This is a genomic window from Streptomyces hawaiiensis (assembly GCF_004803895.1).
Classification (GTDB): Bacteria; Actinomycetota; Actinomycetes; order Streptomycetales; family Streptomycetaceae; genus Streptomyces; species Streptomyces hawaiiensis.
This window is the reverse complement of record NZ_CP021978.1, coordinates 3536565-3767250: the sequence shown is the minus strand read 5'-3', so window position 1 is coordinate 3767250 and position 230686 is coordinate 3536565. Positions and strand designations below refer to the sequence as shown.

The 230686-nt window shown below is 71.0% G+C and carries 198 protein-coding genes, 3 tRNA genes, 3 rRNA genes, 3 pseudogenes and 1 riboswitch (2 of these 208 only partly in view); of the genes and pseudogenes, 117 read left to right on the top strand and 90 right to left on the bottom strand.

The genetic code is table 11. The annotated features are described in order from the left end of the window. Together CEB94_RS17165 and CEB94_RS17160 are read right to left on the bottom strand one after the other, a co-directional pair. Window positions 1-997, bottom strand: partial view of a P1 family peptidase gene (locus tag CEB94_RS17165; protein ID WP_175433073.1) — the 5' portion only. It extends 44 nt beyond the left edge of the window; the window shows 997 of its 1041 coding nt (coding positions 1-997); the start codon lies at window positions 995-997; its stop codon lies off the left edge, out of view. A gap of 126 nt (window positions 998-1123) precedes the next feature. Further along, window positions 1124-2359, bottom strand: coding sequence for a low temperature requirement protein A (locus CEB94_RS17160; protein WP_175433072.1), 1236 nt, complete (start codon window positions 2357-2359; stop codon window positions 1124-1126). Between the two features lie 56 nt (window positions 2360-2415). Here CEB94_RS17160 and CEB94_RS17155 point away from each other — a divergent pair, with 56 nt between their 5' ends. Then, complete coding sequence (locus CEB94_RS17155; protein WP_175433071.1) at window positions 2416-2595, top strand: hypothetical protein; 180 nt, start codon at window positions 2416-2418, stop codon at window positions 2593-2595. 43 nt (window positions 2596-2638) lie between these two features. On the opposite strand, the gene mscL is transcribed toward CEB94_RS17155, so the two are convergent. The 6 genes from mscL to CEB94_RS17125 all read right to left on the bottom strand — a co-directional run bounded on the left by mscL (window position 2639) and on the right by CEB94_RS17125 (window position 8593). Continuing rightward, window positions 2639-3097 (bottom strand): large conductance mechanosensitive channel protein MscL, encoded by a 459-nt coding sequence (mscL, locus tag CEB94_RS17150; RefSeq protein ID WP_175433070.1) that lies wholly within the window; start codon window positions 3095-3097, stop codon window positions 2639-2641. Between the two features lie 102 nt (window positions 3098-3199). Further along, a complete protein-coding gene (locus CEB94_RS17145) occupies window positions 3200-3790 on the bottom strand; it encodes a hypothetical protein (protein ID WP_246111819.1) in 591 nt (196 codons plus the stop codon). Between the two features lie 387 nt (window positions 3791-4177). Then, window positions 4178-5038, bottom strand: coding sequence for an S-methyl-5'-thioadenosine phosphorylase (locus tag CEB94_RS17140; protein WP_175433069.1), 861 nt, complete (start codon window positions 5036-5038; stop codon window positions 4178-4180). Window positions 5039-5115: 77 nt separating this feature from the next. Beyond that, a complete protein-coding gene (locus CEB94_RS17135) occupies window positions 5116-5439 on the bottom strand; it encodes an FmdB family zinc ribbon protein (RefSeq protein WP_175433068.1) in 324 nt (107 codons plus the stop codon). 67 nt (window positions 5440-5506) lie between these two features. Continuing rightward, window positions 5507-6799, bottom strand: a complete 1293-nt coding sequence (locus tag CEB94_RS17130) for an MFS transporter (protein ID WP_175433067.1) — start codon at window positions 6797-6799, stop codon at window positions 5507-5509. Between the two features lie 264 nt (window positions 6800-7063). After that, window positions 7064-8593, bottom strand: a complete 1530-nt coding sequence (locus tag CEB94_RS17125; protein WP_175433066.1) for a potassium/proton antiporter — start codon at window positions 8591-8593, stop codon at window positions 7064-7066. Window positions 8594-8831: 238 nt separating this feature from the next. Here CEB94_RS17125 and CEB94_RS17120 point away from each other — a divergent pair, with 238 nt between their 5' ends. After that, window positions 8832-11702 carry a penicillin acylase family protein gene (locus tag CEB94_RS17120; RefSeq protein ID WP_175433065.1) on the top strand — a complete coding sequence of 957 codons (2871 nt, stop codon included), beginning with the start codon at window positions 8832-8834 and terminating at the stop codon, window positions 11700-11702. Between the two features lie 58 nt (window positions 11703-11760). On the opposite strand, the gene CEB94_RS17115 is transcribed toward CEB94_RS17120, so the two are convergent. Next, on the bottom strand, window positions 11761-12309 hold the full coding sequence (locus tag CEB94_RS17115) for a 5-formyltetrahydrofolate cyclo-ligase (protein WP_381108458.1): 549 nt from the start codon (window positions 12307-12309) through the stop codon (window positions 11761-11763). 168 nt (window positions 12310-12477) lie between these two features. Here CEB94_RS17115 and galU point away from each other — a divergent pair, with 168 nt between their 5' ends. From galU to CEB94_RS17075, 8 genes are all read left to right on the top strand, one after another. Next, window positions 12478-13377: a UTP--glucose-1-phosphate uridylyltransferase GalU gene (galU, locus tag CEB94_RS17110; protein WP_175433063.1), complete on the top strand. Its 900-nt coding sequence runs from the start codon at window positions 12478-12480 to the stop codon at window positions 13375-13377. A gap of 4 nt (window positions 13378-13381) precedes the next feature. Continuing rightward, window positions 13382-14719, top strand: a complete 1338-nt coding sequence (gene glp / locus CEB94_RS17105; protein ID WP_175433062.1) for a molybdotransferase-like divisome protein Glp — start codon at window positions 13382-13384, stop codon at window positions 14717-14719. Between the two features lie 85 nt (window positions 14720-14804). Then, window positions 14805-15314 (top strand): cyclic pyranopterin monophosphate synthase MoaC, encoded by a 510-nt coding sequence (gene moaC, locus CEB94_RS17100; RefSeq protein ID WP_175433061.1) that lies wholly within the window; start codon window positions 14805-14807, stop codon window positions 15312-15314. Next, entirely contained in the window at window positions 15311-15811 is a 501-nt protein-coding gene (locus tag CEB94_RS17095; RefSeq protein ID WP_175433060.1) for a MogA/MoaB family molybdenum cofactor biosynthesis protein, read from the top strand. Before moaC ends, CEB94_RS17095 begins: the two co-directional genes overlap by 4 nt. 23 nt (window positions 15812-15834) lie before the next feature. Continuing rightward, entirely contained in the window at window positions 15835-16455 is a 621-nt protein-coding gene (locus tag CEB94_RS17090) for a GNAT family N-acetyltransferase (protein WP_246112162.1), read from the top strand. Window positions 16456-16627: 172 nt separating this feature from the next. Beyond that, window positions 16628-17842, top strand: a complete 1215-nt coding sequence (gene sepX, locus CEB94_RS17085; RefSeq protein WP_175433059.1) for a divisome protein SepX/GlpR — start codon at window positions 16628-16630, stop codon at window positions 17840-17842. A gap of 82 nt (window positions 17843-17924) precedes the next feature. Continuing rightward, window positions 17925-17998 (top strand) — tRNA-Ala (locus CEB94_RS17080). 151 nt (window positions 17999-18149) lie between these two features. Then, on the top strand, window positions 18150-18596 hold the full coding sequence (locus CEB94_RS17075) for a hypothetical protein (RefSeq protein WP_175433058.1): 447 nt from the start codon (window positions 18150-18152) through the stop codon (window positions 18594-18596). Between the two features lie 7 nt (window positions 18597-18603). Here the strand turns inward: CEB94_RS17075 and CEB94_RS17070 are convergent, their stop codons facing one another. After that, window positions 18604-19092, bottom strand: a complete 489-nt coding sequence (locus CEB94_RS17070) for a GNAT family N-acetyltransferase (RefSeq protein ID WP_175433057.1) — start codon at window positions 19090-19092, stop codon at window positions 18604-18606. Window positions 19093-19131: 39 nt separating this feature from the next. Between CEB94_RS17070 and CEB94_RS17065 the strand changes: the two genes are divergently transcribed. After that, window positions 19132-19956, top strand: a complete 825-nt coding sequence (locus CEB94_RS17065; protein WP_175433056.1) for an exodeoxyribonuclease III — start codon at window positions 19132-19134, stop codon at window positions 19954-19956. Between the two features lie 170 nt (window positions 19957-20126). Here CEB94_RS17065 and CEB94_RS17060 read toward each other — a convergent pair whose 3' ends face one another. Beyond that, window positions 20127-20771 carry a MerR family transcriptional regulator gene (locus tag CEB94_RS17060; RefSeq protein ID WP_246111818.1) on the bottom strand — a complete coding sequence of 215 codons (645 nt, stop codon included), beginning with the start codon at window positions 20769-20771 and terminating at the stop codon, window positions 20127-20129. 131 nt (window positions 20772-20902) lie between these two features. Between CEB94_RS17060 and CEB94_RS17055 the strand changes: the two genes are divergently transcribed. The 4 genes from CEB94_RS17055 (at window position 20903) to CEB94_RS17040 (ending at window position 24528) form a co-directional block, all read left to right on the top strand. Next, window positions 20903-22432 carry a flavin-containing monooxygenase gene (locus CEB94_RS17055; RefSeq protein WP_175433055.1) on the top strand — a complete coding sequence of 510 codons (1530 nt, stop codon included), beginning with the start codon at window positions 20903-20905 and terminating at the stop codon, window positions 22430-22432. Further along, window positions 22429-23352: an alpha/beta fold hydrolase gene (locus CEB94_RS17050; RefSeq protein ID WP_175433054.1), complete on the top strand. Its 924-nt coding sequence runs from the start codon at window positions 22429-22431 to the stop codon at window positions 23350-23352. Before CEB94_RS17055 ends, CEB94_RS17050 begins: the two co-directional genes overlap by 4 nt. Then, window positions 23349-24233, top strand: a complete 885-nt coding sequence (locus CEB94_RS17045; protein WP_175433053.1) for an SDR family oxidoreductase — start codon at window positions 23349-23351, stop codon at window positions 24231-24233. The genes CEB94_RS17050 and CEB94_RS17045 overlap by 4 nt, the downstream gene beginning before the upstream one ends. A gap of 76 nt (window positions 24234-24309) precedes the next feature. Further along, window positions 24310-24528, top strand: a complete 219-nt coding sequence (locus CEB94_RS17040) for a hypothetical protein (RefSeq protein ID WP_175433052.1) — start codon at window positions 24310-24312, stop codon at window positions 24526-24528. Between the two features lie 79 nt (window positions 24529-24607). Here CEB94_RS17040 and CEB94_RS17035 read toward each other — a convergent pair whose 3' ends face one another. Continuing rightward, window positions 24608-27865, bottom strand: coding sequence for a S41 family peptidase (locus tag CEB94_RS17035; protein WP_175433051.1), 3258 nt, complete (start codon window positions 27863-27865; stop codon window positions 24608-24610). Window positions 27866-28020: 155 nt separating this feature from the next. Between CEB94_RS17035 and CEB94_RS17030 the strand changes: the two genes are divergently transcribed. Then, entirely contained in the window at window positions 28021-28620 is a 600-nt protein-coding gene (locus tag CEB94_RS17030; RefSeq protein ID WP_175433050.1) for a TetR/AcrR family transcriptional regulator, read from the top strand. A gap of 97 nt (window positions 28621-28717) precedes the next feature. After that, window positions 28718-30934: an MMPL family transporter gene (locus CEB94_RS17025; protein WP_175433049.1), complete on the top strand. Its 2217-nt coding sequence runs from the start codon at window positions 28718-28720 to the stop codon at window positions 30932-30934. Window positions 30935-31093: 159 nt separating this feature from the next. Here the strand turns inward: CEB94_RS17025 and CEB94_RS17020 are convergent, their stop codons facing one another. Continuing rightward, the gene (locus CEB94_RS17020; RefSeq protein ID WP_175433048.1) at window positions 31094-32236 is read right to left on the bottom strand and encodes a glutathione-independent formaldehyde dehydrogenase; all 1143 of its coding nucleotides are present in this window, start codon (window positions 32234-32236) and stop codon (window positions 31094-31096) included. Window positions 32237-32326: 90 nt separating this feature from the next. Here CEB94_RS17020 and CEB94_RS17015 point away from each other — a divergent pair, with 90 nt between their 5' ends. From CEB94_RS17015 to CEB94_RS17000, 4 genes are all read left to right on the top strand, one after another. Further along, window positions 32327-32512 carry a hypothetical protein gene (locus tag CEB94_RS17015; RefSeq protein WP_102910814.1) on the top strand — a complete coding sequence of 62 codons (186 nt, stop codon included), beginning with the start codon at window positions 32327-32329 and terminating at the stop codon, window positions 32510-32512. Window positions 32513-32556: 44 nt separating this feature from the next. Then, window positions 32557-33072 carry a YbaK/EbsC family protein gene (locus CEB94_RS17010; RefSeq protein WP_175433047.1) on the top strand — a complete coding sequence of 172 codons (516 nt, stop codon included), beginning with the start codon at window positions 32557-32559 and terminating at the stop codon, window positions 33070-33072. Beyond that, window positions 33069-33914: a DMT family transporter gene (locus CEB94_RS17005; protein ID WP_175433046.1), complete on the top strand. Its 846-nt coding sequence runs from the start codon at window positions 33069-33071 to the stop codon at window positions 33912-33914. Before CEB94_RS17010 ends, CEB94_RS17005 begins: the two co-directional genes overlap by 4 nt. 72 nt (window positions 33915-33986) lie before the next feature. Beyond that, a complete protein-coding gene (locus CEB94_RS17000) occupies window positions 33987-34262 on the top strand; it encodes a DUF1876 domain-containing protein (RefSeq protein WP_175433045.1) in 276 nt (91 codons plus the stop codon). A 12-nt stretch (window positions 34263-34274) separates the two neighbouring features. Here CEB94_RS17000 and CEB94_RS16995 read toward each other — a convergent pair whose 3' ends face one another. From CEB94_RS16995 to CEB94_RS16970, 6 genes are all read right to left on the bottom strand, one after another. Beyond that, on the bottom strand, window positions 34275-35438 hold the full coding sequence (locus CEB94_RS16995; RefSeq protein WP_175433044.1) for a serine hydrolase domain-containing protein: 1164 nt from the start codon (window positions 35436-35438) through the stop codon (window positions 34275-34277). Window positions 35439-35480: 42 nt separating this feature from the next. Then, window positions 35481-35927: an organic hydroperoxide resistance protein gene (locus CEB94_RS16990; protein ID WP_175433043.1), complete on the bottom strand. Its 447-nt coding sequence runs from the start codon at window positions 35925-35927 to the stop codon at window positions 35481-35483. Window positions 35928-36029: 102 nt separating this feature from the next. Beyond that, window positions 36030-36491, bottom strand: coding sequence for a MarR family winged helix-turn-helix transcriptional regulator (locus tag CEB94_RS16985; RefSeq protein ID WP_175433042.1), 462 nt, complete (start codon window positions 36489-36491; stop codon window positions 36030-36032). A 10-nt stretch (window positions 36492-36501) separates the two neighbouring features. After that, the gene (locus CEB94_RS16980) at window positions 36502-37269 is read right to left on the bottom strand and encodes an energy-coupling factor ABC transporter ATP-binding protein (protein WP_175433041.1); all 768 of its coding nucleotides are present in this window, start codon (window positions 37267-37269) and stop codon (window positions 36502-36504) included. Next, window positions 37257-38018: a cobalt ECF transporter T component CbiQ gene (gene cbiQ, locus CEB94_RS16975; protein WP_175433040.1), complete on the bottom strand. Its 762-nt coding sequence runs from the start codon at window positions 38016-38018 to the stop codon at window positions 37257-37259. Before cbiQ ends, CEB94_RS16980 begins: the two co-directional genes overlap by 13 nt. A 1-nt stretch (window position 38019) precedes the next feature. Then, a complete protein-coding gene (locus CEB94_RS16970; RefSeq protein ID WP_175433039.1) occupies window positions 38020-39084 on the bottom strand; it encodes an energy-coupling factor ABC transporter permease in 1065 nt (354 codons plus the stop codon). Window positions 39085-39252: 168 nt separating this feature from the next. Between CEB94_RS16970 and CEB94_RS16965 the strand changes: the two genes are divergently transcribed. Next, a complete protein-coding gene (locus CEB94_RS16965; RefSeq protein WP_175433038.1) occupies window positions 39253-39618 on the top strand; it encodes an SsgA family sporulation/cell division regulator in 366 nt (121 codons plus the stop codon). 9 nt (window positions 39619-39627) lie between these two features. Here CEB94_RS16965 and CEB94_RS16960 read toward each other — a convergent pair whose 3' ends face one another. From CEB94_RS16960 to CEB94_RS16950, 3 genes are all read right to left on the bottom strand, one after another. Continuing rightward, window positions 39628-41295, bottom strand: coding sequence for a penicillin-binding transpeptidase domain-containing protein (locus CEB94_RS16960; protein ID WP_175433037.1), 1668 nt, complete (start codon window positions 41293-41295; stop codon window positions 39628-39630). Beyond that, window positions 41244-43025, bottom strand: coding sequence for a penicillin-binding transpeptidase domain-containing protein (locus CEB94_RS16955; RefSeq protein ID WP_175437030.1), 1782 nt, complete (start codon window positions 43023-43025; stop codon window positions 41244-41246). Before CEB94_RS16955 ends, CEB94_RS16960 begins: the two co-directional genes overlap by 52 nt. Window positions 43026-43152: 127 nt before the next feature. Next, the gene (locus tag CEB94_RS16950; protein WP_175433036.1) at window positions 43153-44901 is read right to left on the bottom strand and encodes a dolichyl-phosphate-mannose--protein mannosyltransferase; all 1749 of its coding nucleotides are present in this window, start codon (window positions 44899-44901) and stop codon (window positions 43153-43155) included. Between the two features lie 85 nt (window positions 44902-44986). Between CEB94_RS16950 and rsmI the strand changes: the two genes are divergently transcribed. The 11 genes from rsmI to CEB94_RS16895 all read left to right on the top strand — a co-directional run bounded on the left by rsmI (window position 44987) and on the right by CEB94_RS16895 (window position 58960). Further along, window positions 44987-45835, top strand: a complete 849-nt coding sequence (rsmI, locus tag CEB94_RS16945) for a 16S rRNA (cytidine(1402)-2'-O)-methyltransferase (protein ID WP_175433035.1) — start codon at window positions 44987-44989, stop codon at window positions 45833-45835. 284 nt (window positions 45836-46119) lie between these two features. Then, window positions 46120-46548: a hypothetical protein gene (locus CEB94_RS16940; protein WP_175433034.1), complete on the top strand. Its 429-nt coding sequence runs from the start codon at window positions 46120-46122 to the stop codon at window positions 46546-46548. Between the two features lie 79 nt (window positions 46549-46627). Further along, window positions 46628-47548 (top strand): TatD family hydrolase, encoded by a 921-nt coding sequence (locus CEB94_RS16935; RefSeq protein ID WP_175433033.1) that lies wholly within the window; start codon window positions 46628-46630, stop codon window positions 47546-47548. Between the two features lie 131 nt (window positions 47549-47679). Next, window positions 47680-49104 carry a resuscitation-promoting factor gene (locus CEB94_RS16930; protein ID WP_175433032.1) on the top strand — a complete coding sequence of 475 codons (1425 nt, stop codon included), beginning with the start codon at window positions 47680-47682 and terminating at the stop codon, window positions 49102-49104. Window positions 49105-49134: 30 nt separating this feature from the next. Continuing rightward, window positions 49135-50025: a 16S rRNA (adenine(1518)-N(6)/adenine(1519)-N(6))-dimethyltransferase RsmA gene (gene rsmA / locus CEB94_RS16925; protein ID WP_175433031.1), complete on the top strand. Its 891-nt coding sequence runs from the start codon at window positions 49135-49137 to the stop codon at window positions 50023-50025. Continuing rightward, the gene (locus CEB94_RS16920; protein ID WP_175433030.1) at window positions 50022-50921 is read left to right on the top strand and encodes a 4-(cytidine 5'-diphospho)-2-C-methyl-D-erythritol kinase; all 900 of its coding nucleotides are present in this window, start codon (window positions 50022-50024) and stop codon (window positions 50919-50921) included. Before rsmA ends, CEB94_RS16920 begins: the two co-directional genes overlap by 4 nt. Window positions 50922-50988: 67 nt before the next feature. Next, window positions 50989-52230 (top strand): hypothetical protein, encoded by a 1242-nt coding sequence (locus tag CEB94_RS16915; protein ID WP_175433029.1) that lies wholly within the window; start codon window positions 50989-50991, stop codon window positions 52228-52230. 70 nt (window positions 52231-52300) lie between these two features. Continuing rightward, entirely contained in the window at window positions 52301-54109 is a 1809-nt protein-coding gene (locus CEB94_RS16910) for an ABC-F family ATP-binding cassette domain-containing protein (protein WP_175433028.1), read from the top strand. Window positions 54110-54301: 192 nt separating this feature from the next. Continuing rightward, window positions 54302-56065, top strand: coding sequence for an outer membrane protein assembly factor BamB family protein (locus CEB94_RS16905; protein WP_175433027.1), 1764 nt, complete (start codon window positions 54302-54304; stop codon window positions 56063-56065). Between the two features lie 70 nt (window positions 56066-56135). Then, window positions 56136-58031 carry an outer membrane protein assembly factor BamB family protein gene (locus CEB94_RS16900; protein ID WP_175433026.1) on the top strand — a complete coding sequence of 632 codons (1896 nt, stop codon included), beginning with the start codon at window positions 56136-56138 and terminating at the stop codon, window positions 58029-58031. Between the two features lie 248 nt (window positions 58032-58279). Further along, on the top strand, window positions 58280-58960 hold the full coding sequence (locus CEB94_RS16895; protein ID WP_175433025.1) for a helix-turn-helix transcriptional regulator: 681 nt from the start codon (window positions 58280-58282) through the stop codon (window positions 58958-58960). Window positions 58961-59252: 292 nt separating this feature from the next. Here CEB94_RS16895 and CEB94_RS16890 read toward each other — a convergent pair whose 3' ends face one another. Together CEB94_RS16890 and CEB94_RS16885 are read right to left on the bottom strand one after the other, a co-directional pair. Further along, window positions 59253-59570, bottom strand: coding sequence for a hypothetical protein (locus CEB94_RS16890; protein WP_175433024.1), 318 nt, complete (start codon window positions 59568-59570; stop codon window positions 59253-59255). A 29-nt stretch (window positions 59571-59599) separates the two neighbouring features. After that, window positions 59600-61279, bottom strand: coding sequence for a sodium:solute symporter family protein (locus tag CEB94_RS16885; protein ID WP_175433023.1), 1680 nt, complete (start codon window positions 61277-61279; stop codon window positions 59600-59602). A 163-nt stretch (window positions 61280-61442) separates the two neighbouring features. Between CEB94_RS16885 and galT the strand changes: the two genes are divergently transcribed. Genes galT through galK form a run of 3 tightly spaced genes read left to right on the top strand, consistent with a single transcriptional unit; the run spans window position 61443 to window position 64653 of the window. Further along, window positions 61443-62504 (top strand): galactose-1-phosphate uridylyltransferase, encoded by a 1062-nt coding sequence (gene galT, locus CEB94_RS16880; protein WP_175433022.1) that lies wholly within the window; start codon window positions 61443-61445, stop codon window positions 62502-62504. Then, the gene (gene galE, locus CEB94_RS16875) at window positions 62501-63463 is read left to right on the top strand and encodes a UDP-glucose 4-epimerase GalE (RefSeq protein WP_175433021.1); all 963 of its coding nucleotides are present in this window, start codon (window positions 62501-62503) and stop codon (window positions 63461-63463) included. Before galT ends, galE begins: the two co-directional genes overlap by 4 nt. 26 nt (window positions 63464-63489) lie before the next feature. Then, complete coding sequence (galK, locus tag CEB94_RS16870) at window positions 63490-64653, top strand: galactokinase (protein ID WP_175433020.1); 1164 nt, start codon at window positions 63490-63492, stop codon at window positions 64651-64653. A gap of 385 nt (window positions 64654-65038) precedes the next feature. Here the strand turns inward: galK and CEB94_RS16865 are convergent, their stop codons facing one another. Then, on the bottom strand, window positions 65039-65497 hold the full coding sequence (locus CEB94_RS16865; protein ID WP_175433019.1) for a GNAT family N-acetyltransferase: 459 nt from the start codon (window positions 65495-65497) through the stop codon (window positions 65039-65041). 266 nt (window positions 65498-65763) lie between these two features. Here CEB94_RS16865 and CEB94_RS16860 point away from each other — a divergent pair, with 266 nt between their 5' ends. Beyond that, window positions 65764-66531 (top strand): LuxR C-terminal-related transcriptional regulator, encoded by a 768-nt coding sequence (locus CEB94_RS16860; RefSeq protein ID WP_175433018.1) that lies wholly within the window; start codon window positions 65764-65766, stop codon window positions 66529-66531. Here CEB94_RS16860 and tamR read toward each other — a convergent pair. Next, on the bottom strand, window positions 66490-66987 hold the full coding sequence (tamR, locus tag CEB94_RS16855) for a MarR family transcriptional regulator TamR (RefSeq protein WP_175433017.1): 498 nt from the start codon (window positions 66985-66987) through the stop codon (window positions 66490-66492). The two genes, CEB94_RS16860 and tamR, sit on opposite strands and share 42 nt — an antisense overlap. Window positions 66988-67114: 127 nt before the next feature. Here tamR and CEB94_RS16850 point away from each other — a divergent pair, with 127 nt between their 5' ends. After that, window positions 67115-67933 carry a trans-aconitate 2-methyltransferase gene (locus CEB94_RS16850; protein ID WP_175433016.1) on the top strand — a complete coding sequence of 273 codons (819 nt, stop codon included), beginning with the start codon at window positions 67115-67117 and terminating at the stop codon, window positions 67931-67933. Window positions 67934-68089: 156 nt separating this feature from the next. Here the strand turns inward: CEB94_RS16850 and CEB94_RS16845 are convergent, their stop codons facing one another. Both CEB94_RS16845 and CEB94_RS16840 read right to left on the bottom strand, forming a co-directional pair. After that, complete coding sequence (locus tag CEB94_RS16845) at window positions 68090-68767, bottom strand: TetR/AcrR family transcriptional regulator (RefSeq protein ID WP_175433015.1); 678 nt, start codon at window positions 68765-68767, stop codon at window positions 68090-68092. Further along, the gene (locus tag CEB94_RS16840; protein ID WP_031138648.1) at window positions 68764-69777 is read right to left on the bottom strand and encodes an acyl-CoA desaturase; all 1014 of its coding nucleotides are present in this window, start codon (window positions 69775-69777) and stop codon (window positions 68764-68766) included. Before CEB94_RS16840 ends, CEB94_RS16845 begins: the two co-directional genes overlap by 4 nt. A gap of 295 nt (window positions 69778-70072) precedes the next feature. On the opposite strand from CEB94_RS16840, the gene ppc reads away from it, so the two are divergent. After that, window positions 70073-72805, top strand: coding sequence for a phosphoenolpyruvate carboxylase (ppc, locus tag CEB94_RS16835; protein WP_175433014.1), 2733 nt, complete (start codon window positions 70073-70075; stop codon window positions 72803-72805). A gap of 65 nt (window positions 72806-72870) precedes the next feature. On the opposite strand, the gene CEB94_RS16830 is transcribed toward ppc, so the two are convergent. The 8 genes from CEB94_RS16830 to CEB94_RS16795 form a co-directional block, all read right to left on the bottom strand. Then, the gene (locus CEB94_RS16830) at window positions 72871-73563 is read right to left on the bottom strand and encodes an LPXTG cell wall anchor domain-containing protein (protein WP_175433013.1); all 693 of its coding nucleotides are present in this window, start codon (window positions 73561-73563) and stop codon (window positions 72871-72873) included. A gap of 137 nt (window positions 73564-73700) precedes the next feature. Next, window positions 73701-74192, bottom strand: a complete 492-nt coding sequence (locus CEB94_RS16825) for a hypothetical protein (protein ID WP_246111817.1) — start codon at window positions 74190-74192, stop codon at window positions 73701-73703. 54 nt (window positions 74193-74246) lie between these two features. Beyond that, window positions 74247-74849 carry an aminoacyl-tRNA hydrolase gene (pth, locus tag CEB94_RS16820; protein WP_175433011.1) on the bottom strand — a complete coding sequence of 201 codons (603 nt, stop codon included), beginning with the start codon at window positions 74847-74849 and terminating at the stop codon, window positions 74247-74249. A 69-nt stretch (window positions 74850-74918) separates the two neighbouring features. After that, a complete protein-coding gene (locus tag CEB94_RS16815; RefSeq protein WP_175433010.1) occupies window positions 74919-75512 on the bottom strand; it encodes a 50S ribosomal protein L25/general stress protein Ctc in 594 nt (197 codons plus the stop codon). Window positions 75513-75699: 187 nt separating this feature from the next. Continuing rightward, window positions 75700-76680: a ribose-phosphate diphosphokinase gene (locus CEB94_RS16810; protein ID WP_031138636.1), complete on the bottom strand. Its 981-nt coding sequence runs from the start codon at window positions 76678-76680 to the stop codon at window positions 75700-75702. A 135-nt stretch (window positions 76681-76815) separates the two neighbouring features. After that, the gene (gene glmU, locus CEB94_RS16805) at window positions 76816-78264 is read right to left on the bottom strand and encodes a bifunctional UDP-N-acetylglucosamine diphosphorylase/glucosamine-1-phosphate N-acetyltransferase GlmU (protein ID WP_175433009.1); all 1449 of its coding nucleotides are present in this window, start codon (window positions 78262-78264) and stop codon (window positions 76816-76818) included. Window positions 78265-78388: 124 nt separating this feature from the next. Next, window positions 78389-78460: transfer RNA gene (locus CEB94_RS16800), tRNA-Gln, on the bottom strand. Window positions 78461-78492: 32 nt separating this feature from the next. Next, the gene (locus tag CEB94_RS16795; RefSeq protein WP_175433008.1) at window positions 78493-79344 is read right to left on the bottom strand and encodes a hypothetical protein; all 852 of its coding nucleotides are present in this window, start codon (window positions 79342-79344) and stop codon (window positions 78493-78495) included. A 168-nt stretch (window positions 79345-79512) separates the two neighbouring features. Between CEB94_RS16795 and CEB94_RS16790 the strand changes: the two genes are divergently transcribed. Next, entirely contained in the window at window positions 79513-80817 is a 1305-nt protein-coding gene (locus CEB94_RS16790; protein WP_175433007.1) for a sensor histidine kinase, read from the top strand. A 32-nt stretch (window positions 80818-80849) separates the two neighbouring features. On the opposite strand, the gene CEB94_RS16785 is transcribed toward CEB94_RS16790, so the two are convergent. Together CEB94_RS16785 and CEB94_RS16780 are read right to left on the bottom strand one after the other, a co-directional pair. After that, entirely contained in the window at window positions 80850-81344 is a 495-nt protein-coding gene (locus CEB94_RS16785; protein WP_175433006.1) for an SUKH-3 domain-containing protein, read from the bottom strand. Between the two features lie 98 nt (window positions 81345-81442). Next, complete coding sequence (locus CEB94_RS16780; protein ID WP_175433005.1) at window positions 81443-82045, bottom strand: YwqJ-related putative deaminase; 603 nt, start codon at window positions 82043-82045, stop codon at window positions 81443-81445. A gap of 346 nt (window positions 82046-82391) precedes the next feature. On the opposite strand from CEB94_RS16780, the gene CEB94_RS16775 reads away from it, so the two are divergent. The 4 genes from CEB94_RS16775 (at window position 82392) to CEB94_RS16760 (ending at window position 88160) form a co-directional block, all read left to right on the top strand. Beyond that, the gene (locus CEB94_RS16775; protein WP_175433004.1) at window positions 82392-83426 is read left to right on the top strand and encodes an SMI1/KNR4 family protein; all 1035 of its coding nucleotides are present in this window, start codon (window positions 82392-82394) and stop codon (window positions 83424-83426) included. An 8-nt stretch (window positions 83427-83434) separates the two neighbouring features. Next, a complete protein-coding gene (locus CEB94_RS16770) occupies window positions 83435-86500 on the top strand; it encodes an SUKH-4 family immunity protein (RefSeq protein WP_175433003.1) in 3066 nt (1021 codons plus the stop codon). 169 nt (window positions 86501-86669) lie between these two features. Continuing rightward, window positions 86670-87131 carry a carboxymuconolactone decarboxylase family protein gene (locus tag CEB94_RS16765; RefSeq protein WP_175433002.1) on the top strand — a complete coding sequence of 154 codons (462 nt, stop codon included), beginning with the start codon at window positions 86670-86672 and terminating at the stop codon, window positions 87129-87131. 141 nt (window positions 87132-87272) lie between these two features. Beyond that, window positions 87273-88160, top strand: coding sequence for a cellulose-binding protein (locus tag CEB94_RS16760; protein WP_175433001.1), 888 nt, complete (start codon window positions 87273-87275; stop codon window positions 88158-88160). A gap of 574 nt (window positions 88161-88734) precedes the next feature. Here CEB94_RS16760 and CEB94_RS16755 read toward each other — a convergent pair. From CEB94_RS16755 to CEB94_RS16735, 5 genes are all read right to left on the bottom strand, one after another. Beyond that, entirely contained in the window at window positions 88735-90348 is a 1614-nt protein-coding gene (locus CEB94_RS16755) for a sodium/solute symporter (protein ID WP_175433000.1), read from the bottom strand. After that, entirely contained in the window at window positions 90345-90794 is a 450-nt protein-coding gene (locus CEB94_RS16750; protein WP_175432999.1) for a DUF485 domain-containing protein, read from the bottom strand. Before CEB94_RS16750 ends, CEB94_RS16755 begins: the two co-directional genes overlap by 4 nt. Window positions 90795-91118: 324 nt before the next feature. Then, window positions 91119-91322: a hypothetical protein gene (locus CEB94_RS16745; protein ID WP_175432998.1), complete on the bottom strand. Its 204-nt coding sequence runs from the start codon at window positions 91320-91322 to the stop codon at window positions 91119-91121. Window positions 91323-91403: 81 nt separating this feature from the next. Next, entirely contained in the window at window positions 91404-91913 is a 510-nt protein-coding gene (locus tag CEB94_RS16740) for a GNAT family N-acetyltransferase (RefSeq protein ID WP_175432997.1), read from the bottom strand. Between the two features lie 20 nt (window positions 91914-91933). After that, window positions 91934-93427: an MFS transporter gene (locus CEB94_RS16735; RefSeq protein WP_175432996.1), complete on the bottom strand. Its 1494-nt coding sequence runs from the start codon at window positions 93425-93427 to the stop codon at window positions 91934-91936. Between the two features lie 470 nt (window positions 93428-93897). Between CEB94_RS16735 and CEB94_RS16730 the strand changes: the two genes are divergently transcribed. After that, window positions 93898-94686 (top strand): ABC transporter ATP-binding protein, encoded by a 789-nt coding sequence (locus tag CEB94_RS16730; RefSeq protein WP_175432995.1) that lies wholly within the window; start codon window positions 93898-93900, stop codon window positions 94684-94686. Then, complete coding sequence (locus CEB94_RS16725; RefSeq protein ID WP_175432994.1) at window positions 94683-97262, top strand: ABC transporter permease; 2580 nt, start codon at window positions 94683-94685, stop codon at window positions 97260-97262. The genes CEB94_RS16730 and CEB94_RS16725 overlap by 4 nt, the downstream gene beginning before the upstream one ends. Before the next feature lie 540 nt (window positions 97263-97802). On the opposite strand, the gene CEB94_RS16720 is transcribed toward CEB94_RS16725, so the two are convergent. Next, window positions 97803-99242, bottom strand: a complete 1440-nt coding sequence (locus CEB94_RS16720; protein ID WP_175432993.1) for a DUF2079 domain-containing protein — start codon at window positions 99240-99242, stop codon at window positions 97803-97805. Window positions 99243-99563: 321 nt separating this feature from the next. On the opposite strand from CEB94_RS16720, the gene mfd reads away from it, so the two are divergent. Beyond that, on the top strand, window positions 99564-103097 hold the full coding sequence (gene mfd / locus CEB94_RS16715) for a transcription-repair coupling factor (protein ID WP_175432992.1): 3534 nt from the start codon (window positions 99564-99566) through the stop codon (window positions 103095-103097). Window positions 103098-103347: 250 nt separating this feature from the next. Here mfd and CEB94_RS16710 read toward each other — a convergent pair. The 3 genes and pseudogenes from CEB94_RS16710 to CEB94_RS16700 all read right to left on the bottom strand — a co-directional run. After that, window positions 103348-103716: pseudogene (locus CEB94_RS16710) on the bottom strand (MerR family transcriptional regulator); the annotation flags it as partial. A 26-nt stretch (window positions 103717-103742) separates the two neighbouring features. Continuing rightward, window positions 103743-104528, bottom strand: a complete 786-nt coding sequence (locus tag CEB94_RS16705) for an SDR family NAD(P)-dependent oxidoreductase (RefSeq protein WP_175432991.1) — start codon at window positions 104526-104528, stop codon at window positions 103743-103745. Between the two features lie 61 nt (window positions 104529-104589). Next, the gene (locus CEB94_RS16700; RefSeq protein WP_175432990.1) at window positions 104590-105192 is read right to left on the bottom strand and encodes a TetR/AcrR family transcriptional regulator; all 603 of its coding nucleotides are present in this window, start codon (window positions 105190-105192) and stop codon (window positions 104590-104592) included. Between the two features lie 141 nt (window positions 105193-105333). Between CEB94_RS16700 and CEB94_RS16695 the strand changes: the two genes are divergently transcribed. Continuing rightward, a complete protein-coding gene (locus CEB94_RS16695; protein WP_175432989.1) occupies window positions 105334-106248 on the top strand; it encodes an SCO6745 family protein in 915 nt (304 codons plus the stop codon). Between the two features lie 101 nt (window positions 106249-106349). Here the strand turns inward: CEB94_RS16695 and CEB94_RS16690 are convergent, their stop codons facing one another. Beyond that, the gene (locus CEB94_RS16690; protein ID WP_175432988.1) at window positions 106350-106535 is read right to left on the bottom strand and encodes an antitoxin; all 186 of its coding nucleotides are present in this window, start codon (window positions 106533-106535) and stop codon (window positions 106350-106352) included. Window positions 106536-106697: 162 nt separating this feature from the next. Here CEB94_RS16690 and CEB94_RS16685 point away from each other — a divergent pair, with 162 nt between their 5' ends. From CEB94_RS16685 to CEB94_RS16655, 7 genes are all read left to right on the top strand, one after another. Further along, window positions 106698-107474 (top strand): HNH endonuclease family protein, encoded by a 777-nt coding sequence (locus CEB94_RS16685; protein ID WP_246111816.1) that lies wholly within the window; start codon window positions 106698-106700, stop codon window positions 107472-107474. A gap of 44 nt (window positions 107475-107518) precedes the next feature. After that, complete coding sequence (locus tag CEB94_RS16680; protein WP_175432986.1) at window positions 107519-108742, top strand: MFS transporter; 1224 nt, start codon at window positions 107519-107521, stop codon at window positions 108740-108742. Between the two features lie 40 nt (window positions 108743-108782). Further along, the gene (locus CEB94_RS16675) at window positions 108783-109526 is read left to right on the top strand and encodes a GNAT family N-acetyltransferase (RefSeq protein ID WP_175432985.1); all 744 of its coding nucleotides are present in this window, start codon (window positions 108783-108785) and stop codon (window positions 109524-109526) included. 186 nt (window positions 109527-109712) lie between these two features. Next, on the top strand, window positions 109713-110345 hold the full coding sequence (locus CEB94_RS16670; RefSeq protein ID WP_175432984.1) for a hypothetical protein: 633 nt from the start codon (window positions 109713-109715) through the stop codon (window positions 110343-110345). A gap of 38 nt (window positions 110346-110383) precedes the next feature. Beyond that, window positions 110384-111880 carry a protein kinase domain-containing protein gene (locus CEB94_RS16665; RefSeq protein WP_381108536.1) on the top strand — a complete coding sequence of 499 codons (1497 nt, stop codon included), beginning with the start codon at window positions 110384-110386 and terminating at the stop codon, window positions 111878-111880. Window positions 111881-112021: 141 nt separating this feature from the next. Further along, the gene (locus CEB94_RS16660; RefSeq protein ID WP_175432982.1) at window positions 112022-112669 is read left to right on the top strand and encodes a SurA N-terminal domain-containing protein; all 648 of its coding nucleotides are present in this window, start codon (window positions 112022-112024) and stop codon (window positions 112667-112669) included. A 70-nt stretch (window positions 112670-112739) separates the two neighbouring features. Continuing rightward, complete coding sequence (locus tag CEB94_RS16655; protein WP_175432981.1) at window positions 112740-113798, top strand: nucleoside triphosphate pyrophosphohydrolase; 1059 nt, start codon at window positions 112740-112742, stop codon at window positions 113796-113798. Between the two features lie 10 nt (window positions 113799-113808). On the opposite strand, the gene CEB94_RS16650 is transcribed toward CEB94_RS16655, so the two are convergent. Then, window positions 113809-114165, bottom strand: a complete 357-nt coding sequence (locus CEB94_RS16650; protein ID WP_175432980.1) for a hypothetical protein — start codon at window positions 114163-114165, stop codon at window positions 113809-113811. 89 nt (window positions 114166-114254) lie between these two features. Between CEB94_RS16650 and CEB94_RS16645 the strand changes: the two genes are divergently transcribed. From CEB94_RS16645 to CEB94_RS16615, 7 genes are all read left to right on the top strand, one after another. Next, window positions 114255-115538: a cytochrome P450 family protein gene (locus tag CEB94_RS16645; RefSeq protein ID WP_175432979.1), complete on the top strand. Its 1284-nt coding sequence runs from the start codon at window positions 114255-114257 to the stop codon at window positions 115536-115538. 122 nt (window positions 115539-115660) lie between these two features. After that, on the top strand, window positions 115661-116614 hold the full coding sequence (locus CEB94_RS16640; RefSeq protein WP_175432978.1) for a LysM peptidoglycan-binding domain-containing protein: 954 nt from the start codon (window positions 115661-115663) through the stop codon (window positions 116612-116614). 228 nt (window positions 116615-116842) lie between these two features. After that, window positions 116843-117009: riboswitch (cyclic di-AMP (ydaO/yuaA leader) on the top strand. Window positions 117010-117012: 3 nt separating this feature from the next. Continuing rightward, on the top strand, window positions 117013-117708 hold the full coding sequence (locus tag CEB94_RS16635) for a LysM peptidoglycan-binding domain-containing protein (RefSeq protein WP_175432977.1): 696 nt from the start codon (window positions 117013-117015) through the stop codon (window positions 117706-117708). Window positions 117709-117971: 263 nt separating this feature from the next. Further along, window positions 117972-119252 (top strand): phosphopyruvate hydratase, encoded by a 1281-nt coding sequence (gene eno / locus CEB94_RS16630; protein ID WP_175432976.1) that lies wholly within the window; start codon window positions 117972-117974, stop codon window positions 119250-119252. A gap of 102 nt (window positions 119253-119354) precedes the next feature. After that, a complete protein-coding gene (locus CEB94_RS16625) occupies window positions 119355-119831 on the top strand; it encodes an FtsB family cell division protein (RefSeq protein WP_175432975.1) in 477 nt (158 codons plus the stop codon). A 48-nt stretch (window positions 119832-119879) separates the two neighbouring features. Then, complete coding sequence (locus tag CEB94_RS16620; RefSeq protein ID WP_175432974.1) at window positions 119880-120410, top strand: DUF501 domain-containing protein; 531 nt, start codon at window positions 119880-119882, stop codon at window positions 120408-120410. Next, window positions 120407-121348 carry a Ppx/GppA phosphatase family protein gene (locus CEB94_RS16615; protein WP_175432973.1) on the top strand — a complete coding sequence of 314 codons (942 nt, stop codon included), beginning with the start codon at window positions 120407-120409 and terminating at the stop codon, window positions 121346-121348. Before CEB94_RS16620 ends, CEB94_RS16615 begins: the two co-directional genes overlap by 4 nt. Before the next feature lie 4 nt (window positions 121349-121352). Here the strand turns inward: CEB94_RS16615 and CEB94_RS16610 are convergent, their stop codons facing one another. Beyond that, window positions 121353-121622, bottom strand: coding sequence for a type II toxin-antitoxin system RelE family toxin (locus CEB94_RS16610; RefSeq protein WP_175432972.1), 270 nt, complete (start codon window positions 121620-121622; stop codon window positions 121353-121355). Then, a pseudogene (locus CEB94_RS16605) lies at window positions 121619-121801 on the bottom strand (prevent-host-death protein); the annotation flags it as partial. The gene CEB94_RS16610 and the pseudogene CEB94_RS16605, both read right to left, overlap by 4 nt. A 490-nt stretch (window positions 121802-122291) precedes the next feature. Here CEB94_RS16605 and CEB94_RS16600 point away from each other — a divergent pair. Beyond that, window positions 122292-123680: an NAD(P)/FAD-dependent oxidoreductase gene (locus tag CEB94_RS16600; RefSeq protein ID WP_175432971.1), complete on the top strand. Its 1389-nt coding sequence runs from the start codon at window positions 122292-122294 to the stop codon at window positions 123678-123680. A gap of 203 nt (window positions 123681-123883) precedes the next feature. Continuing rightward, complete coding sequence (locus CEB94_RS16595) at window positions 123884-125176, top strand: SAM-dependent methyltransferase (protein WP_175432970.1); 1293 nt, start codon at window positions 123884-123886, stop codon at window positions 125174-125176. 52 nt (window positions 125177-125228) lie between these two features. Here the strand turns inward: CEB94_RS16595 and CEB94_RS16590 are convergent, their stop codons facing one another. Continuing rightward, the gene (locus tag CEB94_RS16590) at window positions 125229-127757 is read right to left on the bottom strand and encodes an ABC transporter permease (protein WP_175432969.1); all 2529 of its coding nucleotides are present in this window, start codon (window positions 127755-127757) and stop codon (window positions 125229-125231) included. A gap of 38 nt (window positions 127758-127795) precedes the next feature. Beyond that, window positions 127796-128566: an ABC transporter ATP-binding protein gene (locus tag CEB94_RS16585; protein WP_175432968.1), complete on the bottom strand. Its 771-nt coding sequence runs from the start codon at window positions 128564-128566 to the stop codon at window positions 127796-127798. Between the two features lie 416 nt (window positions 128567-128982). Here CEB94_RS16585 and CEB94_RS16580 point away from each other — a divergent pair. The 3 genes from CEB94_RS16580 to CEB94_RS16570 all read left to right on the top strand — a co-directional run bounded on the left by CEB94_RS16580 (window position 128983) and on the right by CEB94_RS16570 (window position 131454). Continuing rightward, a tRNA-Leu gene (locus CEB94_RS16580) sits at window positions 128983-129066 on the top strand. A gap of 134 nt (window positions 129067-129200) precedes the next feature. Further along, the gene (locus CEB94_RS16575) at window positions 129201-130376 is read left to right on the top strand and encodes a 4-hydroxybenzoate 3-monooxygenase (protein WP_175432967.1); all 1176 of its coding nucleotides are present in this window, start codon (window positions 129201-129203) and stop codon (window positions 130374-130376) included. A gap of 169 nt (window positions 130377-130545) precedes the next feature. Then, window positions 130546-131454 carry a Bax inhibitor-1/YccA family protein gene (locus tag CEB94_RS16570; RefSeq protein ID WP_175432966.1) on the top strand — a complete coding sequence of 303 codons (909 nt, stop codon included), beginning with the start codon at window positions 130546-130548 and terminating at the stop codon, window positions 131452-131454. A gap of 74 nt (window positions 131455-131528) precedes the next feature. On the opposite strand, the gene CEB94_RS16565 is transcribed toward CEB94_RS16570, so the two are convergent. Next, window positions 131529-131759: a DUF4287 domain-containing protein gene (locus CEB94_RS16565; RefSeq protein ID WP_031102797.1), complete on the bottom strand. Its 231-nt coding sequence runs from the start codon at window positions 131757-131759 to the stop codon at window positions 131529-131531. A 101-nt stretch (window positions 131760-131860) separates the two neighbouring features. Between CEB94_RS16565 and CEB94_RS16560 the strand changes: the two genes are divergently transcribed. Continuing rightward, window positions 131861-132172 (top strand): hypothetical protein, encoded by a 312-nt coding sequence (locus tag CEB94_RS16560; RefSeq protein ID WP_175432965.1) that lies wholly within the window; start codon window positions 131861-131863, stop codon window positions 132170-132172. 54 nt (window positions 132173-132226) lie between these two features. On the opposite strand, the gene CEB94_RS16555 is transcribed toward CEB94_RS16560, so the two are convergent. The 3 genes from CEB94_RS16555 to CEB94_RS16545 all read right to left on the bottom strand — a co-directional run bounded on the left by CEB94_RS16555 (window position 132227) and on the right by CEB94_RS16545 (window position 135656). After that, entirely contained in the window at window positions 132227-133009 is a 783-nt protein-coding gene (locus tag CEB94_RS16555) for a hypothetical protein (RefSeq protein ID WP_175432964.1), read from the bottom strand. A gap of 273 nt (window positions 133010-133282) precedes the next feature. Continuing rightward, complete coding sequence (locus CEB94_RS16550; RefSeq protein WP_175432963.1) at window positions 133283-134500, bottom strand: acetyl-CoA C-acetyltransferase; 1218 nt, start codon at window positions 134498-134500, stop codon at window positions 133283-133285. Between the two features lie 130 nt (window positions 134501-134630). After that, entirely contained in the window at window positions 134631-135656 is a 1026-nt protein-coding gene (locus tag CEB94_RS16545; protein WP_175432962.1) for an SGNH/GDSL hydrolase family protein, read from the bottom strand. A gap of 156 nt (window positions 135657-135812) precedes the next feature. Between CEB94_RS16545 and CEB94_RS16540 the strand changes: the two genes are divergently transcribed. Next, a complete protein-coding gene (locus tag CEB94_RS16540) occupies window positions 135813-137201 on the top strand; it encodes a cystathionine beta-synthase (RefSeq protein ID WP_175432961.1) in 1389 nt (462 codons plus the stop codon). A gap of 472 nt (window positions 137202-137673) precedes the next feature. Here the strand turns inward: CEB94_RS16540 and CEB94_RS16535 are convergent, their stop codons facing one another. Further along, window positions 137674-138099: a hypothetical protein gene (locus tag CEB94_RS16535; RefSeq protein WP_175437028.1), complete on the bottom strand. Its 426-nt coding sequence runs from the start codon at window positions 138097-138099 to the stop codon at window positions 137674-137676. A gap of 173 nt (window positions 138100-138272) precedes the next feature. On the opposite strand from CEB94_RS16535, the gene CEB94_RS16530 reads away from it, so the two are divergent. Further along, window positions 138273-139115: a MurR/RpiR family transcriptional regulator gene (locus CEB94_RS16530; protein ID WP_175432960.1), complete on the top strand. Its 843-nt coding sequence runs from the start codon at window positions 138273-138275 to the stop codon at window positions 139113-139115. Window positions 139116-139205: 90 nt separating this feature from the next. After that, the gene (locus tag CEB94_RS16525; RefSeq protein ID WP_175432959.1) at window positions 139206-139790 is read left to right on the top strand and encodes a hypothetical protein; all 585 of its coding nucleotides are present in this window, start codon (window positions 139206-139208) and stop codon (window positions 139788-139790) included. Window positions 139791-139912: 122 nt separating this feature from the next. Here CEB94_RS16525 and CEB94_RS16520 read toward each other — a convergent pair whose 3' ends face one another. Further along, window positions 139913-141286: a type III PLP-dependent enzyme domain-containing protein gene (locus tag CEB94_RS16520; protein WP_246111815.1), complete on the bottom strand. Its 1374-nt coding sequence runs from the start codon at window positions 141284-141286 to the stop codon at window positions 139913-139915. A gap of 126 nt (window positions 141287-141412) precedes the next feature. Between CEB94_RS16520 and hutU the strand changes: the two genes are divergently transcribed. From hutU to CEB94_RS16495, 5 genes are all read left to right on the top strand, one after another. Continuing rightward, window positions 141413-143092, top strand: a complete 1680-nt coding sequence (hutU, locus tag CEB94_RS16515) for a urocanate hydratase (protein WP_175432957.1) — start codon at window positions 141413-141415, stop codon at window positions 143090-143092. A 152-nt stretch (window positions 143093-143244) separates the two neighbouring features. After that, on the top strand, window positions 143245-144447 hold the full coding sequence (locus CEB94_RS16510; RefSeq protein ID WP_175437027.1) for an allantoate amidohydrolase: 1203 nt from the start codon (window positions 143245-143247) through the stop codon (window positions 144445-144447). Then, complete coding sequence (locus tag CEB94_RS16505) at window positions 144438-145790, top strand: formimidoylglutamate deiminase (RefSeq protein ID WP_175432956.1); 1353 nt, start codon at window positions 144438-144440, stop codon at window positions 145788-145790. The genes CEB94_RS16510 and CEB94_RS16505 overlap by 10 nt, the downstream gene beginning before the upstream one ends. Continuing rightward, window positions 145787-147112, top strand: a complete 1326-nt coding sequence (gene hutI / locus CEB94_RS16500; protein WP_175432955.1) for an imidazolonepropionase — start codon at window positions 145787-145789, stop codon at window positions 147110-147112. The genes CEB94_RS16505 and hutI overlap by 4 nt, the downstream gene beginning before the upstream one ends. A gap of 66 nt (window positions 147113-147178) precedes the next feature. After that, window positions 147179-147499 carry a hypothetical protein gene (locus CEB94_RS16495; RefSeq protein ID WP_175432954.1) on the top strand — a complete coding sequence of 107 codons (321 nt, stop codon included), beginning with the start codon at window positions 147179-147181 and terminating at the stop codon, window positions 147497-147499. Between the two features lie 102 nt (window positions 147500-147601). On the opposite strand, the gene CEB94_RS16490 is transcribed toward CEB94_RS16495, so the two are convergent. Beyond that, window positions 147602-148516: an RNA polymerase sigma factor SigF gene (locus CEB94_RS16490; RefSeq protein WP_381041476.1), complete on the bottom strand. Its 915-nt coding sequence runs from the start codon at window positions 148514-148516 to the stop codon at window positions 147602-147604. A gap of 250 nt (window positions 148517-148766) precedes the next feature. On the opposite strand from CEB94_RS16490, the gene CEB94_RS16485 reads away from it, so the two are divergent. The 4 genes from CEB94_RS16485 (at window position 148767) to CEB94_RS16470 (ending at window position 152116) form a co-directional block, all read left to right on the top strand. Further along, window positions 148767-149144 carry an STAS domain-containing protein gene (locus tag CEB94_RS16485; protein WP_175432952.1) on the top strand — a complete coding sequence of 126 codons (378 nt, stop codon included), beginning with the start codon at window positions 148767-148769 and terminating at the stop codon, window positions 149142-149144. A 243-nt stretch (window positions 149145-149387) separates the two neighbouring features. Then, window positions 149388-149948 (top strand): ATP-binding protein, encoded by a 561-nt coding sequence (locus CEB94_RS16480; RefSeq protein WP_175432951.1) that lies wholly within the window; start codon window positions 149388-149390, stop codon window positions 149946-149948. 416 nt (window positions 149949-150364) lie between these two features. Beyond that, window positions 150365-151066 (top strand): LPXTG cell wall anchor domain-containing protein, encoded by a 702-nt coding sequence (locus tag CEB94_RS16475; protein ID WP_175432950.1) that lies wholly within the window; start codon window positions 150365-150367, stop codon window positions 151064-151066. A gap of 57 nt (window positions 151067-151123) precedes the next feature. Next, the gene (locus tag CEB94_RS16470) at window positions 151124-152116 is read left to right on the top strand and encodes a hypothetical protein (protein ID WP_175432949.1); all 993 of its coding nucleotides are present in this window, start codon (window positions 151124-151126) and stop codon (window positions 152114-152116) included. A 94-nt stretch (window positions 152117-152210) separates the two neighbouring features. On the opposite strand, the gene CEB94_RS16465 is transcribed toward CEB94_RS16470, so the two are convergent. Continuing rightward, entirely contained in the window at window positions 152211-153716 is a 1506-nt protein-coding gene (locus tag CEB94_RS16465) for an oligopeptide:H+ symporter (RefSeq protein ID WP_175432948.1), read from the bottom strand. A 515-nt stretch (window positions 153717-154231) separates the two neighbouring features. Between CEB94_RS16465 and CEB94_RS16460 the strand changes: the two genes are divergently transcribed. Both CEB94_RS16460 and CEB94_RS16455 read left to right on the top strand, forming a co-directional pair. Beyond that, the gene (locus CEB94_RS16460) at window positions 154232-154909 is read left to right on the top strand and encodes a response regulator transcription factor (protein WP_031138513.1); all 678 of its coding nucleotides are present in this window, start codon (window positions 154232-154234) and stop codon (window positions 154907-154909) included. Window positions 154910-154945: 36 nt separating this feature from the next. Beyond that, window positions 154946-156217 (top strand): HAMP domain-containing histidine kinase, encoded by a 1272-nt coding sequence (locus CEB94_RS16455; protein WP_175432947.1) that lies wholly within the window; start codon window positions 154946-154948, stop codon window positions 156215-156217. Between the two features lie 19 nt (window positions 156218-156236). On the opposite strand, the gene CEB94_RS16450 is transcribed toward CEB94_RS16455, so the two are convergent. Next, the gene (locus CEB94_RS16450; RefSeq protein WP_175432946.1) at window positions 156237-156743 is read right to left on the bottom strand and encodes a GtrA family protein; all 507 of its coding nucleotides are present in this window, start codon (window positions 156741-156743) and stop codon (window positions 156237-156239) included. A 163-nt stretch (window positions 156744-156906) separates the two neighbouring features. Between CEB94_RS16450 and CEB94_RS16445 the strand changes: the two genes are divergently transcribed. The 3 genes from CEB94_RS16445 to CEB94_RS16435 are packed head-to-tail and all read left to right on the top strand — an operon-like array spanning window position 156907 to window position 159763. Then, window positions 156907-158046 (top strand): 5-(carboxyamino)imidazole ribonucleotide synthase, encoded by a 1140-nt coding sequence (locus tag CEB94_RS16445; RefSeq protein ID WP_175432945.1) that lies wholly within the window; start codon window positions 156907-156909, stop codon window positions 158044-158046. Then, entirely contained in the window at window positions 158043-158570 is a 528-nt protein-coding gene (purE, locus tag CEB94_RS16440) for a 5-(carboxyamino)imidazole ribonucleotide mutase (RefSeq protein ID WP_175432944.1), read from the top strand. The genes CEB94_RS16445 and purE overlap by 4 nt, the downstream gene beginning before the upstream one ends. Window positions 158571-158575: 5 nt before the next feature. Continuing rightward, window positions 158576-159763: a dipeptidase gene (locus tag CEB94_RS16435; RefSeq protein ID WP_175432943.1), complete on the top strand. Its 1188-nt coding sequence runs from the start codon at window positions 158576-158578 to the stop codon at window positions 159761-159763. Here CEB94_RS16435 and CEB94_RS16430 read toward each other — a convergent pair. After that, a complete protein-coding gene (locus CEB94_RS16430; RefSeq protein WP_175432942.1) occupies window positions 159703-160842 on the bottom strand; it encodes an alkene reductase in 1140 nt (379 codons plus the stop codon). The genes CEB94_RS16435 and CEB94_RS16430 overlap by 61 nt on opposite strands. Before the next feature lie 54 nt (window positions 160843-160896). Between CEB94_RS16430 and CEB94_RS16425 the strand changes: the two genes are divergently transcribed. After that, window positions 160897-161256 (top strand): MerR family transcriptional regulator, encoded by a 360-nt coding sequence (locus tag CEB94_RS16425; protein WP_175432941.1) that lies wholly within the window; start codon window positions 160897-160899, stop codon window positions 161254-161256. 105 nt (window positions 161257-161361) lie between these two features. Continuing rightward, complete coding sequence (locus CEB94_RS16420) at window positions 161362-162498, top strand: dipeptidase (protein ID WP_175432940.1); 1137 nt, start codon at window positions 161362-161364, stop codon at window positions 162496-162498. An 18-nt stretch (window positions 162499-162516) separates the two neighbouring features. On the opposite strand, the gene CEB94_RS16415 is transcribed toward CEB94_RS16420, so the two are convergent. Together CEB94_RS16415 and CEB94_RS16410 are read right to left on the bottom strand one after the other, a co-directional pair. Continuing rightward, the gene (locus CEB94_RS16415; protein WP_175432939.1) at window positions 162517-162909 is read right to left on the bottom strand and encodes a VOC family protein; all 393 of its coding nucleotides are present in this window, start codon (window positions 162907-162909) and stop codon (window positions 162517-162519) included. Window positions 162910-162923: 14 nt separating this feature from the next. After that, window positions 162924-163295, bottom strand: a complete 372-nt coding sequence (locus CEB94_RS16410; protein WP_175432938.1) for a VOC family protein — start codon at window positions 163293-163295, stop codon at window positions 162924-162926. Window positions 163296-163410: 115 nt separating this feature from the next. Here CEB94_RS16410 and CEB94_RS16405 point away from each other — a divergent pair, with 115 nt between their 5' ends. Further along, the gene (locus CEB94_RS16405) at window positions 163411-163917 is read left to right on the top strand and encodes a CGNR zinc finger domain-containing protein (protein ID WP_175432937.1); all 507 of its coding nucleotides are present in this window, start codon (window positions 163411-163413) and stop codon (window positions 163915-163917) included. A 102-nt stretch (window positions 163918-164019) separates the two neighbouring features. Here the strand turns inward: CEB94_RS16405 and CEB94_RS16400 are convergent, their stop codons facing one another. Then, complete coding sequence (locus tag CEB94_RS16400) at window positions 164020-165363, bottom strand: UDP-glucose dehydrogenase family protein (protein ID WP_175432936.1); 1344 nt, start codon at window positions 165361-165363, stop codon at window positions 164020-164022. A gap of 188 nt (window positions 165364-165551) precedes the next feature. Between CEB94_RS16400 and CEB94_RS16395 the strand changes: the two genes are divergently transcribed. Then, a complete protein-coding gene (locus CEB94_RS16395) occupies window positions 165552-166709 on the top strand; it encodes an acyl-CoA dehydrogenase family protein (RefSeq protein WP_281292504.1) in 1158 nt (385 codons plus the stop codon). A gap of 209 nt (window positions 166710-166918) precedes the next feature. On the opposite strand, the gene CEB94_RS16390 is transcribed toward CEB94_RS16395, so the two are convergent. The 5 genes from CEB94_RS16390 to CEB94_RS16370 all read right to left on the bottom strand — a co-directional run bounded on the left by CEB94_RS16390 (window position 166919) and on the right by CEB94_RS16370 (window position 170740). Then, complete coding sequence (locus CEB94_RS16390) at window positions 166919-167467, bottom strand: site-specific integrase (RefSeq protein WP_246111814.1); 549 nt, start codon at window positions 167465-167467, stop codon at window positions 166919-166921. Between the two features lie 307 nt (window positions 167468-167774). Next, a complete protein-coding gene (locus tag CEB94_RS16385; RefSeq protein WP_246111813.1) occupies window positions 167775-168605 on the bottom strand; it encodes a helix-turn-helix domain-containing protein in 831 nt (276 codons plus the stop codon). Beyond that, complete coding sequence (locus CEB94_RS16380) at window positions 168602-169126, bottom strand: DUF6879 family protein (RefSeq protein ID WP_175432934.1); 525 nt, start codon at window positions 169124-169126, stop codon at window positions 168602-168604. The genes CEB94_RS16385 and CEB94_RS16380 overlap by 4 nt, the downstream gene beginning before the upstream one ends. Then, the gene (locus tag CEB94_RS16375) at window positions 169110-169301 is read right to left on the bottom strand and encodes a hypothetical protein (protein WP_175432933.1); all 192 of its coding nucleotides are present in this window, start codon (window positions 169299-169301) and stop codon (window positions 169110-169112) included. The genes CEB94_RS16380 and CEB94_RS16375 overlap by 17 nt, the downstream gene beginning before the upstream one ends. 233 nt (window positions 169302-169534) lie before the next feature. After that, complete coding sequence (locus tag CEB94_RS16370; protein ID WP_175432932.1) at window positions 169535-170740, bottom strand: phospholipase D-like domain-containing protein; 1206 nt, start codon at window positions 170738-170740, stop codon at window positions 169535-169537. A gap of 242 nt (window positions 170741-170982) precedes the next feature. Here CEB94_RS16370 and CEB94_RS16365 point away from each other — a divergent pair, with 242 nt between their 5' ends. Beyond that, the gene (locus CEB94_RS16365) at window positions 170983-171348 is read left to right on the top strand and encodes a four-helix bundle copper-binding protein (RefSeq protein WP_175432931.1); all 366 of its coding nucleotides are present in this window, start codon (window positions 170983-170985) and stop codon (window positions 171346-171348) included. Window positions 171349-171408: 60 nt separating this feature from the next. On the opposite strand, the gene CEB94_RS16360 is transcribed toward CEB94_RS16365, so the two are convergent. Continuing rightward, complete coding sequence (locus CEB94_RS16360; RefSeq protein ID WP_175432930.1) at window positions 171409-172710, bottom strand: LCP family protein; 1302 nt, start codon at window positions 172708-172710, stop codon at window positions 171409-171411. A 119-nt stretch (window positions 172711-172829) separates the two neighbouring features. On the opposite strand from CEB94_RS16360, the gene CEB94_RS16355 reads away from it, so the two are divergent. After that, window positions 172830-173387: an acyl-CoA thioesterase gene (locus CEB94_RS16355; RefSeq protein WP_175432929.1), complete on the top strand. Its 558-nt coding sequence runs from the start codon at window positions 172830-172832 to the stop codon at window positions 173385-173387. Window positions 173388-173405: 18 nt separating this feature from the next. Here CEB94_RS16355 and CEB94_RS16350 read toward each other — a convergent pair whose 3' ends face one another. Next, on the bottom strand, window positions 173406-174887 hold the full coding sequence (locus tag CEB94_RS16350; protein WP_175432928.1) for an LCP family protein: 1482 nt from the start codon (window positions 174885-174887) through the stop codon (window positions 173406-173408). 127 nt (window positions 174888-175014) lie between these two features. Between CEB94_RS16350 and CEB94_RS16345 the strand changes: the two genes are divergently transcribed. Next, a complete protein-coding gene (locus tag CEB94_RS16345) occupies window positions 175015-176052 on the top strand; it encodes a glycosyltransferase family 2 protein (protein WP_175432927.1) in 1038 nt (345 codons plus the stop codon). A gap of 273 nt (window positions 176053-176325) precedes the next feature. Here the strand turns inward: CEB94_RS16345 and CEB94_RS16340 are convergent, their stop codons facing one another. The 5 genes from CEB94_RS16340 to CEB94_RS16320 form a co-directional block, all read right to left on the bottom strand. Next, entirely contained in the window at window positions 176326-177984 is a 1659-nt protein-coding gene (locus tag CEB94_RS16340; protein WP_175432926.1) for an LCP family protein, read from the bottom strand. A gap of 224 nt (window positions 177985-178208) precedes the next feature. Further along, complete coding sequence (locus CEB94_RS16335; protein ID WP_175432925.1) at window positions 178209-179963, bottom strand: LCP family protein; 1755 nt, start codon at window positions 179961-179963, stop codon at window positions 178209-178211. Window positions 179964-180196: 233 nt separating this feature from the next. After that, window positions 180197-181939 (bottom strand): LCP family protein, encoded by a 1743-nt coding sequence (locus tag CEB94_RS16330; RefSeq protein WP_175432924.1) that lies wholly within the window; start codon window positions 181937-181939, stop codon window positions 180197-180199. 241 nt (window positions 181940-182180) lie between these two features. Then, on the bottom strand, window positions 182181-183374 hold the full coding sequence (locus CEB94_RS16325) for an LCP family protein (protein ID WP_455568365.1): 1194 nt from the start codon (window positions 183372-183374) through the stop codon (window positions 182181-182183). 104 nt (window positions 183375-183478) lie between these two features. Next, complete coding sequence (locus CEB94_RS16320; RefSeq protein ID WP_175432923.1) at window positions 183479-184249, bottom strand: TIGR03089 family protein; 771 nt, start codon at window positions 184247-184249, stop codon at window positions 183479-183481. Between the two features lie 149 nt (window positions 184250-184398). Here CEB94_RS16320 and CEB94_RS16315 point away from each other — a divergent pair, with 149 nt between their 5' ends. Together CEB94_RS16315 and manB are read left to right on the top strand one after the other, a co-directional pair. After that, entirely contained in the window at window positions 184399-185877 is a 1479-nt protein-coding gene (locus CEB94_RS16315) for a peptidoglycan recognition protein family protein (protein WP_175432922.1), read from the top strand. Between the two features lie 133 nt (window positions 185878-186010). Next, complete coding sequence (gene manB, locus CEB94_RS16310) at window positions 186011-187093, top strand: mannose-1-phosphate guanylyltransferase (RefSeq protein WP_175432921.1); 1083 nt, start codon at window positions 186011-186013, stop codon at window positions 187091-187093. A 644-nt stretch (window positions 187094-187737) separates the two neighbouring features. Here the strand turns inward: manB and CEB94_RS16305 are convergent. The 4 genes from CEB94_RS16305 to CEB94_RS16290 all read right to left on the bottom strand — a co-directional run bounded on the left by CEB94_RS16305 (window position 187738) and on the right by CEB94_RS16290 (window position 191690). Beyond that, a complete protein-coding gene (locus CEB94_RS16305) occupies window positions 187738-188772 on the bottom strand; it encodes a DNA-3-methyladenine glycosylase family protein (protein WP_381108238.1) in 1035 nt (344 codons plus the stop codon). A gap of 61 nt (window positions 188773-188833) precedes the next feature. Continuing rightward, entirely contained in the window at window positions 188834-190153 is a 1320-nt protein-coding gene (locus CEB94_RS16300) for a coenzyme F420-0:L-glutamate ligase (RefSeq protein WP_175432919.1), read from the bottom strand. After that, window positions 190150-191109, bottom strand: coding sequence for a 2-phospho-L-lactate transferase (cofD, locus tag CEB94_RS16295; protein WP_175432918.1), 960 nt, complete (start codon window positions 191107-191109; stop codon window positions 190150-190152). Before cofD ends, CEB94_RS16300 begins: the two co-directional genes overlap by 4 nt. Window positions 191110-191183: 74 nt before the next feature. Further along, window positions 191184-191690 (bottom strand): cysteine dioxygenase, encoded by a 507-nt coding sequence (locus CEB94_RS16290; RefSeq protein WP_175432917.1) that lies wholly within the window; start codon window positions 191688-191690, stop codon window positions 191184-191186. A 656-nt stretch (window positions 191691-192346) separates the two neighbouring features. Between CEB94_RS16290 and CEB94_RS16285 the strand changes: the two genes are divergently transcribed. The 3 genes from CEB94_RS16285 (at window position 192347) to CEB94_RS16275 (ending at window position 197980) form a co-directional block, all read left to right on the top strand. Further along, window positions 192347-192610 carry a WhiB family transcriptional regulator gene (locus CEB94_RS16285; RefSeq protein ID WP_010034659.1) on the top strand — a complete coding sequence of 88 codons (264 nt, stop codon included), beginning with the start codon at window positions 192347-192349 and terminating at the stop codon, window positions 192608-192610. 160 nt (window positions 192611-192770) lie between these two features. Next, on the top strand, window positions 192771-196451 hold the full coding sequence (locus CEB94_RS16280) for a glycosyltransferase (RefSeq protein ID WP_175432916.1): 3681 nt from the start codon (window positions 192771-192773) through the stop codon (window positions 196449-196451). Continuing rightward, on the top strand, window positions 196448-197980 hold the full coding sequence (locus CEB94_RS16275) for a DUF5719 family protein (RefSeq protein WP_175432915.1): 1533 nt from the start codon (window positions 196448-196450) through the stop codon (window positions 197978-197980). Before CEB94_RS16280 ends, CEB94_RS16275 begins: the two co-directional genes overlap by 4 nt. Before the next feature lie 21 nt (window positions 197981-198001). On the opposite strand, the gene CEB94_RS16270 is transcribed toward CEB94_RS16275, so the two are convergent. After that, the gene (locus CEB94_RS16270; protein ID WP_175432914.1) at window positions 198002-198457 is read right to left on the bottom strand and encodes a metallopeptidase family protein; all 456 of its coding nucleotides are present in this window, start codon (window positions 198455-198457) and stop codon (window positions 198002-198004) included. A gap of 294 nt (window positions 198458-198751) precedes the next feature. Here CEB94_RS16270 and CEB94_RS16265 point away from each other — a divergent pair, with 294 nt between their 5' ends. The 9 genes and pseudogenes from CEB94_RS16265 (at window position 198752) to CEB94_RS16225 (ending at window position 207457) form a co-directional block, all read left to right on the top strand. Further along, complete coding sequence (locus CEB94_RS16265) at window positions 198752-199174, top strand: DUF3499 domain-containing protein (protein ID WP_175432913.1); 423 nt, start codon at window positions 198752-198754, stop codon at window positions 199172-199174. A 2-nt stretch (window positions 199175-199176) separates the two neighbouring features. After that, window positions 199177-199645 (top strand): annotated as a pseudogene (locus CEB94_RS16260) (L-lactate permease); the annotation flags it as partial. Window positions 199646-199748: 103 nt separating this feature from the next. Beyond that, window positions 199749-201113 (top strand): phosphomannomutase/phosphoglucomutase, encoded by a 1365-nt coding sequence (locus tag CEB94_RS16255; RefSeq protein WP_175432912.1) that lies wholly within the window; start codon window positions 199749-199751, stop codon window positions 201111-201113. 69 nt (window positions 201114-201182) lie between these two features. Beyond that, window positions 201183-201353, top strand: coding sequence for a Trm112 family protein (locus tag CEB94_RS16250; protein WP_175432911.1), 171 nt, complete (start codon window positions 201183-201185; stop codon window positions 201351-201353). A 112-nt stretch (window positions 201354-201465) separates the two neighbouring features. Then, window positions 201466-202593, top strand: a complete 1128-nt coding sequence (locus tag CEB94_RS16245; protein WP_175432910.1) for an SIS domain-containing protein — start codon at window positions 201466-201468, stop codon at window positions 202591-202593. A 54-nt stretch (window positions 202594-202647) separates the two neighbouring features. Beyond that, window positions 202648-203799 carry a mannose-6-phosphate isomerase, class I gene (manA, locus tag CEB94_RS16240; RefSeq protein WP_175432909.1) on the top strand — a complete coding sequence of 384 codons (1152 nt, stop codon included), beginning with the start codon at window positions 202648-202650 and terminating at the stop codon, window positions 203797-203799. Window positions 203800-203953: 154 nt separating this feature from the next. Beyond that, on the top strand, window positions 203954-204928 hold the full coding sequence (locus CEB94_RS16235) for a cation diffusion facilitator family transporter (RefSeq protein WP_175432908.1): 975 nt from the start codon (window positions 203954-203956) through the stop codon (window positions 204926-204928). A 322-nt stretch (window positions 204929-205250) separates the two neighbouring features. Beyond that, window positions 205251-206708, top strand: a complete 1458-nt coding sequence (ahcY, locus tag CEB94_RS16230; protein ID WP_175432907.1) for an adenosylhomocysteinase — start codon at window positions 205251-205253, stop codon at window positions 206706-206708. 134 nt (window positions 206709-206842) lie between these two features. Then, window positions 206843-207457, top strand: coding sequence for a hypothetical protein (locus tag CEB94_RS16225; protein WP_175432906.1), 615 nt, complete (start codon window positions 206843-206845; stop codon window positions 207455-207457). A 53-nt stretch (window positions 207458-207510) separates the two neighbouring features. Here CEB94_RS16225 and CEB94_RS16220 read toward each other — a convergent pair whose 3' ends face one another. Then, entirely contained in the window at window positions 207511-208476 is a 966-nt protein-coding gene (locus CEB94_RS16220) for an RDD family protein (protein ID WP_175432905.1), read from the bottom strand. Between the two features lie 128 nt (window positions 208477-208604). Between CEB94_RS16220 and CEB94_RS16215 the strand changes: the two genes are divergently transcribed. The 4 genes from CEB94_RS16215 to rrf all read left to right on the top strand — a co-directional run bounded on the left by CEB94_RS16215 (window position 208605) and on the right by rrf (window position 215356). After that, window positions 208605-209612, top strand: coding sequence for a stage II sporulation protein M (locus tag CEB94_RS16215; RefSeq protein WP_175432904.1), 1008 nt, complete (start codon window positions 208605-208607; stop codon window positions 209610-209612). A gap of 581 nt (window positions 209613-210193) precedes the next feature. After that, window positions 210194-211719, top strand: a 16S ribosomal RNA gene (locus CEB94_RS16210). Window positions 211720-212024: 305 nt separating this feature from the next. Beyond that, a 23S ribosomal RNA gene (locus CEB94_RS16205) occupies window positions 212025-215144 on the top strand. A 95-nt stretch (window positions 215145-215239) separates the two neighbouring features. Continuing rightward, window positions 215240-215356, top strand: a 5S ribosomal RNA gene (rrf, locus tag CEB94_RS16200). The 16S, 23S and 5S rRNA genes sit together here, the layout of an rRNA operon. Window positions 215357-215433: 77 nt before the next feature. Here rrf and CEB94_RS16195 read toward each other — a convergent pair. From CEB94_RS16195 to CEB94_RS16175, 5 genes are read right to left on the bottom strand one after another with little or no spacing between them, the layout of a single operon-like run. Further along, entirely contained in the window at window positions 215434-216744 is a 1311-nt protein-coding gene (locus tag CEB94_RS16195; RefSeq protein WP_175432903.1) for a DUF58 domain-containing protein, read from the bottom strand. Next, window positions 216744-217733, bottom strand: coding sequence for an AAA family ATPase (locus CEB94_RS16190; RefSeq protein ID WP_175437023.1), 990 nt, complete (start codon window positions 217731-217733; stop codon window positions 216744-216746). Before CEB94_RS16190 ends, CEB94_RS16195 begins: the two co-directional genes overlap by 1 nt. Next, a complete protein-coding gene (locus tag CEB94_RS16185) occupies window positions 217733-218929 on the bottom strand; it encodes a DUF4350 domain-containing protein (protein WP_175432902.1) in 1197 nt (398 codons plus the stop codon). The genes CEB94_RS16190 and CEB94_RS16185 overlap by 1 nt, the downstream gene beginning before the upstream one ends. Next, window positions 218926-219693, bottom strand: a complete 768-nt coding sequence (locus tag CEB94_RS16180) for a DUF4129 domain-containing protein (RefSeq protein WP_246111812.1) — start codon at window positions 219691-219693, stop codon at window positions 218926-218928. Before CEB94_RS16180 ends, CEB94_RS16185 begins: the two co-directional genes overlap by 4 nt. 4 nt (window positions 219694-219697) lie before the next feature. Then, a complete protein-coding gene (locus CEB94_RS16175; protein WP_175432901.1) occupies window positions 219698-221008 on the bottom strand; it encodes a proline-rich domain-containing protein in 1311 nt (436 codons plus the stop codon). A 140-nt stretch (window positions 221009-221148) separates the two neighbouring features. Between CEB94_RS16175 and mtnA the strand changes: the two genes are divergently transcribed. From mtnA to CEB94_RS16140, 7 genes are all read left to right on the top strand, one after another. Then, a complete protein-coding gene (gene mtnA / locus CEB94_RS16170; protein ID WP_175432900.1) occupies window positions 221149-222297 on the top strand; it encodes an S-methyl-5-thioribose-1-phosphate isomerase in 1149 nt (382 codons plus the stop codon). Window positions 222298-222471: 174 nt separating this feature from the next. Further along, window positions 222472-223161, top strand: a complete 690-nt coding sequence (gene mtrA / locus CEB94_RS16165) for a two-component system response regulator MtrA (protein ID WP_009188938.1) — start codon at window positions 222472-222474, stop codon at window positions 223159-223161. 1 nt (window position 223162) lies between these two features. Beyond that, window positions 223163-225355 carry an MtrAB system histidine kinase MtrB gene (gene mtrB / locus CEB94_RS16160; RefSeq protein ID WP_246111811.1) on the top strand — a complete coding sequence of 731 codons (2193 nt, stop codon included), beginning with the start codon at window positions 223163-223165 and terminating at the stop codon, window positions 225353-225355. Next, window positions 225345-227174: an LpqB family beta-propeller domain-containing protein gene (locus CEB94_RS16155; RefSeq protein ID WP_175432899.1), complete on the top strand. Its 1830-nt coding sequence runs from the start codon at window positions 225345-225347 to the stop codon at window positions 227172-227174. The genes mtrB and CEB94_RS16155 overlap by 11 nt, the downstream gene beginning before the upstream one ends. Window positions 227175-227430: 256 nt before the next feature. Further along, window positions 227431-228354 (top strand): ComF family protein, encoded by a 924-nt coding sequence (locus CEB94_RS16150; protein ID WP_175432898.1) that lies wholly within the window; start codon window positions 227431-227433, stop codon window positions 228352-228354. A 310-nt stretch (window positions 228355-228664) separates the two neighbouring features. After that, window positions 228665-229360, top strand: coding sequence for a ribosome hibernation-promoting factor, HPF/YfiA family (gene hpf / locus CEB94_RS16145; protein ID WP_062927201.1), 696 nt, complete (start codon window positions 228665-228667; stop codon window positions 229358-229360). 205 nt (window positions 229361-229565) lie between these two features. After that, on the top strand, window positions 229566-230306 hold the full coding sequence (locus CEB94_RS16140; RefSeq protein WP_031139906.1) for a response regulator: 741 nt from the start codon (window positions 229566-229568) through the stop codon (window positions 230304-230306). A 9-nt stretch (window positions 230307-230315) separates the two neighbouring features. Here the strand turns inward: CEB94_RS16140 and CEB94_RS16135 are convergent, their stop codons facing one another. After that, on the bottom strand, window positions 230316-230686 hold the final stretch of the coding sequence (locus tag CEB94_RS16135) for a winged helix-turn-helix domain-containing protein (RefSeq protein WP_175432897.1). 802 nt of this gene lie beyond the right edge of the window; the window shows 371 of its 1173 coding nt (coding positions 803-1173); its start codon lies off the right edge, out of view; it ends in the stop codon at window positions 230316-230318.

The following is a 230686-nucleotide window of genomic DNA, read 5'->3' as shown; positions in this document are numbered from 1 at the left end:
GCCACGCCCCGCCCGGACCGTCCACCGGCTCCGCGGCCCGCACGGCCCGGACGATCGCGCGCGTCACCATGTCCGCACCCGCCGCCAGGATCTCGTTCAGGGCGAGCGGGTCCGCGGCGTCCAGGGCGCGGTCGCCCGTCGCCAGCGCGAACACCGTGTCCCCGTCGTTGAGGAGATGCACCGGGCGCACGGCGCGGGCGATGCCGTCGTGCGCCGTGCCGGCCAGCTTCTGCGCCTGCGCCTTGGACAGATCCGCGTCCGTCGCGACCACCGCGAGCGTCGTGTTGAGCGGGGGCGGCGTGCTCCTCGCGGCCGTCTCGGCGAGACGCCGCTGCGCGGCCGCGTGGACCTCCTCCCCCGGGTATTCCACCCGCCCCTGGAACAACTCCCCGTACAGCACCCCCGTTTCCGGATCCACCGTCGCTCCCGCCGCGTTGGCCACCACAAGCGCGGCCACCGTGACCCCCGAGCCGAGCACCGTGCTCGCGCTGCCGACGCCGCCCTTCACCACCCCGGTCACCGCTCCCGTGCCCGCGCCCACGCACCCCTGGGGCACCCGCGCGCCGAGCTCGCTCGCCGCGGCGGCCTCGACCGCGGCACGGCCGGTCGCCGCGTCCGGCCGGGCCCGGAAGTCGCCGCCCCGCCCCAGATCGAAGACACAGGCGGCGGGCACCACCGGCACCACATGCGCCGGGTCCGCCCCGACACGGATCCCGCGCCCCCGCTCCTCCAGCCAGGCCATCACTCCCGACGCGGCGTCGAGCCCGTACGCGCTGCCGCCGGTCAGCACGACCGCCTCCACCTTCCGCACCACATTGCGCGGATCCAGCGCGTCCGTCTCCCTGGTGCCGGGCCCGCCGCCCCGCACGTCCACGGCGGCCACGGCCCCGCCCTCCGGGGCGAGCACGACCGTGGTGCCGGTGAGCCAACCGTCTCCGGTGCGGGTCGCGTGCCCCACCCGCAGGCCGGAGACATCCGTCAGTGCGTCAACTGTCATGGGGCACAGTCTCGTCCAGCCCCCGGCCGCGGCGGGTGTACCGAGCCCCCGGCCCCGGCGGGTGTACCGAGCCGGTGGGCGCCACGTCAGCCCGTTGACGTCGCGGGGACCGGACCGCGGACGCCCTCACCCGGCCAGCGCCGCCGGCCCGCTCTCCCGCGCGGCCGGGCGCGCGGCCAGGGTCTCTCCGGCCACCACCGACAGCGCGCAGACCACACCCGCCGCGAACACCGCCCAGTGCCCCAGGAACGTGCAGCAGATCACCAGCAGGGCCGTCGTCGGCAGCACCAGCTGCTGGGAGATGCCCCGCTTGAAGTGGCGTGAGTGCAGCACCCACACCGTGAGCAGGTACAGGGCCGTCGGCAACGTCACCGCCGCCGACGCCGCCAGCGTGGAGATGTGTGCCTTGCCGACCGTCTGCTCCACCGCCACCTCCAGCCCGGCCCCGATCGCCGCAGCCGAGGCGAACACCAGGTAGTGGCCGTAGCCCCACAGGAACGCCTGCCGGTTGGACCGCAGATGGCCGTGGATGGGGACCACGAAGTAGATCCACCACGCCGCGAAGATGACCAGCAGCCCGCCCGCCGCGATGGGGAGGAGCTCGCCCAGTGCGTCGTTCTCGTCGATGCCGGACTTCACCGCGATCGTGGCCGCCGCGATGGTCTCGCCGAGCACGATGATGGTGAACAGCCCGTATCGCTCCGCGATGTGGCGGGGGTGCCAGGACGTGGTGCGCTCCCGCTCCGCGAAGGGCGGCACGCACATCTCCAGCAGCGCCATCACCAGGAACCACCAGGGCCGGGCCCCCGCGGGCAGGAGCAGCAGCCCCAGCCAGCCGACCTGGCACGCCAGCACGCCGCCGGCGTAGCGCAGGGCCGTCGTGCGCTCCGGGCCCTCGGTGGAACGGGCCGCCCGCAGCCACTGCGCCGCCAGGGCCACCCGCATGATCACGTAGCCCAGCCAGACCACGAGGTACTCGTGCTCCTCGAACGCCCGGGAGACCCCCGCCGCGAGGACCAGCACACCCGCGATCTGCACCAGCGTGACGACCCGGTAGAGGACGTCGTCGTTGTCGTACGCCGAGGCGAACCAGGTGAAGTTCATCCACGCCCACCACAGGGCGAAGAACACCATCGCGTAGTCGAGGATCCCCTCGCCCGCGTGCCCCTCGGCGACGGAGTGCACCAGCTGGATGCCCGCCTGGGCGACGGCCACGACGAAGCACAGGTCGAAGAAGAGCTCCAGCGGCGAGGCCGTCCGGTGCGCCTCGTCGCGGCCACGGGCCCGAAGCCTGCGCAGTGGTCCCCGGCCGCCGCCGGGCGCGTCGGAGGGGACGGGCGGGGGAGTGGGGCTGGACGTCATGCGTCTCAGCACAGCAGAAGGCACGGGGAATTTCTCCGCGACCGTACCCTGGTTGCATGAGTACCGTCCCCGGTTCCGAGCCGCGTGAGCCCAAGCCCGCGCTGGTCTTCGACGATCCGCTCGACCAGCAGTCCTCCGACGACACCGACCGCGGCTGGGGCGAGCGCACCGACTCCGGCGGCAGTGCGGCGGACCTCAAGCGCTTCCTGGACGAGAAGCCGCCCCACCACCTCTGAGCCGGCCGGGCCGGACCGCCCCACCACCTCCGAAACAGCCGCGCTACTGCCGGTCGTGCCTCGAGCCGCGCTGGGCGATCAGGGCGTCCCGGATCTCCTTCAGCACCTCCAGCTCGGTCACCTCGAGGACCTCCTGCGTGCCCTCCTTCGCCTTGCGGCGGGCCTCCTGCCGGGCCAGGTACTTCGACATGGGCAGGACCATCAGGAAGTAGACGACCGCCGCGGTGATCACGAAGCTCAGGGCGGCGCCGAGCACGGAACCCCACAGGATCTGGATGCCCTGCTCGCCCTCGCAGCTCGAGCTCAGGCACGAACTGTAGTGGTCGAGGTTCTTGGTCCCGATGGCGCCGACGACCGGGTTGATGATCCCCTTCACCATGGCGTTGACGATGTTGGTGAAGGCGGCACCGATCACCACCGCCACCGCCAGATCGACGACGTTCCCGCGCATCAGGAAGGCCTTGAAGCCCTCCAAGACACTCGGATCCTTCTTCTCGCTCACCTGGGGGCCTCTCCTCGCACGAGCAGCTTGTGGCACAAAACGCTCCGCAACCTACGTCAACGAGGGGCCGTACCGAGCACCTGGGTCCCTCTGACGAGCACGTCACCACAGGGTCACCGCCAACCGCCCGGTGGCACTCGCACCGGCCAGCCGCGCGGCGGTGGCCCGTGGCACCGACAGCACGACCAGCGCCCCGCTGTCGCCCGCGCCCTCCACCGGCTCCGGCACCTTCGTCACCCTGGCCCCCCGCGCGACCACCCGGGCATCGCCGCCCGGCACCGCCCCCTCGGCGGCGATGACGTCGACCCGGTCGCCGGGCCGCAGCAACCGCACCGTGGCAGCGTCGGAGATCCGGACCGGGGCCGTCACCGACCCCGCGGCACGGCGCGGGTGCGCGGGCTGCTCCCCGGACACCGACGCCGAGTGCGCGGGAGGTCGCGCCCGGGGATGACCACGGGCCCCGTCGGTATCGCGCGGGCCCGCAGCCACGAGTGCCGTCGCGGTGACGGCGAGCCCGACGGCCACGGCCCGCCGCCGGTGCCGGACGAGCCGGCCGGAGCGGTGACCGCCGCGCACCCGTACCGGATCGAACCGCGGCACCTCACTGGTCGCGGGCACCTCGGCCCCGGGCGGGCACGAGGCGAGCGACCAGGAGGGAGACGAGGGCACGACCGAGGAACGAGCGAAGGACACGGGAACCACCACCTGCGACGAGGGACCGGCTTGCGCTCCCCACGATGAGGCCCCGCGCCACCGCCCGTTCGGGCCTGTGGACCCACCGCCGGCCTGTGGACAACTCCCTCACCCGAAGGGGACGTTCCCCTTGCCACGCCCGGCGCCCGGCGCCCGGCGCCCGGCGCCCGGCGCTCAGCGTCCGGCGTCCGGCACCCCGCGTCCAGCGTCCAGCACCCAGCGCCCGGCGCTCAGCGTCCGGCGTCCGGCACCCCGCGTCCAGCACCCAGCGCCCGGCGCTCAGCGTCCAGCACCCAGCGCCCGGCACCCCGCCTCCGGCGCCCGGCGCCCGGCGCCCGGCGTCCAGCGCCCGGCACCCAGCGCCCTCACCCCCCGAGCCGCACAGCCCTACGGCAAAGCGAACCCCGGATCCATCCCGCCCAGCGCACTCACACACAGACAGTCCCGCTCGCCCTCCCCGGGCAGCCCGGCCACCGCGTCGAACAGCACCCCCCGCAGCCGGTCCACATTCGCCGCGAACACCCGCAGCACCTCGTCGTGCGAGACGCCCTCGCCCGTCTCGGCGCCCGCGTCCAGGTCGGTGACCAGGGTCAGGGACGTGTAGCAGAGCGCCAGCTCACGGGCGAGCGCCGCCTCGGGGTGGCCGGTCATGCCCACCACCGACCAGCCCTGCGCCTGGTGCCACAAGGATTCCGCACGCGTCGAGAACCGCGGCCCCTCGACCACGACCAGCGTGCCGCCGTCCACCGGCTCCCAGTCCCGGCCGCGTGCCGCCTTCAGCGCGACGGCCCGCCCCGTGGGGCAGTAGGGGTCGGCCAGCGACACGTGCACCACGTTGGGCACCGAGCCGTCGGGCAGCGGCAGCCCGTCGAAGTAGGTGTTGGCGCGGGACTTCGTGCGGTCGACCAGTTGGTCCGGCACCAGCAGGGTGCCCGGCCCGTACTCGGGGCGCAGGCCGCCCACGGCGCACGGGGCGAGGACCTGGCGCACGCCGACCGAGCGCAGCGCCCACAGGTTGGCCCGGTAGTTGATCCGGTGCGGCGGCAGGTGGTGGCCCCGTCCGTGCCGCGGCAGGAAGGCGACCCGCCGGCCGGCGACGTCACCGAGGAAGAGGGAGTCGCTGGGCGGCCCGTACGGGGTGTCGACCTGGATCTCGGTCACGTCGTCGAGGAAGGAGTAGAACCCCGAGCCGCCGATGACGCCGATTCCGGCGCCTGCCTGGTCCGTCACGTTCGCCTTGTTCGCCATGCCCGCACCCTAACCGCACGCGGAAACGCCGAGGACCCTGTCGCCCGAGGGCGACAGGGTCCCGTAAGAATCGGGCCTTACGCGGCGGTGGTGCTGCTGCTGGAGGAGCTGCCGGAGCTCGACGAGGAGCTCGAACCGGAGCTCGACGAGCCGGAGTCGGAGGACGACGAGCTCGAAGACCCGGAGCTCGACGACTTCGCCGCCGGGGCGCTGCTCGACGAGGAGCCGCGGCTGTCGTTCCGGTAGAAGCCGGAGCCCTTGAAGACGATGCCGACCGCCGAGAACACCTTCTTCAGGCGGCCCGTGCAGTTGGGGCACTCGGTAAGAGCGTCGTCGGTGAACTTCTGCACCGCCTCGAGGCCCTCGCCGCACTCGGTGCACTGGTACTGGTAGGTCGGCACTGTCTTCCTCCTGGCACTCTCACTCGATGAGTGCTAACGACGATCCATAGTGACGTATTCCGGCCGCTCAGTCCACTGCCACCGGCACGCGGTGACCCACGCCACGTGCGACGGTCCGGCTGTTGGCCCGTGCCGCCAGCCGGGACCGCAGGGCCAGGAGGGTCGCCAGGGCCAGCACCGTGCCGCCCATCGGCACCAGGAAACCGGCGCCGCCCCACAGGCGGTCCTCCAGCTGTCCGGCGACCGTGACGGCGGCGGCCTGGCCGAGCGCGACCGCCCCGGTGAGCCAGGTGAAGGCCTCGGTGCGGGCACCGGCCGGGACCAGGCTGTCGACCAGGGTGTAGCCGGTGATCAGGGCGGGCGCGATGCACATGCCGACCAGCAGGCCGAGGCCGGCGAGGACGAGCACCGAGTGGGCGGCCCACAGGCCCGACGCGGTGAGGGCCAGCGCCGTGTAGCCGATGACCAGGCGCCGCTGCGGGGCCGCCTTCCAGGCGATCGCGCCGCAGACCACGCCGGAGAGCATGTTGCCCGCGGCGAAGACTCCGTAGAGGACGCCGTTCAGGCCGGGTTCGCCGATCGACTCGGTGAACGCGGCCAGCGAGACCTGCATACCGCCGAAGACGGTGCCGATGCCCAGGAAGATGACGATCAGCACGCGCACCCCGGGGACGCGCAGCGCCGAGGCGTGCTCCACGCGCGCGTGCCCGCTGCCGGCGACCGTGGGCTGGGTGCTCTTCTGCGCGGCGAACAGCAAACCGCCGATCAGGGTCAGCGAGGCCTCCGTGACGAGTCCGGCGGCCGGGTCGACGGCCGTGCACAGGGCGGTGGCCAGCAGCGGTCCGACGACGAAGGTCAGTTCGTCCGTGACGGACTCGAAGGCCGCCGCGGTGGTCATCAGCGGCGAGTCCTTGAGCTTCACGCCCCAGCGGGCCCGCACCATCGGGCCGACCTGCGGCACCGAGGCACCGGTCGGGACGGCCGCCACGAACACCGCCCACAAGGGCGCGTCCAGCAGCGCGAGCGCTGTGAGCGTCAGCCCGGACAGCGTGTGCAGCAGCACTCCGGGGATGAGCACGATCCGCTGTCCGTAGCGGTCGGCGAGGCGGCCGCTGTAGGGCGCGAACAGGGCCATGGAGACACCGGTGACGGCCGCTGCGGCGCCCGCCGCTCCGTACGAGCCGGTGGTGTGCTGCACCAGCAACACGATGGAGATGGTCAGCATCGCGAACGGCTGGCGTGCCGCGAAGCCGGGGAGCAGGAACGTCCAGGCGCCGCGGGTGCGCAGCAGCCGGCCGTATCCCGGGCGGGCGGAAGGCGTCGGGTTCTCCGACGCCTTCGAGGTGACCGTGGACTCCACGGCCCGTGCCTTTCTGCCGCCTGGTAGCGCGCCCCGTGGTGGGCGGCGCCGAGAGCTGTCCTCTTGCGCGGAACTGCGGTAGATGCCGGGGCCCGGTGAGGAGGGGTGTCCCGACCGCCATACGGCCGCGCCAGCTCTGCGTCAGGCAGAGTTGGTTCGATCTGGGTAACGCCTTCATCGTACAGGGATCAAGGGGTGCGTGCCTGTGAAAGTGAGCACCATGGGCCTGCCCGCCCTACAAATCAGAAACGGCGCAAAACGCCCTCAACGGCTTGCCCCGTCCGTCCCCAGCCAGCCGGCCAGCTTGCCGCCGTGCCCCACGGCCCGCAGCCGGCGCTCGGTCGCGTCCCGGACGGGGTCCGTGGCGACCACGAGGAGCTCGTCTCCCCGCTGCAATATCGTCGTCGGCAGCGGAACGAAGGATTCGCCTCCGCGCACGATGAGCGTCACGGCCGCGCCGTGCGGCAGCCGCAGTTCGGCCACCTCCACGCCGTGCATCTTCGATCCGTCGGGGATCGCCACGGACAGCAGATGCCCGCGCAGCCGCTCCAGCGGTGCCGACTCGATGCCGAGGTCGGCGGCCTCCGAACCGTCGCCGAGGCGCAGCTTGCGGCCGAGCCAGGGCAGCGTCGGGCCCTGGACCAGGGTGTAGACGACGACCAGCACGAAGACGATGTTGAAGATCCGGCGGCTGGCGTCGACGCCCTCCACCATGGGGATGGTGGCCAGGATGATGGGCACGGCCCCGCGCAGCCCCGCCCAGGACATCAGTGTCTGTTCCTGCCACGGCACCCGGAACGGCGACAGGCAGAGCACCACGCTCAGCGGTCGCGCCACCATGGTCAGCACCAGCCCGATGACCAGCGCGGGCACGATGTCGTCACCCAGCTCGTGCGGGGTGACCAGCAGGCCGAGCAGGACGAACATGCCGATCTGGGCCATCCAGCCGAGCCCGTCGGCGAAGCCGCGCGTGGCCGGCCAGTGCGGCAGCCGCGCGTTGCCCATCACCATCGCGGCGAGGTACACCGCGAGGAAGCCGCTCCCGTGGGCCAGCGCGCCGCCGGCGTACGCCACCACCGCGATCGCCATGACCGCGATCGGGTAGAGGCCGGACGCGGGCAGTGCCACGTGCCTGAGACCCAGGGAGCCCAGCCAGCCCACCGCGAGCCCGATGGCCGCGCCGATGGCCAGCTCCAGCACGATCACGCCCAGCAGCACGTACCAGTGCTCGACCGGCCCGGCCGTGGACAGGGACACCACGAGGATGACCACCGGGGCGTCGTTGAAGCCGGACTCCGCCTCCAGCGTGCCCGTCACGCGCGCGGGGAGGGGGATCTTGCGCAGCACGGAGAACACGGCCGCCGCGTCGGTCGAGGAGACGACCGCCCCGATGATGAGCGCCTGCCGCCATTCGAGGCCGATCAGGTAGTGCGCGGCCGACGCCGTCACCCCGACGCTCACCGCGACACCGGCCAGCGACAGCGCCGTGGCGGCCGGCAGGACCGGCTTGATCTCCTTCCACTTCGTGCCCAGACCGCCCTCGGCCAGGATCACGACCAGGGCCGCGTACCCGATGACCTGGGTCAGTTCGGCGTTGTCGAAGTGGATGTCGCCCACGCCGTCCTGGCCCATGGCGACGCCGATCCCCAGGTACACGAGCAGGCTGGGGAGCCCGCTGCGCGAGGAGATCCGTACCGCTGCGACGGCGACGAGCAGGACGAGCGAGCAGACGAGCAGGAGCTGGTTGAGGTGGTGAACAGTCAGCGGCCGAGTCCTTCCCTGGCCCGCACGCACGCGCGCGTGGGCTCACGTACATCGCACATGAAGCTGTGGCGCACCGCGCCAACTACTTCGTTACCTTACCTAACTCTTGACGATTTCTTGACGCTTCCAGGGGCAGGATCGAACGTCAGTCCGTGCCGGTTCCCGACTCCGCGTCAAGGGGCGCAAGACCCTGCGCCTATCGTTGCTCCAGCGCTCAGTTAAAAGCACAGCCGAACCTGCCGCTCGCGTTAGGACAGCAAGGACAGCGATGCCCCCCAACACCACCGCCTCCACGGGTCAGCAGCCCGGCAAGTCCGGCAGGAGAAAGGGGCGCAAAGCCCGCCTTTTCGTGCTCGTCCTGGTGCTGGCCCTCATCGGGGGCGTGGCCTACGGGTCGTACTGGTCCGTCAGTACCGTCCGGGCCTCGTTCCCGCAGACCAAGGGCTCCCTCACCCTGAAGGGCCTCTCGGGCCCCGTCGAGGTCAAACGCGACAATTACGGCATCCCTCAGATCTACGCCTCCTCCGACGCGGACCTGTTCATGGCGCAGGGCTACGTCCAGGCGCAGGACCGGTTCTACGAGATGGACGTCCGCCGCCACATGGCCTCCGGCCGGCTGTCGGAGATGTTCGGCAAGAGCCAGGTCGACAACGACGAATTCCTGCGCACCCTCGGCTGGGACCGGGTCGCCAAACAGGAGTACGACACCAAGCTGTCGGCCACCACGAAGAAGTACCTCCAGGCCTACGCCAAGGGAGTCAACTCCTACCTCCAGGGCAAGGACGGCAAGGACATCTCCCTGGAGTACGCGGCGCTGGGCTTCACCAACGACTACAAGCCGCAGCAGTGGACCCCCGTCGACTCGGTCTCCTGGCTGAAGGCGATGGCCTGGGACCTGCGCGGCAACATACAGGACGAGATCGACCGCGCCCTGCTCACCAGCCGCCTCGGCCCGAAGCAGATCGCCGACCTGTACCCGGAGTACCCGTACAGCCGGAACAAGGCGATCGTCCAGGAGGGCCAGTACAGCGAATTGACGGGGGCGTTCGAGCAGGGCGGCACGAACGGCACGTCGGGTGCGAACGGTACATCCGGGACGAATGGAACCGGCGGTACCTCCACCGGCACCGCGGGCACGGCGTCCGGCGGCTCCGGCACCTCGGGCACCGCCTCCGGCACGAGCGGCACCGCCTCCGGCTCGTCCGGCACGAGCGGCACCGCCTCGGGCACAGCGGGCCTGGACAGCCAGCTCGGCGGCCTGACCCAGGTCCTGGACGACCTCCCGCCGGCCGTCGGCGTCAACGGCGACGGCATCGGCTCCAACTCCTGGGTCGTCGGCGGGAAGCACACCATCAGCGGCAAGCCGCTGCTGGCCAACGACCCGCACCTGTCGCCCTCCCTGCCGTCCGTCTGGTACCAGATGGGCCTGCACTGCCGCAGCGTCTCCAGCACCTGCCAGTACGACGTCAGCGGCTACACCTTCGCCGGCATGCCGGGCGTGATAATCGGTCACAACCAGAACATCGCCTGGGGCATGACCAACTCCGGCGCCGACGTCACGGACCTCTACCTGGAGAAGATCACCGGCGACGGCTACCTGTACGACGGCAAGATCAAGCCCTTCAAGACCCGCGAGGAGACCATCAAGGTCGCCGGGGGCGAGCCCAAGAAGATCGTCGTACGGCAGACCGAGGACGGGATGCCCCTGCTGTCCGACCGCGACGAGGAGCTCGTGAAGGTCGGCAAGAAGGCCACCGTCGACACCGCCGCACCCGACAGAGGCGACGGCTACGGCGTCGCGCTGCGCTGGACCGCCCTGCAGCCCGGCACCACCATGGACGCCGTCTTCGCCATGGACAAGGCGAAGAACTGGACCGACTTCCGCAAGGCCGCCGCGCAGTTCGAGGTGCCCTCGCAGAACCTGATCTACGCCGACACCGAGAACAACATCGGCTACACGCTGCCGGGGAGGATCCCCCTGCGCGAGGAGAGCGACGACGGCTCCATCCCGGCGCCCGGCTGGGACCCGAAGTACCGCTGGAGCGGCTACATCCCGCAGGACGCGCTGCCCTACGAGTACAACCCGGACCGCGGCTACATCGTCACCGCCAACCAGGCCGTGATCGACCCGGACAAGTACCCGTACACGCTCACCACGGACTGGGGCTACGGCGCGCGCAGCCAGCGGATCACCGACCTGATCCAGTCGAAGATCAAGGACGGCGGCAAGATCTCCACGGACGACATGCGCCAGATGCAGCTGGACAACAGCAGCGAGATCGCCCGGCTGCTGGTGCCCACGCTGCTGAAGATCGACCCGGAGAACAAGGACGTCCGCGAGGCGCAGAAGCTCCTGGAGGGCTGGGACTACACCCAGGACGCCGACTCCGCGGCGGCGGCCTACTTCAACGCGGTCTGGCGCAACATCCTCAAGCTCGCCTTCGGCAACAAGCTGCCCAAGGAGCTGCGCCCCAAGGGCCAGTGCCTGTGGGTCGAGCCGGTCAACACCACCGGCCCCGCCGACGAGGCCGAGAAGGTCCGCGAGTGCGGCCAGCGCGACCCCGACCAGGCGCAGCCGGACGGCGGCGACCGGTGGTTCGAGGTGGTCCGCAAGCTCATGAACCAGCCGGACAGCGACTGGTGGAAGACGCCCAAGGTGGGCAACATCCGCCCGGGCGCCGTCAATCGCGACCAGCTGTTCAAGCGGGCCATGATCGACGCCCGCTGGGAGCTGACCGCCAAGCTCGGCAAGGACATCGACTCCTGGAGCTGGGGCCGGCTGCACCGCCTGTTCCTGAAGAACCAGACCCTCGGCACATCGGGCCCCGGTTTCATCCAGTACGCCCTCAACCGCGGCCCCTGGAAGCTCGGCGGCGGCGAGGCCACGGTCAACGCGACCGGCTGGAACGCCGCCGGCGGCTACGGGGTGGTGTGGGTGCCGTCCATGCGGATGGTGGTGAACCTCGGCGACCTCGACAAGTCGAAGTGGATCAACCTCACCGGCGCCTCCGGGCACGCCTACAGCGCCCACTACGTCGACCAGACCGACAAGTGGGCCGACGGCGAACTGCTGCCGTGGTCCTTCTCGGACCAGGCGGTCGAGAAGAGCACGGCCGACAAGCTGGTGCTCAAACCGTGAGCCACTGACGTCAGTGGCAAAAGCGGCCCTCCACGCGTGCGTGGAGGGCCGCTTCGCGTCAGGGCTCCTGGCGGAACCGCCGTACGCCCGACGGTGTCACCACCGCGTGTACCGGCCGGTCGTGCGGCTCCTCGGGGACGCGTTCGACGACCTCGGAGTCGTACAGCAGCACCACCAGGGCGGGATGGGCCCCGGCCCGGTCCAGCCGTGCCAGGACCCGGTCGTACGAGCCGCCGCCGCGCCCGAGCCGCATCCCGCGCGCGTCGACCGCGAGCCCGGGCAGCAGCACGGCGTCGGCGGTGGTCACGGCGTCCGGCCCGAGGCGCTCGCCCGCGGGTTCGAAGAGGGCCATCCTGCCTCCGTGTTGCACACGCGCCAGGGAGCCCTCGCCCGCGTACGCGCCCCAGTCCAGGTCGTTGTCGGGCAGCAGGACCGGCAGCAGCACGCGCACGCCCTGGGCGCGCAGCGCGTCCAGGAGCGCGAGCGTCCCGGGTTCGCTCCCCACGGAGACATACGCCGCGACCGTCCCGGCCCTCGCCAACTCGGGCAGCTCCAGCGCCCGCCCGGCCAGCGCGGCCGACGTTTCCCGCAGGTCATCCGCCGTCAACCTGTTCCTCACCGCGAGGATCTCGCGCCGCAAACTCCGCTTGTCAGGCTCGCCCGGACGTGCGATAGGCCTCAATGGTTGCTCCCGTACCGTCGCAATACGCTCATATGAGCGCCTATGAACCGGAGCCGCAGATTCCATGCAAAGGCACCGGATAGGGTGGCGGACATGACTCAGCACCCTCGGATCAGCAAGGCTGTCATTCCCGCAGCAGGCCTCGGCACCCGGTTCCTGCCGGCCACCAAAGCCACTCCCAAGGAGATGCTGCCGGTTGTGGACAAGCCCGCGATCCAGTACGTGGTCGAGGAGGCGGTCGCCGCGGGTCTCGACGACGTCCTCATGGTGACGGGCCGCAACAAGCGCCCCCTCGAGGACCACTTCGACCGTAACTACGAGCTCGAATCGGCACTTCAGAAGAAGGGCGACGCCGGCCGTCTCGCCAAGGTGCAGGAGTCCAGCGACCTCGCGACCATGCACTACGTCCGCCAGGGCGACCCCAAGGGCCTCGGCCACGCCGTCCTGTGTGCCGCCCCGCACGTGGGCGACGAGCCCTTCGCCGTCCTCCTCGGCGACGACCTGATCGACCCCCGCGACCCGCTGCTGCAGCGCATGGTCGAGGTCCAGGAGCAGCGCGGCGGCAGCGTCATCGCGCTCATGGAGGTCGCCCCGGAGCAGATCCACCTCTACGGCTGCGCCGCCGTGGAGACCACCGAGGACAGCGACGTCGTCCAGGTCAGCGGCCTCGTCGAGAAGCCCGACCCGGCCGACGCCCCGTCCAACTACGCGGTCATCGGCCGCTACGTCCTCGACCCGCACATCTTCGGCATACTGCGCCGGACCGAGCCGGGCCGCGGCGGCGAGATCCAGCTCACCGACGCCCTCCAGCAGCTCGCCGAGGACGAGAAGATCGGCGGCCCCGTGCACGGCGTCGTCTTCAAGGGCCGCCGCTATGACACCGGCGACCGCGGTGACTACCTGCGTGCCATTGTCCGACTCGCATGCGAACGTGAAGACCTGGGCCCGGACTTCCGGACCTGGCTTCGCAGTTACGTAGCCGAGGAGATGTAGCACGTTGAGCAGCGCCGCGCCCCACGTCACCGGCCAGGACCACGCCGGCCCCGACCACCTGTGGTCGGTGGACGAGCACCTGGAGGACATCCTCGCCACGGTCCGGCCCCTGGAACCCATCGAGCTGCAGCTGCTCGACGCCCAGGGCTGCGTCCTCGTCGAGGACATCACGGTGCCGGTGTCCCTGCCGCCCTTCGACAACAGCTCGATGGACGGATACGCGGTACGGGTCGCGGACATCGCGGGCGCGAGCGAGGAGTTCCCGGCGGCCCTGGAGGTCGTCGGGGACGTCGCCGCGGGCCAGTCCGAACTGCTCCACGTGGGCCCCGGCCAGGCCGCCCGCATCATGACCGGCGCCCCGCTGCCGCCCGGCGCCGAGACGGTCGTGCCCGTCGAGTGGACCGACGGCGGGCTCGGCGAGGGCCCGGCGCGCGGGATGCGCGCCCGCAGCCTCGGCCCCGAGGGCGCCACGGGGCAGGTGCAGGTGTACCGCCCGGCAGAGGCCCGCGCGCACGTGCGCGCGAAGGGCAGCGACGTGAAGGCCGGCGACCGCGCCCTGGAGGCCGGCACCATCCTCGGCCCGCCCCAGATCTCCCTGCTCGCCGCGATCGGCCGCGGCACCGTCCGCGTACGCCCGCGCCCGCGCGTGGTGGTGCTCTCCACCGGCAGCGAACTCGTCCAGCCCGACACGGAACTGGGCCCCGGTCAGATCTACGACTCCAACAGCTTCGCCCTCACCGCGGCCGCCCGCGACGCCGGCGCCATCGCCTACCGCGTGGGCGCCGTCGCCGACGACGCCGAGACCCTGCGCTCCACCATCGAGGACCAGCTGGTCCGCGCCGACCTGATGGTCACCACGGGCGGTGTGAGTGTCGGCGCGTACGACGTGGTCAAGGAGGCGCTGTCCCACGTCGGCGACGAGGACGAGGCCGGCAGCGGCATCGACTTCCGCAAGCTCGCCATGCAGCCCGGCAAGCCCCAGGGCTTCGGCTCCATCGGCCCCGACCACACGCCGCTGCTGGCCCTGCCCGGCAACCCGGTGTCGTCGTACGTCTCCTTCGAACTGTTCGTCCGTCCCGCGATCCGCGCCCTCATGGGCCTGCGGGACGTCCACCGCCCGACGGCCCGGGCGACGCTGGCCGCCGACAAGGCACTGACCTCCCCGAAGGGCCGCCGGCAGTTCCTGCGCGGCACGTACGCCGACGGCAAGGTCACCCCGGTCGGCGGGGCCGGGTCCCACCTGGTCGCCGCCCTCGCCCACGCGGACGCCCTGATCACCGTCCCCGAGGACACCGTCTCCGTCGAGCCCGGCACCGAGGTCGAGGTGGTCCTGCTCGGCTGAGAGCCGCTGGTTGGGGGTACCGTGTCGCGCACAGCAGGCCCGTGCGCCGCACCGCGACGGGCCCGGACCGGGAGCGCCACACAGCATGAGCACGCAGGACCCACCCCCGCACGACGGCCCTACGCAGGACCGGCTGACGCACATCGACGAGGCGGGCGCCGCCCGCATGGTCGACGTGTCGCAGAAGGACGTGACCGCGCGCACCGCCCGCGCCAGCGGACGCGTTCTCGTCTCGCCCCGCGTGATCGAGCTCCTGCGCGGCGAGGGTGTCCCCAAGGGCGACGCCCTCGCGACCGCGCGGATCGCCGGGATCATGGGCGCCAAACGCACCCCCGACCTGATCCCGCTCTGTCACCCGTTGTCGGTGTCCGGTGTGAAACTGGACCTGTCGGTCGCGGACGACGCCGTGGAGATCCTGGCCACCGTGAAGACGACGGACCGCACGGGTGTCGAGATGGAGGCCCTCACCGCGGTCTCCGTCGCCGCGCTCACCGTGATCGACATGGTCAAGGCGGTCGACAAGGGAGCGGTCATCACGGACGTACGGGTGGAGGAGAAGACAGGCGGCAAGTCGGGCGACTGGAGCAGGGCATGACCTACCGCGCGCTCGTCGTCACGGCCTCGAACCGGGCTGCCGCCGGGATCTACGAGGACAAGGGCGGCCCGCTGATCTCGGACGGCCTCAAGCGCTTCGGCTTCGAGGTCGACGGCCCCCAGGTCGTCCCCGACGGCGACCCCGTCGAGGCCGCCCTGCGCGCCGGTGTCGACGCCGGCTACGACGTCATCGTCACCACCGGCGGCACCGGCATCTCGCCCACCGACCGCACCCCCGAGGCGACCCGCCGCGTGATCGACCACGAGGTGCCGGGCATCGCCGAGGCCGTCCGGGCGTTCGGCCGGGAGAAGGTGCCGACCGCGGCGCTCTCCAGGGGCCTGGCCGGAGTGGCCGCAGGCACGCTGATCGTCAATCTGCCCGGCTCCAGCGGCGGCGTGAAGGACGGCCTCGCCGTCCTGGAACCGCTGCTCGTCCACGCAGTCGAGCAGCTCCGGGGCGGCGACCACCCCAGACCCGGCAGTGGGGGTGCGAGCTGAACAGCCCATCCTGGCCCGTGGAGCTGGTGGACGGAGACCTCGTCCTCAGGCCGATAAAGCTGCGCGACCAGCGGGCATGGCGCGAGGTCAACCGGCGCAACCGCGACTGGCTGCGCCCCTGGGAGGCGACGATTCCGCCGCCCTCGCCCGGCGGGCCGATGACGCACCGCCCGACCTTCCGCCAGATGGTCCGCCACCTGAGGGCGGAGGCGAACGCGGGCCGGATGCTGCCCTTCGTCATCGAGTACCAGGGGCGGCTGGTGGGGCAGTTGACGGTCGCCGGGATCACCTGGGGCTCGATGTGCTCGGGCCACGTCGGCTACTGGGTGGACGAGGCCGTGGCCGGCCGCGGTGTGATGCCGACGGCGGTGGCGCTCGTCACGGACCACTGTTTCCGCACCGTCGGGCTGCACCGCATCGAGGTCTGCATTCGCCCCGAGAACGGGCCCAGCCGCCGGGTCGTGGAGAAACTCGGATTCCGCGAGGAGGGTCTGCGGCCGCGTTATCTCCACATCGACGGGGCCTGGCGCGACCATCTCGTCTTCGCGCTCACGGCGGAAGAGGTGCCGGACGGGTTGCTGAGACGCTGGCAGCGGGCACGATCGCAGAGTAATCCGGGAATGCGGCACCACCCCGGAAATTGAATAAGTGTTCGAAATTGATCGGTCGATGACCGTCTCAGGGCAATGAATTCCCGGGCTGGGTGGTCTGCTGATCGCATCGATCACAAGAAAAGTTCGAAATATCAGCCAGATCGTGCGACACACCGGCGCAATTGGCAGATGGCCTCACGCAAACCCCTCTACGGTGTGAGACGTGAGCAGCAGCGGCCTCATCTACGCAGTCATTGTCGGGGCCTGGGCCGCCTACTTGGTGCCCATGTGGCTCCGTAGGCAGGACGAGCTGAACGAGGCCCGTCCGACGGAACGCTTCAGCACCGCCATCCGGCTGCTGTCCGGACGGGCGGGGATGGAGCGCCGGTACGCCAAGGACCTGCGGGCGCGCTCCACCGACGAGGAGGAGCGGGACGCCGACGACCTGGACTCCGTCACCGACTCGGTGGACGTCCGGGCCTTCGCCGTGTCCAAGACCCGTCCGCAGACCCAGGCACCCGTACCGTCGCCCGCCCCCGGGCCCCCGGCCCGCCCGGCGGCCCCCGAGCCCCCGGCCCGCCAGTCGCCCGCACCGAACGCGGCGGCTTCCGGGCGTCCCCGGGAACGGGTGCCCGCCGCCCGGCGCAGCGCCTCGGCGCAGGCGGACCAGGCGGCCGCGGCGCGAGCCCGGCGCTCGAAGGTGCTCGCGCGCCGTCGGCGCACCACCACCATGCTGTTCCTCGCCTTCACGCTCGGCGCGATCGTCGCCGCGGTCGGGGGACTCGCCTTCCTGTGGGCGCCCGGCGGGCCCGCGGTCATGCTCAGCGTCTACATCGCGTACCTGCGCTCCCAGGAGCGCCGCCGGTTCGCGTACCAGATGGACCGCCGCATGGCCGAGGTCGCGGCCCAGCGCCTGCGGGAGCGGCAGCGCCAGCCCCGCCGGCGTCCCGTGGCCGACGAGGAGATCGGCGAACCGGAGGAGGGACCCGAGCCGGTGACCGACCCCGGCCTGTCGGCCCTCGCGGCGGACCGGCGCGCCCTCGTCGAGCAGACCGACCACGCGGAGTGGGTCGACCAGCAGCGTGAGCGGCAGCGGCGTCCGGGGCAGGGCGGCGACAGCTGGGAGCCGGTGCCGGTGCCCCTGCCGACGTACGTGACGGCCCCGGTCGCCCCGCGGGCCACCAGCGACGTGGACCTCGGCGCCCCCGACACCTGGAGCTCGGCCCGGTCGAGCACGGTCGCCCCGAACACGGACAACGACTCCGGCGCCGCCGACCACCCGGGCGAGCCGGACCACTCCGCCCAGGACGCGGGCGACGGCGACGGCCGCTCCGACGCCCGGAGGGCGGCCTCCGCACGGCGGGCCCGGGAGCGCGGCCGCACGCCGCTGTTCGACCAGTACGAGGACGGGGATCGGCCCCGGGCCGCCAACGAGTAGCCCGCGAACCCGCAGGTGACCGCCCCTGGGGAACGGATTTCCAAGCAGGCCGATCGGGGTGCTAAAGTTTCACTCGTTGCAAGGGCCTGTGGCGCAGTCCGGTAGCGCACCTCGTTCGCATCGAGGGGGCCAGGGGTTCAAATCCCCTCAGGTCCACGCAGCTCAGAGCCCGGTCGGGAAACCGACCGGGCTCTGACGTGTGTTCAGCGCCACAAACTTGCCCAAGCTTGGCCCGGCCGTGGATCTTCTTGACGATCTCACCGCGGACACTGGTGCATCCGTCAGACGCGCTCACCGCGGAGGTGCTGTGGCACACCTCGTTCCCGACGCGTTCGCCGCCATCCTGGCGGGCGGGATGAACCTGTTCTTCGTCCGGGCGGCGTGGCTGCACTGGATCGGCTCCGGCCGGGCGCCCGACATCCAGTACGGGTACTCGCTGAACCCGTCGGTCGTACGCGGGCACGAGCGCGGCATCGTCGCCCTCGCCGCCTTCCTGGTCTGCCTGACGATCGGTGTCGCCGTCGGCATCGCTGCCCCGCAGGGCGCGGGGATGTGGGTGGTTCATGTCGGTGCGGTCTTCGTCCTCGGCTCGCTCCCCTGGATGGTGCTGCATATGACGATCGCCTGGTTCAACTGGCCGAAGGCGCTGGTGCCGCCGCACCGGCGGGGCGAGACCGGCTCGGTCACCGAGTGGTGGCGGCACCGCGGGCAGCGCGCGGCGCGAGGTAAGGGCCGCGGCCGGGGCGGTCGCTGAGCTCCCGTCAGCGGGCCGGCCGGAGTGGCTTCGCGAAGCAGCGGCTCGAGTCGTAGAGGCGGTAGTAGCCGAACTTGGCGCACGGCTCGTAGCCGCTGGACGTGTACAGGGCTATGGCCTCGGGCTGCTTGGTGCCGGTTTCCAGGACCATGCGGATGCGGCCGGCCGCGCGGGCGTCCTCCTCCAGGGCGGCCAGGATGCGACGGGCCAGGCCCCGGCCGCGCATGCCGTCGACCACGTACATGCGCTTGAGCTCGGCGTCGCCGTCGACGTTGCCCTCGTCGTTGGCGTCCTGGGCGCGCCAGCCGCCCGAGGCGACGGGGGTGCCGTGCTCGTCGTAAGCGATCAGGTAGACGCCGTTCGGCGGGTCGAAGTCCGCGGCGGCCATGGGCGTGGCGTCGCCGTCGTCGCCGTAGCGGACGGCGTACTCGGCCTGGACCTGGTCGTTCAGCTTCATGGCGTCGGGGTGGTCGAAGGAGACCCGGCGTATGTGCATGGCCGCTACGGTATTCGATCCGGAACTGGACCTCGTCCAGTGTGCCGGTATCGTGCCGGGGTGCTCACTGTGACCTCTGTGAATGTGAACGGGCTCCGTGCCGCCGCGAAGAAGGGCTTCGTGGAGTGGCTCGCGGAGTCCGAAGCCGATGTGCTGTGCCTCCAGGAGGTGCGGGCCGAGCCGGAGCAGCTGCCGGAGCACGTCCGTGCGCCCGAAGGGTGGCACGTGGTGCACGCGCCGGCCGCCGCCAAGGGACGCGCCGGGGTGTCCCTGTACAGCCGCCGCGAGCCCGACCGGGTGCGGATCGGCTTCGGGTCCGACGAATTCGACGGCAGCGGGCGGTACGTCGAGGCCGACCTGCCGGGCGTCACCGTCGCCTCCCTCTACCTTCCCTCCGGCGAGGTCGGCACCGAGCGGCAGGACGAGAAGGAACGCTTCATGGGGGAGTTCCTCGCCTACCTCAAGGGGCTGCGGGAGCGTGCCGCCGCCGAGGGGCGCGAGGTGCTCGTCTGCGGCGACTGGAACATCGCCCACCAGCGGGCCGACCTGAAGAACTGGCGCGGCAACACCAAGAACTCCGGGTTCCTGCCCGAGGAGCGGGAGTGGCTGACCCGCGTCTTCGACCTGGCGGACGGCGGATGCGTCGATGTCGTCCGGGCGCTCCACCCGGACACCGAGGGGCCGTACTCCTGGTGGTCGTACCGGGGGCGTGCCTTCGAGCGGGATACGGGTTGGAGGATCGATCTCGCGGTCGCGACCCCCGGGCTTGCGGAGAGGGCGGTCAAGGCGTTTGTGGAGCGGGCCGCCAGCCATGACAAGCGGTGGTCGGATCACGCTCCCGTGACGGTCGTCTTCGAGATGTGACACGGGTTGGGGTGCGCCAACCCCATGGCGCACCCCAGGTGCCGTGAGACAGCTCAGGGACGTGGGTCGATGGTGAAGGTCAGGCGGGAGGTATCTTTTGCGTGGAACGTGCCTCGATCGGGTGAATGACGCAGAAGGCGAGGGCGGCTTTCAGGCGCCGGACTCGGACGTCAGCCCTGGCGGGTCATCCTCCGGTCCAGCGCCAGTGACAGTTCCGCCTCCACCACGCTCCGGGCCAGTGGGCGCAGGCGGGGCAGGTCCTGGGCGGAGGCGTGGCGCAGGACCAGGGCGGTGAAGAGCTCGGCGAGGGCGTCGGCGTGGGTGCGGACCTGTTTGGCCGCGCCGAGGACCTCCGCGAGCGGGATGCCCTCGTGGACCAGGGCCGAGGAGACGTCCAGGAGGCGGCGGCTGATGTGGACGATCTCCTCGCCGTCGGTGCCGAGGTAGCCGAGTTCCATCGCGGCGGCGAGGTTCTCCGGTGTGGCTTCGCCCGCGAAGTGGTCGGCGAGTTCCTCGGGGGTGAGGTGGACCGGCTCCTCCTCGGTGGGGCCGCCGACGCCGAGCAGGTCGCCGACGTCCCGGCCGTGGTCGAAGGCCTCCGCCAGTTCCGCGATGCCGCTGAGGGTGTGGCCGCGCTCCAGCAGGGCCGTGATCGTGCGCAGCCGGGCCAGGTGGTGGTCGTCGTACCAGGCGATGCGGCCCTCGCGGCGGGGTGGCGGGATCAGTTTGCGTTCGCGGTAGAAGCGCAGGGTGCGCACCGTGATCCCGGCGAGGCGGGCCAGCTCTTCCATGCGGTATTCACGCTTCTCGGCCACCTGGGCACCTTAAGGCGTACCACGGGTAACTTTCCTGGCCCCGCCCCCTACCCATCAGTACGCCGCTGCCCTACGCTCCCATTGCGCCAGTGTTCACTGGCATGGTTCTCGTGGTGTGTGGAGGTGTCGGCATGGGCGAGCGCGAACACGAGCATGTGCGGGTCGCGGTGGTCGGGTCCGGGTTCGGCGGGCTGGGGGCCGCCGTGCGGCTGCGCCGCGAGGGTGTCACCGACTTCGTCGTCCTGGAGCGGGCGAGCAGTGTCGGCGGCACCTGGCGGGACAACAGCTACCCGGGCTGCCGGTGTGACGTGCCGTCGCATCTGTACTCGTTCTCCTTCGCGCCCCATCCCGACTGGCCGCGCACCTTCTCGGGGCAGGAGCACATCCGCGCCTACCTGGAGCACGTGACCGACGTGTTCCGGCTGCGGCCGCACATCCGCTTCGACTCGGAGGTGAAGCGGATGAGCTGGAACACCGAGCGGCTGTGCTGGGACATCGAGACCAGCGGCGGGAACCTGTCGGCGGACCTGGTCGTGTCGGCCACCGGGCCGCTGTCCGACCCGAAGGTGCCGGACATCCCCGGGCTGGAGTCCTTCCCGGGCAAGGTGTTCCACTCGGCCCGCTGGGACCACGACTACGACCTGCGCGGCAAGCGCGTCGCGATGGTGGGGACCGGCGCCTCGGCCGCCCAGATCGTGCCGTCGATCCAGCCCGATGTCTCCCGGCTCACCCTGTTCCAGCGCACAGCGCCCTGGGTGATGCCCCGCATGGACCGGGCGATCAGCGGCGCCGAGCGGTGGATGCACCGGCAGCTGCCCTTCACCTCGCAGATCAGGCGCGGACTGCTGTGGGGCATCCGGGAGTTGCAGGTCCAGGCGTTCACCAAGCATCCGGGGCAGCTCGGCCTCGTCGAGGACCTGGCCCGGCGCAACATGGCCCGCTCCATCAAGGACCCGGCCCTGCGGGCGAAGCTCACCCCGGACTACCGCATCGGCTGCAAGCGGATCCTGCTGTCCAGCGACTACTACCCGGCGCTCGCGCAGCCGAATGTGGACGTCGTCACGAGCGGCCTCGCCGAGGTCCGCGGCTCGACTCTGGTGGCCGCCGACGGCAGTGAGGCCGAGGTGGACGCGATCGTCTTCGGCACCGGGTTCCACGTCACCGACATGCCCATCGCCGACCGGGTCGTGGGCGCCGACGGGCGCACCCTCGCCGAGACCTGGAAGGGCGGCATGGAGGCCCTGCGCGGCGCCTCGGCGGCCGGCTTCCCCAACTGGATGACGGTCATCGGGCCCAACACCGGCCTCGGGAACTCCTCGATGATCCTCATGATCGAGTCCCAGCTGAACTACCTCGCCGACTACGTCCGCCAGCTCGACGTCCTCGGCCGCCGGGTCGCCCTCGACGCCCGCCCGGACGCCGTGCGCGCCTGGAACCACCGGGTGCAGGAGCGCATGAAGCGCACCGTGTGGAACACCGGCGGCTGCACCAGCTGGTACCTCGACGCGAGCGGCCGCAACACCACCATCTGGCCCGGTACCACCGGCGAGTTCCGGCGGGCGACCAGGCGGGTGGACCTCGCGGAGTACGACGTCCTGCGGGCCCCCGTAGCCGAGAAGACGCAGAAGAAGGCCGCGAAGAAGGCGGGGGTGGACGCGTGAGCCGTCTGCTGTCCGTCGACTCCGGGCCGTACGCCCCGCCCGCCCCCGCGCGCGAACTGACCGCCGTATCGGCTGACGGCGCCCGGCTGCACGTCGAGGTCCACGGGCCCGAGGGCGCGCCCGCCGTCGTCCTCGCCCACGGCTGGACCTGCTCCACCGCCTTCTGGGCGGCGCAGATCCGCGGCCTGGCCGCCGACCACCGGGTCATCGCCTACGATCAGCGCGGCCACGGGCGCAGCCCCGCGACCCCCGCGTGCAGCTCCGACGCACTCGCCGACGACCTGGAAGCCGTCCTCGAGGCCGCCCTCGCGCCTGGCGAACAGGCCGTGGTCGCCGGGCACTCCATGGGCGGGATGACCGTCATGGCGGCCTCCGGCAGAGCCGCTTTCCGCGCGCACGCGGCCGCCGTCCTGCTGTGCAGCACGGGCAGTTCGCAGCTGGTCGCGGCCTCCACCGTCGTCCCCCTGCGGGCCGGGCGGGTGCGGACCTGGCTGACCCGGCAAATCCTCGGCTCCCGCGCCCCGCTCGGGCCGGTCACGCCGCTGGCCCGCCGGATCCTCAAGTACGGGACGATGGGCCCCGGTTCGGCCCCGCACATGATCGAGGCGTGCGCGCGGATCGTGCACGCCTGCCCCCGCAAGGTCCGCCACGCCTGGTCGCAGGTGCTGGATCTGCTCGACCTCGACCACGGCGTGCGGGAGCTGGACGTGCCCACGGCCGTGATCGTCGGGACGGCGGACCGGCTGACGCCGCCGGCGCAGGCCCGGGCCCTGGCCGCCGCGCTGCCGCACTGCACCGGGATCGCCGAACTGCCCGGCATCGGCCACATGACGCCCATCGAGGCGCCCGAACTGGTCACCGGCACCATCCGGGAGCTCGTCCGCACACACATCCAGGTCGTATCCGAGGAGAGCGCATGAGCAGGGTGAGCCTCGAAGGCAAGGTCGCCGTGGTGACCGGGGCGGCGCGCGGCGTCGGGGAGTTGCTGGCCCGCAAGCTCTCCGCGCGCGGTGTGAAGGTGGCGCTGGTCGGCCTGGAGCCGGACGCGCTCAAGCAGGTCTCCGGGCGGCTGCACAGCGACAGCGACCACTGGCACGCCGACGTCACCGACCACGAGGCGATGGCCCGTGTCGCGAGCGAGGTCGAGGAACGCTTCGGCCGGGTCGACATCGTCGTCGCCAACGCCGGTGTCGCCACCGGCGGGCCGTTCGCGGACTCCGACCCGGAGTCCTGGCGGCGGGTGATCGACGTCAACCTGATCGGCTCGGCGGTGACGGCCCGCGCCTTCCTGCCGCTGCTGACGCGGAGCCGGGGCTATCTGCTGCAGATCGCCTCCCTCGCCGCGATCACCCCGGCGCCGATGATGACCGCGTACTGCGCGTCCAAGTCGGGCGTGGAGGCGTACGCGCACAGCCTGCGTGCCGAGGTCGGGCACCGGGGCGTGAAGGTGGGCGTCGGGTACCTCTCGTGGACCGACACCGACATGGTGCGCGGGGCCGACCAGGACGACGTCATGCGGGAGTTGAGGCAGCGGCTGCCCTGGCCGTCCAACAAGACGTACCCGCTGGGGCCGGCCGTGGACCGGCTCGTGGAGGGGATCGAGCGCCGGTCGAGCCATGTGTACGGGCAGTGGTGGCTGCGCGGGATGCAGGGCGTGCGCGGCTATCTGCCCGGGGTCATCGGGACGGTGGGCCAGCGCGAGATGCGACGGTTCGCGGACCGGCTGACGGGCATGCGCACGGGCCTGGTCGGGGCCGGTGGAGCGGCCGATGAACAGCAGCGGAACACGCTCCGTGAGTGATCGACATGCGCAGCGTCACGACCCGTGTGAATCTGAACGAGCCAGATCCCCTCACCCCCAACGGGAGTGAACCCACATGGGTATGAAGGACCAGTTCCAGGAGAAGTCCGAGCAGTGGCAGAACCAGGCTCGCCAGAAGGCGGACCAGGCTCGCGAGCAGGTGCCGGGGCGCAGCCGCCGGCGTGACGAGGACATGGACCCCTCGCAGCCGCAGCGCGACCGTGAGCGCACGGAGCCGCAGCGCGACCGTGAGCGCGAGCAGGAGGACCGCTTCGACCAGGACTTCGACGCCTGACGTTGCGTGCTGAGCGGACTGGGGCGTCCCCGTGCGGGGCGCCCCTTTCCCCTGTCTGTCACGTCCCGGCCCCGGGAGTTCACGTCCTGGGCGGCAGCTTCGGGCGGGAGCGGTCCGGTACGTCGCCGTAGTTCGGCGGCGTCGCCGGCGGGTCGGTCTCCAGCAGCCCGAGCGCCAGTTCCACCGCGTCGGTCAGCTGGGCGTGCCGCCCCTCGGCCCAGTCCAGTGGGGTGCGCAGGACGTCGATGTCGGGGGTGACGCCCTGGTTCTCCACCGACCAGCCGTACGCGTCGAACCAGGCCGCGTTCATCGGCACCGTGATCACCGTGCCGTCGCCCAGCTCGTGGCGGCCGGTCATGCCGACCACTCCGCCCCAGGTGCGCTGCCCCACGACCGGGCCGAGCTTCAGCAGCTTGAACGCGGCGGTGATCATGTCGCCGTCGGAGGAGGTCGCCTCGTCGGCCAGGGCCACGACCGGGCCCCTGGGCGCGTTCGAGGTGTACGACACCGGCTGGGCGTCACGGGTCAGGTCCCAGCCCAGGATCGTCCGGCTCAGCGTCTCGATGACCAGCTCGCTGATGTGACCGCCGGCGTTGCCGCGCACGTCCACGATCAGCGCGGGGCGGGACACCTCCATGCGCAGGTCGCGGTTGAACTGCGCCCAGCCCGAACCACCCATGTCCGGGATGTGCAGATAGCCGCAGCGTCCGCCGCTCAACTCGCGTACCACCGCCCGGCGTTTGGCCACCCAGTCCTGGTAGCGCAGCGGCCGCTCGTCCACGAGCGGGACGACGGCGACCCGCCGGGGCGGGCCCCCGCCCTCCGCCGGGCCCTCCGCCGGGTCGAAGGTCAGCTCCACCGTCGTACCGCCCGCACCGGCCAGCAGCGGGTACGGGCCCGCGTCCGGATCCACCGGGCGGCCGTCCACATGGGTGAGGACCGCGCCCTCCCGGATGCCCGCGCCGGCCAGCGGGGAGCGGGCCTTGGAGTCGGAGGAGTCGCCGAGCAGGATCCGCTTGACGGCCCAGCCGCCGTCCCGGCGTACGAAGTTGGCACCCAGCAGGCCCTGCCGGCGCTGGTAGTGGGGCGGGCCCTCGTTGCGCCGGGCGGCGGTGACGTAGGCGTGGGACGTGCCCAGCTCGCCCAGGACCTCGCGGAGCAGGTCGGCGAACTCGTCGGGAGACGCGACCCGTTCGACCAGCGGGCGGTACTGGTCCAGCACCCCGTCCCAGTCGATGCCGCACATGCCCGGGTCCCAGAAGTAGGCCCGGATCAGCCGCCCGGCCTCCTCGTACGCCTGCCGCCACTCCGCCGCCGGGTCGGCCGTGTGCAGGATGCGGCGCGCGTCGATCCATACCGTCGAGTCGGAGTCGCCCGGCTCGTTGGCGGGGACCGCGCGCAGCTCGCCCTCGTCGACGATCACCAGCCGGCTGCCGTCGCCGCTGACCGCGAACCAATCGAGGTGCTGGGCGAGTTCGGACTTCCTGGCCTTGGTGACGCCGAAGTGCTCCAGGGTCGGCCGGCCGCTGGTGTCGTCCGGGTTGGCGAACGTCTCGCCGAGGGCGCCCGAGATCGGCCAGCGCAGCCACACCAGCCCGCCGCCCGCCACCGGGTGCAGCGCCGAGTACTTGGAGGCGGCCACCGGGAACGGCGTGACGCGGCTCTCCAGCCCCTCGGCCTCGACGGTCACCGCCCCGTTGTCCCCGTTCTCGTCGTCCTCCACCGGGTCCAGGCCCCCGGCGGCCGGGCGGCCCTCCGGGTTCACCGCGAACGGGGAGGGCGTCGCGGAGGACAGCGGCACGAGGTACGGGCGGCAGCCCAGCGGGAAGGACAGGTCGCCGGTGTGCACGTCGTAGACCGGGTCGAAGCCGCGCCAGGACAGGAAGGCGAGGTAGCGGCCGTCGCGCGTGAAGACCGGGTTCTCGTCCTCGAAGCGGCCGTTGGTGACGTCGACGACCAGCCGGTCCCCTTCCGCCGTTCCGGCGAGCCGGGCCATCTTGATCTGCCGCAGGCTCCGCCCGACGCCCGGGTGCGACCAGGTCAGCCACGCCCCGTCCGGGGAGAACGCGAGGTCGCGCACGGGCCCGTTGACCGACCGGATCAGCTCGGTGACCTCGCCGTCGGAGTCCTCGGTGACGTCGACGAGGAGGAGCCGGCCGTCGTGCGAGGCGACCGCCAGCCGCTCGCCCTCCGGGTCCGAGACCAGCTCGCGCACCCGGCCCAGCGCGCCCGGGGCGAGCCTGCGGGGCGCCCGGTCGCCGCTGGCCCGGGGCAGGGAGGCGATCTCGATGGCGTCCTCGCCCTCGGCGTCCGTCACGTACGCCACCCGCCCGCTCCCGCCGAGCATCTCCGGCAGCCGCACCCGGACGCCGGGGGTGTCGGTGAGGGTGCGGGCCGGGCCGTCCCGGTGGGTCAGCCAGTACAGGCTGCCGCGCACGACGACGGCGCTCGCCCGCCCGGTCTCGTCGACCGAGAGCCCGTCGACGTGCCGGGATGCCGCCACCTGGTAGGGGCGCCGCCCCGCCCGCGGCCCGCTCAGCCGTACGTCCAGCCGGCGCGGCTCGGAGTCCGGGGACAGGTCGTCCACCAGCCACAGGTCGCCGCCGCACTGGTACACCACCCGGGTGCCGTCGCTGGCGGCGTGCCGGGCGTAGAAGGCGTCGTGGTCGGTGTGCCGGCGCAGGCCGGAGCCGTCGTAGGCGCAGGAGTAGAGGTTGCCGACGCCCTCGTGGTCGGAGAGGAACGCGATGCGGCCGCCGACGAACATGGGCGAGTGCAGATGGCCGCCGAGGCCCTCCAGCAGCCGTTCGCCGTGCAGCCAGAGCCTGCCCATGGCCCCGCCGCGGTAGCGCTTCCAGGAGGCCGGTTCGTGCGGCGGGGTGCCGGTGAGGAGCAGGGACCTGCGCTCCCCGTCCACGTCGGCGACCTGGATGTCGGCGACCGGCCCCCAGGGCAGTTTGCGGCCCGGGTCGCCGCCGGGGGAGAGCTTGTAGGCCCAGGTGAAGTAGGAGAAGGGCTCGCCGTGCGAGGCCACGGCGAGGATCTCGCCGTCCGGGGTCCAGCCGCAGACCCGGGTGTCGGCGCTGCCCCAGTGGCTCACCTGGCGGCCCGGGCCGCCGTCGACCGGGACGACATGGACCTCGGGCACCAGACTGCGCCAGCTCGTCCAGGCGAGGTGGCGGCCGTCGGGCGAGAAGCGCGGGTGGCCCGCCTTGGTGCGGTCGACGGTGATCCGCCAGGCCCGGCCGGGGGCGTCGAGCGGGGCGAGCCAGAGGTCGTCCTCGGCCACGAAGCACAACAGGTCGTCATGGAGGTGCGGCAGACGCAGATAGGTCACCTGACCATGCTTTGCCCGGGCGTGAAGCGCAGCAAGTTATGACAAAGCGGCCACCGTGACCCAGCACACGTACGAAACGGTTTCGTTTCTATGAGGGGTGCGCTACCTTCGTCACGTACGAAACCGTGTCGTCCGGAGTCAGGCAGGTGAGAGAGATGGCTGAGGTCGCCACCGCGCGTCGCAGTCGGATCACCCCCGAGCGTGAGGCCGAGCTCTACGCGGCCGTGCTCGACCTGCTCCGCGAAGTCGGCTACGACGCCCTCACCATGGACGCCGTGGCCGCGCGCACCCGGTCCAGCAAGGCCACCCTCTATCGCCAGTGGGGCGGCAAGCCCGAGCTGGTGGCGAAGGCGATCCGGCACAACAAGCCGGGCAACATCTCCGACATCGACACCGGGTCCCTGCGCGGCGACCTGCACGCCCTCACCTCCCGTGAGGACGACTGCACCATGCAGCAGAACGCCGCGCTGATGCGGGGCCTGTTCATGGCGGTGCACGCCAATCCGGACCTCCTCCAGGCGTTCAAGGAACTCCTCGTGGAGCCGGAGATGGAGGAGTTCCACCGGGTGGTGCGGCGGGCCGTCGACCGAGGCGAGGTCCGCGCCGACTGCCCGGCGCTGGACTACGTCATGCACATGCTCATCGGCGCGTTCGCGACGCGCACGCTGATCGACGACCAGCCGCCGACGCGGCAGTTCCTCATCTCGTACATCGACGCCGTGGTCCTCCCCGCCCTCGGCATACCCACCGAGTAGTCCCCCTCAGCTAGCCCCTACCTGACGTATCCGCTCACGTCGTCGGGCTGATCACCCCTGCCCTGAAGACCCCACGACTGACCGGGAGTACGCCCTCGTGGCCACTTTCCTCTACAAACTCGGCCGGCTCTCGTTCCGGCGGCGGCACTTCGTCGCCCTGATATGGGTGGCCCTGCTGACCCTCGCCGGTGTCGGCGCGGCCAGTGCCCCCACCGCGGGCAACAGCTCGTTCTCCATCCCCGGCACCGAGGCCCAGAAGGCCTTCGACCTGCTGGAACAGCGCTTCCCCGGCACCAGTGCCGACGGGGCCACCGCACGCGTCGTCTTCAAGGCGCCGAGTGGCGAGAAGATGACCGACCCCGGCAACAAGGCGACGGTCCAGGACACGGTGAAGGAGCTGTCCGACGGCTCCGAGGTCGTCCGCGTCACCGACCCGTACCAGGCGAAGGCTGTCAGCAAGGACGGCACGATCGCCTACGCGCAGGTGTCGTACAAGGTCTCCGGCATGGAGCTGGACGACGCCGCGAAGGACGCCCTCAAGGACAGCGCGCAGGACGCGCGCAAGGCCGGGCTGACCGTCGAGATCGGCGGTGACGCGCTCCAGGCCGTCCCGCACACCGGCTCCAGCGAGATCATCGGCATCGCGGTCGCCGCGGTCGTCCTGGTCATCACCTTCGGCTCGCTGGTCGCGGCCGGCCTGCCGCTGCTGACGGCGCTCATCGGCGTGGGCATCGGCGTTTCCGCGATCGCGGGCCTGGCCAGTGCGCTGGACCTGGGCACGACCACCTCCACCCTGGCGATGATGATCGGCCTGGCCGTCGGCATCGACTACGCGCTGTTCATCGTCTCCCGCTACCGCGCCGAGCTGGCCGAGGGCCGCGAGCGCGAGGAGGCGGCGGGCCGGGCCGTCGGCACGGCGGGCTCCGCGGTGGTCTTCGCGGGTCTGACCGTGGTCATCGCCCTGGTGGGCCTGTCCGTCGTCAACATCCCGATGCTGACGAAGATGGGTATCGCGGCGGCGGGCACGGTGGCCATCGCGGTGCTGATCGCCCTGACGATGGTCCCGGCACTGCTCGGCTACGCGGGCCGGAAGGTGAAGCCGATGGGGGAGAAGGGCAAGCTCCTCGGCCGGGCGAAGAAGCAGGACCAGCCGGCCGAGCCGGCCAAGCCGAACCTGGGCACGCGCTGGGCGAGCTTCGTCATACGCCGCCCGGTCGCGGTGCTGCTGCTCGGCGTCATCGGCCTCGGCGCGGCGGCCGTTCCGGCGGCCTCCCTCGAACTGGGTCTGCCCGACGACGGTTCCCAGCCCACCTCCACCACCCAGCGCCGCGCCTACGACCTGCTGTCCGAGGGCTTCGGGCCGGGCTTCAACGGCCCGCTGCTGGTCGTCGTCGACGCGAAGGGCAGCGACGACCCGAAGGCCGTCTTCACCGAGACCGGTGACGCGATCAAGGGCCTGAAGGACGTCGTGACGGTGACGCCTGCGCAGCCCAACAAGGCCGGTGACACCGCCACCATCACCGTGATCCCCGGCTCCAAGCCCTCCTCCGTCACGACGGAGAACCTGGTGCACGGCATCCGGGACGCTGGCGCGGGCATCAAGGCCGACACGGGCGCGAACGTCCTGGTCACCGGCAGCACGGCGATGAACATCGACGTCAGCCAGAAGCTCAACGACGCGCTGGTGCCGTATCTGGTGCTGGTGGTCGGCCTGGCCTTCCTCCTGCTGATCGTGGTCTTCCGCTCGATCCTGGTCCCGCTGAAGGCGGCCCTCGGCTTCCTCCTGTCGGTGATGGCGGCCCTCGGCGCGGTCGTCGCGGTCTTCCAGTGGGGCTGGCTGGCGGGCCTGATGGGTGTGGAGCAGACCGGACCGGTCATGTCGATGATGCCGATCTTCATGGTCGGCGTGGTCTTCGGCCTGGCGATGGACTACGAGGTGTTCCTGGTGACCCGGATGCGGGAGGCCTACGTCCACGGCGAGAACCCCGCGCAGGCCGTGGTCACCGGGTTCCGGCACGGCGCGCGGGTCGTCACCGCCGCCGCGGTCATCATGATGGCCGTCTTCGCCGGCTTCATCGGATCGTCCGAGTCGATGGTCAAGATGATCGGCTTCGGCCTCGCGATCGCGGTCTTCTTCGACGCGTTCATCGTCCGCATGGCCATCGTCCCGGCCGTCCTGGCCCTCCTCGGCCGCAAGGCCTGGTGGCTGCCGAAGTGGCTCGACCGCGCGCTGCCCGATGTGGACGTCGAGGGCGAGGGCCTGCGCGCCGCCTCCGGCGACGACGACGGCGACAGGCAACTGGTCGGCGCCTGACCCTTCGTGAGAGACCGGCCGGTGAGGGCATCGTGGGGACGGGGCCCTCACCGGCTTCTTTCGAGAGCCCCGGGACTCCCCACGTGACGGTCGCCTCCGCCATGTGGGGAGTCGTTCCTCGCGTACGTCACCGAGTGACCGTCGGCCCGCCAGGGCTTCCTACGCTGCCTGGGGGTGGAGGACCACCTTCGTGTAGCCCTCGATGCGCTTGTCGAACTTCTCGTATGCCGACGAAGCCTGGTCGAGCGGCAGTTCGTGCGAGACGACGAAGCTCGGCTTCGCGCGATCCTCGATGATCATGTCCCGAAGGTGTCGGTTGTACCGCTTGACGTTGCACTGCCCGGTGCCCATGCGGAGCCCCTTCTCGAAGAGGCGTCCGACGGCGACCATCAGCATGCCCTTCTTGGCCTGCTCGTCGGGACCGCCCGGGTCGCTCGGGACGTACAGGCCGGGGATGCCGAGCGCGCCCGTCGGCCGGACCGTGTCGACCAGGGAATTCAGCACGATCGCCGGTTCCTCACGGTCCTCGCCCTGCGCCTGGGCCTGGTAGCCCACGGCGTCGATGCCCTTGTCGGTCCCCTGGCCGTCGGTCTGCTCCCTGATCTGCTCCGCCGGGTTGCCCTGGGTGAAGTCGATCGGGATCGTGCCGATCTCCTCGGCCTTCTGGAGACGTTCCGCCACCCGGTCGACCACGAACACCTTGCTCGCACCGCGCAGCATCGCGGAGTAGGCGGCCATCAGCCCGACCGGACCGGCGCCGTACACGGCGACCGTGTCACCGGGGCGCACGTCGGCCAGTTCGTTGCCGTGGTAGCCCGTCGGGAAGATGTCCGCGAGCAGGACGAAATCGGTCTCCTTCTCGGTGCCCTCCGGGAGCTTGAGGCAGTTGAAGTCGGCGTACGGGACCCGTACGTACTCCGCCTGGCCTCCGGTGTAGGGCCCCATCGCGACGTAGCCGTAGGCGCCCCCGGCGAAGCCCGGGTTCACCGTCAGGCAGAAGCCCGTGTAGCCCGCCGAGCAGTTCTTGCAGAAGCCGCAGGCCACATTGAACGGCATGACCACCCGGTCGCCCTTGCTGAGGGTGGTGACCCCCTCTCCTGTCTCCTCGATGACGCCGAGGTTCTCGTGGCCGAACACGATGCCCGGCTCCGCGGCCGTGCGGCCCTCGTACATGTGCAGGTCGGAGCCGCAGATGGCCGTTGACGTGACCCGGACGAGCACATCGTTCGGGTGCTGAATCCGTGGATCCTCCACTTGCTCGATCGCTACCTCGAAGGGCCCTTTGTATACGACAGCCCTCATGGTGAAGCACCTCCGTCTGTGCCGTAGCTCATATACCAGGCTGGTGCATGATGAGAGGATTTGCACCCAGAGGAGAAAGGAAGTAGGGCTTTGTCTCGTCGTATCGGAACCCTTCTCGTGGCGGTCTCCGGACTGTCCGGCACCACCTACCCTGTCGGGACCCGTGTGGCCATCCAGGGCACCGGCGGATCCGTCGACGGCTTCGTCGACGGCGACTGGCTGCCGCTCGCCTGGTGGGAGTTCGCGGACGTCCGGCCGGAGGACGCCACCGGCTGAAACGGCCTCGCTTGTCCTCTACACGTACCGCTAGCGTGCAGGGCATGACGACGACAGCCGCCACCGACGCCGAGGGCTCCGGAGCCCACCCCCGTTTCGCCGAGGCCCTGCGGGAGCTCGGGCTCGGAGATCTCGTGAGTCAGATCCGCCGCTTCCCCGATGCCACCCGTACCGCCGCCGAGGCCGCCGCCGCGGTCGGGTGTGAGCTGAGCCAGATCTGCAAGTCGCTGATCTTCGCCGCCGATGGGGTGCCGGTGCTCGTGCTCATGGACGGGGCCTCCCGGGTCGACCTCGAACTCGTCCGCAAGGAACTCGGCGCCGACAAGGTCACCCGGGCCAAGGTGGACGTCGTACGGGAGACCACCGGGTACGCCATCGGCGGGGTGCCGCCCTTCGGGCACCGGAGCAGGACCCGCGTGCTCGCCGACCGGTCCCTGCTGGAGCACGACGTCGTCTGGGCCGCGGCCGGCACGCCGTACACCGTGTTCCCGATGGCCCCCGAAGACCTCGTCGCCCACGCCGAGGGCACCCTGGTGGACGTGCGCGAGCGCACCTTGTGACCCCCCTGGTCACCGCCGCTGTCCTGCTCGCCGCGGTCACCCACGCCAGCTGGAACGCCATCGCCCACAAGATCACCGACAAGCTGGCCGGCTTCGCGCTGATCTCGGGCGGGGGCGTCGTCATCGGGCTGGCACTCACCCCCTTCGTGGACTTCCCGGCGGCCGGGGCCTGGCCGTATCTGCTCGCCTCCGCCGCCGTCCACATCGCCTACTACGCCCTGCTGATGACGTCCTTCCGGCTGGGTGACTTCGGGCAGGCCTATCCCATCGCCCGGGGCACCGCGCCCCTTGTCGTGACCCTGCTCGCCGCTCTCTTCGCACACGAGGTGCCCGACGGGTGGGCCGCCGCCGGGATCGCCGTGTCGTGCGCGGGGCTGACCGGCGTTGCCCTGTGGGGACTGCGCGGGCGGCGGCCCGACTGGGCGGCGATCGGGGCGGCCCTGGCGACCGGGCTGACCATAGCGGTGTACACCGTCGTCGACGGGCTGGGCGTGCGGGCCTCCGGGTCCTCCCTCGGGTACATCGCCTGGCTGATGGCGATCCAGGGCGTCGTCATCCCCGCGTATGCGTTGTGGCGTTGGCGCGGGCAGACCGTCACCCTGCTGCGGCCGTTCGCCGGGGTCGGGGTGCTCGGCGCCGCGCTGTCCGTCGCCGCCTACGCCCTCGTCCTGTGGGCCCAGACCAGGGCCGAGCTCGCCCCCATCGCGGCCCTGCGCGAGTCGTCGATCATCGTGGGCGCGGCGATCGGGGCCGTGTTCTTCAAGGAGCGGTTCGGCGCGCCGAGGATCGCGGCGGCCGGGCTGCTGGTCGTCGGGATCGGGCTGATGCTGCACGCCGGATAGGGGTTCGCCAGGCGGGTGCGCCCGGCCGGTGCGAGGAGCACCCTGGAACTAAGCGTTCCGGAGGTGATGGTCATGATGCGCACCACAGTGGGATGGCACGTCGAGATGGAGTTCACGGAGGACGACCAGCACACGCGAGCGGCCGCGATGGTCCGCCTGCCCGACGGCACCGAGGTAAGGGCGCACGGGCACGCGAGCCGGCACCGGACCGACGCCAATCAGCCGAGAGTCGGGGAGGAGATCGCCGGAGCCCGGGCGCTCAACGAACTCGCCATGCGGTTGCTGACCAAGGCCCACGAGGAGATCGACCAGGCGTCCGGCCGGACCTCCCACCCCATCCACGTCTAGACGCACCCAGCCCTAGAGGTCCAGCACTCCCCGCACCGCCCGCACCAGCCCCTGCGCCCGCGGGTCCGCCGTCACCGTCTTGCGGAAGCCGTTGGTGACGTAGCCGAAGGCGACGCCCGTCTCCGGGTCGGCGAAGCCGAGGGCACCGCCGCGGCCCGGGTGGCCGAAGGAACCCGGGGTGAGGAGCGGCGAGGCGCTGCCGTGCAGCATGTAGCCGAGGCCGAAGCGGGTGCCGACCACCAGGACCCGGTCGGGGCCCGCCGACTCCTCGGCCCGGGCCATGTCCACCGTCTCCGGCGTGAAGAGCCGTGCGGCGCCGGCCGTGTCGCCGATCAGGGTCGCGTAGAAACGGGCCAGTCCGTCCGCCGTCGCTATCGCGTTCGTCGCGGGGAGGGCGGTCGCGTGGTAGGCGGGGTCGTTCTGGTCCGGGAACGGGGAGATCGCGGCGAACGCCCGGCGCGTGAGGGAGGCCGGATCCTCGTAGGCCTCGGTGACCGAGCGCTTGGGGCGGGCGCGCAGGCCCCCGGTCGGCTCGGCCCCCTCGACGCGGCCCACGCGTCCCACCCGGTCGGCCTCCGACTCCGGCAGGCCGAGCCAGAGGTCCAGCCCCAGCGGTCCTGTGACCTGCGACGCGAGCCACTCCCCGGCGCCCTGCCCGGTCACGCGCCGCACCAGTTCGTCGAGCAGCCAACCGTAGGTGAGCGCGTGGTAGCCGTGGCCGGTGCCGGGCTCCCAGACGGGCGCCTGAGCGGCGAGCGCCTCCGGGCCCTTCAGCGGGTCGAGGGCGTCCTGCGGGGTGAGCGGCCGGTCGAGGACCGGCAGCCCGGCGCGGTGGTTCAGCACGTGCCGGACCAGCACCCGCTCCTTGCCCCGCGCCTTGAACTCGGGCCAGTAGTGCCCCACCGGCGCGTCCAGGTCGAACTGCCCGCGCTGGTGCAGCAGCAGAGGTACGGCGGCGGCGACCCCCTTGGTCGCCGAGCGCACGACCTGGGCGGTGCCGCGCTCCCAGGGAGCCGTGCCGTCGACGTCCTTGGTGCCGCCCCACAGGTCGACGACCTTCTGCCCGTCCCGGTAGACGGCGACCGCGGCGCCCCGGTCCCCGAGTGTGGCGAAGTTCCGTACGAACGCGTCCCTCACCGGCTCGAAGCCCTCGGCCACTGTGCCGTGCACGTCCACGCCCGTACTCCTCGTCTCGCCGCTGTGCCGTGGTGCTCCCCTCTAGCCAAGCAGGATGGTCACGTCGATGTTCCCGCGGGTCGCGTTCGAGTACGGGCAGATCTCGTGGGCCGCGTCGACCAGCCTGGTCGCGAGGTCCGGGTCGACGACCGGCAGGGAGACGCTGAGGGCGACCGCGAGGCCGTAGCCGCGCTGCTTGTTGGGGCCGATGCCGACCTTCGCGGAGACCGTGGAGCCGGTCAGGTCGTAGCCCTCGCGGTTGCCGACGAGGATCAGGGCGTTGTGGAAGCAGGAGCTGTAGCCGGCCGCGAAGAGCTGTTCGGGGTTGGTGCCGTTACCGTCGCCGCCGAGCTGCGGGGGCATCGCGACCTTGAGGTCGAGCTGACCGTCCTGGCTGGTGACGTAGCCCTCGCGGCCGCCGTGGGCGGTGGCCTCCGCCACGAACATGATCTTCGTCGGGCGGGTGTCGACGGCGGGGCCGTCAGTCATGCTGTCCTCCCCCAAAACCAGGTGTGCACCAATACATCGTGCACAAGGTACTGGCCGGTAACTCGCCTGTCGTGCCCAGGGGGTGGGAACCGGGGGTAACCCTCAGCGGGCCCGGTCCGCCGCCGACTCCGCCCGCTCGGCCAGCCGCCACAGTTCCGCGCGCAGTCGCCCGGCCTGCGTTCCGTCGAGCCCCGTCGCCGTGAGCAGCGCGCCGGGCACCCGCCCTGCCCGCTCCCGGAGTTCCTCCCCGCACTCCGTCACGGTCACGAGCACCGACCGCTCGTCCCGCGCCGACCGCTCACGCATGACCAGACCGGCCGCCTCCAGGCGCTTCAGCAGCGGCGAGACCGTGCCGTAGTCGAGGCGCAGGGCCGCGGCCAGCTCCTTCACCGTCGTCTCGCCGCGCTCCCAGAGGACCAGCAGCACCAGGTACTGGGGGTAGGTGAGGCCCAGTTCGTCGAGGAGCGGTCGGTACGCCGCCGTCACCGCGCGCTGGGCGGCGTACAGCGCGAAGCACAGCTGCTCGTCCAGCAGCAGTGATCCGTCGCTCTCCTCGTTCGTCACGCGGCCATTGTCACGGACGGGCCGGAGCCGCAGGGACGGAACGCGGATCGAAACCGAACGGCAGCTCCAGACGGTGGGCCCGCATCAGTTCCTCGTCGGAGAGCAGCTCGCCCGTCGGCCCGTCGGCCGCGATCACCCCGTCGCTGAGGATCAGGGAGCGCGTGCACAGCTCCAGGGCGTAGGGGAGGTCGTGCGTGACCATCAGCACGGTCACGTCCAGGGAGCGCAGGATGTCCGCCAGCTCACGGCGGGAGGCGGGGTCCAGGTTGGAGGAGGGCTCGTCGAGGACGAGGATCTCCGGCTCCATCGCCAGGACGGTCGCGACGGCCACCCGGCGGCGCTGCCCGAAGGAGAGGTGGTGCGGCGGGCGGTCCTTGAACCCCGCCATGCCGACCCGCTCCAGCGCCCGCTCCACGCGCTCCTCCAGCTCGGGCCCCTTCAGCCCGGCCGCCGCCGGCCCGAACGCCACGTCCTCCCGGACCGTCGGCATGAACAGCTGGTCGTCCGGGTCCTGGAAGACGATGCCGACCCGGCGCCGGACCTCGGCCATGTTCCGCTTGTCCACGGGCAGCCCGGCGACCCGCACCGTGCCGGCGCCGCCGGTCAGGATGCCGTTGAGGTGCAGCACGAGGGTCGTCTTGCCGGCGCCGTTCGGCCCGAGCAGCGCGACCCGCTCGCCGCGCGCGATCGAGAAGTCGACGCCGAAGAGGGCCTGATGACCGTCGGGGTAGGCGAAAGCGAGGCCCGAGACCTCGAGGGAAGCAGTCACAGGGTCCATCCCAGCAGACAGACGACGAGAGCCGCGCCCGGGAGGGCGAAGGCGTACGACCACTGCGCCCGGGACGCGGTCACCTCGTCGATGACGGGCATGGAGCCGGCGTAGCCGCGGCTGACCATGGCCAGGTGCACCCGCTCGCCGCGCTCGTAGGAGCGGATGAACAGCGCGCCCGCGGACTTGGCGAGGACGCCCCAGTGCTTCACGCCCTTCGCCTCGAAGCCGCGTGACTCCCGGGCGATCCGCATGCGCCGCATCTCGTCGCTGATGACATCGCCGTAGCGGATCATGAAGGACGCGATCTGCACGAGCAGCGGCGGGAGCTTGAGGCGCTGCAGGCCGAGGAGCAGTTCGCGCAGCTCGGTCGTGGCGGCCAGCAGTACCGAGGCCGCGACGCCGAGGGTGCCCTTGGCGAGCACGTTCCAGGCGCCCCACAGGCCGTTCACGCTCAGGGACAGGCCGAGGACCTCGACCCGCTCGCCCTCCGCCACGAACGGCATGAGCACCGCGAACGCGACGAACGGCACCTCGATCAGCAGCCGCCGGAACAGGAAGGCGGCGGGCACGCGCGCGACGCACGCGACGGCCCCGAGCAGCACCGCGTACAGCCCGAACGCCCACATCGCCTCGCGTGGTGTCGACACCACGACCACCACGAAGGCGAACACCGCGGCGAGCTTGGTGTGCGGCGGCAGGCCGTGCACGGGCGAGTGCCCGTGCCGGTACAGCTTGTGCGCGTGCCCGGCTCCCATGTCAGACGCTCGTCATGCTCGTCGTGTCCGACGGCGAGGTGTCGTCCGTACGGCGGCGCCGCACGGCCCAGAACACGCCGGTGCCCGCGACGACCGTGACCCCCACGCCGATGACACCCGCCAGACCCCCGGACAGGCGGGCGTCGTCGACGTCCTTGACGCCGTAGTCGGCGAGCGGGGAGTCGGACACCGCGTGTTCCTCGGCCTTCTTGTCGATGCCGTGGTCGGCGGCGACCTTCTCCAGACCGTCTGGGTTCGCCGAGGCGTAGAAGCTGACGAACCCGGCCAGCACGAGGGAGGCGACGAGGCCGGCCGCCCACACCTTGCGGTGCGAGGTCCGGGCGGCGGCGGGTACGGGCGCGGGCTCGGCGTCGGGCGCGTCGACCAGTTCGCCGTTCACCCGCAGCTTGAGCTTCTGGGTCAGACCGCGCGCCCCGTACACCAGGTCCGGGCGTACGGCGATGACCGCGCCGACGGTCAGTGCGGTGATCACGGCCTCGCCGATGCCGATCAGGACGTGCACGCCGATCATGGCGGTGGCGACCTTGCCGATCGACACGTCGGTGGTGCCGCCGACGGCGTACATCAGCGTGAAGGCCAGCGCGGCGGCCGGGACGGAGACCAGGGCGGCCACGAAGGAGGCCACGGTGGCCGAACGGCGGGTGCGGGGCAGCACCTTCACCAGGCCGCGGAAGAGGGCGTAGGCGACGACCGTCGTGACGATCGCCATGTTGGTGATGTTGACGCCGAGCGCGGTCAGACCGCCGTCCGCGAAGAGGATGCCCTGCATCAGCAGGACGACGGAGACGCACAGGACCCCCGTGTAGGGGCCGACGAGTATCGCCGCCAGGGCACCGCCGAGCAGATGGCCGCTGGTCCCCGCCGCGACGGGGAAGTTCAGCATCTGCACCGCGAAGATGAACGCCGCGACGAGCCCGGCCAGCGGAGCCGTGCGCTCGTCGAGCTCACGGCGGGCGCCGCGCAGGCTCACGGCGACGGCGCCCGCGGCGATCACACCGGTGGCTGCGGAGGTGGGCGCGTTGATGAATCCGTCAGGTACATGCACCGTTCGATGATGTGGCTTGATGCGAACGGTTTGCAAGAGCGTGACGCTCGTTTTATCTCACCCGTGATATATCCGGCTCCACGGGCGCAATTCGGAAAATATGCGACATTGGAGAGGGAGTGGACGCACGGTTTCCACTCGGATCACGCACGGTGAAGGGGCCGTCCGATGTCCGTAGTCGAGCAGTACGCGCGAGCCCACATCGTCTCGGACGCGGCCGTGCCGCTCGTCGACGAGCTGGAGGCGGTTCCGGTCACCCTGCGGTACGACCCCGACCGCGATCCTCGGGTGGTGCGCATGGCGCTGCCGGGAGCCGGGGGACACGAGTGGGTTTTCAGCCGCGAGCTGCTGGAGGAGGGGCTGCGGGCCCCCGCCGGGAGCGGCGAGGTGCGGGTGTGGCCGTGCGGCCGGGTGCAGGTCGTGGTGGAGTTCCACTCCCCGCAGGGGGTGTCGGTCGTGCAGTTCGAGCGGCAGGCGCTGCTGCGGTTCCTGCGGCGCACGTACATGGCCGCCGCGGAACCCGTCACGCACTGAACCCGGGGCTCAGCCGCCCATCTTGAGCAGTGCCGCCACCATCGGGCCGGCCGTCGAACCGCCGTGCCCGCCCTGCTGGACCACGCCCGCGGCGGCCAGGTCGCCCCGGTAGGCCGTGAACCAGCCGTTCGGCTTCTTCTGCCCGTCGACCTCGGCGGAGCCGGTCTTCGCACCGACGTCGCCGCCGACCCCGGCCATCGCCTCCGCGGCCGTGCCGTACGCGGCCGTGTACGCCATCAGCTCGCGCAGCTGGGACAGGGTGCTCGCCGGCATCGTGCGCGAGGCCTTCGCCAGCTCGCGCCCGTCCACGTCCGGGGAGACCAGGTACGGCTGGTGGAAGGTGCCGGCCTTGACCGTCGCCGACACCGACGCCATGTTCAGCGGGTTCATGCGGACCCCGCCCTGCCCGATCAGCGAGGCGCCCATCTGGGCCGCCGACTGCACCGGCACCGCGCCGTCGAAGGACGGCACACCGATCGCCCAGTTGTTCAGCCCGAGGCCGTAGACCTGCTGGGCCTCTTTGGTCAGGTCGTCGTTCTTCAGCTTCGGGGCCTGGCTGATGAAGGCCGTGTTGCAGGAACGGGCGAAGCTCGCCTTGAAGGTGCCGTTCTTGATCTCGAACTTGTCGTCGTTCTGGAACTTCCAGTGGCCGTACGTGAAGTACTTCGGGCACGGGTGCTTCTTGTCCGCCGAGGCCAGGCCCTTCTCGATCAGCAGCGACGAGGTGATGACCTTCATCGTGGAACCGGGGGCCAGGGAGCCCTGGAAGGCGGTGTTGAAGCCGGGGGAGGCGTTGGCGGCGGCCAGGATCTCGCCGGTCGACACCCGCACCACGGCCACCGACGACCTGGCCTTCTTCGCGACCCGCTGCTCGGCCGCCGCCTGCAGCGCCGGGTCCAGCGTGGTCTTCACCGTGCCGGGCGTGCCCTCGCTCAGCTCCAGCAGTGTCTTGTCGGACAGGTCCTTCGCCTCGGAGGCCTTCCCGCGCACGACCCGGAGCTCGATGCCGGCCTTGCCGCCGGCCTTCTTGCCGTACTTCTCGCGCAGGCCGTCCAGGATCGGGCCGATCGAGGCGTACTTCTTCGTGGTCAGTTCGCCGCCGTCCCGGTCGAGGGCCTTGACCGGGGGCGTGCCCGCCGCGCCGGTGACCAGCGTGTCGCCGTCCCTCAGATCGGGGTGGACGACCGCCGCGTGCCAGTCCACCAGCGGCTTTCCGTCGGCGGCGCGGCGCACGACGGTCAGGGAGCTGTCGTACGCCAGCGGCTTGTCGGTGCCCTTGTAGGAGACCGTGCCCTTGACGGAGAACGGCACCTTGTCACCGGCGGGCCTGCCCGGGGTGAGGGTGACGTCCTTGATGTGGGCGTCCTTGGTGTAGCCGGTGAGCAGCGGCTGGGCCGCGGACGGGTCGTCGGTGGCCGCGGCGGCCCGCGTGACCTTCTGGGACTGCCATGCGGTGAGGAAGGCGCGGGCGGTGGTGGTGACCTCGGCCGGGGACAGCGGACCGGTCTTCACCTCGGCCTTCTGGTCCGATGCCCGCGTCCCGTCGTCGGCGGCGGCGCCACCGCCGTACAGCGCGTAGGCACCGGCCCCGGCGCCCACGACGACCACGGCGATCATCCCGCCCATCACAGCGGGTCTCGTCTTCCGTCGCTCGGCGACGCGCCTTCTGTTGCCCACTGCTGTTCTTTCCTCCGCGAATCCCCAGGGTCCCCGTTGCCCTCAGACGTTCCAACGACGGCCACCACCCTAGAGTCCCGCCCCGCGGAGGTGAGATCAGCGCCCGTTCGTAGCACGGCTGCGACAATCGGCCCGGCAGCGTCGCCGCCGTGCCCGCCCTCCTCGGTCATGGCCGCCGCGGCGATGTCGTTGCGGAACCCGGTGAACCAGCTGTTGGACTTGGCGTTGCCGTCCACCTCGGCGGAACCGGTCTTGGCGCCGATGTCGCCGCCGAGTCCGGCCATGGCCTGCGCGGCGGTGCCCTGCGTGGCGGTGAGCCGCATCATCTGCTTGAGCTGGGCGGCGGTGCTCGCCCGCAGGCCCTGGGCCTGTGCCAGCTCACGGCCGTCCAGCCCCGGCGAGACCAGGTAGGGCTGGCGGAAGGCGCCGGTGATGGCGGTCGCGGTGACCGAGGCCATGTTCAGCGGGCTCATCTGGACCTGGCCCTGCCCGATGGCGCCCGCCGCCCGGTCCGGCCCGTCGACGGCGGGGACGCTGCCGTCGAAGGAGGCGATGCCGGTCGTCCAGTTGTCCTGCCCCAGGCCGAAGCGCTGCTCGGCCTCCTGGGTCAGCGAGGCGTCCGTGAGCGGCTTCTCGTCGATGAGCTTGATGAAGGCGGTGTTGCAGGACCGCATGAAGCTGTTCGCGAGCGTGGCGCTCTCGTTGGCCTTCATGTTCGTGAGGTTCTTGAACGTCTGGCTCTGCCACACGGCGGTATCGGGGCAGGGTGCCGGGCCGTTCATCGAGGTCACGCCGTTGTCGATGAGCATCGCGGCGGTGATGATCTTCATCGTGGAGCCGGGTGCCGCCTCGCCCTGGAAAGCGGCGTTGAAGCCGTCCGTGCGGTTGTTGGCCACGGCCAGCACCTCGCCGGTGCTGGCCTTGACGGCCACCACCGACGACTGGGCGAACCTCTTGACGGCCTTCTCGGCCGCCGCCTGCGCGCTCGGGCTGATCGTGGTGGTGAGCTTGCCCGGCTTGCCCTTGGCGAGGGTGAGCAGCGGAGTGTCGGCAGCGCCGTCGCCGGCGTGCCGGATGACCAGCTCGACGCCGGGGGCGCCACCGGCCTTCTCGCCGTACTTGTCGCGCAGGGCGTCCAGGACCGGGCCGAGGGAGGGGTACTCCTCCTTCGTCAGCTCGGAGCCGTCGCGGCCCACGGCCTCGATCGGCGGGGTGGCCGACTGCTCGGTGACGAGGGTGTCGCCCTTCTTCAGCTCGGGGTGCACGACGGACGGCTGCCAGTCGACCAGCGCCCGCCCGGTGGTCAGTCCGCGCACGACCTTCAGCTCGCTCCGGTAGGTCAGCGCCTTGGACTTTCCGTCGTAGACCACCTTGGCCTTCACCGTGTACGGCACGGTGATGCCCCGGGCTGCGCCCGGCGTGATCTTCACGTCGGTGAGGTGCGCGTCGTCGCCGAAGGCGGTGAGCAGTTCCTCGGCGGCCGCGTCGTTGTTCGTGTACGAGGCCGCCGTGGCGGCGGCGCCCTTCTCCCAGGCCGTGAAGAACTTGGCCGCGGTCTCCTTGACCTCGTCCGTGCCGGGCGGACCCGACTTCGTCTCCGCGGCCACCCCGCCCGTGCCGCCCCCGTCACCGTTCAGCGCGCTCATGATGTTGTAGGTGCCGTAGCCGGCCCCACCCACCATCACCGCGAACACTCCGCCTATGACGGCGGCTTTGACCCCCTTGCCCATAGGGCAGCCCTCCCCGTTGAGCCCCACGCGCTCCTTTGAACGCGTTCAGAAAGCTCGATCCCGGGAGCACTCTATGCGTAAGCGGTTACTACCGGGACGGGTGTTTCGATTCTTGACCGAACATAGATCACACCCAGGTGTCCAGCCACATCCGCGCCCGCCAGTCGTCGATCGGGATGGCGGTGCCCGTGTACAGGGGCCAGAAGTAGATGAAGTTCCAGGTGATCAGGAGGACCAGGACGCCCGCGGCTGTGGCGCCCGCGACGCGGCGGGTGTCGGAGGAGCGCGGCGGGCCGATGATCGCGCCGAGGAGCATCGCCACCGCCAGGCACAAAAACGGCAGGAAGACGACGGCGTAGAAGAAGAAGATCGTGCGCTCCTGGTACATGAACCAGGGGAGGTAGCCGGCCGCGATGCCACAGGCGATGGCGCCCGCGCGCCAGTCGCGGCGGAAGAACCAGCGCCACAGGACGTAGAGGACCGCGAAACAGGCGACCCACCACAGCAGCGGCGTGCCGAGGGCGAGGACCTCGCGGGCGCACTTCTCGCCGGCGTCGGCGGGGCAGCCGTCCTTGCCGGGCGCGGGGGACTCGTAGAAGTACGACACCGGGCGGCCGAGGACGAGCCAGCTCCACGGGTTGGACTGGTACGTGTGCGGCGAGGACAGGCCGACGTGGAACTCGTACACCTGGTGCTCGTAGTGCCACAGGCTGCGCAGCCAGTCGGGCAGGAACGTCCAGCTGCCGCCCTTGCCGCCGGTCGCGGCCCAGTTGCGGAAGTAGCCGCCGGAGCCGTCCGTGGCGGAGAGGATCCAGCCGGTCCAGGACAGCACGTACGTGACCAGGGCGACCGGGACCGTGGCGAGGAACGCCAGGCCCGTGTCGCGCTTGAGGACCGCCGTGTACGGGTGCCGGGCACCGGCGACCCTGCGCGAGCCGACGTCCCACAACACCGCCATCAGGCAGAACGCGGCCAGGACGTAGAGGCCGTTCCACTTCGTGCCGATGGCCAGGCCCAGCATCAGGCCTGCCGCCCAGCGCCAGGGACGCAGACCCAGGCGCGTGGTCTCGGCGGTGTGCCGGTCGGGCCGGGCCCGGCCGTCGCCGTCCAGCGGCAGCGCGGCGGCGAGTTTCTCGCGGGCCCTGTCCCGGTCGACGAGCAGACAGCCGAACGCGGCCAGCACGAAGAACATCAGCACGCCGTCGAGCAGCGCCGTGCGGCTCATCACGAAGTGCAGGCCGTCCACCGCCATCAGCGTGCCCGCGAGACACCCCAGGAAGGTGGAGCGGAACAGGCGGCGGCCGATCCGGCACAGCAGCAGCACGGACAGCGTGCCGAGCAGCGCCGTCATGAACCGCCAGCCGAACGGGTCGAACCCGAACATCAGCTCGCCGAGCCCGATGACGTACTTGCCGACCGGCGGGTGCACCACGTACGCCGCCTCCGTCGGGATGGCGACGTGCCCGCCCGACGACAGCACCAGGTCGTTGGCGTTCTTGTCCCAGCCGACCTCGAACCCGCGGTGGACGAGACCCCACGCGTCCTTGGCGTAGTACGTCTCGTCGAATATCACCGCCTTGGGGCTGCCCAGGTTCCAGAACCGCAGCACGCCCGCCAGCAGTGTGACGAGCAGCGGGCCGATCCAGCCCGACCAGCGCACCAGCCGCCCCGCGAGCGGGTGCGGGATGCCGAGCGCCGCCCACAGGCGCGGGGAGGGCTCGGTGTACGGCGGCACCAGGCGGTCACGGACGTCGCGGGCGTCGCTTCTGGGCTGCCCCTGGTAGCCGAAGCGGCGCAGCCGCTGCTGCCAGGACGGCCGCTGGTCGAGCGGCGCCTGGCCCTGCCGGGTGTCCGTGGAGGACGCGGTACTGGTCACCGCGCCATCGTAGGGAACCGTTCTGTGTGAGTCCCGTGCATGGCCGGTATGCGTCCGCAACCTCCGCCCCTGGGAGGATGGGGACGTGACTGGAATCCTCGTACTCGCAGGTACCCCGATCGGCGACGTCGCGGACGCACCGCCCCGGCTCGCCGACGAACTGGCCGGAGCCGATGTCGTCGCCGCCGAGGACACGCGGCGGCTGCGGCGGCTGACCCAGGCGCTGGGCGTCACGCCCAAGGGGCGGGTGGTGTCGTACTTCGAGGGCAACGAAGCCGCGCGTACGCCGGAGCTGGTCGAGGAGCTGGTGGGCGGGGCGCGGGTGCTGCTCGTCACGGATGCGGGGATGCCGTCCGTGTCCGACCCGGGGTACCGGCTGGTCGCGGCCGCGGTCGAGCGGGACATACGGGTCACCGCCGTGCCCGGGCCGTCCGCGGTGCTCACCGCGCTCGCGCTGTCCGGATTGCCCGTCGACCGGTTCTGCTTCGAGGGGTTCCTGCCGCGCAAGGCGGGGGAACGCCTGGGGCGGTTGCGGGAGGTGGCCGGGGAGCGGCGCACCCTCGTCTACTTCGAGGCTCCCCACCGGCTCGACGACACGCTGGCGGCGATGGCCGAGGCGTTCGGCGTGGAGCGGCGGGCCGCGGTGTGCCGTGAGCTGACCAAGACGTATGAGGAGGTTCGGCGCGGGGGGCTGGGGGAGTTGGCCGCTTGGGCCGCGGAGGGCGTGCGCGGGGAGATCACCGTTGTGGTCGAGGGGGCGCCGGAGCGGGGGCCCGAGGAAGTCGGGGCGGAGGAGTTGGTGCGGCGGGTTCGGGTGCGGGAGGAGGCGGGGGAGCGGCGCAAGGAGGCGATCGCCGCGGTGGCTCAGGAGGTCGGAGTGCCGAAGCGGCAGGTTTTCGATGCCGTGGTCGCCGCGAAGAACGCGGCGGGGTGAGCCGGGCTCGGGATGGGGGCCGGAGTGCTCTGCGGGGCGCCGGTTGCCTGTGGTTCGTCGCGCAGTTCCCCGCGCCCCTGAGAGGGGCGTAAAAACCCTCTGAGCAGGGCGCATGTCGGATGAGCGTGCGCCCCATGGGCGGGCAAAGGCAACGGGGGTCTGGGGCAAGGGACGCCCAAATCGGGGCCAACAGTCGACAGGTCTGCTGCCATCGGTCCGGCCGAGGAGTCCACTGGGTTGCGGGGACGGAATCGTCCTCACGCCACAGCGGAACAGGAGCTGGCATGAGTGAGATCGCAGGGCAGACCGGGCTCCGCGCCGGTGCGACCGCAGTCGTCAACGAGTCCTACTCCTTCGCCTGCATGCGGTGCGGGCACGGCTGGGAGCAGTCGTACGAGATAGAGCACCACACGGACGCGGCGGGTCACGAGTTCGTCCTCTATGTGGCCGACGGCAAGGTGGTGCCCTCCCCGTTGAGCAAGCCCGAATGCCACAACTGCGACAGCCACGTCGTGCGGATCATGCGGCCCGGGCGGGTCGCATCGGCGCGCGACGCGGCACACCGGCCCTCCCGCGTGCCGCCGCCCGCCGGGCCCGTTCAGGCGCCCACCGCGGACGCCCACGCCGGGGCAACGGACGGTCAGGAGCAGCGCGAGCACCACCACTGGCACCTGTCCGACCTGCTGCACCCCTTCCAGCGCAAGGCGAGCTGACCCGTCCGGCTTCCCTTGTCGACGCCCTCCCCGGTCCTCCCCCATCGGGGAGGGCGTACCCCTTTCGTAGGATCGGGGCATGCCTTCGAACGACTCCGGCCGCCAGGACAAGAACGCGGCCCCGCCCCTCCCGGAACCCCTCCGGGTGCCGGTCGCCGACTCCCACACCCATCTGGACATGCAGTCCGGCACGGTCGAGGAGGCGCTGGCCAAGGCGGCGTCGGTCGGAGTGACGACGCTCGTGCAGGTCGGCTGCGACCTCAAGGGCTCCCGGTGGGCGGCCGAGACGGCGGCGGCCCACGACGCCGTCCACGCGACGGTCGCCCTGCACCCGAACGAGGCACCCCGGATCGTGCACGGCGACCCTGGGGGCACCTCCCAGCCCCCTGGGGCTGGGGGAGGCCGGTCGCGGCAGGGCACCCGCGAACCCGGCGGCCAGGCGGCCCTGGACGACGCGCTCGCCGAGATCGACCGGCTGGCCGGACTGACGCAGGTCAAGGGCGTCGGTGAGACGGGCCTCGACTACTTCCGCACCGGGCCGGAGGGCAAGGACGCGCAGGAGCGGTCCTTCCGCGCCCACATCGAGATCGCCAAGCGGCACGGCAAGGCCCTGGTCATCCACGACCGTGAGGCCCACGCCGACGTCCTGCGCGTGCTGAAGGAGGAGGGCGCCCCCGAGCGCACCGTCTTCCACTGCTACTCCGGCGATGCCGAGATGGCCGGGATCTGCGCGAGCGCGGGCTACTTCATGTCCTTCGCCGGCAACGTCACCTTCAAGAACGCCCAGAACCTGCGGGACGCGGTGGCGGTGGCCCCGCTGGAGCTGCTCCTCGTGGAGACGGACGCGCCCTTCCTCACCCCGGCGCCCTACCGCGGGCGGCCCAACGCCCCCTACCTCGTGCCGATCACGGTGCGGGCCATGGCCGAGGTGCGCGGCATCGACGAGGACACGCTGGCCACGGCGCTCGGAGCGAACACGGCACGCGCGTTCGGTTACTGACCCCGCCCGCCGGCCGCACCGTACGACTGTGCGTAGTCGCGTCGCTTTGGAGAGTGACGAACGCTCCGCTAGGTTCTGGGGGCCCGATCCGGACCCCTCTGGACCCCCTCCGGCCCCTGGAGCGCGTCGGCGTGAGCAACTCGCGGTACGAGACGTATGGCCCGGCCTGCACCGACCCGGTGTACGGCGGCTTCGACGCGCCGCCGGCCGGTCTGCACAGCGCCGAGACGCTCGGCTACGGGACGCCCGGGGGCCCCGGCGCCCACGAGGACACCTACCGGCCCGCCTACGAGGCGCCGACCCTGCCCGGGCTGCCCCGGCAGAGTGCTCCGGACGACGAGCCCGCGCCCGCCGGGTACTCCGACCCGGGCATGGGTGCGCGCGCCGGATCGCGTGCCGCGGCGCGCACCGGCTCGCACCGCAGAGCCGCACGCCGGCGCAAGACGCGCTACGCCGAGCGCCCGGACAGTCCCATGCGGCGGCTGCTCCCGCAGGCCCTGGTCGTCGCCTTCCTGGCGGGCGGCACCACGGCGTTCGTCGCCAAGGACAAGGCGATCGAGCTGAACGTCGACGGCAAGGCGCGCACGCTGCACACCTTCGCCGACGACGTCACCGAGCTGCTGGCGGAGGAAGGCGTCGAGGTGGGCGCCCACGACGTGGTCGCGCCCGGGCCCGGCGCGGAGATCAGCAGCGGCGACGAGGTCGCCGTGCACTTCGCCCGCCCTGTGCGGCTCACCCTCGACGGACACCGGCGTGAGGTGTGGACGACCGCCCATACGGTGGAGGGGGCGCTGCGGCAGCTGGGCGTGCGCCAGGAGGGCGCGTACGTGTCCACCTCGCGCTCCCGGCGCATCGGGCGCGAGGGGCTCGCACTGGATGTGCGGACCGAGCGCACCGTCACGATCATGGCGGACGGCCGCGCCCGCACGGTACGCACCAACGCGGCGACCGTACGGGAGGCCGTCGAGGAGGCCGGGATCACCCTGCGCGGCCAGGACACCACGTCGGTCCCGCAGGGCAGCTTCCCGCGCGACGGGCAGACCGTGACGGTGCTGCGGATCACCGGCGGCCAGGAGGTCCGCGAGGAGCCGATCCCGTTCCACGTGCGGCGGACGGAGGATCCGGCCCTGTTCCGGGGCACCGAGGTCGTGGAGCACGCGGGCGAGCCCGGCCTGCGCCGGGTCACCTTCTCCCTGCGCACGGTCAACGGCGTCCGGCAGAAACCGCGCCGGATCGGTTCCGAGGTCGTGCGCGAGCCGCGCCCGCAGGTCGTCAAGGTCGGCACCAAGCAGCGCCCGGCGTCCGTGCAGGGCGCCGACCACCTCGACTGGCAGGGCCTCGCGGCCTGCGAGTCCGGCGGCCGGCCCGACGCGGTCGACTCCTCGGGCACCTACGGCGGCCTCTACCAGTTCGACAGCCAGACCTGGCAGGCCCTCGGCGGCAGCGGCCGCCCCCAGGACGCCCCAGCGGCGGAGCAGACGTACCGGGCGAAGAAGCTGTATGTGCGGCGCGGGGCAAGCCCATGGCCGCACTGCGGGGCACGGCTGCGCGGATAGGCGGCGACCGAACCCCCGTACCCTTGTCCCGTGACCAGCAGCCCCACCCCCGACGCCCTCCTGGGCCCCGCCGACATCCGCGAGCTCGCGGCAGCCCTCGGCGTACGCCCGACCAAGCAACGCGGACAGAACTTCGTGATCGACGCGAACACCGTCCGCCGTATCGTCCGCACCGCACAGGTCCGCCCCGACGACGTGGTCGTCGAGGTCGGCCCGGGGCTCGGGTCGCTCACCCTCGCGCTGCTGGAGGTCGCCGACCGGGTCACGGCGGTGGAGATCGACGACGTGCTCGCCGGCGCGCTGCCCGCGACCGTCACGGCCCGCATGCCCGAGCGCGCCGACCGGTTCGCCCTGGTCCACTCGGACGCCATGCACGTCACCGAGCTGCCGGGCCCCGCCCCGACCGCACTGGTCGCCAACCTCCCCTACAACGTGGCCGTCCCGGTCCTGCTGCACATGCTCGACACCTTCCCGGCCATCGAACGCACCCTCGTGATGGTCCAGGCGGAGGTCGCCGACCGGCTCGCCGCACCGCCCGGCTCGAAGGTCTACGGCGTCCCCTCGGTCAAGGCCAACTGGTACGCCGAGGTCAAGCGCGCCGGTGCCATCGGGCGGAACGTGTTCTGGCCGGCGCCCAACGTCGACAGCGGCCTGGTGTCCCTGGTCCGGCGGAGCGAGCCGCCGAGGACGACGGCCTCGAAGCGCGAGGTGTTCGCCGTCGTCGACGCCGCGTTCGCCCAGCGCCGCAAGACGCTGCGGGCCGCGCTCGCCGGCTGGGCCGGCTCCGCCGCCGCCGCCGAGGAGGCCCTGGTCGCCGCCGGGGTCTCGCCGCAGGCCCGGGGCGAGTCGCTGACCGTGGAAGAGTTCGCGCGTATCGCCGAGCACAAGACGACCCAGGACCAGGAGAAGGAGTCCGCGTGAGCGTCACGGTCCGCGTCCCGGCCAAGGTCAACGTCCAGCTGGCGGTCGGCGCCGCCCGCCCCGACGGCTTCCACGCACTGGCCAACGTCTTCCTCGCGGTCGGCCTCTACGACGAGATCACCGTCACCCCGGCCGACGAGCTCCGCGTCACCTGCGACGGCCCGGACGCCGACCAGGTCCCCCTGGACCGAACGAACCTGGCGGCGCGGGCGGCCCAAGCGCTCGCCGAGCGGTACGGCCGCAGCCCCGACGTCCACCTCCACATCGCCAAGGACATCCCCGTCGCCGGCGGCATGGCGGGCGGCAGCGCGGACGGCGCCGGCGCCCTGGTGGCCTGCGACGCGCTGTGGCAGACCGGCGCGCCCCGCGACGAACTCCTCGAGATCTGCGCCGAGCTGGGCAGTGACGTGCCGTTCAGCCTGGTCGGCGGGGCGGCCCTGGGCATCGGGCGGGGCGAGCAGCTGACGCCCCTGGAGGTCGGCGGCACCTTCCACTGGGTGTTCGCGATGGCCCGCCGGGGCCTGTCCACCCCGGCGGTCTTCCGCGAGTTCGACCGGCTCGGCGAGGGCACGGACATCCCCGAGCCCGTCGCCTCCGGGGAACTCCTCGCCGCCCTCGCCAAGGGCGACCCGGACGCGCTCGCCGCCGCCGTCTCCAACGACCTCCAGCCCGCCGCCCTCTCCCTCTTCCCGGAACTGGCCGGCACCCTGGCGGCCGGCCGGGCCGCCGGTGCCCTCACCGCGCTCGTCTCGGGCTCCGGCCCGACCACGGCGTTCCTGGTCCGCGACCCGGAGTCGGCCGCCGCGGTGGCGCAGGCCCTCCTGGCGTCCGGGACGTGCCGGACGGTGCGTACGGCGTCGGGACCGGCACCCGGGGCGACGGTCGCCGGGCGTTAACCAGGTGCCCCGGCCGCTGCCGGGCGCCTAGGCTCCCCCAGTCGTTTCAAGAGGGGGGGGCACAGGCGTGCGGGAACTGGTCGCGGCGGTACAGCGCGCAGACGTGGACGAGGTCACGGCGCTGCTGGAGTCCGGGGCCGACCCCGACACCCTCCAGGACGGCCTGCCGGTCCTCTGCCTGGCCGTGGCGGCGTACGACCGGCCCGTCGCCGAGGCGCTGCTCCAGGCCGGCGCCGACCCCCTGCGCCGGCTGCCCGACGGGAGCACCCCGCTGACGCGGGCGGTGGACGGCGGATCGCACCTCCTGACCTACGCGCTCGCCACCAGCCGGATGCCGCTCCCGGCACCGGTGCGCGCAGAAGTCCTGGCCCGGGCACGGCGGTGGGCCGAGGCGGGCGCGGAGGCCGAGCTGCGCCGCCTCACCGGCCTCGCCGGGCCGGTGAGGCGGATCCGGGTCGAGGACGACGAGATCGGCTGGTGGTGCGAGCAGCTCACGCTCGGCGGGATGACCGTGCGCGACGAGCACCGGGCGGTGCTCACCTCCATGGAAGAGCGCTACGGGACCCGCACGCCCTTCGACGAACTGGTCGCCCGGGCTCTCGCCCATCCCGACCGCGACCACGTCGTCTGGTCGGACGTGGTGTTCACACTCGGACGCCGGCTGGACGAGGAGACCTGGCAGTGGGCCAGGGACCTCCTCGACCACCCCGGCCGGCTGCACCGCCTGCTCGCGGCGGAGATCCTGCTGCTCCTGATCCTCGGAGACCTCGTCAAGCAGGGCGACCCGTTCCGGGACCGGGGGAGGGAGCTGGTGCCCTGGGCGGAACAGGAGGAGGATCCGGAGGTGCTGGCCGCCCTCCTGAACGCGATGACCCACGACAGCGCACCGGAGATCGAGGCCGTGGGACTGTCGTACCTCACCCACCCGGACCCGAGGGTGCGCTCCCTGGTACCGGGCGCCGTGCACCAGCACGATGACGGCCGGTCCCGGATCCGCCCCGAGAGCCTCACCGCCGTGCTCACCCTGGCCCACGACGAGGACCCCGGCGTACGCGAGGCGGTGTGCCACTGGCTCGCGCACCAGCGGGGGCGCGAGCCCGAGGTGGGGGACGCGCTGGTCACGCTCACCCATGACGAACGACAGGTGATCCGCGTCTGCGCCGTGTCCGGCCTGGCCTACCGCGACGATCCGCGCTGTGTGGAGGCCGAGCACCGGATCGGCCCCCTCGACCCGGAGCAGCCGTTCGACGAGCGGCTGCTGGACGTGTGGCGCTACCAACGCCGCCGGGAGGCCGCGGACGGCGGCTGACCGCCCCGGCCGGAGCACCCCTGCGCGCGACTACCCTGGGGGGCGATCCATCCCCCTTGGCAGGAGAGTAATGGCCGTCAACCTGGTCAATGTCGAGAACGTCAGCAAGGTGTACGGCACCCGTGCCCTGCTCGACGGTGTTTCCCTCGGCGTCTCCGAAGGGGACCGCGTCGGTGTCGTGGGCCGCAACGGCGACGGAAAGACCACGCTCATCCGCATGCTCGCCAGGCAGGAGAGTGCCGACACCGGGCGGGTCACGCACTCCGGCGGGCTCCGCCTCGGCGTGCTCACCCAGCACGACTCCCTCGACCCCGAGGCCACCGTCCGCCACGAGGTCATCGGCGACATGGCCGACCACGAGTGGGCGGGCGAAGCCAAGGTCAGGGACGTGCTGACCGGCCTGTTCGGCGGTCTCGACCTGCCGGGGTTCCCCAAGGGTCTGGACACCGTCATCGGCCCGCTCTCCGGCGGTGAGCGGCGCCGGATCGCGCTGGCCAAGCTGCTCATCGAGGAGCAGGACCTGCTCGTCCTGGACGAGCCCACCAACCACCTCGACGTCGAGGGCATCGCCTGGCTCGCCCGGCATCTGCAGAACCGCAGGTCGGCCCTCGTCTGCGTCACCCACGACCGGTGGTTCCTCGACCAGGTGTGCACCCGCATGTGGGACGTCCAGCGCGGCGCGGTCTACGAGTACGAGGGCGGCTACTCCGACTACGTCTTCGCCCGTGCCGAGCGCGAGCGCATCGCCGCGACCGAGGAGGTCAAGCGGCAGAACCTCGTCCGCAAGGAGCTGGCCTGGCTGCGCCGCGGGGCGCCCGCCCGTACGTCCAAGCCGCGCTTCCGCGTCGAGGCCGCCAACGAGCTCATCGCGGACGTGCCGCCGCCCCGGGACAGCAGCGAGCTGATGAAGTTCGCCTCCACCCGGCTGGGCAAGACCGTGATCGACCTGGAGGACATCACCGTCCAGGCGGGCCCCAAGGTCCTCCTCAAGCACGTCACCTGGCAGCTCGGGCCCGGCGACCGGATCGGCCTGGTCGGTGTCAACGGCGCCGGGAAGACGTCCCTGCTGCGGGCCATGGCCGAGGCCGCCACCTCCGACGGCGAAACCCAGCCCGTGGGCGGTCGCGTCCGCGTCGGCAAGACGGTGAAGCTGGCCTACCTCTCCCAGGAGGTCGCCGAACTCGACCCGGCCACGCGGGTGCTGGAGGCCGTGCAGCAGGTGCGCGAGCGCGTCGACCTCGGCAAGGGCCGCGAGATGACCGCGGGGCAGCTGTGCGAGACGTTCGGCTTCACCAAGGAGAAGCAGTGGACTCCCGTCGGCGACCTGTCCGGCGGTGAGCGCCGCAGGCTCCAGCTGCTGCGCCTGCTCATGGACGAGCCCAACGTCCTCTTCCTCGACGAGCCCACCAACGACCTCGACATCGAGACGCTGAACCAGCTGGAGGACGTGCTCGACGGCTGGCCCGGCTCGATGATCGTCATCTCCCACGACCGGTTCTTCATCGAGCGCACCACCGACCGCGTGTTCGCCCTGCTCGGCGACGGCGCCCTGCGGATGCTGCCGCGCGGTATCGACGAGTACCTGGAGCGGCGCCGGCGCATGGAGGAGGCCGCGGCCGCCTCGGCCCCCGCTGCCGTGCAGCAGTCCGGCCCCCCGGAGAAGAGCGCCGCCGACCAGCGCGCCGCCAAGAAGGAGCTCCAGAAGATCGAGCGACAGCTCGACAAGGTCTTGGAGAAGGAGACCAAGCTCCACACCCAGATCGCCGAAAACGCCACGGACTTCGCGAAGGTGGCGGAACTGGACGCTGAGCTGCGGGAGTTGGCCGGTCAGCGCGAGGAGCTGGAGATGCGCTGGCTGGAACTCGCCGAGGATGCGTGAAGGGTGCGTGAAGACGCATAACGGCGGCATCACGGGCTGGTCCTCCCTTGGGAACAGCGGGTGATACGGCCCGGTCCGTTGACGGAACGGGGTGATAGAAAGAGCCGTCTTAGAACTTTATGAAGCGACTCTGAGCCCATTGAGCATCTCAGGGCGTGGCTAAAAATCAGTGATCGAACGGGGGAGCCGCTGATGACTCAGCCGCCCAGTCAGCCGCCGCACGGTGGCTTCGGACCACCGCAGAACCAGCCGCCGCAGGGCGGTGGTCACGGGGCACCGCCACCGCCCCAGGGCCCGCCCCAGACGCCGCCGCCCCCGCAGGGCCCACCGCCGCCCGGGTACGGCTACCCGCAGCAGCCTCCGCAGCAGCCCGGTCCGTACGGACAGCCGGGACAGCCGGGACCGTACAACTCCGGCCCCTACGGCCAGCCCCAGCAGCCCGGCCCGTACGGCCAGCCCGGCTACGGCTACCCGCAGCAGCCGCAGTACCCCGGCGCGCCCGGCACCCCGCCCGGGGGCGGCTCGAACAACCCCTTCAAGGGCAAGCCGGCCATCATCATCGGCGCCGCGGTCGCCGCGCTGCTCGTCGTCGGCGGCACCGTGTGGGCCGTCACCGGCGACGACGACGGCAAGGGCAAGAAGAAGCCCGTCGCCCAGAAGACCGACGACGCCAAGCCCGGCTCCTCCGCCCCGGTCAATCCCGGTGACGGCAGCGGCGACGGCGGCGAGGACCCGGAGAACCTCAACGAGGGCCGTCAGGCCGGCGAGGCCAAGGTCCTCTGGTACAAGGAGGCGCCCGACGCCCCCGGCTCCGGTGCCGACGCCGACGGCATGTGGATCACCGGCAAGACCGCGGTGAAGGCCGCCTACAAGCAGCTCTTCGCCTACAACGCCGGTGACGGCAAACCCGCCTGGGACGCGATCACCTTCCCGCAGAAGATCTGTGCGACGACTCCGCAGAAGACGTCCGACGACAAGATCGTCGTCGCGTACATGAGCGGCAGCAGCGACCGCGCCAAGTGCAACCAGCTCCAAGAGATCGACCTCAACACCGGCGAGAAGGGCTGGAAGGAAGAGGTCGCCGACGGCGCACTGTTCGACTCCACGCTCTCCGTCGAAATGTCCATCACCGGCAAGACGCTGATGGTGGGCCGCTCCCAGTCCGGCACGGCCTACGACGTCACCAACGGCGACAAGCTCTTCGACAAGAAGAAGTACGGCAACGCCTGCTTCCCCGCCGCGTTCGCCGGCGGCGAGAAGCTGATCGCCGTCTCCTCCTGCGGCGCCGGCACCGACAAGGAGCACGACGAGGTCCAGGAGCTCGACCCGAAGACCGGCAAGGCCAGGTGGACCCAGCCGTTCGACAAGGGCTGGCGGGTCGCGCGCACCTACTCGGTCAGCCCGCTGGTCGTCTACAGCACCAACGAGGACAAGAAGGCCTGGAACATCTCCACCTTCACCTCCGGCGGCAAGTTCCGCTCGCAGGTCGGCTTCGACGAGGACTTCGCCCCCGAGTGCGGCTGGGCCATCCTCGAGCGCGACCTCACGGGCTGCCAGGGCGTCGCCGTCGACGACACCACGCTGTACCTGCCGACCGAGGCCACCTCCGGCGCCAACGAGATCGTCGCGGTCAACCTCGCGAACGGCAAGGAGAAGTGGCGCGTGAAGTCGCCCTCCGACGAGTCGATGCTGCCGGTGAAGACCGAGGGCGGCAAGCTCATCGCCTATGTGCAGCCGTCGTACGACGCGGGCGGGCAGATCGTGTCCATCCCGACCGGCGGCAGCAGCCACAAGCCGTCCAAGCTGCTGCAGCACCCGCAGGCCGCCGCGGACATCGAGGACAGCTTCTTCTCCAAGGACGTCGACTGGGTCGACGGACGCTTCTACATCTCGACGACACGGCTGAGCGGGAACGACGACACGAAGGAGAAGTTGATGCTCGCCTACGGCAAGTGACTCTTCCTCCTCCGTATCTCCCCGTACCGCCTTCGTCGTCGTCCGTCCCCTTCCCCGAGGTACCCACGCCATGACCCAGCCGCCGCCCCCGCCACCCCAGCAGCCCCCGCAGGGGGGCGGCTTCGGGCCGCCCCAGGACCAGCCGCCGCAGGATCAGCCGCCGCAGACCCCGCCGCCTGCGGCGGGGCCGAACCTCGGCAAGGCCCCGGAGCCGGGGTACGGCTATCCGCAGACGCCTCCGCCGGCCGCCCCGCAGGGCCCGCCCCAGCCCCCGCAGGGTTACGGCTATCCGCAGGGGGCTCCGGCGCCCCAGCCTCCGCAGGCCCCGCCCGGCTACGGCCACCCCGGTCAGCAGCCGGGGCCCTACGGGCAGCCGCAGCAGGCGCCTTACGGACAGCCGCAGCCGGGCTATGGGCAGCCGGGGTACGGGCAGCCGGGTTACGGGCAGCCGGGGCAGCAGCCCGGTTACGGCTATCCGCAGCAGACCATGCCGCACCAGCCGCAGGCCGGACAGCCGGGCGGCGGCGGGAAGTTCAGCGCACAGCTGGCGATCATCGTCGCCGCGGTCGTGGCGATCGCCCTGATCATCGGCGGCGGCTTCTGGTACGCCTCCTCCGGCAAGGACGAGGGCAAGGAGAACGACACCGCCGGCACCAGCGCCGGCACCGGCGGCACGGACGACGACAACGGCGGCACCACCTCCGGCAAGGAGAAGGCACCGTCCGACCCCAGCGCCAAGGTCCTCTTCCAGGTCCCGGCGCCCGAGGTGAAGAACGACAGCACGGTCGTCGTCTCCGGCTCGTGGCTCACCGACAAGGCGTACGTCAAGAGCGGCATCGCCCAGATCGTCGGCTACGACCGTGACAAGGGCGGCGAGCTGTGGAAGATCCCGCTGGACGGCCCGGTCTGCCAGGCCGCCCGCCATGTCACCGACGACAACCTGACGGCGATCCTGTACCAGCCGGCGATGCCCACCAAGGCCGACCCGTCGCACGGGTGCAGCGAGATCGCGCTCATCGACCTCGACGCCGGCAAGAGGCTGTGGACCAAGACCGTCAAAACCGGTGACCAGCTGATCACCTTCGACAACGTCACCCTCAGCGGGAAGACCGTCGCCGTCGGCAGCACCAGCGGCGGCGCCGCCTTCGACGTCTCCGGCAAGCTCCTGTGGAGCCCCAAGCCGACCGACTCCTGCTACGACGCGGGGTACGGCGGCGGCGACAAGCTGGTCGCGGTGCGCAAGTGCGGCTCCTACGACCAGCGGCAGCTGCACATCCAGACCATCGACCCGAAGTCCGGGAAGGTGATCTCGGAGTACAAGATGGCCGAGGGCATCGAGTACGCGAGCATCGTGTCGACCAACCCGCTGGTCGTGGCCGCCGACGTCGGCGACTCCGCGGGCGACGGCAGCGGCATCTCCGACTTCTTCTCCATCGACGGCAAGACCGGCAAGCTGCGCACGCGCATCTCCGCGCCGGGCGAGCAGTTCGCGGCCCGCTGCGAGGGCATCACCCGCGTCGAGGCCTGCAACCTGCTGGCCGTGGGCAACGACCGGCTCTACCTGCCGACCGAGGAGCACGACGGCACCGGCAAGTACAGCGAGACCAACGAGATCGTCGCCTTCGACCTCGCCACCGGCAAGCAGACGGGGCAGCGGGCCGACGCGGGCGACGGCTACACGATCTCGCCGCTGCGCATGGACGGCGGCAACCTGATCGCGTACAAGCGTCCCCCGTACGACAAGGGCGGACAGGTCGTGAGCATCGCCGGGGGCAGCTTCAAGGAGACGACGCTGCTGGAGAACCCCTCGACGGACACGGTCCGCGATGTGGAGACCAGCATGTCGCCGGAGTACTCCGAGTTCCTGTACGCCGAGGGGCACCTCTACATGTCCAAGGTGTACGCGAGCAAGCGGTCGACGGTGAGGGAGAAGGAGTACCTGGCGGTCGGCTTCGGTACGAGCTGATCGGGCACTGACCGGGTGCTGATCGGTTTTTGATCTACTGGTGGCTGATGCGGCCCCGTCTCTGTTCAGGGGTGGGGCCGCATCTGTTTGGCGCGGTCAACCTGGAATGAGAGGAATTTCGGCGATCCGGGGCGATTCTCGCGGGTAGGGGAAGCGCAACGTCGAACAAGCGTGTAGCTTCCGGGGGCATGAAGGCGGGGGAGCCGGGGGGCTTCCATGGGGGGCTGGGGTGACTGGGGGGTTGCTCGATGGGAGTGCGGCTCATGGTGGTCGACGACCACCGATTGCTGGCCGAGGCGCTGGCTTCGGCGTTGAAGCTGCGGGGGCACCGGGTGCTGGCCGCGGCGGCGCCGGCCGCGGGGGCGGCGGAGCTGGTGATCACGCGGGCGCCGGAGGTGTGCCTGCTGGGGACGGCGACGCCGGCGGAGCCGGGGATCTTCGACCCGGTGGTGAAGATCAAGCGGGAGCGGCCGCAGGTCGCGGTGCTGGTGCTGGGGCCGGTACCGAACCCTCGGGGCATCGCGGCGGCGTTCGCGGCGGGAGCCTCCGGGTACGTGCGGCACGATGAGCGCATAGAGGGTGTCGAGCGGGCGATCATGAAGGCGCGGGCGGGGGAGGCGGCGGTGGCGCCGCAGCTGCTGCAGGGAGCGTTCAGCGAGTTGCTCAACCCGGCTGCCCAACCGGACGACGAGGGCCAGAGGTTGCTCCAGATGCTCACGCCGCGCGAGGTGGAGGTGCTGGTCCGCGTCGCCGACGGTGAGGACACCCGCCTGATCGCGGCGGGCATGGGCATCGCACCGTCGACGGCGCGCACGCACGTCCAGCGGGTCCTGATGAAGCTGGGTGTGGGGTCGCGTCTGGAGGCGGCGGCTCTGGCGGCGCGGACGGGGTTGCTGGACCGGGCGGGGCCGGTTTCGCGGGAGCCGTGAGCCGCCTACGCGGTGGTGGTGGGTCGGGGCCGCGCCGGGGGGTGCCCGTCCTCGGAACGGCGCGATGGGCTCGGACGCCGACTGACTGTCCGTTGACGCGCCAACCCAGTGCGGGCGGACCCCCCGACACGTCCCCTGGCATACGACGGCGAATGCGGGCCGCCGCCCCCGCTGCGGGCATGCGTGCCGCTAAGGGCGGCACGGGTGGGCGCAGCGGCACCCCGCTCCGCCGGGTTGCGCACCCACCCGGCCCCGGCCCCGGCACCAAGGCCGGGTACCGGTCAATGCCGGGTTACTCCACTCGCTCGTCGTTCTCCGGCTCAACCCCGGGAGGGGCGGGGGCCGCGGGCCTCAGCTTCAGCCACACCAGGAAGAACAGGCCGAGGGCCAGCATGCCCAACCCGGTCCACAGGTTGATGTTCACCCCCTCCGCCTTGTCGATGTCCGCGTCGGACGCCGTGAACCCCGCGATCGTGACGATGACGCCGTAGACCACGAACAGCCCGCCGATGATCCGCCGGATGTCGAACAGCCTCGCGGCCGTCGCCGACTTGCCCTGCAACTCGGTGACTTCCCGTTGCAGGTCCTTCTCGGAGTAGAACTCGGACATGTGCGATCACACTCCTCGGTCAGGGTCGGTCAGAACGAGAACGGGATGTAACAGGCCGCGGCCAGCACCACCGCGCCCCAGCCGAGCAGCGCCGGCTTGCGGTACCAGGCGTCGTCCCCCGGCGCCGGCGGCTCCGCCATACCGGGCGAGCGCGTGCCGTAGACCAGCCCTTGCAGCTCCTCGGCCGGCTTGGGCGCGGTGAACAGCGACACCGCCACCATCACCACCGCGCCCGCGACGAAGCCCGCGATCGCCGAGACGAAGTTGGCCCCCTGGTCGGAGGGGATGTCGACGATGTCCTGCTTGTAGAGGACGAAGTAGTTGACCATCGCGGCGGTGGTGCCCGCGAGCAGCCCCCAGAAGCCCGACTTCATGGACGCCCGCTTCCAGAACATGCCGATGATGAAGACGACGAACATCGGCACGTTGAAGAAGGAGAACAGCGTCTGGAGGTAGGCCATGATGTTCGAGAAGGACCGCGCGAGGAACGCCGTGCCGATGGAGGCCAGCACGCCGATCGCGGTGATGAGGCGGCCGAAGCGCACGTAGTACGCGTCCTCGCGGCCCTTGACGACGTACTTCGCCCAGATGTCCGTCGTGAACACGGTGTTGAAGGACGACACGTTCGCCGCCATGCCCGCCATGAACGCCGCGAGCAGGCCGGTGACGGCGATGCCCAGCACACCGTTGGGCAGCAGCTGCTCCATCAGGTACGGGATGGCGTCGTTGTACTGGAGGTCGGAGCCGGACGTGCCGATCCTCGGGACCAGTACCGCGGCGACCAGGCCAGGGATCATCACCAGGAACACGATGAAGATCTTCGGGAACGCGGCGATCAGCGGGGTGCGCTGGGCCGCCGAGAGGTTCTTCGCGGAGAGCGCGCGCTGCACCTCGGCGAAGTTCGTCGTCCAGTAGCCGAAGGAGAGGACGAAGCCGAGGCCCAGGACGATCGTCAGCCAGTTCGCGCCCAGCGGGTTGTCGCTGCCGATGCCCGTGCCGCCCCAGGACGTCATGAAGTCCGAGCCGTGGCTCTTGGTCAGGGAGTCGGACAGGCCGTCCCAGCCGCCGACCTTCTTCAGCCCGAGGACGGTGATGGGGATGAGCGCCGCCAAGATCACGAAGAACTGGAGGACCTCGTTGTAGATGGCCGAGGACAGGCCGCCGAGGGTGATGTACGCCAGGACGAAGAAGCCGGCGACCACGATCGCCACCCACTCCGGCCAGCCCAGCAGCGCCTCGACGACGATGGCCAGGGCGTAGAGGTTGACGCCGGCGATGAGGATCGCGGCGAAGGCGAAGAGGATCGAACTGAGCAGGTGCGCCGCCCTGTCGAAGCGCAGCAGCAGGAACTCCGGGACCGAGCGCACCTTGGAGCCGTAGTAGAAGGGCATCATCACCAGGCCGAGGAAGACCATGGCGGGGATGGCGCCGATCCAGTACCAGTGCGTGGTGTAGACGCCGTACTGGGCGCTGTTGGCGGCCATGCCCAGGATCTCGGTGGCGCCCAGGTTGGCGGCGATGAACGCGAGACCGGTGACCCAGGCGGGCAGGGAACGGCCGGAGAGGAAGAAGTCGAGACTGGTCTTCACCGAGCGGCGGGCGGCGAAGCCGATGCCGAGGACGACGACGAAGTAGATGCCGAGGATCGTGTAGTCGAGCCAGTTCGTGGGGAGTCGCAGCTCGGCTGCCAGATATGTGGGGGTTTGCATGAGCCCTCGCTTTGTTGCGCGAACTGATACCTCGCGGATCCACTTCTCCGCGTTCAGTAATTGAACACGCCAGCTGATGCTCTTTGTTTGATTGTGATGTTGACGAGTGTGGTGAGTTGTGTTTTGATCTGTTGGGTTATGTTTGAAGGATGAGGAGTCCGGCGTGAAGAAGACCTCGACCCGGCTGGCCGACGGCCGCGAGCTCATCTACTACGACCTGCGTGACGACAGCGTGCGGGACGCGACCGACCGCCGCCCGCTGGACCGCACCGTCACCACGTCCGAGATCCGCCGCGACCCCCTGCTCGGCGACTCCGTCGCCATCGCCTCGCACCGCCAGGGCCGCACCTACCACCCCCCGGCCGACGAGTGCCCCCTGTGCCCGTCGGCGGGCGATCGCCTGAGCGAGATCCCGGACTCGTCGTACGACGTCGTCGTCTTCGAGAATCGGTTCCCCTCGCTCGCCGGCGACTCGGGCCGTTGCGAGGTCGTCTGCTTCACCTCCGACCACAACGCGTCCTTCGGCGAGCTCACCGAGGAGCAGGTGGGCCTGGTGCTGGAGGCGTGGACGGACCGTACGTCGGAGCTGTCCCACCTCCCCTCCGTCGAGCAGGTGTTCTGCTTCGAGAACCGGGGCGCCGAGATCGGCGTGACCCTCGGGCATCCGCACGGGCAGATCTACGCCTACCCCTTCACCACGCCCCGCACCGCCCTGATGCTCCGCTCGGCCGCGACCCACAAGGAGATGACCGGCGGGGAGAACCTCTTCGACGCCGTCCTGGAGCATGAACTCGCCGGCGAGCGGGTCGTCCTGGAGGGTGAACACTGGGTGGCCTTCGTGCCGTACGCGGCGCACTGGCCGTACGAGGTCCACCTGTACCCCAAGCGCCGCGTGCCCGACCTGCTCGGGCTGGACGAGGGCGCGCGCACAGAGTTCCCCAAGGTGTATCTGGAACTCTTGAGGCGCTTCGACCGGATCTTCGGGGAGAGTGAGTCTCCGACGCCGTACATCGCGGCCTGGCACCAGGCCCCGTTCGGCGCGCTGGAGGAGTTCGACGGTGTCGTGCGCGAGGACTTCGCGCTGCACCTCGAGCTTTTCACCATCCGCCGCACTTCCGGCAAGCTGAAGTTCCTCGCGGGTTCCGAGTCCGGCATGAACGTGTTCATCAACGACGTGCCGCCGGAGCACGCGGCCGAGCGACTGCGAGAGGTAGCGAGTTCATGAGCGGAAAGTACCTGGTGACAGGCGGCGCGGGATACGTCGGCAGCGTGGTCGCGCAACACCTGCTGGAGGCCGGTCACGAGGTCGTCGTCCTCGACAACCTCTCCACGGGCTTTCGCGAGGGAGTCCCGGCGGACGCGGCTTTCGTCGAGGGCGACATCCGCGACGCCGCCAAATGGCTGGATTCTTCCTTCGACGGAGTCCTTCACTTCGCCGCCTCCTCCCAGGTCGGCGAATCGGTCGTGAAGCCGGAGAAGTACTGGGACAACAACGTCGCCGGCTCCATGGCGCTGCTGGCCGCGATGCGCGAGGCGGACGTCCGCAAGCTGGTCTTCTCCTCGACCGCGGCGACGTACGGCGAGCCGGAGCAGGTCCCGATCGTCGAGTCGGCGCCCACGTCTCCGACGAACCCGTACGGTGCCTCGAAGCTCGCGGTCGACCACATGATCACGGGCGAGGCGGCGGCGCACGGCCTGGGCGCGGTCTCGCTGCGCTACTTCAACGTCGCCGGCGCGTACGGCGAGCACGGTGAGCGCCACGACCCCGAGTCCCACCTGATCCCGCTGGTTCTCCAGGTCGCACAGGGCAGGCGCGAGGCGATCTCCGTCTTCGGTGAGGACTACCCGACGCCGGACGGCACCTGCGTACGCGACTACATCCACGTCGCGGACCTGGCCGAGGCCCATCTGCTGGCGTTGCAGGCCGCCACCTCCGGCGAGCACCTGATCTGCAACCTCGGCAACGGCAACGGCTTCTCGGTCCGCGAGGTCATCGAAACGGTCCGTACGGTGACAGGTCACCCGATCCCGGAAGTGGTCGCCCCCCGCCGGGGCGGCGACCCGGCGGTCCTGGTGGCGTCGGCCGCCACGGCCCGCGAGAAGCTGGGCTGGAACCCGTCCCGCGCGGATCTCGCGGGGATCGTCGCGGACGCGTGGAACTTCGCGCAGCGGCGCGGCAACTAGGACGTACGGAAGGTCAGGGGTCAGGCATGAGCGAGGCTGTGGCGGAGACGGTCGCCTCACGGTTCAGCGAGCTGTACGGCGCCGAGCCGCACGGGGTGTGGGCGGCGCCGGGCCGCGTCAACCTCATCGGCGAGCACACGGACTACAACGACGGCTTCGTCATGCCGTTCGCCCTGCCGCACACGGCGGTGGCGGCCGTGGCACGCCGGGAGGACGGAGTCCTCCGCCTGCACTCGGCGGACGTCGAGGCAGGAGTCACCGAACTCCGCCTGGACGATCTCACCCCCGGGTCGGACAAGAACTGGACGGCGTACCCGGCGGGCGTGGTCTGGGCCCTTCGCGAGGCGGGCCACGCCATCACGGGCGCGGACATCCACCTCTCCTCCACGGTCCCGTCGGGCGCGGGCCTGTCGTCGTCGGCAGCCCTGGAAGTCGTCGTCGCCCTGGCCCTGAACGACCTCTTCTCCCTCGGCCTGCGGGGCTGGCAACTGGCCCGCCTGTGCCAGCGCGCGGAGAACGTCTACGTCGGCGCCCCGGTCGGCATCATGGACCAGACGGCGTCGGCCTGCTGCGAGGCCGGCCACGCCCTGTTCCTCGACACGCGCGACCTCTCCCAGCGCCAGATCCCCTTCGACCTGGCGGCCGAGGGCATGCGCCTCCTGGTCGTCGACACACAGGTCAAGCACTCCCACAGCGAGGGCGAGTACGGCAAGCGCCGCGCCGGCTGTGAGAAGGGCGCGGCCCTGCTGGGCGTCGACGCGCTCCGGGACGTCCCCTACGCCGACCTGGACGCGGCCCTGGCCCGCCTGGGCGACGAGGAGGAGGTCCGCCGCCTGGTCCGCCACATCGTCACGGAGAACGAGCGCGTCGAACGGGTCGTCTCCCTCCTGGAGTCGGGCGAGACCCGCGCGATCGGCCCGGTCCTCGTCGAGGGCCACGCCTCGCTTCGCGACGACTTCCGCATCTCCTGCCCCGAACTGGACCTGGTCGTCGACACGGCCCTGGCCTCCGGGGCCCTGGGCGCCCGCATGACGGGCGGCGGCTTCGGCGGCTCGGCGATCGTCCTCGCGGAGGAGCCGGACGTGGACGCCATCACCAAGGCGGTGACAGAGGCCTTCACGACGGCTGGCTTCACAACACCCCGCGTCTTCGAAGCGGTCCCGTCGGCGGGCGCACTCCGGCTGCACTGACCCGCCTCCACGAAGAACGGCGCCCTCCCCTTTTCGGGCAAGGGCGCCGCTCACATCCCGCAAGGTCTGCCTTGCTCTCGTCGACGCAGTACGTCAAAGCCGCCGAGGCCGTGTCGAACACCGTCACCTTGCGGTCGAAGTAACAGGTCGTTCGCGCCCGCGGACGCCGATGCGGACGCCGATGCGGCCGCCGACGGCGAAGCCGACGGGATCTCAGTTCCCCCCGAACCGCAGGCGGTCAGCAGCAGGGCTGCGGATGATGCGGTGAGCGCGGCCGTCGTGAGCCGGGCGGGGTGGTGCACTGGGGATTCCCGTTGAGGTGGGGGGACTCAAACGGATCAACGCTATCCGGTCACCGGTCACCGGTCACCGGTCACCGGCCGTCTCAGCCCAGCCTCTTCGTCAGCGTGTACTCCGTGATCCCCGGCGGATAGTCCGGCACCACGCACACCACCTCGTACCCCTGCTTCTCGTAGAACCTCGGTGCCTGGAAGTCCCAGGTCTCCAGGCGGGCCGAGCGGCAGCCGCGGGACGTTGTCGCGAGGTGCTCCGCCTGCGCGAGCAACCCCGCGCCCAGGCCCCTGCCCCGGTGGCGTTCGTCGACCCAGAGGTAGGTCACGTGGAGCCATGTCGCCCAGGTGTGGCCGACCAGGCCGCCGGCGAGGTCGTCGGTCCTGTCGTTCACAGCCCACACATGCAAGGGGACGTCCCTTTCGTCCGGTGTTCCGCGCAGGGCGCGCAGGATCGGAGAGGCGGCCCTGTTCGCGTCCCGCAGGCGTGCGCGGAGCAGATCACGTCGGGCCTTGTCGACTTCTGTCTCAAGACGGAACATGCGGCACACCATAAACGCGTCGGACAGTCAGTTCTGCAAATAACCTTCCGCTCCGGGCGCCCGTCCGTACCCTGATGAACAGCACCGGTGGGGGCCGGTGCCGATCAGGGGGCGGACATCCGGGTACGACGCCCGGGGTGGGGGTAGCGGTTACTGCACGGCGGCGGCCGTGCGGTCGGACGCAGCGGATCCGGACACTCCGGCGTCGTACCCGCGCGGTGTCATCCTCCGAAGCTGGGGTATCCCCTGCTCTTCGGGAGCTCGGGGAAGGGGGTTTCGTGGTTCGCATCCGAGTCCTGGTCGTCGACGACCATCGCATCTTCGCCGAGTCACTCGCGGCGGCCCTTGCCGCCGAGCCCGATGTCGACGTCTCCGCGGCCGGCAGCGGTCCGGCCGCGCTGCGCAGCCTGGAACGGGCGGTCGCCGAGGGGCGGCGGTTCGACGTGCTGCTCGTGGACGCCGACCTGGGCGGCAAGGTGCCGGGCGCCCGCCCGGCCGTACCCGTGCAGGAGGGCAACGAGGACGGGCTCGTGGACGGGATCTCCCTCGTCACGGGAGTGCGCTCTGCGCAGCCGAACGTACGGATCGTCGTGCTCGCCGAGAAGGACGATCCGCGGCGGGCGGCGCTCGCCCTGCAGGCCGGGGCCTGCGGGTGGGTGGCGAAGGACTGCTCGCTGTCGCGGCTGCTCACGGTCATCCGGGGCGTGCTGCGGGACGAGACCCATCTGCCGCCCGCCCTGCTGACGGGTGTGCTGCGGGAGCTCACCGCCGCCCGCAAGCACCGCACCGAGAGCGAGCGGCTCGTCGAGTCCCTCACTCCGCGTGAGCGGGAAGTGCTGCGGTGCATGGTGGCGGGGCTGGGGCGCAAGGCCGTCGCCGAGCGCCTGTATCTGTCGCCGCACACCGTGCGGACCCATATGCAGAACGTTCTCGGCAAGCTCGGCGTGCATTCCACCCTCGCCGCCGTCGCCCTGGCGCGGCGGGCCGGGGTCGGGCCCGCGGACCTAGCCGGGGATGTTGTCGAACGGGGCGGTCAGCTGGCGTAGCAGCGCCGCCAGTTCGCCGCGCTGGGCCCGGGAGAGTTCCGCGAGGATCGCGCGCTCCTGGTCCAGCAGACCCGCCAGGGCCTGGTCCGCGCGGTCTTGGCCCTCGTCCGTCAGCCGGACCAGGACGCCGCGGCGGTCACTGGGGTCGGGGAGCCGTTCCACCAGGCCCTTCTTCGCCAGGCGGTCGATGCGGTTCGTCATCGTGCCCGAGGTGACCAGGGTCTGGGTGAGGAGCTGTCCCGGCGAGAGCTGGTACGGCGTGCCCGCGCGGCGCAGGGCCGTCAGGACGTCGAACTCCCACGGCTCCAGATTGTGCTCCGAGAAGGCCAGCCGCCGGGCCCGGTCCAGATGCCGGGCCAGTCTGCTCACACGGCTGAGCACCTCGAGCGGTTCCACGTCGAGGTCCGGGCGCTCCCGGCGCCACGCTGCGACCAGCCGATCGACCTCGTCCTCCATGACGATCAGTGTAGTGGTTGTGTCGACGTAGAGTCTCTTGACGTCTAGTTTCTTGACATCGAGATACCTTGAGGGTGACGCTGGGTGTGCGTCCCGTACGGTCACCACCAGGACACCAGGAGGACCCATGCCCGCCGCCGCCCCCACCTGGGACCCCGCCCAGTACCTGCGTCACGCCGATCACCGGGCCCGGCCCTTCACCGACCTTCTCGCCCGCGTCCCCGACCCGCCCACCGGGCCGCCCCGCATCGCCGACCTCGGCTGCGGCCCCGGCAACGTCACCACGCTGCTCGCCGCCCGCTGGCCCACCGCCCGCATCACCGGCTACGACAACTCGCCCGAGATGCTCGACAAGGCACACGTCGATCACGAGGGGCCGACCGCGGGGGGCGGGCGCCTCGACTTCGCCCACGCCGACGTGCGGACGTGGACGTCGGACGAGCCCTACGACCTGATCGTCAGCAACGCCACGCTGCAATGGGTACCCGGGCACGTCGAGCGGTTCGCCGACTGGGTGGCCGGGCTGAAACCCGGCGGCACCCTCGCCTTCCAGGTGCCGGGCAACTTCGACGCCCCCAGTCACCGGCTCATGCGCGAACTCGCCGGTTCACCGCGCTGGCGCGGCCGGCTCGCAGACACCCTGCGCCACGCCGACGCCGTCCTCGGTCCCGAGGCCTACCTCGAGCGGCTGACGTCCCTCGGCTGCGCGGCCGACGTGTGGGAGACGACGTACATCCACCTGCTCCAGGGCGAGGACCCGGTGCTCGACTGGGTGAAGGGGACCGGCCTGCGGCCCGTGCTGACCGCGCTCGCCGACGAGCCCGAGGCGCGGGAGGCCTTCGTCGCCGAGTACCGGGCGGCCCTGCGCGAGGCCTATCCGGCCGGCCCGCACGGCACGCCCTTCCCGTTCCGCCGGGTGTTCGCCGTGGCCCGGAAGGACAGCTGATCATCGCCCGCGGCCATGTCCGGCTCGCCGCCCCGGCGGGGAAAGGGGCGGCTGCGGGTGTACGACATCGACGCCCTCGGGACGACCGGGATCCCCAGGCTCCCCGAGCCGCCGCCCGGCGGGGCGGGGCAACCGCCTGGAGTTCCTCGATCCTCTCTAGGCCTTGCGGCGTCCTATCAGGTGCGGCTTGGCCTCTATCCCGTCCAGGCCGTGCCACGCCAGGTTCACCAGGTGCGCGGCCACCTCGGCCTTCTTCGGCCTGCGCACGTCCAGCCACCACTGGCCGGTCAGGGCGACCATGCCGACCAAGGCCTGGGCGTACAGCGGGGCCAGCTTGGGGTCGAAGCCGCGGCTCTTGAACTCGCGGCCCAGGATGTCCTCCACCTGCGTGGCGATGTCCGAGATCAGCGAGGCGAAGGAGCCCGTCGACTGGGGGATGGGGGAGTCACGGACCAGGATGCGGAAACCGTCCGTGTACTCCTCGATGTAGTCCAGCAGGGCGAACGCCGCCTGTTCGCACAGTTCGCGGGGATGACCGGCCGTGAGCGAGCTGGTCACCATGTCCAGCAGACGCCGCATCTCACGGTCCACCACGACCGCGTACAGCCCTTCCTTGCCGCCGAAGTGCTCGTACACCACCGGCTTGGAGACCCCGGCCTTCGCCGCGATCTCCTCCACCGACGTGCCCTCGAACCCCTTCGCCGCGAAGAGCGTGCGACCGATCTCCAGCAGCTGCTGACGGCGCTCGGCACCGGTCATCCGGGTGCGACGCGCTCGCCGCGGCTTGTCATTGCTGGGGTTGCTGCTCGAATCGGTCGCCACAGCGACCATCATGCCGCCTCGACGGACTCCTTCCCGCGAGGGGAGCCGCCTTCCCCGGTGTCACGGCGCGAATCGATACGGGAGCGTGACGGCCAGCGCACGTCGTACGCCCAGCCCGCCATCTCGAACCAACGGATCAGCCGGGCGGACGAATCCAGCTGGCCGCGCATCACCCCGTGCCGCGCCGAGGTCGGGTCGGCGTGGTGCAGGTTGTGCCAGGACTCACCGCAGGACAGGACCGCCAGCCACCACACGTTGCCCGAACGGTCACGCGACTTGAAGGGGCGCTTGCCGACCGCGTGGCAGATCGAGTTGATCGACCAGGTCACGTGGTGCAGCAGGGCCACCCGCACGAGCGAGCCCCAGAAGAACGCGGTGAACGCGCCCCACCAGGACATCGTGACCAGACCGCCGATCAGCGGCGGCAGGGCCAGCGACAGCACCGTCCACAGGACGAACTGGCGGGAGATGCTGCGGAGCGTCTTGTCCTTGATCAGGTCCGGGGCGTACTTCTCCTGCGACGTCTGCTCCTCATCGAACATCCATCCGATGTGCGCCCACCACAGGCCCTTCATCAGGGCCGGAAGAGTCTCACCGAAACGCCACGGCGAGTGCGGGTCGCCCTCCGCGTCGGAGAACTTGTGGTGCTTGCGGTGATCGGCCACCCAGCGCACCAGCGGACCCTCCACCGCCATCGAGCCCGCGATCGCCAACGCGATCTTCAGCGGCCGCTTGGCCTTGAAGGAACCGTGCGTGAAGTGACGGTGGAAACCGATCGTGATGCCGTGGCACCCCAGGTAGTAGAAGAAGACCAGCAGACCGAGGTCCAGCCAGCTCACCCCCCAGCCCCACGCCAGCGGTACGGCCGCCAGCAGCGCGACGAACGGAACGGTGATGAAAAGCAGGAGGGCGATCTGCTCGATGGACCGCTTCTTCTCGCCGCCCAGCGTGGCGGGTGCGGCGTCGGTGGCCTGACCGGGCGCCTTCGGGGCGTCCTCGATCACGTCGGAACTACTGGTCATACGCGTCCCCTGGGGGGTATGTGGATGGAGAAGGATCGGCCGGGGCACGGCAACCGTGACCTGCTTCCTACGGGACCGTAACCTACGGCATCGTAAGTATGTCAGTGCGTCGCCCGGCGGCAAGAGCCCGCGAGCCTGCGCGTCCCGGCCGACACCTATCCTGGAGTCGGTCGGACAGCGCGGTCCGCTCTGATTTCCTCCCGGATGTCCGATCCGTATGCGGCCCCCGCCGCGCGAGACGCCGTCCGGGTACCCCCTCCCAGACGAGCTTCAAACACTGCAAGGAGCCGCACCTGTGAGCAGTGCCGACGACCAGACCACCACGACGAGCAGTGAGCTGCGTGCCGACATCCGCCGCTTGGGCGACCTCCTCGGCGAGACCCTCGTCCGCCAAGAGGGCCCTGAGCTGCTGGAACTCGTCGAGAAGGTCCGCCGCCTCACCCGTGAGGACGGCGAGGCCGCCGCCGAGCTGCTGCGTGGCACCGAACTCGACACCGCGGCCAAGCTGGTCCGCGCCTTCTCCACCTACTTCCACCTGGCCAACGTCACCGAGCAGGTCCACCGCGGCCGCGAGCTGCGCGCCCGCCGCGCCGCCGAAGGCGGACTTCTCGCCCGTACGGCCGACCGGCTCAAGGACGCCGACCCCGAGCACCTGCGCGAGACGGTCCGCAACCTCAACGTCCGCCCCGTCTTCACGGCCCACCCCACCGAGGCCGCACGCCGGTCCGTCCTGAACAAGCTCCGGCGCATCGCCGCCCTCCTGGAAACCCCGGTCATCGAGTCCGACCGGCGCCGCCTGGACATCCGCCTCGCCGAGAACATCGACCTCGTCTGGCAGACCGACGAACTGCGCGTCGTGCGCCCCGAACCCGCCGACGAGGCCCGCAACGCCATCTACTACCTCGACGAACTCCACGCGGGTGCCGTGGGCGACGTCCTGGAGGACCTGACGGCCGAGCTGGAACGGGCCGGGGTCAAGCTCCCCGACGACACCCGCCCCCTCACCTTCGGCACCTGGATCGGCGGCGACCGCGACGGCAACCCCAACGTCACCCCCCAGGTGACCTGGGACGTCCTCATCCTCCAGCACGAGCACGGCATCAACGACGCCCTGGAGACCATCGACGAACTCCGCGGCTTCCTGTCCAATTCCATCCGCTACGCCGGCGCCACCGAGGAACTGCTGACCTCCCTCCAGGCCGACCTGGAGAACCTCCCCGAGATCAGCCCCCGCTACAAGCGCCTCAACGCCGAAGAGCCCTACCGGCTCAAGGCCACCTGCATCCGGCAGAAGCTGGAGAACACCAAGAAGCGCCTCGCCAAGGGCACCCCGCACGTGCCGGGCCGCGACTACCTCGGCACCGGCGAGCTGATCAGCGACCTGCGGATCATTCAGGCCTCCCTGCGCGAGCACCGCGGCGGCCTCTTCGCCGACGGCCGCCTCGCCCGCACCATCCGCACCCTCGCCGCCTTCGGCCTCCAGCTCGCCACCATGGACGTCCGCGAACACGCCGACGCCCACCACCACGCCCTCGGCCAGCTCTTCGACCGGCTCGGCGAGGAATCCTGGCGCTACGCCGACATGCCCCGCGACTACCGCGCCAAGCTCCTCGCCAAGGAACTCAGGTCCCGCAGGCCCCTCGCCCCCACCCCGGCACCCGTCGACGCGCCCGGCGAGAAGACCTTCGGCGTCTTCGGCACCGTAAAGCGCGCCCTGGAGGTCTTCGGACCCGAGGTCATCGAGTCCTACATCATCTCCATGTGCCAGGGCGCCGACGACGTCTTCGCCGCCGCCGTCCTCGCCCGCGAGGCCGGCCTCGTCGACCTGCACGCCGGCTGGGCCAAGATCGGCATCGTGCCGCTGCTGGAGACCACCGACGAGCTCAAGGCCGCCGACACCATCCTGGAGGACATGCTCTCCGACCCGTCCTACCGGCGCCTCGTCGCGCTGCGCGGCGACGTCCAGGAGGTCATGCTCGGCTACTCCGACTCCTCCAAGTTCGGCGGCATCACCACCAGCCAGTGGGAGATCCACCGCGCCCAGCGCCGCCTGCGCGACGTCGCCCACCGCTACGGCGTACGCCTGCGCCTCTTCCACGGCCGCGGCGGCACCGTCGGCCGCGGCGGCGGCCCCACCCACGACGCCATCCTCGCCCAGCCCTGGGGCACCCTCGAAGGCGAGATCAAGGTCACCGAGCAGGGCGAGGTCATCTCCGACAAGTACCTCATCCCGTCCCTGGCCCGCGAGAACCTGGAACTCACCGTCGCGGCCACCCTCCAGGCCTCCGCCCTGCACACCGCACCCCGCCAGTCCGACGAGGCCCTCGCCCGCTGGGACGCCGCGATGGACGTCGTCTCCGACGCCGCCCACGCCGCCTACCGCCGCCTCGTCGAGGACCCCGACCTGCCGACGTACTTCCTCGCGTCGACGCCGGTGGACCAGCTCGCCGACCTGCACCTCGGCTCCCGGCCCTCCCGCCGCCCCGGCTCCGGCGTCTCGCTCGACGGCCTGCGCGCCATCCCCTGGGTGTTCGGCTGGACCCAGTCCCGCCAGATCGTCCCCGGCTGGTTCGGCGTCGGCTCCGGCCTCAAGGCCCTGCGCGAAGCCGGCCTCGACACCGTCCTCGACGAGATGCACGGCCAGTGGCACTTCTTCCGCAACTTCATCTCCAACGTCGAGATGACCCTGGCCAAGACCGACCTGCGGATCGCCCAGCACTACGTCGACACCCTCGTCCCCGACGAGCTCAAGCACGTCTTCGACACCATCAAGGCCGAACACGAACTGACCGTCGCCGAGGTCCTCCGCGTCACCGGCGAGAACGAACTGCTGGACGCCGAACCCGTCCTGAAGCAGACCTTCGCCATCCGCGACGCCTACCTCGACCCCATCTCCTACCTCCAGGTCGCCCTGCTCAAGCGCCAGCGCGACGCGGCCGCCGCCGCCGAACAGACCGACCCGCTCCTCGCCCGCGCCCTCCTCCTCACCGTCAACGGCGTGGCAGCCGGCCTGCGCAACACCGGCTGAACCACCCCCGGACACCACCGTGCCCCCGAGCCCGCACAGGGCTCGGGGGCACGGTCCGTTCCACGTCAGCCGCGGCTCGTCCTGCGCCGCCGCACCACCAGGAACCCGCCGGACGCGAGCAGCACCGCCGCCACACCCGACAGCAGACCCACCGGGGCACCATTGCCCGTCTCGGCGAGGTCACCGTACGTACCGCCCTGCGGGGACGGCGACGAGGACGCCGGCACACCACCGCCGGCCGACGAACCCGCAGACGCCGACGCACCCGGCTCACCCGACGGCACCAGCGAAGCCCCCGGCGAAGGCGACGCGGACGCCGACCCGGACGGCGTCGCACCGCCCGGCTCCTGCTCGTCCTCACAGTCCGTCCAGAACACCTTGTGCTTGGCGGAGCCCTTCTCGCCCTCGAAATTCCAGAACAGCTTGTAGTGCCCGCCGGGCAGCGACAGGTCCTCACTGCGGCCGTGACCCCGGGCGTCCAGCGTCAGCGCACCGGACTTCACCGTCTCCCCCTTGTTCTCACTCGGGGGGATGGCGTCGATGCGCCAGTCGACCTCCTGACCGCCGTCGAAACCGAAGGCATCCAGGTAGAAGGCGCACACATGCGGCTCGTTACGGCGCAGCTCCGCGCCCGTGGAGGCGTCATGGATCTTCACCGTGCCGTTGTCGCCGGGCGGGGTGGCGTGGGCGGCCGGAACGAGCAGGAGGACCGCGGAAGCGGCCGCGCAGACAGCGCCGAGGCGCGAGAGGGTTCGCATCGGGAGGTAGTCCATCTTCGAGAAGTGACCGGGAAGAAGTGGAGGGGGCGGCTCAGCTTCCAGCCTCGTCCGTCAGCGCGTCAATCACGAACACACAACGCTCGCCCCTCCACAGAAGGAGAGAACGCCCCAACCCCTCAGACCGTCACGAACGCGGCCGTCAGCAACGCCACCCCCGACAACGCCATCACCCACGCCACCCGCGTCCGCAGCAGACCACCCGCCACCACCACCGACGCCAGCAACAGCGCACCACCCAGCGGAATCCACGCGTACAACACCCCCGCCGGACCCGAACGCACCGCGTCATCACCGCCGGGCTTCATCACCACCGTGTAGGTCCGGCCCTTCTCCACCGCGACCGACCTCTCCAGCACCACCCGCGACCGCGGCAGCGAACCCTCCGACAACGGCGTATACGGGCCCGAGCACGTGTCCGGCCCGCACCGCACCACGTCGACCGTGCCCCGCTCCCGGCCCTTCGTCAGCATCACGTGCTGCGCCGCACCCCACGACGCCCACACACCCGCGATCAGAATCAGCACCGCGACCGTACCCATCGCCGCGAACCGCAGAAACCGCAGTACGGCGGCCGAGGCCTGACGAGAAGAGGCGGCAGTGGCAGGCATGGCCGGGATCATTGGCCATGCCTGAACGGCCCGTCAACCTCGGCGGGTGACAAGTCAGGAGTTGTACGTGCTTTGCGCCCGCTCCAGCCCCTCGATCACCAGACACTCCACCGCGTCCGCCGCCCGGTCCACGAAGTAGTCCAGCTCCTTGCGCTCCGCCGACGCGAAATCCTTCAGCACGAAATCCGCCACCGGCATCCGCCCCGGCGGCCGCCCGATCCCGAACCGCACCCGGTGATACTCCGACCCGAACGCCTTCGTCATCGACTTCAACCCGTTGTGCCCGTTGTCGCCACCACCGAGCTTCAGCCGCAGCACCCCGTAATCGATGTCCAACTCGTCATGCACCGCCACCACATGAGCCACCGGCACCTTGTAGAAATCCCGCAGCGCGTTCACCGGACCGCCCGACAGATTCATGAACGACATCGGCTTCGCCAGAATCACCCGCCGGTTCAACGGCCCCGGCGGCCCGATCCGGCCCTCCACGACCTGCGCCTGCGCCCGCCCGGCCCGCTTGAACCTCCCCCCGACCCGGTCCGCCAGCAGATCGGCCACCATGAAACCCACGTTGTGCCGGTTCCCCGCGTACTCCGGCCCCGGATTGCCCAGCCCCACGATCAGCCAGGGAGCAGCGGCATCGGTCGTCACGTCCATGTCTCCTTCATACGCGTCGGCCGCTGCCCCGCACGGGAACAGCGGCCGACGAAACGACGACGAAGAGGATCAGGCCTCGGCGGCCACTTCGCCCTCGCCCTCACCCTCAGCGGACTCCTCGGCCTGCGCGGCCAGAACCTGCAGGACGACGGTGTCCTCCTCGACGTCCAGCGTCGTGCCCTTCGGCAGCGTGATGTCCTTGGCGAGGACGGAGTCACCAGCCGTCAGACCCTCGACGGAGACCGTCACGGACTCCGGGATGTGCGTCGCCTCGGCCACGACCGGCAGCGCGTTCAGCACGTGCTCCAGCAGGTTGCCGCCCGGGGCCAGCTCACCCTCGGTGTGAACGTAGATCTCGACGTTGACCTGCTCGCCACGCTTGACCAGCTGCAGGTCCACGTGCTCCAGGAAACCCTTCAGCGGGTCACGCTGCACGGCCTTCGGGATCGCCAGCTCGTTCGACTTGCCGTCGATGTCCAGCGCGATCAGCACGTTCGGCGTACGCAGCGCCATCAGCAGGTCGTGACCCGGCAGAGTCAGGTGCAGCGGGTCCGAACCGTGCCCGTACAGGACACCCGGAACCTTGGCTTCACGACGAATACGGCGCGCGGCACCCTTACCGAACTCGGTGCGCGTCGCGGCGGAGATCTTCACCTCGGACATAATCACTCCTCGAAGTAGGAACGGACGTGGTCACCCGGCCACGAACGGCCTGCTACGAAGAGCGCGTCGATAACGGACAGCCGCATCCCCAAACGGGAACGGCCTCCCTCGCCGAGCAACTTCAGCAGTCTACTCGGCGAGGGAGGCCGCACCCAAAACGATCTACTACAAGCCCGAACAGGGGCTTTTACTGGTCGTCGAACAGGCTCGTCACCGAACCGTCCTCGAACACCTCACGCACCGCATTCGCGATCGTCGGCGCGATCGACAACACCGAGATCTTGTCCAGGTCGCCGCTCAGCTCACCCGGCGTCGGCAGCGTGTTCGTGAACACGAACTCACTCACCCGCGAGTTCTTCAAACGGTCGCTCGCCGGGCCCGACAGCACACCATGCGTCGCCGTCACGATCACGTCCTCCGCGCCGTGCGCGAACAGCGCGTCCGCCGCGGCACAGATCGTCCCACCCGTGTCGATCATGTCGTCCACCAGGACACACACGCGCCCCTTCACCTCACCCACGACCTCGTGGACGGTGACCTGGTTCGCCACATCCTTGTCACGCCGCTTGTGCACGATCGCCAGCGGCGCGCCCAGCCGGTCGCACCACCGGTCCGCGACCCGCACCCGGCCCGCGTCCGGAGACACGACCGTCAGCTTCTCCCGCTCCACCTTCCGGCCCACGTAGTCCGCCAGCAGCGGCAACGCGAACAGATGATCCACCGGACCATCGAAGAAGCCCTGAATCTGGTCCGTGTGCAGATCCACGGTCAGCAGCCGGTCCGCACCCGCGGTCTTCATCATGTCCGCGATCAGACGCGCCGAAATCGGTTCACGTCCACGGTGCTTCTTGTCCTGCCGCGCGTAACCGTAGAACGGCACGATGACCGTGATGGAGCGGGCCGACGCACGCTTCAACGCGTCGATCATGATCAACTGCTCCATGATCCATTTGTTGATCGGAGCCGTGTGGCTCTGGATCAGGAAACAGTCGGCACCACGCGCCGACTCCTGATAACGCACATAGATCTCACCGTTCGCGAAGTCGAAGGCCTTCGTCGGGACAACCCCGACACCCAGCTGTTGGGCGACCTCCTCCGCAAGCTCGGGGTGGGCGCGGCCGGAGAAGAACATCAACTTCTTCTCGCCGGTCGTCTTGATCCCGGTCACAGCACTGTCTCCTCAGAGGTGTCGCAGCTGGGTGTCGAGAGACCTCGCAGCCGGCTTGCCGGAGGCCGTCTCAGCTGGTGGGGGTGCGGGTGTGCACTTATCACCGTACGCCGTGTTTCAGGCATCGGTTTCCGGTCAGCCCTCACCGGCCGGCTCCCGGGACGCCGCCTCCGCCGCCTTCGCGGCCGCGCTCCCCGGACGCTTCCGAGCCACCCAGCCCTCGATATTCCGCTGCTGACCACGGGCCACGGCCAGCGAACCGGGCGGCACATCCTTCGTGATCACGGACCCGGCGGCGGTGTACGCACCGTCCCCCACCGTGACAGGCGCCACAAACATGTTGTCCGAGCCCGTCCGGCAGTGAGAGCCGATGGTCGTGTGGTGCTTCTCCTGCCCGTCGTAGTTCACGAACACGCTGGCGGCACCGATGTTGGTCTGCTCCCCGATCGTCGCGTCCCCCACATAGGAAAGGTGAGGCACCTTCGTCCCGTCCCCGATCGACGCGTTCTTCGTCTCGACGTACGTCCCGATCTTGCCCTTCGCACCGAGCCGCGTCCCCGGACGCAGATACGCGTACGGCCCCACGGTCGCGTCCGGGCCGACCTCGGCGCCCGCGGCCACGGTGTTGTCCACCCGCGCACCCGCACCCACGCGAGTGTCGGTCAGCCGGCAGTTGGGCCCGACCTCGGCACCCTCCGCCAGATGCGTCGTGCCGTGCAGCTGGGTGCCCGGGTGGACAACCGCGTCCTGCTCGAAGGTGACGGTCACGTCGATCCAGGTGGTGGCCGGGTCGATGACGGTCACACCGCCGAGCATCGCCTCGGTCAGCAACCGGTCGTTCAGAATCCGGCGGGCCTCCGAGAGCTGCACACGGTTGTTGATCCCGGCGATCTCACGGTGGTCGTCGGCCACGGACGCCCCGACCCGATGCCCCGCCTCACGCAGGATCCCGAGCACATCGGTCAGGTACTCCTCGCCCTGGCTGTTGTCCGTCCGCACCTTCTTCAGCGCGTCTGCCAGCAACGCCCCGTCGAACGCGAACACACCCGAGTTGATCTCACGGATCGACCGCTGCGCGTCGGTGGCGTCCTTGTGCTCGACGATCGCGGTGACGGCCCCGGTGGCGTCGTCGCGGACGATCCGCCCGTACCCCGTCGCGTCCGGCACCTCGGCGGTCAGCACGGTGACCGCGTTGCCGTCGGCGGAGTGCGTGGCGGCGAGGGCCCGCAGCGTCGCACCACGCAGCAGGGGCGTATCGCCGCACACCACCACGACGGTCCCGTCGACGGACCCGCCGAGCTCCTCCAGACCCATCCGCACGGCGTGCCCCGTGCCGTTCTGCTCCGCCTGCACGGCGGTACGGACGTCGGGGGCGATGCCGCCGAGATGGGCGGTGACCTTCTCACGGGCGTGGCCGACCACGACGACCAGATGCTCGGGCTGCAGCTCGCCTGCGGCCGCGAGCACGTGCCCGACGAGACTGCGGCCGCAGAGCTCATGCAGGACCTTGGGTGTGGCCGACTTCATACGGGTGCCCTCACCCGCTGCGAGAACGACGACGGCTGCCGGGCGGTTGGCGCTCACGGGATGCCCTTCGGCTGTGGATGGGGTGGGGTGACATCCGCAGGATACCGGGGGGTTTTGTGGGGGGTATGAGAGTGGGCCCTGACTTGGCTGTCGCCGGTCAGGGCCCGAACTTGAGCATGTGCTCCCCCGCCAGGACTCGAACCCGGACAGATGGCACCAAAAGCCACAGTGCTGCCAATTACACCACGGGGGAACGAACTCGACTAAACCGGACATCTAGCCAGATCACCGAGCGGCGCCTCCTACTATGCCGTACCAGGCGCCCTCCATGCGACGGTACAGATCGGCGCTCTTGAGTACGTACACGATCAAGCAGCCGTGATATGCCTCGGAGGTGTTCTTCCGGCTCGTCTTCGGGTTGTGCTTCTTGAGGGTGGCCCTCTGGAATGTCAGGGGCTCAACGCCTACCAGCGCGGCCCAAAACTCTTCGGAGCTCGCCACGTTGGCCGACTCGTGGATGCTCACCCGAAAGCGCAGGCGCTCGCGCTCTACGCCCAGTACGTCGAGCCAGCGCAGGAAGAAGCTGATGACGTTCGGGTCGCTGTTGATGAAGTACAGCCTCTCGCGGCGACTGTACGGCTTGTCCTTGGCTCCCTCGGCCCAGTAGAGGGTCACTCCAGCCAGGAACACCTCCCTGTCGGACAGATCACCGACCGCATGCTTGGCGGCCGCCTTCGCGTGCCGGCGCTCCTCCTCGCGACGTTGCAGTGCGGCTTCCCAGCCTCGCCGGGCGATGGCCGACGCCTTCTCGGTGCTGCGCTTGCGCTCCGGCTTCGGAAGATCCCGTACCCACAGCGAGATCGAACTCTTCGAGCACCCCAGCTCCACCTGGATCCGGTCGTACGTCCACCCCTGGAGCCGGAGTTCCCTCGCCTTCTCCCTCAGGTCGTCCTTCGCGTTCGGGCGCTTCGTCCAGGCCGGCGGGGGTTCGCCCTCCAGCAGGCGGTTGAGGATGTCGTTGTTGTCGACGTGGAGGCGGTCGCGGATCTGGCGTCGGCTCAAGCCGGAGCGCCGCAGCTCCATCGCCCTCTCTCGCAACTCCTCGAAGTCGGCGTATTTGCCGGCTGCGTGTGTCATACGCATACCGTCCGGGCGGAATGCCGGCTTCCGTGGTCGAACGGTGAGCGATTCAGCAGTTCGAGGGATATCGGGTGGTATCGCAACCGAACGGTCACGGAGTGTGGTGTAGGCCAGTGCGGGAAACTCGCCGGAAAACCGGCGGTGGCCGCCCGTAGGCTGGGAGACATGACCGCGACGGGGGAAGAGCAGGTGACGGCCCGGGGAGGGCCTTGGTGGTGGGCCAGGCGGCGTAGTGCCGTGTTCGATGTGAGCCTGGCCGCGGGGTCCGCGCTGGAGTGCGCGCTGGAGGGGATCCCGTTCGCCAGGGACGCGGGGATCCCGGAGGTGGCCGGGGTCGTTTTCGGGCTGCTGGCCGGTTCCGTGCTGGTCGTGCGGCGGCGGTGGCCGATCGCCGTGGTGCTGGTGTCGATCGCCATCACGCCGGCCGAGATGGGTTTCCTGATGGGCGTCGTCGGCCTGTACACGCTGGCCGCGGCCGAGCTGCCCCGGCGGATCATCGCCTCGCTGGCGGGGATGTCGCTGGTGGGGACGCTGATCGTGACGTTCGTGAAGACGCGGCAGGACATGTCGCGGGGGGACTTGGACATAGGGGACTGGTTTGTGCCCTTCGCGGCGATCACGATGTCGCTGGGCTTCACGGCGCCTCCGGTCCTGCTCGGTCTGTACGTGGGGGCGCGGCGGCGGTTGATGGAGAGTCTGCGGGAGCGGGCGGACAGTCTGGAGCGGGAGCTTCAGCTGCTCGCGGAGCGGGCGGAGGAGCGGGCCGAGTGGGCCCGGAACGAGGAGCGGACGCGGATCGCGCGGGAGATGCACGATGTGGTCGCTCATCGGGTGAGTCTGATGGTGGTGCATGCCGCGGCCCTGCAGGCGGTGGCGCGGAAGGATCCGGAGAAGGCCGTCCGGAATGCCGCGCTGGTGGGGGACATGGGGCGGCAGGCGCTGACGGAGCTGCGGGAGATGCTCGGGGTGCTGCGCAGTGGTGGTGACGTGCGGCGTGAGCGTGCGGCGTCGGTGCCGTTGGCGGCGGTGGGGGTGGCCGCGGCCGCGGCTGCGGCGGCTTCGCGGGCGGCGGATGACGAGGGGCCGTGTCTGGCGGAGATCGAGGAGTTGGTGGGGCAGTCGGCTGCCGCGGGGATGGTGGTGGCGTTTTCGGTGGAGGGGGATGTCCGGTCGTATGCGCCTTTGGTGGAGCAGACGGCGTATCGGGTGGTGCAGGAGGCGTTGACGAACGTCCACAAGCACGCGGCCGGGGCGAAGACGTATGTGAGGTTGGCGCATCGGGTGTCGGAGATCGCGATGCAGGTGGAGAACGAGCCGCCTGAGGAGGCGGCGGCGTCGGCGCGGTTGCCGTCGGGGGGGAACGGGCTGGTGGGGATGAAGGAGCGGGTCTCGGCGCTGGGTGGGGTGTTTGTGTCGGGGCCGACGGATGCGGGGGGTTTTCGGGTGTCGGCGGTGATTCCGGCGTCGTAGGCCGCCTGGCGCCTGGCGCCGGGGGTCCGTGGTCAGCCTGTGGTGAGGCGTACGGGTTCGGTGCCGGCGATGAGGGTGGCCAGGGCTTGGTCGATGTCGTGGCCGAGGTACCAGTCGCCGGTGTGGTCGAGGGTGTAGACGCGGCCGTCGGTGTCGATGGCGAGGAGGGCCTGGCTGTCGGTTTCGGCGCCGAGGGGGCAGACGTCGGTGCCGAGGGCGCGGCCGAGGTCGGCGAGGGTGCGGGCCATGTGGAGGCCGTGCAGCGGGTCGAGGTGGAGGTTGGCGGGGGCGACCTGGCGGCCGGGGCCGGTGGGGGTGATGTGGAGTCCGCCGAATTCGGCCCAGGCCTCGACGGCGGCGGGGAAGACGGTGTGGCGGTGGCCTGCGGGGGAGGCGTGGTCGCGCAGGGCGTCGGCCCAGATCTCGGCTTGTTTGATGTCCCAGCGTCCGGGTTGCCAGCCGGCGGCGCGCAGGGCGGCGTCGACGGGTACGGCGAAGCGGGTGGTGGAGGTGCGGTCGGTGTGCATCTGCCCTTCGTCTCGTCGAGGTCCTGGTGGCGCGTGGGCGTGCGTGTGCCGGGGCGGCGTGTGGCCGGCCCGTGCGGGGGTGGGGGCGTGGGGGGGCGTCAGCCGTTTTGGGACGCGGGGTCGACTATGCGGACGCCGAAGTGGGCGCTGAGCGCGGTGCAGGCGCGGCAGGGGGTGGCGAAGCTGCCGTGGAGGGGGTCGCCGTCCTCGCGGATGCGTCGGGCGGTGAGTTTGGCCTGCTTGAGGGCTTTGCGTGCCTCGCCGTTGGTCATGGGTTTGCGTGCGGCGCGTCTGCTGCGGGCGGTGTCGGCTGCGGTGATGTGGCGGGAGATGAGGATGGTTTCGGCGCAGCGGCCGGTGAAGCGGTCGCGTTGGGCGCTGGTGAGGGTGTCCAGGAAGTCCTGGACGAGGGGGTGCAGGGCGGGGGGTGTGTCGCCGCGGGCGGCGGTGCCGGTGAGGGTGGCGCCGCGGACGGAGAGGGCGGCGGCGACGGTGGGGAGGATGCCGTCGCGGCGGTGTCGGAGGGCCGGGGTGTGGGCGGCTTCGGTGGCGCTCCAGCCGATGCGGGGGTCGCCGCTTCGGGTGTCGGCGGTTCGCGGGTCGCCGGCCAGGGGGCCGGTGTCGCGGGTGGCGCCTGCGGGGGCGCCGTTTCGTGGGTCGGCGGACCTGCCGGTGTGTGGTCCCGTCTGCGTGGCGTTCATGATCGTCTTCCCCTCCGTGCATCCCCCCGGGGGTCACAGACTGCCAAATGCCGTGGCTGCTGCGGAAGCTGGGGCGCGGCGACACGCCCGGAGCGGGGTGTGTCGTCACGGTGGGGTGACGGCTGGTCACGGATGCGGAGGGGGTGCCGACCGGTGCCGGTGACCGGTGTCGTCGTACCGCATAGGCTGTCGGCACCGCGGGCGATGCGGTGATCCGTTCGGGGTTCGATGCAGTGAACCGGAGGGTGATCCGCGGGTCGGCGTGTGCAGTGACAGTCGATACGGGTCGTAGTGCGCCAAGGGTGGTCAATACGGGTCGTACAGAGTGCCGCAGGGGGCAACCGCCATGACGACAGGTCGGCTCGGGCTGGGGGCACCTCCCGGCCGCCAGGCCGGGGGACAAGCCGCGCCGCCGAACGCGGCTTACGCCGGGCAGGTCGTGCATTTCCCGGATCCGGTCCGGGCGGCCCGTCACCCGAGAGGGGTACGGGTCGACGAGCATGGTTACCCCGACTTCTCGGCTTACGCGCGTGCGGCCGCGGAGATCGCGGAGCCGCCGGAGGGTTTCGGTGTCGACGAGTTGCGGCTGACGGACTATGTGTCGGCGAACACGGCGTTGTCGGCGTCCGGGCACGAGCTGTGGGACACGGTGCCGGCGGTGGCGACGCCGCACGGCTGGACGTGGCACCACGTGGTGGGCACGCGGCGGATGGAGCTGGTCCCGGTCGAGGTGAAGGCGCTGCTGCGGCATCACGGGGGTGTGGCGACGTCGGGTGTCGACCACTCCAAGCGGGGGACGCGGCCGTTGCAGGAGACGCGTCCGGCGCACTTCGGGCTGCCGAAGTCGGGTGTCGCGGTGACCGAGTCGCAGGTGCAGGGTGTCGAGGAGGACCTCGGCTACCGGTTGCCGGGTGCGTACCGGTCGTTCCTGAAGGCGGCGGGTGGCTGCGCGCCGGTGGGTGCCGTGCTGGACGCGGAGCTGGGGCTGCTGGTGGACCAGCCGTTCTTCACGGTGCGCGACGAGGCCGCGGTCAATGACCTGGTGTACGTCAACAAGTGTCTGCGTGACCATCTGACCAAGGACTATCTGGGGATCTCGTTCGTCCAGGGCGGGTTGCTCGCGGTGAAGGTGAAGGGCGAGCGGATCGGTTCGGTGTGGTTCTGCGCGTACGACGACGCGCGGGACGTGGATCCCTCGATGCCGCCGGCGGAGCGGGTGGAGCGGCTGTTGCTGCCGTGCGGGGACGATTTCGATGTCTTCCTGTCGCGGCTGGCGGGCAATCCGCCGGAGTTGGAGACGGTGGCGAATCTGATGGTGGACGGCGGGTTCGCGCGTGTGGTGCCGGTGGACGCGGTGGCGTCCTCGGCCGTGGGGGAGTGACGTCAGCGATGGTGACCTTCGCGCAGGCGCAGGAGCGCGCGGAAGAGTGGATCAACGGGGATCTGCCGTCGTACCAGCATCGTGAGGTGCGGGTGCGGGAGTTCGACCTCGGGTTCGTGGTGTGGGCCGAGGACCGGGCGGACGGGCCGCGCTCCGACGGCGGTGCGCAGCGGCTGGTGATCGCCCGGGACAGCGGCGAGGCGACGCTGTGGCCGGGGCTGCCGGTGGGTGAGGTGATCCGCCGGTACGAGGAGGAGTACGGCCGTCCGGACGCGGTGGACGAGCCGGCACCGGCGGCGCCTGCGGCGCGGGTGGATCTGAATCAGACGTCCTTCCTGCTGACTCCGCCGGAGTGGTTGCAGGATGCGGCGGACAAGATGGGGATTCCGGATCGGCGGGGTGCCGGAGCGGGTGCGGGTGCTGGTGCTCCGTCGGCTGCTGCCGGTGAGCCGGGTTCGGCCGGTGAGCCGGCTGCCGCTTCGTCGGCCGGCGGCCCGGCGACTCCCGCGCGGGGTGCGCCCGTGGCGCCGGGGAGCGGTACGGCGTGGCCTGCGGCCGGGGGTGGTGACTCCGGGACCGACGCGGGTGATTCCGGGGCTGCCGCGGCGCCGGGTGTGCCTGCCGGGGCGACGCCCTGGGCCGGTACGGACACCAACGGCGATGGCGGTGATGACCGTTCCGTACCGCTGCCCGCGACGGTCTTCGCGCCGCCGCTGAGCGAGGCCGACGGTCTCACGCCGCCGCCTTCGGTGACCTCTGATGCCCAGACGGCCCTGATGTCGGGCGGCAGCCGGCTTCCTCCGACGGCGGTGACGCCGGCGGTGGACGGGCCGAACGCCCCGGGCTCCGGCCCTGCGGGCGGCCAGGGGTACGGCTATCCCTCGGGGCCGGCGACCGAGCCCGGCGTGCCGGGGACGCCGCCGGGTGGGGTTCCGGGGACGCCGCCGGGTGGGATGCCGCAGGGCAGCGCGCCTCCGCCTGGGCCGGGCGGGCAGCCGTACGGCTATCCGCAGAATGCGCAGAGCCCGCAGATTCAGCCGGGGAGCACGCCTCCGCCCGGGCCGGGCGGGGCGACGTACGGGTATCCGCAGGGGGCGGGCGGTGGGGCCGCAGGTTCCGCTGGTCCTGCCGTCCCTGGTGGGGTGCCGCAGCCGCCGGCCGGGCCGGGTGCGCCTGAGCGGCCTCTCGCGCCCAACGCCGGGGACATCGCCGACGCCGCGACCAGCAAGGCGGCTCCGCCGCCGGGCCGGGGGCGGAACGCGGGTCCGACCACGCCGCCTCCACCGGGCGCTCCGGGCACGCCGGGTGCGCGGCCGGGCAGTACGCCCCCGCCGTCGGGGCCCGGGGTTCCGGGGACTCCGGCGGGCGGTTACGTGCCTACGCAGCTTGTGTCGGCGCTTGGTCCTGAGGGGCCGGGAGGTCCGAGAAGTCCTGGAGGGCCCGGTTCCGCGGGTCCCGGTGCGCCCGGCGGCCCGGGGGGCCCTGCTGGTGCCGGGGGTTCTGGGGGGGCCGGGTCTCCGCAGGGTCCGGGTGCGCCGCTGCCTCCGCAGCAGCCGCCGGGGGCTCCGCATGCGCCTGGCGCGCCGCAGCCGCCCGGTCCGCCGCAGGCGCCCGGCGCGCCTGGTGGTACGCCTCCGGGGGGTGTCCACCATGCCGCCACGATGCTGGCCGACCCCGGCCGGATGGGCCCGGGCGGGCCCCAGCCTCCGCAGCCGCCGGGGCCTCCGGGAGCGCCCGGCGCGCCGCAGCCGCCCGGCCCCCCTGGTGCGCCCGGTGCCCCTGGCGGTCCGGGTGCCCCTGGCGGTCCGGGTGCGCCCGGTGGCCCGGGTCCCGTGCATCACGCGGAGACCATGCTGGCCACGCCTCCGGCGGGCGGCCCCGGCGTGCCTCCGCCGCCGCAGGCCCCCGGCGCACCACCCGCCGCCCCGGGCGCCCCTGGCGTGCCCGGTGGGCCGCGGCCCATGCCGCACGGCGCGGTGCCGGGTGCGATGCCTCCTGGCATGCCGCCCGGCGCGATGCCCCCGGGTGCGATGCCGCCGCCCGGCCGGCCCGGCCCCGGGCAGCCGCCGGCGTACGGCTATCCGCAGCAGCCCACCGGACAGCCGACGGTCGGCCCCGGCTACCAGGCCGTGCTGCGTTACCGCGCGCAGGACGGTTCCGAGCAGCAGCTGATCCGGCGTTCGGCGCCGGGCACGCCGCACCCGGAGTGGCAGATCTTCCACGAGCTGCGGGCCATGAACGTGCCCCCGGACCAGGTGCTGGAGCTGCACACCGAGCTGGAGTCCTGCGAGCTGCCGGGTGCGTACTGCGCGCGGATGATCCGGGAGCAGTGGCCGCAGGCGCGCATCACGAGCATCGCGCCGTACGGTACGGACCACGCGAGCCGGCAGCAGGGCATGCAGCAGTTGCTGGCCCACCAGGGCGAGTTGCACCAGGTGGCGGACGGCCCGGCGCGTCCGGCTCCGGTGCGCGCTCCGCTGCCGCCGGTGCAGGCGGTGCCGCCGATCCCGCCGGAGGCCATCGGGCAGGAGCTGGGGGCCGCGTTCGGGCCGGGGGTGTTCCGGTTCGAGCAGGCCGCCGTGTCGCGGCAGGGTGTGCCGCCGGTGGTGGCGCACACGCTGGTGGCGGCCGGACTGCCGATGGACATGGGCCCGTTCTTCTGGGCGCAGGCCCAGCCGGGGCGGCCCGTTCCGACGCTGGCGGAGCTGGCGGCCGAGCGCGGTGTGCAGCCGGCCTCGGACGCGGGTTCGTATCTGGTGATGGGCAGCGACTTCGGCAAGGCGATCTGCGTGCAGTACGGCACGGCGAACATCGTCGCCGTGCCGGTGGAGGCCGGGCCGGGCGGGGCGCCCGTGCCGCCGCAGTTCGTGAACACCGGGCTGCCGGAGTTCGCTCGCTGCCTGGCGCTGCTCGGGCGGATGTGGCGGCTTCGGTTCGGGCTCAACCAGGAGCAGGCGGGCCGCTGGACCGTCGACTTCCAGGCCCAGCTGGCCGCGCTGGACCCGGCGGCGCTGGGTTCGCCGGAGAGCTGGTGGTCGGTGCTGCTGGAGCAGATGTGGGACGGACTGCTGTGAGGCGTCGCCGCTGACGTGCCAAAGGAGCCGGGTTCGGTCGCTCGTACGACCGGGCCCGGCTCTTTCCTGCCCGTGACGAAATTTTCTTCGCGCCGGGCTGTCACAACTCCCTCCGCCGTTCCGTCAGTGCAGTGACAGCGATGCACCGCCGACACAGGAGGCAGAGATCATGCAGGCACGGATGACGAACCCGGCGTACGTCCTTTCCGGCGCGATGAAGGGCATCGGCACCCTCTTCCAGGCGATCGGGGAGGGCGGTCTGGCGCAGGACGTGGCGGAGATCGTCGGGCTGCGCGCGAGCCAGATCAACGGCTGCGGCGCGTGCGTGCACGGGCACGTCGCCAACCTCCGCAAGGCCGGGGTGAGCGAGGAGCGCATCGCGGCCGTCGCCGCCTGGCGGCACGCGCCCTTCTTCTCGGACGCCGAGCGTGCCGCGCTGAAGCTGACGGAGGCGATGACGCGGCTTTCCGACCTCTCCGGGGAGTCGGTGCCGGACGCGCTGTGGGACGAGGTGGCCGACCACTTCGACGAGAAGGAACTCTCCGCGTTGATCCTCACCGTCTCGGTCACCAACATGTTCAACCGCATCAACACGACCATCCAGGAGCCCGCGGGCACCACCTGGGGCTGATCGCCGTACGGCCCGGCCGTGGACCCGTGACCTCGGTGCGGAGTGTCGCGTTATGAACACTTCCGTCTGATCCGCCAAGATGTGCGCGAAATCATCCCATTTCAGCGTGACTTCATGTCGGTGTGGTGGAGAGGGGTCCGGATGAGCAGCGCGACGGTGTCACCGCACGGCTTCAGCGCCGTGCGGGGGCGCGGTTACCGTCCCGAGCAGGTCGACGAGTACGCCGGGGCCCTCTCCGCGGATCGGGACGCGGCCTGGGAGAGGGCGGCCCGCCTGACGGTGCTCGCCCGGCAGATGGGCGAGGAACTGGGGCGGCTGCGCGAGGCCGTGGCCCGGCTGGCCCCGCAGCACTACGACACGCTCGGGGAACGCGCCCGGCGGCTCTTCGAACTCGGCGAGCAGGAGGCCGCGGCCGTACGGGAGGGGGCGCGACGGGAGGCGCGGCAACTCGTCGACGAGGCGCGGGCGTCCGCGGTCGGCGTGCGCGAGTCCGCGCAGGCGCACGCCGATGCCGTACGCGCCGACGCCGATGAACGCGCCCGGCAGCGGCTGCTCGCCGCGCAGGCCGAGGCCGACGAGACCCGGGTCGCGGCCCGGTGTGAGGCTCAGGAACAGCGGGGCGAGGCACTGGCCGCGCTTCGGGAGATGCGGCAGCGCACCTCCGGGATGCTGGCCGAGCAGGACAAGGAACGCGCCGATCGGTGGGCGGAGACGGAGCGGGAGGAGACCGGCCGCGAGGCGGCTCTGGACGCGCACCACGAGGAGGCGGTGACGCGCGCCGAGGAAGCACTGGCCGAGGCCGAGCAGACCTTCGCCGACGCCGAGGATTCCGCCCGCGACCTGGAGGAAGAGGCCCACGCCCGTGCGGCGGAGCTGGTCGCCCAGGCCCGCGAGCACGCGGAGGCCGTGGAGGAGGAGACGGACCGGCTCCTCCGCGAGCACGCCGGGCAACGAGACGACGCCCGCGCCCACATCGACCGCGTCCACACCAGCCTGACGGATTGGGCGGGGCGGGTGGCGGCGGAGTGACGCCGCCGGCGGGGCGTACGCGGGCGGCGCCGGGGGCCACCGGTCGCCGGTCGGTCTCAGGCCACGGGGCGCCGGTCGGTCGCAGGTGACGCCGGCGGTCCGGCGGTTGTGCGTGCCGCGGGCCGTCGCTCGTACGTGACGCGGGCCGTCCGTTTGTACGTGACGCGGGCCGTCGCTTGTACGTGCCGCGGGCCGTCGTTTGTGCGTGACGCGGGCCATCGCTCGTACGAGACGGGGGCCGGCGCTCGTGGCTGACGCGAGCCGGCGCTCGTACGAGCAGAGGGCTGTCCGCCGTCGGCAGCGCACGGCCGGCCGACCCCGCCGCCCGTACGCGGCGCTGGCGGGAGGTCGCATCGCGCGAGGTCGGCCGGGCCGACGCGGTCTGCCACCGGCCGTGCGAGTCCGCGCCGGCGCGCAGTGACGCCGTGCGCGCCCATGCGCTGCGGCGTTCGGCCAGCCAGCCAGCCAGCCAGCCAGCCAGCCAGCCAGCCAGGCCAGCCAGCCAGCCAGGCCAGCCAGGCCAGTCGGCCAGTCGGCCAGCCAGCCAGTCGGCCGGCCCGGCCTGGTTTCCGCGTCAGTCGTCCCTGCGTACCGCACCCGCCAGGATCCAGGCCTCCACCGCCTCGTACTGGTGGCGCTGCTCCTCCGACTTCCGGCGGCCGGAGGCCATCGTGCCCAGCCAGCCGCAGGCGAAGCCCAGGGGTATGGAGAGCAGGCCCGTGGTGGTGAACGGGAACCAGTTGAAGTCGGCTTCGGGGAAGGCCGAGACCGGCGAGCCGGAGACCAGATTGGTGCCCGGCATCAGCAGCAGGACGGCCAGGGAGCCGCCGATGAGCGTGCTGAGCAGGCCCGTTCGCGTATAGCGGCGCCAGAAGAGGCTGTAGACCAGCGCGGGCGCGATGGCCGAGGCGCCCAGGCAGAAGGACAGCGTCACCAGCGGTTGCAGGCTGCGGTGCTGGACCTGGGTGGCCAGGATGATCGCGGGGATGCCCACGGCCAGGGCCGACAGCCGTGCCACGGTCATCTCGCGCCGCGGCGACATCTCCTGCACCCGGGCCGCGAACACGTCGTGCGCGAGGGAGTTGGCGCAGGCCAGGATCATGCCGGCGACGGAGGCGAGCAGCGTGAGGAAGACCGCTGTGGTGACGGTCGTGAACAGGAACGTCTCCGCCGACGACACGTCCGCTCCGAACGCCGCCTGTGATCCCAGCAGATACGCCGTGTTGCCCTGCGGGTCGACCTGTGCGATCAGCTCCCGCCCGACCAGCGCGGTCGCGCCGAAGCCGACGACCGTGATGACGAGCACGAACAGGGCCACGCCCGACACCGCCCAGGACATCGAACGCCGCACCTGCCGGGCGCTGGAGGCCGTGTACATGCGCATGGTGACGTGCGGCAGGACGCCACCGCCGAGGACCACCGTCAGCTGCGCGGTGATCATGTCCAGGTCGGGACTGGCTCCGCCCGCGAACTGCAGGCCCGAGGAGAGGAACGCCGAGCCCACGCCGCTGTTCTGGGCGGCCGCGTCGAACAGGGCTCCCGGGTCCCAGTCGAACCGGTTGAGGATCAGCACCGAGACCACCATGCCGGAGCCGAGCAGCATCACGATCTTCAGGATCTGGATGAGGGCGGTGCCCTTCATCCCGCCGATCGCCGCGTAGCTGATCATCAGCGCGCCCACGCCGATGATGCAGCCCGTCTGCAGTGACTCGCCGGAGAACCCGAGGATGAACGCCATCAGCTGTCCCGTGCCCGCCAGCTGGACCAGCATCAGCGGCAGCAGTGCCGCCAGGGTGACCGCACAGGCCGCGATACGGACAGCGCGTCCCGGCATCCGGCGGGTCAGCGCGTCGCCCATGGTGAACCGGCCCGCGTTGCGCAGCGGTTCGGCCAGCAGGAACATCAGCAGCATCAGCGACAGGGCCGTGCTCAGCGCCAGCACGATCCCGTCGTAGCCGAACAGCGCGATGACGCCGCCGGTGCCGAGGACGGTCGCGGCGGAGATGTAGTCGCCGGCGATGGCCAGGCCGTTGCGCATGGGGGAAAGGGAGCTGTAGCCGGTGTAGAACTCGTCCAGGTCGTCCCGGTCGGGGCCCGTCATCACGCACAGCAGCAGCGTGATCGTGGCGACGGCGGAGAAGCCGACGAGGGACATCGCCTGGGCGTTGCCGCTGAAATCGGTGGTCACCGGCCCCCCTCGCGCTTCACGTCCAGCTCGGCCTGCTTGCGTATCCGGTCCGCGATCGGGTCGACGCGACGGCGGGCCGTCTGCTCGTACAGGGCGATCGCCAGCCAGGTCACGGGGACCTGGACGAGGGCGAGCAGCAGGCCGGTGGGCAGGCCGTCGGTGACGGTGCTCGTCATGAACGACGGTGCGAACGCCGACAGGATCAGGAACAGGACGAAGTAGCCGAGCGCCGTGAGCGTGGCCACGCGCCGCTGCCAGCGGTAGGCGCTGCGCAGGACCCGCAGGTCGCTGTGGTGCCCGAGCGCGGCGTGGCGCTGGGGACGCCGGCCGGCCGGTTCGGGCGCCTCATACGGTGCCCAGGGGTAGGTGTCGTACGTGTACGGGTCGTAGGCCGGGGTCGGACCGGGTGGTCGGTACGGGTGGGACGGGGACGGGTCATAGGACATCCCGTACTCCTTGCGAGGGTTGGATCCGGTGCGGCGGACCGCAGGGAGGTGGGGGGCGGGAGCCACGCACGCTACTTCGGAGTACGGGTCTTGCGCGAGGGTTTGCGCAAACTGATCGGTCGGTACGCGCTTGCCTTTCCGACCTCGGGTGTTACCCGTGTTAAATCAGATTTTTCGCGGTTCCCGGTGCGTCACCTGAGGTGGATCAGCGCCACGGACGCGGGCACTTCGGCGTGATCGTCGAGCGTCGCCCGGAAGGTCAGTCGCCGGTCGGTGCGGCGCGTGACCGAACTCCCCGCGAGGACGGTGACGTTGACGTCGGCCCTACCTCGTCCGTAACCGCAGGTGCCGGCCCCTGGCGGCCCGGCGGTCCCTCACCACCGGGATGTTCGTCCGCACTGCGGACTCGCCCTGCACCGTCACCGTCACCGTCATGGGCACGGCCGCCCGGGCTGCGGCCGTGCTGCCGCTGCCCGCCGCCATCGCCCCGAGTCCCGCCGCCATCGCCGTGCGCCTGTTGAAGTCCATGCCACCAGCAGACACGCACGGCCCGTCACTCCGCGTCACCCGCAAGAGTGTTCGGACCCTGAAACGGGTCGGGGTCGTGCCCTAAGGGCTGTCGGGGGCGGTGCCGAGGTGCCGGCGCTCGTAACGGACCCCCGGCTGTCCACCCACCGTCGTGTTCTCCACCCGCGTGAAACCGTTACGGGCCAGGACCCTCATGGAAGCCGCGTTGTCCAGGGTCGTGACCGCGGTGAGGGACGCCAGGCCGTAGTCGGTGGCGGCCAGCCGGCACACCTGCGCGACGGCTGCCGTCGCCACGCCCCGGCCGGCCGCCTGTTCGCCGATGCGGTAGCCGAGTTCGGCGCTGCCGTCCACCAGGTCTATCAGGTTGATCCGGCCGATCAGCTCGCCGTCCTCCCCGAGGACTACGTGGAAGCGGCACACGCGCGCGTGCTGCTCGTCGAGGAGCGCCTGGAGGCGTGCGGCGAACCCCGCCGCCGTGAAGAAGGTGTCCCCGCGGTCCGGCACCGTACGGGCGAAGTACGCCCGGTTCTCCCGCTCGAAGGCCAGCAACGCGTCCGCGTGATCCGGCCGCAAGGGCTCCAAGGCCACCATGGGCGGGAGCATACGGACGGTCAGTCGTTCAGCACCGGGAATTTCCGGGGTGCGAGGAACAGCAGCACAAGGAACGCCAGGGCCGCCGCGCACGCCGCGCCCAGATAGACCGCGTGCACCGCCTCGGCGATCGCCCGCCGGGTCGCCTCCGGCGCGCTGCCCGAGTCCAGTGCCCGCGCCGCCGAGTCGAGGTCGCCCGCGCCGCCGAGCCGCGCGGCCAGCACCCCGTTGGCGACCGCACCGAACACCGCCGCGCCGATCGTCTGACCGCTCTGGCGGCAGAACAGCACGGACGCGGTCGTCGTACCGCGCTCCGCCCATCCAACCGTCGACTGCACACCGACGATGAGCGGCAGCTGGAACAGGCCCAGCGCGGCGCCCAGCAGCAGCATCAGCAGCGTCGGCTGCCACGCCTGCCCGGGGTAGGGGAGGAAGGGGAACGCGAACAGGATCAGCGCGGCCGTGCCGATGCCCAGCATCGCCGTGTTGCGAAAGCCGATCCTGCGGTACACGTGCTGGCTCAGCGCCGCCGACACGGGCCAGCTCAACGTCCAGACCGACAGCACGAATCCGGCGGCCACGGGCGTGAGGCCCAGCACCGACTGGGCGTAGGTGGGCAGGAAGACCGACGGCGCGACCATCAGCAGTCCCAGCGCGCCCAGGGCCAGATTGACCGCGGCGATCGTGCGGCGCCGCCACACCCACCCGGGGATGATCGGCTCCGCCGCCCGGCGCTCCACCAACACCACGATCGCGACCAGGGCGAGTCCCGCACCGAACAGGGCCAGTGAGGGCGTCGACAGCCACGGCCACGCCACCCCGCCCTGCACCAGGGCCATGAGCAGGACGCCGCCGCAGGCGAACACCGCGAGCGCGCCCGCCCAGTCCACGCGCGCGTGCGCGGGGACCTGCCGTTGCGGCTCGTGGAGGTGACGGACGATCAGCCACAGCGCGACCGCGCCGACCGGCAGGTTGATCAGGAAGATCCAGCGCCAGTCCGCGTACGCGGCGAGCACTCCGCCGAGACCCGGGCCGGCGACCGCGGACACCGCCCACACCGTCGACAGCTTCGACTGGATCTTGGGGCGGTCCTTCAGCGGGTACAGGTCGGCGGCGAGCGTCTGCACCGTGCCCTGGAGCGCGCCGCCGCCCAGCCCCTGCACGATGCGGAAGGCGATGAGCGCCCCCATGTTCCAGGCCAGCGCGCACAGCAGGGACCCGAGGAGGAAGATGACCGACCCCGCTATGAGGACCGGTTTGCGGCCGAAGGTGTCGGAAAGCTTGCCGTACAGGGGCAGGGTGACGGTCACGGCCAGCAGATAGCCGGAGAACAGCCAGGAGAAGACGGAGAAACCGCCGAGGTCCCCGACGATCTGCGGGACGGCGGTGGAGACGATGGTGGCGTCGAGCGCGGCCAGCGCCATCGAGAGCATCAGCGCCGCGACGACGGCTCCGCGTCGGCCGGTTGTGGCGGGACGTGCGGCCTCACGTGCCGCGGAACTGGTGCTGCCCACCCCGGTCCTCCCCCTCGCCCGGCCGCACCCTGCCCCGGGTCCCGTCGCTTATGCCTGCCCCTTGCAACTACCTGCCGCGCAACAGCTTCCCACTTGACCCTGACGTCGCGGGAGGGTGGAGCCTGAGTGGGCCGACGGGTGGAGCGAACCCTGAGACGGTCTCCACCCTTCGGTGGACTGCCCCTAGGGGTACCTCCGTACTACGACCTGGGGAGGGTTCGTACCGGCGGAGGACGAGGCGGGCCGGGGGCTTTCCTTAACCTGGCTTTACGCCGCCGGGGGGCGGTTGGCACACCGGCGGGGGTGGGGTTTTCCACAGCACAAAGACTGCGCTGAACACCAGGGCGCGGGACCCCTCCCCGCCGCGAGACTGAAGCACGTCGGACGGATTCCTGCTCCGGCACCACGCACAGCGGCTGTCGACCAGGCGACCGCCTTCACTATCTGCTGACCGATATAGGAGACATACCGTGACTTCGGCTGTAACCATTCCCAGGCACGGGGGCACTGGAGGGCGTACGGCCGTTGCCGCGCGGGCGCGGCAGGTCGTGAAGGCGTACGGATCCGGTGAGACCCGTGTCGTCGCCCTCGACCACGTCGACGTGGACATCGCACGCGGCCAGTTCACCGCGATCATGGGTCCCTCGGGATCCGGCAAGTCCACGCTCATGCACTGCCTCGCCGGACTCGACACCCTGACGAGCGGCCAGATCTACCTCGACGAGACCGAGATCACCGGTCTGAAGGACAAGAAGCTCACGCGGCTGCGCCGGGACCGGATCGGGTTCATCTTCCAGGCGTTCAATCTGCTGCCGACGCTGAACGCGATCGAGAACATCACCCTGCCCATGGACATCGCGGGCCGCAAGCCGGACAAGGAGTGGCTGACGCGGGTCGTGGAGACCGTCGGACTCGCCGACCGCCTCAAGCACCGGCCCACCCAGCTTTCCGGCGGCCAGCAGCAGCGCGTCGCCGTGGCGCGGGCCCTCGCGGCCCGGCCCGAGATCATCTTCGGGGACGAGCCGACCGGAAACCTCGACTCCCGAGCCGGCGCCGAGGTCCTCGGCTTCCTGCGCCGGTCCGTCGACGATCTGGGCCAGACCATCGTGATGGTCACCCACGACCCGGTGGCCGCGAGCTACGCGGACCGCGTGCTGTACCTCGCCGACGGCCGCATCGTCGACGAGATGTACAAGCCGACCGCCGAGGCCGTCCTCGACCGGATGAAGGACTTCGACGCCCGGGGGCGCACGTCATGACCGTCATGAAGACCTCGATGCGCAACTTCTTCGCGCACAAGGGGCGGATGGCGCTCTCCGCGATCGCCGTCCTGCTGTCGGTCGCCTTCGTCTGCGGCACGCTCGTCTTCACGGACACCATGTCGACTACGTTCGACAAGCTCTTCGCGGCCACCTCCTCCGACGTGACGGTGAGCGCCAAGGGCGCCTCCGACAGCGGTGAGACGACCGCCGACAACGGCAAGCCGCCGGTCATGCCGGCTTCCGTGCTCGGCGAGGTCCGCAAGGCGCAGGGCGTGAAGTCCGCCGAGGGCACCGTGTTCTCCACCTCGGTGACCGTCGTCGACGCCGACAAGGACAGTCTGTCGCCCACCAGCGGCGGCCCGACCATCGTCGGCAGCTGGAACGCCAACGACGCCCGCACCATGAAGATCACTTCAGGTGTGGCGCCCAAGAGCGCCGACCAGATCATGGTCGACGCCGACACCGCCGACAAGCACGACCTGAAGCCCGGCGACGAGATCAGCGTGCTCAGCGCCATCGGCAACCACACCGCGAAGATCTCAGGCATCGCCGACTTCACCGTCACCAACCCCGGCGCCGCGATCTTCTACCTCGACACCAAGACCGCCCAGCAGACCCTGGTCGGCGAGAGCGACGTCTACACCAACGTCAACGTCAGCGCGGCCGCCGGCGTCAGCGACGCGCAGCTGAAGAAGAACGTCACGGCCGAACTCGGCGGCGGCTTCCAGGTGAAGACGGCCAAGGAGACCGCCGACGCCAACCAGAAGGACGTCGAGGGCTTCATGAACGTCATGAAGTACGCGATGCTCGGCTTCGCCGGGATCGCCTTCCTCGTCGGCATCTTCCTGATCATCAACACCTTCTCCATGCTGGTCGCCCAGCGCACCCGGGAGATCGGCCTGATGCGGGCCATCGGCTCCTCCCGCAAGCAGGTCAACCGCTCCGTGCTGGCCGAGGCGCTGCTGCTCGGCGTCGTCGGCTCGGTGCTCGGCGTCGGCGCGGGCGTCGGCCTCGCCGTCGGCCTGATGAAGCTCATGGGCCAGATGGGCATGGAACTGTCCACCGACGACCTCACGGTGGCCTGGACGACCCCGGTGGTCGGCCTCGTCCTCGGTGTGATCGTCACCGTGCTGGCCGCCTACCTGCCCGCCCGGCGCGCCGGCAAGATCTCCCCGATGGCCGCCCTGCGCGACGCGGGAGCCCCCGCCGACGCCAAGGCCGGCTGGATCCGCGCCGCGATCGGGACGGTCCTCACCGGCACCGGCGGCTTCGCCCTCTACCTGGCGTCGGAGGCCGACAAGGCCAAGGACGGCTCCATGTGGCTCGGCCTCGGCGTCGTACTGTCGCTGATCGGCTTCGTCGTCATCGGCCCGCTGCTCGCCGGCGCCGTGGTCCGCGTCCTCGGCGCGGTCCTGCTGCGGATGTTCGGCCCCGTGGGCCGCATGGCCGAGCGCAACGCCCTGCGCAACCCGCGCCGCACCGGCGCGACGGGCGCCGCGCTGATGATCGGCCTGGCCCTGGTGGCGTGCCTGTCCGTGGTCGGCTCCTCCATGGTGGCGTCCGCCACCGACCAGCTCGACAAGACCGTCGGCACGGACTTCATCATCCAGTCCGACAGCGGCCAGCTGATCAGCCCGCAGGCGGTCAAGGCGGTGAAGTCGTCGCCGGACCTGGCGCGGGTCACCGAGTACAAGTGGACCCAGGCCGACTTCACCACCCCCGACGGCAAGACGCTCAAGAAGACGGCGATCACGGCGGCCGACCCGTCGTACGCGACCGACCTGCGCACCGAGGTGGTCGCCGGCAAGCTGCCCGACGCCTACAAGCCCGACTCGATGTCCGTGCACGAGAAGTTCGCCGAGGACCACGGCATCAGCCTCGGCTCCAAGATCAAGGTCGCCTTCAAGGACGGCTCCACGGCCGACCTGACCGTGCGGGCGATCACCAGCAGTGACGTCGTGATCGACGCGGGCGCGATGTACACGTCCATCTCGACCATGGCCAAGTACGTCCCGGCCGACAAGATGCCGCTGGACTCGCTGCTCTTCGCCAGCGCCAAGGACGGGCAGCAGGACGCCGCCTACAAGTCCCTGAAGTCGGCGCTGCACGACTACCCGCAGTACACCGTGCGCGACCAGACCGACTACAAGGACGCCCTGAAGGACCAGATCGGCCAGCTGCTCAACATGATCTACGGCCTGCTGGCCCTGGCGATCATCGTCGCCATCCTGGGCGTGGTGAACACCCTGGCCCTGTCGGTGGTGGAGCGCACCCGCGAGATCGGACTGATGCGGGCGATCGGCCTCTCCCGCCGCCAGCTGCGCCGCATGATCCGCATGGAGTCGGTCGTCATCGCCCTCTTCGGTGCCCTGCTGGGCCTCGGACTGGGCATGGGCTGGGGCGCCACGGCACAGCAGCTGCTCGCCCTGGAGGGCCTGATGGTCCTGGACATCCCCTGGCCGACGATCATCGGCGTCTTCATCGGCTCGGCGTTCGTGGGCCTGTTCGCGGCACTCATCCCGGCGTTCCGGGCGGGCCGGATGAACGTCCTGAACGCGATCGCGACGGAGTAGCCGGTCGTTGCCGCCCAACGCCGCTCAATGCCGCCCAAGAACCACCGCACACGGGGGTTGCGGAGGACGGGCCCGCCCCGGAGGTCTCCACCTCCGGGGCGGGCCCGGCGGCGTGCGGGCTCGTGCGCGGCGGGCCGCGCCGGGCGCCGCCGGGTCGGCAGTGCCGTGGGTCGGGCGCCGCCGGGTCGGCAGTTCCCTGGGGCGGGCGACGGGGCGGGGCGGCAGCGGGGTGGGACAGGCGCGGGGCGGGTCTGCGGTGTGCTGGGCCAACGAGGGATGGGGCTGGGCAGAGGAGCGGGCTCGGGGTAGCGGGCCAACGGGGGGCAGGCCAACGGCCGGGCGGGTCCGCAGTGGGGCGGTCGGCCAGACGTCCGGCCGGGTCCCGTGCGGGTCGGGGCGGAGGGCCCTGTGCCCGGTCGGGCCTTTTGCGGGTCCTGGCCGGAGGGCGCTGTGCCCGGTCGGGCCTCTCTCGGGTCCTGGCCGGAGTGCCTCGCGCCCGGTCGGCCCCTTAGCGGTCGAGCCCGAGGACCCTGCGCGGCGTCACCCCCCGGTCGCCGTCCTCCGCTGGAGGACCACGTACCCGCCCGCCTCGCCCGCGACGGCGTACTCGGCGAGGGGGTGCAGCTGCCGGGCGTAGCCCACGGGGTCGCGGTACTTGTCGCCGATGTTCTCCAGGGCGATGTACTCCGGCGTGACGCCCTGCGTGCCGCCGAGCCAGAAGACCCGGCAGCGCGAGGTGAGGCGGCTGATCGGGCCGATGTTGGCCTCGACGGTGGCGTCGTCGGGGATCCGCGCCAGCAGCCGTTCCACGCCGGACACCGCGTCGGGCTTGCGGTAGATCTCGGCCTCGGTGAGCTGCGCAAGCGGCAGCGACGTGGTCAGTGCCAGTGCCGCCGCGGCGACCGCGGCCGGCAGCTGAGCGACGTAGGAACCCAGCCACGCGCGCGTACTGCGGCGAACGGCCGGGAGCGCGTCGGTGAGGGCCAGGAAGACGACCGGCATCACAACCGCGCTGTAGTGCCAGTCGGTGCCCCAGTAGTGCTCGTCGCCGGAGAGGAACCGCCAGCCGAGCGTCGGCAGCGCGACCAGCAGCAGCGGCGAGCGCAGGGCGAGCAGGCCCGACGTCGGGATCAGCAGCCAGGCGAGCGTGCGCAGCTTGGTGCCGATGCCGTCGAAGGGGCTGCCCGCATCACTGACCTTGTTCCAGTAGTCGTAGCCGCCCGAGGTCTTGAACGAGGGGATGACCAGCGTCAGGACGAGCACCGTCGCCGCCACGCCGAACACCGCCACGCCGAGCGCGTACCGAACCGTTTGAGGCGACGAACCGCGCGCCCGCCAGGCGACGACGAGCGCGATCGCTGCGAGCGTCAGCCCCAGGTCCTCCTTCACCAGCACCAGAGGCAGCGCCCACCACAGGGCCGCGCGCGGGCGCCGCGCGAGGAGGGCCTCCAGGGAGAAGGCGATCAGAGGGACGGCGAAGCAGATCTCGTGGAAGTCGAAGTCGACGGCCCGCTGGATGCCCCACGACAGTCCGTACGCGAGACCGAGCGCCAGTCCGCGGCGACGGCCCAGGAGCCGGGCGGCGGCCCGCGTGACCGGCACGGCGGACAGCGCGAAGAGCGCGGCCTGCGCGACCAGCAGCGTGACCGGCGAGGGGAAGAGCCGGTACAGCGGCGCGAGCAGGGCGGTCACCGGGCTGAAGTGGTCACCGAGGATGTCGAACCCCGGCCCCTTGAGGTCGGACACCGGCGCCCGCAGCCGCGCGTAGGCGCGCACGACCTGCTCGAAGATGCCCAGGTCCCAGGAGAGGGTGGCCATGTGCCGGTAGCGGCCGACGGAGACGACCGTGTAGGCGGCGAAGAGGACTGCCGCGAGGACCCATGGTTCACCCCGCGCGCGGGCGGGGCGCCGGTCTTCCGGGGGATGGGCGACCGGCGTCGGTATGTGGGGTTGTGAGACCTGGAGGGTGGGGGCAGGCATGCCGTGCCTTAGGGGTGCGGTGAGCGGCCGGAAGCGGCGTCCGACCGATCATGCCGGGGCGAAAACAACGGGTGGAGGTGATGCTGTGAAGGTTGGGAGGCTGAATCCCCACTTGGCCGACTGCGTGCCGTGGGGTCACGTGCCACAGGCCCGGCGCGCCTCCCCGGAGCCACGCCGGGAGAGCGGGTGCTCGCCCCGGGGAGAACGGGCGTTATCCACAGGCCCGCCGTGCGGGCGCGCATCGTCGTACGCTGGAGACCCCCGGCCCGCGGCGCGCGTCGGGCCCGTCGTGTTGCCCACCTCTGGACGGAAAAAGCCCCCATGAGCCTGCACGGTCTGCTCGACGCCGTAGTCAAGGACGCCGCGCTCGCGGAAGCGATCAAGGCGGCCGAAGACGGCAACCGCATGCATGTCGACCTGGTCGGCCCCCCTGCGGCCCGCCCCTTCGCGGTCGCCGCCCTGGCCCGTGACACAGGCCGCCCGGTGCTGGCGGTCACGGCGACCGGCCGTGAGGCGGAGGACCTGGCCGCGGCCCTGCGCTCCCTCCTCCCGGCCGAGGGGATCGTGGAGTACCCGTCCTGGGAGACGCTCCCGCACGAGCGGCTCAGCCCCCGCAGCGACACCGTGGGCCGCCGCCTGGCCGTGCTGCGCCGCCTGGCCCACCCCCGCCCCGACGACCCCGAGACCGGCCCGGTCTCGGTCGTCGTCGCGCCCGTCCGGTCCGTGCTCCAGCCGCAGGTCAAGGGCCTCGGCGACCTGGAGCCGGTTTCGCTGCGGACCGGGCAGAGCACCGACCTCAACGAGATCGTCGAAGCCCTCGCCGCAGCCGCGTACGCGCGCGTGGAGCTCGTCGAGAAGCGTGGCGAGTTCGCCGTGCGCGGCGGCATCCTCGACGTGTTCCCGCCCACCGAGGAGCACCCCCTGCGCGTCGAGTTCTGGGGTGACGACGTCGAGGAGATCCGCTACTTCAAGGTCGCCGACCAGCGCTCCCTGGAAGTCGCCGATCACGGCCTGTGGGCGCCGCCGTGCCGCGAGCTGCTGCTCACCGAGGACGTCCGCACGCGCGCGCGTGCCCTGGCCGAACAGCACCCCGAGCTCGGCGAACTGCTCGGCAAGATCGCCGAGGGCATCGCCGTGGAGGGTATGGAATCCCTGGCTCCGGTCCTCGTCGACGACATGGAGCTGCTGCTCGACGTGCTGCCCAAGGGCGCCATGGCCGTGGTGTGCGACCCGGAGCGGGTGCGCACGCGCGCGTCGGACCTCGTGGCCACCTCGCAGGAGTTCCTGCAGGCCTCCTGGGCGGCCACCGCCGGCGGCGGCGAGGCACCCATCGACGTCGGAGCGGCCTCCCTGTGGTCCATCGCGGACGTCCGGGACCGGGCCCGCGAGCTGGACATGATGTGGTGGTCGGTGTCGCCGTTCGCCGCGGACGAGGAGCTCGACGAGGACACCCTCAAGCTCGGCATGCACGCCCCGGAGACGTACCGCGGGGACACCGCCAAGGCCCTCGCCGACACCAAGGGCTGGCTCGCCGACGGCTGGCGCACGGTGTTCGTCACCGAGGGCCACGGCCCGGCGGCCCGTACGGTCGAGGTGCTGGGCGGCGAGGGCATCGCGGCCCGCCTCGACTCCGACCTCGCCGAGATCTCCCCGTCCGTCGTGCACGTGGCGTGCGGCTCCATCGAGCACGGCTTCGTCGACGCGGCCCTCAGACTCGCCGTCCTCACCGAGACGGACCTGTCGGGCCAGAAGGCGTCCGGCCGTGAGGGCGCCCGGATGCCGGCCCGACGCCGCAAGACCATCGACCCGCTCACCCTGGAGCCGGGCGACTACATCGTCCACGAGCAGCACGGCGTGGGCCGTTACATCGAGATGGTGCAGCGCACGGTGCAGGGCGCCACCCGCGAGTACCTGGTCGTCGAGTACGCCCCCGCCAAGCGCGGCCAGCCCGGCGACCGCCTCTACATCCCGACCGACCAGCTGGAGCAGATCACCAAGTACGTCGGCGGTGAGTCGCCCACGCTGCACCGCCTCGGCGGCGCCGACTGGACCAAGACGAAGGCCCGCGCGAAGAAGGCCGTCAAGGAGATCGCCGCCGACCTCATCAAGCTGTACAGCGCGCGCATGGCCGCCCCCGGGCACGCCTTCGGCGCGGACACCCCCTGGCAGCGCGAACTGGAGGACGCCTTCCCCTACGCGGAGACCCCCGACCAGCTCACCACCATCGCCGAGGTCAAGGAGGACATGGAGAAGACGGTCCCGATGGACCGCCTGATCTGCGGCGACGTCGGCTACGGCAAGACCGAGATCGCGGTCCGCGCCGCCTTCAAGGCCGTCCAGGACGGCAAGCAGGTGGCCGTCCTGGTGCCCACGACCCTGCTCGTGCAGCAGCACTTCGGGACGTTCAGTGAGCGGTACGCGCAGTTCCCCGTGAGCGTGAAGGCCCTGTCCCGCTTCCAGAGCGACACCGAGGCCAAGGCGACCCTGGAGGGCCTGCAGGAGGGCTCGGTCGACATCGTCATCGGCACGCACCGGCTGTTCTCGTCCGAGACGAAGTTCAAGGACCTGGGCCTGGTCATCGTCGACGAGGAGCAGCGCTTCGGCGTCGAGCACAAGGAGCAGCTGAAGAAGCTCCGGGCCAACGTCGACGTGCTGACGATGTCCGCGACCCCGATCCCCAGGACGCTGGAGATGGCGGTCACGGGCATCCGCGAGATGTCGACGATCACCACCCCGCCGGAGGAGCGCCACCCGGTGCTCACCTTCGTCGGCCCCTACGAGGAGAAGCAGATCGGCGCCGCGATCCGCCGTGAGCTGCTGCGCGAGGGTCAGGTCTTCTACATCCACAACCGCGTCGAGTCGATCGACCGCGCGGCAGCCCGGCTGCGCGAGATCGTCCCCGAGGCGCGCATCGCCACCGCGCACGGCCAGATGTCGGAGACGGCACTGGAGCAGGTCGTCGTCGACTTCTGGGAGAAGAAGTTCGACGTGCTGGTGTCCACGACGATCGTGGAGTCCGGCATCGACATCTCCAACGCCAACACCCTGATCGTGGAGCGCGGCGACAACTTCGGCCTGTCGCAGCTGCACCAGCTGCGCGGCCGGGTGGGCCGGGGCCGCGAGCGCGGCTACGCCTACTTCCTCTACCCGCCGGAGAAGCCGCTGACCGAGACCGCGCACGAGCGGCTCGCGACCATCGCCCAGCACACGGAGATGGGCGCCGGTATGTACGTGGCCATGAAGGACCTGGAGATCCGCGGCGCGGGCAACCTCCTCGGCGGCGAACAGTCCGGCCACATCGCGGGCGTCGGCTTCGACCTGTACGTACGGATGGTCGGTGAGGCCGTCGCGGACTACCGGCGCCAGCTGGAGACCGGCGGGATCGAGGAGGAGCAGCCGCTCGAGGTCAAGATCGAGCTGCCCGTAGACGCGCATGTCCCGCACGACTACGCGCCCGGCGAGCGCCTCAGGCTCCAGGCGTACCGCGCCATCGCCTCCGCCAACTCGGAGGAGGACATCAAGGCGGTCCGCGAGGAGCTCGTCGACCGCTACGGCAAGCTGCCCGAACCGGTGGAGAACCTGCTGCTCGTCGCGGGCCTGCGCATGTTCGCGCGCGCGTGCGGCGTCGGTGAGATCGTGCTGCAGGGCAGCAACATCCGGTTCGCCCCGGTGGAGTTGCGCGAGTCCCAGGAGCTGCGGGTCAAGCGGCTGTACCCCGGGGTCGTCATCAAGCCGACGGTGCGCCAGGTGCTGGTGCCGCGCCCCAAGACCGCGAAGGTGGGCGGGAAGCCGCTGGTCGGGCGGGAGTTGCTGGCATGGGTCGGGGAGTTCCTCACCTCTGTGCTGGGGTCCTGACGCCGGATCCGCTGAAGCCCCGTCAGGCACCGGGCCGTACGCTCTACCGCCCCGGCGGGTGCGGGCGCCGGGGCGCGGGCGGCCTCGCGCTGGGCCACCCCTGGTCGTACGCGCGCACCGGCGTCCTTCGTCCGGTTCAGGAGGCGTTCGCCCGGGCCCAGGGTCTTGTCCTGGGCCCGGGTGCGGGTGCGCCGGTGGTCTGGCGCTGCGCGTCCGCCGGTCGTACGGGCGGGCCGACACTCTCGCGCTGGGCCGCCGGTGGTACGTGCCCGCCCGTGGCTTCCCGCAGCGCCGACGCCAGCCGGTCACGGACCGCGGTCTGCGCTGCGATACGGGCGTCCAGCACCGCGAGACGGTCGGCGGCCACCCGCAGCCCCTTCTCGGAGGCGGGACCGGCCGTGACATCGCCGTCCAGGCACGGCAGGAACACCCGTGCGTCGTCGAGCGTCAGCCCCACGTCGAGCAGTTGCCGGATGTTGCGGACGCGCACGGCCGTACCGGCGTCGTACAGGCGGTAGCCGTTGGCGGCCCGTTCGGAGGCGATGAGGCCCGCCTGCTCGTAGTGGCGCAGGGCGCGCGGGGTCGTGCCGGTCGCCTCGGCGAGTTCGCCGATCCGCATACGAGGTGCTGCCATGCGCGTCAGTCTCATGTGACGACCGCGCCGCCGTCCACCGGAAGGACGACGCCGGTGATGAAGGAGGCCTGCGGCGACGCCAGCCGGGCGATCGCCCACGCCACCTCCTCGGGGCGGCCGACCCGTCCGAGCGGCGTGTGATCGAGCTGCCACGCGCGGATCGCGGCCTGCTGCTCGGGGGTGTGGCCGGCGTGTTCACCGATGGGTGTGCCGATCGCGCCCGGGGCCACGGCGGCGACCCGGATCCCGAGCGGCGCGAGCTCCACCGCCCAACTGCGGGTGAGCACCTCCAGGGCCGCCTTCCCGGCCGCGTACAGGGAGTTGCCGGGCCAGCCGCGCTGCCCCACCGACGTCGTCACGTTCACGATGACACCGCGGCTGTCCTCCAGCGCCGGGAGCGCCGCCTGGGTGAGCAGGACGGGGGCGAGGAGGTTCGTCGCGAGCAGGGGCTCGACAGCGGCATGTGTGTAGGTGCGCAGCGACTGGGTGCTGACGATCCCGGCGTTGTTCACCAGTACGTCGATACGGCCGTGCCGGTCGAGTGCCGTGCGGACGACGGTCTCGGGGCCGTCGGCGGCCGTGATGTCGGCGACGAGCGGGCTGATACGGGACGGGTCATGGCCGGCGGTCTCGACGAGGGGCGCCTCGCGGCGGCCCACCGCCACGACATGTGCGCCCTCGTCGGCGAACGTGTGCGCGGTGGCACGGCCTATGCCGGTACCGGCGCCGGTGACGAGCACGGTTCGAGGCGTCGTGCCCGCGTGCTGCCGACCGGTCTTCGGATACGGGGATGTCATGCGGGGATCGTCCGTCCTTGACGTCAGTGTCAAGGTCAAGCGGGTGTCGCCCGGGGCGCTGCTACTCGGCGGGGCGGAACAGCATCGCCGCCAGCCCGCGGAACACCTCCTCGGGGTCCTGGTCGCCCACCGGGCCGTCGAGGTTGTGGCTGAGGAGCAGCGTGGCGAAGCCGTGGGCCAGGGACCAGGCGGCGACACCGGCGAGCCGGGCGTCGGTGCCGCGGCCCCGCGGCGGTACGGCGGCGACGGCGTCGCGCAGGGCGTCACCGGCGAGGGCGCGGGCGGTGGCCAGTTCCAGGTCGCCCTCGCGCAGCAGCTCGGGCGCGAACATCACCTGGAAGTGCGCCGGATGCTCCCGCGCGAAACGCACGTAGCGCACGCCCGCTTCCTTCAGGTCCGCCGCCTGCCTGAGCGTGGTCGCGAGCAGCCCGAAGCCCTCGGCGGCGATCGTCGTGAGCAGGCCCGCCCGGTCTTTGAAGTGGTGGGCCGGCGCGGCGTGCGACACACCGGCGCGGCGGGCGAGGTCGCGCAGACTCAGCGCGGCCGGGCCGTCCGCCGCGATGACGTCCAGGGCGGCGCTGAGGATGGCGCGGCGCAGGTCACCGTGGTGGTAAGGGCGGTTGGCAGGGCCCTTTTCGTTCGCTGACGACTTGCTGGTGCTCATGGTCAGGAGCGTACGCGCGCCCGCCGAATCTTGTCATTGACAAGTCGGGGTCGCTTCGGGCAATCTTGTCAGTGTCAAGTTGTGCGGGCCGGATGCGACGGGTCGCGCGCCGCGGGGTCGGATGCGAGTGGGAGGTACGCCATGCCGGAACAGATCAGCGAGATCGACGAGGGCGCCGGGGTGCGGGAGGGCGGCGTGGAGCCGGCTCGCGTGCGCCAAATGTGGCACCTGCTGGAGCCCCTGCATGCGGTGCTGTACTACGCGCCGGAGGCGTTCGAGGAAGCGGCCGCCCTCGGGTACCGCACGGGGGAGCGGTGGCCGAGCTACTTCCCGTATCGCGCCGCCCCGTTGGGGCGGGTCGGACCGGAGCAGGTGGCCTCGGCCTTCTACAGCTTCAGTCCGCGCATGGTCGCCGAGTACGTCGAACCGGCGTGGAGGGTGGCGAGCCCCGACGCGGTGATCGAGGCGAGGACGCGGGCGGTCGACAGGGCCTACCGCGCCATATTCGGCGACCGACTGACCAGCCCCGAGCTGGCGGAGGCCGCCGCGCTCGCCCGGCGCGCGGCAGAGTCCGCCGACCTGGCCGCCCGTCCGCTGGCCGCGGCCAATGCCGCGCTCGACTGGCCGCAGGCCCCACACCTGCAGCTCTGGCACGCGGCGACGATCCTGCGTGAACACCGCGGCGACGGCCACCTCGCGGCCCTGCTCATGGCGGGTCTGGATCCCGTGGAGTCGCTCGTCTCCTTCGCCGCGATAGGCGCCGCGTCGGTGAAACGCTTCGAGAGCCGCGGCTGGAGTCCCGAAGAGTGGACGGCCGCGCGCGACCGCCTGCGCGCCAGGGGACTGGTCGACGCGGACGGCGCGGCCACAGCGGCGGGCCGCGCCCTGCGTCACCGCGTGGAGCAGCACACCGACCAACTGGCCGCCGGGCCCTGGCAGTCCCTCGGCCCGGCCGGCGTCGACCGACTCGCCGAGCTGCTGGGCGACTTCTGGGTCACGGTCCTGGCGTCGGGCCTGCTGCCCTCGGAAACGACGCTGGGCATAGGCAAGGTCTGACCGGAGGGAGCGGCCGGAGGGAGCGGCCGGGCTCCGGACGCGGGAAGCCGCCCGCGGGAGATGCGTCCCGCTCTCCGCGGACGGCCTCGGAGTCGGAGGCCTTACTGCTGTTCGGGCCGGTCGCGGTCGCGGTCCATGCCCAGCGAGCCCTCGGCGCGCTGCTGGCCGGAGTCGACCTGGTCCTCGTACTTGCCCCCGGTCCTCTCGTTCATCCGCTGTTCCGCGGTGTCAGAGCCTTGCTTGCCCTTGTTCCGCGCCTGGCTCTTGAACTTGTCGAAGATGCCCATGCAAAGCTCCCTCCGGAGGCGACTCAGAACCGACGATACGCGCGAGATGCGAAGTATGCGCATTGAGGCCCGATGTGGTCTGAACCTCTTCCTCGCTACCGTGGGCTCCGGCACGGGTCTGCCCGTGCCGGAGCGGAACAGGCAGACAGAGGAGGGCGCACGGTGACGCGTCTGAGGGGCGGGGCGGCACTGGCTGTCGCGATGGTGATCACCGGTTCGGCACTGGCCGGCTGCGAGGGCCTGGCCCCGCCCGCGGACGGCGTCGGACCCTCCGGTTCCGGCGCCCCGGCCGCCGGCGACGGACGGGCCGCGAACCCGCTGGACAACCCGGACGGCACGAAACCGGGGATGGCGGCGATCACTTCCGGCGCGGACAAGGAGAGGGCGCGTGCCCTGATCGACAAGGTGGCGACGAAGGGCCGCGGCCCGAGGACGGGCTACGAACGGGAGAAGTTCGGCTACGCCTGGATGGACTCGGCACCGCGCGACGTGCCCTTCTCCCACAACGGCTGCGACACGCGGAACGACCTCCTGAAGCGAGACGGGGAGGAACTGCGCTTCCGGTCGGGATCGGACTGCGTCGTCACCTCGCTGACACTGCACGATCCGTACACCGGGAAGTCCATCGAGTGGACCAAGTCCCATGCGATCAAGGTCCAGATAGACCACGTGATGCCGCTGTCGTACGACTGGCAGATGGGCGCCTCGCGCTGGACGAAGGACAAGCGGGAGTCCATCGCCAACGACCCGCTCAACCTCGTCCCGGTGGACGGGCCGACCAACGGCTCGAAGGGAGACTCCGGCCCGGCGTCCTGGCTGCCCCCGAACAAGCAGATCCGCTGCGCCTACGTGGTGCGCTTCGCCCAGGTGTCGCTGAAGTACGCCCTCCCCGTGACGGCGGCCGACAAGGAAATGATGCTGAAGCAGTGCGGCGGGTAGGACCCCTGCCCGGCGGCCGGTTGGTGCGGATCGGAGAGTGACGGATGCCGAGCGGACTCATCGCACTGGCACTCGGCGGATTCGGTATCGGTCTGACCGAGTTCCTGATCGCCGGACTGCTGCCGCAGGTGGCATCGAGTCTCGCGGTGTCCGAGGCGGCCGCCGGCTGGCTGATCTCGGGGTACGCGCTGAGCGTCGCCGTCGGCGCGATCGCCCTGACCGCGGCGACAACACGGCTGCCCCGCAAGCACATCCTGGTCGGCCTGGTGGCGCTGTTCGTCATCGGCAACCTGCTGTCCGCGGTCGCACCGAACTATCAGGTGATGCTGCTCGGCCGGATCGTGGCGGCGTTGTGCCACGGCTCGTTCTTCGGGATCGGATCCCTGGTGGCGCGCAGCCTGGTCGCACCGGAGAAGAAGTCCCAGGCCGTGGCGGTCATGTTCGCCGGGCTGACGGTCGCGAACGTGCTGGGCGTGCCCTTCGGCGCACTGGTCGGTGAGCGGTGGGGCTGGCGAGCGGCCTTCTGGGCGGTCACGGCGATCGGCGTAGTCGCGTTGGCGGGAATCGCCGCGCTGGTCCCCTCCTGGGCGGGCCGGGTGCAGCCGGTGGCAGGGACGGAGCGGGCGACGGGAGCGGGGGCGGAGGGAATACCGCCCAGCGGTCTGGCGCGGCAGTTCCGGGCCTTCCGGTCCTGGCAGGTCTGGCTGACGCTGGTGGCCACCGCCCTGAGCTATGGCGGGATGTTCGGCGCGTTCAGCTACATCGCCTACACGTTCACCGAGGTCAGCGGCTTCGCCCCGGCGGATGTCGCCTGGCTGCTGATGGTCTACGGCGTCGGACTGGTGATCGGGAATCTGGTCGGCGGGCGCGCGGCCGACCGTGACCGGGACCGTGCCCTGGTCATCGCCCTGCTCGGACTCGCCCTCACCTTGGCCCTGTTCGGGCTGCTGGCGGAAAGCGCCACCGCCTCGGTGGTCCTCGTCTTCCTCATGGGGGTGACCGGGTTCGCCGGCGTGCCCGGCATGATCACTCGCGTCACCGACTTCGCCCACGGGGCGGCACTGGCGGCGAGCGCCAACGTGTCCGCGTCCAACGTCGGCAACGCGTTCGGCGCCTGGCTCGGGGGCCTGGCCATCTCCGCGGGGCTCGGCTACACCGCGCCGCTCTACGTGGGCGCCGGGATCGTTCTGATATCCGTGGCCGTCATGGCGGTCGCCGCACAGCGAGCCAGGTCTGACCGGGTTGCGGACCGGGTGCCCGCTCGGTAATTGGGTTCCGGGCGTCCGCCCGCGTGTCTACCGTGATCGCATGCAGCCGAAGATATCGAGCCTCGCCGACCGCCCGGACATGCTGGAGCGAGTCGTCGGGATGGCGGACACCTGGCCGGAGTTCGTGATCCAGGACCTCGTGGGCGCCGCCCACTTCCCGAGGATCGCCGCCGAACTCCCGGAGTACGTCCTGTTCGCCGAGGACGAGCAGGGCGAGATCGTGGCGAACGCGTACAGCGTGCCGTTCGCCCTCGGTGCCGAAGACCGCGGCCGGCTGCCGGGCAACGGGTGGGACGCGGTGCTGGTATGGGCCTTCTCCGATCTGCGGCGCGGTGTCCGGCCCGACACCGTCAGCGCGGTCTCGGTCTCCATCGCCCCGCAGGCGCAGGGCCGCGGCCTGTCCGCGGTGATGCTCTCGGCCATGCGCGACAACGCCCGGGCCCGCGGCTTCCGCGAGGTCGTCGCCCCGGTCCGCCCCAACGCCAAGCACCTGGAACCGCACACGCCGATGGAGGAGTACGCCCACCGCGTCCGCCCCGACGGTCTGCCCCAGGACCCGTGGCTGCGCGTCCACGCCCGGGCCGGTGCCACCATCGACTCGGTGGCACCGGCGTCCATGACGGTGGCCGCCACCCTCGCGGACTGGCGCCGCTGGACGGGCCTGCCCTTCGACACCGACGGCGACATCGAGGTGCCGGGCGGTCTGGTGCCGGTGCGCTGCGAGCCGGCGCGCGGGTACGCGGTGTACGTCGAGCCCAACGTGTGGATGCGGCACCGCTTGTAGGGCGTGACGGACCGTACGGCTCACGACCGGCTCGGGGGCGGACTGTTCACACGAAGTGATCAGCATGACAACGGTTCGGTACAACCCGTGACCGGTTGTCCGTGTCGGGCTATACGCTCGGATTCCCCAACAGGGTCTGTCACTCGCACGTCCGTCCCCATCGGCCACACCGGTCCAGGAGCAGTCATGTACGGCCACGGCGCGGCGCCGCCTCCCCGCAGCGCGGCAACGGTCATCTCCCTGCGTGTGCTGTTCGCCGCAGCCGGTTTCCTCACGTGCGGCGTGCTGGCCTGCGTACCGCTGTTCCGGGTGGCCGTCCTGCGCGGACGGGTCCTCGACTGGGCGCTGGCCTGGGTGAGCCTGCCGCTGTCCATCGCCGGCTTCGCCGTGATCGGCGCGCTGCCGGAGGACGACTACCGGACCGACATCGCGCTGGCCATGATCCTGCTGCTCGGGGTGGGCGCCGCCGTCCACTTCCTCGTCGTGGACATCGGCCACCACGGCGAGCAGCGCAAGATCGCCGGTCACGCCTCGCCCCACGCACCGACCGTCGTGCACACCCCGTACGGCTATCCGCCCCCCGCGCCGCCCTACGCTCCGGCGTCCACGCCCGTCCCGCGGCCCCCGGCACCCCACACACCGGTACCCCACGACGCCACACCCCAGACCCCGGGCCCGATCCAGCCGCCCCCGCCCGCCCAGCGCCCCGCTCCGGCCCGCATCGACCAGGTCCGTGCCGAACTCGACGAGCTCAGCGACTACCTGCGCCGCCACGAGGGCGAAGGCCACCGGGACGGCAACCACGAGGGCGGACGGTGACCGCGGCGGCGGGACGGGTCGTCGCCGATCGCTACGAACTGTCCACCGTCCTCGGGCAGGGCGGCATGGGCCAGGTCTGGACGGCCTACGACCAGCGGCTCGACCGGCGCGTGGCGGTGAAGCTGCTGCGCCCCGACAAGGTGGCCGGCCAGGACGCGGAGGAACTGCGCCGCCGCTTCGTGCGCGAGTGCCGGGTGACCGCGCAGGTCGACCACCCCGGCCTGGTCACCGTGCACGACGCGGGCAGTGAGGGCGAGGAACTGTTCCTCGTCATGCAGTACATCGACGGCGCCGACCTCGCCGGCCACCTCGCCGAGCACGACCCGTACCCCTGGCAGTGGGCGGTCGCGGTCGCCGCGCAGCTGTGCGCCGTGCTGAGCGCCGTGCACGCCGTGCCGATCGTCCACCGCGACCTCAAGCCGCGCAACGTGATGGTGAAACAGGACGGCACGGTCACCGTCCTCGACCTCGGCGTAGCCTCCGTCATGGACGCGGACACCACCCGCCTCACCCACACCGGCACCCCCATCGGCTCGCCCGCCTACATGGCCCCGGAACAGGCGATGGGCGGCGCGGTCGGCCCCTACACCGACCTGTACGCGCTCGGCGTGGTCCTGCACGAACTGCTCAGCGGCGACGTGCCCTTCTCCGGCTCCACGGCCCTCGGCGTCCTGCACCGGCACCTGTACGAGCCCCCGCTGCCCGTGCGCCGCATCCGTCCCGAAGTCCCCGAGGCCCTGGAAGCGCTCGTCCTGCGCCTGCTCGCCAAGGACCCGCAGCACCGGCCCGCCTCCGCACAGGAGGTCTACGAGCACCTGGAGCTGCTCCTGCCCGCGCGAGGGACGCCCACCGGAGCGGCCCTGGACCCCACCCGCCCGTTCCTGCGCCCGCACGCCCCCTGGCCGGATCGTGCGCGCACCCCCGCGCCCCAGCCCACGCCCGCCGGGCCCGTCACCGACCCACCGGGGCAGACGGACATCGTCCGCGCCGTCGACGAGGTCAAACGGCTCCTCGGCGAGGGCCGTGTCACCCAGGCCGTCGACATCCTCGGCGCGATCCTGCCCGCCGCGGCCGAACAGCACGGCGCGCACTCCCCGGTCGTGCGCACCCTGCGCAAGCAGTACGCGGCGACGCTCCTGGACGACGGCCAGTACCGCCGCGCCCTGCCCGAGCTGCGCCGCCTCGCCGACGAACGCGCCGCGGAGGCGGGCCAGGCCGACCCGCAGGCCCTGCGCCACCGCTACGAGGCCGCCCAGTGCCTCGAACAGCTGGGCGAACCGGCCGCGGCGCTCGCCGAGTACCGGGCGGTGCTGCCGTACTACGAGAACCAGTACGTCGCCGCCGGCGGCCCCGAACTCGCGCACGACGTCCGCCGCCGTATCGGGCATCTCCTGCTCGCCCTCGGCGACCGAAGCGCCGCCCACGACACCCTCGCCCGGCTGCTGCACGACGTGGAGCGCACCCATGGCCCCGGGCACCCGCTCGGTGCGGAGATCCGCAGGACGCTGCAGTGGCTGGGGCAGGTCCGCGGCTGACGAGCGCCCCGGGGTGGCGCGGCGGTGCCGGAAGTCCCGGTGAATCGTTGGTCGAATGGGTTGGCCAGAGCTTGGACACTGCCTACCATCGATCATCGCAAGACCTTGTGCACCGTCGCACAATCTCCTCGGGAGGTTTCCTTGCACCGCCGCCGTCGCACCGCGCTCGTCCTCACCGCAGCGATCGCCGCCGCGGCGCCCCTTCTCACCGCCTGCGGAAACGACGCGCATCCCGGCGCGGCAGCGGTGGTGGGCGGCCAGCGGATCACCGTCTCCCAGCTGGACGAGCGGGTCGGCGAGGTACGCGCGGCCCAGCGGGCGGCCGTGCGGGACGAGGCGCAGTACCAGCAGGCCATCGCCAGGACAGGCACCCTGACCCGCGACACCCTGCAGACCATGGTCCTGGACCGGGTGCTGCACCGCGCCGCCCAGGACGCCGGAGTGAGCGTCTCCCGCAAGGAGATCCAGGCGATGCGCTCCGGCCTGGAACAGCAGGCCGGTGGCGCCAAGGCGCTGGAGACGACCTGGCTCCAGCAGTACGGCATCCCGCCGCAGCGCCTCGAGGAGAACCTCCGCCTCCAGCTGGAGGCCCAGAAGCTCGCCGAGAAGCTCGGCACGGACACCGGCCGCCCCGAGTTCTGGAAGGCCCTCTCCGAGGCCTCCGAGGACCTGAACGTCGACCTCAACCCGCGCTACGGCACCTGGGACGTCCAGAAGAGCAGCCGTGCGGACGCCAAGACGCCGTGGCTGCGGGACGTCACGGCGGCGCAGACCCAGCAGGGCATGTAGGACACCCGCCCACCTCCGGGCCCTGTGGATAACTTCCGGGACTGTCGGCGGCGTGGGATAGCTTCGAACCGTGAACGCCAACAGCCCCGAAGCCACCCCGGGCCGTGAGTGGACCGCTCCCAGCCCCGAAGCCACCCCGGGCCCCGAGCGGACCGCTCCCGACGCGGCCGCCGCCCCCGGCCGCATCGTCCTGCTCACCACCAGCCACCGCGTCGCCCCCGGTCTGCTCTCCTGGCCCGCCTGGCAGGCTCTGCACGCGGCCGACCGGGTGCTGTGCGCGGACGGCACGCACCCGCAGCTGCCGTATCTGCGCGAGGCGGGGATCACCGTCGCCGAGGCGTCCCCGACCGCCGAGGAACTGGTCGACACCTGCGCCGGCGGGCACACGGTGGTCGTGGTGGCGACGGGCGAGGGCGAACCGGTCCTGACGGACGGCCTGGCACGCCTCGCCGGCACCGGCCGGATCGCCATGCCCGAGCTGGAGCTGCTGCCGGCCTCCTACGACCTCCCCGGCGCCCGGCTCCTCGACCTCGTCCAGGTCATGGACCGCATCCGCGCCGAGTGCCCCTGGTCCTCCCAGCAGACCCACAAGGGCCTGGCCAAGTACGGCATCGAGGAGGCGTACGAACTCGTCGAGGCGATCGAGGAGGGCGACCGCGACGAACTGCGCGAGGAGCTCGGCGACGTCCTGCTCCAGGTCGTGTTCCACGCCCGCATCGCTGAAGAGGCCCGCCCGGAAAATGGGGAGACCCCCTTCTCCATCGACGACGTGGCCGGTGGCATCGTCGCCAAGCTGATCCACCGCCATCCGCATGTCTTCGGCGACGCGACGGCCAGCACCCCCGAGGAGGTCAAGGAGCACTGGCTGCGCACCAAGGCGGTCGAGAAGCAGCGCACCTCGATCACCGAGGGCATCCCCCTCGGTCAGCCCGGCCTGGCCCTCGCCGCCAAGCTGGCCTCCCGCGCCCGCACAGCGGACCTGGACATACCGCTGCCACCCGTCGAAGGCATCGGCTACGACCTCCTGGCCTTGGCCGTCCGCGCCGAATCGGAGGGCGTCGACCCGGAAGCGGCCCTGAGAGCCGCGGCCCGCGCGTACCGGGACGCGATCAGGGAGGCGGAGAGCTGAGCCCGCCGGGTCAGTCCTCCCAGTCCAGCTGCGCCTCGGGGATCCCGAGGGAGCGGGCGTACCGCTGCGCCGGCAGGCGCCCCTCCGTCTGCCGGCGTGGATAGCGGAAGACCCTGCCGGCGAACACCACGAACGCCTCCGTGCCGGTGTTGTAGTTGACGTACCAGCCCCCGGCCGGGGCCAGGCAGTCCGCCGGCCGCTCGGCCGGCCGCTCCGCGTCGGCGAAGTCCAGGAGCGTCCACTGCCCCGGCTGCCCGGCCGCCGCGCCCTCCACCGCCACCCTCGTGATCTTCGTGACCCGCAGCGGCACACCGGCCGGCTCGGCGCCCACCCGCAGGCTCTCCGCGATCAGTACACCTTCCAGCACCCGGTCCCCCTGGCCTCGACGCCGTCAGAGTAGTGCCGACCTCTGACAGTGGCGCCGGTGCCGCCGCAGGCGCTGCGTAGGGTCATGGCATGCGACATGAAGTGCCCGGGATGCCCGAGCTGTTTTCGTGGGAGTTCGCCGGCAACCCCTACCCCGCCTACGCCTGGCTCCGCGAGCACAGCCCCGTCCACAAGACGCGGCTCCCCAGCGGTGTGGAGGCCTGGCTGGTCACGCGGTACGCCGACGCCAAGCAGACGCTCGCCGACAACCGGCTCTCCAAGAACCCGGCGCACCACGACGAACCGGCGCACGCCAAGGGCAAGACCGGGATCCCCGGGGAGCGCAAGGCCGATCTGATGACGCATCTGCTGAACATCGACCCGCCGGACCACACCCGGCTGCGGCGGCTGGTGTCCAAGGCGTTCACGCCCCGCCGGGTCGCCGAGTTCGCCCCGCGGGTGCAGGAGCTCACCGACACCCTCATCGACGGGTTCGCGCGGAAGGGGTCCGCCGACCTGATCCACGAGTTCGCCTTCCCGCTCCCCATCTACGCCATCTGCGACCTGCTCGGCGTCCCGCCCGAGGACCAGGACGACTTCCGTGACTGGGCGGGCATGATGATCCGTCACCAGGGCGGGCCCAGGGGCGGCGTGGCACGGTCCGTGAAGAAGATGCGCGGCTACCTCGCCGACCTCATCCACCGCAAGCGGGAGGCGCTGCCCGCCGAACCCGCCCTCGGCGAGGACCTCATCTCCGGCCTCATTCGCGCCTCCGACCACGGTGAGCACCTCACCGAGAACGAGGCGGCGGCCATGGCCTTCATCCTGCTGTTCGCCGGTTTCGAGACGACCGTGAACCTGATCGGCAACGGCACCTACGCCCTGCTCACCCACCCCGAGGAGCGCGCACGCCTCCAGGCGTCCCTCGCCGCCGGGGAGAGCGGCCTCCTGGAGACCGGCGTAGAGGAACTGCTGCGCTACGACGGCCCCGTCGAACTCGCCACCTGGCGCTTCGCCACGCAGCCCCTCACCCTCGGCGGGCAGCGCATCGAGGCGGGCGACCCCGTTCTCGTCGTGCTGGCCGCCGCGGACCGGGACCCGGAGCGGTTCGCCGGTCCGGACGTGCTGGATCTCGCCCGCCGTGACAACCAGCACCTCGGGTACGGCCACGGCATCCACTACTGCCTCGGTGCCCCGCTCGCCCGGCTGGAGGGCCAGACCGCGCTCGCCACCCTTCTCACCCGCCTCCCCGACCTCCGGCTCGCCGCGGATCCGGCCGAGCTGAGATGGCGCGGCGGCCTCATCATGCGCGGGCTGCGCACCCTGCCGGTGGAGTTCGCGCCGGCTGAAAGTGACGAAACATCAGACTTGTGATCTTCACGTGATCTGCGCGGCATGAACTTGTGACAAGTGATCGTCTGCCGATACGTTCACCCATCAACGCGGCCCGGGTTTCGCGCCGCGTTGGTCACTGATGTCTCGCGAAAGGTCTCCGTATGCTCTCCGGGAACGGTCGGCACCGTCGCCCCCGCCAGGCTCCGGCTCTCCTCGTGGCGGCCGGAGTGACCGGCTCCGCCATCGCGATCCCGCTCCTCGGGGCTTCTGGCGCCAGCGCGGCCGACGGCACGACCTGGGACCGGGTCGCGGACTGCGAGACCGGCGGCGCCTGGAGCCAGAACAGCGGTAACGGCTACTACGGCGGCCTGCAGTTGTCCCAGGAGGACTGGGAGAACCACGGCGGTCTCGACTACGCCGCGAGCGCCGATCTGGCCAGTCGCTCTCAGCAGATAGCCGTGGCCGAGAGAATCCTCGCCGACCAGGGGGTCGGCGCGTGGCGCACCTGCGGACTGCTCTCGGGACTCCAGCAGGACAAAGGGTCGGAATCACCCGATTCATCCGAATCATCCGGTGAGGTGGACTCGCCCGGATTGCTCGACTCGCTGGGTTCGCCCCCCTCTGAGAGTCCTTCTTCATCCCCTTCGCCTGACGCGTCGTCGCCGTCGAAGGACGAAACCACCAAGACCGGCAAGTCGCCCGAATCCGACGGTTCGTCGCGGGATCGGCAGCCCGACGCCTCTCCGTCGGCCACCTCCGAGGGCGGCACATCGGGCACATCGCAGCAGGACGAGGACTCCTCGGCGTCGGCCGATACCGGCTCCGGCCGTCATCGCGGTCCCAGCGCCGACGAAACCCGCGCACCCGAGGGCGAACGTGCGGAGAAGCCCACGGGGCGTCACTCCACGCCCGCTGACGAGAGTTCCGGCGAAGAGTCCGAAGGCGCCTACATCGTGGGTGTCGGCGACAGTCTCTGGTCCATCGCCGACGCCCTTCGGGTCAGCGGCGGATGGCACGCGCTCTACGAGGGCAACGAGAAGGCGGTCGGCGCCGACCCCGACCTCATCCACCCCGGTCAGACGCTCACGGTAGGGGGCGAAGCGGACGAGAGGTAGCCGTTCGGGCAGTGCGGAAACGGCAGTCGAAGTCGTCCCGAAACCGGGTGAGTTCACGTCATGTTTCGCGCCGAATGTCCCGTATAAGGCCGGTGAGAGATAGATCTCAGAAGCCTTGATCGTCTTTGAAATTCCGCGGACCGCGTGTCTACGGTCGTGACCGCTCGTCACCACGAGCCCCGGCTGCCGCAACGCCGAATCCTGCCAGCGGCCGTACGGGAACAGTCGTCGCGTCAAGCGCCGTAGGCAGGAGCGGGGGACCCAAGGTAAGTGCCCGACCGGCCAGTTGAGCCGGAAGGGCTTGGGGTGAAGCCGTGTCCCGGGAGGGACGCGGCCGGGCAACTCAACCGGCCCGAACCCGACAGCTCACCTCGCAGGCGTCGGTGAGGGGATCTTCCATGCTGTTTTCCAGCAAGGGCAAGCACCGCCGTCCGTCCAAGGCCACTCGTGCCATCGCCGTCGCCGGTGTCGCCGGCGCCGCCGTCGCCGCCCCGCTGATGGCGGTCGGCAACGCCTCCGCCGCCACCGCCTCCGAGTGGGACACGGTCGCCCAGTGCGAGTCCGGCGGCAACTGGTCCATCAACACCGGCAACGGCTACTACGGCGGTCTGCAGTTCTCCGCCTCCACCTGGTCCGGCTACGGCGGCACCCAGTACGCCTCCACCGCCGACCAGGCCACCAAGTCCCAGCAGATCGAGATCGCCGAGAAGGTCCTGGCGAGCCAGGGTAAGGGTGCCTGGCCGGTCTGCGGCAAGGGCCTGTCGAGCGCCGGCTACACCGGCGGCGGCTCCTCGAGCGACTCCGGCAGCTCCTCGCAGCAGAGCCAGCAGAGCACCGAGTCCCGCGAGACCCAGCAGCAGCCGGCCTCCCGCTCCGACGAGCGCCCGGCCGCCAAGAAGACCGTCACCACCCCGACCGGCAAGAAGGTCAAGAAGGGTGACGGCGAGTACAAGGTCGTCAAGGGCGACACCCTGAGCTCGATCGCGGCGGACAAGAAGGTCAAGGGCGGCTGGGAGAAGCTGTTCGAGCTGAACAAGGACATCGTCGAGGACGCCAACCTCATCTACCCGGGCCAGCAGCTGCACCTGAAGTAAGCAGCGGCCCGCCCAGGGCCCACAGGCTCCCCGCTCCGGTGCGTCATCCCCCGTACGCACCGGAGCGGGGTTTTTTCTGCCGTTCTTCGCAATCCGGCTTTGTTCCGTTCGGAAACAATTTACTCTCGGTTCTGTCCATGGGGTGGGCGACCCGGTGGCCGATCGCCCGGAGCCGGTTAGGCTCATGTCGCGAGCCACCACGGCCCGCACCTCGCCGGGTCCACGCGACCCGCGTACCCGCGTCACATAAGAAGGAGATGCTCGTGCCGTCCATCGACGTCGTCGTAGCCCGGGAAATCCTGGACTCCCGAGGCAACCCCACGGTCGAGGTCGAGGTCGGCCTCGACGACGGCAGCACCGGTCGTGCCGCCGTCCCGTCCGGCGCCTCCACGGGCGCCTTCGAGGCCATCGAGCTCCGCGACGGCGACTCGAACCGCTACCTCGGCAAGGGTGTGGAGAAGGCCGTCCTCGCGGTCATCGAGCAGATCGGCCCGGAGCTCGTCGGCTACGACGCCACCGAGCAGCGCCTGATCGACCAGGCGATGTTCGACCTGGACGCCACCGACAACAAGGGCTCCCTCGGCGCCAACGCCATCCTCGGCGTCTCCCTCGCCGTCGCCCACGCCGCCTCCGAGGCCAGCGACCTGCCGCTCTTCCGCTACCTGGGCGGCCCCAACGCGCACCTGCTGCCGGTGCCGATGATGAACATCCTGAACGGCGGCTCGCACGCCGACTCCAACGTGGACATCCAGGAGTTCATGATCGCCCCGATCGGCGCGGAGTCCTTCTCCGAGGCCCTGCGCTGGGGCGCCGAGGTCTACCACACGCTGAAGAAGGTCCTGAAGAGCAAGGGCCTGGCCACCGGCCTCGGCGACGAGGGCGGCTTCGCCCCGAACCTCGGCTCCAACCGCGAGGCCCTCGACCTCATCCTCGAGGCCGTCAAGGAAGCCGGCTACACCCCCGGCGAGCAGATCGCCCTGGCGCTCGACGTCGCCGCGTCCGAGTTCTACAAGGACGGCGTCTACACCTTCGAGGGCAAGGAGCGCTCGGCGGCCGAGATGACCGAGTACTACGCGGAGCTCGTCGACGCGTACCCGCTCGTCTCCATTGAGGACCCGCTGTTCGAGGACGACTGGGACGGCTGGAAGGTCCTCACCGACAAGCTGGGCGACAAGGTCCAGATCGTCGGCGACGACCTGTTCGTCACCAACCCCGAGCGCCTGGCCCGCGGCATCGACGAGGGCGCGGCCAACGCGCTCCTGGTCAAGGTCAACCAGATCGGTTCGCTCACCGAGACCCTGGACGCCGTCGAGCTGGCCCAGCGCAACGGCTTCAAGTGCATGATGTCGCACCGCTCCGGCGAGACCGAGGACGTCACCATCGCCGACCTGGCCGTCGCCACCAACTGCGGCCAGATCAAGACCGGTGCCCCGGCCCGCTCCGAGCGCGTCGCCAAGTACAACCAGCTGCTGCGCATCGAGGAGATCCTCGACGACGCCGCGGTGTACGCCGGCCGCTCGGCCTTCCCGCGCTTCAAGGGCTGACCCCGGCCACAAGACGCAGCGTCGTACGTACGTCCCCGTACTCGGTCCCGTACCGTGTCCGGGGACGTACGCGCGTAGGACGGTGGAGCGGGAGGCGGACAGATGGCCGTGAAGGACCGGGACCGGTTCTCCACCGCGACCAGGATCCGGTTGCTCGGCGAGCAGACCGCGGCCCGGGTCTACCGCTCCCAGACCAAGCGCCAGGCCCGCCGCTCGCGGCTGACCGGCCGGGCCGCGCTGCTCGCCCTGGTGATGTGCTCGCTGATCGTGGCCCTGGCCTACCCGATGCGGGAGTACGTCTCGCAGCGCGCCGAGATCGACGACCTCCAGCGCGAACAGCGGCAGGCCCGCGAGCGCGTCGAACGGCTGCGCGACCTGAAGGCGCGCTGGCAGGACGACGCGTACGCCGAGCAGCAGATCCGGCAGCGGTTGCACTACGTCATGCCGGGGGAGACGGGCTTCATCGTCGTCGACCCGCACGCGTCGAAGCAGTCGCGCACCGACCTGGGGGCGGCCGACCGCCCCTGGTACTCGAACGTCTGGGACGGGGTCGACAAGGCCGACGCCTCCGGCCAGTGACCCGAGCCCCAGTGACCTGAACCCAGAGAAAGACAGCCTGAAACAGTCATGGAAACGCCCCCTCCGACTACCCCGCGCACCGAGCCCACCGACGCCGACGTCGAGGCCTTCAAGCAGCAGCTCGGTCGGCCTCCGCGAGGTCTGCGCGCGATCGCGCACCGCTGCCCGTGCGGACAGCCGGACGTCGTCGAGACGGCGCCGCGGCTGCCGGACGGCACGCCCTTCCCGACGCTGTACTACCTGACGTGCCCGAAGGCGAACTCGGCGATCGGGACGCTGGAGGCCAACGGCGTGATGAAGGAGATGACCGAGCGGCTGGACTCGGACCCGGAGCTGGCGGCGGCGTACCGGGCCGCGCACGAGGACTACATCCGGCGGCGCGACGAGATCGAGGAGCTGAAGAACTTCCCCAGCGCGGGCGGCATGCCGGACCGGGTGAAGTGCCTGCACGTCCTCGTGGCTCACTCGCTGGCCGCGGGGCCGGGCGTGAACCCGCTCGGTGACGAGGCTCTGGCCATGCTGCCGGAGTGGTGGCGCAAGGGCGCCTGCGTGACGACCGCCGAGGAGGATGCCCAGTGACCCGTGTCGCCGCCGTGGACTGCGGTACGAACTCCATCAGGCTGCTGGTCGCCGACGCGGACCCGGCGACCGGTGAGCTGGTCGACCTGGATCGCCGGATGACGATCGTGCGGCTCGGGCAGGGTGTCGACCGCACCGGCCGGCTCGCCCCCGAGGCGCTGCAGCGGACCTTCGCGGCGTGCCGCGAGTACGCCGGGATCATCAAGGAGCACGGGGCGGAGCGGCTGCGGTTCGTGGCGACGTCCGCCTCCCGGGACGCCGAGAACCGGGACGAGTTCGTGCGCGGTGTGCTGGACATCCTGGGCGTCGAGCCCGAGGTGATCTCCGGGGACCAGGAGGCCGCGTTCTCCTTCACCGGCGCCACCAAGGAGCTCGCCGGGCGCGACCACCTTGCGAAGCCCTACCTCGTGGTGGACATCGGCGGCGGCTCGACCGAGTTCGTCGTGGGTGACGACCGGGTCCGGGCGGCCCGCTCGGTGGACATCGGCTGTGTCCGCATGACCGAGCGGCATCTGGTCCGGGACGGGGTGGTGAGCGACCCGCCGTCCGCGGAGCGGATCGCGGCGATGCGGGCCGACATCGAGGCCGCGCTCGACCTCGCCGAGCAGACGGTTCCGCTGCGCGAGGCGCGCACGCTGGTCGGCCTGGCCGGCTCCGTGACGACCGTGTCGGCGATCGCCCAGGAACTGCCCGAGTACGACTCCGAGGCCATCCACCACTCCCGTGTCTCCTACGAACGGGTCCGCGAGATCACCGAGTGGCTGCTGCGCTCCACCCACGCCGAGCGCGCGGCCGTGCCCTCGATGCACCCGGGCCGGGTCGACGTGATCGGGGCGGGCGCCCTCGTGCTCCTGTCGATCATGGAGCGGATCGGCGCGCGGGAGGTCGTCGTGAGCGAGCACGACATCCTCGACGGTATTGGCTGGTCTTTGGCCTGACCGCCTACAGGTTGCGGTACACGTCCCGCCGGTCGCCTACCTTGACGACGAGGATGACGAGCTCACCATCGCTGATCTGGTAGGCGACCCTGTAGCTGCCGACCCCGAGCCGGTAGAGCCCGGACGGGCCGGTGAGCTTCTTGACATCGGCGTCCTCGCGGTACGGATCGTCGCCGAGCGCGGTCAACGCGGTCAGGATGCGCATGGCATCGTGCCGGCTGATGGCCCGAAGCTGCCGCTGTGCAGCAGTAGTGAACCGGAAGGCGTACTTCACGCGGCGCCTTCATCGCGCTCGCTGAACAGGTCCGCCAGCAGGTCGGCCATGGAAACGGTGGGCCCGCCGTCGGCCAGGACTGCTTCCGCCTCCCGGGCCAGCATCACGTCGGCCGCCTCCTCCAGCGCTTCGAAGTCGGTGATCGGCACGACCGCGGCTACTGGGGCGCCGTTGCGAGTGGACATCGCAGCGTGCGGGAGGCGCGTTCATGGGAAATCCTCGACGGCATCGCGTGGCCGGTCGCGTAGCCCGCTTCTGAGCAGGCATGGATCACGAATGAGCGCGTCCTGGGGGCTCGGACGAACCCCCGGGCGACAGCCCGTCGGAAAAGTTCGTGAAGTTCTTCACAAGGAATTCGGCCCTCCCGGGCGACGGGAGAGGTCCCGTTGACCCGTCCGGGGGCTGAACTGGCCTTTGAACATGTTCAGAAGCGTGGTATGGGGGTGTCCGTGAAAGCGCTCGGAGCGACGCCCCGGGGGTGCCTCACGGAGGCTCCTCAGGCACAGAGAGGCAGCTCACGCGGCATTGACAACGCTCCGGGGTGCACAAAGAAGCCCGGTTGTCACCATGACGTGGATCACGCGAGTCGCGGAGGATAACACACACCCCGCCCGAGCTTGTGAAGGGGCGCACGAGCCACCCCCCTGAGACGGGTGGATACTCGATGGCATGAGCACCACGGAGCGTCCCAGGATCCTCGTAGTAGGCGGTGGGTACGTAGGCCTGTACGCAGCTCGGCGCATTCAGAAGAAGATGCGCTACGGCGAGGCGACCGTCACGGTCGTCGACCCCCGGTCGTACATGACCTACCAGCCCTTCCTCCCCGAAGCCGCCGCCGGCAACATCTCCCCGCGCCACGTCGTCGTCCCGCTGCGACGCGTGCTGCCCAAGGCGGAGGTCCTCACCGGCCGGGTCACCACCATCGACCAGGACCGCAAGGTCGCCACGGTCTCCCCGCTGGTCGGCGAGGCCTACGAGCTGCCCTTCGACTACCTGGTGATCGCGCTCGGCGCGGTCTCCCGCACCTTCCCGATCCCCGGCCTCGCCGAGCAGGGCATCGGCATGAAGGGCGTCGAGGAGGCCATCGGCCTGCGCAACCACGTCCTCGAGCAGCTCGACAAGGCCGACTCCACCACCGACGAGGAGATCCGCCGCAAGGCGCTCACCTTCGTCTTCGTGGGCGGCGGTTTCGCCGGTGCGGAGACCATCGGCGAGGTCGAGGACATGGCCCGGGACGCCTCGCAGTACTACAAGAACGTGTCCCGTGAGGACATGCGCTTCATCCTGGTCGACGCCGCCGACAAGATCCTCCCCGAGGTCGGCCCCAAGCTCGGCACGTACGGCAAGGAGCACCTCGAGGGCCGCGGCGTCGAGGTCTACCTGTCCACCTCCATGGACTCCTGCGTCGACGGCCACGTGGTGCTGAAGAACGGCCTCGAGGTCGACTCCAGCACCATCGTCTGGACCGCCGGCGTCAAGCCCAACCCGGCCCTCGCCCGCTACGGCCTGCCCCTCGGCCCCCGCGGTCACGTCGACTGCGAGCCGACCCTCCAGGTCAAGGGCACCGACTACATCTGGGCCGCCGGCGACAACGCCCAGGTCCCGGACCTCGTCGGCCGCAAGGCGGGCAACGAGAACGCCTGGTGCCCGCCGAACGCCCAGCACGCGCTGCGCCAGGCCCGGGTCCTCGGCGACAACGTGGTGTCCGGCATGCGGGGCTTCCCGCAGAAGGACTACGCCCACGCCAACAAGGGCGCGGTGGCCGGTCTCGGCCTCCACAAGGGCGTCGCGATGATCGTCATGGGCAAGATGAAGATCAAGCTCAAGGGCCGTCTCGCCTGGTACATGCACCGTGGCTACCACGGCATGGCGATGCCGACCTGGAACCGCAAGATCCGCGTCTTCGCCGACTGGACCCTCGGCATGTTCCTCAAGCGTGAGGTCGTCTCGCTCGGCGCCATCGAGACGCCGCGCGAGGAGTTCTACGAGGCGGCCAAGCCGGCCCCGGTCGCCGCCGCGCCGAAGGAGAAGACCGAGGAGAAGGCCAAGGCCTCCTGACCTCCGGTCGGTCGTCCGCCTGACGAAGGGCCTCCCGCCATCCGTGGTGCGGGAGGCCCTTCGGCGTGTCAGGGAGCCGTGTTCGGGCGGGTGAAGAGGGGGCTTTGCCCAGACATGACGCGTGCCGGGGACTGCGCCGAAGCCCCGCAGGTGTTTACGTGGTGTCGGACATTCCGGGATTCCCCGTCACGGAGGTGTACACCATGGCAGACGCCGCGCCGCGGCTGCAGGTCCTCTTCACACAGTTGCTGGGAGCACCGCTCCCGGTGCGCATCCGCGCCTGGGACGGTTCGCAGGCGGGCCCCCCGGGCGCGCCGACCCTCGTCGTACGCAACCGCCGGGCGCTGCGCCGCCTGCTGTGGAAGCCGGGCGAACTGGGCCTGGCCCGCGCCTGGGTGGCGGGGGACCTCGACATCGAGGGTGACCTCTACGCGACCCTCGATCTGCTGGCCGGTCTCGTCTGGGAGCGCGACGACGACGCCCGCACCCTCGCCCAGACCCTGCGCGACCCCGAGGCCCGCGCCGCCGTCCGAGGCCTGATCGCACTCGCCGGAGTCCCGCTGCCGCCCGCCCCGCCCCGCGAGGAGACCCGCAGCCCCCGCCGCCACCTGCACACCAAGCGCACCGACCGACGCGCCATCAGCCACCACTACGACGTCGGCAACGACTTCTACGAGATCGTCCTCGGCCCGTCCATGGTGTACTCCTGCGCCTACTGGCCCACCCCGGACAGCACCCTCGAACAGGCCCAGCGGGACAAGCTCGAACTCGTCTGCCGCAAGCTCGGCCTGACACCCGGGCGGCGGCTGCTCGACGTCGGCTGCGGCTGGGGCTCCATGGCCATCCACGCCGCCCGCGAGCACGGCGTGAGCGTCGTCGGCGTCACGCTCTCCCAGGAACAGGCCGCCTACGCCCGCAAGCGCGTCGCCGACGAGGGCCTCACCGACAAGGTCGAGATCCGCGTCCAGGACTACCGCGACGTCCGCGACGGGCCCTACGACGCGGTCTCCTCCATCGGCATGGCCGAACACGTCGGCGCCGAGCAGTATCTGGAGTACGCCGCCGACCTGTACGGCCTGCTCAAGCCCGGCGGGCGGCTCCTGAACCACCAGATCGCCCGCCGCCCGCAGCGGGACGAGACGACGTACAGCGTCGACGCGTTCATCGACTCCTACGTCTTCCCCGACGGCGAGCTCCAGCCGATCGGCATCACCGTCGCCCAGTTGGAGCGCGCCGGCTTCGAGGTGCGCGACGTCGAGGCGATCCGCGAGCACTACGCCCTCACCCTGCGCCGGTGGGTCGCCCGCCTGGAGGCCGAGTGGGAGCGTGCCGTCCAGCTGGCCGGCCCCGGCCGCGCCCGCGTCTGGCGCCTGTACATGGCGGCGTCCGCGCTGGCCTTCGAACGCAACCGCATCGGCGTCAACCAGGTCCTGGCCGTCCGTACCCCCGAGTCCGGGACGTCGGACATGCCGCTGCGCGCCCGCACCTGGAACTGAGAACGGCGAAGGGCCCCTCTCCCGCCGGGGAAAGGGGCCCTTCGCGCATCCGTCACTCCGCCTTGATGGCATCCAGCATGTTCAGCCGTGCCGCACGCCGGGCCGGCCACAGCGCCGCGAGGATGCCCACCGTCGCGGCCAGCAGCAGGAAGACGCCCATCCGCGCCCACGGCAGGACCAGTTCGTACGTCGCCATCTTCGAGGCCAGCAGCTCACCGGCCGCCCAGCCGAAGAACACGCCCAGGCCGATGCCCAGCACCCCGCCGAACAGGGAGATCACCAGGGACTCCAGGCGGACCATCCTCTTGATGCCCTTGCGTTCCAGGCCGATCGCCCGGAGCATGCCGATCTCCTGGGAGCGTTCGAAGACCGACATGGCCAGGGTGTTGATGACGCCGAGAACTGCCACGATCACCGCCATGGCGAGCAGGCCGTAGAGCATGTTCAGCATCAGCGTGACCATCTGCGCGATCTCGTTGGAGATGTCCGCCTTGGACTGGACCTTGATGCCCGGGTTGGTGCCGAGGGCCTTCTCCAGCTTGTCCTGCACCGCGCCGGACGTGCCGTCCGCGGTCTTCACCATGACCTTCATGTTGTACGGGTCCGACTCGTGCGGGGCGAGGGTCTTCTCGTCGAGAAGGATGCCGCGCAGGAAGTCGTTGCTCTCGTAGGTGCCGGCGACCGTGAGCTTTTGCTTCTTGCCGTCCTCGAAGGAGACGGTGAAGGCGGAACCGGCCTTCCAGCCGTAGGACTTGGCCGTCTCGCTGTCCACGACGACGTCGCTGCCGCCGACCTTGAAGGAGCCTTCGTCGACCTTCGGGCCGGCCAGGTCGCCGATCGCGGCGCCGTTGACGCCGGTCAGGTACTCGCTCCGGCCGTCGATGCGGGACTCGGCGTTGAGCATCGGGCTGGTGGCGGTGACGTCACCGGCCTGCTTCAGCTGCTTCTCCACGTCCGGCGACAGCGGATTGCCGTTCGCCATGGACACCACGTAGTCGGCCTTGATCGACGCCGACGCCATTTTCACGATGGCCTGCTGGAGGCTGCCCGCCGTCACCGTCATGCCGGTGATCAGGGTCAGGCCGATCATCAGCGCGGAGGCGGTGGCGGCCGTACGGCGCGGGTTGCGCACCGAGTTCTGCCGGGCCAGCTTGCCGGAGATGCCGAAGACGCGCAGCACCGGCGCGGCGGCGGCGATCAGTGGGCGGGACAGCAGCGGGGTCAGGATGAACACGCCGATGATCAGCAGTACCGCGCCCAAGCCCATGGGCATCTGGCCGTCCGTGCCGTCCATGGTCGTGGCCACGAGGACCACCGCAATGCCCGCGGCCGAGACCAGCGCGCCCAGCGTGTTGCGCAGCACCAGCGACTTGGTCGTGGCCTTGGCGTGCACGCTGCTCATGGCCGCCACCGGCGGGATCTTCGCGGCCCGGCGGCCCGGCAGCCACGCCGCCAGCATGGTCACCAGGATGCCGACCGCGAGCGCGGCGACGATCGTGCCGGGCGTGACGACGAGCGGCCCGTCGGGCACGGTCGCGCCGAACGAGCCCATCAGGGAGCGCAGTCCGGCCCCGATGCCGATGCCCGTGACCAGCCCGGTCACGGCGGCGACCGCGCCGACCACGAACGCCTCGATGAGCACCGACCGCGTCACCTGCCGGCGTGAGGCGCCGACCGCGCGCATCAGCGCCAGCTCCTTGGTGCGCTGGGCGACCAGCATGGTGAAGGTGTTGGCGATGATGAACGTGCCGACGAACAGGGCGATGCCGGCGAAGACCAGCAGGGCCGTCTGCATGCCGCTCATCGAACGGGCGATCATGTCCGCCTGGTCGTCGGCGAGTTGCTTGCCGGTGGTCGTCGAGACGGTGCCCTTGGGCAGCGCCCTGTCCAGCTCCGCCTTCAGCGCGGCCTGCGTGACGCCCGGCTTGGCCTTGACGTCGATCTGGTCGTACACGCCCGGCTTGCCCAGCAGCTTCTGGGCGGTCGCCGTGTCGAACAGGGTGAGGCTGCCGCCGGCCGCGACGTTGCCGTCGTCGGTGGTGAAGATGCCGGTGATCTTCGGGGTCAGGACCGGCCCGTCGACGGACATCCGTACGGTGTCGCCGACCTTGTAGCCGGCGCGCTTCGCCGTCTCGGAGTCGATGAGGATCTCGCCCCGGCCCTTGGGGGCGTGCCCGCTGACCAGCGGGTAGCGGGGGTCCTCGGTGCCCCAGTAGTTGCCGCCCTGCGACTGGAAGCCTTCGCCGATCAGCTTGCCGTCCTTGTCGGCGATGGCGGTGAAGTTCTGCACGACGCCGATGGCCGACGCGGCCCCGGGCACCCGCTCGCTCTTGTCGAGCACGGCCTGGGTCAGTTCGTGGAGTTTCCCGGCCTGGTCGCCCTCGGCATCCTCGTAGTCCGCCGTCATGGCGACGTCTACCTGGTCGAAGCCCTTCGCCGAACTCTTCTGGTAGGCGTCGGAGATGGTGTTGGTGAAGACCAGGGTCCCCGACACGAAGGCCACGCCGAGCATCACGGCGAGTACGGTCATCAGGAGCCGGGCCTTGTGCGCGAGCACGTTGCGCAAGGCGGTACGGAACATGGGTTCTTCTTCTCAGTCCTGTCGGTCCTGACGGGGGATCAGCTGGTGCGGCCCTTGGCGTCGAACGCCTTCATGCGGTCGAGCACGGAGTCGGCCGTCGGCCCGTACAACTCGTCGACGATCCGGCCGTCCGCGAGGAAGACGACCCGGTCCGCGTAGGCCGCGGCCACCGGGTCGTGGGTCACCATCACCACTGTCTGGCCCAGCTCCCGCACGGAGTTGCGCAGGAAGCCCAGCACCTCGGCGCCGGCGCGCGAGTCGAGGTTTCCGGTGGGCTCGTCGCCGAAGATGATCTCCGGCCGGGAGGCCAGTGCCCGGGCCACGGCGACGCGCTGCTGCTGGCCGCCGGACAGCTGGGACGGCCGGTGGCCGAGCCGGTCCGCCAGACCGACCATCCGGATGACGGAGTCCAGCCACTCCTTGTCCGGCTTGCGCCCCGCGATGTCCATCGGAAGGGTGATGTTCTCCAGGGCCGTCAGGGTCGGCAGCAGGTTGTACGCCTGGAAGATGAAGCCGATCTTGTCCCGGCGCAGCTTGGTCAGCTGCTTGTCCTTCAGTGAGCCGAGTTCGGTGTCGCCTATGCGCACCGACCCGGAGGAGAAGGAGTCGAGACCGGCCACGCAGTGCATGAGGGTGGACTTGCCGGAGCCGGAGGGGCCCATGATCGCGGTGAACTCGGCCTGCCGGAAGTCGACGGAGACGCGGTCCAGAGCGACCACCTGGGTCTCACCCTGTCCGTAGATCTTGGACAGATCCGTGGCGCGCGCGGCCGCGGTGGTGGCCCGGTCGGCGAGGGAAGCGGTGGTCACGGGATGGCTCTCCTGTCGGATGGCTGTACGGGGGAAGGACGTGTTCCATCGTCCGGGTCCCACGCCGCCGTGTAGTCACCCGTTGTTCTGGTTCCGAAGGCCGACTGCGGTCTGACCGCGCGGGGCGATGTCATACCTGGGGATGACGAACGCCCCCGAGGGGCCCCGGTGTCCGGAACCGATGCGTCCGAGGTGTCGAGAACAGGTGGAGTGCCCTCGTTCAAGCGGTGAAATTCCGTCATTCCGCATACGCGGCCGATCGCCGCACGCAAGGCTATTGGCAAGTGCGGATGGCGTGTTCCGTGTGCTGATGCACCCTCAGACGTCAATAAAATAAGACAACATCGGTCCACGCTTCCGCTGTTCGGGGGACCCGTCCGGATAGTCTCGGAACCTCGATGCGGAGCCCACGGCCTGCCCGGATGGTGGAATGCAGACACGGCGAGCTTAAACCTCGCTGCCCCTTCGCGGGCGTGCCGGTTCGAGTCCGGCTCCGGGCACCTTCCGATCTCTGCGTGGTCCATTGAAGAGTTCACGGCGTGCCCGTTGACAGCGGCCTCATGCCGTCGGAGACTCACCTGCACGTGGTGAAAGAATTTTCACCTGACGAACGTGGATGGGAAGAGGTCGTCCGATGCGCACCACCGTCGGCATCATCGGAGCGGGCCCCGCCGGCCTCCTCCTCGCCCGGCTGCTCCACAGCGCCGGCATCGACGCGGTCGTCCTGGAGAGCCGCGACCGCGCCTACGTCGAGCGGCGGCAGCGCGCCGGGATCCTGGAGCAGGGCACGGCGGACGCGCTGCGCGCGGCAGGCGCCGGGGAGCGCATGGACCGCGAGGGGCTGCGCCACGACGGCATCGAGCTGCGCTTCGACCGCAGGCGCCACCGCGTCGACTTCCCCGCCCTCACCGGCGGCCGGTCCGTGATGGTCTACGCCCAGACCGAGATGTGCAAGGACCTCATCGCCCTCCAGCTCGAGGAGGGCGGACCTCTGCTCTTCGAGGCGGAGGCGCTGGCCGTAGAGGACGCCGACACCGACGCCCCGCGGATCCGCTTCCGGCACGAGGGCCACGAGGACGTCCTGGAGTGCGCCTACGTCGTCGGCTGCGACGGATTCTGGGGCGTGGCCCGCCAGGCGATCCCCGCCGGACTCACCAGGGTCTTCGAACGGACGTACCCCTTCGGCTGGCTCGGCGTCCTCGCCGACGTGCCGCCCTCGCACGACGAGCTGGTCTACGCCCGCCACGACCGGGGCTTCGCCCTGCTCTCCATGCGCTCGCCGGCCGTCTCCCGCCTGTACCTCCAGGTGCCCGACGGCACGGACGCCGGGCAGTGGGGCGACGAGGCGATCTGGGACGAGCTGGAGCGCCGCTTCGAGACCGCCGACGACTGGCGCCTCGCGCGCGGCCCCATCACCCAGAAGTCGGTCACGCCCATGCGCTCCTGGGTCCACGAGCCCATGCGTCACGGCCGCCTCTTCCTCGCCGGCGACGCCGCCCACATCGTGCCGCCGACCGGCGCGAAGGGCCTGAACCTCGCCGCCGGTGACGTCGTCACCTTCGCCCGGGCCCTGACCCACCAGCGGGACACCGGATCATCCGAGCTGCTCGACGCCTACTCGCAGACCTGCCTGCGCCGCGTCTGGCAGGCCGAGCGGTTCTCCTACGACATGACGACCCTGCTGCACCGGGCCCCCGGGGCGACTCCGTTCGACGACCGCCTCCAGCTCGCCCGGCTGGAGCGGATCACCTCCTCCCGCGCCGCCGAGACGGATCTCGCGGAGGGGTACACCGGCTTCCCGCTCGGGTGAGCACGGACGACGCGGATGAATGACCCCCTCCGGTCAGGGGAATCAGGAAGCGGCGTAGCGTGTTGCGCTGCACAGTGAGGGAAAGATCCTCCCCAGGCAGTAGGGTCATTCCTTTGCCTACCTATTACTCTTGAGCCAAGGCCACGCCTGGTGGCCATGGAGGAGTGAAATGAGGAGCAGAAACCCGGTCTTCTCGCGACGGGGGTTCAGCCGCGACAACGGCTACGCGGGCTTCAACACCGCGCCGCAGGCCGGGGGTCCCGCTGTCGCCACCCAGGGCAACCCGTACGCGCAGCCGACGGGCGACCAGTACGCGCAGAACCCGTACGCGCAGAACCCTTACGCCCAGCAGGACCTGCAGTACGGCGCGCCGCCGCAGGCCCCGGCCACCACCGGCCGGATGACCATCGACGACGTCGTCCTGCGCACAGCGAGCACGCTCGGCGTGCTCATCCTCACCGCGGCGCTCTCCTGGGCCCTGCTGCCGATCGACGACGCCAACATCAGCCGTAGCTACGGCATCGGTATCGGCGCCGCGCTGATCGGCATGGTCCTGGCGTTCGTGCAGTCCTTCAAGCGCAAGGCCTCGCCCGCGCTGATCCTGACGTACGCCGCCTTCGAGGGTGTCTTCCTCGGCGTCGTCTCCAACATCGTCGACAACCGCATCGCCGACGGTGCGGCCATGCAGGCCGTGATCGGCACCATGGCGGTCTTCACCGGTGTGCTGATCGCCTACAAGGCCGGCTGGATCCGCGTCAACCGCCGCTTCTACGGCTTCGTGATGGCGGCCGCGCTCGGCTTCATCCTGCTGATGACCGTGAACCTGCTGTTCGCGGTGTTCGGCGGCGGTGACGGCCTTGGCTTCCGCAGCGGTCCCCTCGGCATCGTCTTCGGCGTCATCGGCATCATCCTCGGTGCCTGCTTCCTCGCCCTGGACTTCAAGCAGGTCGAGGACGGCATCGCCTACGGTGCCCCGCGCGAGGAGGCGTGGTTCGCGGCCTTCGGCCTCACGCTGACGCTGGTGTGGATCTACATGGAGTTCCTGAGGCTCATCTCGATCCTCAACAGCAGCGACTAGTCCTGGACGGTCGTAGCGCGAAGGGCCCCGGCTCCGGCCGGGGCCCTTCGTCGTCGAGGGGACAGTGCGCGCGCCTAGAGCAGTTTGCGCGCGGCCCTCCTCAGGTCGTACTCGTGGATGATCGCCTTGGCGTGGCCGTACGCGAGGTTGTGTTCGTGCCGGAGCCAGCTGACCTTTTCCTCGAAGCGGAAGAGTGCCGGGCCATCTTCGACGGTGCGCAACCAGTCGGAGATCTCACGACCGGTGCAGTGGGGAATGCGGGCGAGCATGTTGCGATGGGTCTCTTCGGAGAAGACTTGGGACATCGGCGCCTCCGGACGCTGGGATGTAAGCCGGTCCTTCAGGTCACCGTGCCTGAGTGTTCGCCCGTTGGCAACAGTCCCGGTGCGACGCGTACGCTCGCGGCGTGGTTGATACGACGCCTCTGACCCGTGCGGTGGATCACTTCGCCGATCGTTTGAGGGCTGCGCCTCAGAGCCGGTTGCAGCGGGGCGCTGCCGCCGAGGCTCTCGGGCTGGCCCGGGAGTTGGCCCGCAGGGCGCAAGCTCTCGAGGAACCGGGCGTGGAGCCTCGGGAGATGCCGGATGCGGGGATGTTTGCAGTGGCAGATCAGATCACCGTTGCCGTGCATGATCTGGCCGTTGTGCTTCGCAGCGATGCCGACGTCGATGAAGCGGTGACGTGGGTGGAGGAGGCGCAGAAGCGGGCGGGGGTCTGAGCGGCGCTCGCGGGTGCGGGTCTCGTGTGGTTGCCCGCGCCGTTCCCCGCGCCCCTAGAGGGACGCGATGACCCTGTCGGCCAGGATGTAGACGTTCTCCTCGCCGCACTCGAACGTCAGGGTGTAGGCGCCCGAGATGCCGGAGCCGCCCAGGAGGGTCGGGGTCACGCCCGCGCGCAGGGCGGTGGCGAGGCGTTCCGCGGTCTCGCGGTGGCCCGGGGTCATGCACAGGGTCGTGCCGTCGGCGAAGACGTAGACGTCCAGGGTGCCCAGCGGGCCGGGGCGGACGTCCGTCAGCTCGACGCGGGAGGAAGCCAGCTCCTCCAGGGTGGCGACGGTGCGCTCGTGGTCGTTCACGACCGGCGACTGCGTCGGCACGAAGTCCGGGTGGGAGGGGTGGCGGCGGCGGGCCGCGGCCAGCTCCGGGGACTCGCCGGCCGGTTCCTCGGTGTCCGCGCCGGGCTCGGACACCGGCTCCAGACCAGCGAAATCGGTTTGGCGGGGCAGGAACAGATCGGCCTCGGGCAGGCCCAGCAGGGAGGGCGCTTCGGAGGCGTCACGGGACTCCTGGGCGGCCCAGAAGGCCCGCGCCTCGGCGAGCTCCCGCTCCCGCTCCTCGGCGAGCGCAGCCGCCACGGCGGCACGTATCTCATCGGTGTCGGCAGCGGTTCGAGCGGCGGGCAGCAGGGCTCGGGTGGTGGCGGCGCGGCTCTCGGCCAGCGCGGTGTGCAGGGCCGCGACCTGTCGGCGCAGCTGCAGGACGGTGCGCAGGACGGCGACGCCCACGGCGCCCGTGGCGGCCGTGGTGACCAGCAACGCGATCGGCATGGCGCTCACTGACGTACTCCCGGTTCAAAGTCGACCCCCGACTTCCTACATCAGCTTGAAGGGCGGACTAACCAGCTGTCAGTGCGTAACATCACGAAACGGACAGGGCTTCGGTATCGGGGGAGGGGGTGTGGCTGCCGTGACCTGCGGTTCTCCCCTGGCGGAGGGAGATAGGTCACATCCTGGGGGAGATTGGATCACAAAACAGCCCAGAACCCCGGAGTTTCCGGGGTTCTGGGCCAAGGCCTCACAGCGCGTGCTATGGCGGCTACCGTGCGGCGATCAGCTGAGGCGCTCGATGACCATGGCCATGCCCTGGCCGCCGCCGACGCACATCGTCTCCAGGCCGAACTGCTTGTCGTGGAACTGGAGGGAGTTGATGAGCGTGGTGGTGATGCGGGCGCCGGTCATGCCGAACGGGTGGCCGACGGCGATGGCACCGCCGTTGACGTTCAGCTTCTCCAGCGGGATGCCCAGGTCGCGGTAGGAGGGGATCACCTGGGCGGCGAACGCCTCGTTGATCTCGGCCAGGTCGATGTCGTCGATGGTCAGTCCGGCGCGCCGCAGGGCCTGCTTGCTCGCCTCCACCGGGCCGAGGCCCATGATCTCGGGCGAGAGGCCGGAGACGCCGGTCGACACGATCCGGGCGAGCGGGGTGAGGCCGAGCTCGCGGGCCTTGGTGTCGGACATGATCACGAGGGCTGCGGCGCCGTCGTTCAGCGGGCAGCAGTTGCCGGCGGTGACCATGCCGTCGGGGCGGAAGACCGGCTTGAGGCCCTGCACGCCCTCCAGGGTGACGCCGGCGCGGGGGCCGTCGTCCTTGGAGACGACCGTGCCGTCGGGGAGGGTGACCGGGATGATCTCGCGCTCCCAGAAGCCGTTCTTGATGGCCTCTTCGGCGAGGTTCTGCGAGCGGACGCCGAACTCGTCCATGTCCTGGCGGGTGACGCCCTTGGCGCGGGCCAGGTTCTCGGCGGTCTGGCCCATCGCGATGTACGGGTCGGGCAGCAGACCGTCCTCGCGCGGGTCGTGCCAGGTCGAGCCCTCGGACTGGGCGGTGGCGACGGTGCGGGCCTCGGCGTCGGCGAAGAGCGGGTTGTGCGTGCCCGGCATGTCCGAGCTGCCGTGCGCGTAGCGGGAGACCATCTCGACGCCGGCCGAGATGAAGACGTCGCCCTCGCCGGCCTTGATGGCGTGCAGGGCCATGCGGGAGGTCTGCAGGGAGGAGGAGCAGTACCGGGTGACGGTGCAGCCCGGCAGGTGGTCCATCCCCATCTGCACGGCGACGATCCGGCCGAGGTTGTGGCCCTGCTCGCCGCCGGGCAGGCCGCAGCCGAGCATCAGGTCGTCGATGTCCTTCGGGTCCAGCTCGGGGACCTTGGCCAGGGCGGCCTGGACGATCGTGGCGGCCAGGTCGTCCGGGCGGAGGTCCTTGAGGGAGCCCTTGACGGCGCGGCCGATGGGGGAGCGGGCGGCTGAGACGATCACGGCTTCGGGCATCACGGCTCCATTGACGTACCGGGTGGTCTGGCAGGGCTGACTGGGAAGTTACCCGTACGTATGGCCTGGGTCACGAGTGTCGCGGTGTGACCCTGACCGCAGTTTCCAAGCGCTTGCTTTGCGGCGCTCCTCAGCTCGACGGAGCCGCGGGGGCCGGTTCCTGCTCGGGTACCCGCCGGCGCCGCCGACGCTTCAGCAGGGCCCACGGCCCGCGCGGCCCGCTCGGCATCGCCGCCGCGACCTCCGTGCCCGCCTCCGAGGCGGCCTCCGCGGCCGCCCGCGCCACCGGCAGGAAGCCCTCGCGGCGGGAGGCGTCCGGGCGCTCCTCCTCGGCGGGCCACAGGCCCAGGGAGGCGCAGACGGTCGGCAGGACCGCCATCGCCGCCGTCGCGTAGCCCTCGGCGGAGGGGTGGTAGCTGTCCGGGCCGAACAGCTCCCGCGGGTTCTCGGCGAATTCGGGGCCCAGCAGATCGCCCAGCGACACGGTGCGGCCGCCCTGCTCGACGGCTCCGATCGTCTGGGCGGCCGCCAGCTGGCGTGAGGCCCGCCGGGCCAGCCAGCGCAACGGCTGCCGGACCGGCTCGATCGTGCCGAGGTCGGGGCACGTGCCGACCACGACCTCCGCACCGGCCGTGCGCAGCCGGCGGACCGCCGAGGACAGATGGCGGACCGAGCGGGTCGCGGGCATGCGGTGGGTGACGTCGTTCGCGCCGACCATGATCACGCAGATGTCGGGCACGGGACCGGGAGCGGCCAGCACCAGGGCCACCTGGCGGTCCAGGTCGTCCGAACAGGCCCCAGGGGTCGCCACCGTGCGCAGCTCCACCGGGCGCTCCGCCAGCGCGGCGAGCCCAGACGCCAGCAGCGCCCCGGGGGTCTGCCCGCCCCGGTGCACGCCCTGGCCCGCGGCCGTGGAGTCACCCAGCATCGTCAGCCTCAGCGGTGTCATCGCGGGACCGGCGTACAGACGGCCGTACAGCCCGTCCGCGTGCGGCACGTGCGGTGACGTGCCGTTACCCACCCGGCGCCGCGCCAGCTGCACCTCCGCCAGCACCAGTCCCACGGTGGCCGCTCCGGCCAGACCGATCCCGCCGCCGCCATAAGCCGCGCCGGCCGCGATCCGCCGGGCCACCCTCGCCCTCGACATGCTCGTCATGCGTCGCCGCCACCTCCTCGAACCCGTACACCCAGTGCTTGCCCCGTACAGCCCGTCGCCCAATCTCAACAGGGAGTGAACGACCGTCACGGACCACCGCGAGGTCATAGGCTGGCGGCACCACACAGACCACTTCTGCGGCATCCGGAGACAACGGTGCAGTTCCACGACTCGATGATCAGCCTCGTCGGCAACACCCCGCTGGTGAAGCTCAACAGCGTGACCAAAGGCATCAGGGCGACCGTCCTGGCCAAGGTGGAGTACTTCAACCCCGGCGGCTCGGTGAAGGACCGCATCGCCCTGCGCATGATCGAGGCGGCGGAGGAGAGCGGCGCGCTCCAGCCCGGCGGCACGATCGTCGAGCCGACCAGCGGCAACACCGGCGTCGGGCTCGCCATCGTCGCCCAGCAGAAGGGGTACAAGTGCATCTTCGTGTGCCCCGACAAGGTGAGCACCGACAAGATCAACGTACTGCGCGCGTACGGCGCCGAGGTCGTCGTCTGCCCGACGGCCGTCGACCCCGAGCACCCGGACTCGTACTACAACGTCTCCGACCGGCTGGTCCGTGAGACGCCCGGAGCCTGGAAGCCCGACCAGTACTCCAACCCCCACAACCCGCTCTCCCACTACCACTCGACCGGCCCCGAGCTGTGGGAGCAGACGGAGGGGAAGATCACCCACTTCGTGACGGGCGTGGGCACCGGCGGCACCATCTCCGGGACCGGCCGCTATCTGAAGGAGATCAGCGACGGCTCGGTGAAGGTCGTCGGAGCCGACCCCGAGGGCTCCGTCTACTCCGGCGGCTCCGGCCGGCCGTACCTCGTCGAGGGCGTCGGTGAGGACTTCTGGCCGACCGCCTACGACCGGACCGTCGCGGACGAGATCGTCGCCGTGTCCGACAAGGACTCCTTCCAGATGACCCGCCGCCTCGCCAAGGAGGAGGGCCTGCTCGTCGGCGGCTCCTGCGGCATGGCGGTGGTGGCCGCGCTCGAGGTCGCCGAGCGGCTCGGTCCGGACGACGTCGTGGTGGTCCTGCTGCCGGACAGTGGCCGCGGCTACCTCAGCAAGATCTTCAACGACGAGTGGATGGCCGACTACGGCTTCCTGGAGGACGCGGGCCCCAGCGCCCGTGTCGCCGACGTCCTGAACGACAAGGAGGGCGACCGCATGCCCTCCCTCGTCCACATGCACCCGGAGGAGACGGTCGGTCAGGCCATCGAGGTGCTGCGCGAGTACGGCGTCTCGCAGATGCCGGTCGTCAAGCCGGGCGCCGGCCACCCCGACGTGATGGCGGCCGAGGTCGTCGGCTCGGTCGTGGAACGCGAGCTGCTGGACGCGCTGTTCAGCAAGAGCGCCTCGCTGGAGGACCCGCTGGAGAAGCACATGTCCGGCCCGCTGCCCCAGGTCGGCTCCGGCGAACCCGTCGCCGACCTGATGGCCGTGCTGGGCAAGGCGGACGCGGCGATCGTCCTCGTCGAGGGCAAGCCGACCGGTGTGGTCAGCCGGCAGGACCTGCTGTCCTTCCTCGCCCGCACCGGGAAGTGACGGCCAACATCCGGTGAACTGCCCGTGAACCGGGTGAACTTGCGGCATCCGTGATCTTCGCGGACTTCGCGGAACCGGTACGCGGGTGTCACGTCCGCGCAGCACCCGCTTAACACACGTCCTGCACATTGGTGGGTGTCGGCAAGGGCGGGAGCGGCTCCCCGCCCGGGCCGGCGCCGAACGGCGTCACAGGACCTCCGGAGCGGCTCCCGGACCTCCACGGACGCCACGGACGCGCAAGCCCGGCCTGACCGGGCCCGCGTCCTTCGCGGGGACCGCCGTCGTCCCGCCCCCCGTTCACGGGGGTGCGGCGGTCCCCGCGCAACTCCCTTCCGGCGCTCGTGACCGCGGGATTGCCAGGGGCGCGTGCAAGCTCCCCGCATGCCTCGGCCTCTGCCTCGCCCGACGACCTGACCGCGCTCGTCCTGCGCACCCACGTCACCGACGCGCCAGGCCTTGCTGCCGGACGCGCTCAGTCCTCCCAGCCACTGTCCTGGGAGGACTTGCGGCGGCGGCCGAAGAGGTTCGGGTCGGCGCGGACCGCCTGGACGACGTTGACGCCGACGATGCCCGCCCAGGCGATGAGCAGGCCGGGCAGGCGCGCCACGCCCCCGCCGATCGCGGACAGCGGCACCGCGAGGACCAGGGACACGATCCCGAAGCCGAACCGCTCACCCCAGGAGTCCGTGACCCTCGGCGACCGGGAGTCCCGGGCCGTCTGCATCTGCTGCTCGGCGAGCTGCCGGCGCACCCGGCGCTCCACCGCGCCGTCGATCCGCTGGTCGACCTTCTCCAGGAACGAGTCGACCAGCGCCGACTCGTACTCCTCGCCCAGATCTCTGCGTGCGTGCAGGGTGGCGTCCAGTTCCTTCTTCAGGTCGGCGTCCCGCGCGTCCATTCCCGTCATGCCGTCCACGGTAGAAAGCGCCGCAGCCGGCCGCACTGGGGTTAGCCCCCCTGTTCCGCAGGGGGTTACCGGACGTACGGCCGGCGTCCTCCGGTCCCGGCTTGCCGCTCTGCATATGCTCATGCAGAATCCTCAGCTACTGAATAGGCGAGGGGGAGCACGTCATGAGCGTGACCGACAGCCCTGCCGCGCGGCTGCAGGCGCTCTTCGAGGGCCACCGGCTGACGCCGACCCAGCGGCGCATCGCGCACAGCATGGTGCGGCGCGCCGCCGACGTGCCGTTCCTGTCGAGCGTGGAACTCGCCGAGCTGGCCGGGGTCAGCCAGCCGTCCGTGACCCGGTTCGCCGTCGCCCTCGGTTTCGACGGCTACCCCGCCCTGCGCCGCCATCTGCGCGAGGTCGCCCCCGCCGAACCCGCTGCGGAGGCCGGGGCCCACAACGAGTACCAGCAGGCCGTCGAGGCCGAGATCGAGAACCTGCGGCACTTGGCGGAGGCACTGGCCGACCCCGCTCCCGTGCAGCGGGCGGGGGGCGTCCTCGCCGGCTCCCGCCCGCTGCTCGTCCTCGGCCTGCGGGCCGCTGCCGCCCAGGCGCACGGCTTCGCCTACTTCGCCGCCAAGGTCCACCCCGACGTACGGCTGCTCGGTGAGGGCGGCACGATGCTCCAGGACCGCATCGACGCCGCCGTCCGGGCCGGCGCGAGCGCACTGCTCTGTTTCGCGCTGCCCCGGCACCCCCGCGAGGTCGTCGACACCCTCGCCTATGCCAAGGAGGCCGGGCTGACCGTCGTCACGGTCGCCGACTCCGCCTTCGCACCCGTCGCCAAGGTGTCCGACCTGCTGCTCCCCGCCGCCGTCGGCACCGGCCTGGCCTTCGACACGGCCTGTGCGCCGATGCTGCTCGGCCGGGTCCTGCTGGAGGCCATGTGCGACGACCTGCCCCAGGCCCAGTCCCGCCTGGAGGAGTTCGACACGAAGGCGGCGGCGCGGGGCCTGTTCGTCGACTGACGGCACGCGCGGTGTCTTCTCAGATTCGTCTCACGCACCGTCGCTAACGTACGTCTCCCAGAGGCTTCGGAGACCGGACGGAGGCTGGACGTGACACGTGGAGGACAGGGACTGGCCCGGGTGGCCGTCGTCGTACGGGCGGGAGCGGCCCCGCTGTGGTGGCTGGGCGTCTTCGCGGCGGGCATCGGCCTGCTCGCACCGGGCCTGACCGGCCGCCGCATCGGCGTTCTGACCGGGGCGGCCCTCTTCGTCCTGGCGACCGCCGCCGTGGCTTACAGCCGCCGCAAGCGCTACGCGGCCCTGGCGGCCTCCGCGTCCCGCGCCGGCAAGCACGACGTGCTCCAGGACCGCGCGGTCACGGTACGCAACTGGCGCCGGGGCAACCGCTGGTGGCTCCTCCTCGCCTTCCTCGCCGCCCTGGGCAGCGCCTTCGCGGTCCCCGCGGCCGGGGGCATGCTCCTGGCCGGCTGCGGCGCGGGCCTGTGGCTGAAGTCGGCCTGGCTGGGCCGCCGGGAACAGGCCGACGAGGCGCTGCTGTGGGCCCGGGTGGACTGGCTGCGCGGGGGAGCGGCGCACCCGGCCGGCAAGCGGGTCAAGGCGTACCGCAGCACGGGCATCGCGGCGGGGGACGCGGCCCCGGGCGGGGCCCGAAGGAAGCCGCCGGCGCTGGTGTGACCCTTCAGGGGCGCGGGGCTGTATCGATGTGCGGCTGCGCCGCGTGGGCGCGATGTTCGAGGAACTCGACAAGCTGGAGGTCGACCACCCGGCCCAGCCGCCACGCACCCGCGGCCCGGGGACTACGCGAGCCCGAACGGCGGCTGCGTCAACGCATCCACCCGCGCCCCACCGGACTCGGCGACCACCTCCTCCACGGTCTGGGCCTTGCGCACCTCCGCGAAGCGCCCACCCGGCCCGAACCCGTAAACGCCGGGCCGCACGAGCGAGTTGTACCCGTAGTGATGCGCGAAGTAGTACGCCCCCGTGTCCAGGGCCGCCGCGTAGTCCCCCTGTTCCAGCCGCGGCATGGACCGGCCCTGCGCCAGCAGGTCCCCCGCGAAACAGGCCGGACCGGCGACGTCCTGCACCACCACCGGCCCGTTCTTCGGCCGCCCCTTCGCGTCGTACGCGGAGATCCGCAGCGGCCAGCTCTCCGGCGCGTACACGGTCCGCGCGGCCACCTGCACCCCGGCATGGGTCACCGCCACCGCCCGCCCGCCGGAGGTCTTCGCGTACTCGACCCGTGCCACCACCGTCCCGTGCTTCGCCAGCAGTGACCGCCCGAACTCGGTGACCAGCCCGTACCGCCCGTCGAGCAGCTCCGGGACCTTCTCGGCGAGCAGCCGCGCGTACTGCGCGTACGTCGGGGTCGTCGCGTCCGACGCGAAGTTCACCGGCAGGCCGCCGCCGATGTCGAGCGTGTCGACCTGGCGCCGCCCGGCCCGCCGGTTGATCTCCTCCGCCAGCGCGTACGTCTCCGCCACGCCCCGTGCCATCAGGGCCAGAGGGATGCCCTGGGAGCCGGTGTGCGCGTGCAGCCGGGTCAGCCACGGCCGGTCGAGATACGCCTGGACGACCCACTCCCGGGCCCCCTCGTCGCGCAGCGCCACCCCGAACTTCGAGGTGGCCGTCGCCGTGGACAACGCCTCGATGGAGCCGCCGCCGACCTGCGGATTCACCCGGATCCCGAGAGGGGAACGGCTGCCCCGCGCTGGCACCAGGGCGTCGATCCGGGCCAGCTCCTGCGGGTTGTCCGCGTTGACGGCGATGCCCAGGGACAGTGCCTCGCGCAGCTCGGCCGGTGTCTTCGCGGGCGAGTCGAGCACCGTCGCCTCCGCCGGCATGCCCGCCGCCTGCGCCAGGGCAAGCTCACCCGGGCTCGCGACCTCCGCGCCGACGCCCTCCTCCCGCAGCAGCCGCAGGACCGGCACCAGCGGGGTCGCCTTCACCGCGAAGGCGTGCAGCACGGGCGTGCCCGGCGCCGTCACCGCGGCGAACGCCGCCCGCAGCTGAGCCGCCGACTCCCGGATGCCGGTGACGTCCAGCAACCCGACGATGGGGCTGGCGGGCCCGAGCAGCCCTTGCTCCACGGCGGCCCGCACCGCCTCGTCCCGCCGGGCCGCCCGCCCGGCGCCGGTGTCGTCCGCTGCTTCCGCCTCGATGTGTGCGCCCATGCATCCAGCGAAACATCCGCGGCACCGCCGCGCCGGTGTCCCGACGTATTGACTAGCTCTATTCATAGGGCCAGGATGTGAATAGAAGCAGCAACATCCGCCGGGAGCACCCCCAGGAGGCAGACCATGTCAGGACCCCGCCCTGTCCGAGCGCCGCGCGGCACGGAACCGAGCGCCCTGGGATGGCAGCAGGAAGCCGCCCTGCGGATGCTGCAGAACAACCTCGACCCGGAGGTCGCCGAGCACCCCGACAAGCTCGTCGTCTACGGCGGCACCGGCAAGGCGGCGCGCGACTGGCGCTCCTTCGACGCGATGGTGCGCACCCTCAAGGGGCTGAAGCAGGACGAGACCATGCTGGTCCAGTCCGGCCGCCCCGTCGGCGTCATGCAGACCCACGAATGGGCCCCGCGCGTCCTCATCGCCAACTCCAACCTCGTCGGCGACTGGGCCAACTGGGAGGAGTTCCGCCGCCTCGAACAGCTGGGCCTGACCATGTACGGGCAGATGACCGCCGGCTCCTGGATCTACATCGGCACCCAGGGCATCCTCCAGGGCACCTACGAGACCTTCGCCGCCGTCGCCGCGAAGAAGTTCGGCGGGTCGCTGGCCGGCACCATCACCCTGACCGCCGGTCTCGGCGGCATGGGTGGTGCCCAGCCGCTCGCCGTGACGATGAACGACGGCGTGGCGATCTGCATCGACTGCGACCCGCGTGCCATCGAGCGGCGCATCGAGCACCGGTACCTCGACGTGAAGGCCGACTCGGTGGACCACGCCCTGCGGCTGGCCACGGAAGCCCGGGACGCCCGCCGCCCGCTGTCCATCGGCGTCCTCGGCAACGCCGCGGAACTCCTCCCGCAGCTCCTCGCCATGGGCGCGCCCGTCGACATCGTGACCGACCAGACCTCCGCCCACGACCCGCTGGCCTACCTGCCGCTGGGCACCGCCTTCGAGGACATGGCCGACGCCGCCGCCAAGGACCCGGCCGGCTTCACCACCCGGGCCCGCGAGTCCATGGCCCGGCACGTCGAGGCCATGGTCGGCTTCATGGACGCCGGCGTTGAGGTCTTCGACTACGGCAACTCCATCCGCGGCGAGGCCCGACTCGCCGGATACGACCGGGCCTTCGCCTTCCCCGGCTTCGTACCCGCCTACATCCGCCCGCTGTTCTGCGAGGGCAAGGGCCCCTTCCGCTGGGCCGCCCTGTCCGGCGAGGCCTCCGACATCGCCAAGACCGACAAGGCGATCCTCGACCTCTTCCCGGAGGCTGAGTCCATTCAAAACGCGTCCCTCGCCCGCTGGATCAAGATGGCCGGCGAACGCGTCCACTTCCAGGGCCTGCCCGCCCGGATCTGCTGGCTCGGCTACGGCGAGCGGGACAAGGCCGGTGAGCGGTTCAACGACATGGTCGCGAGCGGGGAGCTGGCCGCCCCGGTCGTCATCGGCCGCGACCATCTCGACTGCGGTTCGGTCGCCTCCCCCTACCGGGAGACCGAGGCCATGCTCGACGGGTCCGACGCGATCGCCGACTGGCCGCTGCTGAACGCCATGGTGAACGTGGCGTCCGGGGCGTCCTGGGTGTCGATCCACCACGGCGGCGGCGTCGGGATGGGGCGGTCGATCCACGCCGGGCAGGTGACGGTGGCCGACGGCACGCCGCTCGCGGGCGAGAAGATCCGCCGGGTGCTCACCAACGACCCCGGCATGGGCGTCATCCGGCACGTCGACGCCGGGTACGACATCGCGGAGTCGGTCGCGGAGGAGCGCGGCGTGCGGGTGCCGATGCGTGAGGGTGACGACGCGTGACTGCGCCGAACGGCAACCCTTCGGCGGGGGCTGACGCGTCGCCGCCGTGCGCGGGTCCGGCTGTGCCCACCCGTCCCGCCGTGCGGAACGCCTTCCCGCAGCCCGGCGGGTCCCAGCCCGGATCAGCCGGTGCCGGTGACTCCTTCCACCAGATGTGGCGCGACCTGCTCCCCATCGGGCGTCACCCCGCCTCCGGAGGCTACCGCCGGTTCGCCTGGACCGGGCCCGACGGTGAATGCCGGGTCTGGTTCGAGGGGCAGGCACGGGCGCGCGGCCTCGTCTACGAGATCGACCGGAACGGCAACCAGTGGGCCTGGCTCGGGGACCCCGCCGAGGGGAACGCCGTCGTCACCGGGTCGCACCTCGACTCCGTGCCGGACGGCGGGGCCTTCGACGGGCCCCTCGGCGTCGTGTCCGCCTTCGCCGCGCTGGACGAACTGCGCGGCAGGCACGCCCGCTTCACCCGGCCCCTCGGCATCGTGAACTTCGGCGACGAGGAGGGCGCCCGGTTCGGGCTCGCCTGCGTCGGGTCCCGGCTCACCGCCGGGCAGCTCACCCGCGAGCAGGCACACCGGCTCACCGACGGCGACGGCGTGACACTGCCGCGCGCCATGGAGGGCGCCGGACACGACCCCGACGCCATCGGAGCCGACCCCGAACGGCTCGCCCGCATCGGCGCCTTCGTCGAACTGCACGTCGAGCAGGGCCGGGCCCTCGACCTGTCCGGCGACCCGGTCGGCATCGCCAGCGCGATCTGGCCGCACGGCCGGTGGCGGTTCGACTTCCGCGGCGAGGCCAACCACGCCGGCACCACCCGGCTCGCCGACCGGCGCGACCCCATGCTGTCCTACGCCGAGACCGTCCTCGCCGCCCGGCGCGAGGCCGAACTCGCCGGAGCCGTCGCCACCTTCGGCAAGATCGCCGTGGAGCCCAACGGCGTCAACGCCATCCCCTCCCTCGTGCGCGGCTGGCTCGACTCCCGCGCCGAGGACCAGACGAGCCTCGACACCGTGGTCGGTGGCATCGAGAAGGCGGCCCGGCAGTACGCGGACACACACGGCATCGACCTCGACGTCGTCCGCGAGTCCTTCACCCCCGTCGTCGAGTTCGACCACGCCCTGCGCGACGAACTCTCCCGCATCCTCGCCACGGACACCGACCTCACGGTCCCCGTCCTGGGCACCGGCGCGGGACACGACGCCGGGATCCTGTCCGGGAGCATCCCGACCGCCATGCTGTTCGTGCGCAACCCCACCGGCGTCTCCCACTCCCCGGCCGAGTCCGCGAGCGAGGACGACTGCGTGGCCGGGGTACTCGCACTCGCCGACGTACTGGAAGGACTGGCGTGCAGGTGACGACAGCAGCCCCGCGGACGTACTGGCTGGAGCACGCCTGGCTCGCCACCCACGTCGAGCCGGGCGTGGCCCTCGACGTCCGAGACGGGCGCATCGCCGCCGTCCGCACCGGCACCCCCGCCCCGCCCCCCGGCGCCGAGGTGCTGCGCGGGCTCACCCTCCCCGGCCTGGCCAACGCCCACAGCCACGCCTTCCACCGGGCCCTGCGCGGCACCGTCCAGGTCGGCTCCGGCACCTTCTGGACCTGGCGCGAGGTCATGTACGCCACGGCCGCCCGGCTCACCCCGGACAGCTACCACGCCCTCGCCCGCGCCGTGTACGCCGAGATGGCCCTGGCCGGCATCACGGCCGTCGGCGAGTTCCACTACGTCCACCACGCCCCCGGCGGCGTCCCCTACGCCGACCCCAACGCGATGGGCGAGGCCCTCATCGCGGCCGCCGCCGAAGCCGGGATCCGCATCACCCTCCTCGACACCGCCTACCTCTCCTCCGGCTTCGGGCAGCCGCCCACCGACCCCCAGCTCCGCTTCTCCGACGGCACCGCGGACGCCTGGGCCGAACGCTGTTCAGTTCTCAAGGAACGGGATCACGCACGGATCGGGGCGGCCATCCACTCCGTACGGGCCGTACCCGCCGACCAGTTGGCGACCGTCGCGCGGTGGGCCGGGGAGCGGCGGGCCCCGCTCCATGTGCACCTGTCGGAGCAGACCGCCGAGAACGACGCCTGCCGGGAGGCCCACGGCCGCACCCCGACGCGGCTGCTCGCCGACCACGGAGTGCTCGGGCCGCGCACCACCGGCGTCCACAACACCCACCTCACCGACGAGGACATCGCCCTCCTCGGCGGCAGCGGCACCGGCACCTGCATGTGCCCGACCACCGAGCGGGACCTCGCCGACGGCATCGGACCCGCCGTCGCCCTCCAGCGGGCCGGCTCGCCGCTCAGCCTCGGCTCCGACAGCCACGCCGTGATCGACCTGCTCGAGGAGGCGCGGGCCATGGAGCTGAACGAGCGGCTGCGCACCCGTACCCGAGGTCACTGGACGGCGGCGGCCCTCCTGCGGGCGGCCTCGGCCGACGGCCACGCGGCCCTCGGCTGGGACGAGGCGGGCACCCTGGAGACCGGCGCGCTCGCCGACTTCACCACCCTCGCCCTCGACTCGGTCAGGACGGCAGGGCCGCTTGCGCGACTCGGGGCCGAGACGGCCGTATTCGCCGCGTCGGCAGCAGACGTGTCGCATACGGTCGTGGCAGGGCGGCACGTCGTGCGGGACGGGGCGCACTCGCTCGTACCGGATGTGCCGCACGCCCTCGCGGACGCCGTCGAAGCCCTGCGCGGATGACCCCGGGCCGCCCCTGCGGGCGGTCCGCCCCCGAACCCCGGCCCACCGCCGACCAGGCCAGCAAGGACGCCATGAGCAACGCGACGACCGTCAGCCCCGCCCACTCCGCGAGCACCGCAAGCACGCTCATCACCAACATCGCCGCCCTGGTCACCAACGACCCCTCCCTCGGATGGGGGTCCCCCCGCTCGAGCACATTCGAGAGTGGGGGAGATTCCCCCCTCGGACTGATCCAGGACGCGGCCGTCGTCATCGAAGGCGACCGCATCGCGTGGACCGGTGATCAAAGCAAAGCACCCGCCACTGACAACCGGGTCGACGCCGGCGGCCGGGCCGTCATCCCCGGCTTCGTGGACTCCCACTCCCACCTCGTCTTCGCGGGCGACCGGACGCAGGAGTTCAACGCCCGGATGTCCGGGCGGCCGTACAGCGCGGGCGGCATCCGCACCACGGTCGCGGCCACCCGGGCGGCGAGCGACGAGGAACTCGAGGCCAACCTCACCCGTTACCTCCGCGAGGCCCTGCGCCAGGGCACCACCACCTTCGAGACCAAGTCCGGCTACGGCCTGACCGTCGAGGACGAGGCCCGCGCCCTGCGCATCGCCGCCGCCCACACCGACGAGGTCACCTACCTCGGCGCCCACATCGTCTCCCCGGACCACGCGCAGGACCCGGCGTCCTACGTCGCCCTCGTCACCGGCGAGATGCTCGACGCCTGCGCCCCGTACGCCCGCTGGATCGACGTCTTCTGCGAGAAGGGCGCCTTCGACGGCGACCAGGCCCGCGCGATCCTCACCGCCGGCAAGGCCAGGGGCCTGCACCCCCGCATCCACGCCAACCAGCTGTCGTACGGCCCCGGCGTGCAGCTCGCGGTCGAGCTCGACGCCGCCAGCGCCGACCACTGCACCCACCTCACGGACGCGGACGTGGACGCCCTGGCCGGCAGTCGTACGGTCGCCACCCTGCTGCCCGGCGCCGAGTTCTCCACGCGGGCCGCGTGGCCGGACGCGCGGCGGCTGCTGGACGCCGGTGTCACGGTCGCGCTGTCCACGGACTGCAACCCCGGCTCGTCCTTCACCTCGTCCGTCCCGTTCTGCGTCGCGCTGGCCGTACGGGACATGGGGATGACCCCGGACGAGGCTGTGTGGTCGGCCACGGCGGGCGGCGCGGCGGCCCTGCGGCGCGACGACGTCGGCCGTCTCACACCGGGCGCGTACGCGGACCTGACGCTCCTCGACGCCCCGAGCCACGTCCACCTGGCCTACCGCCCCGGCGTCCCGCTGGTCAGCGGGGTGTGGCGGCGCGGAGAGCGGGTGGTGTGATCACCGGCCGCGCATAATGCGGTGTCGCGTCGGCGGACGACCGGCATCATCGGAGGGCGGGGGCGGATGGCGAAGCACTGGTCGGTACCACTCGTGGTGAACGTGCTGCTCGGGATCCCGGGCGTGGTGCCCTTCTGGCTGCTGTGGTACCTCGCGGTGAACTGGCCGCTCGCCGAGGGCGGCTGGACCGTGCGGGAGCCCACCGAGAACGACGGCATGGCCCTCTGGCTCGTGATCGTCGTCCCCGTCGTCACGCTGTACGGCCTGATCTGGTGGCTCGCCAACAGGCCGCTCCGACGCAGGACGGCATTGGCTCCGCACACCTACTGGCTGCTGAGCCTGACGGCCCCGCTGCTCCCGACGGCGGCGCTGATCCTCAACGGCTGAGAGACAGCCGGAACCTCCGGGGAACCGCCGGTGGCACGCGCCTGGGGGCGGGCCGTCGCGGCCCGCCCCCGAAGGACACGTTCGTTCACCCGGGTCGAGGGATCACTCCTCGACGGTCAGCCCCTTGCGCAGCCGCACCAGCGTCCGCGACAGCAGACGCGAGACGTGCATCTGCGAGATGCCGAGCTCTTCGCCGATCTCCGACTGGGTCAGGCCCGCGACGAAGCGCAGGGACAGGATCTTCCGGTCGCGCGGCGGGAGTTCGGCGATCAGCGGCTTCAACGACTCGACGTACTCGATGCCTTCGAGCCCGTGGTCCTCGTAGCCGATGCGGTCCGCGAGCGCACCCTCGGAGTCGTCCTCCTCCGGCTGGGCGTCCAGCGAGGAGGCGGTGTAGGCGTTCGACGCGGCCATGCCCTCGACGACCTCGTCGTTGGAGAGGCCGAGGCGCTCGGCCAGCTCGGCCACCGTCGGGGCGCGGTCCAGCTTCTGGGCCAGCTCGTCACCGGCCTTGGCCAGGTCGAGCCGCAGCTCCTGGAGCCGCCGCGGAACGCGCACGGACCACGAGGTGTCGCGGAAGAAGCGCTTGATCTCGCCGACGATGGTCGGCATCGCGAACGTGGGGAACTCCACACCGCGGGACAGCTCGAAGCGGTCGATCGCCTTGATCAGGCCGATGGTGCCGACCTGGATGATGTCCTCCATCGGCTCGCTGCGGGAGCGGAACCGGGAGGCGGCGAACTTGACCAGCGCGAGGTTCAGTTCGACGAGCGTGTTGCGGACGTACGAGTACTGGTGGGTCCCTTCCTCCAGCGTCTCCAGACGCTCGAAGAGGGTCTTTGACAGGGCCCGGGCGTCGACCGCGTCGACTTCCTCGTACGGGGGGATGTCCGGAAGTCCGGCGAGAAGGCCGTCCTGTGTGACGAGCATCTCGTTCTGCTCGATGGGATCCAGATGTTCCGGAGGGGGTGTCGACGTCGCTTTCTGGGTACGCGATCCGTCGAGCCGGGGTGACATGATGTCCTCCATCGTTCTCGGCATATGGCTGCCGGAGCCGTTAGGTGCACTGCGGTGTGCGGCGCCTCCAAAGCCGGCCGTGTCGGGTACGTGTCCTTACTAGGCCTACCCGCTTTCCCGAGCCCACCGCAAGTGCGTTCTGTGGGCATATGTCCGTTTGTGTGTAGTTGTTCGGGTGTCGGACTGTGCGGGGAAGGCGTAGTGTTCGAGGGCGTCAGCAACCACCTCGACGTCGGGAGAGAGAGACGGCATGGACCGCGGGACGGTCGGCAGCGCACAGTCTGGCCGGCTTCTGGTGGAGGTGCGGGAAGAGGGCTCTAGTGCCGTCGTGACCCCGGCGGGTGAGTTGGATCACCACACCGCCGATGTGTTGCGTGAGCCACTCGAGGACTGCCTCGCCAAGGGATTCAAGCGCCTGGTCATCGATTGCGCACGCCTGGAGTTCTGCGACTCCACGGGGCTCAACGTGCTCCTCGGGGCGCGGTTGAAGGCGGAGGCCGCCGGTGGCGGCGTCTCGCTCGCCGGCATGCAGCCGGTGGTGGCGCGCGTCTTCGAGATCACGGGTGCGGATGCGGTCTTCAGCGTCCATGACTCGCTCGAGGCGGCCCTGGCCGACGAGTCGGGCTGACCGGCGGTGTGTCGGTGCGCGGCGCCTCGGCCATTCCCCTGTGACCGGTGTCCCAGCCCCGTCACGTCTTTCGTGCCGAATACATGGGTGTTCCGTCGGTCCGCCCGGGCAGGAGACATCCTGAACCTGTCGGTCACCAGGGTGGCGGGGGCGCCGCGAAACCGTCGTGCCGCGCGCTGCGTGACTGACTGTGTAGTGACGTTTTTGAATCGTGAACTGGTGAATCGGTGAGGTGAAGCGCTGATGAGCACCACCCGGCCTTACTCGCCGGGCGACCGCGGGCCGGAGCCCAGCGGCGCTTCCGGGGCGTCCGAGGGTGGCGTAGCGGCGGCCGGTGCGTCCGGCGAGGGCGTGGGCGTGGGCGCGCCGCCGGGAGCGGCGGCACCTGCGGGGGGCCCGCAGGTGCGCCGGCTGAGCTTCGACGACGAGAGCGGAGTGGTTCCGCTGGCCCGCGACTTCACCCGCCAGGCGCTGTACGCGTGGGGCTGGCTGCCCGCCGCCTCCGCCGATCAGCGGGCCGCCGCCGAGGACGTGCTGCTGGTCGTCTCCGAGCTGGTCACCAACGCCTGCCTGCACGCCGAGGGGCCGGACCAGCTGCGGATCACCTGCGACAACAAGGTGATCCGCGTCGAGGTCGCGGACCGGGGCACCGGCCAGCCGGCCCCCCGCACCCCGCACCGCGCGGGACGCCCGGGCGGCCACGGCATGTTCATCGTCCAGCGCCTGTGCCTGGACTGGGGCGTCGTCCGTACGCCGGGAGTCTCCGGCAAGACGGTGTGGGCGGAACTGGGCGCACCCGCCTGATCCCGATCGCGGATGCCCGCCTGATCCCGGGCGGGCCTGCTTGACCCCGGGCCCACCCGCCTGAAGCCGGACCCGCCCGCCAGAAGCCGAGCGCACCCCCGCTGAAGCCAGGCGCATCCGCCTGTCCCGGGCGCACCCCGCCCGACCCCGCCGTGCCTGCCTGATTCCAGGCACACCCGACCGGCTTTGAGCATGTCGGCCTTATATCGGCGTCTATGCCTGATTCTGGGCGTATCTGTCCAACCCTGGGTGTACCTGTCGGGTTCCCGGTTCGTGCGAGCACCCGCGCTGCGTCCGAACGGGTGACCGCCCGCCCGCGGATCCGGCGCGCACTGTGTCTTCCTTCCTCAAGGTCCCGGGCGTACCTTGACGGCCCTATCTGATGCGCCGTCAGTAACAGGAAGGGGAGCGGCACCGTGTCGTACCGGAAACGAACCGCCGCGCTCGCGTCCGCCGCGGCCCTGGCCGGGTCGGCGGTGTGGATGGCCGCCCCCGTCGCCCGGGCCGAGGTCGTCGACGTCAACTACCAGTGCAAGACGCCGATCGGCGACAAGAGTGCCGTCTCGCCCATCGACATCAAGGGCGTCAGGAGCGGCAGCGGCTACCGGATCACCATGTCCTGGCAGAAGGGTGTCTCCTCCAGCCCGGTCGAACTGGGCAAGGGCGCGATGACGCCGAGCGCCACCATCGCCCTGGGCGGCGCCGACAGCGGCACCCTGTCGGTGAGCGGCCCCGCCAACGACGCCGCGATCCCGGCCAACACGCCCATCAAGATCAGTGACCTGAGCGGCACGTACACGCCGAAGAAGAGCGGCAAGGTCACCTTCACCGCCGGTGTGCTCACCATCAAGGCGCTCGGTACGACCACCACGTGCACCCCGACGAACGACTCTGGCCCCTCCCTCACCCTCGACGTCACGGCCGCGAGCGGCGGCGACACCACCGGCTCCACCCAGGGCTCCGGTTCCGGCTCCGACACCGGTGCCGGGCTTCCGCAGACCGGGCCCGAGGACTCGGCCGTCGCCCTCGGCACCCTCGGCGGCACGGTCCTGCTCGCCGGCGCGGCGGGTGCCCTGTGGCTGACCCGGCGTCACCAGGGGGCGCGGGCGGGCCGTTGACCGCCGCCCGCCCCTCCTGGCAGTGCACCGCTGAGCGCACGACCGCTGGAGCCGCCGATGCCGCCCGCCGCCCGTCTTCCGTACGTGTCACTGCCGGTTCTGCTCGCGCTGCTGCTGGCCCTGGCGGGCACCGGGTCCGTCGGAGCGGTGGAGCGGCGGCCCGCGGTCGAGTTGTCCGAGTCCCAGGCGGGGACGGGTGGTTCGGTCACCGTCAGAGGCAGCGGCTGGCGACCCCGTGCCCTGCTGACCCTGCTCGTGTGCGGGCAGGCCGAGCCGAAGCGGGGCGTGACCGGCGGCACCAACTCCTGTGCCAACGCCGACGGCCGGGCCGTCACCACCGATGCCGACGGGCGCTTCCGCCGTGAACTGCCCGTCGTGGAGCCGCCGGTGCCGTGCCCCTGCGTGGTGCACGTGGCGACCGTGACGGGAGCCGGGGCCGAGGCCGACGCAGCCCTCCAGGTCGCCGGGCACGCCGTCGAGCCGCTGCCCGCGGAAGCGGCCGGCGGACGGCTGTCCCTGCTCGCGGACACCCGGCTGCGGGGCTCCGGCGGTCTGCTCACCTGGTTCGGCTCCCCGCCGTCCCGGACCCTCGTGGTCACGGTCGGCAATGTCGGCACGTCCCCCGTGCGGAACCCGGTCTTCCAGGTCGGCACCTCGCACGGCGTGTTCGCCCCCGAGTGGCAGGACCAGCGGTGGCGGGGCACGATCCGGCCCGGCGGCAAGGCCCGCATCGAGCTGCCCGTGGAGCTCGGGTCCGGGGCGCACGGCGACTACACCGTGTCGCTGAAGTACGGCGGCAAGGTGCTCGCCGAACACCCCTGGGGCGTGGGCCGACCCTGGGGCGTGACCCTGTTCTGGGTCCTCGTCCTGCTCGTCGTCCCGGCGGCGCTGTTCCGCGCGGGACTGGCGGTGATCGACCACGTACGGCCCGGCCGCCCAGGCCACGCGGCCCGCCCGGCCCGCCGTCTGCGGCTGCCCGCCCCCCGCCGGGCCCCGGCGTCGCCCTGGTTCGCTTCGGACGCCGACCCTCCGAGTTCGACCGGGACATGAGGAAGGGCCGCCGCACCCCGCGGGTGCGACGGCCCTCAGCGTCGCCGCACCCCAGGGATGCGACGGCCCTCAACTCAGCGTCCGGCGGCGGTGATCAACGGACGTCGCCCATCATGGCCTTGACCCTCTTGCGGTACATGTACACCGCGAAGCCGGCGACCACGGCCAGCCCGGCCTCCAGCGCCACGAAGCCCGCCCGGTCGAGGTTGACCCCGCCGACGGCCGGGTTGGACAGCAGCGCGGTGACGGAGTCGCCCGCGGTGACCGCGAGGAACCAGACGCCCATCATCTGCGAGGCGTACTTCGCCGGGGCCATCTTCGTCGTCACGGACAGACCCACCGGCGACAGCGTCAGCTCACCGACGGTCTGCACGAAGTAGATCGCGACCAGCCACATCGCCGCGGCCTTGTGACCGCCCTCCGCGATCGACAGCGGGGCGAGGAAGAGGAAGAAGGACGCGCCCACCAGCACCAGGCCGGAGGCGAACTTCACGATGGTGCTCGGCTCCTGGCCGCGCCGGTTCAGCCACAGCCACAGCCAGGCGAAGACGGGCGCCAGCGCCATGATCAGGACCGGGTTGACCGACTGGTACCAGGAGACCGGGAACTCCCAGCCGAAGACGGTGTTGTCGGCGCTCTTCTCGGCGAACAGCGACAGGGTCGAGCCGCCCTGGTCGTAGATCATCCAGAACACGGCTGCGGCGACGAAGAACCAGATGTAGGCCGACACCTTCGAGCGCTCGCCGGAGTCCAGGTCCTTGTCGCGCATGATGCGGGTGATGACCAGGATCGGCACGATCAGGCCGAGCAGCGTGAGCGGGATCAGCGCCCAGTTCAGGGTGAAGTGGCCGGTGCCGCCGACGAGGCCGTAGAAGACCACGGCGACGGCCAGCCAGATCAGGCCCTTGCGCAGGGTGGACGCCTTCTCGACGGGCGACAGCGGGGTCGGGACCTCGCTGCTCCTGGCGTTGAGGTGGCGGCTGCCGAGCAGGAACTGCACGAGACCCAGCGCCATGCCGAGCGCGGCCAGCGCGAAGCCCAGGTGCCAGTTGACGTTCTCACCGACGGTGCCGATGACCAGCGGCGCGATGAAGGCGCCGAGGTTGATGCCGATGTAGAAGACGGTGAAGCCACCGTCGCGGCGCGGGTCCTCCGGGCCGTCGTAGAGGTGGCCGACCATCGTGGAGATGTTGGCCTTCAGCAGTCCGGAACCGATGGCGACGAGGACCAGGCCGACGTAGAAGCTCGCGGCGGCGGGCAGGGCCAGGCACAAGTGGCCGAGCATGATGACGACACCGGCGACGGCGACCGTCTTGCGGGGGCCGAGCACACGGTCGGCGAACCAGCCGCCGGGCAGGGTGAGCAGGTACACGAGCGACAGGTACACGGAGTAGATCGCCGTCGCCGCGCCCGCGCTCAGGTGCAGGCCACCCGGGGCCACCAGGTACAGCGGGAGCAGGGCCCTCATGCCGTAGTAGGAGAAACGCTCCCACATCTCGGTCATGAACAAAGTGGCCAGTCCGCGGGGGTGGCCGAAGAAGGTCTTCTCGGAACCGGGGGTGCCCGGTCGGGCCGAGTCCTTCGTCAGGCTGGACGCCATGGTCGTTCCTTGCTGCTCGGGACGCGCCCCGCGGCAGCGGTGGTGCGCCCGGTGGGGGGCTGCCGGCACCGGTGGGTACGGCCGTCCGCCCGACGCCTACGGGGGTCCGCTCCGGGTCACGGAGCGGTGGGCGGTCGCCACCGGGATCCACGCCTCTACGCGCGTCGCCGCACTACGAGGCCCGGCCACAGGTCGTTTCTCTCCGGGGCCGGCGGGAACCGGCCCGCACACAAAAGAGACCTTCAGGGCAAAAGGCCTCCGAAGGTCGCCGTGGTGCTACAGGCGTTGAATCACCATACGGCAGGACACCGCCGCATATGGAAGGGCTTGAGACACGGATCACAGGTGTCGGGGGAACCGCACGCCACGATTCCAAGGTCCTTACCAGGATCGCACCCCACAGGCAGAGGTTGGTGCGCCTACCCCCGGTAGGTAAGAACCGGGTGTGACACCGGTAAGAATCAAGGCTTCCGGTCACACCCCAGCTCAGGGCGTCGCAGGTCTACCATCACCTCATGACCCGTGTACTGCTCGCCGAGGACGATGCGTCCATCTCGGAGCCACTGGCCCGCGCTCTGCGCCGGGAGGGCTACGAGGTCGAGGTCCGCGAGGACGGACCCACCGCTCTCGACGCCGGACTGCAGGGTGGCGTCGACCTGGTCGTGCTCGACCTCGGTCTGCCCGGCATGGACGGTCTGGAGGTGGCCCGCCGCCTGCGTGGCGAAGGCCACGCCATCCCGATCCTCATCCTCACCGCGCGCGCCGACGAGGTGGACACCGTCGTCGGGCTCGACGCGGGCGCCGACGACTACGTCACCAAGCCGTTCCGGCTCGCCGAGCTGCTCGCGCGAGTGCGGGCCCTGCTCCGGCGCGGCGCCACCGAGCCGCAGCAGCCGCCCGCCACGCACGGCGTGCGCATCGACGTCGAGTCCCACCGCGCCTGGATGGGCGAGGAGGAGCTGCAGCTCACCGCCAAGGAGTTCGACCTGCTGCGGGTGCTGGTGCGCGACGCGGGCCGGGTCGTCACCCGCGACCAGCTGATGCGCGAGGTCTGGGACACGACCTGGTGGTCGTCGACCAAGACCCTCGACATGCACATCTCCTGGCTGCGCAAGAAGCTCGGTGACGACGCGGCCAACCCCCGCTACATCGCCACCGTGCGCGGTGTGGGTTTCCGTTTCGAGAAGAGCTGAGCCGCGAGGCAGGCACGGGCGATCGGGTAACAGGACATGCGCCGCCGACTGATCCAGTCCACGCTCGCCGTGGTGCTGGTCGTGATCGCCGTCTTCGGCGTCTCCCTCGTCATCGTCGAGACCCGGACGATCAGCAACAGCGCCCAGGAGCGGGTGGAGTCCGAGGCGGTGCGGCTGGCCAGCATCGTCGACAGCCGGCTCTTCGGAGCGCAGCAGGTCGACGCGGAGGTGCTGCGCCAGCAGGTCACGCAGGACCGCTACTACGCGGTGATCCGCCTGCCCGGGGAAGCGCCCATCGAGGTCGGCACGAAGCCCGCCGGGGACGTCATCAGTGCGACGGCGCCCGGCGAGGAGGGCGAGACGGTCACCGTCCAGGAGCCGCGCTCCTCGGTGACCCGTGAGGTCGGCCGGACGCTGCTGATCATCGCGCTGGTCGCGTTGCTGGCGGTGGTGGCCGCGGTGCTGCTGGCCGTCCGCCAGGCGAACCGGCTGGCGTCGCCGCTGACCGACCTCGCGGAGACGGCCGAGCGGCTCGGCTCGGGCGATCCGCGGCCCCGGCACAAGCGCTACGGGGTGCCCGAGCTGGACCGGGTGGCGGACGTGCTGGACGGCTCCGCCGAGCGCATCGCCCGCATGCTGACCGCCGAACGCCGGCTGGCCGCGGACGCCTCCCACCAGCTGCGCACCCCGCTGACGGCGCTGTCGATGCGGCTGGAGGAGATCACCCTCACCGACGACCTGGACACGGTGAAGGACGAGGCGACGATCGCGCTGACGCAGGTCGAGCGGCTGACGGACGTCGTCGAGCGGCTGCTGACCAACTCCCGCGATCCGCGCACCGGCTCCGCCGTCACCTTCGACCTCGACGAGGTCATCCAGCAGCAGCTCGCCGAGTGGCGGCCGGCGTACCGCAGCGCGGGGCGGGCGATCGTCAGCTCCGGCAAACGGCACCTGCGCGCGGTGGGCACGCCCGGCGCGGTCGCGCAGGTCCTGGCCGCGCTGATCGAGAACTCCCTCATGCACGGCGGTGGCACGGTGGCCCTGCGCACCCGCGTCACCGGCAACCAGGCGGTCATCGAGGTCACGGACGAGGGCTCCGGCGTCCCCGCCGATCTCGGCGCCCGCATCTTCGAACGGGCGATCAGCGGCCGCAACTCCACGGGCATCGGCCTGGCGGTGGCCCGCGACCTGGCGGAGGCCGACGGCGGCCGCCTGGAGATGCTCCAGACCAAGCCCCCGGTCTTCGCCCTGTTCCTGTCCCGCACACCTCTGTCCAAGCCCCAGGAAGACGAGCCGATGGTCCGCTAGGTCCGTGCCGCCCGAGGAGCTACGGCACCTGCTGCTTCGTCTTCGGGGGCCCGGCCGGCCCGTTCCGCGGGCCCGGGTCCGAGGCCGCCGGTGTCTCAGGGGCGGGGAGCGCGCGGAAGACCCACGAGCGGTAGGACCAGAAGCGGAACAGGGTCGCGATGCCGATGCCGAGGAACTTGAAGACGTTGTTCTGGAGCGGGGTGTCCCAGCCGAAGCCGTACGTGGCCGCGTAGAGGACGCCGTTCTCGATGACCAGGCCGATCGCGCTGTACAGCAGGAACAGGGTCATCTCACGGGTACGGCGGCTCTTGTCGCGGTCGCGGTACGTGAAGTACCGGAAACCGACGTAGTTGAAGACGATGGCGACGACGGTCGCGATGACGCTCGCGCGCACCACCTGGAGGTCGGTGGTGTGCCGTACCAGGTTGAAGACGACGAGGTTGACCAGCACCCCGGCACCGCCCACCGCGCCGAATTTGGCGACTTCGCGGACGAGCCGTCGGAGCCGAGAGGCACCATGTCCCATGGTCGTGCAGGCCCCCGTCCGGGTATCGGCGTCAACCCAGCCATGCTAACCACCCTCCCGCGCGATCTTCCTGCGGATGCCGGTGGACGGCCGGAGATGGTCCGGGCGGGACCGGGGAGGGGCAGGAAACCGGCCACTGTGGCGCGGCCGATACCCTGGGGGAGTGACGTTCCCCGTAGTCGGCATGGTCGGCGGTGGCCAGCTCGCTCGTATGACACACGAGGCGGGCATCCCGCTGGGCATCAGGTTCAAGCTCCTCAGTGACACCCCGCAGGACTCCGCTGCGCAGGTCGTGAGCGATGTCGTCGTCGGCGACTATCGCGACCTCGACACGCTGCGCGAGTTCGCCCGGGGGTGCGATGTGATCACCTTCGATCACGAACACGTACCCACCGAGCACCTCCGGGCCCTGGAGGCGGACGGTATCCCCGTGCGCCCCGGCCCCGACGCGCTCGTGCACGCCCAGGACAAGGGGGTGATGCGCGCGAAGCTCGACGCGATCGGCGTCCCCTGCCCCCGGCACAGGATCGTTTCCGGTCCGCAGGACGTGGCCGCCTTCGCAGCCGAGGGCGACGGTTTCCCGGTCGTCCTCAAGACCGTCCGCGGCGGTTACGACGGCAAGGGCGTGTGGGTCGTCGGCTCCGTCGAGGAGGCCGCCGACCCGTTCAAGGCCGGTGTCCCCGTGCTCGCCGAGGAGAAGGTCGACTTCCTCCGCGAGCTCGCCGCCAACGTCGTACGCTCCCCGCACGGCCAGGCCGTCGCCTACCCGGTGGTGGAGTCCCGGCAGGTCGACGGCGTCTGCGACACGGTCATCGCCCCGGCCCCCGACCTCGACGAGGGCCTCGCGGTCCGGGCCTCGGAGATGGCCCTGAACATCGCCAAGGAGCTCGGCGTCGTCGGGCACCTCGCCGTCGAGCTGTTCCAGACCCGCGACGGCCGCATCCTCGTCAACGAGCTCGCCATGCGCCCGCACAACTCCGGCCACTGGTCGATGGACGGCGCCGTCACCAGCCAGTTCGCCAACCACGTCCGCGCGGTCCTGGACCTGCCCCTCGGCGACCCGCGCCCGCGCGCCGAGTGGACGGTCATGGTCAACGTCCTCGGCGGCGACTACCCGGACATGTACTCCGCGTACCTGCACTGCATGGCCCGCGACCCCCAGCTCAAGATCCACATGTACGGCAAGGACGTGAAGCCCGGCCGCAAGGTCGGTCACGTCAACACCTACGGCGACGACCTGGACGACGTGCTGGAGCGCGCCCGTCACGCAGCCGGCTACCTGAGAGGCACCATCACCGAATGAGCCCTGTTGTTGGCATCGTCATGGGGTCGGACTCCGACTGGCCCGTCATGGAGGCCGCCGCCAAGGCCCTCGACGAGTTCGAGATCGCCTACGAGGTCGACGTCGTCTCCGCGCACCGCATGCCGCGCGAGATGGTCGCCTACGGCGAGCAGGCCGACGGCCGAGGGCTCAAGGTGATCATCGCCGGGGCGGGCGGCGCGGCCCACCTGCCCGGCATGCTCGCCTCCGTGACCCCGCTGCCGGTCATCGGCGTGCCCGTGCCGCTGAAGTACCTCGACGGCATGGACAGCCTCCTGTCCATCGTGCAGATGCCGGCCGGTGTCCCCGTCGCCACGGTCTCCGTCGCCGGTGCCCGCAACGCCGGTCTGCTCGCGGCCCGCATCCTCGCCGCGCACGACGAGGAACTGCGCGGCCGCATGCGCGATTTCCAGCAGGAGCTCAACGACCAGGCCACCGAGAAGGGCAAGCGCCTGCGCTCCAAGGTCGAGGGCGCGGGCGGCTTCGGCTTCGGCGCCGGGAAGTGACGACGATGACCTCCCTGGAGGCGGCCCGGGAACTCCTGAGCGAGTTCCCGGTCGTCGACGGCCACAACGACCTGCCCTGGGCCCTGCGCGAACAGGTCCGCTACGACCTCGACGCGCGGGACATCGCCGCCGACCAGAGCGCCCATCTGCACACTGACATCCCCCGGCTGCGCGCGGGCGGGGTCGGTGCGCAGTACTGGTCGGTGTACGTCCGCACGGACTCGCCCGACCCGGTCGCCGCCACGCTCGAACAGATCGACTGCGTACGGCAGTTGCTGTCCAGGCACCCCGAGGACCTGCGTCCCGCGCTGACCGCCGCCGACATGGAGGCCGCGCGCGGGGAGGGCCGTATCGCCTCCCTCATGGGCGCGGAGGGCGGTCACTCCATCGCCAACTCCCTGGGCACCCTGCGCGGCCTGTACGGGCTGGGCGTGCGCTACCTCACGCTCACCCACAACGACAACGTCGACTGGGCGGACTCCGCGACCGACGAGCCGAAGGCCGGTGGCCTCACCGCGTTCGGCCGTGAGGTCGTCCGGGAGATGAACCGGCTCGGCATGCTCGTCGACCTCTCGCACGTGGCGGCGACGACCATGCGGGACGCGCTCGACGCCAGCTCGGCTCCGGTGATCTTCTCCCACTCCTCCGCACGGGCCGTGTGCGACCACCCGCGCAACATCCCGGACGACGTCCTGGAACGGCTGCCCGCCAACGGCGGAGTCGCGATGGTGACGTTCGTGCCGAAGTTCGTGCTCCAGGAGGCCGTGGACTGGACGGCCGCGGCCGATGAGAACATGCGCGCCCACGGCTTCCACCCTCTCGACACCACCGCGCCGGCCATGAGGGTCCACCGCGCCTTCGAGGAGCGCCGCCCGCGCCCCGTCGCCACGGTGTCGACGGTCGCCGACCACCTGGACCACATGCGTGAGACGGCCGGCATCGACCACCTCGGCATCGGCGGCGACTACGACGGCACGGCCTTCACCCCCGACGGCCTCGCCGACGTCTCCGGCTACCCGAACCTCCTCGCGGAACTGCTCGACCGCGGCTGGTCCAAGGCCGACCTGGCCAAGCTGACCTGGAAGAACGCGGTCCGGGTCCTGGACGCGGCGGAGGAGGTGGCGCGGGGGCTTCAGGCGACGCGGTCGCCGTCCAACGCCACGATCGACTCGCCGGCCGGGTCCGCCGGCTGAGCGTCGAGGGCGGGGTAGTCGGTGTAGCCGGTCGCCCCGCCCACGTACATGAAGTACCGGTCGCGCATCTCGTTCAGCGGCGCCCCGATCCGCAGCCGTGTCACGAGGTCGGGGTTGGCGAGGAAGGGCCGGCCGAGCGCGATCAGGTCGGCCCCGGCGGCCAGCAGCGCCTCGGACGCGGCGAGCACACTCTGCGGCGACATCTTCTTCAGGACCGGGTTGCCGATGAGCACGCCCGGCCAGCCGGCGCGCACGGCGCGGAACACCGCCGTGTCCGGGTCGGCGTGCACCAGGTGCAGATAGGCCAGGCCCAGCCCGCCGAGCCGTTCGGCGAGCGCCGGGTAGAGCTCCTCCGTCTCGCCCTCCGCGATGCCGTTGACCGTGTTGCCGGGGGAGACCCTCAGTCCCGTCCGTTCCGCCCCGATCTCGGCGGCCACCGCCTCGGTCACCTCGGCGGTGAACCGGATCCGGGCGGCGACCGAGCCGCCGTAGCCGTCGGTGCGCAGGTTGGTGTTGCGGGCGAGGAACTGGTGCAGCAGATGGCCGTTGGCGGAGTGCACCTCCACCCCCTCGAACCCGGCGTCCAGCGCGTTGCGGGCGGCCTTCGCGAAGTCCGCGACGGTGGTGCGGATGTCCTCGGCGGTCATCTCCCTGGGCGCCACGGCCGGCCGGTGCCCCTCCGGCGTGAAGATCGTCTCGGGCAGCGGGACGGGTGAGGGGGCGACCGGGGTGAGCCCGCTGGTCGCCGGGTGGCCGACCCGGCCGCCGTGCTGGAGCTGGAGGAACATCCGTCCGCCGGCGTCCCGCACGGCGTCCGTGACCCGGCGCCAGCCGGTCACATGAGCCGGGCTGTGGACGGCGGTGATGTTCGGGTACGTCTGCCCGACCGCGTTCGGTGTGGAGGCCTCGGCGATGATCAGCCCGGCCGAGGCGCGCTGGGCGTAGTACTCGGCCATGAGCGGGGTCGGGGTGCCGTCGGCCTCGGCCCGGTTGCGGGTCAGCGGGGCCATCACCAGACGGTTGGGAAGGTCCAGCCCGGGCAGACGGGCCGGTGCGAAGAGCGCTGTCGAGTGCGTCATGCCGGTAGGCTAGAACCTGACACTCATGTCAGATTCAAGTCCGGGGGTGGACAGGTGCGGATCGGTGAGCTGGCCCGGCGCACCGGCGTGAGCGAGCGGTCGCTGCGCTACTACGAGCAGCAGGGGATGCTCTTCGCCGAGCGGACCCCGGGCGGGCACCGGGAGTACCCGGAGGCCGCCGTGGACCGGGTCATCCGGATCCAGGAGCTGTTCGCGGCGGGACTGTGCAGCGAGAAGATCGTCCAGCTGCTGCCCTGCATGCGGGACACCGACGGCGGCCCCTCCGTCGTGGCGACGCCGAAGCTGGTCGCCGACCTGTCCGCCGAGCGCGCCCGCATCGACCGGATGATCGCCGACCTGGTCCGCTCCCGGGACACCCTGGACGAGGTGATCGAGGCGGCCCGGCTGCCCTGAGGGCACCCGCGCGGGCGCCGTACTCCGAACGCCCCGCCCACCAGGAACCGCTCCCCGCTCCGTGCGACGGTGACCGTACCTCACGAACGACGGTACGGAGCCGCCATGGCAGACCTCCAGGACGACCTGCGCCCCACCGCCGCGGCCGCCGGCGAGTTCGACGAGCTGGCCGAGCCGTACCCCGACGAGGACGTCGTCACGGCGGAGTCCTACGAGCCCGTCTCCGACCCGGACGACGCGCCCATGACCAGAGCCCACGCCATCCTCAGCGCACACCCCGTCGCCGACGGCTACAACGGACTGCCCTGGGCGCTCAAGCGCCTGTCCTGGTACGACCTGGAGGACGGCGAGAGCACCGTCGACACGGATGTGCCCCGGCTGCGCAGCGGCCATGTGGGCGCCCTGTTCTGGTCGTTGCACCTGCCCGAGGGCCTCGACGGTGACTGGGCCGTCGGCGCCACCCTGGAGCAACTGGACCTGGCGAAGACCATCGTCCGGACCTGCGAGGAGGGCCTGCGGCCGGCCTGCACGGCCGGGCAGGTCGCGGACGCCCGCAACTGCGGCCGCGTCGCCGTGCTCCTCGGCCCCGCCGGCGCACCGGCCCTGGGCGACTCGCTCGGCATCCTGCGCCAGCTGCACCTGCTCGGCCTGCGCGTCCTCACCCTGACCGGGGTGTCCTGGGCCAGCGACGCGGGGCTGACCCGGTTCGGCGAGGAGGTCGTCCGCGAGATGAACCGCCTCGGCGTGATCACCGACCTCTCCGGTGCCTCCGCCCAGACCATCCGCCGCGTCCTGAGCCTCTCCCGGGCACCCGTGCTGTGCAGCCGCTCCGCCGCCCGGACCCTGCGCCCCCACCCGGTCAACCTCCCCGACGACCTGCTGGCGGAGCTGGGCGCGGCCAAGGGGCTGTGCCTGGTGCCGCTGACCGCCGAGCAGACCGGCCCGACCGTCCGCGATGTCGCCGACCATCTCGACCACATTCGCGCCGTGGCCGGGGCGCACTGCGTCGGACTGTCCGGCACGTACGACTCCGGAGCCGCCCACCCGCAGGAGCTCGGCGACACCTCCTGCTATCCGCGGCTGATCGCCGAACTGCTGCGGCGCGGCTGGGACGAGGCCGACGTGGCCCTGCTGACCTGGGGCAACGTCCAGCGGGTCCTGCGCGGCGCCGACTTCACGGCCCGCGCCGCACAGCAACGCCGCGAACCGTCGACGGCGACGATCTCGGAACTGGACGCATAGCCGGCCGGCCGGGCCGGATCAGCCGGACTCGATCCGGCACAGGCAGAACGGATGCCCCGCCGGGTCGGCGTAGACGCGGAAGTCCTTCTTCACGTCGTCCTCCTTGTCCAGCACACTCGCGCCCAGCGCCAGCACCTGCTCCTCCGCCGCGTCGATCTCCTCCCAGGTCGCCCCGGCGTCGAAGTCCAGATGGAACTGCTGGGCGTTGCGGTCGGCCCGCGGCCACTCCGGCGGGGTGAGGCCGGGGGAGCGCTGGAAGGCGAGTCGGGGCCCGCCGGGGACGCGCAGCACCACCCAGTCGGGGTCGTCGTCCTCCGGCGTACCGCCGCCGACCTGCGCGTAGAAGCGGGCCAGCTCGCGGGGGTCGGGGCAGTCGACGACCACGGAACGCAAACGTGCCACGGCGGACATGGGGCCTCCAGGTGTCAGCAGGCGCAGAGGCAGAACGGGTGCCCGGCCGGGTCGGCGTAAACCCGGAAGGTCCGCTCCCGGTCCTCCGCGTCCAGCGGCTTCGCCCCGAGCGCCAGCACGCCCTTCTCGGCCGCGTCCAGGTCGTCGACCACGAGGTCCAGGTGGAACTGCTGCGAGCCGTCGGGAGACGGCCACTTCGGCGGTGCGTACCCGGGGGATGACTGGAAGGCCAGGGGTGTGCCGCCCGGCACCTTCAGATCGACCCACTCGTCCTCCCCGTCGGTCTCCACCGTCGGCGTGCCGCCCAGCACCTCGGCGTAGAACCCGGCCAGCGCGCGCGGGTCGGGACAGTCCAGGACGACGACACCCAGCTTGGCGAGAGCCATGACTTCCTCCTCGAATCGCCGTTACCCGCAAGGGCGGGCAACCAGTAACCGTTACTGCATGCTCCCGCATGGGAGGTAACCTCGCAAGGGGAATCGCGAGAGGTACGGTCCAGCCATGACGGAGAGATCGCCCGCGCCCGGCGGCCTGGCCCTGGTCGAGGCCCTGGTGAACACGCTGGACATCGAGTCCGGCGCCGACGCGCTGGACACGCCCGAGGGCCGGGCCCGCCTCGGCGTCACCGCGGACGAGACGGACCGGGCCCGCACCCTGCGCGAGTCCCTGCGCGCGACCCTCCTCGCCCACGCCGGCCATCCGCCGCACCGTGAGGTCACCCCCCTCGGCGCACTCCTGGCCGAGGCCCCGCTCCTCGTCACGGTCGACGCGTCGGACGGCTCGGCCGCCCTCGCCCCCGCGGACGACCGCCCCCTGCACGCACGCGTGGCCGCCGCCGTCGCCGAGGCCCTGGTCGCCGGCACCTGGACCCGCCTCAAGGCCTGCCAGGCCGCCGACTGCCACTGGGCCTACTACGACCGCAGCCCGGCCGGCCGCGGCCGCTGGTGCTCCATGCAGGTCTGCGGGGCCCGCGCGAAGATGCGCCGCTACCGCGCCAAGGAGCTATAGGGGACCCGCCGCGCAGCCGGGTGGTGCAGAATGCACGAAGACGCCGGTTCGGCCGACTGAGCCTCGGCCGAACCGGCGTCACCTGTCTCGTGCGCCGCGCGCTCAGGCCTTCGGGCGGCCCATCGCCCGGTACGTCCAGCCGGCCTTGCGCCAGCGCTCCGGGTCGAGCGCGTTGCGGCCGTCCAGGACGACCCGGGCCGCGGCGACCTCGCCGAGAGCCCCCTCGTCCAGCTCGCGGAACTCCCGCCACTCCGTCAGATGCAGCACGATGTCGGCGCCGCGTACGGCGTCCAGTGCCGAGTCGGCGTAGCCGAGCGTCGGGAACACACGGCGGGCGTTGTCCATGCCCTTGGGGTCGTAGACCGTTACCTGCCCGCCCTGGAGGTGGATCTGCCCGGCGACGTTCAGCGCGGGGGAGTCCCGTACGTCGTCCGAGTCGGGCTTGAAGGTCGCGCCCAGCACCGCCACCCGCTTGCCGAGGAACGGCCCGCCGCCCAGCGCCTGCCGGGCCAGCTCCACCATCTGCCCGCGCTGGCGCATGTTGATCGAGTCGATCTCCCGCAGGAACGTCAGCGCCTGGTCCGCGCCCAGCTCACCCGCGCGCGCCATGAACGCCCGGATGTCCTTCGGCAGACACCCGCCGCCGAAGCCGATCCCGGCCCGCAGGAACTTCCTACCGATCCGGTCGTCGTACCCGATGGCCTCCGCCAGCTTGGCGACGTCCCCGCCCGCGGCCTCGCACACCTCCGCCATCGCGTTGATGAACGAGATCTTCGTGGCGAGGAAGGAGTTCGCGGAGGTCTTCACCAGCTCCGAGGTCGGGAAGTCGGTGACCACGAACGGCGAACCCTCGGCGATCGGCGTCGCGTACACCTCCCGCAGCAGCTTCTCGGCCCGCTCGCTGCGCACACCCACCACGAGGCGGTCGGGGTGCAGCGTGTCGTCCACGGCGAAGCCCTCGCGCAGGAACTCCGGGTTCCACGCCAGCTCGGCGTCCTCCCCGGCGGGCGCGTGCGCGGCCAGGTAGGCGGCGAGACGGTCCGCGGAACCGACGGGCACGGTCGACTTGCCGACGACCAGCGCCGGACCGTGCAGATGCGGGGCGAGGGAAGCGAACGCGGAGTCGATGTAGCTCATGTCGCAGGCGTACTCGCCGTGCCGCTGCGGGGTGTTCACACAGACGAAGTGCACATCGCCGAACGCGCCGATCTCCGCCCAGTCCTGGGTGAAGCGCAGCCGGCCGCTGGAGCCCTCGATGCCGGCGACGTGCCTGCGCAGCAGCTCCTCCAGCCCCGGCTCGTACATCGGGGCCTCGGCGCGCTCCAGCTTCTCGATCTTCTCGCGCACGACGTCGAGGGCGAGCACCTCGAAGCCCAGCTCGGCCATGGCCGCCGCGTGTGTCGCACCGAGATAACCGGTGCCGATCACGGTGATCTTCAGGGCCATGGGTGCTCCAGGGGTCTACGGCATGTGGTGCGCGCCCGAGCATAGCCGGGGCATGGCGGCGCGCTTCACTGGGCAACTTCTCAGCTGTCGCCTAGCTCACGTATCACTCCCGTGGGCGACCCCATAAACTTTTGATTACTTAACGGTAGTTAGCTTCAGCATCGCAGCGTTTTGGAGCGTGAGAGACCTTGGCCGGATCGGCTGACTTCGACCTGTACCGCCCGTCCGAGGAGCACGACATGCTCCGTGACGCCGTCCGCTCCCTGGCCGAGGCGAAGATCGCGCCGCACGCCGCCGCGGTGGACGAGGAGGCCCGCTTCCCGCGCGAGGCCCTCCAGGCGCTGGTCGCGAACGACCTGCACGCCGTGCACGTACCCGAGGAGTACGGCGGCTCCGGCGCGGACGCGCTGGCCACCGTCATAGTGATCGAGGAGGTCGCCCGGGTCTGCGCCTCCTCCTCCCTCATCCCGGCCGTCAACAAGCTGGGCTCCCTGCCGGTGATCCTCTCCGGCTCCGAGGACCTGAAGAAGCGGTACATGACCCCGCTCGCCAAGGGCGAGGGCATGTTCTCCTACTGCCTCTCCGAGCCGGACGCCGGCTCCGACGCCGCCGGCATGAAGACCAAGGCCGTCCGCGACGGCGACCACTACGTCCTCAACGGCGTGAAGCGCTGGATCACCAACGCCGGCGAGTCCGAGTACTACACGGTGATGGCCGTCACCGACCCGGCCAAGCGCTCCAAGGGCATCTCCGCCTTCGTCGTCGAGAAGTCCGACGAGGGCGTCTCCTTCGGCGCCCCGGAGAAGAAGCTCGGCATCAAGGGCTCCCCGACCCGCGAGGTCTACCTCGACAACGTCCGCATCCCCGCCGACCGCATGATCGGCGAGGAGGGCACCGGCTTCGCCACGGCGATGAAGACCCTCGACCACACCCGCATCACCATCGCCGCCCAGGCCCTCGGCATCGCCCAGGGCGCCCTCGACTACGCCAAGGGCTACGTCCAGGAGCGCAAGCAGTTCGGCAAGGCGATCGCCGACTTCCAGGGCATCCAGTTCATGCTCGCCGACATGGCGATGAAGATCTCGGCCGCCCGCGCCCTGACCTACCAGGCCGCCGCCGCCTCCCAGCGCGTCGACGCCGACCTCACCTACCTGGGCGCCGCCGCCAAGTGCTTCGCCTCGGACGTGGCGATGGAGGTCACGACGGACGCGGTCCAGCTCCTCGGCGGGTACGGCTACACGCGCGACTACCCGGTGGAGCGCATGATGCGCGACGCCAAGATCACCCAGATTTATGAGGGCACGAACCAAGTTCAGCGGATCGTGATGGCCAGGAACCTTCCCTAGCAAGGTTTTTGCAGGTCAGGAGTCGTTTCGGTGGCCCGGGGAGGCGGCTACGGGTTCCAGTCCGTTGAGGCCCGTTCTCGCCTGTTCTCGCCTGTTCCTGAGCGTCGTGCTGGGGGAATCCTGGGTGGATGCCGGGCGGGAAACGGCCACTGACCTGCACAAACAAAGCAGCCCCCGACGTGATGCCGGGGGCTGCTTTCGTCTGCGGATCAGGCGACCTCTGTCGCCTCCGTGGGGTCGTCGGCGCCGGGCGTCAACATCGTTGCGATGGCGGCCCGGCCGCGCTGCTCGGCCCCTTCGAAGATGTAGTGGTAGTGCTCCCTCAGTACGTCCGTGCTGCTGTGGCCCATCCAATCAGCCACGTCGTTCTCGGGGACTCCGGCGTACAGCAGCCGCGACCCGTAGTAATGCCGGAGCGAGTGAGCCTTGCAGTACTTCACCTGTCCCTTGCCCAGAGCCTCCATCCAGATCTTCGGGTAGAAGTACGACGCGTAGAGGTACCCAGTCCGCGTGACGTTGGGGAAGAGAAGCCGTTCCGGCCCCCATACGCCGTGGTTCTTGATGTGCCGCCGAAGCTCGAAAGCAACGTTCGGCGGGAGGGGGACAGTACGCCCTGGCTCTCCTTCGTCACGAGCCTTGATGTGCCGACGCTGGATCGCACTGTTCTTGCCCGACTCGGTGTCGCCGTCCTCCGCAATCTGGAAGTCGACCCGAAGCGCCTCGGCCTTGAAGTCGATCTGATCGCGGGATACCGCCATGGCCTCGCCCAGCCGCAGGCCACACCCGGCCTTCCCGCGTCGTGAGTCGCCGCGCGGTGCTCTTGTGCTGCCGGATCTCCTTGGCGCGGCTGCCTGCACCGTTGACCTTCTTGCACGGGTTCCGGCCGATGATCTCGTTGACGACAGCCCAGTCCATCAGGGGACAGGCAGTCAGAGCAGCCAGGCACCGCCGAAGGCTCACGCGGGAGTTCGTTTAGGCACGTCCCTGCCGTGGTCTGGGGCCCAGGATCGGAAGTTCTCTCTTCGCTCTCCATGGCGCCATCTTCGGTGGCCCCCGGGTGCGGTTCTAGCCTGTTTCCTGTTCCCGCAAAAAGTCGTCGCGGATGCCCTCGACCAGACTCCGCATTTCGTTACCAGACAACGCCACTCGCTCGAATCCATCGAACTTGTCGACGTAGAGCCCTACATCTCTGGGGTTCGTGACGACTACCTCAGCGTGGACTGTCTCTACCGTGACCATTCGGTCGTCACGGATGACGAACGCGTGATTCGCAATGTCGTGCTGCTGAATCCGTAGGGGAACTACGCGGATGTCCACATGGGAGAGGCGTGAAATGGAAACGATGCGGTCGAGTTGTGCGGCCATCATCTGTGGCGGGACGATTCGCCACCGCAGGACAGGTTCCGTGATGACGAACCGCAGTGCCTTCGCGTTGTCGTAGAGGACCGCTTGGCGTTCGAGTCTCCCGCTGAGCGTCCGTGTGAGAGCGTCCTCACTCAGGTTGTGACGTTGCAGAACGGCCCGGATGTACTCCGGCGTCTGGAGCAGCCCGGGAACCAGAACCGGTTGGAACAGCCGCAGCATCGACATCTGGGCTTCCAGAGCCTTGGCGGCCTGCTGGCCTTTGTGAACTCCGATGCGCTTGAGGAGGCGCCACGCCGTAGCTTCCGTGGCCGACGCTCGGGCGGCCTCGGCGTACTCCGCCTTGACCTCATCCGAGACGCCGATGGCGGTCAGGATGCGCTCTACGTCCGTCGCGCTGGCTGCGAGCTTCGCATTTTCGATCTTGGACAGCTTGGACGGGGACATGAGGGCGCTGCGGGCAACCGCTTTGGCTTCCTTGCTGGATGCCACTCGCAGAGCCCGCAGCGCGGCTCCAAGCTGTGCTCTGTTCACGCCCCGTACTTGGCCCACCATTCGGTGAACGGCTCCGCGTGCGCGAGCGCCGCGTCACGATACCGCGTGAATTCCGCCGTTCGTTCCGGCGGCAGTACTTCCGAACCCAGGTACTTCCCGGCTCCGTCGTAGTTCATCACAGCTACAGAATCGGAATCGAAGAACCAGAAGTCTGGAACGTTCTCCAGGGGGTTGGGTTTGTCGGTGATATCGAGGATGAAGAACTCCTCACCTCCGGTCGTGTTCTTCTGGTAGCCCCACCCGAGTTCGAACCTAAGATAGTTCGTGAGGGGGCGGGACAGAATGTGCACCCGGTAAACCCGTTTCCCCTTCTCGGTGTGGGAGCGGAGTTCTTCGACCCAGCCCGCGTTGTAGTCGTCCGGCTGCGGCTCCCCGGCCAAGAAAGCGTGGTAGGCGTCGACGTTCCCGGACTTGCTGTAGTCGTCCAGGGTTTCCAGCCGGAACGCCTCACGCTTGAACGCGTCGAAGAGGTCGCCCAGGGTCCTAGATGAGGTTTTCACGAATGGCCTTCTGGATCAGTTCCATCGGGATCTCGACCAGGGTTTCGTGAGCGGGAATCTGAAGCCCGTGATCGGCCGGAGTCTCGCCCTGCACCAGGAAGGTTCCGCGATCCGTCGTGTAGATCGTCGGGCACTCCGTGAGATCGCACGTGCTGACCAGCTTGGTGACCTTCATGGTCCTGGGTCCCCTCTCGCGTGCTGCTGCGAATACCCCGCGTGTGGCTCGATGCTCCCGAGGGTGAGGTGTGCGGGTCAAGCGATCACGGTTGACGGAACAGGAAACCGCGTAACCTGCCCCAGGCCTGCTCGTCTATAGCGCGGCCGGTGTTGGTGCCTCCAACGTCGTCATGGCGCGCAACCTGCCGTAGCCCCGTCTCCGGGGGCCGGGCCCTTCGGCCCCCGGGGTTCTCACAGGAAGCGCCGGATCGGCGTGACCGCGGTCTCGGCGAGGCGCAGGGGCAGGGGACGCCGCTTCCAGCGGGAGGGGTCGATCGGCTCGCTCCGCTTGCGGTCGGCGTCGAAGTCAGCGTCGAGCTCCGCGGTGAAGTCCTCGTCCAGGACGGCCAGGACGACCTCCTCGTCGTGCTCCATGGAGCGGCGGTTGAAGTTGGTGGAGCCGATGAGGGAGCAGACCCCGTCCACCGTGATGATCTTCGTGTGGAGCATGGTCGGCTGGTACTCCCGCACGTCCACGCCGGCGTCGACGAGCGTCTGGTAGTGCTGTCGCCCGGCCAGCAGGCACGCCCGCTGGTCGGTGTGCGGGCCGGGGAGCAGGATCTCGACCGTGACTCCGCGGCGGGCCGCCGCGGCCAGGAGCCCGATGAAGTAGGTGTCGGGGGCGAAGTAGGCCGTGGCGAGCCGCAGGCGCTCCTGCGCCGAGGCGATCAGGACCCGCAGGACCGTCTGCATGTCCTGCCAGCCGAAGGCGGCCGAACCCCGCACGACCTGGACCGCGGCCCGGCCCGGCTGCTCCTGGGCGGTGAAGCGGTCGTGGTCGTCGTAGAGGTCGTCGTGGCACTCGGCCCAGTTCTGGGCGAAGGCCGCGGCGATGCCGTCCACGGCGGGGCCGCGGACCTGTACATGGGTGTCGCGCCACTCGTCGGGGTTCCGGGCGGCGCCGCACCACTCCTGCGCGATGCCCACGCCTCCGGTGAAGGCCGTGTGCTCGTCGGTGACCAGCACCTTGCGGTGGCAGCGGTGGTTCTGCCGCATCGGTGACAGGCGTGTGGGCCTTCGGAACCAGGCCACCTGGACGCCGGCCTCGTCCATGGCGTCCAGCAGGTCCCGCTCTATCTCCTTGGCGCCGAAGCCGTCCAGCAGCAGCCGCACCCGGACACCCGCACGGGCCCGCTCGGCCAGGGCGGCGGCGAACTCGTGGGCGATCTCGCCGCGCCAGTACACGAACGTCATCATGTCGACGGTGTGCTCCGCGGCACGGATGGCGGCCAGCATCGCGGGGAAGATCTCGTCGCCGTTGCGCAGCGGCACGAGCTCGTTGCCCTCGGTCGCGGCGATGCCGATCAGCCGCTCCAGCCGCCTGCGCAGCCGCTGCTTCTGCGCCTGCGGTCCTCTCGGCTCCGGAGCCCGCCGTTCGTCATACGCCTGCTGTGTCATGTGTGGGTCTCCCCCCTGCACGGGTTGCTCGCCGCCCCGCCTGTGCGCACCGGGCCCCGGGGCGCCTGCATCCCCTCTTTGCCGCTGCCGGGGGTTTCACGCAGAGCCCGGTGAGTCGTGCCTCACAAACGGAGGGAACCGCACACGGGCGGGTCCGCCCTGTGGTGCTCATGGGGCCGCAGGCGTAGGACGAGAGGAGCGGGCGCCGATCCGCGGCTCCCGCCGCTTCCCGGGAGGACGTCATGACCCAGCAGCACGCCACCACCACCCCACTGAGCAAGGAGATGCAGGACTGCGTCCAGGCCTGCATGACCTGCCACAGCGTGTGCGAGGAGACCATGAGCTCGTGCCTGCAGATGGGCGGCCCGGCCCAGATGCAGATCATGCGCGCGGTCATGGACTGCGCCGAGATGACGCGCATGTGCGCCGACATGATGATGCGCCGCTCGCCCCTCATGGCCGAGATGTGCGCGATGTGCGCCCGGGCCTGTGACATGTGCGCCGAGGCGTGTATGTCCATGCCGGAGGACGCGCAGATGATGCGCTGTGCCGAGGCCTGTCGCCGCTGTGCCGAGATGTGCCGCTCGATGTCGGCCGCCTCGATGTGAGCACCGCCTCACGGCGAAGGGGGCACCCGCCCGGGTGCCCCCTTTTCGCCGCCTGCCCGCTCAGTTGCCCGAGACGGTGACCTGCTCGTCGTTCTTCAGCTGGTTCACCAGCGTCTTCATCTTCGCGGTGTCCCACTGGAGGTTGCCGTTGGGTGCGTTTCCCGCGATCGGCATGTTCATCGACTTGCCCTCGCCGCCGCTGACGCCCTTCATCGCCCAGAACATGGATGCCAGGTCGAACAGGCCCATGTCCTTGTCGACCACGAGGGAGTCCAGGCCGGCGCCCATGGTGGGGTAGAGCTTGAAGGGGTTCATGATCGTGCCCGGGGTGGCGACCTGGCTGGCCAGGGCCGACAGGAACTTCTGCTGGTTCTTCGTGCGGTCCAGGTCGGAGCCCCTGAGGGCGTAGCGGGTGCGGACGAAGGCGAGGGCCTGCTCGCCGTTGAGGGTCTGCTTGCCCTTCTTGAGGTCCGCGCCGGACTTGGTGTCCTTGATGTCCTGCGGGATGTCCATCTCGACGCCGCCGACCGCGTCCACGATGCTCGCGAAGCCGGCGAAGCCGATCTCCACGTAGTGGTCGATGTGCAGGCCCGTGTTGGCCTCCACCGTGCGCACCAGCAGCTCCGGGCCGTCCTCGGCGTAGGCCGCGTTCAGCTTCGTCTGGCGGCCGGTGGCCGGGTAGAGCTTGCCGGAGTCGGAGCCCTTGAACGACGGGATCGTGACGTTCGAGTCGCGCGGCAGCGAGATCAGCGTGGGGGCGCCGCCGCCGGTGTGCAGGATCATCATCGAGTCGGTGCGCTTGCCCTCGGCGGACCCGGTGTGCAGCTTCTTCTTCTCCTCGGCCGACATGCCCTTGCGGCTGTCGGAGCCGACGATCAGGTAGTTCGTGCCCTCGCCCGCCTCCGGACGGTCGATGACCTTCGACAGGTCGACGTCGCGGTTGAGCTTGGAGTCGGCCCAGAAGTACGTGCCGACGCTCGTCACGACCAACAGCGTCACCACGGTGATGGCCGTCACCTTGATGCGGCGGCGCCAGTTCGGCGCGGGGCGCGGCTCGTACACGCCGTCGCCCGGGACGCCGGGGCCTCTGCCGCCGGGGGCGCCGTAGACCTGACCGGTGTTGTAGCCGCTGTCGTAGCCGGCACCGGGGCCGTGGCCACCCCCGTCGACGTACGACGGCTGCTGCGGCACTCCGCCGCCGTACGGCGGGGCACCGCCGTATCCCGCCTGCCCGGGCGACGCCGCCGGACCGCGGCGGACCTGCCGCATGACACGGGCGCTCTCGGGCTGTGCGCTCGAGCTGCCGCGTCCGTACCGGCTGCCGCGGTTGTCGGCGGAAAATCCCTCGGGCCAATCATTCATGCGCCCCAGTGTGCAGGTCCCGGTAGTGGGCCATACAAGAGTCGTCGGAAAATCAGAGCACGGCTGTGGCGAAGCTGACACAAATCCCCCTCATACCGCCTCGGCATAAGGTGGGGGCCATGACAGACCAGGCCCCAGCTGCGGATTCCGGCAGTCCGGATATCCCGGGCAAGCCGACTTCGGCGTCCCGCACGACCCTCAGCCACATCATGACCCACAACGACACGAACCTTCTGGGGACCGTGCACGGCGGAGTGATCATGAAGCTGGTCGACGACGCGGCGGGGGCCGTGGCCGGGCGGCACTCCGGTGGGCCGGCGGTCACCGCGTCGATGGACGAGATGGCGTTCCTGGAGCCGGTCCGCGTCGGTGACCTGGTGCACGTCAAGGCGCAGGTGAACTGGACCGGCCGGACGTCCATGGAGGTCGGCGTCCGGGTCCTGGCCGAACGCTGGAACGAGTCCGCCCCGCCCACGCAGGTCGGCTCCGCCTACCTCGTCTTCGCCGCGGTCGACGCCGACGGCAAGCCCCGTCGGGTTCCTCCGGTCCTCCCGGAGACCGAACGCGACGATCGCCGCTACCAGGAGGCCCAGATCCGCCGCACCCACCGCCTGGCCCGCCGCCGGGCGATCATGGACCTGCGGGAGAAGCGGGCGGCCGAGGGGTTCGAGGACTGACCCGGGCCGCCCGGACTGCTACGTGCAGGCCACCTCGTTCCCCCGCACCACCCCGGACTCGCCCTGACCGGGGTCCTCGGCCCGTACCTTGCGGACGCGTTCGAAGTCCGGGCCCGCGATCACCTTCAGGGTCGGGCCCAGGCCCTTGACCGCCCGGAGTTCGCTGCCCGGCAGGGCCGCCGCGAGGGACTTGGCGGAGCGGTCCCAGCGGGGGTCGTGGGCGACGATCGTGCGCTTGACGTCGCGGGCGGCGGCGTTCACCGGCGCCTTGGTCGTGCGGAAGCCCGTCGACGCCAGGGCCGCGTCCACGCGGCGGCCGAGGCCGGGCGTGCGGGTGCCGTTCTCCACCTGGACGCGGATCTGCTGGGGGGCGACCGGGACGATCCGGGCCGCGCCGCGCGGCCGGTGCACCGACAGCGGCTGGTCCTGGCGCAGGGCGTGGAAGAGGCGCTCCGCCTTCACGGGGTCCCACTTCAGCGTGGAGCCGACGCCTTTCACGGCGTACCCCATCCGCCCGATCGGGACGGTCGTGAACTCGGAGGAGGAGGGCGAGAAGTTCCGCATGGCCCGGCCCAGGTCCAGCATCTCGTCCGTGCCGAAGCCCTTGTCGGCCCGTACCGAGCCGAGCACCGCCCGCGTCACGTCCCGGAACTTCATGGGGTTGAGCAGGATCCCGGACGAGGTGAGCCGTTCCACGAGCGCCGCCATGAAGCGCTGCTGCCGCTTCATACGGCCCAGGTCGGAGGCCCCGTCGACATGGCGGGCGCGGACGAACTGCAGCGCCTGCCCGCCCCCGAGCGTGTGCCGCCCGGCCGGGAGGTCGAGGCCGGTGTAGCTGTCCTTGAGGGGATCGGCGGTGCAGATCTGCACGCCCCCGACCACGTCCACCGTCTTCATGAAGCTGGTGAAGTCGACCTCCAGGTAGTGGTCGATCTTCACCTTCGTCATGTTCTCGACGGTGCGCACGGTCAGCTGCGGCCCGCCCTCGGCGTACGCCGCGTTCAGCTTGACGGGGTGCCCGTGGTGCCGCTTGCCCGACACCCGGTCGACGTGCGACGGCGTCACCGCGTACGAGTCGCGGGGCAGGCTCACCACGCTGGCCCGGTCCCGGTCCTCGGAGATGTGCACGATCATGATCGTGTCGGTGCAGTGGCAGGGGGCGCCGCCCAGCCGGTACTTGCGGCGCTCCTCCTTGCTGATCTTCTCGCGGCCGTCGGTGCCGACCAGCAGGACGTTCATGCCGTGGCCCGCCTGCGGGCGATTCTTCATGTCCTTGAAGGGGTCGACCCGGGCGATGTCCGCGTCCAGGCTGGTCATCACCGCGTGCCCGATGCCGGCGGAGGCGAGGACCACCACGGACAGCGTGGTGACCGCCCGCATGCCCCAGCGCGGCTTGCGCGCGGGCGGTGCGGGCCTGCGCGGAGCGCGGCGGGGGGAGGGGGGCTGCGGGCGGTGCCGGGGGGCGGCGTTGAGCCGAGGGGACCGCGGCGGCGTGGGCATGGGGACACCTCCGGACGACGGCCGTACGTGGGATCCGTGAAACCGTAGGCCGATACGATCTGCGGCCCGCGCCACCGCCCCGGCGGCGCGCACCGGTGTCCCCCGTTCGCGGTAACGTGAGCCCCCTATGAACGCCAATCCCGACGTGCGGCTCCCCGCCGTTTCCGTGATCATGCCCGTCCTCAACGAGGAGCGGCATCTGCGGGGAGCAGTCCAAGCGATCCTCGCGCAGGAGTACGCCGGCGAGATGGAGGTCGTGATCGCCCTCGGTCCGTCCACGGACCGCACGGACGAGATCGCCGCCGAGCTCGTGGCAGAAGACGCGCGTGTACACACCGTCCCGAACCCCACCGGCCGTACGCCCGCGGCGCTGAACGCGGCGATCAACGCCTCCCGGCATCCGATCGTCGTCCGCGTCGACGGGCACGGCATGCTCTCGCCGAACTACATCGCCACCGCCGTACGGCTCCTGGAGGAGACCGGCGCGCAGAACGTCGGCGGCATCATGCACGCCGAGGGCGAGAACGACTGGGAGCACGCGGTCGCCGCCGCGATGACCTCGAAGATCGGGGTCGGCAACGCCGCCTTCCACACCGGCGGGCAGGCGGGCCCCGCCGAGACCGTCTATCTGGGGGTGTTCCGGCGCGAGGCGCTGGAGCGGCAGGGCGGCTACAACGTGGAGTTCATCCGCGCCCAGGACTGGGAGCTGAACTTCCGGATCAGGGAGGCCGGGGGCCTCATCTGGTTCTCGCCCGAGCTGAAGGTGTCCTACCGGCCCCGGCCGAGCGTGAAGGCGCTCGCCAAGCAGTACAAGGACTACGGCCGCTGGCGGCACGTGGTCGCCCGCTACCACGAGGGCTCCATCAACCTGCGCTACCTCGCCCCGCCGACCGCCGTGTGCGCGATCGCGGCCGGTGCCGTGGTGGGCGCGCTGCTGACGCCCTGGGGCTTCGTGGTGCCCGGCGGGTACCTCGCGGCGATCCTGCTCGGCTCGGTGCCGGCGGGCAAGGGTCTGCCGCTGAAGGCGCGGCTGCGGATCCCCGTGGCGCTGGCCACGATGCACATGTCGTGGGGCTGGGGCTTCCTGACCAGCCCGCGGGCGCTGGCGAAGAAGGTCATCGCCTCCCGGCGCCCCGCGGTGCGCGCGGACGCCGCCGCGAGCTGACCTGACGTGCACCGTGGGCCCCCTTCCCGTCCGCGAAGGGGGCCCACGGTGCACGTGGCCGCGGCTGTGCGGCGCCGACGGCCGGGACGGCACTCCCCGCCCCCTGCCCGGCCTGGCCACCGGTGTGCCCGCCGGTCTCCACCCTGCCCGGCGCGGCGGGCAGGTCCAGCCGGCTGAGGCCCCGCGCAGCGGACCCGCCGTCTTGGACGAGACGGGCCCGCCGTCCTCCCGGACGGCGGGCCCCGCTCTCTCACGCACCGGGCGCGGACGAGTTCACCACCGGTAGGGCGGGTACACGTCCATGCACTCCTTCTTGTCCGCGGTCAGCGCGTCCGCGGAGTCGGGCAGATCGCCCGCCTTGGGAGCCTTCTGCTTCGGGTAGGTCGTGCCCTCCCGCCAGTCGCTGCCGATGGTCAGCGTGGTGGTGACGTCGTCGGTGGCCCGCACCTGGCCGCTCGGGATGCCGACCGCCTTCGCCACCGACAGCGCGTTGGCCCGGCCCTGCTCCCCCGTGCTCTTGGGGTACGTCACCTGGGTCCGGGCGTGGGGGTCCTGCTCGCCCGAGGCGACGGCCCGGGTGAAGCCCTCCTGCTGCAGCGCCGCCACGATCGCGGCGGCCCGCCGGGGAACGGCGGCCCGCTCCTCACTCGCCGTCCCGTTGACGACGGAGACCGACAGCCCCGCGGCCGGCGCGGCGGCGGGCCCCGTGGCCCGCACCGACGCCGGGGACGGACCCGAGCCCGCGGCCGCAGGCGCCTTTCCGCCCTTGTCGAAGGAGACGTCGTCGCGGAGCATCGCCCACATCTTGTCGGCGTCCTCGGGCCTCGGCACGAGGTGGTTGCGGTCCAGCGGGTCTTCGATCCACGGCATCGTCGTCATCGTGATGCGGTTCGTCGGCACCGACTTCAGCTGCATGCCCACGTCGTACAGCTCCTTGACCGTGCCGATCTCCTCGGACACCTTCAGCGCCTTCGTGCCCGACTCGGCCAGGCCCATCAGGCGGCCGGTGTCGGTGAAGACATTCTGCTGCTTCAGCGTCCGGATCATCGCGTTCATGTACATGTGCTGTGCCTTGGCGCGCAGCGGGTCACTGCCCCAGGCGTGGCGGGTGCGCAGCCACTGCAGCGCCTGCTTGCCCTGCACCTTGTGCGTGCCGGCCTTCAGCTTCAGTCCGGAGCCGCCGCGCTGACGGGGCAGCGGCCGGTCCCACACGTTCTGGTTGACGCAGACCGGGACGCCGCCGATCGCGTCCGCCATGTCCACCACTCCGGCGAAGTCGACCATCATCCAGTGGTCGATGTACACGCCGGTCAGGTTCTGCCAGGTGGCGAGGGTGCAGCCCGGACCGCCGCGCTGGAGCGTCTCGTTGATGATCGTGTTCTTGGCCGGGTAGGTCTCCCCGGTGTCGGGGTCGACGCACTTCGGGATGTCCACCCGGGTGTCCCGCGGGATGCTCACCACGGACGCGCTCTCGCGGTCCGCCGAGACGTGCAGGAGCATCTGCACATCCGCCAGGGGCTTGCTGCCGACGTTGTCCTTGCTGCCGCCGAGCTTGACGTTCTCCGCGGAGTTCCGGCTGTCGGAACCGATCAGCAGGATGTTGAGCGGGGTCTGGCCCGCCGCGTTGGGCCCGGTCTTCTCGACGTCGGACTCGCCGCTGTTGCGTTTGCCCTTGTCGATGTTGCCGTTGAGATGGCGGTAGTAGAGGTATCCGGCGCCGGCCGTCCCGAGTATCAGTACCGACAGCACGATCGCGGACCAGCGCAATATCCGGCGGCTGCCGCCGCGCCGCCGGCCACGCCGCCGGCCGTGGCCGCCTCGGCCCCCCTCGCCCCCGCCCGCGGCGGGCGCCGCCGTCCCCGGACGCTCGTCCTGGGCCAGGCCGCCCGAATCGTGCCGTGTGCCGCCTCCGCGCACGTCGCTCTGCGCCATACCCCTGCCTCCCCACCCCTACGGCCGACCCACGGGTCTGCCCCGCGTCGTGTTCGGATCACGGCGACCCGCGCCGTCCGGACACGGGTTCCCCCGCTGCTCCGCCGGAGCACGGTCGTCCCCGCTCCTGGTTGGACCACTGACATGCCCGGTCGGATGTACACCCGGCCGATTCGTCCGGGCATGTTCCGTCCACCTGTGAGACGCAGGAAGGGACGGTCAGGTCACTTCGCGCACTCGACCTTGTCGGCCGTGGCCTTCTGCACGGCGTCCGGCACCTTCGCCGGAGTCGTGAGGGGCACGCCCGCCCCCTCGAAGTCCTTGCCCAGGGTCAGCGTCATCGCGGGCACCCCCTGGGAGTTGGTGACGCTCTCGCCCGGCTTCAGCGCGGCCCCGGACAGACCCATGATCTCGGCGAGCCGGCGCGCCTGGTCCGCCTGGTCGGGCCCGTACTCGAGCGTGGTCTTCGCCAGCGGCTGCTCCGCGTTGCCCGCGTTCTCGGACTTGGTCACACCCTCCTGGACCTGCAGCCAGCTGAGCGTCTCCTGGGCGCTGCCGGTGACGGCACCGCCGTTGAGGATGCGCACCCGGACCTCGGAGGCAGGGGCCTTGGTGCCCTTCAGCCGGGCGGCCTCGGCGGCCTTCTCCTTCTTCTTCTGCTGCTTCACGTCGCTCAGCGACACGTCCTCCCGGACCATCGCGAAGAGCTGCTGGGCCTGCGGCTCCTTCAGGACCACCGTGGCCTTGATCTTCTCCGCCGGGTTGTCGTCGACGGGCACGGTCGCGAACGTGAGGTTCTTGGTGTCGAACTTGCCCAGCTCGGCGCCGAGATCGGCCAGCTTCTTGATCGTGCTGATCTGGGAGTCGACGGTCAGCGCCTTGGTGCCCGCCTCCGCCAACTTGATCATCTTCCTCGGGCTGGTCAGGGTGTCGTTGGACTTCAGCTTGCGCATCATCGAGCCCAGGAACTGCTGTTGCAGCTCGATGCGGCTCAGGTCGCCGCCGAGGCCCACGGAGTGCCGGGTCCGGACGAAGGCCAGCGCCTCCTCGCCCTCGATCGTGTGCTCGCCCTTGGGCAGGTCGAGCTTGGAGTCGGGGTCCTTGATGTCCTTGGCCAGACAGACGTCGACCCCGCCCACCGCGCTGGTCAGCGTCTTGACGGCGTTGAAGTCGGCCACCATGAAGTGGTCCATCTTCAGCCCGGTGAGCTCGGTGATCGTGCGCATGGTGCAGCTCGGCGTCCGGTCCTCCTGCCCGAGGCTGTTGTTGAAGCGGGTGCGCTGCGTGCCCGGGATGATCTTCTCCGAGCCGTCCTCCTGCGTCGTCGGGCAGTCCGGGATGTCGGTGATCAGGTCGCGCGGGATGCTCAGCACCGTCGCGTTCGTACGGTCCTTGGACACGTGCAGCACCAGCGTGGTGTCCGCGTGTCCGGCGCTGTCCTTGTCGCCGTAGCCCTCGTTGCCCTTGCCGGTGCGCTTGTCGGTGCCGACCAGCAGGATGTTGATCGCGCGGTCCTTGCTGAACCCGCCGGTGCCGGCGCCGTCGTCGGAGACGGACGTGATGTTGCTGTTGAGGTGCTCGTAGTAGAGGTACGCGGCCCCGCTCGCGCCGACCAGCACGAGGGCCAGCGAGGCGCCGGTCCACACCAGGACCTTCTTGCCTTTCGCCTTCTTCGGCACCGGGCGGCGCCCGCGCCGCCCCGCGGCCGTCTCGGCCGGGGCGCCGGTGCGTCTGCGCGGGGAGGGAGTCTCACCGCCGGGGGCGGCCGCCCCGGAACGCCGGGCAGGGGCGGTCTTGCGGGCACGTGCCGCACCGCCTGTTCCGGTCGTGCCACGGCCACCGGAACCGCGCGGCCCGGGAACGGGCGACTGCGCTGCGGAAGGGGCCAGTCGCAGTTCGTATTCGCCGGTGTCCGGGTTGAGTACCCACTGGTCTGCGGGGTCGATGTCGTCCGCCCGCCCACGGCCTTGCGCGTCCACGGTTGCCTGATTCCTCCGTCGGGCCACGCGGCGCCCTCCCCCGGAAGGCGCACGGTGCTGGTCAAGCAGTGCACGCCCCCAGGACGGACCTCATGGGTGAGAGCACTGGATCGCACACACTATCCGCACACTTCGGCGTCAAGCGACGTGGGTGACAAATTCCACGTTCTCACAACTGGGCAATACCGCCCATTTGTTTGAAGGAAGTTCGGCGAACGCGAAGGAAATTCGCGTCACTTGGCACACTCCACCTTGTCGGCGGTGGACTTCTGCACCCCCTCCGGTGCCTTTGAGGGCGCCGTGAGGGAGACCCCGGCCCCCTCGAAGTCCTTGCCGAGGGTCAGCGTCATCGCGGGCACCCCTTGGGAGTTGGTGACGCTCTCGCCCGGCTTCATCGCCGCCCCGGACAGGCCCATGATGGCGGCGAGGCGGCGCGCCTGGGCCGCCTGGTCGGGCGCGTATTCGAGGGTGGTCTTCGCCAGCTGGGCGGGCGCGTTGCCGGCGTTCTCCGACTTGGTCACGCCCTCCTCGTTCTGCAGCCAGCTCAGCGTCTCCTGGGCGCTGCCGGCGACGGCACCGCCGTTGAGGATCCGCACCCGCACCTCGGAGGCCGGGGCCTTGCTGCCCTTCAGCCGGGCGGCGACCGCGGCCGCCTCCTTCTTCTTCTGCTCCTTGACGGCGGTGAAGGAGACGTCGTTCTTGATCATGTTGAAGACCTGTGGGGCCGTCGACTCGTTCAGTACGACCGTGGCCTTGACCTTCTCGGTCGGGTTGTCGATGACCGGAGTGGTGGTGAACGTCAGGTTCTTGACGTTGAGCTTGCCCAGCTCCAGACCCAGGTCCTTCAGCTTGCCGATGCTGTCCAGCTGCGAGTCGACGGTCAGCGCCTTGGTGCCCGCCTCGGCCAGGTCGAGCATCTTCGACGGGCTGGTGAGGGTGTCGTTGGACTTCAGCTTGCGCATCAGCGCGCTCAGGAACTGCTGCTGCAGCCCGATCCGGCTCAGGTCCCCGCCGAAGCCGACGGCGTGCCGGGTGCGCACGAAGGCCAGCGCCTGCTCGCCCTCGATGGTGTGCATGCCCTTCGACAGCTTCAGGTGCGAGTCCGGGTCGTCGAGGTCCTTGCCCACGCAGACCTCGACCCCGCCGACCGCGCTGGTCAGCGTCTTGACGGCGTTGAAGTCCGCGACCATGAAGTTGTCCGGCTTGACCCCGGTCAGCTCGGTCACGGTCCGCATCGTGCAGCTGGGCGTACGGCCGTCCTGGCCGAGGCTGGTGTTGAAGCGGACCTGCTGCGTGCCGGGGATGATCTTCTGGGTGCCGTCCTCCTGCGTCGTCGGGCAGTCCGGCACGTCGACGATCAGGTCACGCGGGATGCTCAGCGCGGTCGCGTTCGAACGGTCCTTGGAGACGTGCAGCAGGATCGTGGTGTCGGCATGCCCGACACTGCCCGCGTCGCCGTAGTCCTCGTTGCCCTTGCCGGTGCGCTTGTCGGTGCCGATCAGCAGGATGTTGATCGCCTTGTCCTTCTGGAAGCCACCGGTGCTCGCGCCGTCGTCCGAGACGGACGCGATGTTGCCGTTCAGGTGCTCGATGTAGAAGTACGCGGCACCCGCTCCGGCGATCAGCACGAACGCCATCGTGCCACCGGTCCACAGCAGGACCTTCTTGCTCTTGGAGGCCTTCTTGGCCGGGCGCCGTCCGCGCCGCCCCGGCAGCGGCTCCTCCGGCGCCCCGCGGCGCCTGCGCGGCGGCGGCACCGCACGGCCGGGCCTCTCGGGCCGCGCACGGCCGGGCGCCTCCGTACGGCCGCGCGCCGACTGGCCCGTCTCGCGGGACGGTGGCCTGCGAGGCCCGGGGACCCCCGACTGCGGTGCGGAAGGGGCCAGTCGCAGTTCGTATTCGCCGGTGTCCGGGTTGAGCACCCACTGATCTGCGGGATCGATGTCGTCCGCCCGCCCACGGCCTTGCGCGTCCACGGTTGCCTGATTCCTCCGTCGGGGCACGCGGCGCCTTCCCCTCCAAGGCGCTCGGGTCTCGGTCACACAGTGCGCGACCTCAGGACCGTCCCTCAGAGCCGGGCGCACCGGATCGCTCACACTAACCGTCCCTTTCGGCGACGGGCGACGACGGTGACCCATTCCACGTCCCTACACCTGGGCAATTCGCCCATTTCCTAGGTGAAGAGTTCATGGCCTTGGAGTGGCCTTGGTGCCCGCTTTACTTGCAGGTGTCCTCGGCTGCCGTGTTCCCCCGAAACGTCGGTGGAGGAGAAACGGTGACGGCGCGATCGCGATAAGGCCCCGGATACGAATCCCCGTACGACCCCTCCCGCGGGCCGTTCCCCGCGACGACCACGGGTGTGTCCGTACGCAACCGCTCGAACAGCCGCTCCGCCGCGGGCTCCACGAGTTGGTCGCGATTGGCGTCGTACGCATACGACTCCCGGGGCACGGTCAGGAATTGCACTTGTTCCATGGGGATGTCGCGCAGACCGCGCACGAGCTCGTACAAACCACGCAAGCTCGCCAGTTCCGGGTCGGTGGTGAGGGACGACGTGGCGGCGTCCAGCACGGGATACAGCTTCGCCGGATTCAGCAGGACGTCATTGCTGCGCACCTCGTTGACGAGTGCCCCGAGAAAACGCTGCTGCCGCTCCATCCGCTCGGTGTCGCTGCCGTCGCCGAGGGTCTTGCGGGCGCGCACGTAACCGAGGGCCTCCTCGCCGTCGAGCGTCACGCGCCCGGCGGGCAGCCGCAGCTTGGCGGCCCGGTCGTCGATCGGCTCCCGCAGGCACACCTCGACGCCGTCGACCGCGTCGACCATCTTCTTGAAGCCGTGGAAGTCGACGACGACGTGATGGTCGACGCGGATGTCGGTCAGCTTCTCCACGGTCCGGATGGTGCAGGCCGACCCGCCGAGCTGGAAGGCCTGGTTGAACATGGCGAACCGGGGGGCGCTGCGGGACCCGTCCGGACGCCGGCAGCCCGGCAGGTCCACCATCAGGTCCCGGGGGAGGGAGACGGCGGTGGCGCTGTCCCGGCCGGCGGACAGATGCAGCAGGATCGTGGTGTCGGACCGCTCGGTGCCGGAGTCCCGCCCGTAGCGGGCGTTGTCGCTCCCCTCGCGCGAGTCCGACCCGATCAGCAGGATGTTCCGGGCGTCCTTGACCAGGGAGGTCGGGCGCTCCTTGTCGTACCGCGCGAGTTCGGCGGCGGCCGCCTCGTCGGGTGTGATGTTCCCGCTGAGCTTCGCGTACACGGCCCATCCGACCCCGCCGGCCGCCACGAGGAGAGCCGTGACCCCGAACGCCGTGAGCCGCACCCACCGCCGCCGGTGCCGCCGTACGAGCCCCCGCCCACTGGCGGACGCCCCCACGCCCGGACCGACCCTGTAGCCCACGGCAGCAACCACCCCTCCTGACGTAGGAACGCCCCGCGCGCACTGCTCCTACGACCATGGCGCGGATGAAGGGCGGGGGGCGGACGGGGATGGGCCGAACGGGCGGCGGGGCTCGGCTACCGGCCCGCTGTGCCGCGGGCGATCGTCGTGACCCGCTCGCTCTCCACCCGCTTGTCCAGCACGCCGTCCCCGGCCTGCTCCAGATGCCGGCACAGCACCACGGAACCCCCGGTGGCCAGCGGCCCGTACAGCCCCGCGTTCAGCCCTTCCCACGTGTCGTACGCCAGCCCCGACAGGATCCGCGACCCCGGCCCGGTCAGACCCAGTGCCGTCGCCTCGGCCCGGGCCCGCTCGACCACCTCGGCCCCGCTGAACTCCCGCCCGGCCACGATCAGCGCGGGCCCCTCCGGATCCACGGGTGCGTACGGCACGAACCGGTCACCCTGCCCCGGGACTTCCACCGCGTAGTCGGTGAACCCCTCGGGAGCCTGCGGGAACCGCCCGCCGAGCGGCCGCAGCGCCATCGCGATCCGCGCGCCGGAGCAGGCCCGTGCCTCCTCCAGCCGGTCCGGGCCGCTCACCACGACGTCCGCCGCCCGGGCATCCCCGGACACGTCGGCGACGACTCCCACCGACGCGCACGCCAGCAGCCACACCGCCGTCTGCCAGTGCGCGGGCAGCAGCAGCGCCACCCGGTCCCCGGGCTCGACGGACAGCTCGTCCTGGAGGAGGTTCGCGGTCTTGGCCACCCAATTGGCGAAGGTGGCCACGGACAGTTCGACACGTTCACCCGTGGCGTCGTCGTAGAAGGTCACCAGGGGGCGTCCCGGATCCGCGGCGAGCGCGGAACCCAGCAGGTCGGCGGGGGTGCGATCGGTGGCGTTCACCCGGGCAAGCGTACGCGGCGCACGACCCTTCACCCAACGGCCCGGTCGCCGCCCCGCCGCACAACCGCCACCGGTTCGGCCGAACCCGACCGACGATCCGTCACATCCCAAATGGACAGACTTGTATGACTATGTCCAAGATCAGGAGCATGCGTGGATTCCTTGCTTCCTCGATCGGTGTCACCTGTGCGGCCGCTCTGGCCCTCCCCCTCACCCCTCCCGCCCTCGCGGCTACGGCGGGACCGGTGTCGACCACGGAAGCCGTCGCGACAGCGAGACCCGCGCCCCACGCGGGGACACCGGCCACGACCCTGACCAACCGGCGCGCGGCCGAACCGCTCGCCTCCGGCAGCACTCAGTCCCTCCCCCTCGAACCCCTCACCCCTGACCGCGGTACCCCTTCCACTCCCTCCGGCGAGCAGATCCTGCCCCGGCGTGCCGTGCGTCACTTCTCCCTCGTCGGCGTGGTCTGGGACGACCCCGGCGCCGAACTGCACGGCCGCGTCCAGGTCCGCACCCGCGCCGTCGGCACCGGCACCTGGTCGGGCTGGCAGAACGTGGAGACGCACAACGCCGACCACGCCGCCGACCCGGACACCCCCGAGAGAACCTCGAGCCGCGTCCGTGGTGCCACGGCCCCGCTGTGGGTGGGCAACTCCGACGGCGTGGAACTCCGCATCCGCTCCGGGCCCGCGGCCGGGCCCGCGGCCGGGGCCGCCAACTCTTCCCAACGCCCCACGGGCGCCCGCAAACTGCCCGCCGCGCCCCCGCTCCCCTCCGGCCTCCGCCTCGAACTCGTCGACCCCGAGGACGATGCCCCACCCCGCGGCGCGTCGGCGGACGGCTCCCGCACCGGTGGCCTGAACGCCGGGGCTTCGGCCGTCACCGACGCCTTTGCCGCCAACGCCGCCCTCGCCCCCCTCGGCGCCACCGAGATCGCGGCGCAGAGCCGAGCGGAGACCGAGCAGGCGTTCCTCACTCTCGGGGGCGGCGAGCTGACGGAGCAGCAGCGGGCGAAGCCGCACATCGGCCCGCGCCCACGCATCGTCACGCGGCGCGGCTGGGGCGCGAGCGAGGGGTTGCGGGAGCGGGGCTTCCGGTACACGAAGAAGGTCAAGGCGGCCTTCGTGCACCACACGGCCAGCGGCAACAAGTACCGCTGCTCGCAGTCCCCGTCACTCATCCGCAGTATCTACCGCTACCACGTCAAGAGCATGGGCTGGCGGGACATCGGCTACAACTTCGTCATCGACAAGTGCGGAAAGATCTACGAGGGGCGCGCCGGGGGCGTGGCGAAGCCGGTTCTCGGCGCGCACACCCTTGGTTTCAACAGCAGCAGCATGGGGATCGCCGTCCTCGGGTCGTACGGCACCAAGAAGCCGTCGAAGGCCGCGGTCAAGGCCATCGCCCGGCTCGCGGCCTGGAAACTGGGCCTGTACGGGATGAACCCGAGGGGAAAGACCTACCTGAGGTCGGCTGGTAGCAATCTCCACCGCAAAGGCAAGAAAGTACGACTGAACGTGATCTCCGGTCATCGGGACGGCTTCAACACGGCCTGCCCGGGACGCAAGCTCTACGGAAAGCTCGGCTCGGCCCGCTCCAAGGCGGCGCGCTACCAGGGCCGCTGAGCACACGTTCACCGCCGTCGGGGGGCAGAGGGCGGAATGCCGCACGGCCAACGAAGGCGCCACGGAACGGTCTGCATACACTGACCGGCCGAAAGACAGTTCGGCCGGTCCCGGCAGGAAGCAGAGACGACACGTGACAGAAGCGATCCTCCTGGTCGGCGGCAAGGGCACCCGGCTGCGCCCGCTCACGGTGCACACACCCAAGCCCATGGTCCCGGCGGCCGGGGTGCCCTTCCTCACGCACCAGCTGGCGAGAGCGAGAGCGGCGGGCGTCGAGCACATCGTCCTGGCCACGTCCTATCTGGCCGAGGTCTTCGAGCCGTACTTCGGTGACGGCTCCGCGCTCGGACTCCATATCGAGTACGTCACCGAGGAGGAGCCGCTCGGCACGGGCGGCGCCATCCGCAACGTGGCCTCCCGGCTGCACTCCGGCCCCGACGACCCGGTCCTGATCTTCAACGGCGACATCCTGACGGGCCTGGACATCCGGGCCCTGGTCGACACCCACGAGACGACGGGCGCGGACGTCTCCCTGCACCTCACCAAGGTCACGGACCCGCGCGCCTACGGCCTGGTCCCCACCGACGACACGGGCAGGGTCCTGGCGTTCCTGGAGAAGCCGCAGACCCCCGAGGAGATCGTCACCGACCAGATCAACGCGGGGGCGTACGTCTTCCGCCGCTCGGTCATCGACTCGATCCCGCTGGGCAGGCCGGTGTCGGTGGAGCGGGAGACCTTCCCCGGTCTCCTCTCGGCCGGCGCGCACCTCCAGGGCATGGTCGACTCGACGTACTGGCTGGACCTGGGCACCCCGGCGGCCTTCGTCCGGGGCTCCGCCGACCTGGTCCTCGGCCGGGCCCCGTCGCCCGCCGTCCCCGGCCGCTGCGGCGACCGCCTGGTCCTGCCCACGGCCCAGGTCGCCTCCGACGCGAAGCTGACGGGCGGCACGGTGGTGGGCGAGGGCGCCTTCGTCGCGGAGGGCGCGCGGATCTTCGGCAGCACGATCCTCCCGGGCGCGGTCATCGAACCGGGCGCCGTCATCACCGACTCCCTGATCGGCACCCGCGCCCGCGTGGGCCGGCGCTCGGTCCTCACCGGCACGGTCATAGGCGACGGCGCGGTGATCGGCCCCGACAACGAACTCCTGCAGGGCGCGCGCATATGGTGCGACGCCCGCATCCCGGCAGGAGCGGTCCGCTTCTCCTCGGACCAGTAGCGCGCCCGGGCCGGAGCCACCCCACCGCGGGGACCCACCCCACTCGACTGCGGGCCCCCGCCCTGCTCGGGTCCCGGCCCTGCTCAGCTGCGGGGGGCCCTGCCCCATTTGCTCTGCGGGGCCCCGTCCCTTTCAGCAGCGGGAGCTTGCCTCGCTTGGCTGTGCGCGCTCCCCGTTCGGCTGCGGGGTCCTGGTCTCACTCAGCTGCGGTCGCTCCGTCCCGCTTCGCTGCGCGTGCCGCGTCCTGCTCAGCTGCGGGGGGCCCTGCCCCGTTTGCTCTGCGGGGTCCCGTCCCTTTCGACTGCGGTCTCCCTGCCTCGCTTGGCTGCGCGCGCCCCCGCTCGGCTGCGGGGTCCCGTCCCGTTCAGCCGCGGGCGCTCCGTCTCGCTTCGCTGCGTGCGCTCGTCCCGCTGAGCTACGCGCCCGTCTGGCTTCGCTGCGCGCGGCCGTCTCGCTGAGCTACGGCCCTCCGCCCAACTTCGCTGCGCGGCCACGGCCCGCTCGGCTGTGGCGCCCCGTCCCCCTCAGCTGCGGGCCATCGTGCCGCTGGGGCGGGCACCCTTCCAACGACGCGGCACCCCGATCCGCCGGGCTGCGGACTTACCGCCTCCGGCACCGACGCCGAGCATCTCAACCCCGACAGATCACAACTGCCCGATATCCCACCGAGGCATCTTCGGCGCCCTACGCGCCGGCACCCTCCCGCTCAGCAGAATCAACCGAGCCGCCCGATGCCGCTGCCCCGCATACGGCTCCAGCAGCTCCAGCATCGCCGCGTCATCCGCGTCCCGGTCCCCGGCCAGCGCCCACCCCACGATCCCGGGCAGATGCAGGTCCCCCACCGTCACCTCGTCCGCCGCCCCATGACTGCGCTGCACCGTCTCCGTAGACGTCCACGGCCCGACCCCCGGCACGATCTCGAGCCGAGCCCGAGCAGCCGCCGGCTCCATCCCCACCGCCTGCTCCAGCCGCGCGGCAACCCGCACGGCACGCAGAATCGTCGACGCCCGCTTGTTGTCGACCCCGGCCCGATGCCACTCCCACGAGGGAATCAGCGCCCACGTCCGCGGCGCCGGCATCACGTACATCCGCGCGGGCGCGGGCCCCGGCGCCGGCTCCCCGAACTTCCGCACCAGCAGCCGCCACGCCCGGTACGCCTCGTCGGTCGTGACCTTCTGCTCCAGGATCGACGGGATCAACGACTCCAGCACCAGCCCGCTCCGCGTCAGCCGCAACCCCGGCCGCCGATGCCGGGCCGACGCCAGCAGCCGGTGCCGCGGCACGAACGCCGACGGATCGTCCGCCGCCCCGAGCAACTCCGGCAACCGCTCCAGCAGCCACTCCGCTCCGGGCCCCCAGGCCTCCCCGCGCACCCCACCGCCGTACCCGCACACCCGGAGCGTGCCGGGCCCGGCCGGAGTGAGACTGGTCCGCCACACGGACCCGTCCGGCGTCGCCCGGAACGTCGGATCGCCGGGCCCGCGCCGCAACGGCCCGAGCACCAGGCCGAGATCCAGCGGCCCGTCCGGCATCCACGCGCGCACCCGCCCCGGCCCCGTCGCCTGCCGAGGCACACCCGAGGGCGCGGCGACCTGCCCACCGCGCACCGGCATGGGGGTACCTCCCACGCCTTTCGGGCTGTGGGGGAGCGTGGGTCGCGGAGCGAACCGTCCTGCCATGAATGACGTCCCTGGGATCCGAAGGAGCAGCCCTACGAGCGTAGGCGCCGCCCGGCACCTGTCACCGCACCTCGATGAACGCCCCCGCGTCCCGCTCGGGCCGCGCCCGCGGCTCCTCCGCCGGATGCCCGACCGCCACCGCCCCCATCGGGTCCCAGTGCGCGGGCAGGTCCAGCACCTCGCGGACCACGTCCCGGCAGAACATCGTCGACGACACCCATGCCGAGCCCAGCCGCTCCCCGGCCAGCGCGACCAGGAAGTTCTGCACGCCGGCACCGGTGGCGACCACGAACATCTCCCGCTCGGCGCCGTCCCGCCGCGTGTCGCCGTACGTGTGCGAGCCGTCCATGACCAGGCAGGGGACGACGAGGTAGGGCGCGTTGCGCAGGACGTCCCCGCGCCGGACCCGCTTGGCGATGGACTCCTCGCTCTTGTCGTCCCGGCGCAGATCGGCGATCCACGCCTCCCGCATGGCGTCGAGCACCCGCGTCCGCGACTCCTCCGACTCCAGCAGCACGAACCGCCACGGCGTCGTGTGGTGCGGCGCCGGCGCCGTCACGGCCGCGGCCACGGCCCGCCGTACGGCGCCCGCGTCGACGGGCTCGTCCGTGAAGGACCGGACCGTACGCCGCTGGGTCACGGCCAGCCGCACCGCCTCCGAGGTGCCGAGGCGGAACATGTCGTCACGCGCGCCGCGGACCATGGCCCGCGCCCCCTCGCCGTCCTCGCCCTCCGCCACCAGATGCGGCAGCCCGCGCACCACGGCGACGGGGAGCCCCGCGGCCTTGCCCTTGACCAGGTCGCCCGCGGCGGCGAGTTCATCGGCCGTGGCGACGACGGTGGCGCTGAGCGGATTGCCGTACGCGTCCGTGCCCCCGCGCAGATCGTCGAGCACGCGCACTCCCGCGGCGCCGATCGCGACGTCCGTGAGCCCGGCCCGCCAGGGGCGTCCGAACGTGTCGGTGACCACGACCCCGACGTCGACGCCGAGGGCGTCGCGCAGTCCGTCGCGGATGGCGCGGGCGGAGGCGTCCGGGTCCTCGGGCAGCAACAGCACGGTCCCGGAGGGGGTGTTGGACGCGTCGACCCCGGCCGCGGCCATGACCAGACCCTGCCGGTTCTCCACGATCCGCAGGCTGCCGCGCCGGGCGACCACCCGTACGGTCTCCGCGTCGATCGCGGCCTCCCGGTCGGCGGCCCGGACGACCCGGCCCTCCGCCTTGGACACGATCTTCGAGGTGACGAGCAGCACGTCTCCGTCGGCCAGGCCGGGCTCGGCGGCCGCGATCAGCTTGGCCAGGTCGTCCCCGGCCGCGACCTCCGGCAGCCCGCCCAGGGCCCACACCCGGTACCCGGCGACACCCTGATCCGCGCCGCTCACGCCCCCCGCACCTCCTCGGCCAGTGCCAGTGCCTCCTGGGCCATCCGCGCGGTCGCGTCGGTGTCACTCATCATCAGCGGCACGGCCCGGCAGCGGATCCCGGCCGCCTCGACCTGCTCCACCGCGCCCGCGTCCACCGAGTCCACGAGCCAGCCGTCCAGCAGGCCCGAGCCGTAGTGCTCGGCCACCGCCGTCGCGGTCGACTCGACGCCCACCGCGGCGAGTACCTTGTCGGCCATGCCCCGCACGGGCGCGTCACCGACGATGGGGGAGAGACCGACGACCGGCACCCCGGCGTCGGCGATCGCCTCCCGGATGCCGGGCACGGCGAGGATCGTGCCGATCGACACGACCGGGTTGGACGGCGGGAAGAGGATCACGTCCGCTTCGGCGATGGCCTCCAGGACGCCCGGCGCGGGCTTCGCCTGGTCGGCGCCCACCGGCACGACCGCCTGGGCGGGCACCGAGGCGCGCAGCCGCACCCAGTACTCCTGGAAGTGGATCGCCTTGGTCTCGCCGTCGACCTCGACGGCCACATGCGTCTCGATGCGGTCGTCGGACATGGGGATCAGCCGCACGCCCGGCTTCCAGCGGTCGCACAGCGCCTGAGTCACCGCGCTCAGCGGGTATCCGGCACCGATCATCTGTGTCCGCACGATGTGCGTGGCGAAGTCCCGGTCGCCGAGGCCGAACCACTCGGGCCCGACGCCGTAGGCCGCGAGCTCCTCCTTGAGGTGGAAGGTCTCGTCGGTGCGACCCCAGCCCTGCTCCTCGTTGATGCCGCCGCCGAGCGTGTACATCACCGTGTCGAGGTCCGGGCAGACCTTCAGCCCGAAGAGGTGGATGTCGTCCCCGGTGTTGCCGATGACCGTGATGTCCGCGTCCGGGACGGCCCGCTTCAGACCACGCAGGAACCGGGCACCGCCGATGCCGCCTGCCAGAACCACAATGCGCATGGGAGCCAGTCTTGCAGGCGCCTCGGACAACCGGTCAGCGGCTACGGCAACCGGTCAGCGGTTACGGCCACCGCTCAGGCAGTCACGGCACCCGGAACGCTCCGGGCCTCGCAGTGCGGGGCCGTGTGCATCGGCATCTCGGTGAGGCCCGGGTAGTACACGTGCAGGCTCACCGCCGGCTCCAGTGCGTCGTTGACGACTTCGTGCACGTACCCCGGCGCGAAAACGCGCTGCGCGCCCGCCCGCAACGCGCGCGTGCCCCGCTCCGTGCGCTCGGTCAGCGTGCCGTCCAGCACGGTCAGCACTCCGGAGGAGCGACCGTGGTCGTGCAGCCCGCTGCCCTGCCCGGGCAGCCAGGACAGCAGCCACACCTCGTAGCCCGGGCCGGTGCGCAGCCGGTGGTACCAGCGGCTGGCGGCGTCGTAGCGGACGAGGTGCTCCCACTGGGAGCGGTCCTCGGCGAGGGAGCGGGCCAGTCCGACGAACTCGGCGACGGTGGCCGGGTGCTCGCGCGGGGTCTGGAGGAGGTGGGTGACTTCGAGGATGTCGCCGGCGATCTGGAGGTCGCTGTCGCTGTTCATGGGGTGTGTGGTTCCTCAGTGAAAGAAGGTCAGAGGGAACGGGAGCCTGGACACGGGTGGCTCGGCCTTCAGCTGGAGCGGGTGTGGCTCAACAGCTGGGACAGCAACAGCTACAGCGAGCGCGGGCAGCACCGTGGGACCCGGCGGTGCGGGTCGAGGTGGGTGCCAAGTTCGCGAGCATGCCCACAAGGACACCGGTTCACACCATCACTGTCAACTCGACACCCGGTATGTGGGATGTGGTTCACCTCATCCGGTCGATCGCTCAGATGAAAGGTTTGTTCTTGGTCCGCCCGGGACACATGGCGTCCAACCGGGCGCACAAACCCCGTTGCGTAGTCGTGATCCGACTGTGATCCGTTTCGCTTCGACGTGCGTGTCGGAACGAGATCGAACTCCTGGGCGTCCTTCTCCTCAGAGGTCCGCGAGGGGTCCGGCGGAACGTGTGAGCCCTCGGGGGTCCACCCGTGTGTCAGCTTTTATGGTGATTTGAACACTTTCCGCATGGGCTTGGTTCCGCAGAGTGAATAAGGGGCTCAATAGCAGATCTCGGCTTGACTCGCCCGGAGCAGCACACTTGTAATTTCACTCGTGTCGTTCAGCCGGAATCGGTAACGGCTAGATCACGGGGACGCGAAGACAGACGAGGGGCGCACATGACCGAGACGGTGCAGCAACTGCTGGTCGACGACGCGGACGAGGAACTCGGCTGGCAGGAGCGCGCGCTGTGCGCCCAGACCGACCCCGAGTCCTTCTTCCCCGAGAAGGGCGGCTCGACCAGGGAGGCCAAGAAGGTCTGCCTCGCCTGCGAGGTCCGCTCCGAATGCCTCGAGTACGCCCTCGCCAACGACGAGCGATTCGGCATCTGGGGCGGCCTGTCCGAGCGGGAGCGCCGCCGGCTGAAGAAAGCGGCCGTCTGACCCGCCCCCTTCGTGAACGGCCCGTCACCCGTGAGTTATCCACAGGCGGCGGGCCGCCTTGCTGCGCAGCCGATAGTGTGGTCGCTCGTCCGAGACGCCCCGCCGCCCCCACCGGGCGCAGGCGTCCACCGCAGTCCACCGAACCGGGGCCCGTACCTCGATGTCCGTGCACAGCCACCCGGCAGCTCATCACGACACCGCTGCCACACCTGAGTTCCCGCGTCATGTGGTGACCGCGGTCCTCGTCTCCCACGACGGCGCCCGCTGGCTGCCCGACGCGCTCGCCGGGCTGCTCGGCCAGGAGCGGCCCGTCCAGTACGCGATGGGGGCCGACACCGGCAGCGCGGACGCCTCCGCCCAGCTGGTCACCGACGCCCTCGGTGCCGACCGTGTGCTGCACCTCGCCCGCCGCACCGGCTTCGGCCAGGCCGTCGAGGAGTGCGGCCGCACCGCCCCGGTCCTCACCTCGGACGAGCTGCCCTACCTGAAGCGCCCCAGTGGCTGGGACCCGGTCACGCGCTCATGGCGCGACGACGCCTACGACCTGCCCGAGCTCCCGCACGGCGAGCCGGTGCAGTGGCTGTGGCTGCTGCACGACGACTGCGCCCCGGACCCGGACGCCCTGGCCCAGCTGCTGCGGGCCGTGGACAACGAGTACGAGCTGGGCCGCGAGGACGTGGCCGTCGTCGGCCCCAAGCTCCGCGGCTGGTACGACCGGCGGCAGCTGCTGGAGGTCGGCGTCTCCATCGCCAACTCCGGCCGCCGCTGGACCGGCCTGGACCGCCGCGAGCAGGACCAGGGCCAGCACGACCACGTCCGGACCGTCCTGTCGGTGTCCACCGCCGGCATGCTCGTCCGCCGCGACGTCTTCGAGCAGCTCGGCGGATTCGACCGCCACCTGCCCCTCATGCGCGACGACGTCGACCTGTGCTGGCGCGCGCACGCGGCCGGCTACCGCGTCCTGGTCGCCCCCGAGGCGGTCGTCCGCCACGCCGAGGCATCCAGCCGCGAGCGCCGCACCGTCGACTGCATGGGCCGTACGGCGGCCTCCCCGCACAAGGTCGACAAGGCCGGCGCCGTCTACACCCTGCTCGTCAACTCGCGTACGGCCGTGCTCCCCTGGGTGATGCTGCGGATCGTGCTCGGCACCCTGCTGCGGACCGTGGCCTACCTCGTCGGCAAGGTCCCCGGACAGGCCGTCGACGAGATCCGCGGCCTGATGGGCACGCTGCTCAGGCCCGAGCGGATCCTCGCCGGGCGGCGCGGCAGAGGTGCCCCCCGGATCGACAAGACCGAGCTGCGGGCGCTGTTCCCGCCGCCCGGCGCGACCGTCCGCGTCACCGTCGAGCAGGTCGCGAGCAGCCTCGTCGGCAGCTCCGACCCGGAAGTCGCCGCCGGCGCGGGCAGGCACGGCAGCGCCGTCGAGTCGGGCCCCGGCGGCGACGACGCCGACTTCCTGGAGATCGAGCAGTTCGCCCGGCTCAAGCGCATCGCGCGCAAGCCCGGCCCGGTGCTCTTCCTGGTGCTGCTGCTCGTCTCCCTGGTCGCCTGCCGCCAGCTCCTCGGCGGCGGCGCGCTCGCGGGCGGCGCCCTGCTGCCCGCCCCGGCCGACTCCGCCGAGCTGTGGTCGCGCTACCTCGACGCCTGGCACCCGGTCGGCGCCGGCGGCACCTCGTCCGCGCCGCCGTACGTCGCGCTCGTGGCGATGCTGGCGTCCCTGCTGTTCGGCTCGACCGGCCTCGCCGTCACGGTCCTGCTCGTCGGCTCGGTGCCCTTGGCCGGCGTCGCCGCCTACTTCGCCTCCCGGCCGCTCGTCGCTTCCCGGCTGCTGCGCGCCTGGGCGGCCGTCGTCTACGCCTTCCTGCCCGCCGCCACCGGATCCCTCGCCGGCGGCCGCATCGGCACCGCCGTCCTGGCCGCGCTGCTGCCGCTCATCGCGCGCGCGGGCATCACGGCAGGCGGCCTGACCAAGGCCGCCGGAGCCCGCGGCAGCTGGCGCGCCACCTGGGCGTACGCGCTGCTGCTGACCATCACCACCGCCTTCACGCCGATCGTGTGGCCCATCGCGCTGCTCCTCGGCGTCGGGCTGCTGGTGCTGCGCCGGACCGACATCACGGCCTACGGGCTGCGGTTCCTCGCCCAGCTCGGCACGCCCCTGCTGCTCCTCGCCCCCTGGTCGCTGACGCTGCTCCCGTTCGGCTTCCTCCAGGAAGCGGGCCTCGAGTACGGCTCCTCGGCCGCCTCCCCCCTCGACCTGCTCGGCGCCAGCCCGGGCGGCCCCGGCACCGTCAGCGGCCTGATGCTCTGCGGCATCGTGCTGGCCGCCCTCGCCGCCCTGGTGCGCTCGGAACGCCAGTCGGGCATCTGGACGGCCTGGGCGGTCGCCCTGGTCGGCTTCGTCTTCGCGGTCCTGTCCAACAGCTCCACCTGGGCCGGCCCGGCGACCCTCGTCTACGGCATCGCCCTCCTGGCGGCCGCCGCGCTCGGCGCCGACGGGGCACGCGCGCGTGTGGCCGAGCAGAGCTTCGGCTGGCGCCAGCCGGTCGCCGTGCTGATCGCCTTCGCCTCGGCCGCGGGCCCGCTGCTCATCGCCGCCGGCTGGATGATCCGCGGCGCCGACGGCCCCCTGGAGCGGCGCGATGCCACACAGGTCCCCGCGTTCGTCGCCGAGGAGAGCGGCACCCGCGACCAGGCCCGCACCCTCGTCCTCGACAGCGACTCCGGCGCCCGCGTCGGCTACATGCTGGTCCGCGGCTCGGGCGCCCGCCTCGGTGACGGCGAGATCGCCGCGGCCGACGGCGAGAACAGCGGACTCGACAAGGTCGTCGCCAACCTGGTCGCGGGCTCCGGCGCGGACCAGTCCGACCAGCTCGGCGGCTTCGCCGTGCGCTACGTCCTCGTCCACCAGGGCGCGCCCCGCGAGGTCACCCGCGTCCTGGACGCCACGCCCGGTCTGACCCGGCTCAGCCAGCAGGACGGCGGCGCGCTGTGGCGCGTCAACCGGGAGGTCGCGCGCGCCACCATCGTCCCCGCCTCCGGATCCGGCACCCCGCAGCCCGTCGCCGCCGGGCCGGTCGACATCCACACCACGATTCCGGCCGGCGCCGGCGGGCGCGTGCTGCGCCTCGCCGACTCCGCCTCCGACGGCTGGTCCGCCACGCTCGACGGCAAGCCGCTGACCCGCACGACGGTCGACGGCTGGGCCCAGGGCTTCGAACTCCCCGCCGCCGGCGGCAGGCTGGACGTCACCTACGACGACCCGGTCGGCCACACGGCCTGGCTGTGGGCCCAGGGCCTCCTCGCCGTCGTCCTCGTGGTGCTCGCCCTGCCCGGCCGGCGCCGCGACGTCGACGACGACCTCCCCGACGAGCCGGCCGTACCGGCCGAGGCCGTCGCCGGCGAGGGCCGCCGCGCCCGCCGCCTGCGCGCCCAGGCGGAGGCCGGGGCCGAAGAGGCCGCCGCACCTGAGGAATTCCCGCCCGCACAGCCCGAGCAGCCGCCGGCTCCCGTGCCGCAGCAGCAGAACTACGGTGAGTGGGACAACGCCGGCTACCAGGGCGGCGAGTACGCGGGCTACGGCGACCAGTACCAGAACGCCCAGTACCCGGTGGACGCCTACGGGCAGCAGTACCCGGCGGACCCGTACCAGGGCGGCCAGTACGACCCGTACGCCTACGGCGGCCAGGGTCAGCCCCAGACCCCGCCGTACGACCAGACGGGTTATGACCAGACGGGCTACGACCAGGCCTATCAGCAGGGCTACGGCACGCCGTACGACCCGGCGCAGCAGCACCACCCCCACGGCACGGGCAGTGAGCGTCCCGACGGGAGCCAGCAGTGAACCGCACCACCCTGTCCCTGATCGCCGGCACGACCGCGCTCGCCGCCGTCACCGGCTTCGCCGCACTGTCCCAGCCGGGCACCCCGGGTACGGACACCGCCGCGAAGGCGGCCGCCCAACTGCCCGTGGAGCGCACGAGCCTGCTGTGCCCGGCGCCCAGCACGTCCGACCTCGCCGAGACGTCCTACACCTCCTTCACGCCCGTCACGAAGGGCACCGAGAGCGGCGGCAAGGCCGAACTCCGGGCGGCCACCGAGAAGTCGGCGGGCCCCTCGGCCGACGGCGAGGACGAAGGCACGGGCAAGGACGGCGGGAAGTCCGGCAAGGACAAGCCCGCGAAGCCCGTGCTGACTCCCGAGGTGCCCGGCAAGCCGGTCACCGGCGACAGCTCCGGCGGCGACGCGCCCGCCCTCGTCGGGACCGCGGACGGCAGGTTCGCGCCCGGCTGGACCGTCCAGGAGACGACCGAGGTCGCCGCGGGGACCGGACGCGGCCTCCAGGGCGTCAACTGCACCGCCCCGGACACCGACTTCTGGTTCCCCGGCGCCAGCACGGAAGCCGACCGCACCGACTACGTCCACCTGACCAACCCCGACGACTCGGCCGCCGTGGCCGACATCGAGCTCTACGGCAAGGACGGCGCCCTGAAGTCAGCGGTGGGGGAGGGCATCACGATCCAGCCGCACTCCAGCGAGCCGGTCCTGCTGTCCACCCTCACCGACGAGCGGCAGACCGACCTCACCGTGCACGTCAACGTCCGCAGCGGACGCGTCGGCGCCGCCGTGCAGGCCCTGGACGACAAGATCGGCGGCGACTGGCTGGCCGCGTCCACGGACCCGTCCGGCAGCCTCGTCCTGCCCGGCATCCCCAAGGACGCCACCTCCGTGCGCCTGGTCGCCTTCACCCCCGGCGACGCCGACGCGGACCTGAAGGTGCGCCTCGCCTCCCCCTCCGGTCTGATCACCCCGGCCGGTCACGAGACGGTGCACGTCAAGGGCGGCATGACGACCGCCGTCGACCTGGGCGACGTCACCCGCGGCGAGGCCGGTTCCCTGGTCCTGTCCCCGACGGACCGGTCGGTGCCGGTCGTGGCGGCCCTGCGGGTCGTCCGCGGCAAGGGCGACAAGCAGGAGACGGCGTTCATCCCGGCAGCCCGCCCCGTCGGCACGCGCGCGACGTCCGCGGACAACAGCGGCAAGGGCAGCACCCTGTCCCTGACGGCCCCCGGCGCCGCCGCCACGGTCAAGGTCACCGCCTCGGCCGGCAGCGAGGGCGGCACACCCGTGTCGAAGACGTACACGATCAAGGCCGGCACGACCCAGGACATCGAGCCCCCGGCCCCCAGCGGCCTGAAGGGCACGTACGCGCTCACGGTCGAGCCGGTCTCCGGCGGCCCGGTCTACGGGGCCCGCACCCTGGCGGCGAGCGAGGGCGGCGTCCCCGCCTTCACCGTGCAGACACTGCCGGACGACCGGGGGACGGTGGCCGTGCCGGAGGCGGACGAGGACCTGTCGGTGCTGCAGAAGTAGGTCTTCCGGGCGGCGTCCGTCTCAGCCCTGGTCCTCGCCGTACCGCGGATCAACCGTCTCCGGCGTCAGGCCGAGAAGCTCGGCGACCTGCTCGACGACGATCTCGTGCACCAGCGCCGCCCGCTCGTCGCGCCCCTTGGTGCGGATCTCGACCGGCCGCCGGTAGACGACCACACGCGCGGGATGGCCCTCGCGCGCGTTGATCGTGCCCCCGAGCGGAACCGCCTCGTCGTTCCAGGCCTGACCGGGGCCGTCGAGCCGCGGCACCTCCAGGACGAGGAAGTCGATGTCGGCGAGCTGTGGCCACCGCCGCTCCAGGCGCTCCACGGAGTCCTGCACCAGATCGGCGAACGCCTCCGCGCGGCTCGCGGCGAGCGGCACCTGCGGCGGTGCGATCGGGCCGCGCATGCCCCGTCCGTGGCGATCACGACGGCGGGGCCCGGGGGCGGCGGCACGGGGCGTTACGGGCTTGTCCATCACTGGTGAAGGGTAGTCCCCGCCGCGCCCCTGTGCCCGGCACCGCACGGCGGTACGGGCGGCTTCCGGCCGCACCGCACGGCATGTTGTTACATGACCGTTCAAGCCAAGGTTGGGCTCAAATCCGTATCCCGCCGAGACCGGCGACCTCACGGCAATTGAGGGTTTTGTGATGACTCTTGACCGCTTGCGGGACCGTCCGGCACCCCGGACGGCGCTGTCCTGGCAGGTCAGCAAGGTGTGCCCCAGGAGGTGTGTGGGGCGTTTCACAGCACGACACGGTGGGGTGACCTGGTGGAGAGTCGTCGCGGCCCGTTCAAGAGTGCGGTACCGTCCAACGTCGTGAGCCCTGTACGTCGCTGTTCGCGCACCGCCTGCGGCCGTCCCGCCGTCGCGACGCTGACGTACGTCTACGCCGACTCGACCGCGGTCCTCGGCCCGCTCGCCACCTACGCCGAACCCCACTGCTACGACCTGTGCGCCGAGCACTCCGAGCGCCTCACCGCCCCACGCGGCTGGGAGGTCGTCCGGCTTCTCGACGCTTCGGCCCCGGCCCGCCCCAGCGGCGACGACCTGGAAGCGCTTGCCAACGCCGTGCGTGAGGCGGCCCGTCCCCAGGAGCGGGCGGCCGGGGCCGGCGGCGGAGGCCGCGGGGCCGACCCGAGAGAGGTCGCACGCCGCGGCCACCTGCGGGTCCTGCGCTCGCCCGACAACTGACCCAATGGCTCGCGACCGTCCGCGAGCTGCGCTTCGCGATCCTGACCGTGACCGTCCGTCCTCGCGCTCGCGTACGTCATGAACCTCTCCGGGCAGGCGGCGACCATCGGCCACTTCGTGGCGGCGGCCGGAGCCGGGCTCGCCTTCCTGTGCCCGTCCTCGGCTGGTTCGGCGTCGCCGTGACCGGCTCGGACACCTCCGCCAACGCCCTCTTCGGCGCCCTCCAGGTGACCGCCGCCCGCGAGTCCGGACTGTCACCCGACCTCCTGGCCGCCGCCAACAGCTCCGGCGGCGTCCTCGGCAAGATGATCTCCCCGCAGAACCTCACCATCGCCTGCGCGGCCGTCGGACTCGCGGGCCGCGAGGGCGACTTGCTGCGCAAGGTGCTGCCGTGGAGCCCTGGGCCTGCTGGTGATGTGCCTCATCGTGGTCGGCCAGAGCACTCCGGTCCTGGGCTGGATGCTGCCCTGACCTGAGGTGACGGCGGGGAGTCCTCTCGGTGTCCGCCCGACGCGCTGTCGGTGGGCGAGGGTAGTTTGGGCGGACCGACAGTACTTTTTCAGGAAGGTTGGCCGTGGCTGCTGATCTGTCGCAGGTCGTGAAGGCGTACGACGTACGCGGGGTCGTCCCCGACCAGTGGGACGAGTCCCTGGCCGAGCTCTTCGGGGCGGCCTTCGTGCGGGTCACCGGCGCGAGCGCCATCGCCACCGGGCACGACATGCGGCCCTCCTCACCGGGCCTGTCGCGTGCCTTCGCGCGCGGGGCTGCCGCACTGGGCGCGGACGTGACGGAGATCGGCCTCTGCTCGACGGACCAGCTGTACTACGCCTCGGGCGCGCTGAACCTGCCGGGCGCCATGTTCACCGCCTCCCACAACCCGGCGCAGTACAACGGCATCAAGATGTGCCGCTCGGGCGCCGCCCCGGTCGGGCAGGACACCGGCCTCGCACAGATCCGCGAACTGGTCGAGGGGTGGAGCGAGTCGGGCGCCCCGAAGCCGGCCGCAACGACGGGCACGATCACCGGCCGCGACACGTTGTCGGACTACGCGGCACATCTGCGCTCCCTGGTCGACCTGACCTCCATCCGCCCCCTGAAGGTCGTCGTCGACGCGGGCAACGGCATGGGCGGGCACACGGTCCCCGAGGTCTTCGCCGGCCTGCCCCTGACGCTGGTCCCGATGTACTTCGAGCTCGACGGCACCTTCCCCAACCACGAGGCCAACCCCCTCGACCCGGCCAACCTCGTCGACCTGCAGAAGCGGGTCCGCGAGGAGGACGCCGACCTGGGCCTCGCCTTCGACGGCGACGCCGACCGCTGCTTCGTCGTCGACGAGCGCGGCGAGCCGGTCTCCCCGTCGGCGATCACCGCCCTGGTCGCCTCCCGCGAACTGGCCCGGCACGGCGGCAAGGGCATGATCATCCACAACCTGATCACGTCCTGGTCGGTCCCCGAGGTCGTCGAGGAGAACGGCGGCAGCCCGGTCCGCACCCGCGTCGGCCACTCCTTCATCAAGGCCGAGATGGCCCGCACCGGCGCGATCTTCGGCGGCGAGCACTCCGCGCACTACTACTTCCGCGACTTCTGGAACGCCGACACGGGCATGCTGGCCGCCCTCCACGTCCTGGCGGCCCTCGGCGGCCAGGACGGCCCGCTGTCGTCCCTCGTCGCCCAGTACGACCGCTACGCCGGCTCCGGCGAGATCAACTCCACGGTCGCCGACCAGCAGGCCAGCCTCGCCGCGATCCGCTCCGCGTACGGGACCCGCGAGGGCATCACCCTCGACGAGCTCGACGGCCTCACCGTCTCCGCCGCCGACTGGTGGTTCAACGTCCGCCCGTCCAACACGGAGCCGCTGCTGCGCCTGAACGCCGAGGCGAGGGACGCCGAGACGATGGCCAGGGTGCGGGACGAGGTACTGGGGATCATCAGAGGCTGAGGCTCCACGCCCACCGGCGGTAACCTGACCAGGCACGACCCAAGCGCCCGCACCTCGAAGGAAACCCCTATGCCCCTCGAATCCGGCCTCCTCGAGATCCTCGCCTGCCCGGCCTGCCACGCCCCCCTCACGGAGCAGGACACCGAACTGATCTGCACCGACACCAGCTGCGGCCTGGCCTACCCCGTCCGCGACGGCATCCCCGTCCTGCTCGTCGACGAGGCCCGCCGCCCCGCGTGACCGACGGGGGCACACGCACCAGCGCGTCACTCCGGTGCACATAGCCCCCGGCGCAGTGGGCACGATCCAGGACACCCTCATAACGGACCCCGGCGATGGGAAGCTGCCGCCCATGCTCGACGAATCGCTGCTCGACTCCCCGGAGGGCCTCGCCGAGGCCGACCACCGCGGGCTGCTCCGCGGCGCCGCAGAAGCCGGCGCCCGCGTCCGCACGGCCGCCCGCCATGCCGCCGAGGCGGGCGTGGGCGACCTCAAGCCGGACGGCCGCCCCCGCGCGGTCCTCATCGCCGGCCCGGGTGCCGCCGCCACCCACGCCGCCGACCTCATCGGCACCCTCGCCGGTGCCGGCAGCCCGGTCACCCGCCTCGCCCCCACCGGCGTCGCTCCCGCCGCGGGCGCCCTGCGCTGGGAACTGCCCGGCTGGGTCGGCTCCGTCGACCTCCTGCTGATCACCACCCCGGACGGCACCGAACCCGGCCTGTCCCTCCTCGCCGAACAGGCCTACCGCCGGGGTTGCACCGTCGTCGCGGTGTCCCCCGGCGGCACCCCGCTCGCCGAAGCCGTCGCCGGCGTGCACGGCCTGTTCGTCCCCATGGCGACCGCCCCGTACGACCAGGAAGAGCCCCTCGCCGCGTCCGCCCCCGGCGTCCTGTGGGCCCTGCTCACCCCGCTGCTGGCGCTCCTGGACCGCACGGGCGTGCTCGCCGCCCCGCCGGAGGCCCTCGGCAAGGTCGCCGACCGCCTCGACCGCGTCGCCGAACGCTGCGGCCCGGCCATCGCCACGTACAGCAACGCCGCCAAGACCCTGGCCGCCGAACTCTCCGACGCGCTCCCGGTCGTCTGGACCGAGGGCATTTCGGCCGGCCCCGCCGGCCGCCGCTTCGCCGCCGCCCTCGCCGAACTGTCCGGCACCCCCGCGGTCGTCGCCGAACTCCCCGAGGCCCTCGCCGCCCACGGCGCCCTGCTCGCCGGCCCGCTGGCCGCCAGTGCCGACCCCGAAGACTTCTTCCGCGACCGCGTCGAGGAACCACCCGCGCTGCACGCGCGCGTGGTGCTGCTGCGCGACCGCCCCATCGGCGGCCTCACCGCCGCCCCCGGCGCCCGCGACCTCGCCCTCAGCCACGACACACCGATCAGCGAGCTGGAACCGGAGGCCGGCGGCGAACTGGAGACCCTCGCGGAGCTGATCGCCGTCACGGATTTCGCCGCGGTTTACCTGGCGCTCGCTTCAAGGGGCTGATCTTGCCCGGGACACCCTGACGCGCCCGCACCCCGCACACCCAGAGAGAACCCCATGGACCGCCTCGACAACACCATCCGCCCCTACGCCTGGGGTTCCCCGACCGCCATCCCGCAGCTGCTCGGCGCCGAACCGACCGGCGAGCCGCAGGCGGAGATGTGGATGGGAGCTCACCCGGGCGCACCCTCGCGCACCGATCGGGGCACGCTCGTCGAGGTCGTCGACGCCGAACCCGAGAAGGAACTCGGACCCGCCGCCGTGGCCAGGTTCGGCCCCCGGCTGCCCTTCCTTCTCAAGCTCCTCGCCGCGGGCGCCCCGCTCTCCCTCCAGGTCCACCCCGACCTCGCGCAGGCGAAGGAGGGCTACGCGGACGAGGAGCGCCGCGGCATCCCGGTGGACGCCCCGCACCGCAACTACAAGGACGCCAACCACAAGCCCGAACTGATCTGCGCGCTCACCGAGTTCGACGGCCTGTGCGGCTTCCGCGCCCCTCTGGAAGCCGCGGCCCTGCTCGACGACCTCGGAGTGGACTCCCTCAAGCCCTACGTCGACCTGCTGCACGCCCACCCCGAGGACGCCGCCCTGCGCGAGGTCCTCACGGCGATCCTCACCGCCGACCCGGACGAGATGTCCCGCACGGTCGCTGAGACGGCCACCGCCTGCACCCGCCTCGGCGGCGCCTACGCCCCCTACGCCGACATCGCCCACCACTACCCGGGCGACCCCGGCGTCATCGCCGCGATGCTGCTGAACCACGTCAGGCTCCAGCCCGGCGAGGCCCTCTACCTCGGCGCCGGCGTCCCGCACGCCTACCTCAACGGCCTCGGCGTGGAGATCATGGCCAACTCCGACAACGTCCTGCGCTGCGGTCTGACCCCCAAGCACGTCGACGTCCCCGAACTCCTGCGCATCGTCCGCTTCCTCCCCAGCGACCCCGGCGTCCTGCGCCCCGAGGCCTCCCCGGACGGCGAGGAGGTCTACGAGACCCCCATCGACGAGTTCCGCCTCTCCCGCTACGTCCTCCCCGAGGCCGGCGCCGCCCACGACCTCACCCGCCCGACCCCGCAGATCCTGCTCTGCACGGCCGGTTCCGTCCGGGCCGGCGAGCATGACCTGACCGCGGGCCGGTCCGTCTTCGTCCCGGCCGGCGAAAAGGCCGAAGTGTCCGGAACGGGAACGCTTTTCCGGGCCACCGTCGTCGCCTGACCGTTTCGAAGCCCCCCGTGCTGGTGACCTGAACCACCGCAGCCGCAGAGGGCTGCAACAATGGCCCACCGTCAAGCACGGGCAAAGTCACGGGCGCCGCGCCAACGCGGCACCCCGGGCCCTGGAACGGCGTACGAAGGGACAACGCGAACATATGAGCGCGTCAGGCGGCACCAAGGCGATCGTGGCGGCACTGGTCGCCAACCTCGCGATCGCGGTAGCGAAGTTCGTGGCGTTCATCTTCAGCAACTCGTCGTCGATGCTCGCCGAGTCCGTCCACTCGCTCGCGGACTCCGGCAACCAGGCGCTGCTGCTGCTCGGCGGCAAGAAGGCGAAGCGCGAAGCCACCCCGGAACACCCCTTCGGCTACGGCCGCGAGCGCTACATCTACGCCTTCCTCGTCTCCATCGTCCTCTTCTCGGTCGGCGGCATGTTCGCCCTCTACGAGGGCTACGAGAAAATCAAGCACCCGCACGAGCTGACGAACTGGTACTGGCCGGTCGGCGTCCTCGTCTTCGCGATCATCGCCGAGACCTTCTCCTTCCGCACGGCCATCAAGGAGTCCAACGTCCTGCGGGGCAACCGCTCCTGGAAGGAGTTCGTCCGCCACGCCAAGGCCCCCGAGCTCCCGGTCGTCCTCCTGGAGGACCTCGGCGCCCTCGTCGGCCTGATCCTCGCCCTCGGCGGCGTCGGCCTCGCCCTGCTCACCGGCGACAGCGTCTGGGACGGCATCGGCACCCTCTGCATCGGCGTCCTGCTCATCCTGATTGCCCTGGTCCTCGCCGCGGAGACGAAGTCGCTGCTGCTCGGCGAGTCCGCCGGCACCGAGGAGACCCGGAAGATCGAGGCCGCCGTCGTCGACGGCGACACGGTCACCCGCATCATCCACATGCGCACGCTCCACCTCGGCCCCGAGGAGCTCCTCGTCGCCGCCAAGATCGCCGTCCAGCACGATGACACGGCCACCGAGATCGCCGCCGCCATCGACGCCGCCGAGGCCCGCATCCGCGACGCCGTCCCGATCGCCCGCGTGATCTACCTCGAGCCGGACATCTTCAGTGAAGCCGAGGCAACCAAGGGCCCCGACCCCGAGGCCTCCCCCGGAGGCCCGGCCCCCGCGGCCCACTGACCCCTCTGCCTGCGCCCACGGGGCCCGCCGGACCACTCGGCGGGCCCCGTCGCCGTCCCGGCACCCGCCGCATGATCGCCTGAGGTATTCACGGGCGGGGTGGGGTTCGCCCCCGCCCCCGGTGTAGCTTGGACGAAGCCAGACGTCGCTGCTGATGGCGGTCGGGCGGTCCGCACGCGGGCCGGCCGAGGGAGAGAGGGCCTCCGACGGACTGCGCTGCGCGTACGCGGGCATGCCTGTGTCCTCTTTCGGGCACCCCTGTGTCCGCCGCCGCGCAGACCAGCCGTACCCACCTCGCCCCAACTCCGAGGAGCAGCCCGTAATGACGACTGTCGACAACCGACAGGACTTCAAGGTCGCCGACCTCTCCCTGGCCGAGTTCGGCCGCAAGGAGATCACCCTCGCCGAGCACGAGATGCCGGGCCTGATGGCGATCCGCAAGGAGTACGCCGAGGCGCAGCCCCTGGCCGGCGCCCGTGTCACCGGCTCCCTGCACATGACCGTGCAGACCGCCGTGCTCATCGAGACCCTGGTCGCCCTCGGCGCGCAGGTCCGCTGGGCCTCCTGCAACATCTTCTCCACCCAGGACCACGCGGCCGCCGCCATCGCCGTCGGCCCGAACGGCACCGTGGACAACCCCCAGGGCGTCCCGGTCTTCGCCTGGAAGGGCGAGACCCTGGACGAGTACTGGTGGTGCACCGAGCAGGCGCTGACCTGGCCGGACAGCCCCACCGGCGGCCCCAACATGATCCTGGACGACGGCGGCGACGCCACCCTCCTCGTCCACAAGGGCGTCGAGTACGAGAAGGACGGCAAGGTCCCCTCGCCCGACACCGCCGAGTCCGACGAGCACCGCGTCGTCCTCGAACTGCTGAACCGCACCATCACGGACGGCTCGCAGAAGTGGACCCAGCTGGCCTCCGAGATCCGCGGCGTCACCGAGGAGACCACGACCGGCGTCCACCGCCTGTACGAGATGCAGCGCGACGGCGTCCTCCTGTTCCCGGCGATCAACGTCAACGACGCCGTCACCAAGTCGAAGTTCGACAACAAGTACGGCTGCCGCCACTCGCTCATCGACGGCATCAACCGCGCCACCGACGTCCTCATCGGCGGCAAGACCGCGGTCGTCTTCGGCTACGGCGACGTGGGCAAGGGCTGCGCGGAGTCCCTGCGCGGACAGGGCGCCCGCGTGATCGTCACCGAGATCGACCCGATCTGCGCCCTCCAGGCCGCGATGGACGGCTACCAGGTCGCGACCCTCGACGACGTCGTCGAGACGGCCGACATCTTCATCACCACGACCGGCAACAAGGACATCATCATGGCCTCGGACATGGCCAAGATGAAGCACCAGGCCATCGTCGGCAACATCGGCCACTTCGACAACGAGATCGACATGGCCGGCCTCGCCAAGATCCCCGGCATCGTCAAGGACGAGGTCAAGCCGCAGGTCCACACCTGGACGTTCCCCGACGGCAAGGTGATCATCGTCCTGTCCGAGGGCCGCCTGCTGAACCTGGGCAACGCCACCGGCCACCCGTCGTTCGTGATGTCCAACTCCTTCGCGGACCAGACCCTGGCCCAGATCGAGCTGTTCACCAAGCCCGACGAGTACCCGACCGGCGTCTACGTGCTGCCCAAGCACCTCGACGAGAAGGTCGCCCGCCTCCACCTCGACGCGCTCGGCGTGAAGCTGACGACGCTGCGCCCCGAGCAGGCCGAGTACATCGGCGTGCAGGTCGAGGGCCCGTTCAAGCCGGACCACTACCGCTACTGAGCCCGAGCAGCACCGCTGCCGGCCAGTTCGCTGCCGGTTCAGATCTCCGAGGCAGGCCCCCGCACCCCGTGCCGGGGGCCTGCCCCGTTTGACGGACCGACGACCGGCCCAGCCCGTCAAGACCCAGGACCCCCATGCCCCGCGGCCGCTATTCGCTCCACGATCCGCACGATCACACTCCCCTCGCAGAAGAACACTTCCAGTGCGCCCCCGGCCCCTCGGGCTGGCGCTACGTCTCCCAACTGACCTCCCCCGCAGGCGATCACCACGGCTCCGTCGACCTCACCCTCGACGAACTGGGCCGTCCCCTCCGCCTCGAACTCCACGCCGCCGCTTGGCAGGTCCGCGGCGCCGCCCTCGACGGCGTGACCTGGGTCCGCACCGACCCCACCGGGACCGAGGCCACCGAAGGCAATGTGCGCGCCCACGCCTTCACCGGCACGTCCCCGGCATTCCTCGTCGCCACCGCCCGTCTCCTGCGCCTCACCCCCTCCGCAGCCGCCACCCGCGTACGCCTCGTCGCCTTCACGGACCCGGTCCTCGCCCCGCGCACCGTGGACCAGTCCTGGGCCTTGCTCAAAAGCGAAGCACACGCCACTGACAACGGCCCCCTGACGGTGGACGAATACCAGGTCACAGCCCTGGACACGGGCGAGCAGCACACCGTGCACCTCGCCGGAGACGTGGTGCTCGCGGCCCCAGGCATCGAGCTCGAAGACCTGGAATCACCGCCGTCGGTGTTCACCTGAGCGGGAACCCCGCCTGAGCAGGCAGCCTCGCCTGGGCGATCGGCCCGCCCCCACTACGCCGGCGGCGCGAACCCGATGCCGGGCCGCTCACCTGCCGAGCCCCCCGGTGACTCAGCGGGACGCTCCCCGCCGGACGACTCGGACGCCGCCTCCTGCGGGCTGGGCTGCGGCTGCCTGTGCACCGCCGGTCGGGGCGTGGCCGGTGCAGCGGCCGTACCCGCCGGCCCATGCGTCCCCGGGGCCACGGCGGACGGGGCCCCCTGGGCCGCATCGCTCCCGAATGCCCGCCGGGCCTCCCGCCCCTGCCGTTCCTGCACGACCGCCGCCAGATACACCGCCGGCGGCACACCCTGCGGCACCGGAGCGCCCGTACGCTCCGACAGATCCGAGGCCAGCCGCTCCGCCATCGACCAGCCCACCTGCGGATCCAGTTGCTGCATGCGCGTCAGGTACTGCCGGACGGCGAGCCACAGCCCGTCGGGCACCGCGGACAGATCGAGCTCCGAGAACCGCCCCGCCAGCCAGGGCGGAGGAGGCGGCACAAAACCGGTCCGCGTGACCGGAATCCGCTCCCGCACGACGAGCGTCCCCGCGAACACGTCCCCCAGCCGCCGCCCACGCGCCGACACGAACGAGGCGATGCAGGCGACGATCCCAAAGGTCATGAGGATCTCGATCACACCGATCAAGCCCCTCACCAGCGCATGCCGGAAACGGATCGGGCCCCCGTCGTCCCGCACCACACGCAGCCCGCACGCCATCTTCCCGAGCGACCGCCCGTGACTGAGCGTCTCCACCGCGATCGGCCCACCCACCAGCACGAGAACGAACGTGGCGATCGACAGTGCCGTCTGCGCCGCCTCGTCGAGCGAGGCCGTGGAAACGACCAGCGCGATGGTCACCGCGACGTAGACCGCCATGGCCGCCACCAGATCCAGCAGCACGGCCAGCGCCCTGCTGGGCAGCCTCGCGGGCCGCAGCTCCAACGCCACAGCCTCGCCCGTCACCAGCTCACTCACGCCCGCCGTCCTTCCCCTGCACTGCCCCCGACAGGGTCAGTCTGCCAAGCTGAGGGCGCATCGCACCGTAGTACGACAAGCTGATCCACGACGAGCCTCCGACGACCAGCCGAGGAGCAGGCACCCCGATGGACCTCGACGTCTTCGTCTCCGCCCACCGAGCGGAGTGGGACCGCCTCGAAGCCCTGCTCCGTCGCCAGCGCCGCCTCAACGGCGCCGAAGCCGACGAACTCGTCACCCTCTACCAGCGCACCGCGACGCACCTCTCCCTGATCCAGTCCAGCGCTCCCGACCCGCAGCTGACCGGCCGGCTCAGCCAACTCGTGGCACGCGCGCGTAGTGCCGTGACAGGCACCCGACGCGCCTCCTGGCGGGATGTCACGCGATTCCTGGCCCACGGTTTCCCGGCCGCCGTCTACAAGTCGCGCCACTGGTGGGTACCCACCGCGCTCCTGTCGACGGCCGTCGCGGCCCTCCTGGGCTGGTGGATCGGCACCCACCCCGAAGTCCAGTCCTCCATCGCGGCCCCCGGCGAACTCCGCGAGCTCACCCGCCCCGGCGGTCAGTACGAGACGTACTACTCCAGCCACCCGGCGGCCAGCTTCGCCGCCCAGGTCTGGACGAACAACGCCTGGGCCGCCGCCCTGTGCCTCATCCTGGGGGTCTTCCTGGGACTCCCGGTCCTCTGGATCCTCTTCCAGAACATGCTCAACCTCGGCATCGGCGTAGGCCTGATGTCCTCGGCCGGACGCCTCGACACGTTCCTCGGCCTGGTCCTCCCGCACGGCCTCCTCGAACTGACCGCCGTCTTCGTCGCGGCCGGCACCGGCCTGCGCCTGGGCTGGACCCTCATAGACCCCGGCCCCCGGACGCGGCGTACGGCTCTCGCGGAGGAAGGCCGAGCCGCCATAGGCATGGCCATCGGCCTCGCCGTCGTCCTCTTCGTCTCCGGCGCCATCGAAGGCTTCGTCACCCCGTCCGGCTTGCCCACCTGGGCCCGCATCACCATCGGGGTGGCCGCCGAAGCGGCCTTCCTCGCCTACGTCTACATCCTGGGCGGCCGTGCCGCCCGTGCGGGAGAGACCGGCGACGTCGAGGCAGCGGAACGCAGTGCGACCGTCCCCACGGCCGCCTGATCGTCCCGCCGAACGCCGGATGTGCGACCACCTCCGTTCAGCTGCTAGTCTCCTCTTCGCCCCACAGGAGCCGTTGACACGGCGAGCGTGGGGAGGTAGATTTGAACAGTTGCCTGGAGATGGGCTCTAGCCCCGGACCAGCCAAAGTGACCATCTATCTGCTTCCTTGGAACGCTGATTTCATTGAAGCCTCTCCCGATGATTCGGAAACAAGCGGCCGGTTAATCCGCCCCGAAACTTCTGATAAAGTCGGAACCGCCGGAAAGGGAAACGCGGAAGCGGGAACCTGGAAAGCACCGAGGAAATCGGATCAGAAAGATCTGATAGAGTCGGAAACGCAAGACCGAAGGGAAGCGCCCGGAGGAAAGCCCGAGAGGGTGAGTACAAAGGAAGCGACCGTTCCTTGAGAACTCAACAGCGTGCCAAAAGTCAACGCCAGATATGTTGATACCCCGTCTCCGGCCATCACGGCTGGGACGAGGTTCCTTTGAAGAAAACACAGCGAGGACGCTGTGAACGGTCGGGCCTATTCCGCCTGACTGTTCCGCTCTCGTGGTGTTCATCCCGATTACGGGAAAACATTCACGGAGAGTTTGATCCTGGCTCAGGACGAACGCTGGCGGCGTGCTTAACACATGCAAGTCGAACGATGAACCACTTCGGTGGGGATTAGTGGCGAACGGGTGAGTAACACGTGGGCAATCTGCCCTTCACTCTGGGACAAGCCCTGGAAACGGGGTCTAATACCGGATAACACTTCCATCCTCCTGGATGGAGGTTAAAAGCTCCGGCGGTGAAGGATGAGCCCGCGGCCTATCAGCTTGTTGGTGAGGTAATGGCTCACCAAGGCGACGACGGGTAGCCGGCCTGAGAGGGCGACCGGCCACACTGGGACTGAGACACGGCCCAGACTCCTACGGGAGGCAGCAGTGGGGAATATTGCACAATGGGCGAAAGCCTGATGCAGCGACGCCGCGTGAGGGATGACGGCCTTCGGGTTGTAAACCTCTTTCAGCAGGGAAGAAGCGAAAGTGACGGTACCTGCAGAAGAAGCGCCGGCTAACTACGTGCCAGCAGCCGCGGTAATACGTAGGGCGCGAGCGTTGTCCGGAATTATTGGGCGTAAAGAGCTCGTAGGCGGCTTGTCACGTCGGGTGTGAAAGCCCGGGGCTTAACCCCGGGTCTGCATTCGATACGGGCTAGCTAGAGTGTGGTAGGGGAGATCGGAATTCCTGGTGTAGCGGTGAAATGCGCAGATATCAGGAGGAACACCGGTGGCGAAGGCGGATCTCTGGGCCATTACTGACGCTGAGGAGCGAAAGCGTGGGGAGCGAACAGGATTAGATACCCTGGTAGTCCACGCCGTAAACGGTGGGAACTAGGTGTTGGCGACATTCCACGTCGTCGGTGCCGCAGCTAACGCATTAAGTTCCCCGCCTGGGGAGTACGGCCGCAAGGCTAAAACTCAAAGGAATTGACGGGGGCCCGCACAAGCAGCGGAGCATGTGGCTTAATTCGACGCAACGCGAAGAACCTTACCAAGGCTTGACATACACCGGAAACGTCTGGAGACAGGCGCCCCCTTGTGGTCGGTGTACAGGTGGTGCATGGCTGTCGTCAGCTCGTGTCGTGAGATGTTGGGTTAAGTCCCGCAACGAGCGCAACCCTTGTTCTGTGTTGCCAGCATGCCCTTCGGGGTGATGGGGACTCACAGGAGACCGCCGGGGTCAACTCGGAGGAAGGTGGGGACGACGTCAAGTCATCATGCCCCTTATGTCTTGGGCTGCACACGTGCTACAATGGCCGGTACAATGAGCTGCGATACCGTGAGGTGGAGCGAATCTCAAAAAGCCGGTCTCAGTTCGGATTGGGGTCTGCAACTCGACCCCATGAAGTCGGAGTTGCTAGTAATCGCAGATCAGCATTGCTGCGGTGAATACGTTCCCGGGCCTTGTACACACCGCCCGTCACGTCACGAAAGTCGGTAACACCCGAAGCCGGTGGCCCAACCCCTTGTGGGAGGGAGCTGTCGAAGGTGGGACTGGCGATTGGGACGAAGTCGTAACAAGGTAGCCGTACCGGAAGGTGCGGCTGGATCACCTCCTTTCTAAGGAGCACTTCTAAGCCGGTCCTTCGGGGCTGGTTCAGAGGCCAGTACATCGGCGAATGTCTGATGCTGGTTGCTCATGGGTGGAACGTTGACTATTCGGCATACTTGATCGTCTTCTCCTTCTAGTACTGCTCTTCGGAGTGTGGAACGTTGAGGGGAGCGGGGAGTGTGTCGGGCACGCTGTTGGGTGTCTGAGGGAATGGATTTCCTCAGTCGCCGGCCCCAGTGAACTCGCCTGTAAGGGTGGGGTGATGGGTGGCTGGTCGTTGTTTGAGAACTGCACAGTGGACGCGAGCATCTGTGGCCAAGTTTTTAAGGGCGCACGGTGGATGCCTTGGCACCAGGAACCGATGAAGGACGTGGGAGGCCACGATAGTCCCCGGGGAGTCGTCAACCAGGCTTTGATCCGGGGGTTTCCGAATGGGGAAACCCGGCAGTCGTCATGGGCTGTCACCCTTGCCTGAACACATAGGGCAAGTGGAGGGAACGCGGGGAAGTGAAACATCTCAGTACCCGCAGGAAGAGAAAACAACCGTGATTCCGGGAGTAGTGGCGAGCGAAACCGGATGAGGCTAAACCGTATACGTGTGAGACCCGGCAGGGGTTGCGTATGCGGGGTTGTGGGATCTCTCTTTTACGGTCTGCCGGCCGTGAGACGAGTCAGAAACCGTTGATGTAGGCGAAGGACATGCGAAAGGTCCGGCGTAGAGGGTAAGACCCCCGTAGTCGAAACATCAGCGGCTCGTTTGAGAGACACCCAAGTAGCACGGGGCCCGAGAAATCCCGTGTGAATCTGGCGGGACCACCCGCTAAGCCTAAATATTCCCTGGTGACCGATAGCGGATAGTACCGTGAGGGAATGGTGAAAAGTACCGCGGGAGCGGAGTGAAATAGTACCTGAAACCGTGTGCCTACAAGCCGTGGGAGCGTCGGAACAAGGCTTGCCTTGTTCTCGTGACTGCGTGCCTTTTGAAGAATGAGCCTGCGAGTTTGCGGTGTGTTGCGAGGTTAACCCGTGTGGGGAAGCCGTAGCGAAAGCGAGTCCGAATAGGGCGTTTCAGTAGCACGCTCAAGACCCGAAGCGGAGTGATCTAGCCATGGGCAGGTTGAAGCGGAGGTAAGACTTCGTGGAGGACCGAACCCACCAGGGTTGAAAACCTGGGGGATGACCTGTGGTTAGGGGTGAAAGGCCAATCAAACTCCGTGATAGCTGGTTCTCCCCGAAATGCATTTAGGTGCAGCGTCGTGTGTTTCTTGCCGGAGGTAGAGCACTGGATAGGCGATGGGCCCTACCGGGTTACTGACCTTAGCCAAACTCCGAATGCCGGTAAGTGAGAGCGCGGCAGTGAGACTGTGGGGGATAAGCTCCATGGTCGAGAGGGAAACAGCCCAGAGCATCGACTAAGGCCCCTAAGCGTACGCTAAGTGGGAAAGGATGTGGAGTCGCAGAGACAACCAGGAGGTTGGCTTAGAAGCAGCCACCCTTGAAAGAGTGCGTAATAGCTCACTGGTCTAGTGATTCCGCGCCGACAATGTAGCGGGGCTCAAGCGTACCGCCGAAGTCGTGTCATTGCGATATATACCCCAACGGGGATCGTGATGGGTAGGGGAGCGTCGTGTGCCGGGTGAAGCAGCCGCGGAAGCGAGTTGTGGACGGTTCACGAGTGAGAATGCAGGCATGAGTAGCGATACAAACGTGAGAAACGTTTGCGCCGATTGACTAAGGGTTCCTGGGTCAAGCTGATCTGCCCAGGGTAAGTCGGGACCTAAGGCGAGGCCGACAGGCGTAGTCGATGGATAACCGGTTGATATTCCGGTACCCGCTGTGAAGCGTCAAACATCGAGCATCGTGATGCTAAGGCCGTGAAGCCGTTCCGGACCCTTCGGGGAAAGGAAAGTGGTGGAGCCGCCGGACCAAGCGGTTAGTAGGTGAGTGATGGGGTGACGCAGGAAGGTAGTCCATCCCGGGCGGTGGTTGTCCCGGGGTAAGGGTGTAGGACGTCAGGTAGGTAAATCCGCCTGGCAATAGTCTGAGACCTGATGCCGAGCCGATTGTGGTGAAGTGGATGATCCTATGCTGTCGAGAAAAGCCTCTAGCGAGTTTCATGGCGGCCCGTACCCTAAACCGACTCAGGTGGTCAGGTAGAGAATACCGAGGCGTTCGGGTGAACTATGGTTAAGGAACTCGGCAAAATGCCCCCGTAACTTCGGGAGAAGGGGGGCCATCACTGGTGAGAGGACTTGCTCCTCGAGCTGGGGGTGGCCGCAGAGACCAGCGAGAAGCGACTGTTTACTAAAAACACAGGTCCGTGCGAAGCCGTAAGGCGATGTATACGGACTGACGCCTGCCCGGTGCTGGAACGTTAAGGGGACCGGTTAGTCATGATTCGTCATGGCGAAGCTGAGAACTTAAGCGCCAGTAAACGGCGGTGGTAACTATAACCATCCTAAGGTAGCGAAATTCCTTGTCGGGTAAGTTCCGACCTGCACGAATGGCGTAACGACTTCTCGACTGTCTCAACCATAGGCCCGGTGAAATTGCACTACGAGTAAAGATGCTCGTTTCGCGCAGCAGGACGGAAAGACCCCGGGACCTTTACTACAGTTTGATATTGGTGTTCGGTTCGGCTTGTGTAGGATAGCTGGGAGACTTTGAACTCTGGACGCCAGTTCAGGGGGAGTCGTCGTTGAAATACCAGTCTGGTCGTGCTGGATGTCTAACCTGGGTCCGTGATCCGGATCAGGGACAGTGTCTGATGGGTAGTTTAACTGGGGCGGTTGCCTCCTAAAGAGTAACGGAGGCGCCCAAAGGTTCCCTCAGCCTGGTTGGCAATCAGGTGTTGAGTGTAAGTGCACAAGGGAGCTTGACTGTGAGACCGACGGGTCGAGCAGGGACGAAAGTCGGGACTAGTGATCCGGCGGTGGCTTGTGGAAGCGCCGTCGCTCAACGGATAAAAGGTACCCCGGGGATAACAGGCTGATCTTCCCCAAGAGTCCATATCGACGGGATGGTTTGGCACCTCGATGTCGGCTCGTCGCATCCTGGGGCTGGAGTCGGTCCCAAGGGTTGGGCTGTTCGCCCATTAAAGCGGTACGCGAGCTGGGTTTAGAACGTCGTGAGACAGTTCGGTCCCTATCCGCTGTGCGCGTAGGAATATTGAGAAGGGCTGTCCCTAGTACGAGAGGACCGGGACGGACGAACCTCTGGTGTGCCAGTTGTCCTGCCAAGGGCATGGCTGGTTGGCTACGTTCGGGAGGGATAACCGCTGAAAGCATCTAAGCGGGAAGCCTGCTTCGAGATGAGTATTCCCACCTCCTTGAGAGGGTAAGGCTCCCAGTAGACGACTGGGTTGATAGGCCGGATATGGAAGCACGGTAACGTGTGGAGTTGACCGGTACTAATAGGCCGAGGGCTTGTCCTCAGTTGCTCGCGTCCACTGTGTTGGTTCTGAAACCACGAACGGCCCCATGCCATGGTCACGGTATGGTGCGGCATAGTTCGACAGTTTCATAGTGTTTCGGTGGTTATAGCGTAGGGGAAACGCCCGGTTACATTCCGAACCCGGAAGCTAAGCCTTACAGCGCCGATGGTACTGCAGGGGGGACCCTGTGGGAGAGTAGGACGCCGCCGAACAATTTTTGTGAAAGCCCCGCATCTTCGGATGCGGGGCTTTCTGCGTTTAGGCCCCCTTTCAAGGGGCCCTATTTATGTCAGAGGCGTCCGGCCGCCTTCAATGCCAAATACGCGTCCGCCAGTGCCGGCGCCAGGTCGTCCGGTGTGGCGTCGACGACCGTGACACCGTGGCGGCGCAGTTGTTCTGCGGTGCGGTGACGTTCCGACTGGGCCTGGGCGGCTGCGGCGGCCTCATAGACGGCGTCGACGTTGCCCCGTGCTGTGGCCATTTCTGTGATGTGCGGGTCTGCCACCGATGCCAGCAGGACCGTGTGGCGCTGGGTGAGCTGGGCGAGGACCGGGAGCAGGCCCTCCTCGATGGGGGCCGCGTCCAGCGTGGTGAGCAGGACGATCAGGGAACGGCGGGGGGACGTACGGAGTGCGGTGGCTGTGAGGCCTCTGGCGTCCGTTTCGACGAGTTCCGGCTCGAGCATGGCCATCGCGTTGACCAGGGCAGGAAGGACGTCGCCTGCGGTGCGGCCCTGGACAAGGGCGCGGACTCTCCGGTCGTAGGCGAGGAGGTCCACCCGGTCGCCGGCGCGGGAGGCGAGCGCGGCGAGGAGGAGGGCCGCGTCCATCGAGGCATCGAGGCGGGGTGCGTCGCCGACGCGGCCGGCAGAAGTGCGGCCGGTGTCGAGGACCAGGAGGATGTGGCGGTCGCGCTCGGGGCGCCAGGTGCGTACGGCGACCGTGGTCTGGCGGGCTGTGGCGCGCCAGTCGATGGAGCGGGTGTCGTCGCCGGGGACGTACTCGCGCAAGCTGTCGAACTCCGTGCCTTCGCCGCGGGTGAGGACGCTGGTGCGGCCGTCGAGTTCGCGGAGGCGGGCCAGTTTGGAGGGCAGGTGCTTGCGGCTGGTGAACGGGGGCAGGACCCGAACCGTCCAGGGGACCTGGTGGGTGCCCTGGCGGGCGAAGAGGCCGAGGGGGCCGTATGAGCGGATGGTGACGCGGTCGGCCTGGCGGTCGCCTCGGCGGGTGGGGCGTAGGCGAGTGGTCAGACGGCGGCGTTCGCCCGGGGGGACCGTGAGGCGGTGACGGGAGGCTGTTGTTTCCGTGCCGGGCTGCCAGGTGCTGGGGGGCCACGCGTCGCGGAGTCGGGCGCGCAGGGGACGGCGGGACGGGTTGGTGATGGTGAGGGTGACGTCCGCCGTGTCGCCGAGGCGTACGGAGGTGTCGCCGGAGCGGGTCAGGCCCAGGTGGCGTACGGGGGCGGCCAGCGCGAAGTCGCAGGCGCAGGCCACGGCCAGGGGTGCGTTGACCGCCAGGATGCCCGTCCAGCTGGGCTCCCAGATGCCGACGGGGAGGGAGCCCAGGGCCGTGAGGAGGGCGGCGCGTCCGGTGAATGCCATCAGCGGGGGACGGGGACGTGGGCGAGGATCGCGTTGATGACGGAGTCGGCCGTCACGCCTTCCATCTCGGCTTCCGGGCGGAGCTGGATGCGGTGGCGGAGGGTGGGGAGGGCGAGGGCCTTCACGTCGTCGGGGATGACGTAGTCGCGGCCGGTGAGCCATGCCCAGGCGCGGGCGGTGGCCAGGAGGGCCGTGGCGCCTCGGGGGGAGACGCCCAGGGTGAGGGACGGAGACTCGCGGGTGGCGCGGCAGATGTCGACGACGTAGGCGGTGATCTCCGGGGAGATGGTCGTCTTGGCGACCGCCGCGCGGGCTGCCTCCAGGTCGGCGGGACCCGCCACGGGGCGTACGCCGGCGGCGTGGAGGTCGCGGGGGTTGAAGCCCTCGGAGTGGCGGGTGAGGACGTCGATCTCGTCCTGGCGGGAGGGCAGGGGGATGGTGAGTTTGAGGAGGAAGCGGTCCAGCTGGGCTTCCGGGAGGGGGTAGGTGCCCTCGTACTCGACCGGATTCTGGGTCGCTGCGACCAGGAACGGGTCGGGGAGGAGGCGGGGGGTGCCGTCGACGGTGACCTGGCGTTCCTCCATGGCTTCCAGGAGGGACGACTGGGTCTTGGGGGGCGTGCGGTTGATCTCGTCGGCGAGGAGGAGGTTGGTGAAGACCGGGCCGGGCTGGAAGGAGAACTCGGCGCTGCGGGTGTCGTAGACCAGGGAGCCGGTCACGTCGCTCGGCATGAGGTCGGGGGTGAACTGGACGCGTTTGGTGTCGAGTTCGAGGGCGGCGGCGAGGGCGCGGACCAGGAGGGTCTTGGCGACACCGGGGACGCCTTCGAGGAGGACGTGGCCGCGGCAGAGCAGGGCGACGACGAGGCCGGTGACGGCGGGGTCCTGGCCGACCACGGCCTTGGCGATCTCGGCGCGCAGGGCCTCCAGGGCGTCTCGGGCGGTGCCCGGGTCCCCGGTCTGCCCGGCGTTGTCAGTGGTCGGGTCCATCATGGACGGCGTACCTCTCTTTCGAGGGCGTCGAGTCGGTCGGCGAGTGCGATGAGTGCTGCGTCGTCGCTGGGCGGTGGTCCGAAGAGGAGGGTGTGCTGGTCCTGGCCGTCGCCGTGGAGGTGGGCGGACAGGGCGGGGAGCAGGACCTCGGGCGTGTGCGCCTGGGTGACGGGGACGCCTACGAGGGGGGCGAGGCGGGTGCGGGTGGTGGAGCGAAGAGCGTCGGCCGCGCGGTCGCGGGCGTCGGTCTTGCGGTAGAGGCGGGCGCGGCCTTCGGCGGTTTCGGAGGCGCGGATCGCGACGGGGAGTTTTTCGGGCACGAGGGGGCCGAGTCGGCGTGCCCGCCACAGGGCGGCCAGGGCCGCGGCGATGAAGAGCTGCAGGGTGCCCCAGAGCCAGCCCGAGGGGAGCAGGTCGAAGAAGCTGCGTTCGTCGTCGGGGCCGGTGGCCGACGTGTCGGAGAGCGAGGGGAGGTACCAGACCAGATGGGGGCGGGAGCCGAGGAGTTGGAGGGCGAGCGAGGCGTTGCCCTGCTCGTCGAGGTGGTCGTTGAGAAGGATGTCGGGCGCGCCCAGGGCGATGGTGTCGCCGTCCCCGGTGCCGTCGGGGATGCGCAGCAGGGTGGCCAGGCGTTCGCTGGGGTAGCACTCGTCGGCGCCGAGGTGGGTGGTGGTGTAGCGGACGCCGCCCGTGTCGGCGGTGCCTGCGCGCCGGGCGGCGGGCAGGGTGCAGTCGGGGGAGAGCGTCGAGTCGAGGCTGGTGGCGGGGTCGGCGGTGACGCCGGGGGCGAGCCGTTCGATGGAGGCGCTGCCGGAGGCGACCAGGACGGTGCGGCCGCTGGAGTCGGCGAACGCGTTGTGCAGCCGGGTCTGCTGACTGCGGGTCAGCAGGTCCGGAGCGGCGACCAGGAGGGTCGTGTCCGGGCCGGCTGCGCCGGCTGCTTCGTTCAGGGTGGTGACCACGCGGGTGTCCACGCCCCGGTCGGCGAGGAGTTCGGCGACGGCGCGGCTGCCGCCCGGGTCGGCGGAGCGCGGGTCGAGTTCGCCGTGGCGGGCGTCGGAGCGGATGACGGCGATGGCGACGGCTCCCGCGACGAGCACCACGAGGGCGAGTGCGATGCCGCGCGCGCGGGTCCACACCTGGCGGGCGGTGGGCGAGGCCGAGGTGGACGTGAGGGTGGCCTCGGTGGTCATTCGGCGGCTCCCTGGCGGGTGTTGGGGGCCGTGTGGGCGCTGCTCGTCGCGAGCTGGGGCTTGGCGCGTTCCAGGTCGCGGTCGAGTTCCGCGATGCGGTGGTACGACTGCTCGGTCGCCGAACGGCCGCCGTATGTGACGTCGTCGAAGTCGCGGGCGGCGGTGCGCAGCCGCTCGGTGTGGGCGGGCAGGGCCCGGCCGGCTTCGGCTGCGGCCTCGTCGGCGGTGCGGCCGGGGCGGACGTCGAGGAGGGCGCGTTCCTCGAGGGCCCGGACGAGGGCGCGCATGCGTTCCTGGACGGCCTGGTTCCAGTGGCCCTGGGCGGCGTGTGCGTCGGCGGTGGCGCGGTGGTCGGCGGCGCTGCGGGGGCGGTCGTCGAACAGGGCTGCGGACGAGGTGGGTTGGCGGCGCGGTGTACCCAGGCGCCACCACAGGGCGGCCAGGACCGCGATGACGGCCAGGATGATGACGGCCAGGCCGAGTGCGCCGCCGGGGGTGGCGGTCGAGGCGGCGTTGAAGAGTTTGCCGAGCCAGTCCCAGAAGGCGTCGAGGGCGCGTTGGAACAGGCTGGGGTCGTCCTCGTGGTACATCCGCTTGGAGAGCTCGTGCCGGGCCGCCTCGCGTGCGGGGTCGCGAGGGATGGTGAGGGGCGGCTCGTCGGCGGAGCGGGCCGACGACAGCAGGGAGGCGTCGCCGGCGCTCAGTAGCGTCCGTATGCCGGCGCGTGGCAGCGCCGTGGTGAGAAGTTCCCCCGCCCGGATCACCGCATCAGCTCCCCGGGGTGGCGCCGGGGCCGTAGCCCTGGACGCCCGCGGCGCGGGCCAGTTCGAGGTCGAGGGCCTCTCGGCGGATGCGCTGGTCGATGTAGAGGAGCACGGTGACGCCTGCCGTGATCGGGAACGTGATCATGGAGCCGATCACCGAGCCGATGCCGCTGATGATGAGGAACGACCAGCCGAGGCTGCCGACGCCGGTGTTGAGCCAGCCGGTGAGGCCGTCGCCGCTGAGGGCCGCGGCGAGGAGGGTGAAGGGGATGACGATGATCGAGGCGACGACGTTCGCGATGAGCGTGGCGAGCAGCTGGATGCCGAAGATCCGCCACCAGGTGCCCTGGACGAGCTTCGCGGAGCGGCTCATGGCCTTCTTGATGCCCTGCTTCTCCAGCATCAGGGCGGGCGAGGCGAGGGAGAAGCGGATCGCCAGCCACAGGGCGACGATGCCGGCGCCGATGATGCCGAGGACGGTGAGGGCGACGCCTGCGCCGTTGTTCCCGGCGACGGTGACGAGGAGGCCGGGCAGGGCTCCCACGGTGACGACGCCGACGGTGATGAGCAGCAACACGCAGATGAGGCCGAACAGTTTGAGGATCTGCGGGCGGGCGTCGCGCCAGGCCTCGCCGATGGTCACCGACTTGCCGAGTACGGCGCGGCTGGTGACGGTGGTGAGCAGGGCGGTCGCGATGACGGTGCCGACCAGGGAGATCACGAAGACGACGCTGGAGTTGAGCAGGGCGTCGCCCATGGCACGGCTCAGCTCGCTGAGGGTGGCGCTGGGGTCGTTGAGGGCGTCGGTGCTGGAGTCGTCCAGGACGAGGCCCTGGAACAGGACGACGATGACCTCGGTGAGGACGGCGACGGTCAGCGAGATGCCCAAAACCGTGCGCCAGTAGGTGCGCATGGTGGAGACCGCGCCGTCGAGGATCTCGCCCACACCGAGCGGGCGGAGCGGGATGATGCCGGGCTTGGCGGCGGGCGGGGGGCCGCCCCAGCCGCTTCCCCAGCCGCCGTGGCCTTGCGGACCGTATCCGCCGGGGGGCTGGTTGCCCCAACCCGGGCCGGGGGGCGGGGGCGGGGGAGCCTGGCCGGGGGCGGTCGGGCCGCTGGGGGCGGACCACTGGGCCGGCGGCGGCTGTTCCTTGGACCACTGCGGGCCGGGGCCCTGCGGGGCCTGGCCGGGCTGGGCCGGCTGGTCCGCGGGCTGTGCGGGGCGGTCGGTGGGCTCGGCCGGGCCGGACTGGTCCGGCTTCCGGCCGTCGGACGGGGCGGATCCGGGCGAGGCCCAGCCCGGAGTGTCGTTCATCGTCGCTCCTTCACGGTGCCCGTCCGCGGTCGCGGCGGCAGGTTGGCAGCCATCGTGCCATGGGGTGGTCTTGGAGTGACCGGCCGCGGTATGGGCTGCGTACCTTCAATTGTCCGCTCGATAGGGGGCAGACTGACCGCATGGCTGATCAGTACGCGCACAGCGGCGATGACAAGCGGCCGACCGAGATCCCGGCGATCCGCTGGGAAGAGCCACCGGAAGGCCCCGTTCTGGTCCTGCTGAACCAGACGAGGCTGCCGGCCGAGGAGGTCGAACTGGTCTGTACGGACGCGCCCGCGCTGGTGGAGGCGATCCGCTCGCTGGCCGTGCGCGGAGCACCGCTGCTCGGCATCGCGGGGGCGTACGGTGTCGCGCTCGCCGCCGTGCGGGGTTTCGACGTGGAGGAGGCCGCGGCCGCGCTGGCGGGCGCCCGGCCGACCGCGGTGAACCTGGCCGTGGGTGTGCGCCGGGCCCAGTCGGCCCACGAGGTGGCGCTCGCCAAGGGCGGTGACGTCAGGCAGGCGGCCGCGGCGGCGCTGGCCGCGGCGCGGCAGCTGCACCGGGAGGACGCCGAGGCCAGTGGGCGGATGGCCGAGCACGGTCTGGCGCTGCTGGACGAGCTGCTGCCCGGCGGCGGGCACCGGATCCTCACCCACTGCAACACCGGTTCGCTGGTGTCGGGCGGGGAGGGCACGGCGTTCGCGGTGGCGCTCGCGGCGCACCGGACGGGGCGGCTGCGGCGGCTGTGGGTGGACGAGACGCGGCCGTTGCTGCAGGGCGCGCGCCTGACGGCGTACGAGGCGGCTCGCAGCGGGATGGCGTACACGCTGCTCACCGACAACGCGGCGGGGTCCCTGTTCGCCGCGGGGGAGGTGGACGCGGTGCTGATCGGGGCGGACCGCATCACGGCGGACGGTTCGGTGGCGAACAAGGTCGGGAGCTATCCGCTGGCGGTGCTGGCGCGGTACCACCATGTGCCGTTCATCGTGGTGGCGCCGGTGACGACGGTGGATCTGGACACGGCGGACGGGGCGTCCATCGAGGTGGAGCAGCGTCCCGGGCATGAGGTGACCGAGGTGACGGCGCCGCAGGTGCCGGTGGTCGGTGCGGAGGCGGGCGGTGGGATTCCGGTGGCGCCGCTGGGGACGCAGGCGTACAACCCGGCGTTCGACGTGACTCCGTCCGAGCTGGTGACGGCGATCGTCACGGAGGAGGGTGTTGTTTCGCCTGTGACGGCGGAGGCACTCGCAGAGGTGTGTGCGCGTGGGCGCCGGGTGGCGGCGGGCTGAGCGGGGCGTTACGGAAGGTGCGCGGGGCGGGACGGGCTCCGGCACCCTCGGCCTCCGGGCCCGGCTGGAGATCATCTGCGGGCCGACGAGGGCAGACAGTAGCGCTTGCTGCGACTATGGTCACTGGCCGGTGACCTACCTCACCACTGCCTTCGCCACTGTTATGAGAATGGGATGATGTCGTTTATGAAGGGACGAGTCCTTGTCGTCGACGACGACACCGCACTGGCCGAGATGCTCGGGATTGTGCTGCGTGGTGAGGGTTTCGAGCCGTCGTTCGTGGCCGACGGTGACAAGGCGCTGGCCGCGTTCCGTGAGGCCAAGCCCGATCTGGTGCTGCTCGACCTGATGCTGCCCGGCCGGGACGGCATCGAGGTGTGCCGCCTGATCAGGGCGGAGTCGGGTGTGCCGATCGTGATGCTGACCGCGAAGAGCGACACGGTCGACGTGGTTGTGGGCCTGGAGTCGGGCGCGGACGACTACATCGTGAAGCCGTTCAAGCCGAAGGAGCTGGTGGCCCGGATCCGGGCGCGGCTCAGGCGGTCGGAGGAGCCCGCTCCGGAGCAGCTCGCCATCGGTGACCTGGTCATCGACGTGGCCGGGCACTCGGTGAAGCGGGACGGGCAGTCGATCGCGCTGACGCCGCTGGAGTTCGACCTGCTGGTCGCGCTCGCGCGCAAGCCGTGGCAGGTGTTCACGCGCGAGGTGCTGCTGGAGCAGGTCTGGGGCTACCGGCACGCGGCGGACACGCGGCTGGTCAACGTGCATGTGCAGCGGCTGCGCTCCAAGGTCGAGAAGGACCCGGAGAAGCCGGAGATCGTGGTGACCGTCCGTGGTGTCGGGTACAAGGCAGGGCCGAGCTGACATGTCCGGCGACAGTGCCGCTTCGGCGCCCGGACGGTCCGGGGCCCGCCCGGAGCGGTCTGTCGGACGGAAGAGGTCCGGCTCCCGCTGGGGGCGGTTCCTGGAGAGCGGGCTGCTGCTCCAGGGCGGAGTCCAGGGCAGCCCGGTCATCCGCCTGTTCATGCGGTGGGTGCGCCGGCCGTTGCTGCCCGTCATGCGGTTGTGGCGGCGCAACATCCAGCTCAAGGTCGTCGTCACGACGTTGCTGATGTCGCTGGGCGTGGTGCTGCTGCTGGGCTTCGTCGTCATCGGGCAGGTGCGCAACGGTCTGCTGGACGCCAAGGTGAAGGCGTCCCAGAGCCAGGCCACGGGCGGGTTCGCGGTGGCCAGTCAGCGGGCCGTCGAAGCGGCGAGTGGCACCGGCGACGACGTCGCCACATCGGACGGGCGTCCCGCGCAGAATGTCACCCCGTGGATGAGCGACCTCGTCTCCTCGCTGTCCAGCGGCGGCCAGGGCGCCTTCGAAGTGGTGACGCTCCCGGCCACCGACGCGGACGGCGCGGGCGGCCGCGGACAGCGTGCCTCCGGCGAGGTGGACTGGAACAGGAGCGTGCCCGCTGACCTGCGCGAGCGGATCGGCAGCAGTACGACGGCCGCGCAGAGCTACACCCGCATCACCTACACCAACGCGACCAAGGACTCCCAACCCGGCCTGGTCATCGGCAAGCAGGTCGACGACCCCAACGGCGACCCGTACCAGCTCTACTACCTCTTCCCGCTCACCCAGGAGGAGAAGTCGCTGAGCCTGGTCAAGGGCACGCTGGCGACGGCCGGGCTGTTCGTCGTCGTCCTGCTCGGGGCCATCGCCTGGCTCGTTGTGCGGCAGGTCGTCACGCCGGTGCGGATGGCGGCGGGGATCGCCGAGCGGCTGTCGGCCGGGCGGCTTCAGGAGCGTATGAAGGTCACCGGCGAGGACGACATCGCGCGGCTCGGGGAGGCCTTCAACAAGATGGCGCAGAACCTCCAGTTGAAGATCAGCCAGCTGGAGGACCTGTCGCGGATGCAGCGCCGGTTCGTGTCGGACGTGTCGCACGAGCTGCGTACGCCGCTGACGACCGTCCGGATGGCCGCGGACGTCATCCACGAGGCGCGTGAGGACTTCGACCCGGTGACCGCGCGGTCGGCGGAGCTGCTCGCCGACCAGCTGGACCGGTTCGAGTCACTGCTCGCCGACCTGCTGGAGATCAGCCGGTTCGACGCGGGCGCCGCGGCGCTGGAGGCGGAGCCGATAGACCTCAGGGACGTCGTACGGCGGGTGGTCAGCGGGGCCGAGCCGCTCGCGGAGCGCAAGGACACGCGGATCCGGATCCTGGGCGCCCAGCAGCCCGTCGTCGCCGAGGCCGACGCCCGGCGCGTGGAGCGCGTGCTGCGCAACCTCGTCGTCAACGCCGTCGAGCACGGCGAGGGCAGGGACGTCGTCGTCAAGCTCGCCGCGGCCGGCGGTGCCGTCGCCGTCGCGGTGCGGGACTACGGTGTCGGGCTCAAGCCGGGCGAGGCGACCCGTGTGTTCAGCCGCTTCTGGCGGGCCGACCCGGCACGCGCGCGTACCACGGGGGGTACGGGCCTGGGGTTGTCCATCGCCCTGGAGGACGCGCGGCTGCACGGCGGCTGGCTGCAGGCGTGGGGCGAGCCGGGCGGCGGTTCGCAGTTCCGGCTGACGCTGCCCAGGACCGCCGACGAGCCTCTGAGGGGCTCCCCGATACCGCTGGAGCCCAAGGACTCACGGCGCAACCGGGGGCTCGACGACGCCGGTCTGCCGTGCGGCGGCGGGGACGGCGAGAAGCGGGCGACCGTGCCGGCGCAGCCGGTGAGCGGGCCGGTGCCTCAGGGGGCCAAGCGGGATCCGATACCCCCGCGTGTCGCCCCTACGGCGGATCCGACGGCGCTGCCCGGAAACGGTTCGCGAGTGGTCCCCAGGCCTGCCTCGGGCACGCGGCGGCAGGACGAATCGGTGGGGGCGGAGGAGCCGGCTCCCGGCGGGGGCGTGAGCGGCCCGGAGGGAACAGGGCGCGACGAGGGTGCCGACGGCCGGGCCGGACGGGATCAGGTCGTGAACGGGCCGCGGGACGAGGACAACGGCTCCGCCGGCCCGGGTAGCCGGGAAAGCGAGTTCGGGGACGTGGACAGGCAAGGGGAGGCATCTCGTGGGCGCTGACCGCGAGGGGCGCGGCCGGCGCAGGCACGCGCGCGTGACGGCGTACGCCGCCTGTGGCGTTCTGGTGCTGGCGGGGTGTGCCTCGATGCCGGACAGCGGGGATCTGCGCGGTGTGGAGTCCACACCGCGCCAGGAGACCCAGGTGCAGGTGTTCGCCGTGCCGCCGGGGGAGGACGCGCCGCCCTCAGAGATCGTGCAGGGTTTCCTGGAGGCACTCACCAGCGACGATGCCCACTACAAGACCGCGCGTCAGTACCTGACCGGCGAAGCCGCGAAGACGTGGCGGCCCGAGGCGTCCGCCACGGTGCTCACGGACGGGCCGGGCGCCAAGCCCGAGCCGGGCGGCGGCGGGGAGGACACCGGCGAGATCTCGTACATGCTGACCGGCACCAAGGTCGCCACCGTCGACGCGCAGCAGGCGTACGCGCCGGCGACGGGGGCGTACGGCAGGAGCGTGCACCTGTCGCAGGACGACAAGCGGCAGTGGCGGATCGACGCGCTGCCGCAGGGCGTCGTCATGGGCGAGTCGGACTTCCAGCGCAACTACATGTCCGTCAGCAAGTACTACTTCGCCTCGAACACCGCCGCGGCCGGATCGAGGTCGCAGCCCACGGTGGTCGCCGACCCCGTCTACGTGCGCCGGCGCGTGGAGCCCATGACGCAGATGGTGAACTCCCTGCTCAACGGGCCCACGCGGTGGCTCGGACCCGTGGTCAGGTCGAGCTTCCCCACCGGTACGGCGCTGGCCAAGGACGCCGGAGCGCTGACGCCCGACGACCGGAGCAAGCTGACGGTCCCGCTCAACGACAAGGCCGCGGGCATCGGCACCAACCGGTGCCAGGAAATGGCCGCCCAGTTGCTGTTCACGCTGCGGAACCTCAGCCCGGCGGTGGACGAGGTCGAGCTGCGGGCCGACGGGGCGGAGCTGTGCTCGCTCACGCAGACGGGGGCCGATTCGGCGGCCTCCCGGAGCTCGGCGCGGCCGCCCGGCTACCTGTACTTCGTCGACGGCAAGCATCGGCTCGTACGGATCTCCGCGGGCAGCAGTGACATCGAGCCGGACCCGGTGCCGGGGGCGCTCGGTGACGGAGACACGGCGCTGCGGTCGGTGGCGGTGTCGCGTGACGAGCGCACCGCGGCCGGCGTCGGCCTCGACGGCCGGTCGCTGTACGTGGGGTCGCTGGTCTCGGGCGGTTCACTGGGCGAGCCGGTGCTGCGCAGCCAGGGCAAGGCCGAGAAGGACCGGCTGACGACTCCCAGCTGGGACGCGGACGACGGCCTGTGGGTGGCCGACCGTGACCCCGACCATCCCCGGCTGCTCCTCTTCGAGGAGGGCAAGGGCGATCCGGTGGAGGTGCGCACGCCGCACCTGGACGGACGGATCCAGTCCGTGCGGGTCGCCGCCGACGGGGTGCGGATCGCGCTCGTCGTGCAGAAGGGCGACAAGAAGACCCTGCTCATCGGGCTGATCGAGCGGGACGAGAAGCCGGGTGAGAAGCCGGCCGTCAGGGTGGTCGAACTGCGCTCCGCGGCACCGGAGTTGGAGGAGATCACCACCATGTCGTGGGCCGGGGACAGCCGGCTCGTGGTGGTCGGGCGCGAGCACGGGGGCGTCGAGCAGATGCGGTACGTCCAGGTCGACGGCTCCACGCCGGACGTGCCGGCGCCCGCGGGCCTGACCGGCGTCAAGGAGGTCACCGCCGCCGAGGACGACCAGCTGCCGCTGGTGGCGTACTCGGTGGACGGCATCGTCCGTCTGCCGTCGGGCGAGCAGTGGCAGAAGGTGACGGAGGGGACGGCCCCGGTCTATCCGGGGTGATCTGCGAGCGCCCCCGGTGGCAGGTGTGGCCGGGGTGTGCTGGGCGTGGGCGGCCGCTCCTGCCGAGGCCGGACTCGGGAGGGGCGGCCGTCGGCATTCAGGGGGTGTGGGTGGGGTTGCTGCTCGCTGCTCCTGCTCGTGAGTTCTGCGGGTGTCGCTCGTGTGGGGGACGAGCGGGTGGCGGGGCGGTTGGTTGTCCACAGGCGGTTGTCCACAGGGGTGGCCGGGCCGGGCCCGTAGGGGCACAGTGGTGGCCATGCGGGGGTGGTGGCAGGACCTCACCGACCTGGTGCTGCCGGGCGCGTGTGGGGGCTGCGGGATGCCTCGTACGGTGCTGTGCGCGCGGTGCCGTGCGGTGCTGAGCGGAGGCGCGGTGCATCGGGTGCGGCCGGTGCCGGAGCCGCCCGGGCTGCCCTTGGTGCACGCGGCGGCCCGGTACGCGGACGAGGTCCGGGCGACGCTGCTGGCCCACAAGGAGCGGGGTGCCCTGGCGCTCGCCGGACCGCTCGGGGTGGCGCTGGCGGGAGCCGTGCGGGCGGGGCTCCAGGGCGCCTGGGCTCCGGCGGAGGCCGGGGTGGCCTGGTCCCGGGGCGGTGGGGCTCCTGTGCTGCTCGTGCCGGTGCCGTCCGGGCGGCGGGCGGTGCGAGCCCGGGGGCATGATCCGGCGCGGCGGATCGCGCTCGCGGCAGCGGGTGAGTTGCGGCGGAGGGGGTTTCCGGCCCGGGTGGTCGGCGTGCTGCGGCAGCGGCGGGCCGTGGCCGACCAGTCGGGGCTCAACTCCCGGCAGCGACTGGACAATCTCGCGGGCGCGCTGGCGGTGGCTCGCGGAGGTGCCCGGCTGCTCTGCGGGGGGCCGGTCGTCCTCGTCGACGACGTGATGACCACGGGGGCCTCGCTGGCGGAGGCCGCGCGAGCCGTGCGGGCAGTCTCGTACGGGCCGGAGATTTTGTCCGGGGCGACCGGGCCGATTCCGAACGCTGCAGGGACTTTGGCCGTGTACGGGGGAGAGACGTGGGAAAGCAGAGAGGAACAGAACGTCGGATCAAGGCGAGAGAGGACGGGCCGGCGGCCCGACCGGCAAGTGGACGCGGGCGCGGTGGACGCCGGCGGAGTCGTTGACGTGGTGTGCGCGGCAGTCGTCGCGGCATCACCGGACTCTTTCGAAATAAACCGGAACTGATTGAGATCTTGTGTCGTTGCAGGTAACGAGAGGGCCTATTCACCTGAACGGAGGTACGCGCCAGTAGAGGGTGACGACATCCGTCCGGGCGAGATATGTTCGGTGAGAGGGAAAGCCGCAGGCCACGCCTCTCAAATCCGATTGCCGTGCTGCGGGTTTTTCTTCATCACTCGCGACGGTGGAGTGGAGATCTCGTTCGCGGGGGAGGAGGTGGAAGTCACCGAGTCCGAGGTTCCGGGACTCACCGGAGCCTGGTGCAAAAGGGAGACGCTCCGCACCGAAGCGGAGCGATCCGGGAACGGAGTTCTGCGTGGACATCGTCGTCAAGGGCCGCAAGACCGAGGTGCCCGAGCGGTTCCGGAAGCACGTGGCCGAGAAGCTGAAGCTGGAGAAGATCCAGAAGCTCGATGGCAAGGTGATCAGCCTCGACGTCGAGGTGTCCAAGGAGCCCAACCCCCGGCAGGCCGACCGCTGTGACCGAGTGGAGATCACGCTCCGCTCCCGCGGTCCGGTGATCCGGGCTGAGGCAGCGGCGAGCGATCCGTACGCGGCGCTCGACCTGGCGGCGGAAAAGCTGGAAGCCCGGCTGCGCAGGCAACACGACAAGCGGTACTCGCGCCGTGGAGCGCGCCGGATCCCGGCCGCCGAGGTCGCCGACCACGTCCCGGGCGTGGCGACGCTCAACGGAAACGGTCTGGTGCCGGCTCCCGAGGAGGAGCCCGAGGCCGTACCCACGAAGAAGATCGGCTCGCTGGAAGTGCAGGGTGACGGCCCCATCGTCGTCCGCGAGAAGACCCACGTCGCAGCCCCCATGACCCTCGACCAGGCTCTCTACGAGATGGAGCTGGTCGGGCACGACTTCTACCTGTTCGTCGACTCCGAGACCAAGGAACCGAGTGTCGTCTACCGACGGCACGCCTACGACTACGGCGTGATCCACCTCAGTACGGACACGATGGTCACGCAGGCGCACGCCCCCGACGCGGGCGGTGCGCTCGGCGGCTGACCGTGCCGGGTGACAGCGGAACAGGTGCCCCTGGAGCGCGTGTGCGCCCCCAGGGGCACCCCCGTGCGACCACTTCGCGCCCCACTCCGGCACTCGGGTGCCGTCCGGGCATGAAATCATGGTGGCCACGGCCCAACCGGTGGGTCGTTGCTCTGGGTTGGCGATGGCTCAGGACCACAGGCCACAGCCTTCAGGGGGAGGAACGATGGCGGACAGCTTCGGACCGATGCGTGATGCCGACGACGGCGTCGTCGGCATGGGCCCGGACTCGGGAACTCCACGCAAGGAACCGATCAGAGTCCTTGTGGTGGACGACCACGCCTTGTTCCGTCGTGGCCTGGAGATCGTGCTCGCGGCCGAGGAGGACATCCAGGTCGTAGGGGAGGCGGGCGACGGCGCAGAGGCCGTCGAGAAGGCCGCCGACCTGCTGCCCGACATCGTCCTGATGGACGTGCGGATGCCCAAGCGTGGCGGAATCGAGGCGTGCACCTCCATCAAGGAGGTGGCACCCAGCGCCAAGATCATCATGCTGACGATCAGTGACGAGGAAGCCGATCTCTACGACGCCATCAAGGCGGGCGCGACCGGCTATCTCCTCAAGGAGATCTCCACGGACGAGGTGGCCACCGCCATTCGCGCGGTGGCCGACGGGCAGTCGCAGATCAGCCCGTCGATGGCGTCGAAGCTCCTCACCGAGTTCAAGTCGATGATCCAGCGCACGGACGAACGCCGGCTGGTGCCCGCGCCGCGCCTGACCGACCGCGAACTGGAAGTCCTCAAGCTCGTCGCGACGGGAATGAACAACCGTGACATCGCCAAGGAGTTGTTCATCTCCGAGAACACCGTGAAGAACCACGTCCGCAACATCCTGGAGAAGCTCCAGCTGCACTCCAGGATGGAAGCGGTGGTGTACGCGATGCGGGAGAAGATCCTCGAGATCCGCTAGGGCGCGGTCTCAGCCGAGCAGGGCGGCGAGTTCCTTCGCCAGGGACTCGCGCAGGTCCGGCGTGTCGACCCGTTCCACGCGGACGTCCGTGCAGTCCACCCAGGTCGCCGCCTCGGCCAGGGCCTGGGCGACGGCCGGGACGGCCTTCGGGCCGTCGAGCGCGACCTGCTTGGCCACCAGCGTGCGGCCCTCGCGGGCCGGGTCCACACGGCCCACGAGACGGCCGCCGGCCAGGACCGGCATCGCGAAGTAGCCGTAGACCCGCTTCTGTTTGGGGACGTAGGCCTCCAGGCGGTGCGTGAAGCCGAAGATCCGCTCCGTGCGCGCCCGCTCCCAGATCAGGGAGTCGAAGGGCGACAGGAGCGTGGTGCGGTGGCGGC

Coding starts and splice junctions, on each gene's coding strand:
- CEB94_RS16705 (WP_175432991.1), bottom strand. CDS start 104,528: ATGACATCCCCGTATCCGAAGACCGGTCGGCAGCACGCGGGCACGACG.
- CEB94_RS16795 (WP_175433008.1), bottom strand. CDS start 79,344: ATGACACACGCAGCCGGCAAATACGCCGACTTCGAGGAGTTGCGAGAG.
- CEB94_RS16435 (WP_175432943.1), top strand. CDS start 158,576: ATGACCTCCCTGGAGGCGGCCCGGGAACTCCTGAGCGAGTTCCCGGTC.
- CEB94_RS16640 (WP_175432978.1), top strand. CDS start 115,661: ATGCTCTCCGGGAACGGTCGGCACCGTCGCCCCCGCCAGGCTCCGGCT.
- CEB94_RS16245 (WP_175432910.1), top strand. CDS start 201,466: ATGCTCGACGAATCGCTGCTCGACTCCCCGGAGGGCCTCGCCGAGGCC.
- CEB94_RS16790 (WP_175433007.1), top strand. CDS start 79,513: ATGACCGCGACGGGGGAAGAGCAGGTGACGGCCCGGGGAGGGCCTTGG.
- CEB94_RS16895 (WP_175433025.1), top strand. CDS start 58,280: ATGGGAGTGCGGCTCATGGTGGTCGACGACCACCGATTGCTGGCCGAG.
- CEB94_RS16535 (WP_175437028.1), bottom strand. CDS start 138,099: ATGGACGCGCGGGACGCCGACCTGAAGAAGGAACTGGACGCCACCCTG.
- CEB94_RS16565 (WP_031102797.1), bottom strand. CDS start 131,759: ATGTCCCAAGTCTTCTCCGAAGAGACCCATCGCAACATGCTCGCCCGC.
- CEB94_RS16905 (WP_175433027.1), top strand. CDS start 54,302: ATGACTCAGCCGCCCAGTCAGCCGCCGCACGGTGGCTTCGGACCACCG.
- CEB94_RS16980 (WP_175433041.1), bottom strand. CDS start 37,269: ATGGACCCTGTGACTGCTTCCCTCGAGGTCTCGGGCCTCGCTTTCGCC.
- CEB94_RS17140 (WP_175433069.1), bottom strand. CDS start 5,038: ATGGCGAACAAGGCGAACGTGACGGACCAGGCAGGCGCCGGAATCGGC.
- CEB94_RS16365 (WP_175432931.1), top strand. CDS start 170,983: ATGACCCAGCAGCACGCCACCACCACCCCACTGAGCAAGGAGATGCAG.
- CEB94_RS16645 (WP_175432979.1), top strand. CDS start 114,255: ATGCGACATGAAGTGCCCGGGATGCCCGAGCTGTTTTCGTGGGAGTTC.
- CEB94_RS16175 (WP_175432901.1), bottom strand. CDS start 221,008: ATGAACGACACTCCGGGCTGGGCCTCGCCCGGATCCGCCCCGTCCGAC.
- CEB94_RS16195 (WP_175432903.1), bottom strand. CDS start 216,744: ATGGCATTCACCGGACGCGCCGCCCTCCTCACGGCCCTGGGCTCCCTC.
- CEB94_RS16375 (WP_175432933.1), bottom strand. CDS start 169,301: ATGAAGGTCACCAAGCTGGTCAGCACGTGCGATCTCACGGAGTGCCCG.
- CEB94_RS17040 (WP_175433052.1), top strand. CDS start 24,310: ATGGGTATGAAGGACCAGTTCCAGGAGAAGTCCGAGCAGTGGCAGAAC.
- galU (WP_175433063.1), top strand. CDS start 12,478: ATGACTCAGCACCCTCGGATCAGCAAGGCTGTCATTCCCGCAGCAGGC.
- CEB94_RS16250 (WP_175432911.1), top strand. CDS start 201,183: ATGCCCCTCGAATCCGGCCTCCTCGAGATCCTCGCCTGCCCGGCCTGC.
- CEB94_RS16495 (WP_175432954.1), top strand. CDS start 147,179: ATGGCGAAGCACTGGTCGGTACCACTCGTGGTGAACGTGCTGCTCGGG.
- CEB94_RS16590 (WP_175432969.1), bottom strand. CDS start 127,757: ATGTTCCGTACCGCCTTGCGCAACGTGCTCGCGCACAAGGCCCGGCTC.
- hutU (WP_175432957.1), top strand. CDS start 141,413: ATGTCAGGACCCCGCCCTGTCCGAGCGCCGCGCGGCACGGAACCGAGC.
- CEB94_RS16965 (WP_175433038.1), top strand. CDS start 39,253: ATGTCCGTAGTCGAGCAGTACGCGCGAGCCCACATCGTCTCGGACGCG.
- CEB94_RS16865 (WP_175433019.1), bottom strand. CDS start 65,497: ATGGTGTGCCGCATGTTCCGTCTTGAGACAGAAGTCGACAAGGCCCGA.
- CEB94_RS16355 (WP_175432929.1), top strand. CDS start 172,830: ATGACAGACCAGGCCCCAGCTGCGGATTCCGGCAGTCCGGATATCCCG.
- CEB94_RS16785 (WP_175433006.1), bottom strand. CDS start 81,344: ATGCACACCGACCGCACCTCCACCACCCGCTTCGCCGTACCCGTCGAC.
- cofD (WP_175432918.1), bottom strand. CDS start 191,109: ATGCGCATTGTGGTTCTGGCAGGCGGCATCGGCGGTGCCCGGTTCCTG.
- CEB94_RS16490 (WP_381041476.1), bottom strand. CDS start 148,516: ATGTCACCCCGGCTCGACGGATCGCGTACCCAGAAAGCGACGTCGACA.
- galK (WP_175433020.1), top strand. CDS start 63,490: ATGAGCGAGGCTGTGGCGGAGACGGTCGCCTCACGGTTCAGCGAGCTG.
- CEB94_RS16370 (WP_175432932.1), bottom strand. CDS start 170,740: ATGACACAGCAGGCGTATGACGAACGGCGGGCTCCGGAGCCGAGAGGA.
- CEB94_RS16720 (WP_175432993.1), bottom strand. CDS start 99,242: ATGCCTGCCCCCACCCTCCAGGTCTCACAACCCCACATACCGACGCCG.
- CEB94_RS16840 (WP_031138648.1), bottom strand. CDS start 69,777: ATGACCAGTAGTTCCGACGTGATCGAGGACGCCCCGAAGGCGCCCGGT.
- CEB94_RS16345 (WP_175432927.1), top strand. CDS start 175,015: ATGAACGCCAATCCCGACGTGCGGCTCCCCGCCGTTTCCGTGATCATG.
- CEB94_RS16745 (WP_175432998.1), bottom strand. CDS start 91,322: ATGGACTTCAACAGGCGCACGGCGATGGCGGCGGGACTCGGGGCGATG.
- CEB94_RS16215 (WP_175432904.1), top strand. CDS start 208,605: ATGGACCTCGACGTCTTCGTCTCCGCCCACCGAGCGGAGTGGGACCGC.
- CEB94_RS16185 (WP_175432902.1), bottom strand. CDS start 218,929: ATGACCACCGAGGCCACCCTCACGTCCACCTCGGCCTCGCCCACCGCC.
- tamR (WP_175433017.1), bottom strand. CDS start 66,987: ATGGAGGACGAGGTCGATCGGCTGGTCGCAGCGTGGCGCCGGGAGCGC.
- CEB94_RS16550 (WP_175432963.1), bottom strand. CDS start 134,500: ATGCCCGAAGCCGTGATCGTCTCAGCCGCCCGCTCCCCCATCGGCCGC.
- CEB94_RS16600 (WP_175432971.1), top strand. CDS start 122,292: ATGAGCACCACGGAGCGTCCCAGGATCCTCGTAGTAGGCGGTGGGTAC.
- CEB94_RS16825 (WP_246111817.1), bottom strand. CDS start 74,192: ATGCCTGCCACTGCCGCCTCTTCTCGTCAGGCCTCGGCCGCCGTACTG.
- CEB94_RS16935 (WP_175433033.1), top strand. CDS start 46,628: ATGCCTTCGAACGACTCCGGCCGCCAGGACAAGAACGCGGCCCCGCCC.
- CEB94_RS16775 (WP_175433004.1), top strand. CDS start 82,392: ATGACGACAGGTCGGCTCGGGCTGGGGGCACCTCCCGGCCGCCAGGCC.
- CEB94_RS16510 (WP_175437027.1), top strand. CDS start 143,245: ATGTGGCGCGACCTGCTCCCCATCGGGCGTCACCCCGCCTCCGGAGGC.
- CEB94_RS16910 (WP_175433028.1), top strand. CDS start 52,301: ATGGCCGTCAACCTGGTCAATGTCGAGAACGTCAGCAAGGTGTACGGC.
- CEB94_RS17160 (WP_175433072.1), bottom strand. CDS start 2,359: ATGACGTCCAGCCCCACTCCCCCGCCCGTCCCCTCCGACGCGCCCGGC.
- CEB94_RS16845 (WP_175433015.1), bottom strand. CDS start 68,767: ATGATGGTCGCTGTGGCGACCGATTCGAGCAGCAACCCCAGCAATGAC.
- CEB94_RS16740 (WP_175432997.1), bottom strand. CDS start 91,913: ATGGTGGCCTTGGAGCCCTTGCGGCCGGATCACGCGGACGCGTTGCTG.
- CEB94_RS16575 (WP_175432967.1), top strand. CDS start 129,201: ATGCGCACCACCGTCGGCATCATCGGAGCGGGCCCCGCCGGCCTCCTC.
- mtrB (WP_246111811.1), top strand. CDS start 223,163: ATGTCCGGCGACAGTGCCGCTTCGGCGCCCGGACGGTCCGGGGCCCGC.
- CEB94_RS16760 (WP_175433001.1), top strand. CDS start 87,273: ATGAGCAGCGCGACGGTGTCACCGCACGGCTTCAGCGCCGTGCGGGGG.
- CEB94_RS16350 (WP_175432928.1), bottom strand. CDS start 174,887: ATGCCCACGCCGCCGCGGTCCCCTCGGCTCAACGCCGCCCCCCGGCAC.
- CEB94_RS16885 (WP_175433023.1), bottom strand. CDS start 61,279: ATGCAAACCCCCACATATCTGGCAGCCGAGCTGCGACTCCCCACGAAC.
- CEB94_RS16890 (WP_175433024.1), bottom strand. CDS start 59,570: ATGTCCGAGTTCTACTCCGAGAAGGACCTGCAACGGGAAGTCACCGAG.
- CEB94_RS17030 (WP_175433050.1), top strand. CDS start 28,021: ATGGCTGAGGTCGCCACCGCGCGTCGCAGTCGGATCACCCCCGAGCGT.
- CEB94_RS16150 (WP_175432898.1), top strand. CDS start 227,431: ATGCGGGGGTGGTGGCAGGACCTCACCGACCTGGTGCTGCCGGGCGCG.
- CEB94_RS17020 (WP_175433048.1), bottom strand. CDS start 32,236: ATGAGGGCTGTCGTATACAAAGGGCCCTTCGAGGTAGCGATCGAGCAA.
- CEB94_RS17070 (WP_175433057.1), bottom strand. CDS start 19,092: ATGCACATACGCCGGGTCTCCTTCGACCACCCCGACGCCATGAAGCTG.
- CEB94_RS16900 (WP_175433026.1), top strand. CDS start 56,136: ATGACCCAGCCGCCGCCCCCGCCACCCCAGCAGCCCCCGCAGGGGGGC.
- purE (WP_175432944.1), top strand. CDS start 158,043: ATGAGCCCTGTTGTTGGCATCGTCATGGGGTCGGACTCCGACTGGCCC.
- ahcY (WP_175432907.1), top strand. CDS start 205,251: ATGACGACTGTCGACAACCGACAGGACTTCAAGGTCGCCGACCTCTCC.
- CEB94_RS16690 (WP_175432988.1), bottom strand. CDS start 106,535: ATGGGCATCTTCGACAAGTTCAAGAGCCAGGCGCGGAACAAGGGCAAG.
- CEB94_RS16390 (WP_246111814.1), bottom strand. CDS start 167,467: ATGGCGGTATCCCGCGATCAGATCGACTTCAAGGCCGAGGCGCTTCGG.
- cbiQ (WP_175433040.1), bottom strand. CDS start 38,018: ATGGGAGCCGGGCACGCGCACAAGCTGTACCGGCACGGGCACTCGCCC.
- CEB94_RS16530 (WP_175432960.1), top strand. CDS start 138,273: ATGAGCGTGACCGACAGCCCTGCCGCGCGGCTGCAGGCGCTCTTCGAG.
- CEB94_RS17000 (WP_175433045.1), top strand. CDS start 33,987: ATGATGCGCACCACAGTGGGATGGCACGTCGAGATGGAGTTCACGGAG.
- CEB94_RS16270 (WP_175432914.1), bottom strand. CDS start 198,457: ATGGACAAGCCCGTAACGCCCCGTGCCGCCGCCCCCGGGCCCCGCCGT.
- CEB94_RS16290 (WP_175432917.1), bottom strand. CDS start 191,690: ATGAACAGCGACAGCGACCTCCAGATCGCCGGCGACATCCTCGAAGTC.
- CEB94_RS17120 (WP_175433065.1), top strand. CDS start 8,832: ATGCCCCCCAACACCACCGCCTCCACGGGTCAGCAGCCCGGCAAGTCC.
- CEB94_RS16450 (WP_175432946.1), bottom strand. CDS start 156,743: ATGGGACATGGTGCCTCTCGGCTCCGACGGCTCGTCCGCGAAGTCGCC.
- CEB94_RS17010 (WP_175433047.1), top strand. CDS start 32,557: ATGACGACGACAGCCGCCACCGACGCCGAGGGCTCCGGAGCCCACCCC.
- CEB94_RS16725 (WP_175432994.1), top strand. CDS start 94,683: ATGACCGTCATGAAGACCTCGATGCGCAACTTCTTCGCGCACAAGGGG.
- CEB94_RS16190 (WP_175437023.1), bottom strand. CDS start 217,733: ATGGACCCGACCACTGACAACGCCGGGCAGACCGGGGACCCGGGCACC.
- CEB94_RS16830 (WP_175433013.1), bottom strand. CDS start 73,563: ATGCGAACCCTCTCGCGCCTCGGCGCTGTCTGCGCGGCCGCTTCCGCG.
- CEB94_RS16410 (WP_175432938.1), bottom strand. CDS start 163,295: ATGGCTCTCGCCAAGCTGGGTGTCGTCGTCCTGGACTGTCCCGACCCG.
- CEB94_RS17095 (WP_175433060.1), top strand. CDS start 15,311: ATGACCTACCGCGCGCTCGTCGTCACGGCCTCGAACCGGGCTGCCGCC.
- CEB94_RS16955 (WP_175437030.1), bottom strand. CDS start 43,025: ATGGGCAAGGGGGTCAAAGCCGCCGTCATAGGCGGAGTGTTCGCGGTG.
- CEB94_RS16675 (WP_175432985.1), top strand. CDS start 108,783: ATGCAGCCGAAGATATCGAGCCTCGCCGACCGCCCGGACATGCTGGAG.
- CEB94_RS16850 (WP_175433016.1), top strand. CDS start 67,115: ATGCCCGCCGCCGCCCCCACCTGGGACCCCGCCCAGTACCTGCGTCAC.
- CEB94_RS16360 (WP_175432930.1), bottom strand. CDS start 172,710: ATGAATGATTGGCCCGAGGGATTTTCCGCCGACAACCGCGGCAGCCGG.
- CEB94_RS16545 (WP_175432962.1), bottom strand. CDS start 135,656: ATGACGAGCATGTCGAGGGCGAGGGTGGCCCGGCGGATCGCGGCCGGC.
- mfd (WP_175432992.1), top strand. CDS start 99,564: ATGAGCCTGCACGGTCTGCTCGACGCCGTAGTCAAGGACGCCGCGCTC.
- CEB94_RS16480 (WP_175432951.1), top strand. CDS start 149,388: ATGAGCACCACCCGGCCTTACTCGCCGGGCGACCGCGGGCCGGAGCCC.
- CEB94_RS17045 (WP_175433053.1), top strand. CDS start 23,349: ATGAGCAGGGTGAGCCTCGAAGGCAAGGTCGCCGTGGTGACCGGGGCG.
- CEB94_RS16635 (WP_175432977.1), top strand. CDS start 117,013: ATGCTGTTTTCCAGCAAGGGCAAGCACCGCCGTCCGTCCAAGGCCACT.
- CEB94_RS16765 (WP_175433002.1), top strand. CDS start 86,670: ATGCAGGCACGGATGACGAACCCGGCGTACGTCCTTTCCGGCGCGATG.
- CEB94_RS16315 (WP_175432922.1), top strand. CDS start 184,399: ATGCGTGGATTCCTTGCTTCCTCGATCGGTGTCACCTGTGCGGCCGCT.
- mtnA (WP_175432900.1), top strand. CDS start 221,149: ATGGCTGATCAGTACGCGCACAGCGGCGATGACAAGCGGCCGACCGAG.
- CEB94_RS16140 (WP_031139906.1), top strand. CDS start 229,566: ATGGCGGACAGCTTCGGACCGATGCGTGATGCCGACGACGGCGTCGTC.
- CEB94_RS16460 (WP_031138513.1), top strand. CDS start 154,232: ATGACCCGTGTACTGCTCGCCGAGGACGATGCGTCCATCTCGGAGCCA.
- CEB94_RS16420 (WP_175432940.1), top strand. CDS start 161,362: ATGGCAGACCTCCAGGACGACCTGCGCCCCACCGCCGCGGCCGCCGGC.
- galE (WP_175433021.1), top strand. CDS start 62,501: ATGAGCGGAAAGTACCTGGTGACAGGCGGCGCGGGATACGTCGGCAGC.
- CEB94_RS16455 (WP_175432947.1), top strand. CDS start 154,946: ATGCGCCGCCGACTGATCCAGTCCACGCTCGCCGTGGTGCTGGTCGTG.
- CEB94_RS16700 (WP_175432990.1), bottom strand. CDS start 105,192: ATGAGCACCAGCAAGTCGTCAGCGAACGAAAAGGGCCCTGCCAACCGC.
- CEB94_RS16430 (WP_175432942.1), bottom strand. CDS start 160,842: ATGACGCACTCGACAGCGCTCTTCGCACCGGCCCGTCTGCCCGGGCTG.
- CEB94_RS16280 (WP_175432916.1), top strand. CDS start 192,771: ATGTCCGTGCACAGCCACCCGGCAGCTCATCACGACACCGCTGCCACA.
- CEB94_RS16340 (WP_175432926.1), bottom strand. CDS start 177,984: ATGGCGCAGAGCGACGTGCGCGGAGGCGGCACACGGCACGATTCGGGC.
- CEB94_RS16990 (WP_175433043.1), bottom strand. CDS start 35,927: ATGACTGACGGCCCCGCCGTCGACACCCGCCCGACGAAGATCATGTTC.
- CEB94_RS16595 (WP_175432970.1), top strand. CDS start 123,884: ATGGCAGACGCCGCGCCGCGGCTGCAGGTCCTCTTCACACAGTTGCTG.
- CEB94_RS16680 (WP_175432986.1), top strand. CDS start 107,519: ATGCCGAGCGGACTCATCGCACTGGCACTCGGCGGATTCGGTATCGGT.
- CEB94_RS16625 (WP_175432975.1), top strand. CDS start 119,355: ATGGCCGTGAAGGACCGGGACCGGTTCTCCACCGCGACCAGGATCCGG.
- CEB94_RS17155 (WP_175433071.1), top strand. CDS start 2,416: ATGAGTACCGTCCCCGGTTCCGAGCCGCGTGAGCCCAAGCCCGCGCTG.
- CEB94_RS16485 (WP_175432952.1), top strand. CDS start 148,767: ATGGACCGCGGGACGGTCGGCAGCGCACAGTCTGGCCGGCTTCTGGTG.
- CEB94_RS16470 (WP_175432949.1), top strand. CDS start 151,124: ATGCCGCCCGCCGCCCGTCTTCCGTACGTGTCACTGCCGGTTCTGCTC.
- CEB94_RS16415 (WP_175432939.1), bottom strand. CDS start 162,909: ATGTCCGCCGTGGCACGTTTGCGTTCCGTGGTCGTCGACTGCCCCGAC.
- CEB94_RS16285 (WP_010034659.1), top strand. CDS start 192,347: ATGACCGAGACGGTGCAGCAACTGCTGGTCGACGACGCGGACGAGGAA.
- hutI (WP_175432955.1), top strand. CDS start 145,787: ATGACCCCGGGCCGCCCCTGCGGGCGGTCCGCCCCCGAACCCCGGCCC.
- CEB94_RS16400 (WP_175432936.1), bottom strand. CDS start 165,363: ATGGCCCTGAAGATCACCGTGATCGGCACCGGTTATCTCGGTGCGACA.
- CEB94_RS16940 (WP_175433034.1), top strand. CDS start 46,120: ATGAGTGAGATCGCAGGGCAGACCGGGCTCCGCGCCGGTGCGACCGCA.
- CEB94_RS16770 (WP_175433003.1), top strand. CDS start 83,435: ATGGTGACCTTCGCGCAGGCGCAGGAGCGCGCGGAAGAGTGGATCAAC.
- CEB94_RS16305 (WP_381108238.1), bottom strand. CDS start 188,772: ATGGCAGGACGGTTCGCTCCGCGACCCACGCTCCCCCACAGCCCGAAA.
- CEB94_RS16670 (WP_175432984.1), top strand. CDS start 109,713: ATGTACGGCCACGGCGCGGCGCCGCCTCCCCGCAGCGCGGCAACGGTC.
- CEB94_RS16405 (WP_175432937.1), top strand. CDS start 163,411: ATGACGGAGAGATCGCCCGCGCCCGGCGGCCTGGCCCTGGTCGAGGCC.
- CEB94_RS16695 (WP_175432989.1), top strand. CDS start 105,334: ATGCCGGAACAGATCAGCGAGATCGACGAGGGCGCCGGGGTGCGGGAG.
- CEB94_RS16620 (WP_175432974.1), top strand. CDS start 119,880: ATGGAAACGCCCCCTCCGACTACCCCGCGCACCGAGCCCACCGACGCC.
- mtrA (WP_009188938.1), top strand. CDS start 222,472: ATGATGTCGTTTATGAAGGGACGAGTCCTTGTCGTCGACGACGACACC.
- CEB94_RS16815 (WP_175433010.1), bottom strand. CDS start 75,512: ATGTCCGAGGTGAAGATCTCCGCCGCGACGCGCACCGAGTTCGGTAAG.
- CEB94_RS16520 (WP_246111815.1), bottom strand. CDS start 141,286: ATGGGCGCACACATCGAGGCGGAAGCAGCGGACGACACCGGCGCCGGG.
- CEB94_RS16780 (WP_175433005.1), bottom strand. CDS start 82,045: ATGAACGCCACGCAGACGGGACCACACACCGGCAGGTCCGCCGACCCA.
- CEB94_RS16235 (WP_175432908.1), top strand. CDS start 203,954: ATGAGCGCGTCAGGCGGCACCAAGGCGATCGTGGCGGCACTGGTCGCC.
- CEB94_RS17055 (WP_175433055.1), top strand. CDS start 20,903: ATGGGCGAGCGCGAACACGAGCATGTGCGGGTCGCGGTGGTCGGGTCC.
- CEB94_RS16225 (WP_175432906.1), top strand. CDS start 206,843: ATGCCCCGCGGCCGCTATTCGCTCCACGATCCGCACGATCACACTCCC.
- CEB94_RS16570 (WP_175432966.1), top strand. CDS start 130,546: ATGAGGAGCAGAAACCCGGTCTTCTCGCGACGGGGGTTCAGCCGCGAC.
- pth (WP_175433011.1), bottom strand. CDS start 74,849: ATGGACGTGACGACCGATGCCGCTGCTCCCTGGCTGATCGTGGGGCTG.
- manA (WP_175432909.1), top strand. CDS start 202,648: ATGGACCGCCTCGACAACACCATCCGCCCCTACGCCTGGGGTTCCCCG.
- CEB94_RS16750 (WP_175432999.1), bottom strand. CDS start 90,794: ATGTCCTATGACCCGTCCCCGTCCCACCCGTACCGACCACCCGGTCCG.
- moaC (WP_175433061.1), top strand. CDS start 14,805: ATGAGCACGCAGGACCCACCCCCGCACGACGGCCCTACGCAGGACCGG.
- CEB94_RS16465 (WP_175432948.1), bottom strand. CDS start 153,716: ATGGCGTCCAGCCTGACGAAGGACTCGGCCCGACCGGGCACCCCCGGT.